186 protein-coding genes, 1 tRNA gene, 1 pseudogene and 1 riboswitch (2 of these 189 only partly in view) are annotated in these 230,686 nt (G+C 44.8%); of the genes and pseudogenes, 102 read left to right on the plus strand and 86 right to left on the minus strand.

Going from position 1 to position 230,686, the window contains the following annotated elements; all coding sequences use genetic code 11:
- The 6 genes from ACFGVR_RS06845 to ACFGVR_RS06870 all read right to left on the minus strand — a co-directional run.
- Nucleotides 1–447, minus strand: partial view of a SusC/RagA family TonB-linked outer membrane protein gene (locus tag ACFGVR_RS06845; RefSeq protein WP_448701979.1) — the 5' end (the start) only. Its footprint begins 2,772 nt before the window's first position; only the first 447 of its 3,219 coding nucleotides appear in the window; the start codon lies at nucleotides 445–447; its stop codon lies beyond the left edge, outside the window.
- 419 nt (nucleotides 448–866) lie between these two features.
- Nucleotides 867–2,063: a CehA/McbA family metallohydrolase gene (locus ACFGVR_RS06850; RefSeq protein ID WP_448701981.1), complete on the minus strand. Its 1,197-nt coding sequence runs from the start codon at nucleotides 2,061–2,063 to the stop codon at nucleotides 867–869.
- 32 nt (nucleotides 2,064–2,095) lie between these two features.
- Entirely contained in the window at nucleotides 2,096–3,736 is a 1,641-nt protein-coding gene (locus ACFGVR_RS06855) for a RagB/SusD family nutrient uptake outer membrane protein (RefSeq protein ID WP_448701983.1), read from the minus strand.
- Nucleotides 3,737–3,765: 29 nt separating this feature from the next.
- On the minus strand, nucleotides 3,766–6,978 hold the full coding sequence (locus ACFGVR_RS06860; protein WP_448701985.1) for a TonB-dependent receptor: 3,213 nt from the start codon (nucleotides 6,976–6,978) through the stop codon (nucleotides 3,766–3,768).
- 219 nt (nucleotides 6,979–7,197) lie between these two features.
- Nucleotides 7,198–8,385: a FecR family protein gene (locus ACFGVR_RS06865; protein ID WP_448701986.1), complete on the minus strand. Its 1,188-nt coding sequence runs from the start codon at nucleotides 8,383–8,385 to the stop codon at nucleotides 7,198–7,200.
- A 45-nt stretch (nucleotides 8,386–8,430) separates the two neighbouring features.
- Nucleotides 8,431–9,066 carry an RNA polymerase sigma factor gene (locus ACFGVR_RS06870; RefSeq protein ID WP_448701987.1) on the minus strand — a complete coding sequence of 212 codons (636 nt, stop codon included), beginning with the start codon at nucleotides 9,064–9,066 and terminating at the stop codon, nucleotides 8,431–8,433.
- 435 nt (nucleotides 9,067–9,501) lie between these two features.
- On the opposite strand from ACFGVR_RS06870, the gene ACFGVR_RS06875 reads away from it, so the two are divergent.
- A complete protein-coding gene (locus ACFGVR_RS06875) occupies nucleotides 9,502–10,038 on the plus strand; it encodes a hypothetical protein (RefSeq protein WP_448701988.1) in 537 nt (178 codons plus the stop codon).
- 208 nt (nucleotides 10,039–10,246) lie between these two features.
- Here ACFGVR_RS06875 and ACFGVR_RS06880 read toward each other — a convergent pair whose 3' ends face one another.
- The 4 genes from ACFGVR_RS06880 to ACFGVR_RS06895 form a co-directional block, all read right to left on the minus strand.
- Nucleotides 10,247–10,621, minus strand: a complete 375-nt coding sequence (locus tag ACFGVR_RS06880; RefSeq protein ID WP_448701989.1) for a hypothetical protein — start codon at nucleotides 10,619–10,621, stop codon at nucleotides 10,247–10,249.
- Nucleotides 10,622–10,796: 175 nt separating this feature from the next.
- Nucleotides 10,797–10,892 (minus strand): twin-arginine translocation signal domain-containing protein, encoded by a 96-nt coding sequence (locus ACFGVR_RS06885; RefSeq protein ID WP_448701990.1) that lies wholly within the window; start codon nucleotides 10,890–10,892, stop codon nucleotides 10,797–10,799.
- A gap of 11 nt (nucleotides 10,893–10,903) precedes the next feature.
- Nucleotides 10,904–12,067, minus strand: a complete 1,164-nt coding sequence (locus tag ACFGVR_RS06890; RefSeq protein ID WP_448701991.1) for a chromate transporter — start codon at nucleotides 12,065–12,067, stop codon at nucleotides 10,904–10,906.
- Between the two features lie 57 nt (nucleotides 12,068–12,124).
- Nucleotides 12,125–12,970: a chromate resistance protein ChrB domain-containing protein gene (locus ACFGVR_RS06895; RefSeq protein ID WP_448701993.1), complete on the minus strand. Its 846-nt coding sequence runs from the start codon at nucleotides 12,968–12,970 to the stop codon at nucleotides 12,125–12,127.
- Between the two features lie 521 nt (nucleotides 12,971–13,491).
- Between ACFGVR_RS06895 and ACFGVR_RS06900 the strand changes: the two genes are divergently transcribed.
- A complete protein-coding gene (locus ACFGVR_RS06900; RefSeq protein ID WP_448701994.1) occupies nucleotides 13,492–23,766 on the plus strand; it encodes a PKD-like domain-containing protein in 10,275 nt (3,424 codons plus the stop codon).
- Nucleotides 23,767–23,911: 145 nt separating this feature from the next.
- Here ACFGVR_RS06900 and ACFGVR_RS06905 read toward each other — a convergent pair.
- Nucleotides 23,912–23,984, minus strand: a tRNA-Met gene (locus tag ACFGVR_RS06905).
- A gap of 146 nt (nucleotides 23,985–24,130) precedes the next feature.
- On the opposite strand from ACFGVR_RS06905, the gene era reads away from it, so the two are divergent.
- Entirely contained in the window at nucleotides 24,131–25,009 is an 879-nt protein-coding gene (gene era, locus ACFGVR_RS06910; RefSeq protein ID WP_448701995.1) for a GTPase Era, read from the plus strand.
- A gap of 167 nt (nucleotides 25,010–25,176) precedes the next feature.
- Nucleotides 25,177–26,478: a ribosome biogenesis GTPase Der gene (gene der / locus ACFGVR_RS06915; protein ID WP_448701996.1), complete on the plus strand. Its 1,302-nt coding sequence runs from the start codon at nucleotides 25,177–25,179 to the stop codon at nucleotides 26,476–26,478.
- A 203-nt stretch (nucleotides 26,479–26,681) separates the two neighbouring features.
- On the opposite strand, the gene ACFGVR_RS06920 is transcribed toward der, so the two are convergent.
- A complete protein-coding gene (locus ACFGVR_RS06920) occupies nucleotides 26,682–27,860 on the minus strand; it encodes a terminase small subunit (RefSeq protein WP_448701997.1) in 1,179 nt (392 codons plus the stop codon).
- Nucleotides 27,861–28,251: 391 nt separating this feature from the next.
- Between ACFGVR_RS06920 and ACFGVR_RS06925 the strand changes: the two genes are divergently transcribed.
- Nucleotides 28,252–30,648 carry a UvrD-helicase domain-containing protein gene (locus tag ACFGVR_RS06925; protein WP_448701998.1) on the plus strand — a complete coding sequence of 799 codons (2,397 nt, stop codon included), beginning with the start codon at nucleotides 28,252–28,254 and terminating at the stop codon, nucleotides 30,646–30,648.
- 751 nt (nucleotides 30,649–31,399) lie between these two features.
- Here the strand turns inward: ACFGVR_RS06925 and ACFGVR_RS06930 are convergent.
- Together ACFGVR_RS06930 and ACFGVR_RS06935 are read right to left on the minus strand one after the other, a co-directional pair.
- Nucleotides 31,400–32,680 carry an NHL domain-containing protein gene (locus ACFGVR_RS06930; RefSeq protein ID WP_448701999.1) on the minus strand — a complete coding sequence of 427 codons (1,281 nt, stop codon included), beginning with the start codon at nucleotides 32,678–32,680 and terminating at the stop codon, nucleotides 31,400–31,402.
- Between the two features lie 591 nt (nucleotides 32,681–33,271).
- On the minus strand, nucleotides 33,272–33,499 hold the full coding sequence (locus ACFGVR_RS06935) for a hypothetical protein (RefSeq protein ID WP_448702000.1): 228 nt from the start codon (nucleotides 33,497–33,499) through the stop codon (nucleotides 33,272–33,274).
- Between the two features lie 104 nt (nucleotides 33,500–33,603).
- Between ACFGVR_RS06935 and rsgA the strand changes: the two genes are divergently transcribed.
- Nucleotides 33,604–34,524: a ribosome small subunit-dependent GTPase A gene (gene rsgA, locus ACFGVR_RS06940; protein WP_448702001.1), complete on the plus strand. Its 921-nt coding sequence runs from the start codon at nucleotides 33,604–33,606 to the stop codon at nucleotides 34,522–34,524.
- A 1-nt stretch (nucleotide 34,525) separates the two neighbouring features.
- Here the strand turns inward: rsgA and ACFGVR_RS06945 are convergent, their stop codons facing one another.
- Nucleotides 34,526–36,865 carry a hypothetical protein gene (locus tag ACFGVR_RS06945; protein WP_448702002.1) on the minus strand — a complete coding sequence of 780 codons (2,340 nt, stop codon included), beginning with the start codon at nucleotides 36,863–36,865 and terminating at the stop codon, nucleotides 34,526–34,528.
- Complete coding sequence (locus ACFGVR_RS06950; RefSeq protein ID WP_448702003.1) at nucleotides 36,828–37,847, minus strand: hypothetical protein; 1,020 nt, start codon at nucleotides 37,845–37,847, stop codon at nucleotides 36,828–36,830. The genes ACFGVR_RS06945 and ACFGVR_RS06950 overlap by 38 nt, the downstream gene beginning before the upstream one ends.
- Before the next feature lie 39 nt (nucleotides 37,848–37,886).
- On the opposite strand from ACFGVR_RS06950, the gene dtd reads away from it, so the two are divergent.
- From dtd to ACFGVR_RS06970, 4 genes are all read left to right on the plus strand, one after another.
- Nucleotides 37,887–38,345, plus strand: coding sequence for a D-aminoacyl-tRNA deacylase (gene dtd / locus ACFGVR_RS06955; protein WP_448702004.1), 459 nt, complete (start codon nucleotides 37,887–37,889; stop codon nucleotides 38,343–38,345).
- A 34-nt stretch (nucleotides 38,346–38,379) separates the two neighbouring features.
- On the plus strand, nucleotides 38,380–38,706 hold the full coding sequence (locus ACFGVR_RS06960; RefSeq protein WP_448702005.1) for a nucleotide pyrophosphohydrolase: 327 nt from the start codon (nucleotides 38,380–38,382) through the stop codon (nucleotides 38,704–38,706).
- A gap of 61 nt (nucleotides 38,707–38,767) precedes the next feature.
- A complete protein-coding gene (locus tag ACFGVR_RS06965; RefSeq protein ID WP_448702006.1) occupies nucleotides 38,768–39,625 on the plus strand; it encodes a DUF4349 domain-containing protein in 858 nt (285 codons plus the stop codon).
- A gap of 101 nt (nucleotides 39,626–39,726) precedes the next feature.
- On the plus strand, nucleotides 39,727–40,200 hold the full coding sequence (locus ACFGVR_RS06970) for a hypothetical protein (RefSeq protein ID WP_448702008.1): 474 nt from the start codon (nucleotides 39,727–39,729) through the stop codon (nucleotides 40,198–40,200).
- Here ACFGVR_RS06970 and ACFGVR_RS06975 read toward each other — a convergent pair.
- From ACFGVR_RS06975 to ACFGVR_RS07000, 6 genes are all read right to left on the minus strand, one after another.
- Nucleotides 40,197–40,913 (minus strand): 2-phosphosulfolactate phosphatase, encoded by a 717-nt coding sequence (locus tag ACFGVR_RS06975; RefSeq protein WP_448702009.1) that lies wholly within the window; start codon nucleotides 40,911–40,913, stop codon nucleotides 40,197–40,199. The genes ACFGVR_RS06970 and ACFGVR_RS06975 overlap by 4 nt on opposite strands.
- A gap of 117 nt (nucleotides 40,914–41,030) precedes the next feature.
- Nucleotides 41,031–42,113: a glycine cleavage system aminomethyltransferase GcvT gene (gene gcvT, locus ACFGVR_RS06980; protein WP_448702010.1), complete on the minus strand. Its 1,083-nt coding sequence runs from the start codon at nucleotides 42,111–42,113 to the stop codon at nucleotides 41,031–41,033.
- A 48-nt stretch (nucleotides 42,114–42,161) separates the two neighbouring features.
- Nucleotides 42,162–43,364, minus strand: coding sequence for a glycosyltransferase family 4 protein (locus tag ACFGVR_RS06985; RefSeq protein WP_448702011.1), 1,203 nt, complete (start codon nucleotides 43,362–43,364; stop codon nucleotides 42,162–42,164).
- A gap of 61 nt (nucleotides 43,365–43,425) precedes the next feature.
- On the minus strand, nucleotides 43,426–44,022 hold the full coding sequence (locus tag ACFGVR_RS06990) for a ribonuclease HII (RefSeq protein WP_448702013.1): 597 nt from the start codon (nucleotides 44,020–44,022) through the stop codon (nucleotides 43,426–43,428).
- Between the two features lie 4 nt (nucleotides 44,023–44,026).
- On the minus strand, nucleotides 44,027–45,265 hold the full coding sequence (locus ACFGVR_RS06995; RefSeq protein ID WP_448702014.1) for a PP2C family protein-serine/threonine phosphatase: 1,239 nt from the start codon (nucleotides 45,263–45,265) through the stop codon (nucleotides 44,027–44,029).
- Between the two features lie 26 nt (nucleotides 45,266–45,291).
- Entirely contained in the window at nucleotides 45,292–46,440 is a 1,149-nt protein-coding gene (locus tag ACFGVR_RS07000; protein ID WP_448702015.1) for an ABC transporter permease, read from the minus strand.
- Between the two features lie 251 nt (nucleotides 46,441–46,691).
- Here ACFGVR_RS07000 and ACFGVR_RS07005 point away from each other — a divergent pair, with 251 nt between their 5' ends.
- Nucleotides 46,692–49,550 (plus strand): M16 family metallopeptidase, encoded by a 2,859-nt coding sequence (locus tag ACFGVR_RS07005; protein ID WP_448702016.1) that lies wholly within the window; start codon nucleotides 46,692–46,694, stop codon nucleotides 49,548–49,550.
- 210 nt (nucleotides 49,551–49,760) lie between these two features.
- Here ACFGVR_RS07005 and ACFGVR_RS07010 read toward each other — a convergent pair whose 3' ends face one another.
- A complete protein-coding gene (locus ACFGVR_RS07010) occupies nucleotides 49,761–50,603 on the minus strand; it encodes a dienelactone hydrolase family protein (RefSeq protein WP_448702017.1) in 843 nt (280 codons plus the stop codon).
- A gap of 142 nt (nucleotides 50,604–50,745) precedes the next feature.
- A complete protein-coding gene (locus tag ACFGVR_RS07015) occupies nucleotides 50,746–51,435 on the minus strand; it encodes an OmpA family protein (RefSeq protein WP_448702018.1) in 690 nt (229 codons plus the stop codon).
- A gap of 98 nt (nucleotides 51,436–51,533) precedes the next feature.
- On the opposite strand from ACFGVR_RS07015, the gene ACFGVR_RS07020 reads away from it, so the two are divergent.
- Nucleotides 51,534–52,340: an SDR family oxidoreductase gene (locus tag ACFGVR_RS07020; RefSeq protein WP_448702019.1), complete on the plus strand. Its 807-nt coding sequence runs from the start codon at nucleotides 51,534–51,536 to the stop codon at nucleotides 52,338–52,340.
- 228 nt (nucleotides 52,341–52,568) lie between these two features.
- Here ACFGVR_RS07020 and ACFGVR_RS07025 read toward each other — a convergent pair whose 3' ends face one another.
- Nucleotides 52,569–53,441 (minus strand): AraC family transcriptional regulator, encoded by an 873-nt coding sequence (locus ACFGVR_RS07025; RefSeq protein ID WP_448702020.1) that lies wholly within the window; start codon nucleotides 53,439–53,441, stop codon nucleotides 52,569–52,571.
- A gap of 172 nt (nucleotides 53,442–53,613) precedes the next feature.
- Here ACFGVR_RS07025 and fucP point away from each other — a divergent pair, with 172 nt between their 5' ends.
- From fucP to ACFGVR_RS07060, 7 genes are all read left to right on the plus strand, one after another.
- Nucleotides 53,614–54,894: an L-fucose:H+ symporter permease gene (gene fucP / locus ACFGVR_RS07030; protein WP_448702021.1), complete on the plus strand. Its 1,281-nt coding sequence runs from the start codon at nucleotides 53,614–53,616 to the stop codon at nucleotides 54,892–54,894.
- 7 nt (nucleotides 54,895–54,901) lie between these two features.
- Nucleotides 54,902–55,231, plus strand: a complete 330-nt coding sequence (locus ACFGVR_RS07035; protein WP_448702022.1) for an L-rhamnose mutarotase — start codon at nucleotides 54,902–54,904, stop codon at nucleotides 55,229–55,231.
- Between the two features lie 129 nt (nucleotides 55,232–55,360).
- A complete protein-coding gene (locus ACFGVR_RS07040; protein ID WP_448702023.1) occupies nucleotides 55,361–56,125 on the plus strand; it encodes an SDR family NAD(P)-dependent oxidoreductase in 765 nt (254 codons plus the stop codon).
- Between the two features lie 87 nt (nucleotides 56,126–56,212).
- On the plus strand, nucleotides 56,213–57,067 hold the full coding sequence (locus ACFGVR_RS07045) for a fumarylacetoacetate hydrolase family protein (RefSeq protein WP_448702024.1): 855 nt from the start codon (nucleotides 56,213–56,215) through the stop codon (nucleotides 57,065–57,067).
- Entirely contained in the window at nucleotides 57,057–57,887 is an 831-nt protein-coding gene (locus tag ACFGVR_RS07050; RefSeq protein ID WP_448702025.1) for an amidohydrolase family protein, read from the plus strand. Before ACFGVR_RS07045 ends, ACFGVR_RS07050 begins: the two co-directional genes overlap by 11 nt.
- 21 nt (nucleotides 57,888–57,908) lie before the next feature.
- The gene (locus ACFGVR_RS07055) at nucleotides 57,909–58,697 is read left to right on the plus strand and encodes an SDR family oxidoreductase (protein WP_448702026.1); all 789 of its coding nucleotides are present in this window, start codon (nucleotides 57,909–57,911) and stop codon (nucleotides 58,695–58,697) included.
- 141 nt (nucleotides 58,698–58,838) lie between these two features.
- The gene (locus ACFGVR_RS07060; protein ID WP_448702027.1) at nucleotides 58,839–59,858 is read left to right on the plus strand and encodes a zinc-binding alcohol dehydrogenase family protein; all 1,020 of its coding nucleotides are present in this window, start codon (nucleotides 58,839–58,841) and stop codon (nucleotides 59,856–59,858) included.
- Nucleotides 59,859–60,061: 203 nt separating this feature from the next.
- On the opposite strand, the gene aat is transcribed toward ACFGVR_RS07060, so the two are convergent.
- From aat to mqnB, 5 genes are all read right to left on the minus strand, one after another.
- Nucleotides 60,062–60,691, minus strand: coding sequence for a leucyl/phenylalanyl-tRNA--protein transferase (gene aat / locus ACFGVR_RS07065; RefSeq protein WP_448702029.1), 630 nt, complete (start codon nucleotides 60,689–60,691; stop codon nucleotides 60,062–60,064).
- Nucleotides 60,692–60,700: 9 nt separating this feature from the next.
- The gene (locus tag ACFGVR_RS07070) at nucleotides 60,701–62,638 is read right to left on the minus strand and encodes a DUF3857 domain-containing protein (protein ID WP_448702030.1); all 1,938 of its coding nucleotides are present in this window, start codon (nucleotides 62,636–62,638) and stop codon (nucleotides 60,701–60,703) included.
- Nucleotides 62,638–64,605, minus strand: a complete 1,968-nt coding sequence (locus ACFGVR_RS07075) for a DUF3857 domain-containing protein (protein ID WP_448702031.1) — start codon at nucleotides 64,603–64,605, stop codon at nucleotides 62,638–62,640. The genes ACFGVR_RS07070 and ACFGVR_RS07075 overlap by 1 nt, the downstream gene beginning before the upstream one ends.
- Nucleotides 64,606–64,831: 226 nt before the next feature.
- Nucleotides 64,832–65,734, minus strand: a complete 903-nt coding sequence (locus tag ACFGVR_RS07080; protein ID WP_448702032.1) for a menaquinone biosynthesis family protein — start codon at nucleotides 65,732–65,734, stop codon at nucleotides 64,832–64,834.
- Nucleotides 65,735–65,742: 8 nt separating this feature from the next.
- Nucleotides 65,743–66,357, minus strand: coding sequence for a futalosine hydrolase (gene mqnB, locus ACFGVR_RS07085; RefSeq protein WP_448702033.1), 615 nt, complete (start codon nucleotides 66,355–66,357; stop codon nucleotides 65,743–65,745).
- A 111-nt stretch (nucleotides 66,358–66,468) separates the two neighbouring features.
- Between mqnB and ACFGVR_RS07090 the strand changes: the two genes are divergently transcribed.
- The 4 genes from ACFGVR_RS07090 (at nucleotide 66,469) to ACFGVR_RS07105 (ending at nucleotide 72,330) form a co-directional block, all read left to right on the plus strand.
- The gene (locus tag ACFGVR_RS07090) at nucleotides 66,469–66,885 is read left to right on the plus strand and encodes a 6-pyruvoyl trahydropterin synthase family protein (RefSeq protein WP_448703032.1); all 417 of its coding nucleotides are present in this window, start codon (nucleotides 66,469–66,471) and stop codon (nucleotides 66,883–66,885) included.
- A 10-nt stretch (nucleotides 66,886–66,895) separates the two neighbouring features.
- The gene (gene folE / locus ACFGVR_RS07095; RefSeq protein WP_448702034.1) at nucleotides 66,896–67,534 is read left to right on the plus strand and encodes a GTP cyclohydrolase I FolE; all 639 of its coding nucleotides are present in this window, start codon (nucleotides 66,896–66,898) and stop codon (nucleotides 67,532–67,534) included.
- Between the two features lie 106 nt (nucleotides 67,535–67,640).
- Nucleotides 67,641–68,522, plus strand: coding sequence for an ACP S-malonyltransferase (gene fabD / locus ACFGVR_RS07100; protein WP_448702035.1), 882 nt, complete (start codon nucleotides 67,641–67,643; stop codon nucleotides 68,520–68,522).
- 70 nt (nucleotides 68,523–68,592) lie between these two features.
- Nucleotides 68,593–72,330 (plus strand): ATP-binding protein, encoded by a 3,738-nt coding sequence (locus ACFGVR_RS07105; RefSeq protein WP_448702036.1) that lies wholly within the window; start codon nucleotides 68,593–68,595, stop codon nucleotides 72,328–72,330.
- Nucleotides 72,331–72,805: 475 nt separating this feature from the next.
- Here the strand turns inward: ACFGVR_RS07105 and ACFGVR_RS07110 are convergent, their stop codons facing one another.
- Nucleotides 72,806–73,738, minus strand: a complete 933-nt coding sequence (locus ACFGVR_RS07110; protein ID WP_448702038.1) for a hypothetical protein — start codon at nucleotides 73,736–73,738, stop codon at nucleotides 72,806–72,808.
- A 285-nt stretch (nucleotides 73,739–74,023) separates the two neighbouring features.
- Here ACFGVR_RS07110 and ACFGVR_RS07115 point away from each other — a divergent pair, with 285 nt between their 5' ends.
- Nucleotides 74,024–75,565, plus strand: coding sequence for a glycoside hydrolase family 10 protein (locus ACFGVR_RS07115; RefSeq protein ID WP_448702039.1), 1,542 nt, complete (start codon nucleotides 74,024–74,026; stop codon nucleotides 75,563–75,565).
- A gap of 44 nt (nucleotides 75,566–75,609) precedes the next feature.
- Here the strand turns inward: ACFGVR_RS07115 and ACFGVR_RS07120 are convergent, their stop codons facing one another.
- The 3 genes from ACFGVR_RS07120 to hpt are packed head-to-tail and all read right to left on the minus strand — an operon-like array spanning nucleotide 75,610 to nucleotide 77,943.
- Complete coding sequence (locus tag ACFGVR_RS07120) at nucleotides 75,610–76,362, minus strand: SDR family NAD(P)-dependent oxidoreductase (RefSeq protein ID WP_448702041.1); 753 nt, start codon at nucleotides 76,360–76,362, stop codon at nucleotides 75,610–75,612.
- Between the two features lie 46 nt (nucleotides 76,363–76,408).
- A complete protein-coding gene (locus ACFGVR_RS07125) occupies nucleotides 76,409–77,401 on the minus strand; it encodes a family 43 glycosylhydrolase (protein WP_448702043.1) in 993 nt (330 codons plus the stop codon).
- A gap of 2 nt (nucleotides 77,402–77,403) precedes the next feature.
- Nucleotides 77,404–77,943 (minus strand): hypoxanthine phosphoribosyltransferase, encoded by a 540-nt coding sequence (gene hpt, locus ACFGVR_RS07130; RefSeq protein ID WP_448702044.1) that lies wholly within the window; start codon nucleotides 77,941–77,943, stop codon nucleotides 77,404–77,406.
- A gap of 73 nt (nucleotides 77,944–78,016) precedes the next feature.
- Between hpt and ACFGVR_RS07135 the strand changes: the two genes are divergently transcribed.
- Together ACFGVR_RS07135 and def are read left to right on the plus strand one after the other, a co-directional pair.
- Nucleotides 78,017–79,246: a M16 family metallopeptidase gene (locus ACFGVR_RS07135; RefSeq protein WP_448702045.1), complete on the plus strand. Its 1,230-nt coding sequence runs from the start codon at nucleotides 78,017–78,019 to the stop codon at nucleotides 79,244–79,246.
- 19 nt (nucleotides 79,247–79,265) lie between these two features.
- A complete protein-coding gene (gene def / locus ACFGVR_RS07140; protein WP_448702046.1) occupies nucleotides 79,266–79,838 on the plus strand; it encodes a peptide deformylase in 573 nt (190 codons plus the stop codon).
- Here the strand turns inward: def and ACFGVR_RS07145 are convergent.
- The 3 genes from ACFGVR_RS07145 to ACFGVR_RS07155 form a co-directional block, all read right to left on the minus strand.
- Nucleotides 79,835–80,476: a hypothetical protein gene (locus ACFGVR_RS07145; RefSeq protein ID WP_448702047.1), complete on the minus strand. Its 642-nt coding sequence runs from the start codon at nucleotides 80,474–80,476 to the stop codon at nucleotides 79,835–79,837. The genes def and ACFGVR_RS07145 overlap by 4 nt on opposite strands.
- A 122-nt stretch (nucleotides 80,477–80,598) precedes the next feature.
- Entirely contained in the window at nucleotides 80,599–80,877 is a 279-nt protein-coding gene (locus tag ACFGVR_RS07150) for a NifU family protein (RefSeq protein WP_448702048.1), read from the minus strand.
- Between the two features lie 30 nt (nucleotides 80,878–80,907).
- On the minus strand, nucleotides 80,908–81,993 hold the full coding sequence (locus ACFGVR_RS07155; protein WP_448702049.1) for an Mrp/NBP35 family ATP-binding protein: 1,086 nt from the start codon (nucleotides 81,991–81,993) through the stop codon (nucleotides 80,908–80,910).
- 111 nt (nucleotides 81,994–82,104) lie between these two features.
- Between ACFGVR_RS07155 and ACFGVR_RS07160 the strand changes: the two genes are divergently transcribed.
- On the plus strand, nucleotides 82,105–84,270 hold the full coding sequence (locus tag ACFGVR_RS07160; protein ID WP_448702050.1) for a transglycosylase domain-containing protein: 2,166 nt from the start codon (nucleotides 82,105–82,107) through the stop codon (nucleotides 84,268–84,270).
- Between the two features lie 11 nt (nucleotides 84,271–84,281).
- Here the strand turns inward: ACFGVR_RS07160 and ACFGVR_RS07165 are convergent, their stop codons facing one another.
- On the minus strand, nucleotides 84,282–84,764 hold the full coding sequence (locus ACFGVR_RS07165; protein ID WP_448702051.1) for a hypothetical protein: 483 nt from the start codon (nucleotides 84,762–84,764) through the stop codon (nucleotides 84,282–84,284).
- A gap of 794 nt (nucleotides 84,765–85,558) precedes the next feature.
- Between ACFGVR_RS07165 and ACFGVR_RS07170 the strand changes: the two genes are divergently transcribed.
- The 3 genes from ACFGVR_RS07170 to ACFGVR_RS07180 all read left to right on the plus strand — a co-directional run bounded on the left by ACFGVR_RS07170 (nucleotide 85,559) and on the right by ACFGVR_RS07180 (nucleotide 90,574).
- Nucleotides 85,559–88,051, plus strand: coding sequence for a zinc-dependent metalloprotease (locus ACFGVR_RS07170; RefSeq protein ID WP_448702052.1), 2,493 nt, complete (start codon nucleotides 85,559–85,561; stop codon nucleotides 88,049–88,051).
- 95 nt (nucleotides 88,052–88,146) lie between these two features.
- Entirely contained in the window at nucleotides 88,147–89,832 is a 1,686-nt protein-coding gene (locus ACFGVR_RS07175; RefSeq protein WP_448702053.1) for a pentapeptide repeat-containing protein, read from the plus strand.
- Between the two features lie 217 nt (nucleotides 89,833–90,049).
- A complete protein-coding gene (locus tag ACFGVR_RS07180; protein WP_448702054.1) occupies nucleotides 90,050–90,574 on the plus strand; it encodes an REP-associated tyrosine transposase in 525 nt (174 codons plus the stop codon).
- A 159-nt stretch (nucleotides 90,575–90,733) separates the two neighbouring features.
- Here ACFGVR_RS07180 and ACFGVR_RS07185 read toward each other — a convergent pair whose 3' ends face one another.
- The gene (locus ACFGVR_RS07185) at nucleotides 90,734–90,976 is read right to left on the minus strand and encodes a hypothetical protein (protein WP_448702055.1); all 243 of its coding nucleotides are present in this window, start codon (nucleotides 90,974–90,976) and stop codon (nucleotides 90,734–90,736) included.
- A gap of 31 nt (nucleotides 90,977–91,007) precedes the next feature.
- On the opposite strand from ACFGVR_RS07185, the gene thrA reads away from it, so the two are divergent.
- From thrA to thrC, 3 genes are all read left to right on the plus strand, one after another.
- Complete coding sequence (gene thrA, locus ACFGVR_RS07190) at nucleotides 91,008–93,458, plus strand: bifunctional aspartate kinase/homoserine dehydrogenase I (RefSeq protein ID WP_448702056.1); 2,451 nt, start codon at nucleotides 91,008–91,010, stop codon at nucleotides 93,456–93,458.
- A 216-nt stretch (nucleotides 93,459–93,674) separates the two neighbouring features.
- Entirely contained in the window at nucleotides 93,675–94,607 is a 933-nt protein-coding gene (locus ACFGVR_RS07195) for a homoserine kinase (RefSeq protein ID WP_448702058.1), read from the plus strand.
- 7 nt (nucleotides 94,608–94,614) lie between these two features.
- Entirely contained in the window at nucleotides 94,615–95,922 is a 1,308-nt protein-coding gene (gene thrC, locus ACFGVR_RS07200; protein WP_448702059.1) for a threonine synthase, read from the plus strand.
- 215 nt (nucleotides 95,923–96,137) lie between these two features.
- On the opposite strand, the gene ACFGVR_RS07205 is transcribed toward thrC, so the two are convergent.
- Entirely contained in the window at nucleotides 96,138–97,790 is a 1,653-nt protein-coding gene (locus ACFGVR_RS07205) for a M28 family metallopeptidase (protein ID WP_448702061.1), read from the minus strand.
- An 82-nt stretch (nucleotides 97,791–97,872) separates the two neighbouring features.
- Between ACFGVR_RS07205 and ACFGVR_RS07210 the strand changes: the two genes are divergently transcribed.
- Both ACFGVR_RS07210 and ACFGVR_RS07215 read left to right on the plus strand, forming a co-directional pair.
- On the plus strand, nucleotides 97,873–98,508 hold the full coding sequence (locus ACFGVR_RS07210; RefSeq protein ID WP_448702062.1) for a hypothetical protein: 636 nt from the start codon (nucleotides 97,873–97,875) through the stop codon (nucleotides 98,506–98,508).
- Nucleotides 98,509–98,514: 6 nt separating this feature from the next.
- Nucleotides 98,515–99,114 (plus strand): HAD family hydrolase, encoded by a 600-nt coding sequence (locus tag ACFGVR_RS07215; protein WP_448702064.1) that lies wholly within the window; start codon nucleotides 98,515–98,517, stop codon nucleotides 99,112–99,114.
- Here the strand turns inward: ACFGVR_RS07215 and ACFGVR_RS07220 are convergent, their stop codons facing one another.
- The 6 genes from ACFGVR_RS07220 to murQ all read right to left on the minus strand — a co-directional run bounded on the left by ACFGVR_RS07220 (nucleotide 99,115) and on the right by murQ (nucleotide 106,944).
- The gene (locus ACFGVR_RS07220) at nucleotides 99,115–99,315 is read right to left on the minus strand and encodes a hypothetical protein (protein ID WP_448702065.1); all 201 of its coding nucleotides are present in this window, start codon (nucleotides 99,313–99,315) and stop codon (nucleotides 99,115–99,117) included.
- Nucleotides 99,316–99,404: 89 nt separating this feature from the next.
- Nucleotides 99,405–100,361, minus strand: a complete 957-nt coding sequence (gene metF, locus ACFGVR_RS07225; RefSeq protein ID WP_448702066.1) for a methylenetetrahydrofolate reductase [NAD(P)H] — start codon at nucleotides 100,359–100,361, stop codon at nucleotides 99,405–99,407.
- A gap of 264 nt (nucleotides 100,362–100,625) precedes the next feature.
- Nucleotides 100,626–104,345, minus strand: a complete 3,720-nt coding sequence (gene metH / locus ACFGVR_RS07230; RefSeq protein WP_448702068.1) for a methionine synthase — start codon at nucleotides 104,343–104,345, stop codon at nucleotides 100,626–100,628.
- Between the two features lie 139 nt (nucleotides 104,346–104,484).
- Nucleotides 104,485–104,595, minus strand: a riboswitch (SAM riboswitch).
- A 133-nt stretch (nucleotides 104,596–104,728) separates the two neighbouring features.
- Nucleotides 104,729–105,460, minus strand: coding sequence for a Bax inhibitor-1/YccA family protein (locus tag ACFGVR_RS07235; RefSeq protein WP_448702069.1), 732 nt, complete (start codon nucleotides 105,458–105,460; stop codon nucleotides 104,729–104,731).
- 67 nt (nucleotides 105,461–105,527) lie between these two features.
- On the minus strand, nucleotides 105,528–106,094 hold the full coding sequence (locus tag ACFGVR_RS07240; protein ID WP_448702070.1) for a hypothetical protein: 567 nt from the start codon (nucleotides 106,092–106,094) through the stop codon (nucleotides 105,528–105,530).
- Between the two features lie 31 nt (nucleotides 106,095–106,125).
- Nucleotides 106,126–106,944, minus strand: coding sequence for an N-acetylmuramic acid 6-phosphate etherase (murQ, locus tag ACFGVR_RS07245; protein WP_448702071.1), 819 nt, complete (start codon nucleotides 106,942–106,944; stop codon nucleotides 106,126–106,128).
- Nucleotides 106,945–107,055: 111 nt separating this feature from the next.
- On the opposite strand from murQ, the gene ACFGVR_RS07250 reads away from it, so the two are divergent.
- The gene (locus tag ACFGVR_RS07250; RefSeq protein WP_448702072.1) at nucleotides 107,056–108,642 is read left to right on the plus strand and encodes a S41 family peptidase; all 1,587 of its coding nucleotides are present in this window, start codon (nucleotides 107,056–107,058) and stop codon (nucleotides 108,640–108,642) included.
- 458 nt (nucleotides 108,643–109,100) lie between these two features.
- Here the strand turns inward: ACFGVR_RS07250 and ACFGVR_RS07255 are convergent, their stop codons facing one another.
- Nucleotides 109,101–110,999, minus strand: coding sequence for an SMEK domain-containing protein (locus ACFGVR_RS07255; protein WP_448702073.1), 1,899 nt, complete (start codon nucleotides 110,997–110,999; stop codon nucleotides 109,101–109,103).
- A 179-nt stretch (nucleotides 111,000–111,178) separates the two neighbouring features.
- Between ACFGVR_RS07255 and ACFGVR_RS07260 the strand changes: the two genes are divergently transcribed.
- A complete protein-coding gene (locus tag ACFGVR_RS07260) occupies nucleotides 111,179–112,450 on the plus strand; it encodes a glycoside hydrolase family 28 protein (protein ID WP_448702074.1) in 1,272 nt (423 codons plus the stop codon).
- A 79-nt stretch (nucleotides 112,451–112,529) separates the two neighbouring features.
- Here the strand turns inward: ACFGVR_RS07260 and ACFGVR_RS07265 are convergent, their stop codons facing one another.
- Together ACFGVR_RS07265 and ACFGVR_RS07270 are read right to left on the minus strand one after the other, a co-directional pair.
- A complete protein-coding gene (locus tag ACFGVR_RS07265) occupies nucleotides 112,530–113,432 on the minus strand; it encodes a lysophospholipid acyltransferase family protein (RefSeq protein WP_448702076.1) in 903 nt (300 codons plus the stop codon).
- A 140-nt stretch (nucleotides 113,433–113,572) separates the two neighbouring features.
- A complete protein-coding gene (locus ACFGVR_RS07270) occupies nucleotides 113,573–114,901 on the minus strand; it encodes a BamA/TamA family outer membrane protein (RefSeq protein ID WP_448702077.1) in 1,329 nt (442 codons plus the stop codon).
- A 184-nt stretch (nucleotides 114,902–115,085) separates the two neighbouring features.
- On the opposite strand from ACFGVR_RS07270, the gene ACFGVR_RS07275 reads away from it, so the two are divergent.
- On the plus strand, nucleotides 115,086–115,574 hold the full coding sequence (locus ACFGVR_RS07275; RefSeq protein WP_448702079.1) for a DUF1905 domain-containing protein: 489 nt from the start codon (nucleotides 115,086–115,088) through the stop codon (nucleotides 115,572–115,574).
- Here the strand turns inward: ACFGVR_RS07275 and ACFGVR_RS07280 are convergent.
- Nucleotides 115,571–116,740, minus strand: a complete 1,170-nt coding sequence (locus tag ACFGVR_RS07280) for a serine hydrolase domain-containing protein (RefSeq protein ID WP_448702080.1) — start codon at nucleotides 116,738–116,740, stop codon at nucleotides 115,571–115,573. The genes ACFGVR_RS07275 and ACFGVR_RS07280 overlap by 4 nt on opposite strands.
- A 240-nt stretch (nucleotides 116,741–116,980) precedes the next feature.
- Between ACFGVR_RS07280 and ACFGVR_RS07285 the strand changes: the two genes are divergently transcribed.
- The 10 genes from ACFGVR_RS07285 (at nucleotide 116,981) to ACFGVR_RS07330 (ending at nucleotide 135,964) form a co-directional block, all read left to right on the plus strand.
- Complete coding sequence (locus ACFGVR_RS07285) at nucleotides 116,981–118,588, plus strand: DUF6377 domain-containing protein (protein ID WP_448702081.1); 1,608 nt, start codon at nucleotides 116,981–116,983, stop codon at nucleotides 118,586–118,588.
- Nucleotides 118,589–119,207: 619 nt separating this feature from the next.
- Entirely contained in the window at nucleotides 119,208–122,147 is a 2,940-nt protein-coding gene (locus ACFGVR_RS07290; protein ID WP_448702082.1) for a SusC/RagA family TonB-linked outer membrane protein, read from the plus strand.
- A gap of 20 nt (nucleotides 122,148–122,167) precedes the next feature.
- Nucleotides 122,168–123,757: a RagB/SusD family nutrient uptake outer membrane protein gene (locus ACFGVR_RS07295; RefSeq protein WP_448702083.1), complete on the plus strand. Its 1,590-nt coding sequence runs from the start codon at nucleotides 122,168–122,170 to the stop codon at nucleotides 123,755–123,757.
- A 21-nt stretch (nucleotides 123,758–123,778) separates the two neighbouring features.
- Nucleotides 123,779–124,900 (plus strand): SusE domain-containing protein, encoded by a 1,122-nt coding sequence (locus ACFGVR_RS07300; RefSeq protein ID WP_448702084.1) that lies wholly within the window; start codon nucleotides 123,779–123,781, stop codon nucleotides 124,898–124,900.
- A 133-nt stretch (nucleotides 124,901–125,033) separates the two neighbouring features.
- Nucleotides 125,034–127,502 (plus strand): glycoside hydrolase family 31 protein, encoded by a 2,469-nt coding sequence (locus ACFGVR_RS07305; protein WP_448702086.1) that lies wholly within the window; start codon nucleotides 125,034–125,036, stop codon nucleotides 127,500–127,502.
- Nucleotides 127,503–127,601: 99 nt separating this feature from the next.
- On the plus strand, nucleotides 127,602–129,455 hold the full coding sequence (locus tag ACFGVR_RS07310; RefSeq protein WP_448702088.1) for a glycoside hydrolase family 13 protein: 1,854 nt from the start codon (nucleotides 127,602–127,604) through the stop codon (nucleotides 129,453–129,455).
- Between the two features lie 36 nt (nucleotides 129,456–129,491).
- Nucleotides 129,492–130,916 carry an MFS transporter gene (locus tag ACFGVR_RS07315; protein WP_448702089.1) on the plus strand — a complete coding sequence of 475 codons (1,425 nt, stop codon included), beginning with the start codon at nucleotides 129,492–129,494 and terminating at the stop codon, nucleotides 130,914–130,916.
- Nucleotides 130,870–132,765 (plus strand): alpha-amylase family glycosyl hydrolase, encoded by a 1,896-nt coding sequence (locus tag ACFGVR_RS07320; RefSeq protein WP_448702090.1) that lies wholly within the window; start codon nucleotides 130,870–130,872, stop codon nucleotides 132,763–132,765. The genes ACFGVR_RS07315 and ACFGVR_RS07320 overlap by 47 nt, the downstream gene beginning before the upstream one ends.
- Nucleotides 132,766–132,909: 144 nt before the next feature.
- Nucleotides 132,910–134,898: a type I pullulanase gene (gene pulA / locus ACFGVR_RS07325; RefSeq protein ID WP_448702091.1), complete on the plus strand. Its 1,989-nt coding sequence runs from the start codon at nucleotides 132,910–132,912 to the stop codon at nucleotides 134,896–134,898.
- A 7-nt stretch (nucleotides 134,899–134,905) separates the two neighbouring features.
- Entirely contained in the window at nucleotides 134,906–135,964 is a 1,059-nt protein-coding gene (locus ACFGVR_RS07330) for a glycoside hydrolase family 53 protein (RefSeq protein WP_448702092.1), read from the plus strand.
- Here ACFGVR_RS07330 and ACFGVR_RS07335 read toward each other — a convergent pair whose 3' ends face one another.
- Nucleotides 135,965–136,237: a hypothetical protein gene (locus ACFGVR_RS07335; protein ID WP_448702093.1), complete on the minus strand. Its 273-nt coding sequence runs from the start codon at nucleotides 136,235–136,237 to the stop codon at nucleotides 135,965–135,967. It lies immediately after the preceding gene.
- An 87-nt stretch (nucleotides 136,238–136,324) separates the two neighbouring features.
- On the opposite strand from ACFGVR_RS07335, the gene ACFGVR_RS07340 reads away from it, so the two are divergent.
- Both ACFGVR_RS07340 and ACFGVR_RS07345 read left to right on the plus strand, forming a co-directional pair.
- Nucleotides 136,325–136,867, plus strand: coding sequence for a quercetin 2,3-dioxygenase (locus ACFGVR_RS07340; protein WP_448702094.1), 543 nt, complete (start codon nucleotides 136,325–136,327; stop codon nucleotides 136,865–136,867).
- A 9-nt stretch (nucleotides 136,868–136,876) separates the two neighbouring features.
- On the plus strand, nucleotides 136,877–137,074 hold the full coding sequence (locus ACFGVR_RS07345) for a hypothetical protein (protein WP_448702096.1): 198 nt from the start codon (nucleotides 136,877–136,879) through the stop codon (nucleotides 137,072–137,074).
- A gap of 209 nt (nucleotides 137,075–137,283) precedes the next feature.
- Here ACFGVR_RS07345 and ACFGVR_RS07350 read toward each other — a convergent pair whose 3' ends face one another.
- Nucleotides 137,284–138,012, minus strand: a complete 729-nt coding sequence (locus ACFGVR_RS07350; protein ID WP_448702097.1) for a hypothetical protein — start codon at nucleotides 138,010–138,012, stop codon at nucleotides 137,284–137,286.
- Nucleotides 138,013–138,312: 300 nt separating this feature from the next.
- The gene (dcp, locus tag ACFGVR_RS07355; protein WP_448702098.1) at nucleotides 138,313–140,454 is read right to left on the minus strand and encodes a peptidyl-dipeptidase Dcp; all 2,142 of its coding nucleotides are present in this window, start codon (nucleotides 140,452–140,454) and stop codon (nucleotides 138,313–138,315) included.
- Between the two features lie 486 nt (nucleotides 140,455–140,940).
- Here dcp and ACFGVR_RS07360 point away from each other — a divergent pair, with 486 nt between their 5' ends.
- The 5 genes from ACFGVR_RS07360 (at nucleotide 140,941) to ACFGVR_RS07380 (ending at nucleotide 146,866) form a co-directional block, all read left to right on the plus strand.
- Nucleotides 140,941–141,798, plus strand: a complete 858-nt coding sequence (locus ACFGVR_RS07360) for a sigma-70 family RNA polymerase sigma factor (RefSeq protein WP_448702099.1) — start codon at nucleotides 140,941–140,943, stop codon at nucleotides 141,796–141,798.
- Between the two features lie 364 nt (nucleotides 141,799–142,162).
- A complete protein-coding gene (locus ACFGVR_RS07365; protein ID WP_448702100.1) occupies nucleotides 142,163–143,212 on the plus strand; it encodes a DUF6588 family protein in 1,050 nt (349 codons plus the stop codon).
- A gap of 107 nt (nucleotides 143,213–143,319) precedes the next feature.
- Nucleotides 143,320–144,213: an adenylyl-sulfate kinase gene (gene cysC / locus ACFGVR_RS07370; RefSeq protein ID WP_448702101.1), complete on the plus strand. Its 894-nt coding sequence runs from the start codon at nucleotides 143,320–143,322 to the stop codon at nucleotides 144,211–144,213.
- Between the two features lie 328 nt (nucleotides 144,214–144,541).
- Nucleotides 144,542–144,994, plus strand: coding sequence for a PepSY-like domain-containing protein (locus tag ACFGVR_RS07375; RefSeq protein WP_448702102.1), 453 nt, complete (start codon nucleotides 144,542–144,544; stop codon nucleotides 144,992–144,994).
- Nucleotides 144,995–145,165: 171 nt separating this feature from the next.
- Nucleotides 145,166–146,866 (plus strand): T9SS type B sorting domain-containing protein, encoded by a 1,701-nt coding sequence (locus tag ACFGVR_RS07380; RefSeq protein ID WP_448702103.1) that lies wholly within the window; start codon nucleotides 145,166–145,168, stop codon nucleotides 146,864–146,866.
- Here the strand turns inward: ACFGVR_RS07380 and ACFGVR_RS07385 are convergent, their stop codons facing one another.
- Both ACFGVR_RS07385 and nagB read right to left on the minus strand, forming a co-directional pair.
- Nucleotides 146,867–148,012, minus strand: a complete 1,146-nt coding sequence (locus ACFGVR_RS07385) for an acyltransferase family protein (RefSeq protein ID WP_448702104.1) — start codon at nucleotides 148,010–148,012, stop codon at nucleotides 146,867–146,869.
- 78 nt (nucleotides 148,013–148,090) lie between these two features.
- Nucleotides 148,091–150,010 (minus strand): glucosamine-6-phosphate deaminase, encoded by a 1,920-nt coding sequence (gene nagB, locus ACFGVR_RS07390; protein ID WP_448702105.1) that lies wholly within the window; start codon nucleotides 150,008–150,010, stop codon nucleotides 148,091–148,093.
- A 101-nt stretch (nucleotides 150,011–150,111) separates the two neighbouring features.
- Between nagB and ACFGVR_RS07395 the strand changes: the two genes are divergently transcribed.
- A complete protein-coding gene (locus ACFGVR_RS07395) occupies nucleotides 150,112–151,305 on the plus strand; it encodes an anhydro-N-acetylmuramic acid kinase (RefSeq protein ID WP_448702107.1) in 1,194 nt (397 codons plus the stop codon).
- Here the strand turns inward: ACFGVR_RS07395 and ACFGVR_RS07400 are convergent.
- Nucleotides 151,302–152,048: a DeoR/GlpR family DNA-binding transcription regulator gene (locus ACFGVR_RS07400; protein ID WP_448702108.1), complete on the minus strand. Its 747-nt coding sequence runs from the start codon at nucleotides 152,046–152,048 to the stop codon at nucleotides 151,302–151,304. The genes ACFGVR_RS07395 and ACFGVR_RS07400 overlap by 4 nt on opposite strands.
- Before the next feature lie 256 nt (nucleotides 152,049–152,304).
- Here ACFGVR_RS07400 and ACFGVR_RS07405 point away from each other — a divergent pair, with 256 nt between their 5' ends.
- From ACFGVR_RS07405 to ACFGVR_RS07415, 3 genes are read left to right on the plus strand one after another with little or no spacing between them, the layout of a single operon-like run.
- Nucleotides 152,305–155,421, plus strand: a complete 3,117-nt coding sequence (locus ACFGVR_RS07405; RefSeq protein ID WP_448702109.1) for a SusC/RagA family TonB-linked outer membrane protein — start codon at nucleotides 152,305–152,307, stop codon at nucleotides 155,419–155,421.
- Nucleotides 155,422–155,425: 4 nt separating this feature from the next.
- On the plus strand, nucleotides 155,426–157,069 hold the full coding sequence (locus tag ACFGVR_RS07410; protein ID WP_448702110.1) for a SusD/RagB family nutrient-binding outer membrane lipoprotein: 1,644 nt from the start codon (nucleotides 155,426–155,428) through the stop codon (nucleotides 157,067–157,069).
- Nucleotides 157,070–157,092: 23 nt separating this feature from the next.
- The gene (locus ACFGVR_RS07415; protein WP_448702111.1) at nucleotides 157,093–157,896 is read left to right on the plus strand and encodes a DUF4397 domain-containing protein; all 804 of its coding nucleotides are present in this window, start codon (nucleotides 157,093–157,095) and stop codon (nucleotides 157,894–157,896) included.
- A 448-nt stretch (nucleotides 157,897–158,344) separates the two neighbouring features.
- Here ACFGVR_RS07415 and ACFGVR_RS07420 read toward each other — a convergent pair whose 3' ends face one another.
- On the minus strand, nucleotides 158,345–159,670 hold the full coding sequence (locus ACFGVR_RS07420) for an amidohydrolase family protein (protein WP_448702112.1): 1,326 nt from the start codon (nucleotides 159,668–159,670) through the stop codon (nucleotides 158,345–158,347).
- 103 nt (nucleotides 159,671–159,773) lie between these two features.
- Nucleotides 159,774–162,866: an amidohydrolase family protein gene (locus ACFGVR_RS07425; RefSeq protein ID WP_448702114.1), complete on the minus strand. Its 3,093-nt coding sequence runs from the start codon at nucleotides 162,864–162,866 to the stop codon at nucleotides 159,774–159,776.
- Nucleotides 162,867–163,023: 157 nt separating this feature from the next.
- Here ACFGVR_RS07425 and ACFGVR_RS07430 point away from each other — a divergent pair, with 157 nt between their 5' ends.
- The 4 genes from ACFGVR_RS07430 to trpC all read left to right on the plus strand — a co-directional run bounded on the left by ACFGVR_RS07430 (nucleotide 163,024) and on the right by trpC (nucleotide 166,672).
- The gene (locus tag ACFGVR_RS07430) at nucleotides 163,024–163,473 is read left to right on the plus strand and encodes a cytochrome B (protein WP_448702115.1); all 450 of its coding nucleotides are present in this window, start codon (nucleotides 163,024–163,026) and stop codon (nucleotides 163,471–163,473) included.
- Between the two features lie 222 nt (nucleotides 163,474–163,695).
- Nucleotides 163,696–165,141: an anthranilate synthase component I family protein gene (locus ACFGVR_RS07435; RefSeq protein ID WP_448702116.1), complete on the plus strand. Its 1,446-nt coding sequence runs from the start codon at nucleotides 163,696–163,698 to the stop codon at nucleotides 165,139–165,141.
- Nucleotides 165,142–165,151: 10 nt separating this feature from the next.
- A complete protein-coding gene (locus ACFGVR_RS07440; RefSeq protein WP_448702117.1) occupies nucleotides 165,152–165,781 on the plus strand; it encodes an anthranilate synthase component II in 630 nt (209 codons plus the stop codon).
- Between the two features lie 108 nt (nucleotides 165,782–165,889).
- Nucleotides 165,890–166,672, plus strand: a complete 783-nt coding sequence (gene trpC, locus ACFGVR_RS07445; RefSeq protein ID WP_448702118.1) for an indole-3-glycerol phosphate synthase TrpC — start codon at nucleotides 165,890–165,892, stop codon at nucleotides 166,670–166,672.
- A gap of 10 nt (nucleotides 166,673–166,682) precedes the next feature.
- Here trpC and ACFGVR_RS07450 read toward each other — a convergent pair whose 3' ends face one another.
- Nucleotides 166,683–166,967: a type II toxin-antitoxin system RelE/ParE family toxin gene (locus tag ACFGVR_RS07450; protein WP_448702119.1), complete on the minus strand. Its 285-nt coding sequence runs from the start codon at nucleotides 166,965–166,967 to the stop codon at nucleotides 166,683–166,685.
- Nucleotides 166,952–167,179, minus strand: a complete 228-nt coding sequence (locus tag ACFGVR_RS07455; protein WP_448702120.1) for a hypothetical protein — start codon at nucleotides 167,177–167,179, stop codon at nucleotides 166,952–166,954. Before ACFGVR_RS07455 ends, ACFGVR_RS07450 begins: the two co-directional genes overlap by 16 nt.
- A 98-nt stretch (nucleotides 167,180–167,277) precedes the next feature.
- Here ACFGVR_RS07455 and hflX point away from each other — a divergent pair, with 98 nt between their 5' ends.
- Together hflX and ACFGVR_RS07465 are read left to right on the plus strand one after the other, a co-directional pair.
- Entirely contained in the window at nucleotides 167,278–168,462 is a 1,185-nt protein-coding gene (hflX, locus tag ACFGVR_RS07460; protein ID WP_448702121.1) for a GTPase HflX, read from the plus strand.
- A gap of 57 nt (nucleotides 168,463–168,519) precedes the next feature.
- Nucleotides 168,520–169,602 carry an alginate lyase family protein gene (locus tag ACFGVR_RS07465; protein ID WP_448702122.1) on the plus strand — a complete coding sequence of 361 codons (1,083 nt, stop codon included), beginning with the start codon at nucleotides 168,520–168,522 and terminating at the stop codon, nucleotides 169,600–169,602.
- Here the strand turns inward: ACFGVR_RS07465 and ACFGVR_RS07470 are convergent.
- A complete protein-coding gene (locus ACFGVR_RS07470; RefSeq protein ID WP_448702123.1) occupies nucleotides 169,599–170,315 on the minus strand; it encodes a hypothetical protein in 717 nt (238 codons plus the stop codon). The genes ACFGVR_RS07465 and ACFGVR_RS07470 overlap by 4 nt on opposite strands.
- A gap of 270 nt (nucleotides 170,316–170,585) precedes the next feature.
- Here ACFGVR_RS07470 and rbfA point away from each other — a divergent pair, with 270 nt between their 5' ends.
- The 4 genes from rbfA (at nucleotide 170,586) to ACFGVR_RS07490 (ending at nucleotide 172,652) form a co-directional block, all read left to right on the plus strand.
- Nucleotides 170,586–170,957, plus strand: a complete 372-nt coding sequence (gene rbfA, locus ACFGVR_RS07475) for a 30S ribosome-binding factor RbfA (RefSeq protein WP_448702125.1) — start codon at nucleotides 170,586–170,588, stop codon at nucleotides 170,955–170,957.
- Between the two features lie 7 nt (nucleotides 170,958–170,964).
- Entirely contained in the window at nucleotides 170,965–171,672 is a 708-nt protein-coding gene (locus ACFGVR_RS07480; RefSeq protein ID WP_448702126.1) for a peptidoglycan DD-metalloendopeptidase family protein, read from the plus strand.
- 25 nt (nucleotides 171,673–171,697) lie between these two features.
- Nucleotides 171,698–172,366 carry a TonB family protein gene (locus tag ACFGVR_RS07485; protein ID WP_448702127.1) on the plus strand — a complete coding sequence of 223 codons (669 nt, stop codon included), beginning with the start codon at nucleotides 171,698–171,700 and terminating at the stop codon, nucleotides 172,364–172,366.
- A 94-nt stretch (nucleotides 172,367–172,460) separates the two neighbouring features.
- Nucleotides 172,461–172,652, plus strand: coding sequence for a cold-shock protein (locus ACFGVR_RS07490; protein ID WP_448702128.1), 192 nt, complete (start codon nucleotides 172,461–172,463; stop codon nucleotides 172,650–172,652).
- A 57-nt stretch (nucleotides 172,653–172,709) separates the two neighbouring features.
- Here the strand turns inward: ACFGVR_RS07490 and ACFGVR_RS07495 are convergent, their stop codons facing one another.
- Together ACFGVR_RS07495 and ACFGVR_RS07500 are read right to left on the minus strand one after the other, a co-directional pair.
- A complete protein-coding gene (locus tag ACFGVR_RS07495; RefSeq protein ID WP_448702130.1) occupies nucleotides 172,710–173,840 on the minus strand; it encodes a glycosyltransferase in 1,131 nt (376 codons plus the stop codon).
- The gene (locus tag ACFGVR_RS07500) at nucleotides 173,824–174,795 is read right to left on the minus strand and encodes a hypothetical protein (protein ID WP_448702131.1); all 972 of its coding nucleotides are present in this window, start codon (nucleotides 174,793–174,795) and stop codon (nucleotides 173,824–173,826) included. The genes ACFGVR_RS07495 and ACFGVR_RS07500 overlap by 17 nt, the downstream gene beginning before the upstream one ends.
- 108 nt (nucleotides 174,796–174,903) lie before the next feature.
- Here ACFGVR_RS07500 and ruvC point away from each other — a divergent pair, with 108 nt between their 5' ends.
- Nucleotides 174,904–175,491, plus strand: a complete 588-nt coding sequence (ruvC, locus tag ACFGVR_RS07505; RefSeq protein WP_448702132.1) for a crossover junction endodeoxyribonuclease RuvC — start codon at nucleotides 174,904–174,906, stop codon at nucleotides 175,489–175,491.
- Nucleotides 175,492–175,703: 212 nt separating this feature from the next.
- Here ruvC and ACFGVR_RS07510 read toward each other — a convergent pair whose 3' ends face one another.
- The 4 genes from ACFGVR_RS07510 to uvrB all read right to left on the minus strand — a co-directional run bounded on the left by ACFGVR_RS07510 (nucleotide 175,704) and on the right by uvrB (nucleotide 180,073).
- Nucleotides 175,704–176,534, minus strand: a complete 831-nt coding sequence (locus tag ACFGVR_RS07510) for a hypothetical protein (RefSeq protein ID WP_448702133.1) — start codon at nucleotides 176,532–176,534, stop codon at nucleotides 175,704–175,706.
- Between the two features lie 177 nt (nucleotides 176,535–176,711).
- Nucleotides 176,712–177,506, minus strand: coding sequence for a hypothetical protein (locus ACFGVR_RS07515; protein ID WP_448702135.1), 795 nt, complete (start codon nucleotides 177,504–177,506; stop codon nucleotides 176,712–176,714).
- 109 nt (nucleotides 177,507–177,615) lie between these two features.
- Entirely contained in the window at nucleotides 177,616–178,041 is a 426-nt protein-coding gene (locus ACFGVR_RS07520) for a DUF6896 domain-containing protein (RefSeq protein ID WP_448702137.1), read from the minus strand.
- 1 nt (nucleotide 178,042) lies between these two features.
- Nucleotides 178,043–180,073, minus strand: coding sequence for an excinuclease ABC subunit UvrB (gene uvrB, locus ACFGVR_RS07525; RefSeq protein ID WP_448702138.1), 2,031 nt, complete (start codon nucleotides 180,071–180,073; stop codon nucleotides 178,043–178,045).
- A gap of 549 nt (nucleotides 180,074–180,622) precedes the next feature.
- Between uvrB and ACFGVR_RS07530 the strand changes: the two genes are divergently transcribed.
- From ACFGVR_RS07530 to ACFGVR_RS07590, 13 genes are all read left to right on the plus strand, one after another.
- Nucleotides 180,623–181,315 carry a YjjG family noncanonical pyrimidine nucleotidase gene (locus ACFGVR_RS07530; protein WP_448702140.1) on the plus strand — a complete coding sequence of 231 codons (693 nt, stop codon included), beginning with the start codon at nucleotides 180,623–180,625 and terminating at the stop codon, nucleotides 181,313–181,315.
- The gene (locus ACFGVR_RS07535; protein ID WP_448702142.1) at nucleotides 181,312–181,836 is read left to right on the plus strand and encodes a DinB family protein; all 525 of its coding nucleotides are present in this window, start codon (nucleotides 181,312–181,314) and stop codon (nucleotides 181,834–181,836) included. Before ACFGVR_RS07530 ends, ACFGVR_RS07535 begins: the two co-directional genes overlap by 4 nt.
- 274 nt (nucleotides 181,837–182,110) lie before the next feature.
- Complete coding sequence (locus tag ACFGVR_RS07540; RefSeq protein ID WP_448702144.1) at nucleotides 182,111–182,965, plus strand: UDP-2,3-diacylglucosamine diphosphatase; 855 nt, start codon at nucleotides 182,111–182,113, stop codon at nucleotides 182,963–182,965.
- A 73-nt stretch (nucleotides 182,966–183,038) separates the two neighbouring features.
- Nucleotides 183,039–184,022 (plus strand): glycosyltransferase family protein, encoded by a 984-nt coding sequence (locus ACFGVR_RS07545; protein ID WP_448702145.1) that lies wholly within the window; start codon nucleotides 183,039–183,041, stop codon nucleotides 184,020–184,022.
- 273 nt (nucleotides 184,023–184,295) lie between these two features.
- Complete coding sequence (locus ACFGVR_RS07550; protein ID WP_448702147.1) at nucleotides 184,296–185,282, plus strand: DUF6427 family protein; 987 nt, start codon at nucleotides 184,296–184,298, stop codon at nucleotides 185,280–185,282.
- Between the two features lie 45 nt (nucleotides 185,283–185,327).
- The gene (gene purQ, locus ACFGVR_RS07555) at nucleotides 185,328–186,020 is read left to right on the plus strand and encodes a phosphoribosylformylglycinamidine synthase subunit PurQ (protein ID WP_448702149.1); all 693 of its coding nucleotides are present in this window, start codon (nucleotides 185,328–185,330) and stop codon (nucleotides 186,018–186,020) included.
- Nucleotides 186,020–186,763 (plus strand): type III pantothenate kinase, encoded by a 744-nt coding sequence (locus ACFGVR_RS07560; RefSeq protein ID WP_448702150.1) that lies wholly within the window; start codon nucleotides 186,020–186,022, stop codon nucleotides 186,761–186,763. Before purQ ends, ACFGVR_RS07560 begins: the two co-directional genes overlap by 1 nt.
- Nucleotides 186,756–188,081, plus strand: a complete 1,326-nt coding sequence (locus ACFGVR_RS07565; RefSeq protein WP_448702152.1) for a hypothetical protein — start codon at nucleotides 186,756–186,758, stop codon at nucleotides 188,079–188,081. The genes ACFGVR_RS07560 and ACFGVR_RS07565 overlap by 8 nt, the downstream gene beginning before the upstream one ends.
- Nucleotides 188,082–188,092: 11 nt before the next feature.
- Entirely contained in the window at nucleotides 188,093–188,674 is a 582-nt protein-coding gene (gene lptC, locus ACFGVR_RS07570; RefSeq protein WP_448702154.1) for an LPS export ABC transporter periplasmic protein LptC, read from the plus strand.
- A gap of 105 nt (nucleotides 188,675–188,779) precedes the next feature.
- Nucleotides 188,780–190,873, plus strand: coding sequence for a peptidylprolyl isomerase (locus ACFGVR_RS07575; RefSeq protein WP_448702157.1), 2,094 nt, complete (start codon nucleotides 188,780–188,782; stop codon nucleotides 190,871–190,873).
- Nucleotides 190,874–190,944: 71 nt separating this feature from the next.
- On the plus strand, nucleotides 190,945–191,460 hold the full coding sequence (locus tag ACFGVR_RS07580; protein ID WP_448702159.1) for a DUF2480 family protein: 516 nt from the start codon (nucleotides 190,945–190,947) through the stop codon (nucleotides 191,458–191,460).
- 39 nt (nucleotides 191,461–191,499) lie between these two features.
- The gene (locus ACFGVR_RS07585) at nucleotides 191,500–192,264 is read left to right on the plus strand and encodes a DUF3108 domain-containing protein (RefSeq protein ID WP_448702160.1); all 765 of its coding nucleotides are present in this window, start codon (nucleotides 191,500–191,502) and stop codon (nucleotides 192,262–192,264) included.
- 4 nt (nucleotides 192,265–192,268) lie between these two features.
- Nucleotides 192,269–192,832: a DUF3109 family protein gene (locus ACFGVR_RS07590; protein ID WP_448702162.1), complete on the plus strand. Its 564-nt coding sequence runs from the start codon at nucleotides 192,269–192,271 to the stop codon at nucleotides 192,830–192,832.
- A 14-nt stretch (nucleotides 192,833–192,846) separates the two neighbouring features.
- Here the strand turns inward: ACFGVR_RS07590 and ACFGVR_RS07595 are convergent, their stop codons facing one another.
- Complete coding sequence (locus ACFGVR_RS07595; protein WP_448702165.1) at nucleotides 192,847–193,257, minus strand: DUF5990 family protein; 411 nt, start codon at nucleotides 193,255–193,257, stop codon at nucleotides 192,847–192,849.
- A gap of 288 nt (nucleotides 193,258–193,545) precedes the next feature.
- Between ACFGVR_RS07595 and rfbA the strand changes: the two genes are divergently transcribed.
- The 6 genes from rfbA (at nucleotide 193,546) to ppnP (ending at nucleotide 199,209) form a co-directional block, all read left to right on the plus strand.
- Nucleotides 193,546–194,418 carry a glucose-1-phosphate thymidylyltransferase RfbA gene (rfbA, locus tag ACFGVR_RS07600; protein WP_448702167.1) on the plus strand — a complete coding sequence of 291 codons (873 nt, stop codon included), beginning with the start codon at nucleotides 193,546–193,548 and terminating at the stop codon, nucleotides 194,416–194,418.
- A 9-nt stretch (nucleotides 194,419–194,427) separates the two neighbouring features.
- Nucleotides 194,428–194,724 carry a hypothetical protein gene (locus ACFGVR_RS07605; RefSeq protein WP_448702169.1) on the plus strand — a complete coding sequence of 99 codons (297 nt, stop codon included), beginning with the start codon at nucleotides 194,428–194,430 and terminating at the stop codon, nucleotides 194,722–194,724.
- Nucleotides 194,725–195,103: 379 nt separating this feature from the next.
- Nucleotides 195,104–195,679: a thiamine pyrophosphokinase gene (locus ACFGVR_RS07610; protein WP_448702171.1), complete on the plus strand. Its 576-nt coding sequence runs from the start codon at nucleotides 195,104–195,106 to the stop codon at nucleotides 195,677–195,679.
- Nucleotides 195,680–195,747: 68 nt separating this feature from the next.
- The gene (locus ACFGVR_RS07615; RefSeq protein ID WP_448702172.1) at nucleotides 195,748–197,610 is read left to right on the plus strand and encodes a M61 family metallopeptidase; all 1,863 of its coding nucleotides are present in this window, start codon (nucleotides 195,748–195,750) and stop codon (nucleotides 197,608–197,610) included.
- 3 nt (nucleotides 197,611–197,613) lie between these two features.
- Nucleotides 197,614–198,912, plus strand: a complete 1,299-nt coding sequence (locus ACFGVR_RS07620; protein ID WP_448702174.1) for a M20/M25/M40 family metallo-hydrolase — start codon at nucleotides 197,614–197,616, stop codon at nucleotides 198,910–198,912.
- 15 nt (nucleotides 198,913–198,927) lie between these two features.
- Nucleotides 198,928–199,209, plus strand: a complete 282-nt coding sequence (ppnP, locus tag ACFGVR_RS07625) for a pyrimidine/purine nucleoside phosphorylase (protein ID WP_448702175.1) — start codon at nucleotides 198,928–198,930, stop codon at nucleotides 199,207–199,209.
- A gap of 98 nt (nucleotides 199,210–199,307) precedes the next feature.
- Here the strand turns inward: ppnP and ACFGVR_RS07630 are convergent, their stop codons facing one another.
- The 4 genes from ACFGVR_RS07630 to ACFGVR_RS07645 all read right to left on the minus strand — a co-directional run bounded on the left by ACFGVR_RS07630 (nucleotide 199,308) and on the right by ACFGVR_RS07645 (nucleotide 204,265).
- Complete coding sequence (locus tag ACFGVR_RS07630; RefSeq protein WP_448702176.1) at nucleotides 199,308–199,520, minus strand: hypothetical protein; 213 nt, start codon at nucleotides 199,518–199,520, stop codon at nucleotides 199,308–199,310.
- Nucleotides 199,521–199,578: 58 nt separating this feature from the next.
- Nucleotides 199,579–200,076, minus strand: a complete 498-nt coding sequence (locus tag ACFGVR_RS07635; RefSeq protein WP_448702177.1) for a DinB family protein — start codon at nucleotides 200,074–200,076, stop codon at nucleotides 199,579–199,581.
- 79 nt (nucleotides 200,077–200,155) lie between these two features.
- The gene (locus ACFGVR_RS07640; RefSeq protein WP_448702178.1) at nucleotides 200,156–202,741 is read right to left on the minus strand and encodes a ligase-associated DNA damage response DEXH box helicase; all 2,586 of its coding nucleotides are present in this window, start codon (nucleotides 202,739–202,741) and stop codon (nucleotides 200,156–200,158) included.
- 78 nt (nucleotides 202,742–202,819) lie between these two features.
- On the minus strand, nucleotides 202,820–204,265 hold the full coding sequence (locus tag ACFGVR_RS07645; protein ID WP_448702180.1) for an OmpA family protein: 1,446 nt from the start codon (nucleotides 204,263–204,265) through the stop codon (nucleotides 202,820–202,822).
- A gap of 122 nt (nucleotides 204,266–204,387) precedes the next feature.
- Between ACFGVR_RS07645 and ACFGVR_RS07650 the strand changes: the two genes are divergently transcribed.
- Nucleotides 204,388–205,677 (plus strand): aminopeptidase P N-terminal domain-containing protein, encoded by a 1,290-nt coding sequence (locus ACFGVR_RS07650; protein WP_448702182.1) that lies wholly within the window; start codon nucleotides 204,388–204,390, stop codon nucleotides 205,675–205,677.
- On the opposite strand, the gene meaB is transcribed toward ACFGVR_RS07650, so the two are convergent.
- Entirely contained in the window at nucleotides 205,664–206,554 is an 891-nt protein-coding gene (meaB, locus tag ACFGVR_RS07655; RefSeq protein WP_448702183.1) for a methylmalonyl Co-A mutase-associated GTPase MeaB, read from the minus strand. The two genes, ACFGVR_RS07650 and meaB, sit on opposite strands and share 14 nt — an antisense overlap.
- A 128-nt stretch (nucleotides 206,555–206,682) precedes the next feature.
- Here meaB and ACFGVR_RS07660 point away from each other — a divergent pair, with 128 nt between their 5' ends.
- Both ACFGVR_RS07660 and ACFGVR_RS07665 read left to right on the plus strand, forming a co-directional pair.
- Nucleotides 206,683–207,555 carry a glycosyltransferase family 2 protein gene (locus ACFGVR_RS07660; protein WP_448702184.1) on the plus strand — a complete coding sequence of 291 codons (873 nt, stop codon included), beginning with the start codon at nucleotides 206,683–206,685 and terminating at the stop codon, nucleotides 207,553–207,555.
- A gap of 3 nt (nucleotides 207,556–207,558) precedes the next feature.
- Nucleotides 207,559–208,542: a glycosyltransferase family 9 protein gene (locus ACFGVR_RS07665; RefSeq protein WP_448702185.1), complete on the plus strand. Its 984-nt coding sequence runs from the start codon at nucleotides 207,559–207,561 to the stop codon at nucleotides 208,540–208,542.
- On the opposite strand, the gene ACFGVR_RS07670 is transcribed toward ACFGVR_RS07665, so the two are convergent.
- Nucleotides 208,543–209,544, minus strand: coding sequence for a glycosyltransferase family 9 protein (locus ACFGVR_RS07670; RefSeq protein ID WP_448702186.1), 1,002 nt, complete (start codon nucleotides 209,542–209,544; stop codon nucleotides 208,543–208,545).
- Nucleotides 209,545–209,703: 159 nt separating this feature from the next.
- Between ACFGVR_RS07670 and ACFGVR_RS07675 the strand changes: the two genes are divergently transcribed.
- Nucleotides 209,704–211,551 carry an ABC transporter ATP-binding protein gene (locus ACFGVR_RS07675; protein ID WP_448702187.1) on the plus strand — a complete coding sequence of 616 codons (1,848 nt, stop codon included), beginning with the start codon at nucleotides 209,704–209,706 and terminating at the stop codon, nucleotides 211,549–211,551.
- Nucleotides 211,552–211,610: 59 nt separating this feature from the next.
- Here ACFGVR_RS07675 and ACFGVR_RS07680 read toward each other — a convergent pair whose 3' ends face one another.
- Entirely contained in the window at nucleotides 211,611–212,354 is a 744-nt protein-coding gene (locus ACFGVR_RS07680; protein ID WP_448702188.1) for a glycosyltransferase family 2 protein, read from the minus strand.
- A gap of 121 nt (nucleotides 212,355–212,475) precedes the next feature.
- Between ACFGVR_RS07680 and ACFGVR_RS07685 the strand changes: the two genes are divergently transcribed.
- The gene (locus ACFGVR_RS07685; RefSeq protein WP_448702190.1) at nucleotides 212,476–213,213 is read left to right on the plus strand and encodes a glycosyltransferase family 2 protein; all 738 of its coding nucleotides are present in this window, start codon (nucleotides 212,476–212,478) and stop codon (nucleotides 213,211–213,213) included.
- The gene (locus tag ACFGVR_RS07690; RefSeq protein WP_448702191.1) at nucleotides 213,210–214,301 is read left to right on the plus strand and encodes a glycosyltransferase family 4 protein; all 1,092 of its coding nucleotides are present in this window, start codon (nucleotides 213,210–213,212) and stop codon (nucleotides 214,299–214,301) included. The genes ACFGVR_RS07685 and ACFGVR_RS07690 overlap by 4 nt, the downstream gene beginning before the upstream one ends.
- Nucleotides 214,302–214,366: 65 nt before the next feature.
- Here ACFGVR_RS07690 and ACFGVR_RS07695 read toward each other — a convergent pair whose 3' ends face one another.
- Both ACFGVR_RS07695 and ACFGVR_RS07700 read right to left on the minus strand, forming a co-directional pair.
- A complete protein-coding gene (locus ACFGVR_RS07695) occupies nucleotides 214,367–215,227 on the minus strand; it encodes an FkbM family methyltransferase (protein WP_448702193.1) in 861 nt (286 codons plus the stop codon).
- Between the two features lie 38 nt (nucleotides 215,228–215,265).
- Entirely contained in the window at nucleotides 215,266–216,327 is a 1,062-nt protein-coding gene (locus ACFGVR_RS07700; RefSeq protein ID WP_448702194.1) for an acyltransferase family protein, read from the minus strand.
- A gap of 157 nt (nucleotides 216,328–216,484) precedes the next feature.
- Between ACFGVR_RS07700 and ACFGVR_RS07705 the strand changes: the two genes are divergently transcribed.
- Entirely contained in the window at nucleotides 216,485–217,408 is a 924-nt protein-coding gene (locus tag ACFGVR_RS07705; RefSeq protein WP_448702195.1) for a hypothetical protein, read from the plus strand.
- Nucleotides 217,409–217,472: 64 nt separating this feature from the next.
- Here ACFGVR_RS07705 and ACFGVR_RS07710 read toward each other — a convergent pair.
- Nucleotides 217,473–217,976: pseudogene (locus ACFGVR_RS07710) on the minus strand (EF-Tu/IF-2/RF-3 family GTPase); the annotation flags it as partial.
- A 2-nt stretch (nucleotides 217,977–217,978) separates the two neighbouring features.
- Here ACFGVR_RS07710 and ACFGVR_RS07715 point away from each other — a divergent pair.
- Nucleotides 217,979–218,329 (plus strand): hypothetical protein, encoded by a 351-nt coding sequence (locus tag ACFGVR_RS07715; protein ID WP_448702196.1) that lies wholly within the window; start codon nucleotides 217,979–217,981, stop codon nucleotides 218,327–218,329.
- Nucleotides 218,330–218,491: 162 nt separating this feature from the next.
- Nucleotides 218,492–219,910, plus strand: coding sequence for a M57 family metalloprotease (locus ACFGVR_RS07720; protein ID WP_448702197.1), 1,419 nt, complete (start codon nucleotides 218,492–218,494; stop codon nucleotides 219,908–219,910).
- Between the two features lie 66 nt (nucleotides 219,911–219,976).
- On the opposite strand, the gene infB is transcribed toward ACFGVR_RS07720, so the two are convergent.
- The 7 genes from infB to ACFGVR_RS07755 all read right to left on the minus strand — a co-directional run bounded on the left by infB (nucleotide 219,977) and on the right by ACFGVR_RS07755 (nucleotide 228,204).
- Nucleotides 219,977–222,943: a translation initiation factor IF-2 gene (gene infB, locus ACFGVR_RS07725; RefSeq protein WP_448702198.1), complete on the minus strand. Its 2,967-nt coding sequence runs from the start codon at nucleotides 222,941–222,943 to the stop codon at nucleotides 219,977–219,979.
- Between the two features lie 58 nt (nucleotides 222,944–223,001).
- Nucleotides 223,002–224,237, minus strand: a complete 1,236-nt coding sequence (gene nusA, locus ACFGVR_RS07730; protein ID WP_448702199.1) for a transcription termination factor NusA — start codon at nucleotides 224,235–224,237, stop codon at nucleotides 223,002–223,004.
- 6 nt (nucleotides 224,238–224,243) lie between these two features.
- On the minus strand, nucleotides 224,244–224,720 hold the full coding sequence (gene rimP, locus ACFGVR_RS07735) for a ribosome assembly cofactor RimP (RefSeq protein ID WP_448702200.1): 477 nt from the start codon (nucleotides 224,718–224,720) through the stop codon (nucleotides 224,244–224,246).
- Between the two features lie 222 nt (nucleotides 224,721–224,942).
- Nucleotides 224,943–225,773, minus strand: a complete 831-nt coding sequence (locus ACFGVR_RS07740) for a phosphatidylinositol-specific phospholipase C/glycerophosphodiester phosphodiesterase family protein (RefSeq protein ID WP_448702201.1) — start codon at nucleotides 225,771–225,773, stop codon at nucleotides 224,943–224,945.
- 145 nt (nucleotides 225,774–225,918) lie between these two features.
- Nucleotides 225,919–226,272 (minus strand): hypothetical protein, encoded by a 354-nt coding sequence (locus ACFGVR_RS07745; RefSeq protein WP_448702203.1) that lies wholly within the window; start codon nucleotides 226,270–226,272, stop codon nucleotides 225,919–225,921.
- A gap of 18 nt (nucleotides 226,273–226,290) precedes the next feature.
- Nucleotides 226,291–227,520 (minus strand): MFS transporter, encoded by a 1,230-nt coding sequence (locus ACFGVR_RS07750; protein WP_448702205.1) that lies wholly within the window; start codon nucleotides 227,518–227,520, stop codon nucleotides 226,291–226,293.
- Nucleotides 227,521–227,547: 27 nt separating this feature from the next.
- Nucleotides 227,548–228,204, minus strand: coding sequence for a FadR/GntR family transcriptional regulator (locus ACFGVR_RS07755; protein ID WP_448702206.1), 657 nt, complete (start codon nucleotides 228,202–228,204; stop codon nucleotides 227,548–227,550).
- Nucleotides 228,205–228,314: 110 nt separating this feature from the next.
- Between ACFGVR_RS07755 and ACFGVR_RS07760 the strand changes: the two genes are divergently transcribed.
- The 4 genes from ACFGVR_RS07760 (at nucleotide 228,315) to ACFGVR_RS07775 (ending at nucleotide 230,450) form a co-directional block, all read left to right on the plus strand.
- Nucleotides 228,315–229,241, plus strand: a complete 927-nt coding sequence (locus tag ACFGVR_RS07760; protein ID WP_448702207.1) for a 2-hydroxyacid dehydrogenase — start codon at nucleotides 228,315–228,317, stop codon at nucleotides 229,239–229,241.
- 188 nt (nucleotides 229,242–229,429) lie between these two features.
- Nucleotides 229,430–229,903 carry a transcription elongation factor GreA gene (gene greA / locus ACFGVR_RS07765; RefSeq protein WP_448702208.1) on the plus strand — a complete coding sequence of 158 codons (474 nt, stop codon included), beginning with the start codon at nucleotides 229,430–229,432 and terminating at the stop codon, nucleotides 229,901–229,903.
- Between the two features lie 92 nt (nucleotides 229,904–229,995).
- On the plus strand, nucleotides 229,996–230,391 hold the full coding sequence (locus ACFGVR_RS07770; protein WP_448702209.1) for an HIT family protein: 396 nt from the start codon (nucleotides 229,996–229,998) through the stop codon (nucleotides 230,389–230,391).
- Nucleotides 230,346–230,450: a hypothetical protein gene (locus ACFGVR_RS07775; RefSeq protein ID WP_448703033.1), complete on the plus strand. Its 105-nt coding sequence runs from the start codon at nucleotides 230,346–230,348 to the stop codon at nucleotides 230,448–230,450. Before ACFGVR_RS07770 ends, ACFGVR_RS07775 begins: the two co-directional genes overlap by 46 nt.
- Here ACFGVR_RS07775 and ACFGVR_RS07780 read toward each other — a convergent pair.
- Nucleotides 230,413–230,686, minus strand: the 3' end of a protein-coding gene (locus ACFGVR_RS07780) for a response regulator transcription factor (RefSeq protein ID WP_448702210.1). The gene runs 428 nt beyond the window's last position; 274 of the gene's 702 nt are visible here — the last part of the coding sequence; its start codon lies off the right edge, out of view — the gene reads right to left on this strand; its stop codon occupies nucleotides 230,413–230,415. The genes ACFGVR_RS07775 and ACFGVR_RS07780 overlap by 38 nt on opposite strands.

The following is a 230,686-nucleotide window of genomic DNA, read 5'->3' on the forward strand; positions in this document are numbered from 1 at the left end:
ACCCGCAACCCTGCCCGTTAATGAGCTAAGTACGCTTGGGTTACCGCCCTCTGTCAACTCCTGGTTTTTTACCGTTGGTGCAGAATAGCCTAAGGTTCTTTTCTCTCTTTTTATGTCGTTGGACGTAACAACAACTTCGGTTAATTGCCTGCTGTTTAGGATAAGCACAACATCTATTGTGCTTTTTTGACCGACCACAATTTGCTGGCTATCATAAGAGATATACGAGAAAACAAGTGTTGAGCCTAACGGCGCACTAATGGTGTACTTGCCTTCGGCATTGGTTATTACTCCGGTTGTGGTGCCTTTGATCACTACGTTAACCCCTGGTATAGGGCTACCGTCTTCTTTTGCGATAACCGTACCGGTAATGGTACGGGCCTGTGCATAAACCTGGGCCATACCAAGCCATAGGAAGCACAAACTTACGAGTACAAGTTTTTTCATTTTGATGTAGATAGATTGGTTAAATAATTTATTACTCTAAAAGAAAAATTCCATCAACAGTCGGCGTAATTAACAGGGTAAAGCTTGTTAGTACTGTAAAATTGATTGGTACTTGTTAAAGGGGGAGACAGAGGCAAATAATACAAAAAGCATATGCTTTTTGCATATATCAAAATTAAACTAAGCCTATAGGTCTTAGCATCACCCTTTTAGGGGGATTTTTCATATAACAATAATTAATTATTGGAAAAATAAATAGGGGATTATCACTATTTTTAAAATGGGACTTAACAATCTTATTGAAGTAAAAAAAGCCGTTTCTGATTAAGAAACGGCTTTGCGGGTATTGGTTATTATTTAATTGTTATAATAAACCTTAAATGTTGGTTATTAACAGCAGATAATAAGGTAACGGCCCTCTAAAATTTAGGGTCGAAATTGAAGTAGATAGGGTTTGACAAAGCAACCATATTACCGGTAACAGCGGCAGAACGAGGCACCTGCGGATAATCGGTAGATGGCCCTTCAACAATAAGGCGGTAGTACATACGCTCAACTAACCTTGGTGTATCGGTAAATTCAACCACAGGGTTGCTGCCTGGCATTTTATAGCTGCCAAACTTACGGCCGTCTTTAATTACATTTATCGTATAAGTGCTATCCGTTTTTACGTTTCCTTTCAACTCAACACGAAACTTGATAGGCTTACCGGTAGATTTTGCGTTATCGCCCATCATCATATCCATTTTACCGTCGCCGTTGATATCGGCATAGAACTCCACGCGCGGAGCATATGGGTTGGCGCTAACAGAAACACGTCCGTTCAGCAGTGCATCAACCACTCCTTGCGCGTTGTGTTTAGCCGCAAATACCCAGGTAGTAGGAGTACCGATATAGTTAATGTCGCTTGGCCTGTGAACGTCGCTACCACCGCGACCGGTTATCATGCGACCGGAGGACAGCATATCTTCCCAGATCAGGTTTGAGTTAGCGTTCTTGGTCCACAGGCATGAGTTCCAAACTTCCATGGCATCAACCAGATCATACGAGAAACCGAAGTGATCTTTAGGACCGGCCGGGTGATTGGCCGACAGGTGAATGCCCAGTTCTTTTTTCACTTTAGCTATATCCACATCGCGCTGATCACGAACATCATAAAATTTTTGGTGATCATAAGGCTTAGCCGAAAAGGTATTACCGTGGCCGCGGGTGGTAGTCCACTCTGCGCCGTATAATAACAGTACCGAATCTGATTTAAAATCCGGGTCGGCCCAGGTATTATGCTCAACATTGCCCAACACGTGGTTATCGTGATCGGTAATGGCGATGTAACCGAAACCTACTGATTTAGCAAAAGCAATAATGTCTTTTACCGGGTGACGTTTAGGATCGTAACCGCCTTCGCTACTATGGCTTGAGTGTACATGCAAATCTCCCTTTAACCATTCGCCATCGGTCAGGCTGGCAATTGGAGGTAAGTCGCCCAAAGGTTTGATCCATGGGTTAACGTGATTTTTAGGTAGATACTGTGGTGGTTTTTGGTCTTGTGCAGATACGATGTTGCTCATGCAGATCATAGCCAGCAGTGAAAATGCAATGCGAATATTTTTGTTCATGTTGATTGATGTTTAAATGATGCTACAATTAGTTATTTACCAGGATAGCCAGGATTTTGGGTTAAAGTTGGGCTGCGCACGATCTCCGTAACAGGGATAGGGCGTACCAAATACCTGGAATCGATGGCGGTAGGGTGATTGTGAGCTGTGAAGGCATTGTATTGCGCAGCGCGGGTAAGCAGCGTGCCGGTACGCTTCAGATCCATCCACCGGTTTGATTCGCCAAAGAGTTCGCGGGCCGATTCGTCGAGCACATCCGATAGCGTAGCACTTCCTGTCAGCAGGTCGGTCCCGCTCAGCTTGGCCCGTACGCGCAATTCATTGATCAATCCTGTAGCGAGCGCTCCCTGTCCTTGTTTAACGTAAGCTTCTGCCAGGAGCATCATGGTTTCGGCACGACGGAAGATGTACGTGTCGCGGTGTCCTTGCGGATCTACTCCTGCATTGGTATAGACCACTACTGTAGGGTCATAGAACTTCCAAATGATCGGGTAGATCACGTTCGACCCAAAAAAGGTATGGTACTGATCAGGGTTCACCACATAATACGTTGGCTTGTTGGCTGCCAGATAGGTGGTAATTTCTGCCGGGGTCATCGCCACGCGGGGCAGGTAGATTACATTGTCGCCCGCCTTGATGGCGCCATTGGCCCCCGCTGCATAAGCAGTAGCAGCTACGATATGCCTTTGCAAAAACCGTTCGGTCGCCCTAAAGTCATTAGCAGCATAAAGATTGAAAACGTACGACGTAGGCTGATAAGACGCATCTTGCCTCCAATAAGGTGCTGCCAGGGCTCCTCCCGGAAACCTGTCGGTCCAGAATTTGAACTGCTGATATAGGTTGTTACCTGTTTTGTTGTTCGCATCGGTGCTTGAATAACGCACCGCAAAAATCACTTCTTTATTGCCAACTGCATATTGATCGCCGAAGAGCGTTTCCCATGTGGTAAGCGTTGATTTGCTCATGGCTACCTGCAGGGCGCTAATGGCACCTGTCAGGTCGGTTGGCTGCGCATACGATTTATAGCTGCGTGTAAGTAACACTTTGCCAAGCAAATGCTGGGCCATAGCCTGGGCTACCCGTCCGTAATCGCTTGGATCGGCCGGCAGCTGGCTGATGGCCTGATTAAGATCGCCCACCATCTGTTTATACACATCTGCCTCCGGGGTGCGGGTGAAATTATAGGTAGCGTCGGTCACCTCGCTGGTGAGCAGTGGCACATCTCCAAATGATTCAACAAGGTTTAAATAGGCATAAGCGCGCAAGGCCAGTAATTCGCCGGTGCGTGTGGCGTACAGTTTGGGGTCGATAACATTTTGTATGGCAGCGCCGCGCGACAGGGCGGTGTTGGCCTTGGTAATCAGGTTATAGTTATCGGTCCACCAGCCCTGGCTCTCGTTGCCTGTAAACACGGTGTAGTCATTAAGGGGCATTTGGGTGTCATCTACCACCCCGGTGCGATCATACATGTCGGTGCCGTACCACATGTGCCCGGTGTTTTGCAACAATGGGCGCAGGTACCGGTACGTTTCGTTCACCAGCTCTTCATATGAGTCCTGGGTTACGAAATACTTGTCACTCGTCACCGACGAAGGGTTAACTTCGTCCAGTTTACATGAGTGCGCGAGGATCAGCACCAAAACCGCCGCTATATAAGTGATTAATTTTTTCATGATTAATAATATGTGTGTTTCTTAATAAATTAAAACGCCAGATTGAGTCCAAACATAAACTTGCGTGTCATAGGATAGCCATAGGTTTGCGTGTCCCTGCCTGCTAATTCCGGGTCCCAGCCTACATAATCGGTAAAGATGAAGGGGTTTTGACACGAAGCAAATACGCGAAGCTTGCTAAGGCTTAGGTTGTTTACCAGGCGCTTAGGTAGGTTATAGCCAAGGTTGATGTAGCCTACCCGCACATATGAAGTTTTCTGATAGTACAGCACTTCCATCGGGCCGGAAGGTACGCCGGGACGCACCCAGGTACCGCTGGTATTTTGCGGTGTCCAGTAGTTGAGTTTCAGTACATTGAAATTTTCGTTGTCCTCCAGCGAATACGACCCATGGAACTGCGAATATGAATATTGTCCCTGGCGGGTGGTCACTGTAAATGCCAGGTCTACATTTTTGTAAGTAAAGGTATTGGTAATACCACCGGTCCATTTAGGGAAAAGAGATCCTTTAAATACTTTGTCGGCATTGTTCATGGTGCCGCTATTGTCAATGTCGCGCACCTTGATGCTACCTGGTGCCAATCCGTAGCGTTTAGCATCTGTTGCCTCGTTTTCGCCCCAATAACCAACCTGGTCGTATGTCCACACTACACCCACGGGTTGGCCCACAAACCAACCGTTGGCCTCATCACGGTCTGAACCATCGGCAAGGCTTACAATTTTGTTGCTATTGGACGCAAAGTTGAGCGACGTGATCCAGGAGAAGCTGCCGGTTTTGATGTTGACAGTGTTCAGAGAGACTTCAATACCCTTGTTGTTGACCGAACCCACATTATCCGTAATGCTGGTAAACCCGTTAAGTACTGACATTACCCGGTTCATGATAATGCCGTTTGTACGACGGTTGTATAAGTCTATCGTTCCGCCAATCCTTCCTTTAAAAAGTTCAAAGTCTAAACCAAGATTAAACTCATTGGTTCGCTCCCATGTCAGATTTTTGTTTGCAAAGCGTGTTACCGACGATGTATTTACAACACTTGAGGCACCAAAAAGGTACCTGGCATTGGTAACTGTTGGATAGCTGCTATAAGGCGACACGCCGTTATTACCCGATACACCATAGCTAAAACGCAGTTTTAGGTTTGAAAGCGGGGTTTTGTCTTTTAAGAAATCTTCTTCAGAGATTCTCCAACCCAAAGCAGCCGAGGGGAAGAATGCCCATTTATGGCCTTCGGCAAGTTTAGAACTACCGTCTGTACGTGCTGTGGCTGTTAAAAGGTAGCGCCCTTTGTAGTCATAGTTAAAACGGCCGAAATACGAACTCAGCTGCTCCTGTATGTAATTGGTAGACATTGAGGACATGGTACCGGCACCAAGGTTATACCAATCGTAGGCGTCGGTAGGGAATGCCTTTGCCGCCTCGGCCGAATTCAGGATGGCTGATTTGTATTGAGAGGCCCCTAAAAGGACGTTTAAAGAATGATCGCCCCAGGTTTTATCGGCTTGTAATAAGTTGTCCCAGGTATATTTTATGGTACGGCCGGCCTGGTATTGGGCACTGCTGTTGGCCAGCGCCCCTGCACCGGTTTTTGTCATCGACCCTATATACGACGAACCTTCTGCATGGGTAAAATCGGGTGCAAAGGTAGTAGTAAACTTAAGCCAGCTCAGCGGCTTCACTTCAAGGTACATGTTTCCAAAAACATGCGTGTTGTTGGTTTCCGTATGTCTGTTCTTCTCTTCTAAAAATGGATTGGTGATGGTTGTTATGCCGTCGGGATAGAACTTTAGCGACCCGTCTGCGTTGTATTTATCTGTTAACGGGTTAAGGCGATAGATGGTTCGGAAAGTTTCGGGGCTGGCTCCCGTGCCAATTTCGTAAGCAGTATAGATATTGGTCCCTATCTTGAATGTATTGTTTATCTGCCTATTTAGCGCTGCACTTACATTGTAACGGGTGTAACCGTCGCCATCAATCTCGCCTTTTTCTGAATTGATCGCTGCGCCCAGGCTATAAGTAAGCTTGTCGGCACTGCCATTCAAGCTTACGGCATGCGATTGCGTGTAAGATTTCTTCAATATCTCATCCGGCCAGCTAATTGAATTGCCTGCCTGGTAGTTGCTGTATGCCGCCGGACCCAGCAATGTAGCCAGGTTAGGGTCGTAAGTCGGGTTGGTATAGTTTTGTCCCTTGCTGCGGTCTATACGATACTGCACCCATTCGGCGGCAGTAGTGAAGTGTGGCAAGTTCATTACAGAGCTTACAGACCCCGATCCGGTATACTCTACCGAATTTTTGCCTTGCTTTCCTTTGCGGGTGGTAACAATGATTACACCGTTGGCCCCGCGCGAACCGTAAATGGCCGTAGAAGAAGCATCCTTCAGTACGTCGATCCGTTCAATATCGGTGGGCGAAATGTCGTTGATAGAGTTGACATAAATACCATCCAACACATAAAGGGGCGGGTTGATGCCACTCAAATCTGTACCCGACCTAATGGTGTTCTGTCCGCGGATGGAGATATCAAAGCCTCCACCGGGCTTGGTACTTGATGTGGTGACATCTACACCCGGTAGTTGACCAACTAGTGCCTGCGCGGCGTTGTTAAAATGTGTAGCTACCAGCTTATCGTTAGATACAGAACTCAGGGCACCGGTTAGGTCGGTTCGTTTCTGTGTACCATAGCCTACAACAACCACCTCGTTCAATGCAGAAATTTCCTCCACTAAAGTTACCGTGATATTGGTGCTGCTTGCATTAACCTCGCGGGGCTTATAACCTACGTAAGTAAAAACCAAAACCTCATTTTCGTTTGGCACCAGGATTAAAAAATTCCCGTCTTTATCGGTTGTTACCCCTTTGCCATTTGATTTACATTTAATAACCACACCAATTAACGGAGTACCTTTTTCGTCGGTTACTTTACCGGTTATGGTTTTTGGGGGTATAGCCACTGGTTTTTCTTTTACAACAATGGCCTTGTCTTCGGTAGTGATGGTATAAGTTAAAGGCTGATTGCTGAAAATTTCGGCAAGCGCATCTTTCAGTTCCGCGTCTTTAATGTTCACGGTAACCGGTTTAGCGCTTTGAATAAGCCTCAGGTTATAAAAAAAATCATAACCGCTTTGATTACGAATATCATCAAACACCTGCTCCAGCGAAGCTTTATTTTTTTTCAGGGTTATTTTTTGTGCGTAGGTGGCGGCACTTACCTGAAGGATGGCCATTGTTAGTATGATCATGGTGAGTTTCATAATTAACAGGCATTTTTTTATGGCACGGTAATAAATACCGGGCCTAACTTGTAAAAAAGTTTTATACATTTGTTATTAAGGGTTTAATTAAAAAAATCTTGTTCTCGTAATGTTTTTTTCCCGCTAATGCGGTAGGTAAGCCCAACATAAGCCAGTGGTGGTTCTAAGCGCCCCTGGCTTTTTAGGTTACCGTTTTGCCCTTCTGGTTTATTGCATAACGGTTACCCTCCTTCCTTCCACTTTAAAGTGAACGTTTCCGGTTAGCTCCATGATTTTTAATGCAGACGACAGATTTTTGTAGCGTGATATTTTCCCCCCGAAGCGTAAAGAAGGATCAACATTGCTTGCGTAAGTTATTTCCACATCATACCAGCGGGCTATTTTCCGCATGGTACTTTCCAGGCTCTCGTTAAATTTGAAATAACCGTTCTTCCACGAAATCACATCTTCCAGGTCAACCTCGCTGGTCACCTTCAGGTCGTCATCACTCACCTGGGCCTGTTCGCCGGGCACCAATATGCGCAACCGGCCATGATCAGAGATTTTTACCGAACCTTCGAGCAGCGTCGTTTTCATAACCTGCTCATCATCATAGGCCATAATATTGAAATGAGTTCCGAGTACTTCTACGATCTGCCCCCTGCTGCTTACCCTGAAAGGCATATTTTTATTATGCGCAATCTCAAAGTAAGCCTCTCCTTTAAGCTGCACTTTGCGTTCGTTCCCGGCAAAATAGGTTGGGTAAGTTAAACTCGAACGTGCATTCAGCAAAACCTTCGACCCATCGGGCAACACCACTTCCCATTGCCCGCCTGTGGGAGCTTCAACCGTATTATATAAGGGGCCTGCATCGCTATCGTCCATTTCGGCCGGTAATTCGTAAACAATTTGTCCCTTAGCTGTTTTTTTGATCCTGATGTTGGCCTGCACGGCAACCTGCCCGCTAACCGAATCCGTTAAGCAGATTTTTTTTCCATTAGATAAGATGAGGATGGCCTTGTTGGCTCCTGGTTTAATGTCTTTATTTTGAACGAGATTACTGTGCTGCACCTGTTTTCCCGACCGGAAAAAAAACAGAGCCGTGCAAGCCACCATCAGTACAACTGCAGCGGCTACCAGTGTTGGTTTCCAGGATCGCCTTTTCTTTACAGGGATGATTGCTGATTTTCCGGCGATGCGTTGCTGAAGCTCGTCAAAGTGCTTATCCCGCAGCGTTTCCTGCGATGCCCTGGCCATCATGATCACTATCCGTTTAAGCTCTTCGATCTGGAATGCATCCTCGGGATGATCTTCCAACCATTTGTTCCAATATCGAACATCGTTGTCGTTTCGGCCAAAACAATAATTCAGGAAACTCTCCTGATCGAGTAAGTGCGCAAGGTCTTTTTCGAGCATCTGTGGCTGGATTTACCCAATAGAGCAAGCGGCCCCCGATTTTTCCTATGCGTTTTTGAAAAAAATTAAAAAAAGAAGTGTGAAAAGAGAGATGGCAGCAGAAAGCACGCCCACATATTCCTGCCCGATGAGTTTTCTAAGCTTCTCCACAGCATTGTATACCGTGTTATAAGCCGTTTTGATAGAGATATTGTTCAGTTCGGAAATTTCCTCATAGCTGAGGCCGAGATAAAATTTTTGGTAAACGATCCTGGTCTGACTGTCAGATAATTCGCTCATGTAAGCCTGCAATGCCTGCATTACGTGTTTCTGGGTGGTTTGCTCAATATATTCGGCCTCTACTGATGGGTAAACCGGCATCCCGGGCAGGTCTTCCAGGTCCAGGCTTTGCTCTGCCCCGAAGTGTGTTTTACGGAAAAGGTTGCGCAAAAAAGCAGTTACCAGGTAATTGTGATGGTTGCGGATATGGTGCAGGTGCGCACGATTTTCAAAAATGTACAAAAACAAGTCATTGATGCAGTCCTTCGATTTATCCAGCGTTACCCCTTTTAAGCTACCAATATAAATCAGGTAATCATGATAATGTGAATATAGCGCGTAAAAATCGTCCGGATCACCTTCAGCGACAAAGGTATTCCATTGTAGTTTTAATGCGATACCGGATTTTCCGTAACTGAACATTGTTTACCAACTGCAGGGTGATAGTTGGGAGTAAAATTCAACATCAGATGTGCCTTTCTGGTTTAGCTAATATTATCAATTTGTTAAACCCACTCTTTGTTTGTTAGATATTCTACCTGATAATTGCTTTAAAATTTAAAACATGTAATTTATTTACATATTTAGCATAGGTCCATCCAGATGGACATTTCGTCCAGCTTCGGAACCACGTTGTTCATAGAGATCGTCGAAAAGTAAAAAATGAGATATTGTTTAAACAATATTTAGGCAGAAAAAAGAAAGGCAGTCACGAACTAACGTGACAGCCGGTAGCTTTTGTCCGAGAAATTTATTTTTCACCACAGATAAATTATTATAAATAAAGGACAATATATTATAATAAATCGATATTGTTGCCGCCTACATTTGGATATAAAACCAATAATTTACTTCCTTATGAGAACAGCTAGATTTATGCTATCACTGATAGCACTGGTAGGCAGCGTATTTTACGCGGCATCGGCCACTCCAAAAATTAATGTCTTAACTGCCCAAAAACAGGGTGTGACTTACCCGGCGAGCTACATTGCAAGGTACTCATCGAAAATCGTGTATGGCACGTTTTTTTCTGACAACGTTATTTTTCACGAAACGGCCTCACAAGGAGGCCTATACCGCACCTATGATTGGGATGTTACTTTTGAGCAAAACGGCACTGTGGTAGCTGAATTTACCACTAATGACTACTATTATTCCTGGACAACCTACTCGTCGACTGATGAGCAGTGGAACGGCACTACTACTTACGTTCCGGCTGGCACGTACACCGTAAGAATAAGAGACATTAGTGGCGTTGGCAATTTTTATGAGATGTATGCCGGTGGAGTATATGCATCGCATGACGTGAACACCACCCGTGAGGACGGCGTAATGGAAGGGGTTGTGGTTGACTCGTCGGGCTATGTTGATGTAGGTGTAAATCGCGTTCAGTAGTATTGAAGCCTTAAGTGCCAATAGTCTGCCACGGTATGAACCCTATTCAAATCACACACGATGTGGCGATTATTTTAGCAAAAGTGAATCTTAAGCGACCGCACTAATAAAAAAGACCGCCTTCTGGGCGGTCTTTTATTTATAGCCGACATCGTTTGGGGACAAATGCAGGAATATTGGAGAGCCTTGCATGACGCGCTGATCGGGCTCAGCGTGTATTTTGACCTGCTAAATATGCCGTTCCTTCTTGCAGCCGACGGTTGCTGAATTTACTGAAAGCGACAAAAAGGATGATGACTAAGACCACACCGGTGATGTTAGCTAACCCAAGTGCTGTTTGGGTGCGGATACCAAACATGTTTACCATGGTATAACTGATGGCGGAACTGGCTATATACATACCACCGCCTGTCAAGCCTGCTGCTGTACCTGCATTCTTGGAAAAGCGGCCAAGACAGAAACCATAAATTACGTTAAAAACAAAGCCGCCGCTGGTGTGTAAACCTATTGTCAACGCGATCATCAAGTAAATATTCGCATTGAACATCCCTGATACCATTATCAGGATGGAAAATAAACCCATGGAAATAATTGCAAATGGAACCTTCGCGGAATTGGTACTTTGATCAACGCTTTTGCAAGGGTGCCCCCAACCATGATAGAAGCCCCGGAAAGCAATGAGCTGTAGCCGGTTGTAACCGGAGATAAATGAAATACCCGCTCTATAATAAAAGGGCTGGCCATACCATACAAGACGATCAGGCCGTAACAATGGGTTTCAAACCGATCAAGCCGGTTCCGGCCAATAATGCGCCTGCCTTTAAAACATCACGGCGGTTCATGTTTGTTTTCATAGATAGCTTTTTTATAGGTGTTTAATGAGTATTCCTAATAAGGCTGCTGCCGCGATTAGTTGCGGCTCCTGAACTTTCTTTACGAAGATAAGCACTATTGCCGTTGCGAGTGCGATCAACGTGGTGGGAATATCCACGATAGAACGTGTGGCGATGATCACTACTGAACCAACCAATGCACCGATCACCGCGGCGGTAATGCCGTCAACAAAAGCTTTGATGCTGGCATTCTTAGCAATCTTCTTAAAGTAAGGTGCAAGGATAACGGTGAATAAAAAGCAGGGCATGAACGTTGCCAAAGCGGCTACGGCAGCGCCTGGAAAGCCGTTGACGAGATAACCGATAAAACCGACCGTAATAACCACCGGCCCCGGCGTGATCATTGCCACGGCCACCGCATCCACAAACTGGTTTTCGGTGAGCCAGTGATAATCGTTCACCACGCCGCTATGCAGAAAAGGTACGATAGCCAGACCGCTACCGAAAACAAACGTCCCCGCTTTTAGAAAAAATAAACCGATCTCTGTTAAGGTGCTTTTTGAGTAATTCCAAAAACCTATACCGACCAAAAGTATAGCGGGCAATACCTTAGTTCTGCTGAACCATAGCGGTGGCGCTTTAACGATCATATAAAGCAAACCGCAACCCACGAAAAGTAATATTTGTTCTTGCTGAGTGACGATCGTCGCCGTAATGGCCACACAATAACACAGCCAAAGCAGCCAGTTCGACTTCATAGCAGGCAGGTTAAATTTGCCGACAGATTTCAATGTCAGTTTATATGCACTGATAGCAATGATGCCTATCACTGCCGCACCGACACCGTAAAAAACCTCGTGCACCCATCTCAACCCGCTATACGCCTGGTAAACCATGCCCAACAGCACGACCATAATAAACGAGGGCAACACAAAGGCCAATCCAGTCAGCGTAGCACCCAATAAGCTGTAATGTACAAAGCCGATGTAAATACCCAACTGCGCGGCCAACGGACCAGGTGCCAGCTGCGCCAGAGCCAACCCCTCTTTATATTCTTCTTCGGTTAGCCAACTTCGTTGCTCAACCAAGTCGCGGTGCATGTAGCCGACCAAAGCTACCGGCCCGCCAAAACCCCAGGTACCAAGTTTTAGGAAATAAATAGCCAGTTGCCGTAAAGTATAGTTCTTGCTTTCCACAGCACAATACTATCCAATACGCACCAAGAGAAATAGTACGGATTTAACTATTGGTATCTATTTTACTTTTTTGATTGATTTTTTAAAGACAGAAGGGCTTTGCCCCATTTGCTTCTTAAAGATGCGGTTAAAATGGCTTTGATCGGAAAAACCTGTAAGGTAGGCGATCTCGGTCATCGAATACCTATCGTCTGCCATCAATTGAATAGCCTTCTCCACCCGAAGTTTTCGCATGTAATCGCCAAAGCTCAAATCGTCGAAATACTTGGAGAACTCGCGCGAAAGATAGGCCGGGTTGATCTCCAGTTCTTCGGAAGCCTGTTGCAGGCTAAGCGTGAGGTTAGTATCGAGCTGATCTTGTATCATTTCCCGGAGCGCTTCGGCCCAGGCCGGCGTTTTCTTTTCTTTCTCCCGTTTCAGGTACTGATGGTAAACCTGTAAGAGCAACTGCTCTACCGGGCCTGCTTGCGTGTGCTTTAATTTATAAAGGTGCGTCGCCCAGCTATATAGCCCGTCGTAGATGGTCATGCCCAGGGCAAGCAGTTCGTGGTCGTCTTTGATATTATAGGCCAACCCGGAAAAAACGGCCTCTAAGCCCGCTGCTTGCGGGGCGAAATCATGCCTGTCGGTATCGGCACCACGTACGATGACTGCTATTCTATCCAAAGCAGGGTCTTTTAACTGGTGTTTTTTTATAATGTAATCAAAAGTACACTGATCGTCGTAATGGGTGTATTCCACGCCCGGCAGATCATAGGGTATTGCCTGCAGCGCTTCGGCTTGCTCCAAAACTTCGGTGTACGGCACATAAATAAATTCTGCCTTCTGATCGACGAAGCGCTTGATGAGCCAGGGACAGGCAATACGATCTATTTTGGGCCGTTCACGGGTGATCCATTTCATAGCGCAATTTAGTGAACTGATCAGTGTTTTTTATTTCTGCCTGGAAAGAGTTGGGCATTAACATAATCAATCCCTGCGGCAAATGCGAAAAGGCAAGCATGATTATAGTAGAGAGAATCCAAACATTATTCTGTTAAGGTAGCAAGGCTCGAACCCCAAAATCTAAGAAAATTAAGAATCTGTAATGGGTTTAAACGAAAAATGCAATGAAAGGCTATCGATATAAATAGTTTCATTGCATTAATCTTACCGGTATACGGAACGCGCCAAATATCGAACTTTTTGGAGGATTTGCGATCTGTTATGAATGTGAGCACACACTGAGATGACGAATTCTTATAATGCCCCCAGGAAAGCTTATCATAATTGATCCCGTTCTGGTTTTAATCCTTCTTTCCTGCAACTAAACTTTCCGATTTTCGTATAAAGAAACAAAAAGAGTTTGATATTTGCCTGATAAGCGGCTAATCAATACTGAGCTTGATAGCGCTTTTCTGTTAACTTAACACACCGGTCGTTTTATGAAAAGAAAATTACTTGTTTTCTTTTTATTGTTATTTGCATGGATAAAAGGGATAGGCCAGGTAACAATTCCTGTTGATCTTTCAAGTTCCGCCAATGCGTCGGTGAATGTTAGTTCGGGCAGGAACGGTAATTATTGTGGCGGCAATAACTGCGTGGTTTTTGTGGTAACAATAAATCCGGGATCTGATCTGTTAAACATAACCTCCGGGCAGTTAGCCCATTCTGATAACTACACAATCAACTGTGGGCCACAAACGCCTGTTGGCACTCCGGTTTGCGTGAGTGGTTTAACCAGTCCTATTTATGTTGCTTTTTGTAAGCCCGGGAATAACACCATTACTTATACCATTACAGCGTCCACAGCGGTAAAAGCATCTAATGATATTACTTTAAGGCAGGGGTGTACCGGAAGCATGAGCGTTACCGGCCTTGATGCCTCAACTGTAACCTGGACTTCCATCTATCCGGGTACGGCCGGAGCTTATAACTCGTATTTAAGCTGCCCATCGGGTTGTACAAGCACCAATGTTACAGCTGCTGTATCTGCATCAACTCCAGCCTATATTGACTATAAGGTTAGCGGTAATATAACAGGTTGTGCCAGTTACAGATCAGATACTGTACGTGTGTATACAGTTTCGCCGATGACTGTTTCGGTGTCACCTACCAATGCTACCATCTGTGGCGGAAGCTCGGGTAATATTACCTTAACGGCAACACCATCCGGAGGAAGCCCTCCCTATACTTACTCGTGGAGCACCGGCCAAACAACCCAATCTATAACGGTAACTTCCGCTAATACCTATACGGTTTCGGTTTCTGACAATACGACCGGTTGCGGGCCCATCCCGCAAAGCGTTACTGTTACTGCTGCACCCGTACCTACGGCTCCTACAGCTTCGGGCACAACTATTTGTAATGGTACTACCGGGATTGTAACAGCTACCGCACCCGGTGGTACTTACACCTGGTATGATGCGTCGACCGGTGGTAACTTGTTGTATACCGGGGCGTCTTATACAACACCGGCGCTAACCACCACAACCACTTATTACGTACAAACAATTGTTAGCGGATGTACCAGCACAAGAACACCAGTAACAGTCACCGTTAACCCGATACCGGCGGCACCCACAGCCTCCTCAACTTCGACATGTAGCGGCAGCAGCGCAACATTAACCGCCACTGCACCCGGAGGTACTTATGACTGGTATGATGCCGCTTCCGGCGGAACGCTGTTGTTTACAGGTTCTACTTTTACCACACCGGCATTAACTGCAAATACAACATATTATGTACAAGCCACAGTAAATGGCTGTGCCGGGCCGCGAACGGCAGTTACCGTCAGCATCATTCCAACACCCGTTGCGCCTACGGCATCGGGAACCAGCACTTGCAGTGGTACCGCGGTAACATTATCGGCTACTGCGCCGGGTGGCAATTATGATTGGTACGACAGCGCTACGGGCGGCACACTATTACTAAGCGGAGCAACATATACCACACCCGTTTTAACAACAACAACTACCTATTACGTGCAGACAACAGTTAATGGCTGTATAAGTGCACGTACGCCTGTTACCGTAACGGTAAATGCCATCCCTGCCGCCCCTACTGCTGCCGATGCCACGATCTGTAACGGAACAACGGCGACATTAATCGCCACGGCGCCTGGCGGCACTTACCAGTGGTTTAACGCTGCCTCGGGTGGAACGCTGCTTTTTACCGGCGCCACTTATGCTACCCCAGCGTTAACAGGTAGTACTACTTATTATGTTCAAACCACCGTAAACGGATGTACAAGCCCGCGTTCGGCGGTAAATGTAACGGTTAACCCTATAACAGCCGCACCCACAGCAGCGGGAGCAGCAATTTGCAACGGCAGTGCTGCTACATTAACAGCTACTGCACCCGGCGGCACTTATGATTGGTTTGCTGCAGCATCCGGAGGCTCGTCGCTGTTTACGGGTGCTACCTATACAACACCAACATTAACAACCACAACAACATATTACTTGCAAGCAACCGTGAACGGATGTACCGGGCCACGCACCGCAGTTACTGTTACCGTAAACCCTACACCGGCTGCGCCAACGGCATCGGGCAGTGCCATCTGTAGCGGCAATACAGCTACTTTAACGGCAACGGCGCCGGGCGGTACTTACGATTGGTACGATAGTGCATCGGGTGGTAGCCTGCTAAATACCGGTGCAAGTTTTACTACCCCGGTTTTAACTGCGACAACAACCTATTATGTACAAACTACCGTAAACGGCTGCGTGAGCGCGCGAACGGCTGTAACAGTTACCGTTAACCCATTGCCGGTTGCACCAACAGCATCCGGAAGTACAATTTGCCAGGGTTCAACAACAACTTTAACGGCAACGGCCCCGGGCGGAACATATCATTGGTATGATGCCGCTACAGGCGGAACGCTACTTTTTACGGGTGCCGCTTACACTACGCCCGCACTGCCAAACACTACTACCTATTACGTTGATGCCACCTCAGCTTCGGGCTGTACCGGGCCGCGTACAGCTGTTACTGTAACGGTTACACCGCCCGTAAATCCTTCTTTTTCCTATCTTTCGGGTACCTTTTGTAAAACAGGCGGCAATCAAACGCCAACTATATTTGCTCCATCCGGAACATTCAGTTCGGCACCGGGGGGGCTTACTATTGATCCCAACACAGGTGTAATAGATCCGGCTACCAGTACGGTAGGCACCTATACCATAACTTTTGTTACCAATACCAGTTGTATTTACAGTAGTAGTTTAAGTATTACAATTACAAACGCACCCGATGCCACATTTAGCTACAACGGGCCATATTGCCAGAGCCAGGCAAACCCATTGCCTACCTTTCCGCCAGGCGCCAGTGCGGGTATATTTAGTTCGACAACGGGACTTGTGTTCTTAAACCCCAGTACTGGCGAAATTGATATGCAGGGTAGCACGCCGGGTACTTATACTGTAACCAATAATATTGTGGCCGCTGGTGGGTGCGCTGCCGCATCTGCAACAAATACCATAACAATTAAGGCAACACCAACGGTTACAAGTGCGGCAACCGCGAGTGCTTGTAACAATACGGCTCAAAGCTATACAATAACCAGCAATGTCAACGGAACAACATATATATGGAGCAGGGCTGCTGTCGTAGGAATAAGCAACATCGCGGTAAGCGCACAAACCAGTAATACTATAACAGAAAGCCTGATCAATACAACGTCCGCGCCGATAAATGTACTTTATTCTATCTTACCCTCACTAAATGGTTGTGATGGGCCAATATTTACCTACACAATTACAGTTAACCCGACAACAGTGGTGACCAGCCCCGTGAGCAGTATCACCTGCAACAGTACGGCGCAAAATTACACCATCACCAGCAGCGTTAGCGGAACGACTTATACCTGGGGCAGGGCAGCCGTTGCCGGAATAAGTAATGTAGCGGTTAGCGGACAAACAGCTAATACCATTTCGGAAACATTGGTCAACACCACATCGGCACCGATAAATGTGGATTACGCCATCGTTCCTTTGGCTAACGGATGTACCGGGCCTACATTTACCTATACCCTAACGGTTAATCCAACGCCGACAGTTACAAGCGCAACAAGCGCTGCCATCTGTAACAATACCGCGCAAAACTATGCCATTACCAGCAATGTAAGCGGTACAACCTATACCTGGAACAGGGCTAACGTGGCAGGCATCAGTAACGCGGCAGTAAGCGGGCAAACCAGCAGTACCATCACAGAAACGCTGGTTAATACCACATCGGCACCGGTAAATGTGGTTTACTCCATCTTACCATCGGCTAACGGCTGCGACGGACCGGCGTTTACTTATACTTTAACCGTTAACCCGACGCCAATAGTTACAAGCGCGGCCAGCGCGGCCACTTGTAACAATTCGGCTCAGAACTATAGCATCACCAGCAATGTTAGCGGGACAACTTATACCTGGGACAGGGCTGCTGTTACCGGGATCAGCAACGCGGCAGTAAGCGGGCAAACAAGCAGCACGATCACAGAAAGCCTGATCAACACTACATCGGCACCGGTAAATGTGGTTTACAATATCGTTCCCACAGCCAATGGATGTTCGGGGCCGGCGTTTACCTATACCGTTACCGTCAATCCCACTCCAATAATAACCAGTGCGCTAAGTGCTCCTGCCTGCAGCAACATTACGCAGAACTATACCATTACGAGTAATGTGAGCGGAACAACCTATACCTGGAGCAGGGCCGCCGTCGCGGGAATCAGCAATGCGGCGGTAAGCGGGCAAACCAGCAACATCATTAACGAGGCATTAACCAACACAACCAATGCACCGGTTGCAGTAGCTTATCATATCGCTCCGCAAGCCAACGGATGTACGGGGCCGGCGTTTACCTATACGGTTACCGTTAATCCCACACCAGCTGTTACCAGTGCCGCTAATGCAACTATTTGTAACAATACAGCGCAGAACTATAGCATCACCGGTAATGTAGCCGGAACAACTTATACCTGGGGCAGGGCCGCTGTTGCGGGAATAAGCAACACAGCGGTAAGCGGGCAAACCAGCAACACGATCACAGAAAGTCTCGTCAACACCACTTCAACGCCGGTAAATGCGATCTATTCGATCGTACCTTCGGCTAATGGTTGCGACGGACCGGCATTTACGTATACAGTAACAGTTAATCCTACCCCAACCGTTACCAGCGCGGCCAATGCAGCTACCTGTAACAACAGCACGCAAAACTATACCATTACTGGCAGCGTAAGCGGGGCAACGTTTACATGGAGCAGGGCAACAGTAGCCGGGATCAGTAATGCGGCGGTATCTTCGCAAACAGCCAACAGCATTACCGAGAGCCTGGTTAATACAACGTCATCGCCGGTAAATGTGCTTTATTCCATAGTGCCTTCAGCTAACGGATGCTCAGGGCCGGCTTTTACTTATACGGTAACAGTTAACCCAACACCTACAGTCACAAGCGCTGCAACGGCGGCAACCTGTAATAACACCGCGCAAAATTATACCATTACCGGCAGCGTTAGCGGGACGATTTACACCTGGGACAGGGCATCGGTACCGGGTATCAGCAACGCGGCGGTGAGCGGGCAAACAAGCAATACGATCACCGAGACGCTCGTTAACACCACGGTAAATCCGATAGATGTAACCTATAGCATCATTCCGGAAGCCAACGGCTGCAGCGGGCCCGTGTTTAATTATGTTGTTACGGTTAACCCAACGCCGAGGGTAACCAGTGCGGCCAATGCCATTACCTGTAACAGCATAGCGCAAAACTACGCCATTACCAGTAATGTTAGCGGAACAACCTATACCTGGAGCAGGGCAGCCGTGGCGGGCATCAGCAATGCAGCAGTGAGCGGGCAGACGAGCAATACGATCACCGAAAGCCTGATCAACACATCAAATACGCCTGTAAATGTAGCCTATAACATTACTCCGGAGGCCAATGGTTGCAGCGGGCCGCTGTTTACTTATACCATCACCGTTAATCCAACACCAACTGTAACCAGTGCTTCAGGTGCGACAATCTGCAATAACACCGCTCAGAACTATGCCATCAGCAGTAATGTTGCCGGAGCAACTTATACCTGGGACAGGGCAACCGTTTCCGGGATCAGCAACGCGGCGGTGAGCGGGCAGACGAGTAGCACGATTACCGAAAGCCTGATCAATACCACGTCGGCACCGGTAAATGTGATTTATGCGATCACCCCTTCGGCCAATGGATGTTCCGGGCCGGCATTTACGTATACGGTTACTGTAAACCCTACGCCGACCGTCACCAGCACTGCAAATGCTACCACCTGCGATAATACGGCACAGAACTATACGATGACCGGCAACGTGAGCGGTACAACTTATACCTGGAGCAGAGCGGCTGTTGCCGGGATCAGCAATACGGCAGTGAGCGGACAAACGAGCAGCACCATTACCGAAAGCCTGGTCAACACCACGTCGGCACCCATAAATGTACCGTATTCTATCCTGCCTTCGGCTAACGGTTGCGACGGACCTGTATTTACCTATACTGTAACCGTTAACCCTACACCAACCGTTACCAGCACTGCAAGTGCCGCCATTTGTAATAGCACCGCGCAGAGTTATACTATCACCAGCAATGTTAGCGGGGCAACTTATACCTGGGGCAGGGCCGCTGTTGCGGGGATAAGTAACGCGGCAATAAGCGGGCAAACAAGCAATACCATTGCTGAGAGCCTCACCAATACCACATCGGTACCGGTAAATGTGGTTTATTTTATTACGCCATCGGCTAACGGTTGCTCCGGCCCGGCATTTACTTATGCCATAACTATTAACCCAACGCCGGTTGTAACCAGCGCGTCCGTTGCGCCGATCTGTAATAACACCGCACAAAACTATGCCATCACCAGCAATGTTAGCGGTACAACCTATACCTGGAGCAGAGCGGCCGTTGCCGGGATAAGCAATGCAACAGTGAGCGGGCAGACAAGCAACACGATCACCGAATCGCTGGTCAATACCACATCGGCTCCAATAAATGTAATTTACGCTATAGTTCCTTCGGCCAACGGATGTTCCCGTCCGGCGTTTATCTATACGGTAACCGTTAATCCGACACCAACAGTTACAAGCACAGCCAGTACTACTATCTGTAACAATACGGCTCAGAATTATATCATCACCGGCAATGTAAGCGGCGCAACCTATACCTGGAGCAGGGCGGCAGTTGCCGGGATCAGCAATGCAGCAGTAAGCGGGCAAACAAGTAATACCATAACCGAAAGCCTTGTAAACACCACATCGGCCGCGGTAAATGTAGCTTACGTTATTGTCCCTACGGCTAATGGTTGCTCCGGATCGGCATTTACGTATACGATCACTGTTAATCCAACACCAATTGTAACCAGCGCTACCAGTATAACTACTTGCAGCAATTTCGCGCTGAGCTATATCATCACCAGCAATGTTAGCGGTACAACCTATACCTGGAGCAGGGCGGCCGTTACCGGGATCAGCAATGCGGCAGTATCGGGCCAAACAAGCAATACGATCACAGAAAGCCTGGTTAATACAACATCGGCACCAATAAATGTGGCTTACTCCATCGTTCCCACCGCTAATGGATGCAACGGGCCGGCATTTACGTATACCGCAACCGTTAACCCAACGCCAGCCATTACCAGTGCGGCCACCGGTACCGTTTGTAACAATACCGCCCAAAACTATACCATAACCAGCAACGTTAGCGGGACAGCCTATACCTGGAGCAGGGCCGCTGTTGCGGGGATAAGTAATCCGATGGTATTTTTGCAAATAGGCAGCACCATTAACGAATCGCTTAATAACACAACTTCTGCACCCATAATAGTAACTTATCACATCATCCCCACCATAAACGGCTGCCCGGGTACGCCACTCAATTATGCGTTAACCGTTAACCCAACACCCGTAGTTACCAGCGTGGCCAATGCTACCATCTGTAACAATACTGCGCAGAACTATACTATGACCAGCAATGTTAGCGGAGTAACCTATACCTGGAGCAGGGCTATTGTTGCGGGGATCAGCAATGCGGCGATATCTTCGCAAACAAGCGCTAACATTACCGAATCGCTCAATAACACAACGTCGGCCCCGGTTACAGTAATCTATCAGGTCATCCCATCGATAAACGGATGTCCGGGCACACCTTTCAACTATACATTAACGGTAAACCCAACACCAACGATCACCAATAACCCGTTATCGCAAACAGTTTGTTCGCAAAGCAGCAGCACGGTGGTTACCTTTACTTCGAACGTAACAGGCACTACCTTCCAATGGACGGCTACCGCAACTCCAAAAATTTCGGGTTTTGTTACCAGCGGAACAGGTAATATCCCACAGCAAATACTGCTAAATTCGGATGTGGTGCCGGGGAGCGTAACCTATACCGTTACGCCATATTATAATGGCTGCTCCGGTACCCCGGCCAGTTATACCATCGCCGTAAATCCCAAACCGGCTACGCCATCGGCGGGCAGTAATTCGCCCGTTTGCCAAAACTATAGCTTGAGTTTATCCACACCAACAATAGCCGGAGCTACCTATGCCTGGATAGGGCCTAATGGTTTTACATCGAACGCTCAAAATCCTGTCATTAACAACGTCTCAACGGCAGCGGCAGGCTTATACTCTTTGCTTGTTACCGTAAATGGCTGTACCAGCGATGTGGGGAGCACGAATGTTACCATTTTATCTACTCCGGCGGCCCCTGTCGCTTCAAGTAACGGCCCATTATGCGCGGGAAGTACGCTTATCCTGAATGCCAATAACATTGCAGGTGCAACATACATTTGGACCGGGCCAAACGGTTTTACTTCGACAATTCAAAACCCATCGATAGCTAATATTACAACGGCCGGTGCAGGTACCTACTCGGTAACGGCAACGGTAAACGGATGTACGAGCCCGGCCGGAACTACGGCTGTTGTGGTTAATGCCATCCCAGCCGCGCCGACTGCGACAAGCAATAGTCCGGTTTGTGAGGGAAGCACGATTAATTTATCGGTAACCAGCAAACCGGGAACGACGTATACCTGGACCGGGCCAAATAACTTTTTCTCGAACCTCACTAACCCATCAATACCGGGAGCAAGCCAGGCTAATGCAGGTATCTATTCGGTTACCGCTACCGTAGGGACTTGTACGGGCGCGCCGACATCGGTAGTAGTAGCCGTTGACGCAACGCCTATTAACCCGGTCGCCTCGAGCAACTCGCCGGTTTGTACCGGGAATGCGATTACCCTCACCTCATCGACATTTATTGGGGCTACTTATAAGTGGACGGGACCCAACAGCTTTTCTTCGACCTTGCAGAACCCGGTTATCAATGGCGCGGTGCCTGCAAGCGCGGGTATTTATACGGTGTCGATAACCGCGCCAGGCTGCTCGGTTACTGCATCAACCACTACCAGGGTGATTGTAAATCAAACGCCGATCGCGCCAACGGCAAGTAGTAACAGCCCTGTATGTATTGGTGATAATTTAAATCTGACGGCATCAACCGTAGTTGGCGCCGTTTATAGCTGGACGGGCCCGAACGGCTTTTCTTCCACATTGCAAAACCCGGTTGTCAGCAACATGTCGGCAAGCACCGCTGGCGCTTATAGCGTAACCGTTACGGTTAATAGCTGTACCAGTGCCGCCGCAACAACCAATGTAATTGTGAGTAAACCGGAGCTTGCCTTTGCCGGTAACGACCAGGTGGTATGTGCCAATAATTCGAAAGTAACACTGGCGGGCAGCGTTATCGGGGACAGTAATAGCGGCATATGGACAACTACCGGTACCGGTACATTTTCGCCATCCAACATCAGCTTATCGGGCACCTATCAGCCTTCTGCCGCCGACATAGCCGCCGGCAGCGTAACCCTCACGTTAAGCTCGACCAATAATGGCGGTTGCAGTATCTCATCCTCATCATTTAAAGTCACCATCAACCCAACGCCTATAGTCAATGCCGGTGGCGATAAGTCCATGTGTACCAATGATGCAGCGGTTACTATTAATGGAAGTATTACGAATGCTCCCGGAGGTAAATGGACCAGTACGGGCACAGGCACTTTTGCGCCATCAGATGTTGTGTTAACTACGAGCTATATACCCAGCGTCGCTGACAAAGCTAAGGGATCGGTTAAACTGACGTTATCATCGACCGGCAATAACTGTATAGCGGTTACGGATGTGATGACCTTAACCATTATCCCATCGCCGACTATTACGATGCCCGATGTTAAATACGTATTAGAAGGCGAAACCACAGTGCTGGATCCGGCCATTACCGGGACAAATATTCAATATCTGTGGACCCCGCCGCTGTATCTGAGCTCGACAGTGATCAGAACTCCAACGCTGAGAGGTGTGGAAAGCCAGTTGTATAATTTAAAAGTTACCGGTTTGGGCGGCTGCGTTACCGAAAAACAGATTATGATCAATGTGCTTAAACCTATTATCATACCCAATACCTTTACCCCCAATGGCGACGGCATCAACGACCTGTGGCACATAAAGGAATTATCAAACTATCCCGGTGCGATGGTAACCATCTTTAACCGTTACGGAACGAAGCTTTATTATTCAAAAGGATACCCGGTACCATGGGATGGCACCTATAACGGCAAACCTTTACCCGTTGGCACTTACTATTATATTATTGAACGGGGGATATACGGTGCACCACTGTCTGGATATGTGGTGATCGTGAGGTAATTTAATGAAACGTCTAATTACTCTGACTTGGAAACAGGACTCGAACCAGAAACAATATAAAAACTAAGAATCTTGTAATTGAAAAAAATAAAAAATGCAATAAACACTATTGAATTGATAGGTTTATTGCATTAATCTTATCAGGTAGCGGGAGCAGGACTCGAACCTACGACCTTCGGGTTATGAGCCCGACGAGCTACCAACTGCTCCATCCCGCACTATATTTTGCTTATCTGTTGGCTGGATCATTACTCCAAAATAAGCTTTCCAATATTAGAATAAACGAAATGTCTCCCGTTTTATTGGACTGCAAAGATATAATTCGTTTCTTTGCAGTCCAAATAAATAACAAAATATTTTTTCAATGGGTCATAAGGCAGGTTTTGTAAGTATAATTGGCAAGCCCAACGCGGGTAAGTCTACGCTGATGAACGCACTTGTGGGCGAAAAAATGTCCATCATCACGCCAAAGGCACAAACAACGCGCCACCGTATTTTGGGCATTGTTAACGAACCTGATTACCAGATCGTGTTCAGCGATACGCCCGGCATCATCAAACCACACTACGCCCTGCAGGAAACCATGATGCACCAGGTATCAGGTTCGCTGGTAGATGCCGATGTAGTGCTGCTGGTTACAGATATCAATGAACGGTACGACGAAAGCGATGTGACCGAAAAGCTCAAAGGCAGCCTGGCCCCGCTGATTGTGCTCATCAACAAAATAGACAAAAGCGACGAGGACACCGTAAAACAAAAGATCACCTACTGGGAAGAAGCGCTGAAGCCCAAAGCAGTATTTGCCATATCGGCACTGCATAACCACAACGTACAGGCCATTATGGATCTGGTGATCGATATGATCCCCGAACACCCTGCCTATTACGAAAAAGACTTCCTCACCGACCGTAACGACCGTTTCTTCGCATCCGAGATCATCCGCGAAAAGATCTTCAAGATCTACGAAAAGGAGATCCCGTACAGCACCGAGGTGATCATTACCGCCTTTAAGGAAGAAGAAAAGATCTACCGCATCAGCGCCGAGATCATTGTGGAGCGCGATTCGCAAAAGAACATTTTGATAGGCCCCGGCGGTTCACAATTAAAAAGGGTTGGTACTTACGCCCGTAAAGACATGGAAGAGTTTTTTCAAACCAAAGTGTTTTTAGAGATGTTTGTGAAAGTAATACCCGACTGGCGCAGCAAAAAAAATTACCTGAAAAAATTTGGGTACGAAGATTAGAGAATAGTATTGCGTAGTGCGATATGCGTATTGAGGTAGGTAACGCAATAACAAGATCATTTTTCCATCGCAATACGTAATACTCACAACAAAATACTAAAATAAAAAATAGCGAACTTTGCCAGGCGTCGCAATACGCAATACGCAATACGCAATACAACAAAGCAATGAGCAACATAGTAGCTATAGTAGGCCGCCCCAACGTGGGTAAATCAACCTTGTTTAACCGTTTGATCGAGGCGCGCAAAGCCATCGTCGACGATTTTAGCGGCGTTACCCGCGACAGGCATTACGGCGTTTCCGAGTGGACCGGCCACGATTTTACCGTGATCGATACCGGCGGCTACGTAGCCAATTCGGTTGATGTGTTCGAAACCGCCATCCGCGAGCAGGTGATCATTGCCATCGAAGAAGCCAGCGTGGTTTTGTTCCTGGTTGATGTAACCACCGGCATTACCGATCTCGACGACGAGATCGCCGTTATCCTGCGCCGTAGCAAAAAACCAGTGTTCGTGGTAGTGAACAAGGTTGATAATAACGCCCAACAGATCGACGCTTCGGTATTTTACAGCTTTGGCCTGGGCGAGATCTATACCATCTCCTCCATGACAGGCTCCGGCACCGGCGAACTGCTCGACGAAGTGGTTAAAACCTTTGATGATGAGGTGCTCGAAGAAAACACCAAGCCCAAATACACCATCGCCGGAAGGCCCAATGTCGGCAAATCGTCGTTCATCAATACCCTGCTCGGGCACGATCGTAACATCGTTACCCCCATTGCCGGTACCACCCGCGATTCCATCCACATCCACTACAACCAGTTCGGGCACGATTTTATGTTGATCGATACCGCCGGGCTGCGCAAAAAAACCAAGGTAAAAGAGAACATCGAGTTCTACTCGGTTATGCGTACTATCAAGGCTATCGAAGAGAGCGATATCGTACTGCTCATGATCGATGCCGTTGAAGGTATCGAAAGCCAGGACATCAACATCTTCCACCTGGCCGAAAAGAACAAAAAAGGCATCGTTATCGTGGTTAACAAGTGGGACCTGATCGAAAAGAACAACAAAACCACCAAGGTTTTTGAAGACATGATCCACCAAAAGATAGCCCCTTTTACCGATGTGCCTATCATCTTTACCTCGGTGTTAGAGAAGCAACGCATCTTTAAAGCCATCGAAGCGGCCAATAAAGTTTACGAAAACCGCAACAAAAAAATACCCACTTCAAAACTCAACGATGTGCTGCTGCCGATAATCGAAGCCTATCCGCCGCCGGCCATCAAGGGCAAATACGTCAAGATCAAATACATTACCCAGATTGCCGGCATTGCGCCCATGTTCGCGTTTTTCTGCAACCTGCCCCAATACATCAAAGAACCATACATGCGCTTTTTAGAAAACAAACTGCGCGAAAACTTCGATTTCCAGGGCGTACCCATCCAGATATTCTTCCGACAGAAGTAGTTTTTTTGATGGAAAATGGATGAGGTAAGATGGAAGATGTGCAGATAAAAAATGCAGTCATGCCGAACTCGTTTCGGCACCCCATCATACAGAGCGGATATACAGGCATCTCCGCGCATCATGGTACCAAGCAATCGGTTGTCTTGATTCTTGGCTCTTGATTCTTTCTTATTAGGGCGTTGCCTCCGGCCCGGGCTTTACGCTCATACTGCGCAACCTGTCCCGATATCCCATCGGGAGGCCTTAGCCACGGCCTGCCCTGAGCCCGCCGCAGGAGCCTGCCCTGAGCCCGCCGCCTGGCCGGTATCCGCTGCAATCCCTAACGCAAACCCGTCAACAAACCTGTCTTCCACATTCAATCCATCAATCATTCTATCATTCAATAATTGAGGAAGGGGGGAAATTGTAAGAATATTTTCCATCTTTTCATCACTCCCCGTTCCCGACTCCAGACTCCCGACTTCCGATTCCAGACTTTCCCGCGGCCGCCCCGGACTAATATTCATATCCTCCAAAGCCATTAAAGTTTTCAGATCTATCCCCTCCAGCTCAAAATCCTCCACCGGGTAATCCATCGGCAAATTATCCACGCTCCTGTCCACCACAACCGAATCCCCCTCAAAGCGACTTCCCCTCCCGGGAGAGCCCGTCCCGAAACTTCGGGAGGTCAGGGGTGTGTTCTCCGCGCCATGCCCTAAAACATCCTCCCGGCTTTCCAATTCTCTTCCACAAAAAGCTTCGCGCTTCAACCCTCCACCTTCCGACTCTCCTGCCACTGCCGCTGCTACTTCTTCTTCTCCCCCCGCCGCCTTTGTTGGTGTTATCACCAACAAACCGTCTTCCGAACTTTCGGCCATCACACCTTCTTCATCTTGACTCTTGATTCTTGACTCTTGATTCTTCTTCACCCCCAAAGTCCCGTAAAAATCCAAATGACGTGCTATCTTATCCAGCGCGCTCATTTTATTATGCAGCTTAATCCGGCTCTGCATACCCACCCGGTAACCCTCACCGTCCTGCACTTCGGTAATATCATAAAAACTAATAGCCGCTTTCTCGTCAGCAGTCAGCTCGTTCATCCGTTTCAAACAAGCATATTCGTCGTAGTAATTACCCATATTGCTAAAGGCAATTTTTGATAGCTCCCGCAATATCATATCATGCGTTATCTCCAGCCGCTGGCTGCGCCGGTTCATGGCTTGCTTTAAATAATACTGAATTTTAGGCACATGCAGCAAAGCGCCTTTTCTACTCGTGTTCTCGCTATAGCCGCTGTTCACAGCAGCTTTAAAAGCATTAAAATGTGTCAAATACTCATCGCAAAAGCGCTGCTGCTGATGTGTTAACCGGTAATGGTCCGGTATCGTTTCTGTTGTGTCCATCTATTGGTTTATTTAAATTTAAATTATTACCTATGTAATGTTAAATCTTAAATTTACGCAATTTTATTCAAATAACCAATGTTTATTTATTACAAAACTCATACCATCTCCACCATGTCACTGCGAGCGATAGCGTGGCAATCTCTGAGGACATTTATCCACGCGTCATTGCGAGGGACGAAGACAACCGAGCGATAGCGAGCTCATGGATACCGCTAAAAAACAAATAATAAATCCATAATCCCCGACTTACAGGGCGGCTCTGCATAGTTTACCACAAGCCGGGGACGCGGTAGCGTGGCGCAGCATTTCAGAGCTAACGTTGATCTGATATTCAAGAAAAAATAAGTTAAATTTAGCCGTTATCCTGTGCCTGCAATTCTTTAGACGAATGCCAATTAGCATTATTTATTTCATACTTTTTGCCGCGAGCGTAGGTATCATCTACCTGATCAAAAAACGTATAAGTAAACATCCAAGGAAGCTGCAATTACTGGCCATTCAGGATCAGGTACGGGAGGCGAATCTCAACTTCAAACGATCAACCAACTTCGAGAAATACTTCGCTAATTGGGATGAACACTTATTTTTAAATACTTATTACGAAACGCGGAAAGCAATAAGATCCCGATTTGAGAAACTCGATCTACCCGAAGAATACATTATAGAGTTAAAAACATTCATAAATAACTTTGACAATAGTTCATCGCTGCGAGAGCAATACAATGATGAATTCGTTATCAAAGAGTCTGAAAAATACAGCGCTTTTTTTAAAAATTTGGAAAACTATCCGCTATCCGCCGATCAGGTTGAAGCAATAATTCGTGATGAAGACAATAATCTAGTGATCGCGGGTGCAGGGACCGGAAAAACAACAACCATATCCGGTAAAGTCGCTTATATTTTGGAAAAAAAACTGGCCTTACCTGAAGAATTACTTGTGATCTCTTTCACTAAAAATGCTGTAATAGAAATGTATGATCGCTGTATGCGTTTTTGTCAGCATATCCCCGCAGCCAAGAAATTAGAAGTGAGGACTTTTAATAGTTATGGCTTTCTGGTTTGCCGTAGTTGCTCACCAAGGGAGATCTTGTTGGCATTTGACGGTGATGATACAGAAGCAAAAGTCTTTCTTCAGGAACAGTTTGATGAATTATTTATTAACGACGCGAATTTTCACCGAAAGGCAGTTAATTTCTTAGCTTTTTTTAACAGACCGCCCAGAGATGAGTTTGCTTTTGAAAGCCAGGATGATTACATGATCCATGAAGAAAGCTTTAAGAATATTACGCTTGACGGTATAAAAGTTCAGAGCAAAGAGGAAATGGAAATTGGGAATTTCTTCTGTTTGTTTGGTGTAAATTACGAGTACCAGCGTCATTTTCCTCTGAATGAAGAGGATCGGAATGCCGATTATGGCGCTTATCGACCAGACTTCTATTTACCCGACTATGAAATATGGCATGAACACTTTGGGATCGACCGTAACGGCGATGTGCCTAAATGGTTTCGCAAACGACCACCCTTCGAAACCGCAAGCGATTATTATCATGCTGGTATCAATTGGAAAGAGCAGATACATACCAAATACAAAACCCGACTGATCAAAACTTATTCTTATGAGAACCAAGAGGGCAAACTGCTAACTAACCTTAAGGAAAATTTAATTAAAGAAGGCGTGATCCTTCGCGAGCGAAACCCTGAAGAACTTTTAGAATTGATGAAAGGATCTGAGCAATATACTGATTTCATGGATCTGATCTATACGTTCCTCGGCTTAATGAAATCGAATGGGAAAACGCCGGATATGATCTTGCCCAAAGGCGATAAACGACTGCACGTTTTTTTAGATGTATTTAACCCTTTGTTTACAGCTTATGAAAGGCACTTAGATCGATTATCATCAATAGATTATAGTGATATGATCAATCATGCTGCACAACACTTCAGCGCTGGTAAATACACTAAACCTTATAAATATATCTTGGTGGATGAGTTTCAAGATATGTCGTTGGGCCGCTACAACTTACTTAAGGCTATTCGGCTGCAAAATCCAGGAGTGAAATTATACGCGGTTGGTGATGATTGGCAGTCAATATTCCGTTTTACAGGTAGCGACATTTCTATCATTACTCAGTTCGAGCGGCAGTTCGGGTTCACCAGTCAGACCGCAGTGTTAAAAACCTATCGTTTTAACAGTCAGATCCTAAATACCAGCAGTACTTTCATTCAAAAGAACCCCTTTCAGCTTCAAAAAAAGTTGGCAGCACATCATCCAACACCAGGCGGTCATATAAGCTTTGAGTTCGTAAAGATGCCTTCAACAAATGGCGGGCGTGAACAATATGCCAAAGCGAAGTCGCATCTGGTGGTAAATATCCTTAAAGAAATTTTGTTGTTACAAGATAAAGTGGCTGTTTTCTTGATCGGTCGTTATAAATTCAATGCACCAATAGGTCTCAAAGCGATCAGCAAACAATTCCCAACACTCACTTTGCATTATTACACAGCTCATGCTGTTAAAGGAATGACCTGTGACTACGCTATCTTACTTGATGTCGATTCGGGCACATTGGGGTTTCCCTCCGGGATCGCCGACGATCCATTACTCAACCACCTGCTTCATGAAGGCGAAGCATTTGAAAATGCCGAAGAAAGACGAGTATTCTATGTAGCGATCACACGAGCCAGGTATAAAAACTATTTGATATACAATGAAAATAAGCCCAGTAAGTTCCTGTTGGAATTGCAAACTGACATAGCTTCTCAAATAACATTGAAATCCTAACCCCCTGCTACCGCAAGCGTCCCGCTTGTGGTACTCAGGACAAGCTATTCGCCATACCTTCAGAACGCCAGGTTCGCGTTAGGGATTGCAGCGGATACCGGCCATGTGGCTAAGGCCTCCTGATGGGGTATCGGGACAGGTTGCGCAGTATGAGCGTAAAGCCCGGCCGCAGGCAACGCCCATGTCAAATTCAAAAGTCAAAATGAAAAAGTCAAAAGTACCTGCACAGCCGCTCTGTATGATGGGATACCGAAACAAGTTCGGCATGACCTCTTAAAAAAAAACAAACAATCCGAACCCGAAGACCTCAATCCAAAACTCTTTCTTACATACTTCCCCCGTGCTGGCGCACGCGTGCCGCGTGTGCAATAGTCGAATGTCACATCATCCGTATCTCCACCCATAAACCCTATCGCGATTAGCGTGGCGCGCCAGCCTGACAGCACGCCGGGCCAGCGCAGGGGTGAATGCCGGTTTAGCTTTTCTAAGTGGAGCGCAGCGGAATGGGAAAGCTAAAAACCGGTAGAGCGGGTGGAAGGATCGTGCTGTCTTGATTTTTTGTTACTTTTTTATCAAGAAAAAAGTAAGAGCCCTCCCGCGGCGGCGAGCGGGCACGATAAGCCATCGCAAATATCCCCTGCATCCGGATATAGGCACAAGTAGCCTTCGCCTGCATACCCTACCCGACATACTTGCCCCATGCTGGCGCACGCGTACCTCGTCGGGCTTACAGACTTTCCAACTTTTTCCTTTACTGCACCTTGCGGATACGAGAGTTAAAAATATCCCCCACATAAATGGTCCCTGCGGCATCTACGGCAATGCTGTGGGGCCAGTCAAACCGGGCATCGGGGCCTGGGCCTTCTTTAAAATCGGGAGCATCGGGTAAAATATTACCGGCAATGGTGCTCACTACCCCTGCGGCGGTAACCCTCCGGATGGCGTTGTTCCATCTATCGGCCACAAACAAATTACCCGAAGCATCAATGGCGATACCCTGCGGGTCGAAAAACCGGGCGTCGGCCCCTATCCCGTCCTTGAGGCCGAATAAGGTACTTCCTGCCAATGTGCTCATCACCCCCGCCGCGGTTATTTTGCGAATTACCTGGCCATCGGTAATGTACAGGTTCGCCGCCGCATCTATCGTTATTCCTTTGGGGGCGGTTAGGGCAGCGGCAAAAGTACTCACAACCCCCGCCGGTGTTATTTTACGGATACAGTTATTGCCGGCATCGGTCACAAATAAATTCCCGTTCGCGTCGATGGCCACATCCTGCGGCGAATTAAATTGGGCGGCAGTACCGGTGCCGTTGGCCAGGCCCGGGATGCCACTACCGGCAACAGTGCTCACCACCCCTCCGGGCGTCACCTTGCGGATAACATGGTTACGATAATCGGCCACGTAGATATTGCCCAACACATCTAAGGTAAGGCCATGCGGGTCGTGAAACTTCGCGCGTATACCCGTACTGTTGGTATACCCGATGGTATCGTTCCCGGCAATGGTGCCCACCTGGTCCGGCGTGGTGATCTTACGGATTCGCTGGTTATAGGTATCCGAAATATAGAGCGTCCCGGCGCCGTCTATGGCCAGGCCCAGGGGACTCATAAATTCCGCACCCGCACCCGGCCCCTCGTTAAAGCCGAAGTTGCCGTCGCCGGCCAGGGTACTAACCGTATAAACATACTGAAAATCAGTGGCCGAACTGATCCGTTTGCCACCAGCCACGATCGATATTTTACCACTGCCTGCGCCCGGCGGTACATTTACGGTAATACTGGTAGCTGTAGTGGCTGTTACAGTGGCAGTCATCCCGTTAAACATCACCACGTTGCCCGAAAAGCCCGTACCCGTGATCACCACGCTCGTTCCTTTTGCGCCACTGGTGGGTGTAAACGAGGTTATTTGCGCATCGGCCAGGGTAACCGGCTGGGGTGAACTACTATCCCCCGCGTTTTTCTTACTGCACGAATGCAGTAAAAAAACACCTGTTAGCAATAATAACCAAACCCAATGATCAGAACGTTTCATTTTGATAGTAATTTAGAGTATTTAACCATGTTCGACGCCCGTCCAACAGCCCAATACCGCGGAACGGGGGAATCAAGCCCCTCGCAATGATCTTTATCATTACGCGTCGATGGAATACAACCCCAACACCAAAAAGGTTGCCTGTGGCCGCGGGCAACGTCCATATTAAATTCAAAAGACTTGTACAGCCGCTCTGTATGATGAGATACAGAAACAATCACGATAGCTATCGGACGGCATGATTTCTTAAAAAATAAATCCGAAATCGAACATTCGAAATCCGAAATCAAATCCCCCTATCGCGATTAGCGCAGAGCGTCGGACCTGACAGCACGCCGGGCCAGCGCAGGGGTGAATGCCGGTTTAGCTTTTCTAAGTGGAGCGCAGCGGAATGGGAAAGCTAAAAACCGGCAGGGCGGGCAGAAGGATCGTGCTGTCTTGATTTATTCACTGTTTTAATTGTTTTTTATGGTGTTCATGAGCTCCCTACGGTCGGTTTTTGTTACTTTTTTATCAAGAAAAAAGTAAGAGCCCTCCCGCGGCGGCGAGCGGGCACGAAATGTAGTTCTAACACAATACTACTGAGCTGCACTACTGAGCTGCGCTTATCAAAGCGATCATTTCCTCGAAATTTTCCTGGCAGGGCAAATACCGCTGGGTCGCATCGGTGCTGGTGTTAAAATAGATCCGGCTTTTACCGGTAACCGCACTATTAGTGTAATCGGTTAGTTTTTTAATATGAGTAATGTTATTAATATTAACCAATGTGGTTACATCGTATCCGTTATCCGGAACAGTTACAGTTATCCAGCCTTTCATTTATGATATCAATATAGGTTTGAACCAACAAATTTATTATTTTGACGGTATTAACAAAACAAGTCGGGATTAGTTCTCTTTCATAATCATATCTTTGCCCATTCATGCAGGGACTTATTACCAAATCAACCGGAAGCTGGTACGAGGTGCTTACACCCGATGGCCGCAGGCTTGACTGCCGTATCAAAGGCAAGTTCAGGATCAAAGGCATCACCACCACAAACCCTATTGCCGTGGGCGACCAGGTGGATTTTGATATGGAACCCGAGCAGCAAACCGGCGTGATCACCACGCTGCACGAGCGCAAAAACTACATTATCCGTAAATCTATCAACCTGTCGCGGCAGGCGCAGATCATCGCCGCCAACCTCGATCAGGCTTTTTTGGTGGTTACCCTGGCATCGCCGCGTACCTCGCTGGGTTTTATCGATCGTTTTTTGGTTACCGCCGAGGCATACCACATCCCCGCAAGGCTGGTGTTTAACAAGCTCGACCTGTTTAGCGATGAGGGCCTGGAAGTTTTAGCAGCTTACCGCGAAATTTACGAAAAGCTGGGTTACCAATGCTACGAAGTTTCCGCCTTAGTGGGTACACAGGTTGATGCTTTGATTGCCGACCTGAAGGATAAAGTGAGTTTGTTTTCCGGGCACTCAGGCGTGGGTAAATCAACCCTCATCAACAAGATATTGCCCGACCTTAACCTGCGTACCAACCAGGTGTCCGACTGGCACAACAAGGGCATGCATACCACCACCTTTGCCGAAATGTTTGAACTACCGCAAGGCGGATCGATCATTGACACACCAGGCATACGCGAACTGGGTATTGTAGATATTGAAAAGGCCGAGCTGGGCGGACTGTTCCCCGAGATCAGAAAATATATGGAGCATTGTCGCTTTAAAAACTGCCGCCACATTAACGAGCCCGGCTGCGCCGTAATAACTGCTGTTGAAAACGGCGACATCGAACCATCCCGCTACGATAGCTACCTCAGCATTTATCACGGGCACGATACGCGGGCGTAGCTTATTTTTCTACAATAAAATCCTTCAGATAGCTGCACTCGCTAACGGCTTTTTTGTAAAAGGCGGTACGCTTATAATTGGTTTTTAAATCGGTAAACAAATCGCTGCCGCGCAATTGCAGCTGATACGCCTTTTGGAGCTCGTTAAAATTGCCTGCGCTATAATCGGGGGCCGTGGCTTGTTTTTGCCTGCATTTTGCCGCCATATAGATGCATTTGGCTTTAAACTCTTCGGTTTTGCTAAACCTGCCGGCTATCAAAAAGTACTCTTCGGCATTAAGGGCCTTAATATAGTCGGCATCATAGTAATTGCGGGTAGCCCGGCCAAAATCATATGCCGACCAATCGTAGGATATTAAATACCAGGCATTGCCATAGGTTGAGGTATTGTATAAACCGGTTGCCATTTTGTAGTAATACGAGGCCCGGTTTGCCGGGTCGTTTTTAATTTGCTGCTGCAGGTTAGCCATGGCTTCGGCAAATTGCAGCTTATTGTAGCCCTTTCCCTTGGCGTAAGTATAAATTTTCGGGTAATCATTTATCCGCTCGATGAAAGGATCGGCAGGAGTATAGCTTTCATCTTTATCCAGGTAAACCGCCTCAACACGTTTAAATGCATTTACTGCCCGGGCATACTGGTGTTCGCGTAAACAGGTTGTGCCCAGCAGTTCGTTAAGATAACTGGTATTTAAAAAAGTAACTTTATTCACTAAAAAAGTAACAAAAGGGGTAGGCCCTAATAACTTCCACCGCATAACCGTTCTTACGTTACTTGAATGCATATCTTCCGACCAAAAGTCAGACTCGCCAGTTGTGCCTAATGCCAAAGCTGTCATGGTGGTATCCTGTTGTTTTAAGTAAACGGGGGCCAGTATGTGAGTATAAAAATTGCGTTCGGTCGATGTAAAGGGGTAAACCTTGTCTTCATTCCAAATGTTCGCCGTATCGATCTTGCGTTCGGCTTTAGCCTTTTTATCCAGCCATTGCAGGGTTGGCAGTAAAACGGCTTCATTAACCCGGTTGTATTTTTGTATGCTTTGCGCGGATAGCAATAGCTGGATGATCTGCTTCTGGTCGTCAAACTCGGGCTTAAGCTTTACCGCATACAGTGCCTTTAGCAATAATGAACCTTCGGCTGTGCTGCCCTGCATCCAGGCTAAATATGCCGCGGCCAGGGTGCCAATTTCGGCGTCCGGGTATTTTTTATCGGCGGCAAGCTGCTTACTAAGATCTTTAAGCTGGCGTATCTGCAAAAGTACCGCATTATCTTTCCCGGCGCGCATGGTAGCGTCAAACGAAAACAATGCCGGCTGTGGGTGCAATTTGGGTGTAAGATAGTATTCTTCCAGCTTATTGATCTCGCGTATCAGCAAAACCCCCACCATGGGCGATGTTGGGCTAAGCGCGTAAACCTGCTGTAAAGGTGTAATGTTAACCTTTGGGTCGGCAAAACCATCAATAGCATAAATATTGGCCCGTTCGGCGGCATTGGTGGCCAGCGTTAAAACCTGGTTAGTATTGACGTGCATGTATTGGTAATTGCGATAAGCCTGTACCCGCCTTTCGGGATATTGGGCAAATATTTTAGAGAACAGGTATGCCGCCCTCACCGTATCTTTTAACCGGCGTAACTCGCCGGCCTTAAGCGAAAGCGCCCAGCCTTTTACGTGGCTTGCCGAGGTAACAGGTGCCAGGTATTTATCATAAACTACGCTGGCCTGGTTGTAGCTTGCACCATAATGCAATAAGCGCTGCGCCTGGTAATAATACCGCAACTGGATAAACTTATCCTTTTCTTGCGCGGCAAAGGTAAAAGCCTGTGCACCCGCGTTACGTAAAGCAACGGTATCCATTGGCGTGGGTTCCCAGGGATGGGCTTCAATGTTGGCTATCTTCTCTGCGCTTTTGGCAAAGCGGTAATATTTTAAGGCGCTTTTATTGGTAATGATGGTTTTTAAAAAAGTATTGGATACCAAACTATCCGGAAGGCCGCCTTTTTGATTGAGGTACCCGGCGTATAAGTCCGAATCCGCCTGATGACTCAAATGGTACATCGCCTTGGCTACGTCACCGGCCGTTACACCTTTGCCCAGGTAAGCGGCCCATTCGCCGGCGTTAATGGCAGCTTCGCTTTCAGGTTCGGTTTCGCTGTATAGAAAAAGGTTATTGGTAAAATAAAAAGCACCATAATCTTTTTGCCCCTGTATGTTGTTATGAAAAAAAGAAACGTAGTAATCGTAAGGATCGGCTTCATCGGCGCAGGCAAAAATTATGGCAACGCAGGCAAAAAAGCAGCTGATAAAACTAACGCAGTAAATAACCGGTTTTTTCCAATTCATCATATGTATAATTCTTCAACACAGGCTCATCCAAGTGGAACCAGATCAGGTTTAAGGTATCCGGTTTTAAATAATGCGAAAGATAATCGGCCACGGTATTCAAATCCTTAACCGGCGCATCTTCCCATCGTACAATGTCGTTCCTTATTAACCCATACTCGGGCAGGTCTGTTTGAGCTGTATACAAGTTATTACCTTGCAACTTAAATTTAGCTTCATTGGTTAAATTAACCAAATTTATTCGTTTGGCAATGCCAATGTAAGCCCTGTCGCGAAAAGCAACCGCCCAGCTAAACAACGGCAAACCCACATCCATTTTTAGCGGGTAACTACCCAGGTTATCGCCAAGATATTTCTTTAGTTCGCTTACTTCAATTATCGAGTTTTGGTTGCCGTATTTACGCAAATTGCCCATGTTATAGCACATCAGCATTACGCGGTCAACAGGCGGTATGCCGCTGCCTTGCCGGTTTTTAACCTGGTGTAACCTTAACGTTGCCGATAGGGTTTTATGTGGCACAAGGGCCTTTATTTTACCAAGCAGGTAAAAGTAATTTTCGCGGGTTTCGGTTGTCCAGTCGCAATCTATCTGCAATTCGGTATAACTGGTTTTACCGGCCTGCTGTACTTTACCATCAACAAAGCCAACTATCTTAACAGCCATGCCGGCAAGCTTTGATTTATTAATGTTGCGCAGCACATTGTTCACAATAAACACAACCGGCACAATGGCTATGGTATCGGGCAGCTGGGTTTGGAAAGTAACAGGCGATACCGGCACAGGGTTGGCACCGCTTTCGTCCATATCCACATCCATTATACGCAAGTATAGTTTATGGGTTTGCAGGTGCTGCAGGTAAGCGTTTTCGGTACTATTTTGGCGGTAAACGGTTTTCCAATAATAAAAGGAAGTGCTTACCTTTCTGCCGGGTTTACAGTCGGCCAAAAAAAACACCAGTAACAATAAAAACCAGGCCCTGCGCATTAACCAAAGTTATTTAATTAAAGTTTTAAGCCAAATATAATGAGAGCTGTTATTCAACGCGTAACACACGCCAGTTGTACTGTTGAGGGGGTAATAACCGGCCAAATACAAACCGGGTTATTGGTTGTATTGGGTGTTGAAGATGCCGATACCACCGAAGACCTGGAGTGGCTGGCCAATAAAATAGTTAACCTGCGCATTTTTGGCGACGAAAACGGGTTAATGAATAAAGCCTTAACCGATGTTGACGGCAATATTTTGCTCATATCGCAATTTACCCTGTTTGCACAAACCAAAAAGGGTAACCGCCCCTCGTTTATCCGTGCGGCCCGGCCAGACAAGGCCATACCCATGTACGAACAGATGATAACCACGCTCGAAAAGCTGTTGAACAAAAAGATAGCCACCGGCATATTTGCCGCTGATATGAAGGTAAGCTTGTTAAACGACGGCCCGGTAACCATCATCATGAATACCAAAGACAGGGATAATTTTTAATTTATGGAATCACAACTTTTAATGCATCATACTTATGACTATTGAAGAAGCGCAAAAACTGGTTGACAACTGGATAAAAACCACCGGTATCCGGTATTTTAACGAACTGACCAATACCGCCATTTTAATGGAAGAGGTTGGCGAAGTTGCCCGCATAATGGCACGCAGGTATGGCGAACAGTCGTTTAAAAGATCGGATGAGGCGGTTGACCTGGGCGATGAGATGGCCGATGTGCTTTTTGTACTGATCTGCCTGGCTAATCAAACAGGCATCGATCTCACGGCGGCGCTCCATAAAAATATGGAGAAGAAGAACATCCGCGATGCGGAGAGACATAAAAATAACGACAAGCTGAAGTAGCGGATACCAGGGCTGCTACATTCAGAAGATATAAAAAGGATAACCTAAATTATATATCATCATGAAAAATGTAGCACTAACTGTAATTGCGTTGCTGATGTTAACCGCTTGCGAAAAAAAAGAAACCGTATCCGACAAGACGGTAGCTATGGATATAACGATGCCGGCACCGGCTAAAGAAAAATTAGCCACGGTAGCCGTGGCAAATTATGCACCGCCGTCTGTATCCCAAAAAACAGTAACCGACACCTCAAAAAAGATAACCAAAGAAGGCGAAATAGAGTTTGAAACCGGCGACGTAAACCGTACCCGCAAAATTATTATGCAACGTGTGCAGGCTTTGGGCGGCTACGTGGCCGAGGACAAGCAAACCAAAGACGAGGGCTCAAACCGTAAAGAGTATAATTTAAAAGTGCGTGTGCCTGCAAAAAACTTTGATCTATTGTTAGATACCGTATCAGGCACTGCCGATAAAATAGATAGCCGGAATATCAATATCAAAGACGTTACTGCCGAATACATCGACACCAAAACCCGTATTGATAACAAAAAAACACTCGAAGCCCGCTATCTGCAATTACTGCAAAAAGCCACACGCATCAAAGATATGCTGGAGATAGAAGCTAAACTGGAAGAGATCCGAAGTGATATCGAATCGACCCAGGGACAGTTAAATTACATGGCAAAACAGGTTGCATACAGTTCGCTGGATATCACTTTTTATTCGCTTTCGGTAGTGCCGCAAAATGATACCGGTTGGGGATATCGTTTAAGGGTAGCCTTTTCGGGCGGATGGGATGCTTTACAATCCGTGTTTTTAGGGATGATCAGTTGCTGGCCTGCCATCATCCTGGTGGTTATAGGGTTTATATTTTTAAAACGTAGACGCACACAACGCAATATCAGATCTATGGCGTAACGCCGTAATGATAGTAACATTCAATTTATTGTTCGGTAATATTAAATAGCTGATATTTAATATTAATTATGCTATCTTTAGTCAACTTAAACCTATAACAAATGGATACAACAATTAAAAATTTTGAGCCCGAAGAACATGGGCAGGGCTTTGCTTTAAGCTTTTTTGCTGTAAGCGATCTAAAAAAAGCGGCAAAATGGGCTAAATTTCTGGCCATCGTCGGCTTTGTATTTACCGGCCTGATTGCCATATCAGCATTTTCTGTCGGCGCTATTATGAGTAGCGTGGCCCAGTTCACTCCAATGGGCGCCGCGCTTACCGCTATGTCAACAATGCTAACAATTATCTACTTAATTATAGCGGCCGTCTTGTTTATGATCAACCTGTTTTTATACCAATTTGCCACCCGCGCAATACGGGCCATCGAATCATCGGATAGCGGCCTGATGGATGGCGGCATGCATCGTTTACAATCGTTTTTTAAGGCCATGGGTATCATCATGATCATATACCTTGCCTTAATTGTATTGATAATTGGCTTTGCAGTTTTGGGCTCTGCCTTAATCCACCACTAAACAAGCTTGATCAGCCGTTCCCCATTCAAAACGGGAATGGCTGTTGCTGTATCCACATTCAGGCAAAATGCAATATCGGCTTCAATGCCCAGTTGCTTAAGGCGTTCGCTGTGCGATGTTTTTTTGAGATAGCCGTTCAGGTCGTCTTTAGCTAAGGTGTACAGGTCGAGCGCGGCTATGGCAGCGTCATCGGGTTTATAATTACCGGCCCCTGTTAGCTGATGCGTAACCGCCCCGGCAAATAAGGTATCCTCAAGGTTAAAATTGTTTTTCCAGCCGGCACATACCAGCAAAACATCTTCGGGTTGTTGTGCCAGCCAGTTGCAAAGTGCTGTGAGGTTTAAAAACGAACCGATTACAATACGCTTTGCGCGGATGGATTGGTGCAGGGCATGGGTACCGTTGGTAGTGGTTAGCACTACAGTTTTGCCGCCCACTTTCTCTTTGGTGTAGCTAAAAGGCGAATTGCCAAAATCAAAGCCCTCAACCACTTCGCCATTACGTTCGGCCGCCAGCAGATGGTCAAAGCCCTTATCGCGGTAAGCAATACATTCGTGTACTTCGGCAACCGGGATGATGGCTTCGGCGCCATTTTCAATACCGTAACAAATGGAGGTTGTAGCTCTGAATATATCGATCACCACCGCGATCTTTCCCTCAAGTTTAAATAAAGGCAACAAAGCCGGGGTGAGGCAAACTTCTAAATTCTTCATTTATTGTATTAAAAAGCGTCATTGCGAGGAACGAAGCAATCCCCGACTTACAGAGCGGCTCTGCCTGTTTGGGATTGCTTCGTTCCTCGCAATGACGTACTGGCTATAAGCGCTGTTTTATGCTTTATAAAACGGTGGTTTAACTATTACCGCTTTAACCTGGTTATCGCGAATTTTAATATAAATTTCAGTTCCTTCTTTGGCAAAAGCGGTATCTACATAACCCATACCTATACCCTTTTGCAGCGATGGCGATTGCGTGCCCGATGTTACCTTACCGATAAGGTTTCCTTCGGCATCTGTAATTTCATAATCGTGGCGGGGTATGCCGCGGTCTATCATTTCAAAACCAACCAGTTTGCGTTTAATGCCCGCTTGTTTTTGCTGCTGCAGTGCATCTGCATTGGTAAACGCCTTGTTAAACTTAGTAACCCAGCCCAACCCGGCCTCCAATGGCGATGTGGTGTCATCAATATCATTACCGTAAAGGCAAAAGCCCATTTCTAAACGCAGGGTATCGCGCGCGCCCAAACCTATCGGCTTTATCCCGAAAGGCTCACCGGCTTTAAATATGGCGTTCCAAATATGTTCGGCATTTTTATTATCAAAATATACCTCAAAACCGCCTGCACCGGTATAACCCGTTGCTGATACGATCACGTTATCTATCCCTGCAAAGGTGCCTTTGTTAAAGGTGTAATACTCCATCGAGCCTAAATCAATATCGGTTAAGCTTTGCAGGGCTTCGGCAGCTTTGGGCCCTTGTACCGCCAGCAGGCTTGTACGGTCGGATATGTTTTTCATATCCACACCCTGGGTGTTGTATTTGCTTATCCAGTCCCAATCCTTTTCAATGTTTGATGCATTAACCACCAGCATATAGGTTTTTTCGTCAATGCGGTAAACCAACAGGTCGTCAACAATACCGCCGTCTTCATTAGGCAGGCAAGAGTACTGCACTTTGCCATCGTATAGTTTTGAAGCATCATTGCTGGTAACACGTTGTATCAGGTCGAGCGCGTTATCGCCTTTTAAAATAAACTCGCCCATGTGGCTCACGTCAAACACACCCACGGCTTTACGCACGGTTTCGTGTTCTGCATTAATGCCCGCATATTGTACAGGCATGTTATATCCGGCAAACGGAACCATTTTAGCACCTAATGCGGTGTGCACATTGGTTAAGGCGGTATTCTTCATAAATGTGGTCGTTATCTGGCAGCAAAAGTAACAATTTGCGCCGAAACATCAGCCCTGCTGTATCTCCCTGTAAAAGGCTATCAGCTGCGATATTACCTTATTGGTATCGTGCTCCTGTTCAACAAGCAGGCGCGCGTTAATGCCTATTTGCTTGCAAAAGTTCTCATCGCTTATAGCGCGTTTTATGGCATCGTGAAACTCTTCGCGGTCGTCGGCAATTAAAATATTGTGCCCGTTTTGGTAATGGATGCCCTCGGCACCAAGTGTTGTGGTAATGATACATTTTTGCATGGCCATGCCTTCCACAATTTTTACCCGCATACCGCCACCCGATAGTAATGGCACTATCATAATGGCTTTGCTGTTTACAAACTCCAATCCGTCGTCAACCTCGCCCTGTATAAATATTTTGCCTAAAACCTCGTAATCGTCAAATGCTTCGGGTATGTTATGCCCCGCAACATAAAAGCGTACTTTCAGGTCGCCGTCCGTCAGGTCGGTCTGAAAATTATCCAAAAACCACTCCATCCCTTCGCGGTTGGGCATCCAGTCTAATGCGCCCAAAAAAAACAGGCTTGGGTATTCGGTCTTTTCATAATCGGGCTTATAGCGGGTCAGGTCAATACCAACAGGTATTACCCTTACAGGGATCTTGATCCCATAATCCAGCATGGTTTGCTTATCCTGCCCGGTTAAGGTGGCAATGGCATCAAACTTATCCAAAAAGCTTAATTCGTACTTTTTAATACGTTTGGCAAGCAGGCTCAGGTATGATTTTTTGATCGGATCGCTTTTTTGTTCTGATAAGCGTTTCCATATCAGGTGCTCAATGTTATGTGCGCGGTAAATCAGTTTAGCGGTGGTATTTTTACGCACAGCAGGCAGATATGCCGACATAAACAGGCCCTCAAACTGAATAATATCATATTGAACCCGTTTCAGTTCTTCAACCAGTATCCGTTCAAATCCGGCGTTGTAAAATCTGTCGACATTATAAGTACGCCGCCCGAAAAGGTTCAAAATAAAATCCTTGAACGACAGGCTCAGGTCAACATCGTACGACTGATAGTTGATCCGTTTGATCAGTGCATCATCAGTTTGGATATCGGTAAGCTGTTTTTTATTATTTACCGTAAACACCGAAACCTCGTGCCCTTCGTTCACCAGCCCTAAAATAGTATTGCGTACCACAATGGGGTATCCGCCATTTTGCGGGAAGGGTACACGATTACTTAAGACCAATATTTTCACTGGGGAGCGGGTTACTATCTCATCAAAAATAGCAAGCTGGCCGGCTTAATCAAAGTAATGCTTAAAAAATCGTCAGCTGCGGGTCGGTAACCCTAAAGGTACGGCGGTGATAACGCGTATAGCCATGCTCCATCACCGCGTTGCGGTGTTTAATGGTTGGGTAACCCTTGTTGCTGTGCCAGTCGTACTCGGGGTGCTCGGCGGCTATCTGCAGCATAAAATCGTCGCGGTAGGTTTTGGCTAATATGGATGCCGCCGCAATGCTGAAGTATTTGGCATCGCCCTCAACAATACAGTGATGCGGTACCTGGTTGTATTTGTTAAAGCGGTTACCATCGATTATCAAAAAGCCGGGTTCGGTTTTTAATTGCGCTATAGCGCGATGCATGGCCAAAAACGAGGCATTTAAGATATTGATCTGGTCAATCTCTTCATTATCAACCCAGGCTACGGCATATTCAACAGCATTAGCTTCAATTTCTGTGCGCAGGTCATATCTTACCTTTTCGGTGATCTGTTTCGAATCGTTCAGTACTGCGTGCTCAAAATCGTGCGGTAAAATTACGGCAGCTGCAAAAACAGGCCCGGCCAAACAGCCGCGACCGGCTTCATCGCAGCCGGCCTCTAAAAAATCGTGTTGAAATCGGGCTAAAAGCATTTAATTAAAAAATACGCAGGGTAAGCAAAGTTACATCATCAATGGGTTTGCTTTTTACTAACGTTGCCAACTCGTTTAATATTTTCTGGTTAAACTTATCGGGGCTTAGATCGCCGTTCTGGGTAACAAAATCCATCATAATATCTTCGTTCCACACCACGGCATCAGCAGGCTCATAATCCAATAACCCATCGGTATAATTAAAAATAAGCGATCCGGGTTCTATGTCAACCTCACCCTGGTTTATAAATGGCAGTTCCTCAAAAACGCCTAACATGGTAGTGCCCAGTTTTAAAGGCACGGCTTCGCCGTTGGCATAAATTACCGATGGGTTATGCCCGGCGTTAATATAATCCAGCCTACGGTTTTCTTCGTTATATTTTGCCAAAAACAAGGTGATGAACTTTTCGCCCTTGGTGTTTTTGATAACGATATTATTTAGCCGCTCAACAATATTGGTCAGGTCGTCTTCTACCGTTGCCCAGGCCCGCAAACTTGCCTGGAAATTTGCCATCAGCAATGCCGCCGATATTCCCTTGCCCGATACATCGGCAATGCACCACAAAAACTCTTTATCGTTAAGGCGGATAAAATCAAAATAATCGCCGCCTATGTTTTGGTGCGGCAAATATCTGGCACCTATTTCAACCCCCGTTTCTTTGTGTAACCTTAACGGGATAAGCATGTTTTGTACCTCAACGGCCAGTTCCATTTCGCGTTGAAAACGTTCGGCAGCGATACGTTCCCTAAACAGTTTCTTATTTTCAAGCGCAACCACGATCACGTTCATTAACGTTTGGATAAAGTTAAGATCGTTGGCCAGCATCTCTTCGGATGTATTAAAATCACCTACAAGGGCAAATGCCAGCAGCTTACTTTTGTGATAGATAGGGATAAAATAATCATAAGTGGATAGCAACGGATCGGGGTGGCCCAATAGCGGTGCCGGCGACTTATACTTGTTCATCTTCATACAAGCCTTATACAGTGCCGGGTTGGTTTCAAAAGTACCGCCGTATTTTGATACGCAGATATAGCTGCCAAACTTCTCGATCATAAAACGGAGTTTGCCAACGCTCAGGTAATTTTTCAGGATAACCTCAAGCATTTCAACCAGTACCTGCGTCGAACTATTTTTATTAATGGCTTTGGTTACCTCAAGTAACGAGTTTAACTCCGACTGCCGCTTAAGCAGCAATCGTATCAACTCATCTTCGCCATTATTACTATTAAAGCTATCCATTCAGCTTATAAATATATATTAAAAAACTATATCCTCGTATTTTGCGATTTAACATCAAAGGCATCGCGCAAGCCAATAGTTACCAAATTAAATGCATAAACCATGAGCATGATAGCCAAACCGGGCAGCATAGCCAGGTAAGCGGCATCCATAATAATGTAGCCGTAATGTTCTTTGATCATGCCGCCCCAGGTTGGCATTGGCGGTTGCGCGCCAAAACCCAAAAAGCTCAGCCCCGCTTCGAGCAATATTGCCGAAGCAAAGTTTGACGATGCCAGCACTAAAATTGGTCCGGCAATATTAGGCAATATATGTCGGCTGATAATACGATAATTACTAAAACCTAAAGCTTTGGCTGCCTCAACAAACTCAAATTGTTTTAGGCCCATTACCTGGCCGCGCACTAACCGCGCTACATCAACCCACATAGAAATACCGATGGCAATAAATATCTGCCATAAACCTTTACCCAGGGCAAACGATATGGCAATAACCAACAGCAGTGTGGGCAACGCCCATAAAACATTCATTAACCAGCTTAACGAGCTATCTATCCACCCGCCGTAATAACCGGCTGCCGCGCCAACCGCAATACCAACCAGCAAACTGATAATGACCGAAACCAAACCCACAGCCAGCGATATGCGTGCACCTAATATAATACGGCTCAGTAAATCGCGGCCGTAAATATCGCTGCCAAGCCAATAGGTTTTTTTGCTGATGTTATCTGCTGTGATCGCATTATAAACATATTGATATTGCCTTGCGTTATTTAAAAGTTCAAGCCTGGTGCCATCGTTCCGGTCAATAATAATTTTTGCGCCAAGGTATTTAGGCTTTACCCCGTAATAAACTTCAAAAATATTATACGATACCTTTTCGGGTTTATCCTCATCGCCAATATACTGATCAACCTGTATCGAGTCTTTAATAAAGCTGTAGCTCGTTATGGGCACATGGGTATATTTATCCGGCTGCCCGTATAGCATTCTTTTCAGGAAGTTTACCTGCTCAACGGGCTGACTTTTACGGATGGACAGCATCGTAAAAACCGCCCCCGGTTTTTTAATGCTCAGCTGAATGGTCATGTTATTGGCCTGCGGGGTACTATCGGGCATGATGAGGTAACCAAGTATAGCAGCCGCTACGGTTAAGCCAATATAAATTAAACCCATAAGGGCTAATTTATTCCGCTTAAAACTTTTCCATAACCGTCGCGAAGGTGTAGTATCGGCCAAAATGCAATTCTGTTTTGGCTAAATATCGTTTATTTGACCCGAAAAAACCACACATGATTGCAATTTACTATCAGTCAATTATTTATCAGTGGTCCAATTAATAAATTTCACTATTAGAAAATAAATGTACGTTAGGTTTGTAACTAAAGCGTTGGTTTCGCATCTTTAAAGAAAATCACTAATTTTTTATGAAATTAAACTATTCATTATCGGTTGCCGTGTTAATGGCTTTGGCTGTTAGTACAGGTTTTGCGCAAACAAAATCAAAACCGGCACCAAAAACCAAGGTATCGGCGGCAAGCACTTCTAAAAAAGCCGACTTGCTCCCAGTTGATCCTGCGGTTATCATCGGCAAGCTGCCCAATGGCTTAACGTATTATATCCGCAAAAACAGCCAGCCAAAAAACCGCGCCGAACTATACCTGGTTAACAAAGCGGGTTCGGTTTTAGAGACTGACGCCCAGCAGGGCCTTGCTCACTTTACCGAGCATATGGCCTTTAAAGGTACCCGCGATTTCCCGAAAAAAGAACTCATCAACTACCTCGAAAAATCGGGTGTGAAATTTGGCGCTGACCTGAACGCTTATACCTCGTTTGACGAAACGGTTTACCAGTTACCACTGCCAACCGATAGCGCTAAAATTTTTGAACAAGGCTTTAATATCCTGGCCAACTGGGCCGGTTATGTAAGTTTTGATACCGACCAGATAGACAGCGAACGCGGTGTGGTTTTAGAAGAATCGCGCTTACGCGGAAAGAATGCACAGGAGCGCCTTTCGCACCTCATCTATCCTATCATTTTTAACAATTCGCGTTATGCCGAGCGTATCCCTATCGGTAAAGAGGATATATTAAAAACATTTAAACCCGAAGTGATCAAAAGCTATTACCACGACTGGTATCGCCCCGATCTGCAGGCCGTAATTGCCGTTGGCGATTTTGACCCTAAGCATGTTGAAGAACTGATCAAAAAGGATTTCTCGGCCTTAAAAAATCCGGCTAACGAAAAACCACGCACCAAATATAACGTAGCTTTAAGACCGGGCACCCAGGTAAAAATTGTTACCGATAAAGAATTACCTTATACCATTGCCGAGGTTATTGTAAAGCATCCTTCGGCGCCCATCAAAACCGAACAGGATTATATCCGCTCGCTGCGTATCTCATTGTTCAACAATATGCTGAGCTCCCGTATGCGCGAATTGACACAAAAAGCTGACCCTCCGTTCCTGTTTGGCCAGGCAAGTTATGGCGGCTTTTTAGGGGGCCTTAATGCCTTTACAACTGTTGCAGTTGCCAAACCCGGCGAACTGCAAAAAGCGGTAACCGCCGCTGTTGAAGAAACCGAACGTGCCCGCCGCTTTGGTTTTACCCAAACCGAACTCGATCGTGCCAAGCAGGATGCCCTTACCGGGATAGAGAACGCATACAAAGAGAAAGACAAAACCAGGTCGATCAATTTTGTAAGCGAGTACCAGGCAAACTTTTTAAAGGGCGAAGCTATACCGGGTATTGAGTTTGAATATAATTTTTACAAAACCAATATTGAAAAGATCCAACTAAGCGAGATTAATGCGCTGGCGGGTAAATTTATCAGCGATCAAAACCGCGATATTATAGTTGAAGCCCCTGAAAAGGAGAAAGACAAATTACCTACCGAAGCAACTTTGCTGAGCTGGGTTAACAGTGCCGGTAAAGAGGTTACTGCTTATGTAGATAACGTAAGTAAAAAACCCTTGCTGGATAAACTTCCTGCAGGCAGCAAGATCGTATCCGAACATAAGGACCCTGCTATAGGCACTACCGCTTTGGTTTTAGGCAACGGGGTTAAGGTTATCTTAAAACCTACCGATTTTAAAAACGACCAGATCCTGATCAACGGTTACAGCTTTGGCGGTACCTCGCTGGCAAGCGATGCTGATTTCCGTTCGGCTAACCTGGCCGATGACCTGGTAGGCAGCAGCGGTATAGCCGAGATGACCCAGATCCAGCTGGATAAAATGCTGGCAGGTAAAAACCTGAGCATCTCGCCATACATCAGCGAAACATCGCAGGGCATCAATGGCAGCTCATCGCCAAAAGACCTGGAAACAGCTTTCCAACTCATCTACCTGTATTATACCCAGCCACGTAAAGATGCCGATATCTGGCAATCAACTATTACGCAGATCAAGGCTTCGTTGGTAAACAAGGGCCTTGACCCGGCAAGTGTTTTCCAGGATAGTACCATCGCGGTATACAGCAATTACAACTTCCGTCGTATGGCAGTTACTTTGGATCAGATCAACCATGCGAGCCTGGATAAAGCTTACGGTTTTTATAAAGAACGTTTTGCCGATGCAAGCAGCACCACATTTACCATAACCGGTAGTTTTGATGTAGAAAAAATTAAGCCCCTTTTAGAACAATACCTGGGTGGTTTGCCATCAACCAAAAGCGGCGAAACTTACAAAAACCTGCATATTGCACCGCCAACCGGCCAGATCACCAAAACCGTTTATAAAGGTATTGGCGATAAAGCCAGCGTACAGTTAGCCTACACCGGCGAATACAATTACAACGAAGCCAACAATATTCAGGTTGATGCCTTGGGTGCTATCCTGCAATTCAGGATGCTTGACCGTTTGCGCCAAAAAGAAAGCGGCGTATACTCGCCGGGTGTAAGCGCCAACTACAGTAAATTGCCAAACGGCCGTTACAGCATTGTTATTTACTTTGGCTGTGCACCGGCCAATGTTGATAAGCTGATAGCTGCCGCGATTGACGAGATCGATAAGATCAAGCAAAACGGCCCGGAAGCAACCGATATTCAAAAATTTGTTGCCGAGCAAAAACGCGCCATCGAGGTTAACCTGCGCGAAAACCGTTTCTGGCAAACATACCTAAACCGCACTGCGCAATATGGCGATGATCCGGATGCTGTTTTAAACCAGACCAAAGATCTTGACCAGGTAACCGTTGCCAGTGTAAAAGAAACTGCCAATAAGTACCTAAGCAGCAACCTGATCAAAATGATCCTGGTACCTGAGAAACCTGAAAAGAAATAATAAACAGATTAGTGATATTTCAATAGCGATGGGTTTAATACCCATCGCTATTTTTTTGCCCTATAGCTAATAAACTTTGTCATTTCGACCAGCGGGAGAAATCTTCTGCCGTAGACTGGCTTGGAGCAGAAGATCTCTCACTATCGTTCGAGATGACAATTTTATGAAGGGGGGCAAAGGCCAATAACTTAATAACCAATGACCCAATAACTACTTCAGCCTCGGCTTTAAAAAAGCGATGGTATGGGTATAAGCGTCTTTGGTAGCGTCGGCATTGTAAACCGGGTTACTCGGGTTGCTAAACCCGTGGTTGGCATCATATTGGTAAAGCGTTAGTTTCTTATCCGCTTTCTTCATGTTATCAGCAAATTTGGCTACAACCTGCGGGTTTATCCATTTATCCTGATTGCCAAAAATACCCAGCACATCGGTATTCAATGTTTTTAGTTTTTCTACGTCCTGCTCGGGCATCCCATAATACATCACACAGCCAACAGCGTGTTTACCCGCAAGTAAAGTAGTTTGCAAACTCCATCCGCCGCCAAAGCACCAGCCAATAGTTGCAATCCGCGCTTTAGGCCCGGCATAGGCAATAGCGCCTTTGATAATAGCTTGCGCACGGTCTTCTTTAACCGCAGCCATATATTTACCAGCATCGGCGCTGTTGCTAGCTACGCTGCCATCATACAAGTCGATAGCAATTACGTTTACATTGCCTACATCGTTGTATAGCTTTTCCGACTCTTGTTTGATGTAATCGTTCAGACCATACCATTCGTGTACCACAAACAGGTAATTATGAGTAGGTTTTGCGGCTTTTAGCTCATAAGCTCCCGCAGTTTTACCATCGGCACAAGGATAGGTAATGGCCTTACCAATGGTGCTCTGAAAATGAAAGGGTCGCGGGTCGGCGTGCGCTTTCACAAATTTTTTATCCGATGCCAGCATGGCAAATTGCTGCGTAGGCGAGTGGCAAACGGCTACGGTTTTGCTTTGGCTAAAGCCAACCGAATAACACATCACGGTAACGATCAGTAATAACAGCTTTTTCATAGTTTAGTGATTAGTTAACAGATAGATAATTAACAATATACAACTTTTGTTTTGGTTTCGCTCAATATCAATACGCAGAAAGACCCTCGCCAGTTGCCGGCAAGGGTCTTAATATTCAGGATATGATCTGCTATATTCTATATTATTTTGAGCCCCCGCTTTGCTGCTTAGCCTGGTTTTTCATTTGATCGTTAGCCACGATCACTATCTCCACCCGGCGGTTTTGCGTGCGGCCGTCAATAGTAGTGTTATCCGCAATGGGCTCTGTATCGCCTTTGCCTTGAGTGCTTAAACGCCCCGGATCAATACCATTCGTGATCGCGAAAGCCTTAACAGCTTCGGCCCGGCGGATAGACAGGTCCATATTATGCGCCGCGCTACCGGTATTATCGGTATGCCCAACCACCAATATATTGGTTTCGGGGTTGCTTTTAAGCGATGCGGCAAGCTGGCTGATATCGGTTTTTGCCTGCGGCTGCAAATTGGTTTTATCAATATCAAACAAAATACCCGAGCTAAATTTTACAATGATACCCTCGCCCTCGCGCACAACTTCGGCACCGGGCACAGTTTGTTTGATCTGGGCTGCCTGCTTGTCCATGTTACGGCCAATAAATGCACCGGCTGTGCCACCAATAGCACCACCAATAATAGCACCCAATGCGGTATTACCAGCCTTACGGCCAATGATCGCACCAATGGTACCACCGGCTCCGGCGCCAATGGCTGTTCCTTTTTGCGTTTTGGTTAAACTGTCGCAACTTGTAACCACGGTCAGCGTCATAGCAGTGGCTATGCTTAATGCGGCTAATTTTAAATTAATGATCTTCATTTGTTATTTTAAGGGTTGTGTATTCAAGGGTAAAAGTACAAAGTAAGTGCCAAAATGTTTTTATACTACCTTTGTAACATAATTAAACGTCCATTTTTTTGGAAAAAAACATAAGCATATTAGGCTGCGGATGGCTGGGGCTGCCTTTAGCTGTCAGGTTGATAGCTCAAGGTTGGCTTGTTAAAGGCTCAACAACCACACCATCAAAATTACCGGTGCTCCGTTCTCAGCAAATCGACCCGTATTTAGTACAATTAAGCGGCGATGTTTCTGTTTACAACGATTTTTTTTACAGCGATGTATTATTGGTTAATGTGCCGCCATCATTAAAAAAACAAACCGCCGATGATTACCTTGCTCAAATACAAGCTTTAGTTAAACAGGTTGAACTATCTCCGGTAAAGCAGGTCATCTTTATCAGTTCAACTTCGGTTTACCCGGATACCAACCAGGAGATCAGCGACACCGGGATGGTTGATTTTCAAAGCGCATTGTACCTGTCTGAGCGGATATTTGCGCAGAGCACCATTTTTAAAACAACGGTTATTCGCTTTGCGGGACTGATTGGCCCGGGGCGGCATCCCTCACGTTTTTTTTCAGGGAAAACAGATATCCCAAATGGTTTGGCGCCGGTAAACCTCATCCATCTGGATGATTGCATCAGCATTATCGAAACCGTTTTAAACCGGTCAAATTTTGTGGGCACTTACCATGTGGCGGCCCCAACCCATCCGTCGCGAAATGAGTTTTATACCCTTGCGGCCCAAGTTGCCGGTTTACCCTTGCCGGGATTTATTGATGAGCTGAAAGAGTGGAAGATCATCGATCCGGTAAAGCTGGAGCATGATCTGGATTATGAGTTTATTCATCCGGATTTATTGAAACTTGCCTTTGCCCAAGTCTGATTTTTTTCGCAATGCACTCGCTCGCGTCCCGCGAGCGAGTAATATCCATGCTGCCTCTGGCAGTTGGCAACGAATCAAAACAGGTAAACCTTGATGTTAATCCGCGCCTGTCTGTGTCCGGCAAGTGTAGCTGCCAGAGGCAGCATTAATAGTCGCCACTCGCCAGAGGCAAGCGACTGCGAAGCAGGCAATTTTCAGATGCGAAATTTGTGAGTCGGCTTTTTCCAGCTACGCCACCTTATTATACTCCCGCTGATAACTCAACGGACTTTTCCCGGTGATCAGTTTAAAATATTTATGAAAGCCCACCAGGTTTTGAAAGCCGCATTCAAAACAGATCTGCTTAATGCTTAACCGGTTTTCGATCAGCATTTTACAGGCATCACCCACCCTTATCTCAATTAAAAACTGCGAGTAGGTTTTGCGTGTGCGCGATTTAAAATAACGGCAAAACGAGTTTTCGCTTATCCGGGCAACATCGGCAATCTCGCTCAGCTGTATCTTGCGCCTAAAGTTGGCCAGCGAATATTCGTAAATGGCGTTAATGCGCTCGTTCTCCATATCGTTCAGATCGTGGCTAAAGCCGATGGACGACAGGAAGACCAGATCCTCGCTCGCCGCCATAACCGACAGCAGCTTCATCAGCACAATAATGCGCTGCATACCATCGCTGTTCATCATTTTGCGGATCAGCAGGCCCGCCGCCTTAGCCGTTTGGCCCTGGATATGGATGCCCCGCCGGGCTTTTTCTAACAAGGTTTTAATGGGTTTGCTTTCGGGCAGGCTCATAAACTGCTCGCCCCAAAAGTTCTCGGCAAAATGGATCACCGCCGCATCGGCCATTAAAGTGGTATCGGGTTTAAAATAGGCGTCGTCATACCGCCAGTAATGTGGCAGCTGCGATCCGATAAGCACAATATCGCCGGGCGAAAACCGCCTGATATTATCGCCCACAAATTGTGTACCGCTCCCCTTATTGATCTGGATCAGCTCAACCTCGGGGTGATAGTGCCATAAGTTGTTGATATACGGGTAAATATCCTGCCGCACGCTGAACGAGTGCGCAGGTGCATTATTAACTTTAAGCAGCTGTGGCTTCATTAAACTATAAATTCGTTAGCTATGAATAAAGTTGTTAATTATATGCCAAAATAGTTTATTAATTAGACAAATCAAAAAAGTTAATCTACCGCAAAACATTCTTTCTTTGTAATACCAATTATCAATAGTTAATTTTTTTAAACCACTTAGCGACAATTATCTACCTAAACCAATGGAAAAAAAGAACAGCCAGACCTTTGCCTTTATACTCGTCACGTCCTTATTCTTTTTATGGGGATTTGCCCATAACCTCGATCCTGTATTAATACCGCACTTAAAAAGGTCATTCACACTCACAACCGTACAGGCAACTTTGGTCGATTCGGCTGTTTTCGGAGCTTATTTCATCATGGCTATCCCGGCGGGTATGATCATGAAGCGTTTTGGCTATAAAATAGGGATCATCGCCGGCTTGCTAACTTTTGCGTTTGGTGCATTTTTATTTGTGCCTGCAGCTAATACGCAATCATATGCTTTCTTCCTGATCGCTTTGTTTATTATCGCGTGTGGTTTAGCAACTCTTGAAACAGCGGCCAATCCGTATGCTACGGTTTTAGGTTCACCGGAAACCGGTACGTTCAGATTAAATTTAGCACAATCATTTAACGGATTGGCTGCAGCGATAGCTCCTGCGGTTGGTGTTCGTATTATTTTGACAAAAGGCCTCACGGATGACCAGCTTAAAACCATGACCGATGCTGCACGTAAGGCAGCATTAGCCGCAGAAGCATCATCAGTAAAAACACCTTATATCATCTTAGGTGCAGCATTGGTTGTTATTGCGGTTGCCTTTTCGCTTACTAAACTTCCAAAAATCCAGGAGGAAACAACCACCGAAAAAAGCGAAAGTATATTTCACGCATTCAAGCATAAGCATTTAACATGGTCGGTAATAGCGCAGTTTTTCTACGTGGGTGCACAGGTTTCGGTATTTAGCCTGTTTCTGTTATACGCGCCAAAGGCAGCCGGTATAACGGAGCATGCTGCAGGCGATTGGGCTTTTTTCTGCGGAATGGCCTTTTTAGCCGGACGAATTTTAGGAACAGTTTTAATGCGTTTTATCAAAGCCAATCTTTTGCTGGCAGTTTATGCGGTGATCAATATAGGACTGTGTGTGATCGCTATAATGGGGCACGGCATGATCACTATTTATAACGCCATCGGCATATGTTTCTTTATGTCGATCATGTTCCCAACCATATTTGCGTTAGGCATTAAAGATCTGGGTGGCGATACCGAATATGGCAGCAGTTTATTAATCATGTCGATAGTTGGCGGAGCTATCGTTCCTCGCTTTTTTGGTATAATAAGTGATGCGACGGGCAATATACAGAATGGTTACATTATACCCCTGATCTGTTTCGTGATCATAGCGATATTTGGTTTTTCAGGATACAAAGTGGTTAACAAAACCGAAGTAGAAACAGCCCTGGACCCAGGCAATTTAGGATAAGAAGAATATGAACAAATACTGCTTAGCGCTCGACCTGGTTAACGACCCGGCTTTAATTGCCGAATACGAGCAATACCATCGTAACGTATGGCCCGAAATTATTGCCAGTATTAAGGATTCAGGCATTAACAATATGGAGATCTACCGTTTTGGTGATCGCCTTTTTATGATCATGGAAACCAATGATACCTTTAGCTTTGAACGCAAAGGCGCCATGGACGCGGCAAACCCCAAAGTACAGGAATGGGAGCAGCTGATGTGGAAATATCAGCAGGCCATACCCGGCGCCAAACCCGGCGAAAAGTGGGTGTTTATGGACAAGATTTTTCAACTATAAAATTAAACGAAAAATAAAGGCTCATTTTTCTCTGTGTTTTTGCCTCTGTGAACTTTGTGGTAAAAACTTAACCACAAAGAGCACGAAGAATGCACAGAGCGCACAGAGTTAAATTACAATTAAAGGTTTATGTTAGATCTAAAAGGAAAAACAGCAGTAGTTACGGGTGGCGGCAGTGGGATAGGTAAAGCTGTGGCCACTGTTTTTGCACGTCAGGGTGCTGCGGTGCACATTATTGAATTGAACCTGGAGAACGGCCAGCACGTGGTCGACGAAATTAAAGCTGCCGGCGGCATTGCCTACGCGCATGCCTGCGATGTGAGCAACCAGCAGCAGGTAAGCGCTGTGTTCGATCACATCCAAACTATCGATATTTTGGTGAACAATGCCGGAGTGGCCCACGTAGGCAAAGCCGATACCACCAGCGAAGAAGATTTTGTGCGCCTGTTCAATATCAACGTTAAGGGCGTTTACAACTGCCTGCATGCGGCCTTGCCATTAATGAAGAGCCGTGGCAAGGGTGCTATCCTCAACATGTCATCTATTGGCGCGGTGGTAGGTATTGCAGACAGGTTTGCTTATTCGATGACCAAAGGAGCCGTTCACGGGATGACCTTATCCGTAGCCCGCGATTATGTTCACGATGGCATCCGCTGCAACTCGATATCCCCGGCAAGGGTGCATACGCCCTTTGTGGATGGCTTTATCGCCAAAAACTATCCCGGCAAGGAAGCCGAAATGTTTGATAAACTATCCAAATCGCAACCTATCGGCCGCATGGGTAATCCCGAAGAAATTGCCAACCTGATATTATACCTTTGCTCAGACGAAGCATCATTCATCACCGGTTGTGATTACCATATTGATGGCGGATTTATAAAATTAAATAATTAACCCCCTAACCCCCTGAAGGGGGAACACACGGCGGGACAAATAATAACAATTAAAAAAACTCTCCCCTTTAGGGGAGTTAGGAGGGATATGAAACTTATACGATACGGACAACTGAACCAGGAGAAAACAGGTGTTGAACTGGATGGAAAATATTTTGATACTTCGGCGTTGGGCGAAGATTATAATGAACGCTTTTTTGAAACGGGCGGACTTGATCGCTTGAAGACATTTTTAGATCAGAATGTAGGTAAGCTGAACGAAATTCCTGCCGGAACTCGTCTGGGCAGCCCGATAGCACGGCCGTCAAAAATTGTTTGCATCGGCTTAAACTATGCCGATCACGCTAAAGAAACCGGAGCAGCAACACCTGCCGAGCCGATCATTTTTATGAAAAGCACCACCGCTTTGGTTGGCCCGAATGATGATATCATTATCCCTAAAAATTCGGTAAAAACCGATTGGGAAGTGGAGATAGCTGTAGTTATCGGCAAAAAAGCTACCTATGTGAGCGAAGCCGATGCCGAAAATTACATTGCTGGTTACGTATTGCACAACGATGTTTCGGAGCGCGAGTTCCAGATAGAGCGTGGCGGCACCTGGGATAAAGGTAAAGGCTGCGATACATTCGCGCCGCTGGGCCCTGTTTTGGCTACTGCCGATGAAATTAAAGATGTAAACAACCTGCGTTTATGGTTAACCGTTAACGGCCAAAAAATGCAGGATGGCAATACTTCCAACTTCATCTTTAAAATACCTTTCTTAATTTCGTATATCAGCCAGTTTATGACCTTGCTGCCCGGCGATGTGATATCAACAGGTACGCCTGCCGGTGTTGGTCTGGGCTTTAAACCGCCGATCTATTTAAAAGCCGGCGATGTTGTTGAACTGGGTATTGATGGCTTGGGTACCTCAAAACAAACCTTAAAAGCGTATGCGCATTGATGCACACCAGCATTTCTGGATATTTGACCCGGTTAGAGATAGCTGGATAACTGATGATATGGCAGTCATTCAGCGGGATTTTTTGCCTGCCGATCTGCAGCCCATCTTACAGCAAAATCATATCGACGGGTGCATCGCCGTACAGGCCGATCAATCAGAAACGCAAAACAGCTTTTTATTAGAGCTGGCCAGCGAAAACGATTTTATCAAGGGTGTTGTTGGCTGGGTTGACCTTCGCGCCCAAAACATCGAAGAGCGCCTGGAGTATTACAGCCAGTTTGAAAACATGAAGGGTTTTCGTCATGTTTTACAGGGCGAGGAAGATCGCGCCCTGATGCTGAAGCCTGAGTTTATGAACGGCATCGGCAAATTAAAAAAACATGGGTTTACCTATGATATTTTAATTTTTCCAGATCAACTACAGTACGTGCCCGGGTTTGTAAATGCTTTCCCTGATCAGAAATTTGTGATCGACCATATTGCCAAGCCCGATATTAAAAACCGCAAGGTAGCCGACTGGGCGAAGGAAATGCGCGCCATTGCCGAATTGGATAATGTTTGGTGCAAAGTATCGGGCATGGTAACCGAAGCCGACTGGAAAAACTGGAAGACCGATGATTTTGAACCTTATCTTGATGTAGTTTTTGAAGCCTTCGGGGTTGAAAAAGTAATGTTCGGGTCCGACTGGCCGGTTTGCCAGGTGGCCGCATCGTACAACGCCATGGCCGGCATCGTTACGCAATATACGTCAACCTTGTCGTTAAGCGAGCAATCGGTTTTCTGGGGCGAAAACGCCGTTAATTTTTATGATATTAAATAAACATCTGCTAAAACCAACCACATGAACTTACAACTAAACGATAAAGTAATTATAGTAACCGGCGGAGCCAAGGGTATCGGCGAAGGCATCAGCAAAGTATTAGCCGGAGAAGGCGCTATACCGGTAATTGTTGGCCGCAAAGCCAACGATAACGAAGCTGTAGTATCGGCTATTGTAGCTGCCGGCGGAAAAGCCTTCCAGGTTGCCGCCGAACTATCCGACCCGAATGAATGCAAAAAAGCAGTTGACGCTGTGATTGCTCACTTTGGCAGGATTGATGGCCTGGTGAACAATGCCGGTGTTAACGATGGTGTTGGCCTGGAGAATGGTACTTACGAAGCTTTTATGGCATCACTGCATAAAAACGTGGTGCATTATTACCTGATGGCACATTATGCGTTGCCGGAATTAAAAAAATCGAAAGGCTCTATCCTGAACATCACCTCAAAAACCGCCGAGACCGGCCAGGGTAATACTTCGGCATATGCCGCAGCTAACGGCGGCCGTAACGCCTTAACCCGCGAGTGGGCCGTTGAACTGCTGAAATACGGCATCCGCGTAAACGCGATAGTTGTAGCCGAATGCTGGACGCCTGCTTACGATACCTGGATAAGTGGTTTGGCTAACGCGGAAGAAAAACTAAAGGAAATAACTTCGAAAATACCTTTAGAGAACCGCATGACCACCGCCGAAGAAATAGCTAACGCAACAGCTTTCTTATTGTCAGAACGATCAAGCCACACCACCGGCCAGATCATCCATGTGGATGGGGGTTATGTGCATTTAGACAGGGCACTGGCGAACGCATAATACACCATTTATGTCATGCTGAACTTGTTTCAGCATCTCACAGGACAAGCGGAATTGCAAGGCGCAAACTTTGCATGAGGGATCCCGAAACAAGTTCGGGATGACCTTTCTCTTTTTTAATAATTGTTAAGTTAACACATAATGAAAACATTAGTATGCACCACCCCGGGAAGCTTTGAATACCAGCAAGGTACAAAGCCCGAATTAACACCCGGACATGCTATCATTAAAATAAAAAAAATAGGCATTTGCGGCACCGATCTGCACGCCTTTGAAGGTACGCAGCCTTTTTTTTCGTACCCGCGTATTTTAGGCCACGAGTTAGGCGGCGAACTGGTAGATTTTGACGATGCGCCGGGCTTTACCAAAGGCGAAGCGGTAACTTTTATCCCTTACTTTAATTGCGGAACATGCATCGCCTGCCGTTCGGGTAAGCCCAACTGTTGTACCCATATTAAGGTGTTTGGTGTACATATTGATGGCGGCATGAGCGAATACGTTTCCGTTCCGTCGTACTCATTAATACATGGCGAAGGTTTAAGTACCGACGAACTGGCATTGGTTGAGCCTTTGGCTATAGGTGCGCATGGCGTTCGCCGTGCCGATGTACAACCCGGCGAATTTGTGCTGGTTGTTGGCGCGGGACCTATCGGTTTAGGTATTATGGAGTTTGCCCGTATTGCCGGCGCACAGGTTATTGCCATGGATATTAACGAAAACCGTTTAGATTTTTGCAAAAACAAACTCAAGGTACACCATACCATTAACCCGCTAACGCAAAATGTGGATGAGGAGCTCAAACGCATTACCAATAGCGATTACCCAACCGTGGTAATTGATGCCACCGGCAGCCTGAAAGCCATCACCAATGCTTTTGCTTACATGGCGCACGGTGCCAGATATGTTTTGGTAGGATTACAAAAAGGCGAGATCAGCTTTAGCCATCCGGAGTTTCATAAACGCGAAGCAACGTTGATGAGCAGCCGCAACGCAACCCGCGCCGATTTTGAGCATGTGATTGCCTCGATGAAAAAAGGTTTGGTTGACCCGACGAATTACATTACCCACCGTGTTGATTTTGACCAGGTTAAAAGCGATTTTGCCAGCTGGCTCGATCCGGTAAATGGGGTGATTAAGGCGATGGTATCTTTAGCCCCCTAACCCCCTTAAGGGGGAATAAAAACATAAGAAGCAAGTAATGTGTTTTATGAGCGTGGACAAGTGCGATTCCCTCCCTCGGGAGGGTGTAGGGAGGGGTCTATCCATCGAGTATGACGAATTAACCCCTCCCTGCCACATCATGGTCCAACGCACCCCTCCCAAGGGAGGGAATAAAGCCAAACCCGAAGCTTGAAATATAGATATTACTGTTTTAACGCCACCATATACGCGTCGCGAGGTATCATTCGAGCTCCCATTGATTCTAAATGTTCGGTATGCAGTTGGCAATCTATCATTTGGTATTTACCCGTTTGACATAAGGTGGTCAAGGCCAGTTTTGAAGCGTTGCTTACCTTACTAAACATACTTTCGCCGCAAAAAACCTGGCCTACTTCCACGCCATACAAACCGCCAGCTAAAGCATCATCCTGCCAAACTTCAACAGAATGGGCAATGCCTGATTGGTGCAAACGGATATAAGCTTGTTGCATTTCACCGGTTATCCAGGTACCGTCCTGCCCTTTGCGTTTGGTACCGGCGCAAGCTTTAATTACATCGGCAAAGCATTGGTTAAAGGTTACTTTAAATCTATCCGACCGCATCACCTGCCGCATGCTTTTGCTGATGCGCAGTTCATCCGGGTAAAGCACGAACCGTTCGTGGGGCGAAAACCACAAAATGGGTTCGTCTTCGCTGTACCAGGGGAAGATGCCGTTTTGATAAGCCAGTATCAGCCTTTCGGCAGATAGATCGCCCTCAATAGCCAGCAGGCCGTCCTCTTCGGCCAAAGCCGGATCCGGAAAAATTAAGCGTTCATCAAGCCTGAAGATCATCAGGCAAAATTAAGCCTTCTTACGTATTACCAGTTTTTTATTTTGCGCTTTGGCGATATCATCCATATACTGCTGCATTTCGGTATATTTTGCAGCGGGGATAACGTAATTGGTTAAATTAAATGTACTGGTGCTTATCACCTGGTTTTTGGCAGCATCATAAGTGTAACTCAGACTGAAATCGCCATAACTGAATTTTAAATTCGCGTTGGTCGGTAAGGTTTCCACTTCAAAACCCTGTGGCAGATCGATCGTGGTAACACAGGTTTTGCCCATCGGGTGCTCAAAGTAATAATCGGTTTTACGCTTTTCGAGCGGTGGCAAGGTAAGTTGCCAGATATCAAACACCCGTGGCCGGTAAAACTGCTTATTGCCTGCTGCAAGGTCAAAAAAGCGGTCGTACTCCATGCTTAAATTAAGCTGGTTAATGCCATCCTTGTCGTCACCGGGTTGAATATCAAACACTATAGGCTGTTTCATGTGCAGGGTTCTTATCAGCGCCTGTTTTTGTTCATCCAGTTTATAGTGCTGTAAATTCAGGTACATTGCGCGATATTCGCCGCTTGTGTTTATTTTAATATCGGCTTTTGCGCTGCCATCCGCAGCCAGTGTAATATGCACATCGCTTTTAAGCTGGTTATCGGCTATGGTACTGCGCGGGGTATTAACCAGTTTACCGCCATCGGGGGTTATAAGCAAGGCGTTCCGGTTTTCGGTAAAAGTACCTAATTTACCAAATTGCTGTGTATTACTGGTGCATTCAAGCCAGGTGGTATCGCCTTTTAAGGGCACACAAACAATAATATGGTCAAACCTATCGAACGGAAAATCTGTATCTGCCGGCTCGGCGTTTGTTCCGGAATTGACGTATGAAAAATAGGCTGGTATATTCACTGCCTTAAGTAAGGCGGTCATGTAATTAGACAGCCCCTTACAGTCGCCATATTTTTTTTGATCCACAAACGTAGCCGGTGATGGTTTTAATCCACCCATCCCCAGCACAACATTTACATATCGCATATTATGCTGCATATATTGGTATAAAAACTTTACCTTTTCTTTGTCAGTTTTTATATCTGCTGTCATTTGCCGTATCTCTTCTTCCCTGGCCGGTGTTAAAGAGCATACATCAGCATTTACGCCCAATTGCCATTTTCCGTAATTTTGCCATGTGCTGATATCTCCCGATATACCTCCATATTCAAATACATTAGTTGCAAATGATATTTTGGGTATTGTTTGCCACTCAATAGCATCGTCTTCCAGTTTATAAGCCTTCAGGTTTTTTGCTTGCCAGGTGTAGATGTCCAAGCCGTTTTCGACTGTTTTTTGAGGAGCGAGGTTGGTGTTCTTAGTTTTATATCTAAAGCCGATTGTCGGGTTGACAGCAATACGGTAACCTGTATTTTGAACAGCAATTTCCGGTAGTTGTATAACCCATTCGTGCAGATCGAGATATCCGTTTAATTCAATCCCGGTTGTTTTTTCGATGGTTACCGGATAACTCACAATAGTATGTTGTGCGCCCATAGCGCGGTAATCCGTAATCAGTGTACTTGCATCAGCACCTATTGCGCGGTCGTACAGATCGCCTTTGTGATACTTTTTGATCACTTTGCCATCAGCGTCATAAACAATCATCTCTACAGCGCTGGCACTTACGTATTTGCTGTAAAAAACATCTATTATAGCTTCGTCTTTGGCTTTTTCGTTAAGTATAGTTACTATAGAATGCGTTTTGACTAAAGCTTTTCCGGCTGCTTTAACCGTAACATCTTCATAATTATACCGCACAACAGAGTTGGCATCCTTTTTTAGTGAGTCGGGGATGGTGGATGCTTTATATAAGTCGGCGGGGATGTTCTTATCCTGCCCATATGTAGTTAAAGCACAAACAAAAACCGGCAGCAAAAACATTGCCGCGCGGTTGATCAAGTTGTAACGCATCAGCCTTTCTTCAATACAATTTGTTCATTGAGCATCTCGTTCATCTTTTTATAAAAGTTGTGAAACTCCGGGTACTGCTCTTTTAAAAAGATCGTTTTTTTGCAATTGATGGTGTACCTTACAATGATGGCGCCATCCTGCTCTGCCACTATCCTCCGGAAGGTCATGCTCTGATCGGGCATTACCAGCGTTAAACTTTTCGGTAATGCGTCAATTTTGTACCCGGCCGGTATTTTGTACGAGCCATTGATAGAGTAACTGCTCAGGTAACCAAAATCGATATTGGTTGATCGTGTCTCGCTTAAAAAGGGATTGCTTTTAAGTTCGCTGAACAGGTTTGGATTGAAGTAAATATAATCGCCGTCCGATCCGGTAAGTGCCAGTTTAAAATGTAATTTCTGGCTCAGCGGCAAGGTGTCAACATCCAGGTTTTCCAGTTTCAAATCGGCAACGGTAAGATTGTTATCGTTATCTTTTAAAAATGAGGTATATTTTTCTTCCCCGTCTTTTTTATATTTTTCGGTGATCTTTTGTTTAAAATAGCTTGTGCTGCTTATTTCTGCAGCTCCCTCCATTTTCCCTTCCGGTTTAATTTCGGCTGTGATCATTATTGTTTGCCTGGCCGGCGTCTCTTTGGTCAGGTAAAAAGTATCATACACCTTATCTTCTTTGCTAATGTATAATCCCGTTGAATTTAAAAGATTACTTGGTGTTTCATTATAGCTGTTATACTTATTGCTGGCATCCAGCAAATAGTAATGTGTACTATCAACCGGTATATACGTTACCGCGCGGTTAAATTGCGACAAGTAAGGATATACCGGGTTTACCATGCCATGGTCGCGCGTGCTAACAACCATTGGAAACGCTTTTACGCCCGAGCTTTTTAACAAATGATATACTATAATATTAATCTCGGTTGCATTGCCTGTTTGTTTTTCCCATGCTTTGGGTGTCCCGTCGCTAGTATACCAACGATCGATCTCATTCCATTTCATACGGGTTTTAACGGTGTTAAAAATATAGGCTATCTTCTCATCGTCGGTATGCAGGGTTTTGGCTTTAGCAATTATCTCTTCCTCGCCTTTCAATTTCTTTTTAAGCTGATCGCCAAAATCCTCGTCATCGGCAAGTGCACCGCCAACCTTAGGCCAGCTGTCGGGTATGCTATGTACAAAATCGCCTTCGGGCTTTACCGATACCAGCTCTAATAATACGCAAGCCAGGTTATCTGCTTTTGATCGCATAAAGGGCTCTTCCACCAGTGAAGGTATCGAATCCATCACCCTGGTTTGCCTGTCGGTGAGTATAGTATACGAGCCGACCACTTTTGCGTTTCCGGCTTCGGATTTATTATAAGTATACGGTATATAACCTTTGGTTTGGTTTTTAAAATAAAACCAATCGGGTATTTCGGTCGTGTATTCGCTGTATTTTACCGGGATATGATTTTGAAAATACCAGTCGGGCACATCCGCATACCGGTTTGTTTGCCAGCGGTATTTAAATTCAATTATCGAGCCCGGTTTAACATTGGGAAAGGTAAATACAATTGCTTTTTCAACTTTATCAATCACCTGGTTGTAGATCAGCTTCGAGTCAAGCTTAGTGATCTCGGCTTTTCCGTTCACCTCGTTTATGGTTTCCGCCTGTATCGCTGTTATTGTTTCGCGCGTGCCGCCGCTGCTGTAAAATGCATAATAAGGTATACGGATGTTAGCTTCGTCTTTTCCTTTATCATTAAATATTTTAATGCGGGTTATCCTGTCCATAAAAAGGTTAAGGCGATCATCATAATAAACATCGCCTTTATCATATAATACCAGCGCATTAGCGTCTTTTTCAAAATCACATTGTTTGAGCTCCATATCGGCAAGGTCAACTTTGCCGTAGGTTATTTTTTGCAGCTGGGCAAAGCCAGTATAAGAAGCGGCTAAAAAGCAGAGAAGAGTGACAGTTTTTTTCATTTAGGGTTATTTGGGCCGAAAAATAAATATTGATAATGGAATTAAGAAATATTTTATCGGTCAATTAAACCAATTGCATAAAGGCCAGTCAGATAATTATACGTTTGCATTTTTACTTTTACAGAACAAAAAATGCAAGCCTTACGTATAAAGGTGTATACATTATTTAGTTTAATTTGGTTTGGTTGCAGCTGGTTACTGCAACCTTTTTTATTTTAAGACGGGATTACACGGTCAAAAATATTTGTTGTGTAATTGGTGGGATAACCTCATTCTGCCGGGCTTTTTCGAACAACAGGTTAATAGCTTTGCGGCCTTCGGTGCCCAGGTCGACGGAATATTGGTTAACATACAGGTGGATGTGTTTGTACATCACCTCTTCGCTCATTTCCTGCGAGTGCTGACGGATAAAATCCAACCCCGATTTTGGGTTGGCAAAGGCATACTCTACCGAACGACGCAGCACCCGGTTAATTTTTAATTGTATATCCACCGGTAATTTGCGGTTAACCACAATACCCCCCAGCGGTATGGCACAACCTGTTTGTTTTTCCCAGTAATCGCCCAGGTCGATAAGCTTATGTAAACCTTTATCCTGGTAGGTAAAGCGGTTTTCGTGGATGATGAGGCCCAAATCAATTTTTCCTTCAATCAACGAGGTTTCTATTTCATTAAACCTCATTTCGATCTTATTTTCAGCATCAGGCAAAAACAAACCCAATAAAAAATTAGCAGTAGTGTATTTACCTGGAATACCAATTTTGAGCTTCGACAGTACAGGTGTCATATCAGTTTTTACACTCGACCCAGAATTGCCAACAAACGTTACAGAATTTGCAGGATTAGTAAATCTTGATAAATCGTCTTTATAGATCAGCATCGGACCAACGCCAAAGCCGAGTGCGCTGCCTGAGTCGAGCAGAGCGTACTGATCAACCACGTAAGCAAAGGCATGGTAGCTGAGCTTGGTCACATCCAGCACGCCATTAAAAGCTTTTTGGTTCAGGGTTTCCACATCATCAAAAAAAACCTCGAACTCTAAACCTTCGGTGTCAATTTTATGGTGGATAAGCGCATCGAAAATAAAGGTATCGTTAGGGCAGGGCGAAAAGCCGAGGGTGAGTTTCATAAGGCGAATTATTTATTGCAGCTTGCCAGTTGTTGCAGCAAGTCAACAGCAAATGTATTCAGATTTTTAATGGCCGGCCCTATCTTCCAGGCATCGCGGTTGCGTTTTTCAACGTAATTTGACACAGCCCTGATCTGCGCACACGCCACACCAGCCTGTTTACACGCATAAAAAAATGCCGCACCTTCCATACTCTCTAATTGCGGCTGTAGCCGGTGGCTTATTTTAGCTATGCTATCCTGGTGCCCGTGCACCGTGTTTACCGTAATAGCCTTCACCTGCTTTAATTGGGTAATGGCATTGGTAGCATTAAAACAGCTTTCGCCAAAGCCCAGGGTTTCTATCGGGATAAATTGCTCATCATCCTGTGCGCCCAGTTCGGCCATACGGTCTTCGGTAATTTCTACCACATCGCCCAGGGCAATAGTGCGGTCAAAGCTACCGGCTATGCCTAAGTTGATGGCCAGATCGTACCGGTTATTGGCTAAATGCCTGCCTAATGCAAAAGCTGTGGCCACCATGCCCACACCGGTAATTAAAACAGCAAAAGGCACGTTATTGCCAAAATGATCGGTTAAAGGTTTTATTTCATCCGCTGTAGCGGCAACAATTAATATCTGCATGGTTAATAAACACTAAGGTAAAACTATCGCCGGGTTTTTTACAGCTTAATGATTTTTAGCACAAACTTACAGGCAAATATTTTATGTAAGTTTGCACCTACAATTGTTATGATGATTTACATTACACGCAAGGAACATTTTAACGCGGCACACAAAATGTATCGCGACGAATGGAGCCCTGAAAAAAACCTGGAAGTTTTTGGAAAATGTGCCAATCCAAACTGGCACGGGCATAACTACAATTTGTTTGTTACCGTTAGGGGCCATGTAACACATGCAACCGGCTATCTCATCGATCTGAAAGATCTGAAGGTAATTATTAACGATTACGTGATCGAAAAGCTTGATCATAAAAATATCAACCTGGATGTTGAATTTATGCGTGGCAAAATGGCATCAACCGAGTTGCTTTGTATTGAGATATTTAACCAGCTAAAACAGCCGATAGAAGCGCACGAGGGTGTGTTTTTACATTCGGTTAAACTTTACGAAACCGAAAACAACAGCGCCGAGTATTTTGGCGACTAATCCATCGTACATGAACGACCACGATCACCACCATTTACCCGGCGAAGAACTTGACGGTTACGTGAAAATAGACCGCTATAATCCGGATCTGATCAGCAGTATATCAACCCATTATAAAGATATATTAAAACACGTTGGCGAAGATCCCGACCGCGAAGGGTTATTAAAAACTCCCGAGCGCGTAGCCAAGGCACTGCTTTATTTAACACATGGTTACGACCTTAACCCAAACGAGATATTAAACTCGGCCATTTTTACCGAAGATTACAGCCAGATGGTTGTGGTAAAAGATATCGAAGTATACTCGATGTGTGAGCACCACATGCTCCCGTTTTTTGGCAAGGCGCATATAGCGTATATCCCTAACGGGCATGTAGTTGGCCTGAGCAAAATACCCCGTGTGGTTGATGCCTTTGCCCGCCGGCTACAGGTACAGGAACGCCTGACCAACGAAATTCGCGATTGTATACAAAATGCGTTAAAACCATTAGGCGTTGCCGTTGTTATGGAATGCAGGCATTTATGTATGAGCATGCGCGGTGTGCAAAAGCAAAATTCGGTAACAACAACATCGGCTTTTACCGGCGAGTTTTTACAGGATAAAACCCGTGCTGAAGTTTTACATTTAATATCGTCGAAATTGAGCTAAGCACCGTAACCCCTCAAAAGGGGAACCGGAAGGCAAATATAAAAACCTAAACCAAACATGACTCTTATTCCCCCTTTAGGGGGTTAGGGGGTTCACTAACTAAACAATGAAAGCATACATTTTTCCAGGACAAGGCGCCCAGTTTGTGGGTATGGGCAAAAACATCTACGACGAATCTGAATACGCCCGCGGCCTTTTTGAGCAAGCCAACCAGATCTTAGGTTTCAGGATAACCGATGTAATGTTCAACGGAACCGAAGAGGACCTGAAACAAACCAACGTTACCCAGCCTGCCATATTTTTGCACTCGGTAATTTTGGCTAAAACTTTAGGCAACAGGTTTCAGCCCCAAATGGTTGCCGGCCACTCATTGGGTGAATTTTCGGCCTTAGTTTCGGCGGGTGCCCTGTCATTTGAAGATGGTGTACGCCTGGTAGCCGCCCGCGCCAATGCCATGCAAAAAGCCTGCGAGGTGCAACCATCAACCATGGCTGCAATTTTAGGTTTGGATGATTTTACTGTAGAAGATATTTGCGAACGTGTAAGCGATGTGGTAGTTCCGGCAAATTATAACTGCCCGGGGCAACTGGTCATATCGGGTACTATTGCCGGGGTTGATAAGGCATGCGAAATGCTGCTGGCCGCCGGTGCTAAACGGGCGCTTAAATTAAACGTTGGCGGTGCTTTCCATTCGCCGTTAATGGAGCTGGCAAAAAAGGAACTGGAAACAGCCATTGTAGCCACCGAAATTAAAAGTCCGGTTTGCCCGGTTTATCAAAACATTGATGCCAAACCATATACCGATGCGGCAAACATTAAAGCTAACCTGATAGCGCAGCTTACCGGCCCCGTTAAATGGACACAAACCATGCAACGCATGCTGCAGGATGGCGCCACTCAATTTATTGAGGTTGGCCCGGGCAATGTTTTACAGGGCCTGGTTAAAAAAGTTGATCGCGCGGTTCAAACCGAAAGTGCAGCGCTTTAGTTAAGGTTATTGCGGTAACTTTAACTTAGGTGCTTAATATTTATATTAAATTTATCTCAATACAAAAACTTTGAACGCTGCTGCTAAAATACGCTGGTTACTAACGCTTATTTGTTTAAGCTTGTTTTTAACCGCTATAATAGCGCGTAAAACATACAGTCCAGGTAAAAACCTGGAGAGCAGCGCCAAAACACTCGAAGCCCATTTAAACCAAAAAGAAGAGCGTGTAGCCGGGTATATTAACGATGCGGATAATTTTACACGCTTAAAAAACATCAGCAACGATGAGGATTTTGCCTTGCAATTGGTTGATGTGGCTAAGAATGAAAAGATCTATACCGCAACTTACAAAAACAGCCAGTTAATTTATTGGAGCGATATACGCGTATTACCTAATGATATTTCGGAGATAAAGGAAGGCAGCTCGTTTATCAAGGAAGGTAACGGCTATTACGAGGCCATTAAAAAAACAGAGCGCGATTTTTCCGTTGTTTTTTTCATCCCTGTTAAAAACAGCTATAATTACCAGAACGCGTATCTTAAAAACATCTTTTCACCCGATCTTTTACAGGATGATAACATCACGATAACCAACGACGAAGACAAGGTTGGTTATAATATTTACACCTACAACCATCATTACCTGTTTTCGGTTAAGCTGGCAACCAATAACGATCTTAACCACTTTTTTGCCTACATACAGATCTTGCTGTGGTTATCCGGCTTATTACTGCTTTGCGCATTAACCCATAACCTGGCACATCGCGTTGCCAAAAGAGGTTATGTTTTGAGCTCATTTGCTATCATGGCCATTTTTATCGTGGCATTGCGTTATATAAACCTGTTCTACAAATGGCCGGATATTTATGCCGCAGTACCCTTATTCGACCCCTCGTATTATGGATCGGGTAGATGGTTCCCGTCGCTTGGCGATTTTGTGATCAATATATTGCTGGCCACCTGGTTTTCGGTATTTATTTACACGCATCGTTTCAACTTGATCAAACCGGTACAGAGCAAGGGCCGGAGCTATGCTATTTGTGTTGGATGCGTTTTGTTTTTGATTGGTTTATCTACCGGCATATTGGGCCTGTTTAAAACGCTGATATTTAATTCGAAGATCAACTTTGATGTCAATAACGTACTTAACCTTACCTCATTCAGCCTTATTGGCGTAACCGCGTTATGTTTCGGTTTTTTAATTTTCATCCTCTTTAGCGAAACAATTTTGTGCCTGAGCCTGAAATTGAATATACCGCACCTGCACAAACTTATCATTTTTCTTTCGTTCATATTCGCGGCTACGGTATACGAGATCATACAAAAAGACTTTTCGGATTTTTACCTGCTATGGTCGTTACTGGTCATTATACGGGGTTACGCGGTTTATTGTGATTCGGGCAAGTTTAGCGCGTTAACCTATATCGGCATTATTATTATCTGTTCGTCAGTATCGTCGGTTAAACTGTATGTGTATCAATCAGTCAAAGAAAAAGATACCCGTAAAATACTGGCGCAAAAACTCGAATCGGCCAGCGACACCACTGCCGAATACCTGTTTAAGCAGATAGAGGACCGGCTCATCACCGACACGGTAGTTCTTGCCTATTTTGAAGGTGGGCCACGTAACTACAACTATCTGCGCGACAGGTTTCAAAAGCTTTATTTCGACGGATATCTTTCCAGGTACGATTTTAAAACCTACGAGTACGATGACCTGGACAAATGGATATCGGGCAGCGAAGCATTCGATCTTTACGACTTTAAGCAACTGGTGCAGTTAAGCGCCATTAAGGTTGGCCATACACGGTATTTTTATAAGCCCAATAACTCGTTTGGCTTTCAAAGCTATTTCGCCATGATCCCTATCCAGGCCGACTCGGTTACTTTGGGTACTATGGTTATCGGGCTGCAATCTAAACCTTTTAGAAGCGTAGAACCTTTCCCCGAACTGCTTACCGAAAACTCGTTATACCAGGCCGACGATTTTAAAGGCTATTCGTATGCGTTTTACAGCGACGGCAAATTATTGAATCAAAGCGGTAAATATATTTACAGCCTGGCCAATTTTGGGTTTGCCGGCAAGCTTAAACAATTTGTTTACAAAACCTCGCTGGGGGATAGCACCGGGACGGATAGAACCCATTATTCGCATTTAATTTATCAGCCTTCTGAGCGCGAGATCATTGTGGTTACCAAAGAAGACGATATGTTTTATAGTGGGATAACTTCGCTTACTTTTTTCTTTTTGGTGTTCCTGGCGTTTAATCTAATTGTATTGGGATGCATTTACGTATGGAAAAACTATAACAGCCTGATCAGGATACAATCATTTAAATGGGTTTTTTGGGAAAACTTTGATAAGGTATTGTATAAAACACGCATCCAGGTTTCGATGGTGTTCGCAGTGGTGATCACCCTGGTGATCATCGGTGTTATTACCTTTCTTTCTGTGCGCAATCAATACCTGAGCCAGCAGGATCAGATCATCCACGATAAGATGGCACGTATTTCCATCGCGTTTGAAAAACTCAACCTGGCCGACAAAATTGCGACGGCTTCAACCGAATCATCCCAACTTGAATTTAATACTTTTGCCAACACCTATTCGGCCGACCTGACCCTGTATAATAAAGATGGCGAGGAGCTTTTAACCACGCAGCCCAAACTATACGAAGCCAGGTTGATAGAGCCACGCATGAACGCCAAGGCGTTTATTTATTCGAGCCGTTTAGAAAAGTCGGGCTTTATTAACCCCGAGGTTATTGGCACGCTGGATTATAAAGCGGCTTACGCGCCATTACGAAATGGCAAACACGAAATTATAGGATTTTTACAGCTGCCCTATTTTGCCAACGAGGCCGAATACCGCGAACGCATAGGGGCATTTTTAAACACCATGATCAATGTGTACGCCCTGGTATTTATAGCCATAGGCTTATTTGCGATAGCTATTGCAAGGCAAATAACTACACCCTTAACGTTGATACAGCAAAGTTTAAGTAATACCATTTATGGTCGTGAAAACGAGCCTATCCAATGGAACCATAACGATGAGATAGGCTCGCTGATCAAAGAATATAACAAAATGATCGCTGCGCTTGAGAACAGCGCTCAAAAACTGGCACAATCCGAACGTGAAAACGCCTGGCGCGAAATGGCCAAGCAGGTAGCGCACGAAATTAAAAACCCGCTAACACCATTAAAACTGGGCCTGCAATTGCTCGAAAAGGCCTGGCGGGATAAGGATCCTAAGTTTGACCTGAAGTTTGAGCGTTTCAGCAAATCGTTTGTGGAGCAGATTGATAGCCTTTCGCGTATAGCGTCGGAGTTTTCAAACTTTGCCAAAATGCCCGAAACTAAGATGGAGCGTTTTAATTTGTTTGATGTGATAACCCAGGCTACCAACATTTTTAAACAAACCGATAATTTTGAAATTGTTTATGCCCCGCCAGCTACTGCCAGCTTTTTTATTATGGCCGACAGGGACCAGATACTGCGCTGCTTTAATAACCTGTTAAAAAATGCCATTGAGGCCGTCCCGGCAGACAGACAAGGGGTTGTTGAAATTAGATATGTGATTACCGGCGACGAGATCTATATTAAGATAATTGATAACGGCAGCGGGATACCCGAGGCTTTGCGCGAGCGGATATTTGTACCCAACTTTACCACCAAAAGCTCGGGCACCGGCCTTGGCCTGGCGCTGGTAAAAAATGCTATTGTATACGCAGGTGGCACTATTTCATTCGATACGGAGTTAGGTAAGGGTACCACATTTTATATCAGTTTCAGGGCCTCTGCGTAAGGTAATCTCGTAATAATTTTGTATATTGTGTTGTTTAGCCGGAAGCGCGAAGCTGAAAGCCAGAAGCATAAAGACTGCGAAAATTTCTTACAATTCCCCCCCTGGGAGCAGAGGCAAGAATCAAGAGCCAGGAATCAAGACTAAAACAATTGTGAAATATTCTTACAATTTCCCCCCTGCTGTTAATGATTGAAGGACTGAATTGTTGAATGATTGATTGTTTTTTGCTTGGGTAACGCGGATTGCAAATCCGGGCTAAAGGAAGTTTCTCCGTGCGTCATTGCGAGGTACGAAGCAATCCCCGACTTACAGAGCGGCTTTGCAAGTTCGACCTTCAAGTCGGGGATTGCCACGCTATCGCTCGCAATGACGCGTGGTGATTTTTTCTTTGAAATACCGACAAATACCCCTCTGTCTCTAACAAAAAAGGGACACCTTGCGGTATCCCTTTGTATGATGTTTGAAATTGTTTAGCTTATTTTAAGGTGAAACTGGTTTTGCCCATGGTGTATCCATCCGCATAAAGCAATACGGTGTACACTCCTTTTTGGAACGGGTTAGGGTTTGTCCACTCGATGGTATAACCGCTGCCATCGTCTTTAAAATCAATAGCAGTTTTATAAGTAAACTGCAGTTCCTGCCCATCGGTTTGAAAATTACCCGAATCGGACGAAGTGATGAGGTTACCGGTTGGGTCAATAACCCGTACAAAAATATCGTGCAAACGTTTTTCGGCTACAGCGTTACCTGCAACTGTAAAGTCTATCTTGATCTTTTTGGTAGCTGCTGCGCGGGTTTTGGCTACCTCTTTACCGCTCGATCGCACTTTTAAAGGCGTAACATTAATATTGCCGATCTTTAAGGCCGAGGCAATAGTTACCTTGTTATTGAGGTCTTCGTTTTGTTTTTGTAAGGTAGTGGCTTTTTCACTAACCGTAGCCAAATTGGTTTTTAGTGTATCGCGCTCTGATGTGAGGGATTGGTTTTGCTTTTTCAGATCTTCAATATCGGTAGTGTATTTAGTTACAAAATAGCGTAACTGCTTCACATCTTCCTGGGCCTTGGCCAGTTCTTCGGCGGTAAGCTTGCCATTATATAACTTTACCCGCAGGCTTTTTATTTTGGCTTTCAGCGAATCGTTACTGGCCATTAAAGCTTTTGATAACCGGGCTTTGCCGGTATTGGCCTGTTCCAGCTGGTTCTCTAAACTATCAATTTGAGTTTCGAGGTGAGTTTTTTGTGCTTGCAGGCCCTTGTTTTCGGTTAAATAAACTGTTCGCTGGTTGTCGTTCTTTTTATTGCTAAACCATAAATAAACATTGGTTATTAACAGTGCGGCGAGCACTACAATTAAAAAATAAACAACATTCGAATTTTTTTTGGGGGTTTGGTTTTGCTGTTGATCCATATCATCAAGTAGTTAGTTGGTCTTCGGAATAAACGTGTTTTCTCGGTAATGTATTATGGTAGTATGAATAAGCCCTCTAAGATATGTTTTTTTAATGTTTTTATGCACCCTGGCAAATTTAACAGTGGCGACACTTATTGTGCGCACTTTAACTTTAGTAAAAATAAATTACGGGCAAATTGTTTGCAACTGATACAAATATTTATGCAACTCCATCAGTATGAGTTAAATTTCTTAACCATTAGCCGGGGATTAATATCTTTGCACCTTTAATTTTGTTCCCTGATGGCCCATCAAAAAAGATCGCTGATAACCGTTTTATGTTTTTTTATAACCATCGTAAATGTACATGCCCAGGTTAAGCCCGATCCGAAACGTGAGTTTAGAGGCGTTTGGATTGCTACGGTAAGCAATATCGACTGGCCGAGCGCCAGGAAATCAACCACCGAAAAACAAAAACAAGACCTGATAGACATCCTGGATTCGCACCAGGAAACAGGCATTAACGCTATTGTCTTCCAGATCCGCCCTGAGGCCGATGCTTTTTATGCCAAAGGAACCGAGCCGTGGTCGCGCTGGTTAACCGGGAAACAGGGTGTGGCTCCCGATCCGTTTTACGATCCCCTGGATTTTGCCATTACCGAAGCGCACAAACGCGGCATGGAACTGCACGCCTGGTTTAACCCGTACCGCGCTACCTTCTCGCCAAACGAATCACTTTTAAGTGCTAACCATATTACCAAAATTCACCCCGAATGGTTTTTAACCTACGGCGGCACAAAGTTGTTCAATCCGGGGTTACCCGAAGTGCGCGAATACATTGTAAAAACCATTTTAAACGTGGTTGATAATTACGATATAGACGGCGTGCATATGGACGATTATTTTTACCCTTATGCCATTGCCGGGCAGCGTATTAACGATACCGAAGCTTTTAACAAGTACAACAACGGCATTACCAATATTGAAGACTGGCGCCGCGACAATGTGAACCGGCTGATCAAAATGCTGACAGATAGCATACACGACCATAACCCGCGCATGAAGTTTGGTATCAGCCCTTTCGGGATATGGAAAAACAAGCGGCAGGATCCGGAAGGATCGGTATCGCGCGGCGGCGATTCGTATTACGAGCTTTATGCCGACTCGCGCAAATGGGTAAAAGAAGGCTGGGTGGATTACATTACCCCGCAAATTTACTGGCCGTTTGGCAACCCGCCCGCAGCGTTTGAAAACCTGGTAGACTGGTGGAGCAATAACGCTTTCGGCAGGCATTTATACATCGGGCAGGCAGCTTATCGCATCGGCGAACAGCGCAGAACATCAGGATTTCATTCGGCTGCCGAAGCGCCGAACCAGATGAAGTACCTTCGTAAAAACGACCGCATACAGGGCAGTATCTTCTTTAGCTCGGCATCGCTCACGGCAAACCCATTGGGTTTTACCGATTCGCTCAGGGAAAATTATTACAATAACCCGGCATTGCCCCCGGTAATGATCTGGCTCGACTCGATAGCGCCTAACCCGCCTAAAGGGTTTGATATTGCCATTAAGCCGCGCTCATTTGTACTCACCTGGAAAGCGCCCGACCTGGCAAAAGACGGAGAACCTGTTTACGGTTACGTAATTTACAGGTTTGAAAACGCCGGGCCAAAGCTGCCGATGGATGATCCTGCAAACATTCTGCATATTCAGTACGATACCGCTACGAAATTTGAGGATAAGACCATACAGGCGGGTAAAGTTTATACCTATGTGGTTACGGCGATAGACCGGCTGAAGAATGAAAGTTACCCTTCAAATCCTGTAAGGATAAGTACGAAGTAGGTGAGTGGTTATTGAGTTATTAGGTTAATCAGTTATTTGCATCCCTAACTATTCATAATAGCACCGCAATTGATATCCAAAGTTTGTCCGGTTATGGAGCGCTGGCTTAACAGGTAGGCTACTAAACCCGCTATCTCATCGGGTTGGCTCATGCGGCGCAATGGTACGCTTTGCATGGCGATATCGTAAAATTCGTCTTTGGTTATCCCGATGTTATCGGCAATGCCCTGTAAACCTTCCTGGCTCATTTCGGTGTCGACCCAGCCGGGGCAGATGGCGTTAACCAGTATTTTTTCGGGAGCAAATTGTACCGCCCACGAGCGCATCAGGCCCAGTAAACCCGCTTTCGACGCACAGTAAGCCGAGTAATTAGCCACGCCCAAACGCGCCAGCACCGATGAGGTGATAAGGATATGTTTTTCAGTATCGCCGCCTTTGCGGATACAGGGTAAAAAGCTATTCACAAAATTATAGGTGCCGGTAAGGTTGGTGCTGATGATATCGTTCCAACGGTCGTTATCACCCCAGTAGTTTTCGCCGCCTATACCCGAGTTAGCTACCAATCCGTCGACAGCAGTATCGCCCAATTCGGATGCAGCATGTTCCAAACTATCTTTACTGCGGATATCCGCGATCAGCGTTTGGTGGCCATGGCCCGACAGCAGGTCAAGGGTTTCTTTCAGGGCTTTTTTCTTACGGCCAAGTAAAATGCACTGATTGCCTGTTGATGCTAACTGAATGGCTATAGCACGACCAATGCCGCTGCCTGCTCCGCTGATGATATATGTTTTTGACATGATGTTCTGGTTTATTGAAAGGGTCAAATATAGAGATAGGTTGCGACTATTTTTGAGTTTCTACAACCGGCCATCCGTCTTTATCCCATGCCAACGGTTCAATCCGCAATTTGGAGCGTCCGTTATCTGCTGCGTCATAAGCGTGGAAGACGAGGTAATCCACCCCATCGAAAGTACAAACGGCATTATGACCTACGCCGTACCAGTTTTGATCGCCGGCTAAAACTAAGGTGCCGCCGCCTTTGGCCATATCAATGCCATTACGGTCAACGTACGGGCCGGTTATTGTTTTACTGCGGCCCACCATCATTTTATAATTGCTTTTTGGCCCCCGGCAGCAATAATCCCACGATACAAACAAATAGTAGTAACGGGCATATTTAAAGATGAACGGCCCTTCAATGGCGCCTCTTCCGGCAGCGGTGTCGTTAGGATTTACAGATTGATCGCCGCGATTAGCAATGGTGAGCCAGGGCTTGGGCTGTGCCGCCGATTTAAGATCGGTGTTTAATTTTACCAGTTTAATGCCATCCCAAAAAGAGCCGAACGAAAGCCATGGCACATCTTTTTCGTCGCGCATCAAATTAGGGTCGATCGCGTTGAAATGATCTTCGCCCGGTACGGATCGGAGCACTTCGCCCTGGTCTTCCCACAAAAAATCAGGCGAATCGGTATGTAGGGTTTTGTTGGTAGCCAGGCCGATGGCCGATGTGTTTTTGCCAAATACCGATACCGCGTAAAACAGGTAATATTTACCGTTGTGATACGAGATATCAGGAGCCCAAAAATCATTCGGTCTGTTTTTAGGTACAGCTTGCGGCACCCAGGCCGGCGAGGCGGCGAATACCGGTTTCTCACGCTTCCAGTTCACCCGGTCTTTTGACGACCAGACCGTTATGCCGCGGCCGGTACAAAAAATATAGTACAGGCTATCCTGTTTGATCATTACCAGATCGTGCACGGGGATGCGGGGCACATCCTGGCTGTATCCGCGTAAAGCGAAAAACACATTGATCAGCAGGGCAAGCCATCTTTTCATAACTATTTCACCAACTGGTAAATATCCTTATAATTACGGCCCAACTCTTTATAATCCAGGCCATAGCCTACCACAAACTTGTTTTCAATTTCAAAGCCAACGTATTCCAATTCAGGGATGTCGTGCTCCATGGCATCGGGTTTGTAAAGCAGAGCGCAAACGGTGATCGATGCCGGGTTTAACGATCTTAATTTATCAACCACATAACGCAGGGTGTTGCCGGTATCCACAATATCTTCCACCAAAATCACGTCGCGCCCCTGGATATCAACCTTCAGGTTAAACTCTTCGGTAATGGTGCGTGTAGTTTCCAAACCACCATGGTACGATGATAGCTTCATAAAAGCAAGCTCGCAGGGAATAGGCACCTGCTTAATCAAATCGGCCATAAACATAAAGCAGCCATTTAAAACGCCGGCAAATACAGGGGTTTTATCCTTGTATTTTTCGGTGAGCATGGCTCCAATTTCGGCAGTGCGTTTTTCGATGTCCTCATAAGGGATCATCGGCTCGAAGGTCAGTTCTTCTATCTGGATATTCATCCGTCTAAAATAGGTAATTGTTTACAATTGGCTTAAACTCAATGCCCGAATATTCGTTTATCTTTGCCGGCTAATGGATTACCAGGTTTACACACTACCTAACGGCATCAGGCTGTTGCATAAGCATGCCGTATCGCCTATCGCGCATTGCTGCTTTATTGTCAATGCCGGCGCGCGCGATGAGGCACCGGGCAAAGACGGTTTGGCGCATTTTATTGAGCATTTGCTTTTTAAAGCTACCGAGCGCCGCAATACCGAACAGATATTGAACCGGCTGGAGCTGGTAGGTGCCGATCTAAACGCTTATACCACCAAGGAATATACCTGCATACACGCCTCGTTTTTAAAACAGCATTTGGAGCGGGCCATTGACCTGACCGAGGATATTGTTTTTCATTCCACCTTTCCGGAAGAAGAGCTAGTGAAAGAAAAAAGCGTGATCCTGGACGAGATCGCATCATACCTTGACCAGCCCGACGAGGCCATCCAGGATGATTTTGAGGATGTTTTATTTAAAGACCATCCGCTGGGCCGCAATATTTTAGGTACAGCAGCTTCAGTAAACGCTTTGGCAAAAGCCGATATCACCAAGTTTATTGCACAAAACTACAATACCCACCAAATGGTATTCGCGGTATTGGGCGAGTACGATTTTAAGAAACTGATCAAACTGGGGGAAAAATATTTTGGTCAAGTAAAGGAAAATACCACCGGCAAAAATCGCGTAAAGCCCGATGTAACACTATCGTCAATTGCCCGGTTTTCTAAACCTATTTCGCAAACGCACGGCGTTATCGGCGGGCAGGCTTATGCGGCGGCAGATCATAAAAAGAACGGCTTGCTGCTGCTTAACAATATTTTAGGCGGCATGGGCATGAGCTCGAGGCTTAACCTGCAGATCCGCGAAAAATACGGCATAGCTTATACTATCGAATCGAATTACTCGCCGTTTTCGGATACGGGGATATTTTCGATTTACTTTGGTACCGATACCGAAAAGGCGGAGCGGGCCATTAAACTTATCCATAAAGAACTTAAAAAGCTGCGTGAGCAAAAATTAGGCACTTTGCAGCTGCACCAGGCGAAGCAAAAGTTTGCCGGGCAAATAGCTTTGGGCGAGGAAAATCGCATCGGGCTTATCATCGCCATGGCTAAAAGTTTGTTGGATTTTGGTTATGTGGATAGCATTGAAGAGATCTTTGCCAAGATCAATGCCGTTACTGCCGATGAAATGCAGGCGATAGCTAATGAAGTATTTGATCCCGCGAGGTTAACTACTTTGCTATTTGAGCCTAACGAATAAACTGTTATTTTTGTACCTTATGAAATTACCCATCATAGCCTACGGCGACCCTGTTTTAAGAAGAAAAGCTACCGACATTGAATCTGCTGAATATCCGCATATTAAAAAATTAGTTGAGGATATGTTTGAAACCATGTACGGTGCTAAAGGTGTTGGTTTGGCAGCGCCGCAGGTTGGGCTATCTATGCGTTTGTTTGTGGTTGATGCATCGCCGTTTGACGATGACGAACCGGAACTGAAAGACTTTAAAAAAGTATTCATCAACGCCCGCATTTTAAGCGAAGACGGCGAAGAATGGGCCTTTAACGAAGGTTGTTTAAGTATCCCCGAAATAAGGGAGGATGTATACCGCAAACCAAACCTGCGCATATCTTATTACGATACCGACTGGAAACATCACGAAGAAAGCTTTTCGGGCTTAGCCGCGCGCATTATTCAGCATGAATACGACCATATTGAAGGCAAGCTGTTTACCGACAAGCTAAACCCTTTACGTAAACGCCTGATAGAGAAAAAGCTGGTTGATATTTCGAAAGGAAACGTATCGGTTGATTATAAGATGAAATTTCCGGCAGCTAAAAAAGGCCGTTAATTATCGTCTACCCCACGGCTTTTATTACCCGCAGCGATCTCTTTGATCAAAGCACCCCAGGCAAACGGATTTAATAACGGGTTAGGCATCAGCGAATGCTGGTTCACGATGTTGTTGTGCATATCCTGGAAGTTGAGCGTTTGATGATCCTGTGCATTTAACGGCAACGACCGCTCCAACGCCGCAATTGATTTACCGCTCAGGTTTTTACGGGCAATTTCTAAATCGTCATCAGCTATCTTCATGGCTAAAAACTCTTTGTGAAACTCATCGGTAGTTGCCCACGGAAAAATACGTACTACAGGCAAATGCACCGATTGAGCGCGAAGCTTTACTTCGATGGTATAGCTTTTATCCTTTAAGTTTGATGGAATAACCACAGTGGTTGATGCGTAACCTATCGACGTGAAGATCAGGGTATCCTGCTCATGCACCACGAAAGAAAAATAACCTTTATAGTTAGCCAGGTTGCTTTGTTTTGGATTGCTAACGTTAGTTATTGAGGTATATGGTACTATACTGGTGCTATCGCCATTTAAAACCACACCGCTAAACTGAACTATGGGGTGCTCGGGCTTTTGCTGGGCAAAGGCCGAGACGGTAATAAATGTACACAATATGAAGAATAGCCGCTTCATTTTAACACCTGTATTATTTAATATACTAATTAGCCTCTAAAAAGTTTTAAAGCCAGAACGCAAATGAACTCATTTTTATGCGATCAGCTGTTATAATATCCGCTAATTTAACACTCTTTAACTTATCTCAAATTTTCGGGCAATACCGCATGCGGATCATCAATATCCGTTAAGTTAACTGCTTCAACACCTGTAACTTCGGGCACTGCCTTTTTAATAGCCTGCTCAATACCGGCCTTTAACGTCATTATACTCATCGGGCACGACCCGCACGACCCTAACAGCTTCAATTTAACTACACCCTCCGGGGTAATTTCTTCAATCGAAACATTTCCGCCGTCTGTTTCCAGATACGGGCGAATAGTGTCTAAGGCTGCCTCTACCTGCGCTAACACATCCATCTTTTTAATATTTATAGTAAAGATACTAATTTATTGTACAACTGCTGTTTGCGCTGCCGCTTTAGCGTTTACAATAGCCACCTGCTGAGCCACTTTTTTAGCCATATCAATAAACGCGGCGCTCATTGGGTTATTATCATCCAAAATCAACGGTCTCCCCGAATCGCCTGAATCTGACACGCTTTTTACCAGCGGCAACTGTGCCAGCAACGGCACACCAATTTGGTTGGCTAACTTTTTACCGCCGCCTTCGCCAAAAATATAATACTTGTTTTCGGGCAGTTCGGCCGGGGTAAAGTAAGCCATGTTTTCAACCACACCTAAAACAGGTACGTTAATAGCATCCATTAAAAACATACCCACCCCTTTACGCGCATCGGCTAAGGCTACATTTTGCGGCGTGGTTACTATTACGGCGCCTGCTATCGGGAAGCCTTGTGTAATGGTAATGTGGATATCGCCTGTACCGGGCGGCAAATCAACCACCAGGTAATCCAGGTCGCCCCAATCGCCATCGTTAAACAACTGCTTTACCGCGGTTGATACCATTGGCCCACGCCATGGCACCGGCTGATCCGGATCGGTAAAGAAACCGATAGAAAGCAGCTTGATGCCATATTTTTCGATAGGTTCTATCTGAGTTTTGCCATTGTCCAGTTTGCTTGCGCGAGGTTTTGCACCCTCCAAACCAAACATGATCGGTATTGACGGGCCGTAAATATCGGCATCTATCAAACCAACAGCAGCGCCTGTTTTTGCCAAACCTAAGGCCAGGTTAACCGCCACGGTTGATTTACCTACACCGCCTTTGCCCGATGCAACAGCTATAATATTTTTAATACCCGGCAGGCTGTTGCCGCTTTGTGTGGTAACGCGCGATGTCATGTTGATGCTTACCTCGGCATCTTTACTTACAAAATGCAATATAGCGTTACGGCAGGCGTTCTCAATCATTGCCTTTAAAGGGCATGCCGGGGTTGTTAATATAATGGAAAAGCTTACCTTGTTGCCATCTATGCGGATATCTTCAACCATGTTTAAGGTTACCAGGTCTTTTTTCAGATCGGGTTCTTCAACGTGGCTCAGGGCAGCAAGTACTTGTTCTTTGGTTATCATTTTTGTAATTCGGATAAAATGTAAAACAGCCGGTTAAGGAGTTTGTTACGGTATAGTTATTTACGATAAACTTTGTAAAGATAAGATTATTAGTTTTGGAAAAATTTACTGATGCATCTACCAGATAAAAAGTACCTCCGCATTGGCGGCATAGTTTTGTTGTCGATATTTATACTTTTAGTGATAGGCGGTACAATTGCCTATTTTAAGCGCGAAACCCTACTCCACAATGCCATTGACAAAGCTACGGCAAAAGCAAAAGCAGATTATAATTTAGATGTAAAAATAGGCTCGGCACGGTTTGTAGGCCTAAGTACTATTGCTTTTGACCATATTACCATTGTGCCCCAAAACCGCGACAGCCTGCTCAATATCAATGGTTTTAAAGTGAGTGTTAAACTGTGGCCGTTAATTTTTGGAAACGTTAAACTGGCATCGGTTAAACTGGATAATGGCTGGCTTAATTTAACCAGTGTGCACGGGGTTAAAAATTTCGATTTCCTATTCAAAAAGAAGCGCGATACCACAGACTCGTCGCATGGCGATATGTCGGTGGTGGCCAATAACCTCATCAACCAGGTACTTTACAAAATACCCGATGCGCTCGATCTTAAAGATTTCAACATCAGGTTTCACGACGATAGCAGCAGCGTAGCCGTGCTGGCAAAATCGGCAAAAATTGAAGATAGTAACCTAAGTTCGACGATCGTGGTCAACAACGGCGAATCAATCCTTCACCTTAGCGGAAAAATGCGCCCGAGCGATAAGTATATCGACGTAAGGCTATACTCGGACAACAAAAAGGTGGAGATGCCTTTTATCCGGAAGAAATTTGGACTTAAGCTCAGTTTCGACACCATCAGCACCAAGCTGAACAAGGTAGAGCGCAGCAATGGCGAAACACGTATTTACAGCTCATGGTCGGTTAATAATTTATTGATCAATCATCCGCGCATAGCAGCAAATGATATTGTGGTGCCTAATGGCTCCATCGATGCCAATATTTTTATCGGCGAGCATTATCTATCGGTCGACAGTTCATCGGTAATCCACCTTAAAGATGTTATCGCCAATCCGTACGTTAAATACACGCTGAAACCGGTTAAGATTTACGAGATGAAAATGGCTATGCCGATGACTGATGCGCAAAAGGTATTTAACTCGTTTCCACAGGGTACGTTTGATGCCCTTGCGGGGATACAGGTTAGCGGCAAGCTGGCTTATAATCTCAATTTTTACCTGGATACTTCAAACCCCGATGCCGTGCAGTTTGACTCGAGTTTGAAGCAGGACAATTTTAACGTGGTTAAATACGGTAATACCGATCTGAACAAGCTTAATGGCCCCTTTGTGTATACGCCTTACGAAAAAGGCAAACCCATGCCGCCGAGAACTATCGGGCCCGACAATCCTGATTATACACCATTGGCTAATATCTCACCTTACCTGCAGCATGCGGTAATGACAGCCGAAGATCCTTCGTTTTACAGCCACCACGGCTTTATCACCGAGGCCATCCGTAAATCAATAGCGGTTGATTTTAAGGAGAAGAAGTTTAAACGCGGCGGCAGTACCATATCCATGCAGCTGGTTAAAAACGCCTTTTTAAGTCGCCAAAAAACCATGGTGCGCAAAATTGAAGAAACGCTGATCGTTTGGATGATAGAGAACAAGCACATTATATCAAAGAACAGGATGCTGGAGGTTTACTTCAACATTATTGAATGGGGTAACAATGTATACGGTATCGGCGAAGCATCGCACTACTACTTTGGTAAAAGTCCGGCCGAACTTAACCTGGGCGAAAGTATCTATCTGGCCAGCATTGTACCCAAACCCAAAGCAGGTTTATACGCCTTTCAACCCGATGGCAGCCTAAAGGATTACCTGCGTAATTATTTCCACTCGTTAGGCGGTATGATGGCTAACCAGCACTATATTAACCTGATGGATAGCCTGAACTACGGTTTCGATGAAGTTCGACTGAAATCGAGCCAGCGCTCGCACGTGGTTATTGCTCCGGGCGATACGGCGGCTGTGGTTAAGGCGCTTAAGCAGGATGACGAAGAGGAAGATAATGCCATCCCTGTTATCCAACCCGAAAAGAAACTCAACTTTTTCCAGCGTTTGTTCGGCAAAAAGGATACCACCCGTAAAAAAGAACCGGTAGTAGATACGGCCGGTAAAACCAAAAAGCAAATTCGCCAGGAAAAAAGAGCCGAACGTAAAAGAGAGCAGGAGGAAAAGAAAAAGCTGATGGACAAAGGCTTATTCTAAAACCGGATTAACTATGCAGCTTTGCTGTTTTCTTTCATCGGTTTCAGGCGTAATGTTCTGATCACTTTAGATTTGATGGGGCGTATCAGCAAAAATATCAAAAACAGAAACCCAATAAACGCGGCGATAAGCATGGTTGCCGTAAAAAACCACACCATGAGATCTAAGATCCCCGCTCCGGTTATCCATATGTAGCGTATAATATTTGCGTTAAAAAAATTGTTAAACCGGTATTTCACGGGCTCATCCAGATCAATTTCTTCAACCCGTTTATAAAAAATGTAGTTGGAAATGATAGGGAACAATATGGTAGCAGCAAATGCAACATACAGCAACGAATTATCATTGCGGTTTAAAATGTTGGCACCTACAAGTTTGTTTAAAGAAACCACGATGACAATGAATATGGCGACTATAGCAGCAAATATCCTATGAGCAATTTGAAGCTTTTTATAGGCCTTGTCATCTAATTCATTATTAACAATCTTATTCATTCTACGGTTTAATCAATTTCTTTAATTCTGTATGGGTTATATTAAACTCATAAACATACCCCCGATAAACTATTGTTTTGCCACATGGATATTCATGGCTGTTTTGCACTACAGTAGTAAATAAATAGGGTCGTTCAAAAAAACATGCAAACATAATAATAACCATCGAGGTTTTTTGTACATCAGCACTGCTGTTTTTGTTAACATCGTGCGCATTAAAAAACGTCTGTTTATTCGCCAAATGTCCAATCCATGCTTGCGATCTTGTTCTATTAAAGAAAGGCTCAGATCTGCGAATACGTGTGGTATCTTAACACGCCTGCCACCCAATACCGGTAGCGCAATTATACAAAGATATTTAAAAAGATATAACGTTTACCCCGGTGATTGATCGTAGTGTTCGGTACGATATCTTTTTATAGAATGAAATTGCTAAACCCAATGCCACTTTGGATTTTGACCTTTCCTTTTGTTTGGTCAAGACATGAATAAGAGAGGTATTATAACAACTGCTTCTTGCACACAATCCCTCAAAACCCAGCCTTTCAATCATTATCCAGCAGGGGGGGGAATTGTAAGAAATTTTTCAACTCTTTTCGTTCCCTCCCGGCTTTAAGCCGCTTAGCTAATAAATATACTAATTTTCATCCGGATAAACAAGTTTTGTAAAATTTTTGAGGCGTATTTTTATTGCAAAAATAAAACCGTATCTTTTGGTCAAATTATTCGGCGCGGCTATTCAGGGCCAGAATATTTGAAGGTTAACTGATCTTATTGCAAAACAATTATCAAGTATGAAGCTATTTATACCAATAGTTACTTTATTGCTTTCGTGTGATGTGTGCTTTGCCCAAAGAGGCGATGGCGGAAGACCCGCAGCAGAAAGCCGTCCGGCTGCAACAATCGAGTCTGTCACTCAAAATCTCAAAAAGACCGAAGGCTTTTTTACTTTCTTTTCGGATTATAAAACCGGTAAGATATATCTCGAGATAAACGAAGATCAATTTAATAAAGAGTTTTTATACTACAGCTCATTAGTTGATGGTATCGGCAACGGCGGCGCCGAGCGTGGTCAGTCATCAGCCGAATTAGCCAAATTTATTAAGGTTGGCCCGAAAGTGTTTTTGCTGGAGCCCAATTTAAATTACCGCGCAGTTAACGGCAGTGCCGATGAGCAGCACGATGTTGAAAATGCTTTTGCCAAATCTATCATATTCGGTTTTGCACCTGTTGCAACCGAAGGTGCCAAAGTGCTGGTCGACCTTACCCCGTTCATCGTTCGCGATGCCTTAAAGGTTGGCGATCGTATCGGCAGCGGCTCGGCTAACACAGGCAGTGCAGCCGCGGCACGTGGCAATAGGGGCGGTGGTGCTGCCGGCGGCGGTTACCGCGTGGATGAAAGCCGCTCGGCAGTTTATATGGATAACACCAAAAACTTCCCTAAAAATACCGAGTTCGAAGCGATATTAACCTTCGCGGGGAATGGCCGTGGTAACATCGCACCGGATGCCGGTTCGGTTACGGTAAAAATGCACCAGTCGTTTGTGGAGCTGCCCGATAACAATTACAAGCCCCGCCGCTTCGATCCGCGTTCGGGATTCTTTGGTTTTAGTTACCTCGATTTTTCGGCTCCTATGAGCGAACCGATAGAAAAGCGCTTCATCGAACGCCATCGCTTAGCTAAAAAAGATCCGTTGGCAGCCGTGAGCGAGCCTGTTGAACCTATTGTATATTACATTGACCGTGGTGCGCCGCCATTGATATTAAAAGCATTGGTTGAAGGCGGCTCGTGGTGGAACCAGGCTTTTGAGGCTGCCGGTTATAAAAACGCTTTCATTGTTAAAGTACTGCCCGAAGGTGCCGACCCGATGGATATCCGTTACAATATCGTTAACTGGGTAAACCGCTCGGCTAAACCAACCCGCGCTTTTTCATATGGCGCGTCGTACATTGATCCCCGTACCGGCGAGATCATTAAAGGTATGGTAACTCTTGGTTCCGATCGTCACCGCGAAGATTACTTGATCGCCGAAGGCCTGTTACAGCCGTACATAGATGGCAAGCCCATTCCTAAAGATATGGAAGAAATGGCTTTGGCTCGTATTCGGCAGCTATCCGCGCACGAGATCGGTCATACCCTTGGCCTTACACACAACTTCGGCGCAAGCCCAAACAACCGCGGTTCAGTTATGGATTATCCTTTCCCGCGGTTTAGCTTAAAGCCTGATGGCACCATCGATCTTTCGAACGTGTATGCCAGGGGCATTGGCAGTTGGGATAAGCGCGCCATTATGTGGGGTTATGCTGACTTTCCGCAAGGGGCTGATGAAAATGCCGAACTGGATAAAATCACTAAAGAGACCCTGAAGCAGGGCTTTGTATATGCGCCCGATCAGGCCCTGGGCGTAAACCCCATTGCAAACCAATGGGATGATGGCGTAAACCCTATCGATCAGCTCAATAAACTAATGGCTGTGCGCAAGCATGTGCTCAATAATTTTTCAGAAAAAGCGATACGCCAGGGCGAGCCTATGGCTACTTTAGAAGAAGTATTGGTGCCCATGTACCTGCTGCACCGCTACCAGGTTTTAGCAGCCGCAAAGTCTATCGGCGGCTTGTACTATACCCATGCCATTAAAAACGATGGGCAGGTAGCCACCAAAATGGTTGAGCCTGCCGAGCAATGGCGCGCCCTGAATGCCCTGATGAATACCATTACACCCGATGCCCTGGCCTTGCCGGAAGCTTTGATACAAAAAATACCGCCGCGACCTACCGGATACCCGTCATCTGTGGAAACATTTGGCGGGCACACCGGTATAACTTTCGATCCGATAGCTACGGCCGAATCGGCTGCCGATAACACCTTATCAAACCTTTTTGATGCCGAGCGTGCCGCACGCTTAATTGAGTATGAGGCCCGCGACAGCAAGCAGCCCGGCTTTATGCCTGTAGTAGATAAAATATTACTCCAAACCTGGAAAGCGCCCGTTGCCCCCGGTTACAAAGGCGAACTGCAACGCATGGTGAACAACCTTACCCTAAAACATTTACTGGGTTTAGCTGCCGATAACGCTGCTGCCGAAAATGTAAAGGGGCAAACGTTGTTAAAGATATACGAACTAAAAAACTGGATGAAAGGCCAGCTGGCTGTTGCCGCACCTAAGCAAAAAGCCGCGCTGTATTTCGGTATGCAGCAGATAGCCGACTTTGAAAAAGATCCTACCAAATTTCAACCCGCCCCGGCATTGGAAATGCCACCAGGAGCGCCGATAGGGATGAATTAAGGTAATGTAATACGCCGGGGACTTAACTTATATAAGTAAAAAGTAGCGCAAACTTTTTATATTTACTTAATTAACAAATATTTAATTAAGTAAATATGCTGCTGTGCGGGGTAATTGTTATTATTTTAGCTAATGCTTGTTTATTAGTTAATATCAGGCTTTTTACACTCTATTACTCGCGGATACTGCTTTATGACCTGGCCACATTGATCACCTTTGTGATTTTGGTATTATATCAAGAGCCCAAGCTACCTAACTATATTACTACCAACAGCGGAAAAAAGTATACCATTAGTCGGTTAGCTATTCATAATCGCTTGTATATTGATAGGGTATACCGGTTTACAAAAATTCCGGCCGCGTTAGCCGGAAGTATGCTTATCCAGACAGCTAACGACGATAAAACCAGCAATCAGGGTAACATGTTTTCGGTGTCTATTACCAGCAAGAAAAATGTTATCGTTTATTACTTGTTTGACCAAAGGCTCTATCCTAAACACGGGCCGGGCTGGCTTGCACATAAAAAAACACAAATAGTGCAGGGCCTTGCCTCTACAGATAAAGATGGGGAATTTGTTATGGTAGCCGATACTTTAAAACCAGGAACCAATAAGATAGTTTTGGGAGGTAATCAGCCGGTATCGGATAACAATAAGGTTGCGGTATTGTGCAGCATGTATCTTATCGCCATTAAGGGCATACTGCCCAGCCAGATGAGCAATACAAACGACACAAAAGCAGATATTGACAGGCTTAAGCCGCTTGTATACGGCCGCGACTCTTTATTATTTGGCTACCAGGCACGGCAAGAACATCTAAAGTGGTTAAAGGATGGCCCGAGGGCGGGGCATAGGCTTGATTTTTCGGCCGTGAAACGAACGAGAAACACCCTTTGTTTCAATACCGATTTTACATCGGCCGACTTAAGTAAAACCAAAATAGACAGTAGCGGTTTTAATTCGTCGGTTTTTAACGATGTCGAATTTTCGAACTCCCGTTTCACTAATGTTACTTTTTTCAATTCACATTTGGATGGGGCCAATTTCAACAAGGGCACATTAACAAACTGCTCGTTTTTGGGATCAAGCCTTCGCGGGGCCATTTTTACCGATGTAAATTTGAATAATGTAAGCTTTGCCTGTACCGACATGGCCGGGGTTATTTTTGAGCCGGATACCGTTACCAATGTTCAGGAAATAGCCTCGGCCTACAATTTAGATTCGGTAAGTTATAGAACCAGCCCCGGCGCGTTAATAAAATTGCGGGAGCAGTTAAAAACCGAAGGTTTTACCGAAGCGCAACGCAAAATTACTGCTGCCATACAACGTCGTAAGTTTGAGCTCAATAATTCATTCGTCACAAAATGGATCAGTTGTCTTCTTTTTGATGTAACAAGCGACTATGGTTTAAACCCATTTCAGCCGTTGTTTATATTGGTGACGTTAATTTACCTGTTCTACCGGTTTTATCTTTTCCTGTTTTTTATTGACGAGCTCGATATTAACATCAAGCATAAAACAGAAACAAAAGAGGGTAACATTGTGACAGTTAAAGATAGTATACAGCCCGGACGGTTATTGTTTCTGAGTATTCTTACCTCTTTTTCGATAGGTTTCGGGCCGTATAACCTAAACGATTGGGCAAAAAAACTATTAAAAGAGGATTATACCTTAGAATCGAGCGGTTGGACCCGTATTTTGATCGGCGTACAAAATTTGGTGAGTCTTTACTTATTCGCGCTGACGGTGTTGTTGTTGTTTGGTGATCCGTTCAACTTTTAGGTGATAATAGCGTATTCATCGTAACCAGATAGAATCCTTTTAAAGTTTATTGTAGTATAGGCCGGAGGCCTTGATATAGTCGTCACTCGCGCGGACGCGAGCGACTGCAAACCGTAATGCACTCGCTCGGCTCCAGCCGAGTGAGTAATATAGAAAGGCCTCTGGCCTAAATTCCAACAACTTGCAAAATCGATAAATTTATTGCCTACTTTTAAGCATGTCCGAATTACGAAAGGCAAATACCGATCGCCCCTTCTTTATTACACTAACTGTTGTAGGTTGGATAGATGTTTTTATCCGTGCCGATTATTGCGATGAGTTTTTAAAAAGCCTTGAATTTTGCAGAAAGCATAAAGGCCTCAAAGTGTTTGCGTATTGTATAATGAGCAGCCATATCCACATGATAGTTGCTAATGATGACAATAATTTACCCAATATAATCCGCGACCTTAAAAGTTATACTGCTAAAAGCATCATAGCACTTATTAAATCAAATATTCAGGAAAGCCGGAAAGATTGGTTACTGCACTTGTTTCAATTTAATGCTAAATATCACCAGCAAAACAGCGAATATATGTTTTGGCAAAAAACCAATCATCCTATCGAATTATATACCTCCGCCGTTTTTGATCAAAAAGTTGACTATATTCATCATAATCCGGTAGAATCGGGAACAGTTAACGACGAGGCGAACTATGTTTACAGTAGCGCTAATCCTGATTCGCCTTTTAAAGTTGATTGATAATATGGGCCGGAGACCTTTGTATAGTTGTCACTCGCGTGGACGCGAGCGACTGCAAACCGCAACGCCCTCGCTCGGCTCCGGCCGAGTGAGGAATATAAAAAGGCCTCAGGCCCAAATTCCTACCCACCCCATCGACTTTATCTAAAAATTTTAAAATTACCCTTGCACAATTGAAATATAAGCACTTACTTTACCGCCGCATACAAACAGCACAACAATGTTAACAAACACTTCTACAACCACAACAACCACAACTACCGGCGGCACAGCGCACGGAGGGTGATCTTGGTATATAGAAATGAAAATATAAAAACCACAGAAGAGCCTTCCTCGACAAGAGAAAGGCTCTTCTGCTTTAATAACCGTAGCGAGGCGAAGATATTGAGGATCGTATCTCATATCTCACATCTCAATACTCACATCTAAAAAAATGAAAGTTTTAAAATTCGGTGGCACTTCGGTTGGTTCGGTACAAAGTATCAGCACTGTGCTTAACATCCTGAAACAGGAAACCCAAAATGGAGAGAACCCGGTAGTTGTATTATCGGCCATGAGCGGTGTAACCAACCTGTTGGTATCTATGGCCGAGCAGGCTGCATTGGGTAACAGCTTTAGCGATTCGCTGGCTGAGCTTGAAAAAAAACACTTCGACGTTGTGCGTGCTTTGTTAGAAGTGCAGCAACAAAACCCGGTATTTACCAAGCTGAAGATCTATTTTAACGAGCTGGAAGACCTGCTGAATGGTATCCATAGCTTACGCGAGTTAACAGCCCAAACCAGGGACCTGGTACTAAGCTACGGCGAGCGCTGCTCAACCTTTATGGTGAGTAAAATAGCCGCGCAGCAGTTTCCGCAATCGCAGTTTGTTAACGCTGCCGACCTGATCAAAACCGACAGCAGCTTTGGCCACGCCAAGGTGAATATGGAGCTCACCGAAATGCTGGTGCGCAATTACTATTACGAAAATACCGGGCGTTTGCTTTTTGTAACCGGCTTTATATCCAGCAACGATGCCGGCCGCATTACCACCCTGGGCCGCGGCGGCAGCGATTATACCGCAGCCATTTTAGGCTCGGCGCTTAATGCCAGCGAAATACAGGTGTGGACCGATGTGAACGGCATGATGACCGCCGACCCGCGCATGGTGAAAAAGGCATTTTCGTTACCCGAACTGTCGTACACCGAAGCAATGGAGCTTTCGTTCTTTGGCGCCAAGGTAATTTACCCGCCAACCATGATCCCGGCCTTTTTGAAAAAGATCCCGATCGTTATCCTCAATACTTTTGATACCGCTTTCGCCGGAACTTATATTAGGCACAACGTTAGCCCGTCAAACCTGCCTATCAAAGGTATTTCGTCTATCAACGAAGTAAGCATCATCAACCTCGAAGGTAGCGGCATGGTAGGCAAGGCAGGCTTTAGCGGCCGCCTGTTCAGTATGCTGGCGCGTGAGCAGATCAGCGTGATCCTGATCACCCAGTCATCGTCTGAGCATAGCATCACTTTTGCTATCCCACCGGCTGATGCGGTAAAGGCACTGCATTTGATAGAGCAGGAATTTGAACTTGAACTACAGGCCAAAAAGCTGGATAAACCGCAGATCGAACAAAACCTGTCGGTACTGGCTATAGTTGGCGAGAACATGAAACAAACTCCCGGCATATCGGGCAAATTGTTCCATGCGCTGGGCCGTAACGGTATCAATGTTCGCGCGATAGCGCAGGGCTCATCCGAATACAATATCTCAGTGATCATTTCCCGCAGCGATCTGGCGAAAGCCTTAAATGCGGTACACGATTCGTTCTTCGTATCATTAAATAAAACGTTGCACGTGTTCTGTTTAGGTACCGGCAACATTGGCACAACCTTGTTCCGTCAGTTAAATGAGCATGCAGAGTTTTTAAAACAGCATAACGGTATCCAGGTAAAAATTGTGGGCATCAGCAATACCCGTAAAATGGTATTTAACGAGGATGGGCTTTCGCTCGATAACTGGAAGGAAGCTTTAGAGGCATCGGGCCAATCTGCCAACCTGGACGAATTTGTTGCTAAAATGCAGGCCATGAATTTGCCTAACTGCGTATTTGCCGATAACACTGCCAGCCCGACACCTATTGGGTATTACGAACGCGTTTTTAAATCGAACATCTCGATAGTAACCTGCAACAAAATTGGCAACTCGGGTACTTACGCCCAATACAAAATTTTTAAGGATACCGCCCGCAAGCATGGCGTTGATTTTTATTACGAAACCAATGTTGGTGCAGGTTTACCGATAGTACGCACATTAAAAGATCTGATGATGAGCGGCGACAGGGTGATCCGTATCGAGGCTATCCTTTCGGGTACGATCTCGTTCATTTTCAATAATTTTAAAGGTGATGTAAGCTTCCATGATGTGGTGAAGACCGCGCAGGACAAAGGCTATACCGAACCCGATCCGCGCGACGACCTGCGCGGCACCGACTTTATGCGCAAAATGCTGATCCTTGCCCGCGATGCAGGGTATGTATTGGAACCCGGCGATGTGAATATTGAAAGCATGCTGCCAAAAGCATGTTTAGATGCAGGTACCGTTGCCGATTTTTATAAAGAGCTGAACAATGAAGGCAAATTTTTTGCCGATATGAAGGCCAAAGCCGAAGCCGACGGAAAAGTGTTGCGCTACATAGGCAAGCTGGAAGATGGCAAGGTAAGTATCACCTTACAGGCAGTGGATGAGAACCATCCTTTTTATACCCTTTCGGGAAGTGATAATATCATATCCTTCACCACCGAAAGGTATAAGGACCGCCCGCTGGTAGTAAAAGGCCCGGGGGCAGGCGCCGAGGTAACCGCCGCAGGTGTGTTTGCCGATATTGTGAATGTGGGAACCCATTAGGAGGGAATCAAGAGACACGAAGCAGGAATTAACACAACAACAACCTTGTCATTTCGAACGAGGGACGAGAGAGAAATCTTCTGTAAGCGACTTGCGAAGCGATGAGTCTGAAGCAGAAGATCTCTCACTAGCGTTCGAGATGACAAAATGATAATAAACAGGTAATAAACAATCTTTCGGACTTTCCGACTTTCGGTCTTCCGGACTAAAAATAAAATGAAATCAATTAAAGTATTCGCGCCGGCAACGGTTGCTAATGTAGTATGCGGGTTTGATGTGCTGGGGTTTGCGGTTAATGCGCCTGGCGATGAGGTAGTGATGCGCCTGGTTGATAAGCCCGGAGTTGTGCTCACCAAAATTGAAGGCGATAACGGCAAGCTGCCTTTAGCTGCCGAAAAAAATACCGTTAGCGCAAGTGTACAGCATTATCTGAAACACGTTAACCGCACCGATGTGGGTGTGGAAATTGAACTTTACAAAAAAATGCCTATTGGCAGTGGTTTGGGTTCGAGTTCGGCAAGTACGGTTGCGGGCTTGTATGCCATCAATAAGTTAATGGGCGATTTGCTTACGCCGATGGAAATGGTACCGTTTGCCATGAAAGGCGAAGAGTTGGCCTGTGGTTATGGCCATGCGGATAACGTTGCCCCGGCTATGCTGGGTGGTTTTGTGCTCATCCGTAGTTATGAACCTCTGGATATCATTAAACTACCGGTACCTGATGGTTTATATTGCGCCATCGTTTTCCCGGATGTGGACGTGCCAACCCGCGATGCCCGCCAGATGATCCGCAAAAGCGTGCAACTCAAAGACGCCGTGGTGCAATGGGGTAACGTAGCCGGTTTGGTAAGCGGTTTGTTTATGAACGATCTCGACCTGATAGGCCGTAGCATGCACGATGTGTTGGTTGAGCCGGTGCGTTCCATCCTCATCCCCGATTTTTACAAAATGCGCGAAATGGCAATGGAAGGCGGCGCTATCAGCTTTGGTATATCAGGTTCGGGCCCATCGGTCTTCGCGTTTACCCGCGATGAGCAAACTGCCCATAACATCACCAACAACATACAACAACATTTAAAAACCCTCAACATTGCCAGCTATACTTACGTATCAGCCGTTAATGAACAAGGCCCCCAAATATTAGGTTAAATACACCATGAAATTTTACAGTACCAATAGCCCGGCAGTGCATGTGCCTTTTAAGGAAGCCGTTTTTAACAGCTTACCGCAGGATAAAGGTTTATATATGCCGGTGAACATCCCCCAATTAAGCCCGGAGTTTTTGAGCAACCTGGGTAAGTATTCCCTTCAGGAGATTGCCTTTGAAGTGGCTAAAACCATGTTGAGTGATTCTATCCCCGAGCAGGATCTGAAGGCCATTGTTGAGGATGCCATCAACTTTGAAGCGCCGGTAGTAAAGCTGGAAGAAGATGTTTACGTGCTGGAACTTTTCCACGGGCCATCATTAGCCTTTAAAGATTTTGGCGCCCGTTTTATGAGTCGGGTAATGAGCTACTTTTTGCGCGACGGCGAGAAAATGCTGGATATTTTGGTGGCTACCAGCGGGGATACCGGTGGTGCCGTAGCTCTGGGCTTTTTGGGTGTGCCCAATACCCGTGTGACGATATTGTACCCAAAAGGCAAGGTTAGCCCGATACAGGAGCAGCAATTAACCACCAACGGGCAAAACATCCGCGCGGTTGAGGTTGACGGTACTTTTGACGATTGCCAGGCTTTGGTAAAACAAGCCTTTGTAAATGATGAACTGAACGGGAAATTTAGGTTGACATCGGCAAACTCAATTAATATTGCGCGCTTAATACCGCAAACCTTTTACTATTTTAACGCCTATGCGCAGCTGCTGCGTGCAGGTAAAACTGATGTGGTGTTTAGCGTACCGAGCGGTAACTTTGGTAACCTGGGCGCCGGTTTATTAGCCTGGAAAATGGGGCTGCCGGTAAAGCAATTTATTGCGGCAACCAATGCAAACGATACCGTGCCCAAATTTTTAAATACCGGTTTTTACAAACCCAAACCATCGGTGGCGACTTTGAGTAACGCAATGGATGTGGGTAATCCGAGCAACTGGATCCGCATAGCGCATATCTTCCAGGATCCTGAAAAGCTGAAACAACTGGTAAGCGGCTGCAGTTATACCGATGAACAGACCCGTGAAGCTATTGAGGCGGTTTACAAGCAATACGGTTATGTGGTTTGCCCGCATACGGCGATAGCGTGGCAAGCTTTAAAGGATTATCAAAAAGCTAACCCCAGCAATAAAGCCGCAGGTGTATTTTTATCGACAGCGCACCCATGCAAGTTTCCCGAAGTATTTTCGGATGAGATTGCCGATAAAATTGTGGTGCCGGAGCAGGTGAAAGAGCTGGAAGATAAGCCGAGTTTATCTGTTAGTTTGGAGACGGATTTTGCAGGGTTTAAGAAATACCTTTTAGAGAACGCCTAATAAAAAAAGCGTCATTGCGAGCGGTAGCGCAGCAATCCCTACATAGGACGATCGATACCTTCAATCGGACCTGTATAGCATAGAGATTGCTTTGTACCTCACAATGACGCGTAGAGAGACTTGCACAGCCTCTCTGTATGATGGGTTGCCGAAACAAGTTCGGCATGACTGCCAAAAAATAAATCCGAAATCGAAAATTCGATATCCGAAATTTCTTACTGTCTCAACTTTTTAAACTCCGATCCATCTTTCCATTTGGGGAAAGTGGTTTCAAAGGCCAGGCGTTTACCTACCTGGAACAATAGCTCAATATCTTCCATACCGCCGTCGAGGTTCCAGGTGGAGTCGTACATATCGGCCGGGCGATGGTAGCGGTTGGTGGTATAGTCATCCAGCATTTTTTGGCCATAGGTTTTACCTTTGCCTACCACATCTATACCGGCCGAGGTGGTTAACGATGGTACACCCACTTTGGCAAAGTTAAAGTGATCAGAGCGGTAAAAATGGCCCGCTTCGGGGTTGGCTTCGGGTGCCAGGTAACGGCCTTTTTTCTGGAGTTCGGCTTTTACATAGTCTTCCAGTTCTGATTGTCCTTCGCCGGAGATGGCCAGGTCTTTGGTTTTGCCGAAATTATTGATCACATCGATATTGAGGGCGGCCACGGTTTTATCCAGCGGGTAAACGGGGTGTTGGCCATAATATTCCGAACCCAACAAACCTTGTTCCTCGGCTGTTACAGCTAAGAAAACGACGGTGCGCTCGGGCTGTGTTTTCATGCTTTTGAAGGCCCGGGCCATCTCTAAAATAGAAGCCGTACCGCTACCGTTATCCAGTGCGCCGTGGTAAATGGTGTCGCCTTTTTCATCGGGTTTGCCTACGCCGAAATGATCCCAGTGGGCCGAGTAGATGATATATTCATCAGGACGTTTGGTGCCGGGTATTTTGGCTATTACATTGTGCGATCTGTTGAACACCACTTTGGTATTTACCGTAACCGAAAGTTTCAATCCCATATCAAAACCTTTAAAGCCGTGTTTATTGGCGGCAACTAACACGCTGGTATCCTTACCGGCAGCCAGCAGCATATTGATAGCACTGTGGTGGGTAACCCACCCTTGTACCGCCAACTGGTAAGCATTGCTGCCGCGTTTATCCAGGTGCAGTTTAACACCGCTGTTTGAGTTTTGTACCACATTAAAAGGATACGATGCTGCGGCAGTATTGTGAATGATGATACAGCCTTTGGCGCCCTGGCGGGCTGCTTCCTCGTATTTGTAGGTCCAGCGGCCATAGTAGGTCATGGCTTTGCCTTTAAACATGGTGGTATCGCCTGTGGCAAAGCCGGGGTCGTTCACCATTACCATTACTACTTTGCCTTTTACATTAAGGCCGGCATAATCGTTCCAGTTGTACTCGGGTGCTACCACGCCAAAACCGGCAAAAACCAGATCGTCGTCTTTAAGGGTATTCACGGTGTCGGTACGTTCAGTCCACATTACAAAATCGTTGATATTTTGCAGCGTGCAGGTGTTTTTGGGGCCCTTAACAGTAAGTAAGGAGACCGATTTCGGGGTTATCTCTACCATTGGTACTTCCTGCAGGTAGCTGTCGCCGTTGCCCGGCTCCAAGCCGTAGGCCTTAAAAGCGCTTTGCAGGTAAGCTATGGTTTTGGTTTCGCCAACGGTGAATGGCCTGCGGCCCTTAAACTCGTTTGATGACAGGGTTACGATATGTTTAACCAGGCTATCCTTATTAAAGGCCGCTAAGCCATCCTGTTCATCAAATGCTACTGTTTTAGGTTGTGAGCAGGATGTTGCTATAATTGCCGCACTTGCAAATAATACGGTGCGCTGTAAATATTTGAACATATAATTTTGATTTTTAACGAATGTACAGAATTTTGGCGAGGGAAGAAAAATCTTAAAATTAGGTATCCAAACTATAGTATATTTGGATATGAAGATACTTGTGTTTTTCATGCTCTCTACGTTACTTGCTATAAGCGGTGTCGCGCAAAGCAAATTTGACACAAGCAATGTGCGGGTGGAGCCTTACTTTGCCAACCAGGGCGAGCAGGAGGATTATTGGACAAAGCAATTATTTAAGAACGAATATACTCCTCAAACTTTTGAAAGGTTTAAAGGTTCGATATCCATCATCAATGCAGATACCATAAAGTTTGGTAGTACGATATTAGGAATTCGCATCTCTAATACTGCATTAAGATCAATTTTTGAAAAGGGGATTTTGTATCCGGATATTATAGAAAACCATGGATACAACAGGAACGTAGGCGAAAAAGTTAAAGGTGTTAAACTAAATGAAAATATGGCCGACACTCTTGATCGGGATTTGGTTAAAAAACTCTATTCATATACCATAGATAACTTTGAAGAAGTTCCATTTTTAAGTAATTCTCCCCGGATCAAACGGTTTAAGTTTTGGGTTTTTAACAAACTACTACATAACCCCGAAGTTTGTTTTATTGAATTAACCAATGATAGTGCGACAACCAATACAGCTCTATCCGAATTTATAAATGGCTCAAGACTTACCTATTTTATCCACGCCTGGGTTGTTATATAAACATCTATGATCAACACCATCATCTTCGACCTGGGCGCAGTACTGATCGACTGGCACCCGAAGCATTTGTACCGAAAACTGTTTGCCACCGAGGCTGAGATAGATGACTTTTTAGCCAACATCTGTACTTCAGCCTGGAACGAAGAGCAGGATGCAGGCAGGCCGATAAAAGAAGGAACGGAAATATTAGTAGCCAAACACCCGGAACAGGAAGCCAATATCCGTGCGTTTTACAGCCGCTGGGACGAAATGCTGAACGGACCCATATCCGGTATGCCGGATATATTTAAAAAGTTAAAAGATAGCGGTAAATACAAGTTATACGCTTTAAGTAACTGGTCGGCCGAAACCTGGCCCATCGCGCTAAGCAAATACGATTTTTTAAATGACTTTGATGGCCTGGTGATATCGGGCCTGGAGGGCATACGCAAGCCCGACCCCAGGTTTTATCAGTTGTTACTGGATCGTTATCACGTTAAAACCACCGAAGCATTGTTTATCGACGATAATTACCGTAATGTATTGGCAGCACGCGAAATAGGAATTGCCTCAATTCACTTCACCTCCGCGGCCGAACTTGAAAAAGAATTGACGCAATATCTCTGACTATTCAAACGACTCGCACAGGCCCAAAATGTTATCCAGCGGGATGATCATTTTGCGGTTATGATCGGTAGAGGTGCACGTTAAAAAGTTACCGGTTACGGAGTAATCATTAATTACTACGGCCTCGATTGGTTTAGATGGAGCAGTTTTATACGCGCCATGGGTAAAAACCGGATTTTTGAAAGTGACAATGAATTTCATAGTGATAGGTTGTACAGTAAAAGACAGGTAGGCCGCCAGGGGGAGCAGCGGGCGTATGTTGTCTCAAATGTAAAAAATATCTACTACAATTAAAATATTGCCTGTGCAATGCGTTTGGTAGGCTCGGGGTTGCCCATGGTGTAAAAGTGCAATACAGGTACACCAAATTGAACCAGTTCTTTACATTGCTGTATCATCCACTGAATGCCGACTTCGCGCACATCTTCCTTGGTTTTGGCATCGGTAATGGCTTCGGTTAAGGCTTCGGGGATGTCGATATGGAAGATCTTCGACAGGCTGATCAATTGTTTGGATACGGTAATAGGTTTTAATCCCGGTATGATGGGTACGTTGATGCCGTTGGCGCGGCAGTTGTTTACAAAATCGAAGTACTTTTGATTATCGAAGAACATCTGGGTAACAATAAAGCCCGCACCCATATCAACCTTTTGTTTGAGGTATTTAAAGTCGGTTTTGAGGTTTGGGGCCTCGAAGTGTTTTTCGGGGTAACCGGCTACACCGATACAGAAATCGGTTTTGTAGGGCGATTCTACATCATCGTGCAGGTAAATGCCGTTGTTCATGTTCACTACCTGGCCAAGCAGGTCGGTAGCATAGGTATGGCCGCCTGGGGTTGGTACAAAGCCCGAGTCGGCTTTACGGGCATCGCCGCGCAGCACCAACACGTTATCGATACCTAAAAATTGCAGGTCGATGAGGGCGTACTCGGTTTCTTCTTTGGTAAAGCCACCGCAGATTAAGTGAGGTACGGCATCAACTTTATACTTGTTCATAATAGCCGCGCAAACAGCAACAGTACCAGGGCGTTTGCGGGTGATTACTTTTTCAAGCAAACCGTTCGGGTGTTCTTTGTAGATATGATCTTCGCGCAGTGATGTTACATCGATAAACGGAGGGTTTAGCTCCATTAGCGGATCGATAGCGTTAAAGATGCCTTGTATGCTCGAGCCTTTGATAGGCGGTAAGAGTTCGAACGAGAATAGTGTTTTGCCCTTGGCGTTGCTTATATGCTCAGTAATTTTCATGCTGTAAACCTCTAAGAGGCTTCTAATTTTTAATGTACAATTATATATAAAACTATGTCATTTCGAACGAGGTACGAGAGAGAAATCTTCTGCTTTTTCATCTGCGTGCGCCTGCCGTGGTGCAGACCTGTCGCGAGCAGAAGATTTCTCCTATCGTCGAAATGACAAACCGGTTAAGTTTCGTTCGTGACCCCCTCCCTGCACCCTCTCGGTGGGAGGGAATCGCACAGCCCCTTCTTATGAATGCCCGAAATGACAAGCGGTTTAGTATGCAAGGTTTGGGCTTAACCATCGCTCAACCTCTTCCAGCGGCATGCCTTTACGTACCGCGTAATCTTCCACCTGGTCTTTATTGATTTTGCCTAAGCCGAAGTAGCGCGATTGCGGGTGGGCGAAGTAGAACCCGCTTACCGATGCGGCAGGCGTCATGGCTAAGCTCTCTGTCAGGTGCATTTGGGCGTTGTCTTCGGCTTTGAGCAGTTTAAACAGCGTTGTTTTTTCGGTATGATCCGGGCAGGCGGGGTATCCCGGTGCCGGGCGGATTCCCTGGTATTTTTCTTTGATCAGGTCTTCGCTTTCGAGGTGCTCTTCTCTGGCGTAGCCCCAGTAATCCTTACGTACCAGCTCGTGCATTTTTTCGGCGAAAGCTTCGGCAAAACGATCGGCAATGGCTTTGGCCATAATGCTGTTGTAATCGTCGTAATCGGCTTCAAATTTGGCCACCAGTTCGTCGCAGCCAATTCCCGCGGTTACAGCAAAGCCACCCCAGTAATCGGGTACGCCGCTTGCTTTTGGAGCGATAAAATCCGACAGGGCATAATATGGCTCGTCCTTAACTTTTTCGGCCTGCTGGCGAAGGGTGTAAATGGTATCCAACACCTTGGTGCGGGTTTCGTCAGTATACAGCTCAATATCGTCGCCAACGCTGTTTGCCGGCCAGAAACCGATAACGCCGTTGGCCTGTAACAGCTTTTCGGATACGATCTTATTCATTAACGCCTGCGCATCATCATAAAGCTTTTTAGCTTCAACGCCGACGGTCTTGTCGTCAAATATTTTTGGATAGCTGCCGCGCAACTCCCAGGTGTGGAAGAAAGGCGTCCAATCGATATAAGGCACCAATTCCTCCAATGGAAATGCTTCAAAAACCTTAGTGCCGGCAAACGTTGGTTTGGGCGGCATCGCCCCGTTTAAGTTCAATTCAATCCGTTGTTTACGGGCTTCACCTATGGTGACAAAACGCTTATCGGACTTTTTATTCAAATGGGCTTCGCGGGCTTTATCATATTCATCGCGGATGCCCTGGATATAGCTGTCGCGGTTTTCATGACTCATCAGGCTGCTGCATACGGTAACGCTGCGCGAGGCATCCAACACGTGTATAGCCGGACCTGAATAATTTGGCGCGATCTTTACCGCGGCATGGATACGCGATGTGGTTGCGCCGCCGACAATAAGCGGAATGGTAAAGTTTTGGCGCTCCATTTCTTTGGCAAAGTGAACCATCTCATCTAACGATGGGGTGATCAAACCGCTTAAGCCGATTATATCGACATTTTGGGCCTTGGCTTCCTCGATGATCTTTTGCGCAGGCACCATTACACCAAGATCGATCACCTCGAAGTTGTTACAGGCCAGTACCACGCCTACAATGTTTTTACCGATATCGTGCACATCGCCTTTTACGGTAGCCATGAGTACTTTACCCGCGTTGGCGCGTTCGTTACCGGTAGTTTCGCCGGCATCGATAACCCGTTGTTTTTCGAGTTCGATAAATGGCAACAGGTACGCCACGGCCTTTTTCATCACCCGGGCCGATTTTACCACCTGCGGCAAAAACATTTTACCGGCGCCAAACAGATCGCCCACGATGTTCATACCGTCCATCAGCGGGCCCTCGATCACCTCTAAGGGTTTGGCATATTTTAAGCGTGCTTCTTCCACGTCATCGTCAAGATATTCGATGATACCTTTAACCAGGGCGTGCGATAAGCGTTTTTCGACCGGGTCTTTACGCCACTCTTCATCTTTAACGATCTCTTTACCTTTACTCTTTACCGTTTCGGCAAAGTCAACCAGGCGCTCGGTAGCATCGGGGCGACGATTGAGCAAGACATCTTCAACACGTTCCAACAGATCTTTCGGGATCTCCTCGTAAACCTCGAGCATGCCCGCGTTTACGATACCCATATCCATACCGGCCTTAATGGCGTGGTACAGAAAGGCCGAGTGCATAGCCTCGCGCACCACGTTGTTACCGCGGAAGGAGAACGAGATATTACTTACGCCACCGCTTACCTTGGCCATTGGCAGGTTTTGTTTTATCCAGCGGGTGGCGTTGATGAAGTCGACCGCATAATTGTTATGCTCTTCCAGTCCCGTGGCAACGGTTAATATGTTAGGGTCGAAAATAATGTCCTGCGGCGGGAAGCCGATCTCGTTCACCAAAATATCGTAACTGCGTTTACAGATCTCGATACGACGCTCGTAGCTATCGGCCTGGCCTTGTTCATCAAAGGCCATCACTACCGTGGCTGCGCCGTATTGCAATATTTTAGACGCGTATTCGCGGAATTTATCTTCGCCTTCTTTAAGTGAGATAGAGTTAACGATGCCTTTGCCCTGTAAACATTTTAAGCCGGCTTCGATCACTGTCCATTTGGACGAATCGACCATGATGGGCAGTTTGGCAATATCAGGTTCGGAGGCAATGAGGTTTAAAAACTTCACCATGGTGGCTTCCGAATCGATCATGCCCTCGTCCATGTTCACGTCGATCACCTGCGCGCCGCCGTCAACCTGCTGGCGCGCAACTACCAGTGCACCTTCAAAATCTTCGGCCAGGATAAGTTTGCTAAACTTTGGCGAACCGGTAATATTGGTACGTTCGCCTACGTTCACAAAATTAGTTTCGGGTGTGATGTTTACCGATTCCAATCCGCTTAAGCGCATATAGGGCGTTATTTCGCCCACCTTCCGCGGCTGGAATTTTGCCGCCTTTTCGGCGATGCAACGGATATGGTCGGGCGTAGTACCACAACAACCACCGGCAATGTTTACCAGGCCGCTTTCCATAAAGTCTTCAACCAAATGAGCGGTTTCGTGCGGTGTTTCGTCGTAAGCGCCAAACTCGTTGGGTAAACCTGCGTTAGGGTATGCCGATATAAACACATCGGATATATGCGATAGCTCTTCAATATGCGGGCGCATTTCCTTCGCGCCAAGCGCACAGTTTAAGCCGATAGAGAGCAAATTGGCGTGCCGAACCGAGTTCCAGAACGCCTCTACAGTTTGCCCGGATAGCGTACGGCCGGAAGCATCGGTAATGGTGCCCGAGATCATGATACCGCCTGTAGGCAAAAAGGCAGGGTAATGTTTGCCTGCTGCCTTACATTCCTCTTCGTACTTTTTAATGGCAAAGATGGCAGCTTTGCAGTTGAGCGTATCAAAAATGGTTTCGATCAGCAGCACGTCGCTGCCGCCATCAACCAGGCCACGCACCTGATCGTAATAAGCGTTTACCAGGTCGTCAAAAGTTACGGCGCGGTAACCCGGGTCGTTCACGTCGGGCGACAGGGAGGCCGTGCGGTTGGTTGGCCCGATGGCACCTGCAACAAAACGTGGCTTTTCGGGGTTCTTTGCTGTGTATTCGGTAGCAACTTCTTTAGCCAAACGGGCACCTTCGTAGCTTAATTCGTAAGCTAAAGGCTCCAGGTGATAATCGGCAAGTGAGATGACCTGTGTGCTGAAGGTGTTGGTTTCGATAATATCGGCACCGGCTTCGAGGTAATCGGCATGTATAGCTTTGATCACATCGGGGCGCGTGATGTTAAGCAGGTCGTTATTGCCCTGCAGGTCCGATGGGTGATCTTTAAAACGTTCGCCACGAAAGTCGGCCTCGGTGAGTTGATACCGCTGTATCATGGTGCCCATTGCGCCGTCGATAATGAGAATACGTTTTTTGAGTTCTTGTCTGATGTCCATTTTTTGGTATTGAGTATAGCGTATTGCGTATTGAGATATGACATACGAAAATTACGGGTAACAATCGCTATACGTAATACTCAAATCGCAATACTAAAAATCTGCTTACGTCGAAAAGTCGGGTTTTTGGTTTGACTTTCGCTTATCTGTCTTAAACCGCGAAGTGAGGTTTAAGTAGAATGTAGCACCTTGTAAGTACAGGTTGCTAAGACATCGCAGGGTCTAATCCCTCCGTCTTTCTCTATAAGCACCACAAAGGTGCGTAATAAAAAGGAGAGAATCAAGAGCCAGGATGCAAGAATCAAGATTAAGACAGTTAGTAAAAAAAATGCCGTTGAAAAGTACAATACTTTCAACGGCATTTTGTGTAAGTTATTTAAAAATTATCTTCTGCGGCCGAATAAGCGGAGCAGTGAAAGAATTAAGTTAATAAGGGTAATGTATAATGACAGTGCACCCATTAATGCCAGTTTATTTGTGCTCTCGGTACCGGATTCGGCTTGTGCGCCGATCTGTTTTAGCATTTGCATGTAATAAGCGGTTAAGCCGATAAATACTGCCGAACCAACGATGCCGATGATATAGCTCAGGGTATCGCCGCCGATCCAGAAGTTAAGGAACGATGCTGCTACAACGCCAATCATACCATACCAAAGCAAGTTTCCAAACTTTGACAGATCCTGGGTGGTATAGTATCCGGCAATAGCCATTGCTGCGAAGATAACCACACCGGCCACAAATACGTTCAGTATTGATGCAGCCGTGTAAACCAAAAATACCAGACTTAAGCTGATACCAATGATTGCTGAGTAAGCAATAAACAGGGCTATCAATACCGGGAACGACAGTTTGTTAAAGCCGAAGTTCATCACCAGCGAAAACAGTATTGGCGAAAAGATCGCAAAATACCCAAAACCGGTTAAGCCGCCTTGTACAGGGTCGACTATCAATTGCAGGTATTTAATATCGGTTGTGAAAAAATAAGTAGTGATACCGGATATGATCATGGCTACAAACATCCAGGTAAAGACACTTCCTAAAAATTTGCGGGATGCGGCACCTTCGTCTACCTGAAGTACATTGTCATATTTATAATTAAAATCCTTTGTTTCCATTTCTATTAAAATTTAAATCTATAAACGTTATTTGTATTTTTTTAGTGCAATATAGTTATAAGTCCAATTAATTCAAGCGCTTTACCAATTGTTCTTCAACTTTTTTAAATACCTGTAAGGGTTTAAGCGTACGCCAGCTTAAATCATCCAAAACGCCGCCAAAATTAATGTAATAGTCGATGTTGTTTTGTTTAAATTCTTCGATAACATGCTCGCGGAAATTAATGCCGGCTATCCACCCGTCTTCAACCTCCTGGAACCATTCTTCGTAATAGCAATCGTCGCTGGAGTGGAAATTGAGCACATTTTCGCCAATGAGGATGAATTTGTTGATACCTTCGTCCATCATCAGTTCCAGTATCTCGCGCTTCAGTACCATAATGTCGTTATCGATGGCGTCGTTCCACTCGCCGATAAATTCGATGATGGAATAACCACGATCGTAATCAACAAATAAAACTTTTAAATAAAGTGTGCTGGAGCCAAACGAATCCCATTGGGGGTGCAGCAGGTAATTGTAAACCTGCTTATCAAACTCAAACTCGTTGTATTCGGTAGCGTAAAACGGCGAGTGCTCGTCTTCTGATGCTACATAATCATCGCGCCAGCGGTAATATGGTTCTATCTCGTGCATCCCTGTCCCAACCCCCTCTCTGATTCTTTGGTTATTTCCTCTGTGTTATGGGTGCATGGTCTACTGCCTGCCGCACGCTGCCGTACTTTTCGAGCAGGCTGGCCGCGGTTTGCTCATCAAGCCCGGTGGCCTGCATCACCATATTGGTGCCGCGGTCTATCAGCTTATTGTTTGACAGCTGCATATCCACCATTTTATTGCCTTTAACGCGGCCCAGCTGGATCATTACAGCGGTGCTTAGCATGTTAAGGGCCAGCTTTTGGGCGGTACCGGCTTTCATCCGGGTGGAACCCGTAACAAACTCGGGGCCGGTAACCATTTCAACCGGGTATTGCGCCGCAGCGGCAATAGGGCCGCCCTCATTACAAACTATACAGCCGGTTACTACCCCATTTTTATTGGCCATTTGCAAACCGCCTATCACGTACGGTGTAGTGCCCGACGCGGCAAGGCCCACCAGTACGTCCTTATCGTTAATTTGATATTCCTGTAAGTCTTTCCAGGCTTGTTCGGCATCGTCTTCGGCAAACTCAACGGCCTTGCGGATGGCGCCATCACCACCGGCAATAATACCTACCACCCAATCAAACGGTACGCCGTATGTTGGCGGGCATTCTGATGCATCAACCACACCCAGCCTGCCGCTGGTACCCGCGCCTATGTAAAACAGGCGCCCACCGTTTTTCATCCTTTCGGCGGTTATAGTTACCAGTTTTTCCAGTTGGGGGATAGCCTTTTTAACGGCATCGGCAACTGTCTGGTCTTCCTTATTAATGTTTAACAGGATCTCGTTAACCGGCATTTGCTCCAGGTTGTTATAGTGAGAATCCTTTTCGGTGACTATTTTCAATGGCGTTATATTATAATAAACAAAATTGCTAAAATTTACCAAATACTTAAAGCTATCAACATAAAATTATTGTTGATAATATGCAATGCTTACTTTAGCGGGTGTAAATTAATGAAAAATAACGCAATAACTTTTTTTCGTACCATTATGCTGTTGTTTGCAGGGGCCTTGATGGGTATTTGGTTCAGCAACGAAAACTTAGGCGGGCACCGGTTCTTTTTAAACGGCAATGATAAACTGCAGCGCGTTGTTAAACTGGTGCACGATAAATATGTCGACTCGGTTGATATAGATAGCCTTGAAGGTAAAACCGTTAACCAGGTTTTGCAAAACCTTGATCCGCATTCGCTTTATCTTCCGTCACAGCGGGCACAATCAATAAATGAGCGCCTGGATGGTGGCTTTTACGGTGTTGGCATTGAGTACCTGATGCTGGATGATACGCTGTATATCAGCCAGGTTTTACCGGGCGGGCCTGCTGCAAGGGCAGGCATTGTTAGCGGCGACAGGGTAATTAACCTTAACGATAAAAAGCTGGCTGGTACGCACCTCACTACCGACCAGATAGACGCTAATTTTAGAGGCGCAAAAAATACAGAACTACAAATAGGCGTATTGCACCCGGGCAGCACATCGGTGAAAACCTTAAACCTTAAACGCGACCATGTTGACCTGAGCAGCCTGGACGCGGCCTATATGGTTGGCCCCAATACCGGCTATGTTAAAATAAGCAAGTTTGCCGCCACCACCGATCGTGATTTTAAAGCCGCTTTGAAAAAACTGCAGGCACAGGGCATGCAGAAACTGGTGCTCGACCTGCGCGACAACGGCGGCGGTTACCTGAGCGCGGCTACGGCTATGGCCGATGAGTTTTTACCCGCCGGTAAGCTGATTATGTACACCCGGGGGGTACACGAACCGCGTACCGATTACTTTGCTACCGACTCGGGCCTGTTTGAAAAAGGTAAGCTTGCTGTGCTGATCAACGAGTACTCGGCCTCGGCAAGTGAAATACTGGCCGGTGCCTTACAGGACCTGGACCGCGCCACTATTGTGGGCAGGCGCTCATTTGGTAAAGGCCTGGTGCAGGAACAGTTTGCCTTTGGTGATGGTTCGGCAGTAAATTTAACCATAGCGCGGTATTACACCCCCTCGGGCAGGTCTATACAAAAATCGTATAAGGATGGTGCTGATACTTACCATAACGAGCTGGCCGAACGGATGCGCAAAGGCGAACTGTTTTCGGAGAAAAGCAACCTGGACGACAGCATCTTCAAGCAGCCATCAAAATACCATACCGCTAATGGGCGCAAAGTTTTTAGCGGTGGCGGCATTATGCCCGATGTATTTATCCCCGCCGATACTACCGGCAATACCGAATTACTGTACAGCCTGAGCAACCGCCAGCATTTTATGGCTTTTGCAATACAAAAAATGCAGCGGGATATAAAGCAATACCCCACCTTTGATGCCTTTAGTAAGAACTACCAGGTTAACGATGATACTTTTACCGATTTCCTGTTGTACGCAAGCAAAACGCTAAAACAGCTTGATTCGGACCAGATCAAACAATCGGATAAAAAGATACGCCTGTACCTTAAAGCTTTTGCCGCCCGGTTTAAATGGGGCGATGATGCCTACTTTAAGATCCTGAATAAGGATGATGTGACGCTGAAAGCAGCTGTCGCTGTTTTATAATATGTACACTGAGACTGAAACTCAATCAATCATGAACAGCAGGGGGGAAATTGTAAGAATATTTCACCATTGTTTTAGTCTTGATTCCTGGCTCTTGATTCTTGCCTCAGTTCCCAGGGGGGAAATTGTAAGAATATTTCACCATTGTTTTAGTCTTGATTCCTGGCTCTTGATTCTTGCCTCAGTTCCCAGGGGGGAAATTGTAAGAAATTTTTCAAGTACTTATCCCATTCAATCATTCAAAACTCAATCCTTCAATCATGAACAGCAGGGGGGAAATTGTAAGAAATTTTTCGCCTGTTCCATACTTTACAACCCCGCCAATTTACTCAATAACCAATAACTCAACAACCAAACAGCCTCGCGCTTGTTACAATATACGCATTTTTTGTGAGATAAAAATATACAATCATGCTGATTTAGAACCCAATAAGATTACCTATTTGGTTGTTTAAACACTATATCTTATTCTCCAAATAGCTTTTTACTTTTTCAGCAACCATTAATTTGATGAGTGAGTAAGAAGGGAGTTTACTATTAATAAAAGAAATATCGATCATTCCGGTTCCTCGCAAATTATAGTAGTTGCCATTGATCGTTATAGGACGTGTCCAAACTTCTCCAGTGGAAAATATTGTCTTATCTATTGGGTTATCCAAGTCATCACTTACATAAAAATGAATGCTATTTTGCTTTTGTGCCACTGATTTTAATTTAAAGTATTCAATCTGTGGACCATGCGTTAATGAATGATCTTTAATTAAAAGAAATATTAGAGTATTTCCATGATCGAATAAAGCCAACTCTTTTGTTAATAGGGGGAAGTATTCGGCAAGAAACTGATTATAAACTCGTGCAAAGTTTTCAAAGAATATTTTCAAATTTTTAGCCATGATTTCCATATTCCAAGAACTCCAAACCGTTCCATAAATATGTGGCTTTGTTTGACCAACGTTGTAAATTCGTGTAGTTGCAGTAATGTCATTTCTTTCCAAGTAGTCAATATAATAATTAACCAGTGCGATATTATATATTGTCGATGTGGGATCGACTTTAACAACAGGCACATCATCCATTTTCGCACGTTGGAAAGCTAATTCCATCTGCTTTTTATGTTCGGGGGTATCTTTTCGATTTTGAAAGTCATCAACATTACAATGAATATGGTTTAATGCCGGATTAATATTTAGGATTGATTCCAACCATATCGGCCATACTTTATTTATAGTAAATTTAATTTCAGACAAATCATAGGTGTTCTGAATCGAATTAAATCCTAAAATCACATGAAAGCTGTCAACAAAACTGGTAAGATACTCATTTACTACAAAATCATCATGAATGGGGAATTGATATTGTTTAAATGCGCGCTCAAAATCGTCCTTAATCGTACTGTAAGCTAATTTAAATGGCTGATCACCTATGGTATTTTCATGTGAGTAATGAAGTACTAAAACTGTACCTGTGATGACGGCTTTGCCAATATCAAACGAAGTATCTGTTTTGATTCGCTTAATTAGCGGTTCGTTACTTGTATACGGAACCGGGAATAGTAGAAAAGAATAATTATTCTTTTCATATCTAATAATTCCTACGCCTATCTTAAAATAGTCAGAGTACAAACAGTCTTTTATCAGCTTGAATTCTCGTTCTAAAATCGTATTATAAATTTCAAGGAACTTATTTATTTCTTTTATCTGTCCAGGCGTTAGCTCAAGTTCGGGCACAACATTTTTTCGCAAGTTGTCTATTTCATTTTCGAGTTCTTTTTTACTAAGTTGTAATTCCAAGTTCAAATTTAAGATGGCAGCGGATGACGCTTGCTGAAGCGAGTGGCCCACCTCATTTTCAAGCAGATCTTTGACCAATAAAAACCTGTTATGATCTGTTCGGTAAAGTTTTTTTATGTCACGGATAAGTGTTTCCGGATAAAAAAGGTCGGTTGAGTCGACAAATGAGCTAAGAATCTTTTGGGGAGTGTTCGTTTTGGTAAATGTAATTTTCCTATCCTGATTTAATATAAAGAATCTGATGCCATTAGAAAATATTTGATGGTGACCCTTAGCCACAGCAACTTTCAGTGAACTAATGATTTTTGCGACATCCGTGCGCGAAGTTACCTGAAATGCAATTTTAGAACCCCCTTTGTCTCCAAGATCAATGCCGGGGAAATTTATCTTTTCATCGTTTAAATCTGACAACTTGTAATTATAAACGAGGTTTAGTAATCCAAGACATAAACCTTCTGAGGATTTGTTAATATCGAAATAATTTACCGCGTTGCTAAGGCGAACAGTTGTTAACCAAGTGCCTAAAAGTAGATTAACCCGATTTATTTCGTTGGTTTCATTTAACATTGGAGATGGATTCTTTAATATAAAGATAAGCCAATGGATTATATATACGAATATCAATATGTATGTGATTCTGGGTTCTTATTAAGGATGCACTTCATACCGGATACCACAGGACGGCTGTTTTGTTTATAATCCGTATGTTCGCCTGAAACCAATTTAACCCGTCTTTTTTTATTTTTATGAAAAAACATATTGCTATAGCCTTGCTGCTGTTTATGCCATTCGGGCTTACAACAGCCTTTGCAGCAGGCAAAAAAACCTATAACATTGCCCAACACGGCGCTGTTGGCGATGCCAAAACATTAAACACCAAAGCCATACAGGCCGTTATTGATCTGTGTGCCAAAAAAGGCGGCGGCACTGTTATCATCCCGAAAGGCATATTTTTAAGCGGCGCTATTTTTTTAAAACCGGGCGTAAACATCGATATGCAGGAAGGCTCGATACTGCGCGGCTCGCAAAACATTGAGGATTATCCTAAACAACCGCGCCGCATTGAGGGCCATACCGAGCCATGGCGCATGGCTTTGGTAAATGCCGATAAATGCGATCACCTGCATATCACCGGCAAGGGCACTTTAGATGGTAACGGCGAACCGTTCTGGAAACTGTTTTACAGCCGCCGCACTGCCGATCCTAAAACCACCAACCTGAGTGTGGAGCGTCCGCAGCTTTGTTTTATCCAAAACTCGCACGATGTAGAGGTTAAAGGCATTACCTTTTTAAACTCCGGCTTTTGGAACCTGCACCTGTACAAAAACCAGGAAGTTACAGTTGATAACTGTCGCTTTATAGCACCGGGCGGCCGTGTGCCCGACGATCATGCACCAAGCTCTGACGGTATCGACGTGGACAGTTCGCAGGACGTGACCATTGGTAACTGCTTTTTTTCGACCGGCGATGATGATATTGCACTGAAAGGCTCTAAGGGCCCGTTTGCTTTACAGGATAAAGACAGCCCGCCGGTTGAGCGTATCCACATTCATGATTGTGTGTTTGAAAAAGGTGGCGGCGTAATGACCTGCGGCAGTGAAGCAACCATTGTGCGCGATGTGGATATTAAACGCTGTACTGCCAAAGGCACCAACGTATTGCGTTTAAAACTACGCCCCGATACCCCGCAGCAATACGAAAATATTAGTTTAGAAGACATCACCATGGAAGACAACGCTACCCTGTTTACCGTAGCACCATGGACACAATATTTTGATTTGAAAGGACAAGAGCCGCCAAAATCGCTGGTGCGTAACATCACCATCAGCAATGTAAAAGGTTCGGGCAGCTCAATGGGCCGCATAGCCGGCAATGCCGGTACCGAGTTTGGTACCATGACCTTAAAAAATGTAAACGTACAGCTTAAAAATACCGGGTCGGAAGCGGCAAACCTTAAAGGCCTCACCATGGAAAATGTAATAGTGAACGGAGCCGCTATTTCAATGCCTGCAAAATAATAAAGTACAATAGCACAAGCCGGAGCCTTTAACGAAAGTTAAGGGCTCTGTTTGTTTGTGAGCAAGGCTAATTATCAGTTTAATAGGCAGTATTCGCAGCGTTGTTAAAATCTTCCGGTTTAAACTTCCATCTCCGGTGCGACCATAGCCAGTACTGCGGCTCATGCCGGATGACCTGCTCCAGGTATTGTACGTGTGTGTCGGTAATTTCGTGCTCAGCAGTTTGTTTGGGCGCGGCAAACATCGGTACAAAAGTGCAGTGGTAATACCCACGTTTCAGCACCCTGATGTCGCAAAACACCACAACACTGTTGGTCATTTTGGCCAGCTTTTCCACACCTAAAAATATGGCTGTGGGTTGGTTTAAAAATTTGGTAAAATAGGTTACTTCGGGCTTGGCCGGTGTTTGGTCGCCCGCAATTACGGTTACGGTCTGCTCGCCGCGATACTCCATTAGTTTGCGCACGGTTTGTTTCATGCTCACCAGCGTGGCCCCAAAGCGCGATCGCAGCCTGGTGATCGCCTTATCAGCAAAGCGGTTATGTAAAGGTTTATAGATAATAATGCGGCGTTGCTTAAATAACTGGCCAAACCGCAGTGCGCCTAATTCCCAGTTACCATAATGGCCCAAAACACCAATTACACTTTGCCCGCCGGCAAAAGCCTGTGTAATTATTTCAACGTTGGTTATCCGTACGCGCCTGGCTACTTCGGCTGGCGATATGGTAAGCAGTTTTACCGCCTCTACCATCAGGTTGGCCATATACTTAAAATACTGTCGCCTTATGTTTGCTCTTTCTTCTTGCGTTTTCTCCGGAAACGCGTGCAGTAAATTATCGTCAACCACCCTGCGCCTGTAGCGGGCAACGTAATACAGCACTAAAAAGATCAGATCGGCAATTAGGTAGAGTAACCAAAAAGGCAGTAGTGATACCAGGTAGAGTAAACCCAATACCAGTACGAAAAAAGCTTTTTTTATCATTTTTCATCACGTAATAGTGGGGAATACAAAAATAAAAACACCTTTTTGATAAAAAGGTTTTTGCGGGCCGGAGTTTAATTTTTTGACGTAAAATTGACCGCAGGCCACTCAGTTAGCCGTTAATTACAATGCAGGGGAGTTTAAAATGCTTCGTTGAGGTTAAGGAAGAAACCTTTATTGCCAAATTTTCCAAACGCATAATCAAGCGCCAGGTTGGTGCGTGTAGCTTTATTGAAAAGTACGCGTAAGCCGGCTCCGTAACCGGGTTGAAACACCTGGAACAACCTAGTTCCCTGCTCATCATTGGCGCTTTGCAGGCTGCCAAAAACCACACCACTTAAAAACTTGTTCCTGGTTATCGGGTACCTTAACTCGGCCTCGGTGTCGTTAAACAAAGTGCTTTTAAAGTATTGCGCGGTGTAACCACGGCCGCTTTTAAAGGCCCCGTCGCGGGCGGTGCCCGGCAGCTCCAGGTAAGGTACAGCGCCACCCAACAGGTATGATCCCCAATTCCAAACAGCCAGTACGGTTTCGGGATTGGCCGCCGACAAGCTAAAATACTTACGGAAATCGGAGGTTAGCTGCACCGAATTTTTGGTACTCCCTATCCAGCTTTGATTGATCCTTAAACCTGCATCGGCATAAATACCTTTATAGGCGCGGTTCTGGTTATCACGCGATGTATACTGCGCATTAAAAAGAAAACCGGCCGCAGTATAATGATCCTGCGGAAAACCGTGCTGGTTGTTATACACGCTCATTGGTGTAGCGTTGTTAATGGTATCACTTATTTCAATGTGTCTTCTTATCTCAAAAGATAGCCCCGCACCTACAAAAAGATTTTTGGCCAGCTCTTTATAGATCTTTTCGCGGGCGTTATAATAATAAGAGTGTATGGGGTAAACCTTGCGCTTATCATTGGCCAGCACTTCATCGGCAGGGCTGCCGTTACTGTTATTAACGCCAATGCCTAAACCGTAATCGGGGGTCACGGTTTTTGATACCACCAGGTTACCCTGCAAGTTCCATTTATTGCCCGGTGTAAATATATTATGGTTAACATAAAAATAAATGATCCCTTTGGTTGTAATGGATGCCGAGGTTGCGGCTACAGATAAAAACGTATTCGGGTCGTCACCCAATTTTCGTCCGGCAACGGCCTTAATGCCTATTTGCGCGCCTATGGTTGGATTAGCCGCTATATTGGGCACTACTATAATGCCCGATTTATTATGTGTGCTATCGGCTTTTTTATGCGGATGAAATAAAGCGCGGGTCAGATCGGTAATATCAAACTGTTTGCTCAGATCATCTGCTGCTTTCCGCGATTTGACTGCCGGTTTTGCTTTGATCGTATCCGGCGGGCCGGTTTCCTGGCAATAGGCTAAGGTAGTTATGCCTGTAAAAAAAAGTAACAGCAGTGATCTTGATACCCGAAACCTTTTATAAACCAGGTAAAATTTCTCCATAAAGGCATTTAGTTTAAACGCACAGTAAACAATTTAAAACGATAGGTTTGTTTATATGTTTTATACAGGCCGTATTGTGATAGGGATATGATGTAAAATGTTTATTACTCGGCTAATGACTATATATTAATGCTGCTTCGCTATCATTATCGATTGTTGTAAATTAGTACTATCGCATCAATTTATGCCTGAGTCAAAATTATACCCGTTCAGAGCCGTTATTTACAAAACGGGTATCAACTTTTGTGTGGATGTACCTGCCGGTATCACATCGCAGCTCATTGCGGTTAAAGGTTACATCAGGATAAAGGGTACCGTAAATAACATCCCGTTCACTAAATCACTGGTGCCGGTTAAGGGCGCTTCCTATCGTCTGTTTATCAATACCATCACTATAAAAAATATCAGGCAAATGGTCGGTCAGGTTGCCGACCTGGTGATAGAGCAGGACACCACCAACCCTGAACAGGAACACCCCATGTCGCCGCAATTAAGGCAAAAGCTGGAGCAAAAAAACCTGCTGCACGATTTTGACGCACTACCCGCTTCCAGGCGAAAAGAGGTGCTGCGCTATCTTAACAATTTAAAAACTCCCCAAATATTGGAAAAGCAGGTCAACCGCCTGATCGGCCAGTTGGAGGCAAAGGCAGGCAAGGCACTGCGCATACCTTAATTACTTTCTTTTATAAAATTATCGTACAGGCAATTGATGGTTTTGCGCATCATCAGGCAGATATCCTGGCTGCCGGGCATAAACGCCGGGTTACAGCCATTGCAGATCACCACAAAACCAAACTTTTGTTTAGGCTGAAAAAACATGGCGCTGTATAAGCCATATGCCGAGCCGGTATGCCCCATCATATCTTCACCGGCAATCAGGTCGTGCGAGCCGCGCAGGGCCAGTCCGTAACCACCCTCATTATCCGATACCTTGGTTTGCATCAGTTTGGAGTGTTTTTTCTTCATCAGCCTTACGCCGTTATATTTACCGTAGTTCATGTGCATCATCATGTACCGGGCCAGGTCGGTAGCCGATATCTTCATACCCCCGGTTGGCGAAAATATAGGCGTGCTGTAGCCCATTACGTAGTTTTTGATCTCGTCGCGCCGCGGATTGTACGCGCCCGGGTCGGCTGTTAGCTTGCGTGTTTTTTCATCATACTCGTACAAGGTGGCAAACCGCGTTTTATCTAACGAGTCCACACAATATCCGCCGTAAAGCCCAAGCGGGTCAAGCACATGGTGCTTAACATACTGGTCAAAACGCTCGCCCGATATCCTTTCGATAACGGTACCTACCATATTGTAATTAAGGTTACAATACTGGAAACCTTTGCCCGGCTCGTAACTGTTATAACATTTTGCCGAGTTTGGGTTTTTATCCGGATTAATGCCATCCAAACTAAAATAGCCCTGACTGTCGTTCAGGCTTGAGGTGTGCGACATCACCATTTTTAGTGTGATCACCGTATTGGGGAAATTAGGATTTCGTACCTTAAAACCGATCAGCTTGCTAAAATCGTCATCAAGCGATAATTTGCCTGCCTCAACCAACTGCATAATTGATGTTGCCGAAAACGATTTGGAGATAGACGCTATCCTGAAAATACTCTGATCGGTTAAAGGCTTGTTGCTTTCAATATTCTGATAGCCAAATGAATGGGTATAGATTATTTTATTATCCTTTACCACCGCTACCGAAACACCGGCGGCATCCAGCTCTTTCATAATATCGGCAATGCCGGCCTCGGCCTTTGGTGCCTGCGCAGCTGCCGGAAGCGCCATCGCGAAAGCTGAGATCAGGACAAGTAGATTTTTTAATAAGGATAGTTTGCTCATAGTAGTTTTACGGTGATTAGATAAAATTAAAGATAAAGATTTTTTGGTGTGATCGATGCATTGGCTATCAGGAGGATGCGCCTGAGTCAAAAATCATCTTTCATGCAAAAAAATATTTTTGACTTTTTGCTGTTTATATACTCCAATAGCGTTAAACATAATATCTTTACTTTTGGACGCACTCCGCCACATAAGCCGATATTATAAACCTTAGTGCTTTAAACAGAGTATAAACAACAAATGAGAGTTTCTTTTACCCTAATTTTATTGATCTTTTTCGGGATACCTGCGTTTGCACAGTCAAATACGCTGGATCAGTTGAAAAATGAATTAGATAAAAAGGCTGTTTATGATAAACAAAAAGAAACCACGCTTAAAGCGCTTAAAGTAAAGTTAGCGGCTACGCCCAAAAGTAAATTTCAATCGCAGTTTGATTTATGCCTCAAGCTGTACGATGAGTATAAATCATACCAATATGATTCGGCTTATGTTTATGCCGGCAAATTGCAGGAGCTGAGCCTGCTGCTTAAATCGCCTTCAAAAGAATACTACAGCAAGATCAAGATCGGCTTCATCCTGCTCTCATCGGGTATGTTTAAAGAAACCTTCGACAGCCTGAAAGGGATAAACGTAGCCTCGCTTGATGACAGTGTGAAGTTTGAATACTATTCGCTGCTTACACGCGCCTGTTATGATGTTGCCGGGTACGACAATGATCACCATTACACGCCTTACTACGCCGGTTTGGCAAACAAATACATTGATTCGGCCATTACGTTAACCCAGCCCAACTCGTACGATAAAATTTACCTTACGGGATATAAAAAGCTAAAAAATGGTGCTTTACACGCCGCCGAAGCCGATTTTAACGAACTGCTCGATCATCATAAGCTAACCCAGCACCAAATGGCTATTGTAGCCTCAACACTGGGTAATATTTATGCCAATAACGCCGCGCAGCGCGATAAATGTGCCGACTTGCTTGCCCGCGCCAGTATCTGCGATATCCGATCGTCAACAAAAGAAACGGTGGCGCTTTTTTGGCTTGCCGAATTGCTGTACAAAACCGGCGACATTAAAAACGTTTACGTTTACCTGGAGCAGGCTTTAGCCGATGCCGAGTTTTATGGCGCCCGCCAGCGCAAAATACAGATCGGGACACTGCTGCCCATTGTGGCCGCCGAAAAGCTCAACTACATTGAGCGCGAAAAAACCAGGTTTTTAATCTACCTGGCATCCATAACGGCGCTGGCTTTGCTGGTTATCTGGATTTCAATGATGTTATCCAAACAGCTTAAAAAGTTAAAGATCAAAGAGAAGATCATTGATGATAAGAATGTACAGCTCGAAAAAATAAACGAACGCTTAACCGAAGGCACAAAGATCAAGGAAGAGTATATCGGCTATTTTTTCAACGTGATATCGGGTTACATTTTGCAGCTCGAAAAGCTGAAACGCTCGGTGGATACCAAATTGGCCATCAAAAAATACGACGACATCCAGATCATTATCGATAAGATCAACATTAAAAAAGACAGGGATAACCTGTTTTACACCTTCGACCATGTTTTCATCAAGATCTTCCCCAACTTTATTGATGAATTTAACGCCCTGTTTAAAAAGGAAGACCAGATATGGCCCAAAGAGCACGAGGTGCTCACTACCGATCTGCGCATCTTCGCATTAATGCGGATGGGGATAAACGATACCGAAACCATTGCCAAAATTTTGGAGTACTCCGAAAAAACCATTTATGTGTACAAAATGCGCATCAAGGCAAAAGCCATTATCCCCGGCGACCAGTTTGATCACCGGATTATGGAGATCAAAGCCGTCGATCTGAAATAACCTGCTTTCTTCTTAAATCCATCTTGGCCTACCCCGCCGGTAACTCCTGTCATGATGCTAAATGTGCCTTTTATGTAACTATAACGTTGCAAAAACCATAAAAACCATTTATATTTTTCAACATACAAATATTTATAATTATTTGATTATCAATTTTTTAATTTAAAAAAACCTAATATTTTTTTAAATTTTTGATAAACAAATAGCTATTCGCAATTATCCCACACAAATTTGTATTGTGATAGTTTATCAAGAGGAGCCGATAGGTTGCCGATGTATAAACCACATAAACCAATAGAACCAAAAAGTACCGTACTAAATTAATTTGCGATAAGTGTTATCGTTTGATGCAATAGTATTTCTATCCGGATACGCGTTGCCCAAACTTTAGTGTTAAAGATATTTTTTAACTGATTTCAATTAACTGATTTGCTTATGGATACATTCTACCCAACGTAAACTTTCACCTCCATGTAAACTCTTTACATGTACACCCAATTAACAAATATTCAAAGCTTTTTAACAGCCAATTATAACCCAGAACCCAAAGCTTTAAACGGACCTAAATTTAAATTATATGAGAAATCGTTATCTAAAAAAGTGTGTGCTACTATGTACAATGCTCATTTTATCGTCAATAGCATTTGCACAAACAGGCAGCATTACCGGTAAAATTGTTGACGAAACAAACCAGCCCATGCCATCGGCAACCGTGGTGGTGCAGGGCACGCAAAAAAGCACATCGGCCGATGCCGGTGGTAATTATAAATTAACCGGCCTTAACAACGGCACCTTAACCCTCGAATTTCGTTTCCTGGGTTACACTACCGCTACCCGTGTTGTTACGCTTAACGGTACAGCGGTAGTAAATGTAGGCTTACAACCAAACAACAAATCGTTAAACGAGGTTGTGGTTATTGGTTACGGTACACAAAGCAAAAAGGATGTGAGCGGTGCTATAACTACCGTAACATCTAAAGATTTTCAAACAGGTACCATTACCTCGCCCGAGCAACTGATACAAGGTAAGGTGGCCGGTGTTGCTGTTACGTCAAATGGTGCTCCCGGTTCGGGAAGCACTATACGTATTCGTGGCGGTGCTTCATTAACAGCAAGTAACGATCCGTTGATCGTTATTGATGGTGTGCCTTTGAGCAATAACGGCATCAGTGGTGCGGCCAGCGCGCTTAGCCTCATCAACGCCGATGATATTGAAAGCGAAACCATTTTAAAAGATGCTGCTTCAACAGCTATTTATGGTTCACGTGCATCAAACGGTGTTATATTGATCACTACTAAAAAAGGTAAAAAAGGTGGGCCGGTAATTAATGTTAACCAGGAAATCTCTATCGGTACACCCGAAAAAACCATCCAGGTTTTAACTGCCGACCAGGTTCGGGCCTATGTAGCAGCTAACAAGCCTTCACTTTCAAGCACTTTAGGCAGCTCAAATACCGATTGGCAAAAAGAGATCTATCAAAATGCGTTTGCGAGCAACACTAACCTGAATATTTCGGGCGCTACCAAGATATTACCTTACCGTGTGTCATTAGGGTACCTTGATCAGGATGGTATTTTAAAAACAGATAATATTAAACGCACATCAGCGTCGTTGCGTTTAAATCCGTCGTTTTTAAACAATTCCCTTAAAGTCGACCTGAATTTAAATGGAACTTACCAGCATTCGCGATTTGCCAATACCGGCGCTATAGGATCCGCATTAGCGTTTGATCCTACCCAACCGGTTTATGATTCTAAATCACCCTACAATGGTTACTATGAATCTTATAATACTCCTGGTTCTGTTGCCAGTGGTTTAAACCCTAATACGCCTCGTAATCCGGTTGCCCTTATCAACGACAATCATAACACCTCTGATGTTTATCGTTCATTCGGTAATCTGATGTTGAACTATCAGTTCCCTTTCCTTAAAGCTTTATCGGCAAATGCCAATTTTGGTTACGATATTTCAAAAGGTCAGGGTCGTACAGAAGTTCCTGCGTCGGCAGCGCAATCGTTTAATACATTAGGTAACAGCACGCCGTACCTGCAAAAAACCACCAATAAAACTGTTGAATATTATTTAAATTATACCAGCGATATCAGGTCGATCAAAAGCACTATCAATGCTCAGGCCGGTTATGGTTATTACGATTTTCTGACAACCACCTATAACTACCAGCCAACAAGCGCAAACGGACAGCCAATGCCAAACACCCAGGCACCGTTGTATCCGTATGGTCAGGGGCAGTATACGATGATATCATACTATGGCCGTTTAATTTATACCTATAACGATAGGTTTACTTTACAAGGATCCATCCGTTCAGACAATTCATCCAAGTTTTCGCCATCCACCCGCGATGGTATTTTCCCCGCAGGCGCAGTTTCGTACCGCATAAGTGAAGAGGATTTTCTGAAAGACAGCCCGGTTATATCAGATTTGAAATTACGTGTTAGCTATGGTGTTACCGGTCAGCAGGATGGCATAGATTACTATGGTTATATACCAAGATATTCATTAACTACAAACGATACCCGCTATCAGTTTGGCAATACCTTTTACAATGGATATACACCTGCAGGTTACGATGTTAGCTTAAAATGGGAAACTACACACACCTTTAATACCGGTATTGACTTTGGTTTCTTAAACCAACGTATTTATGGTTCGGTAGATTTTTATTCACGTAAAACCAAAGATCTGTTATCCTTAGTGTTTATACCTTCGGGTAGTAACTTTACCAATCAACTGTTAACCAATGTAGGTAATACCATTAGCCACGGTGTCGAATTAAACTTAAATGCAATACCTGTTAAAACAAAAGATATTAGCTGGACAGTTAATTACAACATTGCTTATAATAAGGTTACCGTTACCAATTTATATCTTACACCAAACCCGAGCAGCGTTGGTATACCTGTAGGTGGTATATCTGGCGGTACCGGTAATAATGTTCAGTTACATCAGATCGACCAAACCCCATTCAGTTTTTATCTGTACAAACAGGTATACGGTCCCGATGGTAAACCTTTAGAAGGAGTTTATGCAGATAAGACTGCAGACGGCAGCGTTACAGCTGTTGACGAATTCCTTAACCACCAGTCTGCACCGCCGGTTACTATGGGTTTCAGCACTTCGTTCAACTATAAAAAATGGAGCTTCAGCACCGTGTTGCGTGCAAACCTGGGTAATTACGTTTATAACAACGTCGACGCTAATTTAGCTACAGCAGGCAGCATTATCAATAATATTGGCGTCGTTAACAATGCATCAACAGGTATTTACGCTTCGGGCTTTACCGGTTACAATTATTTGAGCGATTACTGGCTGCAAAATGCCTCTTTCTTACGCATGGACAACGTAGGGGTTGGGTATACTTTTGGCAGGTTTAACAACAAGCACTTAGGCGGTCTGCGTATTACGGCCAATTGCCAAAATGTGTTTGTGGTAACTAAATATACCGGCCTCGATCCGGAAGTATATTCAGGTATTGATAACAATACATACCCGCGTCCAAGAACTTTCACTTTAGGTATTAATCTTGGCCTTCAATAATCATTTAAAATATTAAAGAAATGAAAAGTAAAATATTAAACAAATCTTTGTTAATGCTGGCAGTGACGGGATTATTCGCATCCTGCACAAAAGACCTTAACAGGGCCCCAATAAATACTACTACCGCTGCGGTAGCTTACAGTACCCCCTTGGGTTATAAGCAAGGCCTTGCTAAAGTTTATGGTTCTTTTGCCACAACAGGTAGCGGCGGTGCAGGTACCGGTGATATACATGGTATTGATGCAGGTACGTCGGACTTTATACGTTTGTACTGGAATGCGGAGGAATTGCCTACCGACGAAGCGTTATGTATCTGGAATGACCCGGGTGTCCCCGATTTTCATAACAACAACTGGACATCAAATAACACCATACTTTTAGGTTTGTATGACAGGAGCCTGTACCAGATCACGCTGGCCAACCAGTTTATTAACGAGTCGACAGAGGCAAATCTGTCAACCCGCGGTATTAGTGGTACTGATGCAGCAGAAATAGGCTATTACCGGGCCGAAGCACGTTTTTTACGCGCTTACCAATACTGGGTATTGATGGATATGTTTGGCAACCCGCCATTTGTTGACGAAAACTTCCCGATAGGCAAGTCTTTACCTCCGCAAATAACCCGTGCAAAACTTTTTGCGTACATCGAGTCGGAATTGAAGGCTATTGAGCCCTTGTTAAAGGCTCCCAAAACCAATGAATACGCGCGTGCCGACCAGGCCGCCGATTGGGCCTTGCTTTCGCGTTTGTATTTAAATGCGCAGATATACACCGGTACCGCACGTTACACAGATGCCATTACTTATGCCAGCAAAGTAATAGCTGCAGGTTATACCCTCCATCCTACTTATAAATATCTGTTTACCTCGGATAACGACAAAAACAACCCCGAGGTTATTCTGCCTATTGCATATGATCTGGTAAGTACGCAAAACTATGGCGGTACTACCTTTATTGTCAACAGTTCGGTAAGCGGCGCCGAGGGCCCTGCCAATTTTGGTGTACCCGGCGGCGGCTGGAGCGGTAACCACACCACACAAGTATTGCCAAATTTGTTTGGCGATTACAGCGGTGCTACTGATAAACGCGCCATGTTTTATACCGGCGGCAGCACAACCAAAAACACTACTGATCAGTCGACATTTACATCAGGCTTTGCGGTTACCAAATTTACTAACCTCACTTCAACCAACTTAACATTGCCTGGTGCGAGCGTATTTTGTTCAACCGATTTCCCGCTGTTTCGTTTAGGCGAAGTTTATTTGAACTATGCCGAAGCGGTATTGCGCGGCGGTACCGGCGGCAGCACGGCGCAGGCGCTTATCTACTTTAACAACTTACGTATACGTGCCTACGGCAATACATCGGGCAATGTTGCCAATATTGCTTTAAGTGATGTTTTAAACGAACGTATGAAAGAACTGTATTGGGAAGCCACACGCCGTACCGATCTGATCCGCTTTGGCATGTTTACCGGCGGCAATTATTTATGGCCGTTTAAAGGTGGCGTGCTGGCAGGCACTTCAATTCCCGACTATCGCGCATTATATCCGTTGCCGGCAAGTGATGTAACTGCTAACCCTAACTTAGTTCAAAACCCAGGATATTAATACTCAATTAAAAATATTGATATGAAATCATTTTTAAACAAAATAGTAATGCTAAGCGGTGCTACGCTGCTTATGCTGTCAGCCTGTAAAAAGGACGACGCGGTTATTACGGCAACAAACGGTTCGCCGGGTACGCTTAGCGCATCGGCTACCACTTTGGTGTTAAACAACACCAAGCTTACCGACCCTGCCATAGTTGAAACGTTTACCTTTGTACAAGCCAATTTTGGCTATAATGCAGCGGTAACCAACACCTTGCAATTTGATATACCGAGCGATAACTGGGCAAACCCATATACGGTAGCAATGGGCCCGGATGTATTTACCCAACCCTATAACACCAGCGATTTTAACAACGTTTTGTTAAAAGCAGGTGCTAAAGGTAACGTATCAGGCACGGTTAACGTACGGATGAAAAGCGCTATAAGTGCCACCATAGTTGTATACAGTAATGTACTTACATTAACCGTTACACCGTTCAATCTAAAATCATGGTTATATGTACCCGGCGCTTACGAAGGCTGGAATAACCCTGGTCCGCAGGAAGATAGCCTGTACTCGGCTACCGGTAATGGTATCTATGTAGGCATTATCAACTTTACGGCCGGTAATAACCAGTTTTTGGTTACACCAAAGAAAAACTGGGATAACAAGTATGCCACCAACGATGCTGCCAGCACTTCGGGTACATCATCAAACTACTCGGTAACCTACAACGGCTCCAATAACTTTTATGCGCCGGCAGCGGCAGGTTATTACCTGGTAACCTTAAACACCAACAATAACACCATGTCTATAGTGCCGGCAAATTATTACAGTATTATTGGCGATGCCGCGCAGGGATGGAGTACAGATGTTGCCATGAAGTATATTAATGATGGCAACGGCAACTGGACGGCAACCGTTCCGCTGGTTTCTACCGGCCAGTTTAAGGTAAGGCAAAATAACGACTGGACCTATAGCTGGGGTATTCCAAAATCCGGTTCGGCCGGGTTCGGTGTAGCTAATACGTTAAACAACACAAGCAACGATAACATTCCGGTTGCTGTAAACGGTAATTACCTGGTAACGTTTAATTCGCCGGCTGCGGCAACAGGTACTGTGCCACCTGTTACCACAACGTATAGTTCTGTAAAACAATAAAAAATTAGTAACTGACCTCAATTTACCTGCCTGCCCTCCGGGGCGGGTGGGTTATTAACACCCCTTATAATTGTATTGATTTCTATTGTATTTTTAAATCATCCGCAACAAAATCAATTCATTATAAATCCATATGCCTAATAACATGAATATCCGCTCCTGCTACTTACTCTTCTCATTTTTATTACTGACACCTTATTTGTTAAAAGCCCAGGTCAATCCTGTTAAAGGCATGGGTAATGTAAACAGTGTTAATGTAAACGGGCAGCAGGTTAACATCACAACCGATAACGCCCACGTACAGGTTACGGTTTATAATGCCGGCGTTGTGCGGGTGCGTATCGATAAACAGGTTTTAGGTCCCGATTTTTCGTACGCGGTAATTGCTCAGCCCGAGGCAACAAAGGTGAACATTGCCCAGGATGCCAACGCGATCAGCATCAGCACCGATTCATTAAAGGTACAGATCGGTAAAACACCTTTTGCCGTTACTTTTTACACAGCTAATGGCGAAGTGATCAGCCAGGATGAAGCGGGTTTAACAACCTCGTGGGTAAACGAATCGGTAACCACCTACAAAAAAATGCAGGATGGCGAACGATTCATCGGTCTCGGCGAAAAAACCGGCCCGCTTGATCGTAAAGGCAATGGCTATACCAACTGGAACACCGATGCCTTTGGCTATTCAACCGGGCAGGATCCCATCTATTCAACCATTCCGTTTTACATCGGCATACACCACAACATCAACTACGGCATATTTATGGATAACACCTACCAAAGCGATTTTAACTTTGGAGCCAGTAATAATCGTTTTTCATCCTTCGGCGCCCGTGGCGGCGAGATGAACTATTACCTTATTTACCACAAACACATAGCCGATATCATTACGGCTTATACCGCCTTAACCGGTCGCATGAAAATGCCGCCGCTGTGGAGCCTGGGCTACCAGCAAAACCGCTACAGCTATTATCCCGAAACGGAAGTATTCAGGATAGCGCAAACTTTAAGAGAGAAAAAAATTCCGGCAGATGGTATCACGCTCGATATCCACTACATGGATCATTATAAAGTATTTACCTGGGATCAGAACCGCTTTCCGAACCCTAAAGCCATGACCGATAAGCTGAAAGACATGGGCTTTAAATTAACGGTGATAGTTGACCCGGGTGTAAAAGTTGAAAAAGGCTACGGCGTTTACGAGCGCGGAATAGCCAACGACATTTTTGCCAAATATCCCGACGGTACTAATTATACCGGCGAGGTTTGGCCGGGCTGGTGCCACTTCCCCGATTTTACCAATCCAAAAGCACGCGCCTGGTGGGGAACTGAAATGAAAAAATATGGCGATGACGGCATCAGCGGCATCTGGAACGACATGAACGAAATTGCCACCTGGGGCCAAAAAATGCCCGATAACATCATTTTTGATTATGAAGGGCACAAGGCATCGCACCTGCAAACGCGCAACGTTTACGCTATGCAGATGGCCCGGGCAAGTTTTGAGGGTGCGCAAAAAGCATTCAACAAACGCCCGTTCGTGTTAACCCGTGCAGGCTATGCAGGTTTCCAGCGTTACTCGGCTATCTGGACAGGCGATAACCGTGCTGAAGACAGCCACATGCTGGCCGGTGTCCGTTTGTTGAACAGTTTAGGTTTAAGTGGTGTTGCCTTTACAGGGATGGACATCGGTGGTTTTACCGGTAACCCAACGCCATCACTGTTTGCCCGCTGGATGCAGATCGGCGCGTTTAACCCGTACTTCCGTAACCATACCGCGGTAAATACCAAATCGGCCGAGCCATGGACATTTGGCGAAGAAGTGCTGGAAATATCGCGCAACTATGTTAGCCTGCGCTACAAATTGCTGCCTTATTTATATTCATCATTTTATGAAGCAACCCAAAGCGGTTTGCCTTTAATGCGTTCGCTGGCTATTGATTACACATTCGATAAAAACGTGTACGACGGCCAGTTTGATACCCAATACCTGTTCGGCAGCGCATTCCTGGTAGCACCGTTTGAGGGCGATGCCAAATTTGGCAAGATCTACTTCCCGCAAGGTAAATGGTACGATATGTATACCGGCGAAGCGCAAAACGGCGGCGAGAAAAAGATCATACAGCTAAGTCAGCGCAAATTGCCGGTTTATATCAAACAAAGCAGCATCATCCCAATGCAGTCGCTGGTGCAATCCACTTCGCAGAAACCGGATGACGTGCTTACCGTTCACATTTACCAGGGCGATATAAATAACAGTTTTGTGTATTACGAAGATGACGGCGAAAGCTATAATTATGAGAACGGTGCTTTTTACAAACGTACCATCACTTACGACGCTTCGCACAAAACCATTACGTTCGGCAAGGCAGAAGGCTCGTTCGCATCAAAGTTTAATAACATTAAACTGGTGATGCATGGTTTTGCAGGCGGCTCAATTAAGCTTAACGGTAAACAAACCAACCTGAACGATGATTTTTCGGCATTGCTAAACCCGCTTTCCAAATTTGATCCGCAAGGATCGGAAAACGCCGCCGAGGGCGAAAAAGTAAAAAGTATTATAGTTAAAAACGAGAACAGCCAGATCACTTTGGCTTATTAATAAATATAAAATGCCGACAGACAAAAAACATCGCCTGTGCGGTTCCCCTCTTGAGAGGGTGCAGGGGTGTATATCGTCGAAACAAAAAAATTTAAAAAGATGAAGTTTAAAATATCACTCGTTTTCCTGCTCTTTTTAACTGGTATCGCCACGGCACAAATACCCGATCTGGAGAGAATCGAACCTGCCTTTTGGTGGGTAGGGATGAAGAACCCTAAGCTTCAGCTGATCGTGCATGGTAAAGATATTGCATCGCGTTCCGTAAAAATGAACTATCCCGGTGTAAAGCTGGCTAAGGTAAACAAGGTTGAAAACCCAAATTACCTTTTCCTGGATCTTGAAATATCTGCGCAAGCCAAAGCAGGTAGTTTTACTATTGCCTTTACCAAGCCGGGCAGCCAGGCGCTGCAATACAAATACACGCTCAACAACCGCGATCGCTCGGCTAACCGCGCCCAGGGCGTTACCAGTAAAGATGTGATCTATTTGCTGATGCCCGACCGTTTTTCGAACGGCGACCCGTCGAACGATTCATTCGCCAATCTGCGCGAAAAAGGCGTTCACCGCGATTCGATGTACGCGCGTCACGGCGGCGATATACAGGGCCTGATGAATCATCTGGATTACCTGAAAGACCTCGGCATAACCACTATTTGGATGACTCCTGAGATTGAGAACGATGAACCTCACGCATCATACCATGGTTATGCCGTTACCAGTCATTACAAAACCGACCCCCGTTATGGTACCAACGAGTTGTATAAACAATACGTTGATAAATGCCATGCTATGGGTTTAAAAGTGATCAAAGACCTGGTGCACAACCACGCCGGTACCGAGGGTTGGACCATTACCGATATGCCCATGAAAAGCTGGGTACATCAATGGCCCAAATACACCAATTCCAACTTCAGGTACGGCGCTGTAACCGATCCCAATGCGCCGGCAAGCGATCGTAAGCAAATGCTCGACGGCTGGTTTGACCGCCGTATGGCCGATATGAACGAGAGTAATCCGTACGTGCAAAACTATCTTACCCAAAACCATATCTGGTGGGTGGAGTATGCCGGTGTTGATGGTTTTAGATTAGATACTTATCCCTACAATGATCCGGCTTACATGGCCGATTGGGCGCTGAAGGTTAAAGCCGAGTTTCCGCACCTGTCCATTTTTGGCGAGGTGCTGGATGACCAGGTTGCCAACGAAGCCTTTTTTATGCAGGGTAATACCGTAAACCGCGGCTTTGATACGCACTTGCCCGGTATTACCGATGCCGCTTTAAAAGATGCCATTAACGAAGCCCTGAACGGCAAAGAAGGCTGGGAAAGCGGGGTGAACAAATTGTATGTGATCCTGGCGCAGGACTTTATGTACCAGGACCCCATGCGCAACTGCATCTTTTTGGATAACCACGATATGAGCCGGTTTTACTCGGTGGTGGGCCAGGATTTTAACAAATACAAAGCGGGCATGGCTATACTGCTAACCATGCGCGGTATCCCGCAGCTGTACTATGGCGATGAGATACTGATGGCCGGGGAGTCGCATCCTGATGGTTTGGTACGCGCCGATTTTGAAGGCGGTTGGGCCGGTGATAAGGTGAACAAGTTTACCGCAGCGGGCCGCACCGATAAAGAGAACGAGGCATTTAATTACGTGCGCACACTGGTAACCTATCGCAAAAACACTACGGCTTTACAAACGGGTAAGCTGATGCAGTACATCCCGCAAAGGGGCGTATATGTGTACTTTAGGTACGATGAGCAACGAACCGTAATGGTGGTTTACAACAGTGATGCCACGAAAGCGGCCACCTTAAAAACCGACCGGTTTGCCGAGCGTATAAACGGCTTTAATGCGGCCATCAATATTGTCAATAACGAAATACTGAGCGATATAACTACGCTAAATATACCGGCTAAAACAACACTGGTGCTCGAGCTTAAAAAGTAAAGGCGCCGGTAATTACCAAATTAAACCATTAACATCGTGAGAAAAGTTGTAGAAAAACCCAGGCTTACTTTTTGGCAGATATTCAACATGAGCTTTGGCTTTTTGGGTATCCAATTTGGCTTCGCCCTGCAAAATGGCAATGCCTCGCGTATTCTGCAAACTTTTGGCGCCGATGTGGAGCACCTGTCACTTTTCTGGCTGGCGGCGCCCATTACAGGCATGATCGTGCAGCCATTAATCGGTCATTACAGCGACCGTACGTGGAACAGGTTAGGCAGGCGCAAACCTTATTTCCTGGCTGGGGGTATCCTGTCGGGTGTGGCATTGCTATTTATGCCCAATGCCTCGTTACTGGCTTTTTTGCCACCGGTAATGGTGGGTGCAGGTGTGCTGATGATCATGGATGCCTCGTTTAACGTAGCTATGGAACCTTTCAGGGCATTGGTTGCCGATAACCTGCCCGATAGCCAACGCAGTGCGGGTTTTTCTATCCAAACCTGTTTAATAGGTTTAGGCGCCGTTGCCGGATCTGTTTTGCCCTGGGTGCTGGCGCATTTTATTAATGATACCAATACCGCCAAAGGCCATGTTCAGAACAACGTGATCTACTCGTTTTATGCAGGTGGTATTGCATTGATCGCCTGTTTGGCGTGGACGATCTTTAAAACCAAAGAATACCCGCCCGAGGAGTACGCCAGGTTCCATCCCGAAGAAACAGAACCAGAGCACAAAGCCGGTATCGGTGTTATTTTAAAAGATTTTGCCGCCATGCCGCGCACTATGCGCCAATTGGGCCTGGTGCAATTTTTTTCGTGGTTCGCGCTATTCAGCATGTGGGTTTTTACCTCTCCGGCCGTAGCCCAGCATATTTACCACGTTGCCCCCGGCGATACTACCTCCAAAGGGTTTAAAGATGCCGGCGACTGGGTAGGTATTTGCTTTGGCGTTTACAACGGTATCTCGGCTATTTATGCGTTATGCCTGCCGGCGATAGCAAGAGCTACCAGTCGTAAAATAGCACACGCTTTTTCGCTCATCGCGGGCGGTGTGGGCTTGTTGTCGATATTCTTTATCCGCAATGAGAACATGCTGCTGCTATCGATGGTGGGCATTGGCCTGGCCTGGGGCAGTATTTTGGCTATGCCGTATGCTATCCTGTCAAGCTCCATCCCCGCTAAAAAGATGGGCGTTTACATGGGCATCTTTAACTTCTTTATCACCTTCCCGCAAATTATCAACGGCTTTTTTGGCGGCTGGATAGTGAAGAGCATTTTTGGCGGCCAGGCTATTTACGCCCTGGTGCTTGCCGGAATTTTCATGCTTTGCGCCGCAGTTTCAGTACTCTATGTAGAAGACGGAAAAGACATCCGCTTTACTCCAACAATAACCCCTCCAACAACTAAACATACACCAAATGAAAAAGATAACATATTTGTTGCTGATAGCCACGGCGTTAGTTAGCGCATGCAGCAAAAAGAACGATCCGGGTACCGATAACGGCGGAGGCGGGGGTACTACGGTTACCAACGGTAAACCCTTACCCAGTGGTGCTAATGATGGTGTGACGTTTATTAACTCGGGCACCTCGGTAATATTTAATTTATATGCCCCGGGCAAAACTACGGTTGGCGTAATTGGCGATTTTAATAACTGGGGAGCTACAACCATGAACCAAACGCCCGACGGCACCCGCTGGTGGGTGCAGATAGATAACCTTGACCCGAATAAGGAATACTCGTACCAATACCTGGTTAACGGCAGCCTAAAAGTGGCCGACCCTTACTGCGATAAGATCCTTGATCCGGCTAACGACAGCTATATCCCAGCCAGTGTATATCCCAATTTAAAAACGTATCCATCAGGGCAAAGCGGCATTGTAAGCGAGTTTCAATATAACCAAACCGCTTACACATGGAAGACTACCAATTTCACCCGTCCGGATAAAAAGAATCTGGTGATCTACGAGTTGCATGTGCGCGATTTTATCGGCACACACAGCTATAAAACTTTAAAGGACACTTTGAGCTATTTAAGCAACCTGGGCGTAAATGCGGTTGAACTGATGCCGGTTAATGAATTTGAAGGTAATGATTCCTGGGGTTATAACCCTGACTTTTACTTTGCGCCCGATAAATATTACGGCACCAAAAACGATCTGAAAGCTTTGATAGATGAATGCCACTCGCGTGGGATAGCAGTGATACTGGATATGGTTCTGAATCATTCGTTTGGCTCATCACCAATGGTGCAGCTGTATTTTAACAGCACTACACAAAAGCCGACACCGGATAACCCGTGGTTCAATGTGGATCCTACCCATCCGGATAACGTGGGTTACGATTTTAACCACGAGAGCGCGGCAACCAAATACTTCGCTAAAAACGTGATGAAATTTTGGATGACCGAGTACCATATCGATGGATACCGCTTTGACCTGGCCAAAGGTTTTACCGAAAAAGTTACCACTACCGAGGCCGCCTGGGGTGTTTACGATGCCAGCCGGGTAGCTATCTGGAAAGATTATAACAGCTTTATTAAAAGTGTCGACCCCAATAATTTTTACGTGATATTGGAAAACTTTGCATCAGACCAGGAACAAAAAGAAGAATCGGACCAGGGCATGATGCATTGGAACAATATGAACTATAATTTTAATGAGGCTACAATGGGTTATGTGGGCACTTCGGATCTGGGTGGGTTGTTTTTTACACCGCATACTTTTACCGCGCCCGACTACCTGGTAGGCTATATGGAAAGCCATGATGAGGAACGCATCCAGTTCAAAAACACCAATTATGGTAATGCAAGCGGATCATACAACGTAAAAGACCTGGCAACGGGCCTTAAACGCGATGAAGCCGCTGCGGCCTTTATGCTGAGCACGCCCGGGCCGAAAATGATATGGGAGTTTGGTGAACGGGGTTATGATATCAGTATCAATAATACCAGTCGCCTGAGCGATAAACCGCCGCATTGGGAATATATGAACGACCCGCTGCGTAAAGGTTTGTATAATGCCTACGCCAAACTGATCAGGATGAAGATCAACAACCCGGTGTTTACCACCTCGAATGTGTTGTATAATGCTACAGGGGGTATTAAATCAATAGCGCTTACCGGTACCGGTGTAAACGTGATGATGGTAGCCAATTTTGATGTATCTACGCAAACTACTGCCGTGGCATTCCCATCGACAGGAACTTATTATGATTATTATACCGGAAACCCGATCAGCGTGGGCACTACATTTACCAATGTAACATTGGCGCCGGGCGAATATCATATTTACAGTACGGTAGCGTTAAAATAAAGGATCGGTATTCACTGTGCTCTTTGTGTTTTCCCTCTCTGTGTTCACTGTGGTAAAAATAACCACAAAGGGCACAGTGAAGTCACAAAGGGCACGGAGTTTTTTATGATACCAGTAAAACTATACATTAGTAGTATAACCGCAATGACCATTTTTAAACCTGTTTTAATATTAGCCTGCTTGAATTTATTTTTATTACCTTTTTATAAAACGACAGGTATTGAAGATGTGCCTGTTTATAACGGTACCGATCTGGGGGTAACTTATACGTCAACAGGAACAATTTTTAAAGTATGGGCGCCCAATGCCGAAGAGGTTAAGTTAAGGTTATACAATACAGGCGAGGGTGGACAGGCTACGTTTAATGAAAATCTGGCAAAGAACGATAACGGTGTTTGGATTGCTGCATTAGATGGCGATATCAAAAACACATACTACACCTTTCAGGTAAAACAGAATGGAAAATGGCTGCTGGAAGCGCCGGATATTTATGCTAAAGCTGTTGGAGTAAATGGGCACCGCGGCATGGTAGTCGATTTGAAAGCGACTAACCCCACGGGCTGGGAAAACGATAAAAAACCTCTCTTTAAAAGCTTTACCGATGCCGTAATTTACGAAACGCATGTGCGCGATATTTCCATCAGCAATAATTCGGGCATTGTGCACCAAGGCAAATTTTTGGGATTGTCCGAAACGGGTACAAAAAATGCCGTAGGGCAAGCAACCGGGTTAGACCATTTAAAAGAGCTGGGAGTAACCCATGTACACCTGCTGCCATCATTTGATTACAATACTGTTGACGAAACCAGGCTCAGCGAAAAGCAGTACAACTGGGGTTACGACCCACTGAATTACAATGTGCCCGAAGGCAGTTATTCGACCAACCCTTACGATGGCAATGTGCGCATCCGCGAGTTTAAGCAGATGGTGAAAGCTTTGCATGCCAATGGCTTGCGGGTGATACTGGATGTGGTGTATAATCATACCAGCGATGCCGAACATTCCAACTTTAACCAGTTTGCGCCGGGCTATTTTTACCGGATGAATGCTGATGGCAGCTATGCCAATGGTACAGGTTGCGGTAACGAAACTGCATCCGAAAAGCAGATGATGCGTAATTTTATGGTGCAGTCGGTAGTGTATTGGGCCACTGAATATCATCTGGATGGCTTTAGGTTTGATTTGATGGGCATCCATGATATAGAAACCATGAATGCCATTAGTGATGCACTGCATAAAATTGACCCAACCATGCTGATTTATGGCGAGGGCTGGACGGCGGGCAACACCCCGCTGCCCGAAGAGCAACGTGCCGTGAAAAAGAACGCTTACAAACTGAAACAGGTAGCCGTGTTTGATGATGACATGCGCGATGGTTTAAAAGGCGGCTGGAGTGATGTGAAAGCCAAAGGTTTTGTAAGCGGCGCCACGGGCAATGCTGAGTCGGTTAAGTTTGGGATAGTAGCAGCAACACCGCATCCGCAGGTTAATTACCAAATGGTTAATTACTCCAAAAGCCCATGGGCGGCGCAGCCTTACCAGTGCATCAACTATGTATCCTGCCATGATGATAATACCTTGTTCGACAGGTTGAAAATATCCAACCCAAATGCTACCGAAGATGAACTGATCCGGATGGATAAGCTGAGCAATGCTGTGGTATTAACCTCGCAAGGTGTAGCATTTTTACATTCGGGGGCCGAGCTGCTGCGCACCAAGCAGGGCGTTGCCAATTCGTATAAATCGCCGGATGAGATCAATGAGATAGATTGGAGCAGGAAGACAAAATATCAACCGGTTTTTAATTATTATAAGCAACTGGTTTGGCTGCGGCGTAATCACCCGGCGTTCAGGATGCCGAACACACAAATGATCTCGGAACGGCTGTCGTTTATGGATATAGCCGACCCATGCCTTATTGCTTACCAGATCAAGGGTAATGCCAACGGCGACCAATGGAAAAATATCCTGGTGATGATCAATGGTAATGCAGCATCCCGTAAGGTAACACTTCCGCCCGGCAAATGGACGCTTGTTGGCGATGAAAACAGCATTAACGAAAAAGGCATCCGCACAGGTATTACTGCCGAATTAAACATTCCGGCTACAGCTTTGTATATTTTACATGATTAACCGCACCATGAAAAAAAGCAGCCTATTATTTGTTTTAGTGATATTAGTATCGATAGTAAGCTGCGGCAAAAGCGGCGGCGGTACTGATAATGGTGGCGGCACAGGCGGTACAACAACTACTACGACAGGCCTGCCGGCAAGCTTTGCCAAAGGCGCCGATATAAGCTGGCTGACGCAGATGGAAGCCGCCGGCTATAAGTTTTACAACAGCAGCGGCACCCAGCAGGATTTATTACAGATACTAAAAGACAAAGGTGTCAATTCTATTCGCCTGCGGGTATGGGTAAACCCATCCGATGGCTGGTGCAACAAGGCTGATGTTTTGGCCAAAGCTATCCGCGCCAAAAATATGGGGATGCGCATCATGATCGATTTTCACTACAGCGATAGCTGGGCCGACCCCGGTAAACAAACCAAACCGGCTGCCTGGGTTGGGCAGGATATTAACGCGCTGAAAACATCAGTGTATAACCATACGCTTGATGTTTTAACCACCCTGAAAACAAACAATATTACCCCCGAGTGGGTGCAGGTTGGCAACGAAACCAACGATGGCATGCTTTGGGAAGAAGGGCGCGCCTCGAAATATATGGCAAACTTTGCGACGTTGGTTACCAGCGGGTATAATGCCGTTAAGGCTGTAAGTACCAATATTAAGGTAATTGTACATGTTTCTAACGGGTACGATAACAGCTTGTTTCGCTGGATGTTTGATGGGTTAAAGGCCAATAATGCCAGCTATGATATTATCGGGATGTCGTTATACCCAACCACCAGCAACTGGGCCGACCTGGATAATCAATGCCTTACCAATATGAACGATATGGTTGCCCGTTATGGTAAACCGGTAATGATAGTAGAAGTGGGGATGGATGTGAATTCGCCAGCCACTTGTAACTCATTTTTAAAAGATATCATCACCAAAACCAACTCGGTTACCGGCGGCAACGGCCTGGGCGTGGTTTATTGGGAGCCTGAATGCTACAACTGGCAAAACTACTCGTCAGGCGCGTTCGATAATTCTGGCAAACCTACGGCTGCGATGGATGCATTTTTAATCAACTAATCACTCTTCATTCAGATCATGCCCGGTAGGGTTTAGGGTATACTCAAAGTTTTCGTAATTGTTGTGGAAGATGAATTTGAGGCGTTCGCGGGGTTCGCTAATATCCAGCGAAAGCGCACCTAAAACTTCGGGTACATTATCGCGGATCAGTTTCAGATCGGTAATGTTGGGCATCATGATCAGGATATCATCGCCCTGCGGGGTTATTTCCCAATGTTTAAGGTTGGCGGCCTTTAAAACTTCGATCCATTTGTGCTGATAGTTGTTCATCATCTATTTATTTACTAAGTATTAAAGGATCAAAAGAAAAGATGGTTTTTATGATTTGAATTTTTTAGTTTTATCGATTGAAAACCGAGTATGGAACGGCAGATCATTTACCTGAACGAGGATAATAACCTTGAAAGAGCACGCTGGTATATGGGCGGCTTTTTAACATTTATTGCCACAGGCAAAGATACCGGTGGCAAATACGCTTTGATAGAAACCATTATGCGTAAAGGCCTCGAGCCCCCGGGGCATACCCATACGCGCGAAGATGAGAGCTTTTATGTTTTAGAAGGCGAGATGCTTTTTACCGTGGGCGGAAAAGAAAAACTCTTAAAAGCTGGCGACCATATCTATCTGCCAAAAGGCATTCCGCATGGCTTTAAGATCCAAACCGATACGGCTAAATATCTTTTACAGGTGGCACCGGCAGGTTTGGAAGAAATGTTTATCGAGGTAAGCCGCCCGGCCGAAAAACACGAGCTGCCACCACCGCCGGCTGGTCCGCCCAGCCCCGGGTTTATTAAATTAATGGGCGAACTCACCGTTAAATATGGCATACAGAACCTTGATCATACCCAGATCAAGGAGTTAATATATAATATAAGTATACCTGTGATAATGATGTTAAACTAAATTTTTACTATGGATATTAAACACACACAACCCCGTAAAACCTGGATGAAACCTGCAATTGTTTTGATAGTAAATGCAGTTCAAAGCGGAGCGCATCACACTTTCAACGAAGCCACACTTGTACCCGCCCCTGGCGGCTTATTGAAGACGCAAAACGGAGCAGGAGGCTATGTCACACCTGGCCTGTTTTCCTACGTGCATTCTTAAGTTATTGTTTTGGGAGATGTTTTAAGGCTGTAATAACAGGGGTGAGGCGTGGCAGCAATACGTATTGTGGAGTGTGAATAATGTTACCGCGCGAGAGGATCATATCGCGGAAACGCTGGCCGTTTTTACGGTATAAAAAAAGAGGCTCCCATTTGAAAGAGCCTCTTTTATAAAGGTTAACACCAGGGTAAGGTCTTTACAACAATAGCTTACCTGTTGTATATCTCAATAGCTTTTAACATTTGTGTGTTGTACTTGTAGCTGGACAATGTTGCCCCCGCTATCGATGGAATAATTATGGCGAGTGGTGCGGCAAAACTTGTAGATTTAGTATGTCCGTTGGCGTCGGTTCCAGTGGAAAAAACGTTGTGAAACCCGTAGATTGAACCCACCGCTATACCTGTCAATGACAATAAATAGCCTCGTTTCCAGCTTCTGGCACCTTTAGCCACTTGCAGGGCTTCCTCATTGTCGGCTACGTAATCAATTACGGTTCCAACCGTCATCCTGTCAATATCTGTCGACCCGCTTTTTTGAATGTAATATCTTTTTTGTGTGGTGTGGCCAGTCACTATGCTGTTGTACATCGGTGACCCGGGAATGTTATTACCTGGCCCGCCTGGCGACCCATAAGTAGGCATAGAGATCAATTCATATAATAAATTTATTCTACCGTAAGACTCTCCTAAAAGTAGTTTCCGGTTACTTACGCCAAAATACATTCCTTGTGTTTTGATAGATGATATACTATCCAGGGGATATGGTTTTCCGTCGACAGTTACCTTACCAGGTTTTACATCGATGTTGGTTACGTCAACGTGCCTTCCTGAGGCTGTGACAAGGTAACTCGAGTCGCCCCTTACTCCGTTTGTTTTAAAGTGGTAGCTTTTTTCTGTGCCACACGATGCTAAAAATACTGTACATAGGCTGATTGTCATTAAGTTGGTAAATAGTTTCGTCATAAATTAATTGTGATTTTGGTTTGTTAAGCAAGATTAGGTTGAAGTTATTGCGATGAAAATAGCTTTTTTTGTGTAAAACTAAATTATTAGCAATAAAGAGACTGCAGGTAATGAACAACATTACCGGGAGATTGGATGCTTAAACGGACAGTTTGCGGAGGGAATAAGAAGGGTGTCATGGTGAGCCTGTCGAACCATAGCGGGTGGGCCTATGCACCGTCCTTCGACAAGCTCAGGATGACACCCCTCGCTTCAAATTTTTACTACGATAACTATTTAGTTTTCCACCAAACCGCGCTTCAATAATAACCCATGAATATTTGGCGCATGCCCGCGGAAATCGGCAAACATTTTATTATAATCTTCGGTGTTACCGCGCGACAGGATCATATCGCGGAAACGCTGCCCGTTTTTACGCGTTAAGCCCCCGTTTTCGGTAAACCAGGCAAAAGCGTCATCGTCCAGCATTTCGGTCCACAGGTAAGCATAGTAACCGGCAGCATACCCATTACTCCAGATGTGCAGAAAGTAGCTTGAACGGTAGCGGGTAGGTACCTGCGGCAGATCAAGATGGGTATTGTGCAATGCCTGTGCCTCAAAGTTGTCAACATCCTGCAAAGGCGCATTGGCACCTAAGGTATGCCATTGCATATCCAGATCGGCGGCAGCCAAAAGCTCGGTTAAAGCGTAGCCTTGATTAAAAGTGCCGGCTTTTTTGATCTTATCAACCAAAGCCTGCGGCATGGGCTGGCCGGTTTGGTAATGTACCGCGTAGTGTTTAAATACCTGCGGATCAATAGCCCAATGTTCGTTGAATTGTGACGGGAACTCCACAAAATCGCGGGCGGTATTGCTGCCCGAAATGCTGGCATATTGCTGGTTGGCAAACAAGCCGTGCAGGGCGTGCCCAAACTCGTGGAACATCGTGGTTACATCGTCAAAGCTGATGAGGGCCGGTTGGCCGGGAGCTGGTTTGGTAAAGTTACATACATTGTAAACCACCGGTTTTTGTCCCAGTAGTTTCGATTGATCAACCATGTTGCTCATCCACGCGCCACCCGATTTGTTATCGCGTTTAAAATAATCGCAATAAAATAAACCGATCTGGCTACCATCCTGATCAAGCACATCAAACACACGTACGTCGGCCTGGTAAACAGGCAGGTCCTTGCGTTCTTTAAAACTTAACCCGTAAAGCTGATTAGCTGCATAAAACACGCCGTCCTGCAAAACCTTGTTCAGTTCGAAATAAGGTTTGATCTCGTTTTCATCTAAATTAAATTTAGCCTTGCGTACCTGTTCGGCATAAAAGTTCCAGTCCCAGGGCTCCAGTTTAAAGCCACCCTTTTGCTGATCGATCAAAGCCTGGATATCGGCAGCTTCGCGGCTGGCTTTGGCGGTTGCCGGGCCAACCAGCTGGCTCACAAATTTTTCGACGGCTTCGGGTGTTTTAGCCATCTGGTCCTGCAGTTTCCAGGCAGCATAGTTGGCAAAGCCTAATAGTTTGGCCTGTTGGGTACGGATCTGTGCTATACGCGATATCGTAGCCCGGGTATCATTGGTATCGCTTCTTTCGGCGCGGGTGTATGATGCTTCGAATAATTTTTGACGCGTTGCCCGGTTGGTTAACGATTGCAGGCTTGGCTGTTGTGTAGTATTTTGCAACGGGATGAGCCATTTACCATCCATTTGGTTGGTTTTGGCGGCCTGGGTTGCAGCATCAAGCGCGCCGGGTGATAAGCCTGCCAGTTCGGCCTTGTCGCTTACCACTAAGGCACCTGCTTTAGCGGCTGCCAATAGCTTGTTGGTGAATTTGGCTTCAAGGGTGGCATCCTCAGCGTTTAATTTTTTAAGGGCTTCTTTATCGGCATCGTTGAGGTTTGCGCCTGCCAGTACAAATTTTTGATAATAAAACTCAACCAAACGCTTTGATTCCGGGTCGAGCTTTAAGCCCTCGCGCTGTTTGTATATTGCCTCAACCCGTTTAAACAATTTGCTGTTTAAAAAAATGGCATCCTGGTTGGCAGAAAGCTTTGAGGCTTCCTCTTCCTGTACTTTTTGCAGGGTAGGGTTGGTATTTGCGCCGGTTAAAACATTAAAAACGTAGTTGACGCGGGTTAACAGCTGCCCGCTTTTTTCGAGTGCCGCCAGGGTATTGTCAAAGGTTGGCGCTTCCGGGTTGTCGGCAATTTTTTGTACTTCGGCCAGGCGCTGTTTCATGCCTTCTTCCATGGCGGGTTTAAAATGCGCGTCTTTAATTTTATCAAAAGGCGGCGCCTGTAAAGGCAAGGTACTTGCGGTTAGTAACGGATTATCTGCCGAAAGGCTATCGGCACTGCTGCCGGATGTTTTGCTGCCCCCGCACGAGGCCAAAGCTGTTGCCATAGCAATAAATGGTAAAAAATGTATTACTCTCATTTGTTTAATTTATGTTACCCGGAAAAACTGGTTGAGCTAAGTTTAATAAAAGATTAAAAGTACAAACATTGCGCGGCGAAAACAAGGTATAAAATTTTGCCTTAGGGCTGATTCTCAGCATAAACGCGCACGGCCTGTCATGGTAAAGTCGGCAATGAGGTTGATTGTCACCTGATATTAACATTTAATGATTTAACACAAACAACTTATAATGAGTATTGTAAAACTAATTTATAAAACTTACCTTTGCACCTCGAAACAATATTGGCTCAAGATGCGTTATAGCAGCAGAATCAATAATTTTTGTAGAAGGTTGTGGCTATCAGTTTACACAAATGCTTATCAGCATAGTGTCAAAATAACAATGAGGTATAGTTAGATAACAATTTGCAAATAATTTATTTCGTTAATAGTATATCACGAAAGTAATTGACTACATTGTACACATTCCCTTAACGGGATGCGTTTATTCACCAGATTTCAAAAATGAGACAACTCAAAATTTCCCAATCCATTACTAACCGCGAATCTCAGTCGCTGGATAAATACCTGACCGAGATTGGCAAAGTAGATCTGATAACCGCTGACGAAGAGGTTATACTGGCACAAAAAATACGGGAGGGAGACCAGGCGGCTTTAGAGCGCTTAACCAAAACCAATTTGCGTTTTGTTGTATCGGTAGCTAAACAATATCAAAACCAGGGCTTAACCCTTGGCGACTTAATAAACGAAGGTAACCTGGGTTTAATTAAAGCGGCTAAACGCTTTGATGAAACCAAGGGCTTTAAATTTATATCGTACGCCGTATGGTGGATCCGCCAGTCTATCCTTTCTGCCGTTGCAGAGCAAAGCCGTATTGTGCGTTTGCCGCTCAACCAGATCGGATCGTTAAATAAAATACGCCAGGCTTTTTCAAAGTTGGAGCAACAATATGAGCGTGAGCCATCGCAAGCCGAATTAGCTGATATTTTAGAGACCACTGAAGAAAAGATCTGTGATTCGTTAAGTAACTCGGGCCGCCACGTAAGTATGGACGCGCCGTTTGTACAGGGCGAAGAAAATACGCTGCTCGACGTTTTGCAGAACAATGAACCTACCACCGATGACTTTTTGATGGAAGAATCACTTTCACAAGAGATCATGCGGAGCCTGGTTACTTTAGCCGAGCGTGAGCGCGAGGTTATTGTATTGTTCTTTGGCTTAGGTAATAACTACCCGCTATCGCTCGAAGAGATAGGCGAGAAATATAACCTGACCCGCGAACGCGTGCGCCAGATCAAAGACAAAGCTTTACAACGCCTGCGCCATACCAGCCGCAGCAACCTGTTGCAATCGTATTTGTAATATTTAGTGCCAAAAATATTGAAACGCCCCCGAGAGTATCGGGGGCGTTTTTTTTGTGAGCGCATTTTGCGAATGGTAACATTACCTAATCTATAATGGTAACCGACTTAAATTAGCAACGAACAAATTAAACAGGTTTGTTATTGTAATGTGCTGAAATTGACCTAACTTCGTTAATAATCGATGCCCCCGTTGTTTTAACAGACCCTTCGTTCCTAATTAATTTAATTCCATAAGGTAATTCCGGATCGGTGTCCCCCACCGTGATATCCGTTGTGTTACAGGTAAACAATGATCTTCCCTGCTGTAAATATCCCTCGTCAGTTAATAGTGGTTTAAATTTAATGGACTAAAATATCCGGATATGAAAAAAGTTTTGATACTCGCTGCAGCGCTTTTTATCAATATTGAACTAGCTAAGGCCCAGAGCAGCTATGGGAGCATATTTGTGAACGGCCCGGCAGATGTAACTAAAATAATGCGGGCTTTTTCTCCGCCATTTTTTAAAATGTATGGAAATGATCTGAACAGCGGCTGGGCGACAAGTGCCCAGGTGAAAAGAAAATTTCATTTTGAGATCAGCGGAAACGCGACGATCGCTTTTGTTCCTCAATCTGAAAAGACCTACGATCTTAATGACCTGGGTTTATCAAACAATATCAAGCCAAACGATCCCAATAATACCATTTCGCCAACTTTTGGAGGGATAGGGATAGGTACAGCAGCCGTTGATATTTATGCTTTGGATCATGTGCACTATATTACTCACAAATTGCCATCGGCGGTAAGCCAATATTTAGTAACTCCGCAAATACAGTTAGCCGTGGGCCTGTGGTATAATACTGATATTATTATACGTTTTGTTCCGACAAGCAGTTTAGGGTCTGAATATGGGAGTGCTACTACAATAGGCTTTGGCGTAAAACATGAGTTAACGTCAGACCTGGGGAAAGGTAAGCCAATGCCTTTTGACCTGGCCGTAGTATTTGGCTATACCCGGTCAAATTACAGTTATGGGCTAACTGTTTTACCCGAAGCCGGCGCGCAGCCCAAAGATCCATCGCAAAGTACCGATTTTAGTAATCAGCAACTTGCCGCACATCTTAACAATTTTAATGTTGGGGGCATCATCTCTAAAAAATTTGGAATGATCGCACCTTTTCTTTCGGTATCTTATCAAAATACAAACGGCGCTATAGGGATGTACGGTAATTATCCGTTCACTAATGATTATGTTGGCGGCAAAAATGTTTATACCACCTTTACTGATCCTGTGCAGTTTGAGGAGACCAGTTTGAGCGGTATACGCGCTGATATTGGTTTGCAGGCCGAATACAATTTTATTAAAGTATTTGGGTCGGCCGGCCTATCTCAATACCTGTCGGTAAGCGCAGGCCTGGCGCTGCAGTTTTAGTAACGATGGTGCAAAAATTACTCATCTGTATATCTGCACATTAAATTTGCTCATTTGTAATTCGAAAAAATAGCGTAATATTATACTTTATTAACCACCGATTACTGATGATTACCGACCTGGTACTTAAACTTTACAAGCTTGACCCGCTGATTAAACGAAATGTGCTTAAAACGGTTTCGTGGCGTATCATTGGCTCAATTGATACTGTTGTTTTAGGTTGGTTTATTACCGGTAATTTAAGTTTTGGCCTAAAAATTGGCGGTACGGAACTGCTTACAAAAATGCTGCTGTACTACGGTCATGAGCGGTTTTGGCAAGGTATTAAGCTGGGGTTACCATCGCGTAAGTACCAAAACCAGCTGGTTAAAAAAGAAAACAAGGAGCACCTGTTTAAACAAACCGGCCGCGTAACCCGGCAACACAGGGAAGAACTGAACAATAACCCGGCATTTACGCTATGGCTAACCGGCCTGTCGGGTTCGGGTAAATCAACCGTGGCCAATGAGCTGGAGTTATGGATGTTTGAGCAGGGTATGCGTGTTTATATATTGGATGGCGATAATACCCGGCTGGGCATTAACAGCGATCTGACCTTTTCGGACGATGACCGTGCCGAGAATATCCGCCGCGTGGCCGAAATATGTAAACTGTTTAACGATGCCGGTACGGTAGTGATCGCTTCGTTTATTTCGCCGTTCATCAACGATCGGTTGCTGGCTAAAAACCTGGTTGGTGCCGATAGCTTTATCGAGGTTTACACCGACTCGAGCGTTGAAACCTGCCAGCGCCGTGATACCAAGGGTCTTTATAAATTAGCGGTGGAAGGCAAACTCAAAAACTTTACCGGTATAAGCAGCCCTTACGAGGCCCCGGTACAGCCTGATATCCATTTACAAACCGACAATACATCGGTTGATGATTGTTTAGCCATTGTTAAAAAATACCTGGTATCGCAAAAAAAGATCAGTGCGGGCCATGTATGGCACCAGCAGGCATAACGCGTTACTATTGTACCGTTGTTGCCGCCAGGTAACAGCCATGATGCGGGTAGACAAATCAAATATCAAATTTTCAATGTAACGCAGATAGGGTCGAATTATTCGCATATATTATCTTGTTTGTTTAAATTATTGGTAACCCAATGGCTAAAACTATTGAAATATCCTTAAAAAAATATGCGGATGTTCGCTGATGATTGAATAATTGCAAAAATATTTGATATAAAATGTGATAGTTTTAAAAATTTAATTAATTTGTTGATAATTAGATAATGTACTATCTTTGCTATTGAAATTAATTTATTAAAACAATCAAATCATTATCATTATGAAAAAAGTATTAATACTAATTTCTATCTTCTCATTAGGATTTGGATTTTATGCCAAGGCGCAATATATAGGTACAGATGATCTGCCTGCTGACATCACCCAGGATTTTTCGGCTAAATATCCAAACATGACCAAGGTAGATTGGGAAAAAGATGGCAAACATTATAAAGCAACTTTTAGTGTTGACCAATGCGCTCATCAATTGGTGTACGACCAAAACGGCAAAATGATAGCACAACAATTTGGCTTGCCGGTATCAAGCCTGCCTGCAGATGTATTTAACGGGTTGAAAAAGAACTTCCCCGAGTTGAAAATAGCAGAAGTGGCCCAGCTTGAAGAAAAAGGAAAAGTATCGTACAAACTGAGCCTTACCGACGATAGCAGCAGCACCGAAAAGGTGTTTATGACCCCTGACGGTCGCGTGATCAGAACGATCATTGATCAGCAATAAGATACCTTATTTACTACTTATAAAATAAAAGTCCCGGGTTAAAACCCGGGACTTTTTTTATTTGTATATTGGTATACAATTTATGTAATATTATACGTTATAAGTTCACTGCCGTTGAATAAGAACCCTGGTGTTGAGCCCTTCAGGTATAGTAACTTAATTTTTTGCTTGATGAATAAATATATATTCTTATTCATTACATTTTTTGCTTTTTTAGAGGCTGCTGCTCAAAACTGTCCACCTAATATTGGGTTCGAAGATGGCAACTTTACTAATTGGGTATGTACCGCGGGTACGGTTGATCAGAATGGTGTTTTAACCCTGAACCAGGTGGGCCCGGTGCCGAACAGGCATACCATGTATTCAAAAGCCGGTAATCCGGGAGTTGATGCTTATGGTGGGTTTTCGCGCATTTGCCCTAACGGCAGTAATTACTCTATACAGTTGGGTAACTCTGATGTGCCGTCGATAGCCGAGCGGATCTCGTATACTTTTACTGTGCCTGCCAATCAGTCAGACTATACTATTTTTTACAATTATGCCTGCGTATTGCAGGATCCGGCACCGGGAGGCACAAACCACACAACCGAACAAAAGCCTTTGTTTTCGGCGCAGATATATGATGTTGTTACCGGCCAGTATATCACCTGTGCATCTTTTTCATATAATGCGGGGTCGGCTTTGCCAGGGTTTAAACAATCATTTTTTAACAACAGCAAGGGTATAGTTTATTATAAAGACTGGACACCTGCAAGTATAAACCTGCGTGGTTATGGCGGCAGGGTTATGCGGCTTGAATTTACCGCCCGGTGTTGCACCCCCGGCGGGCATTTTGGTTACGCTTATTTAGATGTTAACGAAGGCTGCAGCTCGGCCATTACGGGTAACGCGTTTTGCACTAACGAAAAATCGTTAAAACTGTATTCGCCGGCCGGGTTTGATCAGTATTACTGGTATAACGAAGATTACAGCAAACTACTTGGAAAAGAATACAGTTTGACAATTACGCCGCCGCCTGCAGATCAAACCAAATATAACCTCATTATTGTACCGTTTGCAGGCTTAGGCTGCCGCGATACTTTGCATACTACAGTTAATGGTATTAATGCTGAGTTTGATTTTAACCTGCCCGATTCTATCGCGATATGCCCGGGGGCCGGCACCGTTGATATTACCAAGCCCTCCCTCACGAGGGGGAGCAGCCCTAACCTGACGTATGCCTATTATACCGATCCGGATGGCGTTAACTTTTTACCTAATCCCACGTCATTAAATCCGGGCACGTACTATGTTAAGGCCAGCAATCCGTTTGGTTGCACTAATATTTTACCTATAAAGGTGGTTATCAGTACGCCGATATTTAACCCGGTGAGGCCGGCGCCTGTTACCTATCCCGCAGGTATCGACCTTTCGAAAACATTTACTGCCGATACCAGCCTAACCTATTCTTACTATAAGGATGCATTGGCTACGGTGCCACTTACCAATTTCAATAACCTGCATTATAGCGGTATTTACTATATCAAGGCAACTAACAAGTTTGGGTGTTTTACGATGAAAGCAATTTCGGTAACGGTGAATCCGCCGCCACCGCCAACCATTACGGCACCTAATACTTTTACACCAAATAACGATGGTGTTAACGATAATTTTCAGGTTACGATAGTTGGTTACGGCACCTATAAAAACCTTAAGATTTACAACAGGCTGGGCGAGCTTTTATTTACCAGTAATAGTATTGATACCCCATGGGATGGTAAGTACGAAGGTAAGCCTGTGCCCAATGGCACCTATTACTGGCTGCTAACGGCCGTTAATACCTATTTCCGTACATCCATTACTGCATCGGGCTATATAGCAGTTATACAATAGCTATACTTTAATAATGATCTTGCGGTTATACATGATCCATAAGATGAGCATAAAAAGCAGGTTAAAGCAAATGGCCCATGCTAACGATGCGTTAACCGGCGAAAAATACGGCTTAAATACGGTTTGAAAAATATATTGGCTCAATGTTACTTTTTGGGCCCCTACATGGAACTGACCAAGTGTCCGCACCAATATAGCCGAAAACGCAAATACAAAAATAGCATTCACGCCGTAAACCACAGCCGGTTTAACAAAACGGTTATAGCCTTGCACATCAATTAACCAATAGCAAAAAGCTAAGCCTAAAGTTGCCAGGCCACCGGCGTACAATACGTACGAACTTGTCCATAAGGCTTTATTGATGGGGAAGAACAGATCCCACAGTAAACCTAAACAAACCGCACCAATGCCGGTGCTGAACATCCAGGCCATTTTTGTAGCGTCGTCTCTATCCCTGCGTTTTAACCAGGTGCCTATCAATATACCAAACAGTGTGGTTCCGCAGGCCGGGATTGTGCCTAAAAGTCCTTCCGGATCCCATACTTTAGATTCTTTCCATAGATGGGCCTCCCCGATAAGGGTACGGTCGATCCATGCGCCAAGGTTGGTTTCGGGTTGCAGGTTAGCAGGTCCAAAACCGGGTACGGGTACCAGTGTCATGATCAGGTAATAGCTGATGATCAATATCCAGAACAGCCAGAATTGGGTTTTGCGGGTTGTTTTTAAGTAAATGCTTCCGCAGATGCCAAATACGATGCCAATGCGAACCAATACCCCGGGGATACGCATGGTACGCACATCGAACGCATGATGCTGGGCAAAATTGTAAAACGGAAAAGCGGATAACAACCAACCTATTAGCATAATGGTTAGGGCGCGCCGCCAAACGTTGCGCATTAACTTACCCTGCAAAGCAGGGTCGGCCTTTTTGGTTTCCATCGCAAAAACGATAGATACACCCACAATAAACAAAAAGAACGGGAATATGAGGTCGGTAGGGGTGCAGCCATTCCAGGCGGCATGCTCAAGCGGTGCATAAATATGACCCCAATCGCCGGGGTTATTAACCAGTACCATAGCAAATACGGTTAGTCCTCTAAAAACATCGAGCGATAGCAGGCGGTTAGGAGCCAGGTTGTCTTTCATGGTAACAATTGGTTTATTAAAGATAGTTTATTTTCAGGTCAAAAACATACTCACCATTCAAGCTCGTCTCACCCGCTATCAGTACCTGTAGCGTACAAAAGCCTCCATCGCCTCGTACTCGGCAAGGCCAAGCGTATCATACTGGCGGGCAGTATCGCGGTTGCGGTCTTCGGCACGTACCCAAAACTCGCGTGCGTCTTCTCCCGGGAAAACCGGCCTGTCCTTTTGCGACTGGTGTTTGAAGATCGCGTTGCGTTTGCGTTCCACCTCTTGCGGGGATAGCGGAACCGCCATCTCGATCTCGTGAACATCAAACTCAAACCAGGCGCCGCGGTAAAGCCATAACCAGCAATCTTTAACCCAGTCTTCAGTTTCTTTTAAACGTTTAAGGGCGGCCAAAATAATATTAAAGCAAACCAGGTGTGTGCCATGCGGATCGGCAAAATCGCCTGCGGCAAAAATCTGCTGCGGTTTAATTTTTTGCAGCAAGTCCATAGTCAACTTAATATCGGCCTCGCCAACGGTGTTTTTTTGCGTTTTGCCGCTTTCGTAAAAAGGCAGCGCCATAAAGTGGATATGGTCATCCTCTAAACCCGCATAACGGGCTCCCGATATGGCTTCGCTTTTGCGGATAAAACCTTTTACGTCCCTAACTTCGGGCGTATCAACTTCGTTAGGTTGTTTGGCGGCAATAAACCTGCGCATGTCTTCATATATTCCTTTTAACCTGCTGTTATCCTCGCCTATACTGTGGTTAAAATCGATAGCGAACTCCATATATCGCAGCACGTCATCATCCCAAACAGCGGTATTGCCCGATGTTTGGTAAGCCACATGCACGTCATGCCCCTGGTCAACCAGGCGTATAAAGGTGCCGCCCATTGATATCACATCATCATCAGGATGCGGCGAAAAGATAACCGACCGTTTTTGAGCAGGGTAAGCGCGCTCCGGGCGATCACTGTCGTCGGCATTGGGTTTACCGCCCGGCCAGCCGGTAATGGTGTGCTGTATCTGGTTAAAAATATCGATGTTGATGTTATAAACCGGCCCTTGTTCAACAGCCAGCTGCGCCATGCCGTGGTTGTTATAATCGTCTTCGGTTAGCTTTAATACCGGTTTGTTTACGGTGCGGGCCAGCCAGATAACGGCTTTCTTTTTCAAAGGATTATTCCAAATACAATCCTTAACCAGCCACGGAGTATCAAAACGGGTTAATGAAGAAGCCGCGCCGGCATCCAGTACAAACTCCACATTATCTGATAACTGCAGGAAAGTGGCCGGTACATCGCCAGATATTTCGCCCTCAACGGCTTTTTTAATAATAGGCGCTTTTTTCTGGCTCCAGGCCATCAAAATAATTTCGCGTGCCTTGAATATGGTGCCAATACCCATGGTGATGGCTTTGGTAGGTACGTTGGCCTTGCCGCCAAAATCGCGCGAAGCATCGTTACGGGTCAGATCGTCAAGCGTTACCAGGCGCGTGCCCGAGTTTGGAGCAGAGCCAGGCTCGTTAAAGCCGATGTGGCCCGTACGGCCAATACCCAGTATCTGCAGATCAAGCCCGCCCAGGCTGTTTATCTTTTGTTCATAATCGTAGCAAAAGGCCTGGATATATTCTTTTTTTAAATTACCGTCGGGTATGTGGATGTTGTTTTTGTTGATATCCACATGGTCGAACAGGTTTTCGTTCATAAAGCTCACATAGCTTTGGGCGGCAGTGGGCTTCATGGGGTAATACTCGTCGAGGTTAAAAGTAACTACGTTACTAAAACTCAGATCCTCCTCTTTATGCATCCGCACCAATTCGGCATAAACACGCAAAGGTGTAACACCGGTTGCTAAACCCAGCACGGCCTTTTCGCCTTTTTCTTTTTTGGATCTGATCAACGCTGCAATGCGCTGGGCAACTTTTACCGAGGCGGTGGCCTGATCGGGATATACGGTTACCGCCAATTTTTCGTAGCGGGTTTCTTCTAATAAATTTAATCTGGCCATATGATAAAGCAAAGGTAAATTTGAAGCAAATATATCAGAACCATGCACATACATGCATAAAAAAAATAATTTATGCGTAGGTATATTTTTATCTTTGGCTAATGCAGCAGCTGAACAGTAACCTTAAGAAGCTAACCGATATTGCTTTAAAACCAGAAAAATTAGGTATAGGGCTCATGTCGGGCACATCGCTTGATGGACTTGATATTGCGCTGTGCAGGTTTACCGGCAATGGTTTACACACGCAATTTAAATTGCATGAATTTGCAACTTTACCTTACGGCGATGATTTTAAAAACGAAGTGCGCAAGGTGTTCTCCAAAAAAACGGTCGACCTGGAAAAGCTTACCCTGCTGAACGCTTATATTGGCAGCTTTCATGGGCGGCTGGTGCTGGATTGTTTAAAAACCTGGAATATCGACCCACAACAGGTTGATTATATCGCCAGCCATGGCCAAACTATTTACCACGCACCAAAGCGGTTGCACCTGCAGGCAAATTATCCGAATGCCACCCTGCAAATTGGCGATGGCGATCATTTGGCGGTGAAAACGGGGATATTAACCATAAGCGATTTTAGACAGAAGCATTTAGCCGCTGGCGGTGAGGGCGCGCCACTGGCTTTGTATGGCGATGTATTATTGGGCAGTAAACCCGGCGAAAACCGTATTTTATTAAATATGGGAGGGATTGCCAACTTAACTTACCTGCCGGCCGATGGTGATGCTGAAAAAATTAGGTGTACTGATGTTGGCCCGGGCAATACCTTGATTGATGCGGCCAGCCAAAAATATTTCGACAAAGCTTTTGATGAAGACAGTAAAATCGCCCTTTCGGGGAAGGTGAATGATGCTTTATTGAAGGCATTGCTTGCTCATCCGTTTTTTAATGAAGCTTTCCCCAAAACCACCGGCCCCGAATTATTTAACCTCGGCTATGTTGAACAGGCGCAACTGCAATCGCGTACGCAAAACATCCCGGCAACGGATATAGTAGCTACATTAAGTGCCTTAACGGCGATCGTGATTGCCGACGTGATCAAAAATAATTATCCCGTTAGTGATCTAAAGTTGTTTGTGAGCGGCGGCGGTTACCGTAATCCATTTATAATGAAGCAACTGAAAGAGGCTTTGCCGCAAGTGGCCATTGAAGGCACACAAGATTTGGGCATCGACCCGGATGCCAAGGAAGCGATTTTGTTTGCCTTATTAGGTAACGAAGCACTATGCGGCGAACCTATCCCGATAGGCAAAAACCCGGCAGTACTGATGGGTAAGTTTAGTTTCCCGGTTTAGTATAATTGAATGTTTTCGCGGCTGTAAGCCTGTAGTATCTGGTCTTCGGGCTCAATATCGGTTATCAGGTAATTGATCTGGTTTAACTCGCATACGCGCATCCGTTGGGAGGTGTTGAGCTTTTCGGCAATACACATTACGGCCAGTTTGTTGGATGAGCGGATCATTGATTTTTTTACCTGAACGATATCAAGGTCAGAATCGGTAACGCCATCACCCAACGAAATACCGTTGGTGCCTAAAAAGCAAATATCAAACCGTATTTCGTTTAAATAACCTGTAACCTGAGGGCCAACGCATACCTGCGAGTTTTTTGAAAATTGCCCTCCTATTAATATTACCGTAATTAAGGGATGATCGGCCAGTTGCAGGGCAACCAGCGGACTGATGGTAAATATAGTGGCAGTAAGTGTTTTAGGCAGCACGCTAACCATCTCGATCATGGTAGTGCCGCCGCCTGTTAAAACCACCATCCCGTCTTTGATCAGTGTGATGGCTTTGTGGGCTATTTTCTTTTTGGCATCCGCAGCATAAATATCGGTATGCCTGAAAGGGTAATGATACGAGCGCGACAAGGCGCCGCCATGCACCTTAACGATCTCACCGGCTTCGTCCATTTCGTTCAGATCGCGCCGTATGGTATCCTCAGATACGTTTAATTGCAGGGCAAGATCGGCCGAAAGTACCTTGTTATGTAAATTAACCTCCTTAATAATAAGCGAGTGGCGTTCTTTTTTTAGCATAGCAGTTAATTAAAAGCAGGTTTAGGTTAAAAATTGCGCGTTTGTGCACGTATCAAAAATAAAATTGTATAAAATATGCAAGAAATAAAAATTAATTTGCATAAATTAGCCTTAATAACTCGCAATTTGTAAAATTATTGCGTTTTATTGCAGGTTTGAAAGAATGATCGCATTCGAAAAAACTAACAGTTGACCTGCAGGACCAATAACGCACCAACTAACATAATATATTAACGACCCTTAAACAAACCCATGTATGAAAAAAAGTTTACTCATTCTTTTCCTGGCGATGTGTTGCTGTACCATTGAGGTGATGGCTCAAACACTGATTGCCGGAAAAGTAACATCCAGCGACGACGGCGTGCCCCTGCCGGGCGTAACCGTAAAAATTAAGGATACAAAAATTACAACTGTTACCGATGTATCAGGTGCTTACAGTATCAGGGCATCCAGCGGCCAGGTGCTGCAATTCAGCTACATCGGCTATCTTCCGCAAAACATAACCGTAAAAGGTACCGCACCTATTAACGTATCGCTTCAATCCGATTCGAAGTCGTTAAGCGAAGTTGTGGTAACAGCCTTCAATATTCCGAGGGATAAGGCCAGCTTAGGCTATTCGGCACAGAAGGTGGCGGGCGATGATGTATCTCAAAGCCAGCGTGAAGATTTCTTCGGTGGTTTGCAGGGGCGTGTGGCCGGTTTGTCGGTTAACAGTACCAACGGTAATCCCGGTGCTTCGGCGCAGATCGTGCTGAGGGGTTTTACCTCTGTGAGCGGTGATAACAACGCGCTGATCGTTGTTGACGGTGTACCTATTAACAATACCACGCTTAACCAAACATTTGCATTGGTAAGCCAGGGTGCCAATCGCGATCAGGATTATTCAAACCGCGGTATGGATATCAACCCTGCAGATATTGACTCGTACACGATAATGAAAGGCCCTGAGGCTACTGCACTTTACGGCAGTGCAGGTGCTGGCGGTGCGATATTGATCACCACTAAAAAGGGCAAGGCAGGTGCGGCAAATGTTACCTACAGCACTTCGTACCGGATAGAAAAGCTGGTGAAATTTCCACAGATACAAACGGAATATAATACAGGCACTGTAGGCGGCGTTTTCGATGGTACATCGTCAAGCTTTTTTGGTCCGAAGTTTTTGCCTGGCACCCAGATATACGATAATTTCAACAATTTCTTTCAGACCGGCAGAGCCATGAAACACAATATTTCTGTTGACGGCGGTACAGATAAGCTTACCTACCGCTGGTCAAACGAATACAGCGATAACAAAGGCACTATTCCCTCAACTGAATATCAGCGTTTCTCTTCCCGCTTAACAGGTAGCGCCGTAATATCGCCGCTTATCAAGGTTACCACTTCCATGAACTACATCAATTCGACCAATGACAAGGCTTACAAAGGGCAAAATGGTATATTGATGGAGCTGATGCGTTTTAGCCCGGCCTTTGATATTCGCAATTACCAGGATGTAAACGGCAATCGTATAACACATCAGTCAACCATCTACGGCGAATTTGATAACCCGCTGTGGAGTGTGAACAAAGATCCTCAGCAAGATAAGGTTGACCGCTTTTTGGGCAACGTTAGCATCAATATTACTCCTACAAAATGGTTGGGTATTAATGCTATTTTCGGGGCAGATATCACATCTACCAATGGGTCTAACGTTTACAACGGGCAATCTTACAAAGGCTCGGGTTCGTCTACCGCTCCAACTGGCGGTTATATACTCACCTACCAGGATCTTTCCAAACTGTACAACGGCTCGCTTACCGCTACCGCCAAGTCGAAAATGGGCTCAATTACCGGTACTTATATTATCGGTGCTACTTTTGATGATTTTAACAGTACCACCAATTCACAGTCGGGTAATAAGTTTTATGATCCCAACTTTTACAGCATTAACAATACGCTGCCAACTACACGCCAGGCCGCAGTTAACGTAGTGCGTTACCGCGATGTGGGCCTTTTTGGGCAGGCAATATTTGGTTATAAAAATTTACTTTATTTAACACTGACCGGCCGTGTTGACGGTGTTTCAAAACTGATGCCAAGCATCAATGCGTCTACAGGTGTTAAAGCCGACGGTGATCCATACTTTGCTTACCCATCGGGCAGTTTGGCATTTAACTTTACCGAACTTGAGGCGGTAAAAAAGGCCCTTCCGTTTATTGATTATGGCAAACTGCGTGTATCGTACGCATTAACAGGTAAAGGACCTTTCAGGCAGTATGCACTGGGCAGTGTTTACAACGGCGCCAATACCACAGGCGGCGGCTATGCCTTATCAGTTAACGGCGGTAACCCTGATCTGAGACCCGAAACCACCCATAATTTTGAGACCGGTGTTGAAATGCAGTTTCTTAACGGCCGTTTGGGTATCGATTTCAACTACTATAACCTGGAAAGTATCAACCAGATCATTTTTCCGCGTTTAAGCTACGGCAGCGGGTTTGTGCTTAAACTGCTTAACGGCGGCGAGGTGCGCAACCGCGGTATTGAGGTTGTACTGAATGGTACACCTGTAAAAAGCCGCGATTTTAGCTGGGATGTTAACCTGAACTACTCGCAAAACCGCGGTACTGTAATTTCGCTTGCCGACCAATTGCCGGAGTTGTATGACTCTGACACCCAGATCGTGGGTTCATTACGCAGCGCCGCCTGGCCGGGAGCAAGTACCGGCAACGTGACCGGCTGGAAGTATGACCGTAACAAATTCGGACAGGTGGTCATCAGTTCATCAACAGGCTTGCCCATTGTATCGGATCTTACCTATTATCCGATCGGCGACCGTACACCAAAATTCACTTTGGGTATTGTTAACAAGTTTACCTACAAACGCCTATCCTTCTCTATGCTGTGGGATCTGCGCTACGGTGGCGACGTGATCAACCAAACGGAGTTTGAAGCCTATACTAAAGGTATCAGTATTAAAACGCTTGACCGTGAGACACCACGCATAATTACCGGTGTGCTTAATGATGGCCTGCAAAATACAGATCACCCTACACCTAACAACATTGCTATTACGCCGTACTCAAACTCGGGTTACTTTACCAACCCTGCCCCTGAGGTTTTTGTGGAACATAACATCAAAGCATTCAGGTTGCGCGATGCTACCATCGCTTATGATCTGCCACAGTCGCTACTGTCGCGTACAGGATTCATTAAAAACCTGAACGTATTTTTCACAGTGACAGATGCTATACTGATCACCAACTATACAGGCCTTGATCCAGAAAGTAACTCGCTTACAGCAGGATCTGGCGGTATCGGCGGTTACGGTATCGATTATGGTAACATTGGCAAACCCATTGGTTATAACTTAGGTTTAAGAGTAAAATTATAAGATAATGAAAACGAAGAAAATATATATCACCTTAGTGGCAGTGCTTTTAGTAGCCATTGTTACAGGATGTAAAAAATACCTGGACATTAACAGCAACCCCGTGGTGCCGCAGGTTGTGAAAGCCGAACTGCTTTTACCACCTATTGAGTTTCAAATGCACGATGACATTTGGCAGGATTACACCAGGGTAATATCAAAATACACACAAAACCTGGCTGGCGTTACCACAACAGCCGCCACCCTTGTTTGGGAACAACAAGGTTATGCATCTGCCAGTGACGTAAGCGGTGTTGACTGGCGCATGTGCTACTTTGATATGGGCCTTAACCTGGAGAATATGATCAAGGATGCCGAGGCTAATCAAAAGTATGAGTATGCCGGCATTGGTTACGCTATTAAGGCCTGGACCTATCAGATCACTACCGATCAGTACGGAGCTATCATTCTTGACGATGCTTTTACCAATAAGCTGACCTATTATTACCAGGATCAGCCCGACGTTTACGCCAGGGTTGAGCAATGGAGCCAGAAGGCGCTTAAATATATGAGCATGACCAGCCCGGTAAGTTACGCCGCCCAGCTTTCGGGCCCTAGCGGTGATGGTATTTACAAAGGCGATATGAGCAAATGGAAAAAGTTTGTTTACGCCCTGCTGGCAACCCATTACGGTCACCTGATCAACAAGACCGATTTTAAGGGAAAATATGCCGACAGCGTTGCGAAATATGTCGACCTTTCATTTGCTAATGAAACTGAGGATGCAACCGTATTTTTTCAGGCATCAGGAACTTCGGATAATAACCTGGCGGGGCCAACCAATGCAGGCAGCTCAACATCGGGTGTTTTAGGTACCAGCAACGCTTACTGCAGGCAAACCACTACCATACTTGGCCTACTAACCGGTGGTGTGCGCGGTACCCCGGTGCCAAACTCAACCACATCGTTAGATCCACGTCTTAGCCGATATTTAACACCGGGTACAGCCACTAACGGTACAACTAACCCAACCGGTACGGCTTACATTGCCGTAACACCCACCAAGGGCAGCGCTACTACCAACGTACCTAATATTTTAGGCTCACTACCAAGCGGCGGAACCTTGTTTAACGGTCGTTACATTTTTACAGACAGGGCACGCTGGCCTATTATGACCTACGCGCAGCTGCAGTTCATCAAATCTGAAGCAGCCTTTGTTAAGGGTGATGCAGCAACAGCTTACACTGCTTATATTAACGGTATAAAAGCCAGTATGGATTTTTATAACCAGTATGGCCGTACTCAAAGCCTGCCCGATCCGGCCATAGCCACTACTGAGGTAAATGCATACCTGGCATCGAGCGAGGTTGCGCAAAATGCGGCATCGCTTACTATTGCCGATATTATGCAGCAAAAATACATAGCACAGTGGGGTTGGGGCAGTATTGAAACCTGGTGCGATTTGCGTAAGTACCATTACAGAGCAGACGTATTCCGCACGTTTTACCAATTGGCACCAGGCGACTTTGCCGGCACCAACGGAGGTAAATATGCCTACCGCTGCAGGCCGCGCTATAACTCAGAGTATGTTTGGAACCTGGCCGAGTTAACCAAATTTGGTGGTAACCTACCTAATTATAATACACAGGAGATGTGGTTCAGCCAACCGTAACATTAACCATTTAACTTACAAAAATGAAAAAGATATTCATTATACCATTTTGTGTTATTGCCGTCATCCTTATCATAGCCAGCTGTAAAAAAGGCATACTTGACTATGGCGATACAGTAAAAGTGACCGATAACCAGGCGGCGCTGAGAATAAACTATGTATCGCAATATGCGAATAACCGATCAATAGTTATAAAAATAAACGACCAGCCTGTAAGCGCTCTTATTACCGCCCGTACGCCGTTTCCGGGCGGTGGCTACAACACCGGCGGCGGGAATACGGCCGATTTTTTGGCGGTGACCGCGGGTACTGTTAAAGTATCGATCGTACAGCCTAAAAAGATCTATGATGGTACCGATTCACTGGTTCTGTATACTGCAAATTTCCAGCTGACCGCAGGCAAAAATTATGTGGTGCACATTACCGATACAGCGGCTACCACCAAATCACTGCTTACCGAAGAGAACCTGGTGAGGCCGGATACAGCTACCTGCCGCCTGCACTTTGTGAACCTGATACCCAACGTTACTGCGCTTGACCTTTACTACGGTACAGCAACAACATCCGATCAAAGCACGGATTCGCTGCTGGTAGGTAACCTGCCTTTCCTGCAAAACAGCCCCGATTTTTTATTAAAGATAGCTGGCGCTAATAAAACTTTCAAGATACGTGCAGCGGGATCGGCCAAAACATCGGCAACGGTACTGGCCAGCTATTCTACCACAAGCGTGCCGGCCAACCAACGTGCTTTCACTGCCTTTGCAAGCGGGTACAGCGGTAAAACCAATACGCAAAAACCGTACATATCGTTCTTTCTCGTCAAGTAGAGGAGCGGTTAGTACGATATCAATTTGAAACACATTGTTTAATATATAGTTGATAAGTGAAAGTCCCGGTGGTTGCCTGCCGGGGCTTTTTTTTGTTTATATGCCCAATTTTTCGTAAATTTAATGCTAAGCGCGAGGCCAGAATCAATGATTGAAGGATTGATTTTTGAATGATTGAATAAGAAGAATATTTGAAAAATTTCTTACAATTTCCCCCCCTGTTTAAGAATCAAGAGGCAAGAATCAGGAATCAAGACAAAACAATTTTTGGAAATACCCACATTTACCCATGTGTTCAGCCGCAGTTACAGCGTGAAGATCTGGATATTGTGAAAATACCGAAGAATCCCTATGTGTTTGGTGTTGCCGGCCTAAGTTTATAGGCAATAAAAAAAAGCGATGAGCTTTTAAACCCATCGCTTAATTAAGAGGAATATAAACAGAATATTTAATCGGCTTTTAGGCCGTACTTGTCGCTAAACTTACGGTATAGTTGCTTGTGCAGGTTATCGAGGTTGATATCGCGGCCTTGTATAAAGGCTTTGGTTACATCGAGGGTGATCATATCCAGGGCATCGCCGTTTGAGATGAACAGGTTGGCATCTTTACCCGTTTCAAGGCTACCTGTGGTTTTATCAATACCCAATATTTTGGCGTTGTTGAGTGTGATCATGCTTATGGCTTGTTCTTTGCTTAATCCATAACCAACTGCCTGGCCCGCTTCGAACGGCAGGTTACGCTGGCGCCAGAAACCGATACCTGTTAGCCCGTAGCTTACACCTGCATCCTGTAATATTTTAGGCATTTTGTAGGGCAGGTAAACATCGTCGTCATCTTTTGGTGGTAAAGCCTGGGTTTCTTTCAGGATAACGGGTACATTGTTTTCCTTTAAAACATCGGCTTCCATATAGGCTTCTTTACCGCCTACTATAACCAGTTGTACGCCGTATTTTTTTGCGAAAGCAACAGCCTGCAGGATCTCTTTGCTGCCATCGGCGTTTACAAACAGTTTTTTGCTGCCGTTAAATAAACCGGCCATAGCTGCAAACCGCAGGTTTTTAACGGTTATTTTGGCATCGGCGTAAGCTTTAGCCTGTGCAAAGTAAGCATCAATATTATCTAAGGCTTTTTGAGCACGTTCGGCAGGGGTTTCTGTGGTGGGTGCAGCAACAGCTAAACCACGAATACCGCCGCCACGGCGGCCACGCCCTGCTGACGAAACCGGCCAGGTTAAATGTATACCGATATCGGCTTTGTAAACGGCGTCTTCCCAGTTCCAGCCATCGAGCATCATCACCGACGACTGGCCCGATATGGTACCACCCTCGGGTGTTGGTTGTGCCAGCAGGATGCCGTTTGAACGTACAGTCGGTATTACTTTCGAATCGGTATTGTAAGCGATCAGCGAACGTACGTTCGGGTTCATTTCGCCTGTTTCGTCATTATCGACGGTACCCCTCGCGCCTTCTTCAATTTCGATGAGGCCCAGGGTAGTGATGGGGCAGATAAAGCCCGGGTAGATTTGTTTACCAGAAGCATCAATAACTTTGGCGCCCGATATGGCCGGAGCAGCGCCTGAGCCTACTGCGGTAATTTTGCCTTTATCAAAAGCGATGTAGCCGTTATCAATAACCTGGCCGTTACCTACGTGTATAGTAGCGCCGGTTATTACAATTGGGCCCGATTGTGGTTTGGCAGGCGATATGGTTGCCTGCCCGTAAGTAAGGATAGTGCCCAGCAATAATCCTCCTAAACTTAAAAATATTTTTTTCATCGAAGTAATTGTTTTTTTAAAGGTGATAAAGCTATCATGGGCAATTGTATTGTTGATTATTGGTTGCCCATGATGGTTTCATGACTTTTTTCTATCTGGATGATTATTTTGAACCTTGTGAATTACCTAAACCCGATACAAAATCGGCTTGCTCGTCATCTTTGGTTTCGCACTCATATTGCGGACGGCGACGGCCACCGGCACCGGCTCTTTGGGTTGCGGCACCACTGCCCTTGGCTTCGATCATTTTCTGGATCAAACGGGCTTCATCGGCTTTTAGCGCTTTTTGTTTGGCTGCGTCTTTATCAAGTTCCCAATAAGGTACGCCATCAACATAGGTTTTCTCGGCCACAGCATAAATAGATAATGGGTCGGCCGACCATAAAACAACATCGGCATCCTTACCTACTTTTATGCTGCCTACTTTGTTATCAATGTGCAGCATTTTTGCCGGGTTAAGGGTTACCAGTTTTAGAGCTTCTTCTTCGCTCATTTTGCCGTAGGTTACCGCTTTACCGGCTTCCTGGTTCAGGCGGCGCGCCATTTCGGCATCATCCGAGTTGAAGCCGGTTACCAGGCCAACTTCGTGCATCAGCTTGCCGTTGTACGGGATGGCTTCGGCAACCTCGTTTTTGTAGGCCCACCAATCGCTAAAGGTTGAACCGGCAATGTTGCGCGATTTCATTTTATCGGCAACTTTATACCCTTCTAAAATATGAGTGAAAGTATTGATGTGGAAGCCCATGGAGTCGGCAACATGCATCAGCATATTGATCTCGCTTTGTACATACGAGTGGCAGGTGATGAAACGTTTGTTGTCCAAAATCTCAGCTAAAGCCTCTAATTGCAGATCGCGACGTACATTATTGCCTTTTACGGCACGGGCTGCCTTATACTCTTTGGCACGTTGAAAGGCATCAACATAAACCTGCTCAACACCCATACGGGTTTGCGGGAAACGCGGGTTGGTATTGATACCGTTGTTGTTACTGCCTTTAACGTTTTCGCCCAGGGCAAACTTGATAAAGCCATCGGCGCCTTCCATCTTCATTTCATCCGGCGCAACGCCCCAGCGATGTTTGATGATCTGTAGCTGGCCACCGATAGGATTGGCCGAGCCATGCAGGATATGTGATACGGTAACACCACCGGCTAACTGGCGATAAAGCTCAATATCTTCAGAGTTTAGTACATCGGCAGTACGCACCTCGGCAGTAACAGCGTGGGTGCCCTCGTTAACGCCGCCGGTAATGGCAATGTGCGAGTGCTCGTCAACTATACCGGGCGAGATATGTTTGCCGGTAGCATCAATAACCCGGGCTCCGACCGATGACAGGTTTTTGCCAACGGCTTTAATTTTGCCGTTCTCGATGAGTACGTCGGTATTTTTAAGGATGCCGTCTTTTTCGTTTGTCCAAACGGTGGCGTTTTTAAACAATACGGTTTCAGCTTTCGGGATCTCGGTATTGCCATAGGCCACAAACGGATAAACTACCGGGCCAACATTGGTTGATGTTTTAGCTGCGGCTGCAGTGCCGTTTGAGCCACGGCCGCCAAAACCGCCTGCCTGCGCAGGGCCGGTATAGGTTGCCACCCAGTTGGTTGATGTGCCGTCGGGCAAGGTTGCGAAACCCTTCATGGTAACCGGTGATAAAGAGGTGATGTATCCGTTTAAACGGATATTACCGGTTGGGTTACCTTTCAGGTCGAAATAGAAACTTACGCCATCGCCGGCACGGGTAAAGGTACCGGTTGTGCGGGTACTATCAACACCGGTATGCATCGCCGAAAGGCTGATAGTAGCCGGCGTAGCACCACTTAAATTAAGGGTGATGTTTGATAAGCCGGCACCTGTTAAGATATAAGCTCCGCGCAGGTCGGTGATCTCCATTTTACCTACTACGTATTTGCGGCCCTCAACCCAGTTTTCATAGATCACATTGTCTTTTTTAAACAGGTTGCCTGAGGTGATGAGGAAATTGGCCATTTTACCGGCGGTTAAAGTTCCTACCTTATCACCCACACCCAGCATTTCGGCAGGGATGGTGGTTAACGAGTTTAAAGCCTGCTTTTCGGTTAAACCAAAATCCATGGCTTTTTGCAGGTTGGTCCAGAACGCGGTATTGTTATCTAAACCGTAAGTAGTAATGGCAAAGCGGATGCCTGCTTTTTCGAGCGTAGCCGGGTTGGTTGGGTCGAGCTCCCATTCTTTCATTTGCTCGTAAGTAATGCTACGGGCATCTATTGGGTCCTCAACATCATAAGCAGCCGGAAAAGCAAGCGGGATAATAAAACTGCTGCCGGTAGCTTTCATTTCGTTTAAACGCTGATACTCTTTACCATCGGTTTTAAAAATGTATTGTTTGCCAAACTCTTTGGCTATTTTGCTGGCGCGCATTACGCTTAAAGGATCGTTTCCTTCAAATATCTGCGGTAAGCTTTGGGTTTTGTTAAACTCGTCCAACGATATATTATACTCTTCTTTTTGGTTTTTGTACCAGGCGGCATCGTAATAGGTTTGGCGCAGTAAAGCAATGCTGCCCATTAATGATGATGGGTAATTGGTAGTGGCAGTGCCTTTGCTGAATGAGTAATGTGCAGCGGCAACATCGTTCAATACCACCTGGTTATCGCGCTCATCGCCTAAAACAACCACCATTGATGTGCCGCGGGCAATACCATCATGTATCAATGATTGTACGGTACCGAAGCCTATCTTTTTCAGATCAGCAGCTTTGGTGGCATCAGCGTGGAATATGGCCTTGGCAGACATTTCGGGTTTGATAGCCTCGTTCCAGCCGTAAGCACCGGCTTTGGTTGATACCATTACCGTTGAACGCAGGCCAAAACCACCGCCACCTGCTCCACCTGCACCAAATTGCGCGCGCGGCGCTTCGGGCATGCCGTAGGTTGTATAAGCATCAACCAGGCTTGGGTAAATGGATTTGCCTTTCAGGTCGACGGTGACATATCCTTTCGGGATGGCAATACCGGCGCCCACAGCCTCGATAAGCCTGTCTTTAACTAAAAGGGTTCCGTTAGTAATGGTTTGATCGGCATTTACAACAATAGTTGCATTGGTAAAAGCGTAGAGTCCGGGCCGGACATCCCACGCGCCGTTAACCGGGAAAGTTTCCTGCGCCCGCGAGAGTTGGGCCAATAGCAGGGCAAAACAAAAGAGTAAGGTTCTTTTCATTGTTAATCAATTTGTCAGTTAATGTATGAGTCCCTAATATAGCGAACGGATAGTTTATTTTTGCCTATGGCGCTAATTGTCAATGTATTTGTTACACAAATGCAAAAAATGGGGGGCATTGATATTTCTTGTATATTAGCAGCAAAACTTAATTCACATGAACGCTTATAACATATTTAAGTATCTGCACTCGGGTTTCAGGTACGTCGTCCTGATCCTGATACTGGTGGCCATTATACAGGCCCTTATTGGCTATATGGGTAAAAAGCCTTATACCGAAGGTAATCGTAAGATAAACCTGTTTGCCATGATATCGGCACACACCCAGTTATTGATAGGCATTGTGCTGTATTTTTTAAGCCCTTATGTTAAAGATTTCAGCAAGGCCACCATGCAGGATAACGATGCCCGCTACTGGACGGTTGAACATTGGGCCATGATGCTTTTCGCGATAGCGTTGATCACATTCGGCCATATCAGCTCAAAAAAGGCCATATTGCCCGAGGCAAAGCACCGCGCTATATTGTTATATTACGTACTGGCTGTGGTAGTTATTGTAGCTGCAATTGTTCAAAGCCACAGGCCGCTTTTGGGGATTTCGGCATAAATGTTTTTTATTAAAAACTTTGCTAATTCAAAAAACTTTCTAAATTTGCGTCCACAATGATCAAAAACGCTCATAACCTTAGCTGGTGGCACCATGTAACAATGGCAGCCGGGTGATTTATTGATCTGTTGAAACACTAACAATTATAAACCTATTTGAACCCGGCCGACACCAATCGCCCGGGTTTTTTTATTTACGATACTTTGAAACGATACCACTAACATGAAGACATACAAATTAACCACAACCTATAAAAAGCTGCTTGCCGATACCACAACACCGGTAAGCATTTACCTGCGGTTGCGCGATGTTTTTCCAAATTCGCTATTGCTGGAAAGCTCAGATTACCATAGTCGCGAAAACAGCATGAGCTACGTTTGCTGTGAACCCATTGCCGGGCTGGTACTAAACGATGGTGAACTGAAGAAGAACTATCCGGATGACAGCAGCCAAACCAGTGCTGTTGGCACGTTTGACCTGGCTAACGAGATCGAATCATTTTTATCGACTTTTGAGGTGGAACAATTACCGTTAAAAATGATCAGCAATGGTTTGTTCGGATACTTTACGCACGAGGCCGTTGAGTTTTTCGAAACCATCAGGTTAAAACCTTATACCGATACCGTACGCAAAGTGCCGGTAATGCAATATCATATTTATAAGTATATCATTGCGATAGATCACTTTAAAAACGAGTTGTACATTTTTCAGAATTGCTATGGCGATGGCTGCGATGACGAAGGCTTGCAAAAGGTTGAGTTTTTGATCAAGAATAAAAACTTCCCCGAGTACCAGTTTGAAAGCAACGGGCCGGAAAGCTCAAACCTTACCGACCAGGAGTTTATGGATATGGTTGAGAAAATGAAAAAGCACATTTATCGTGGCGATGTGTTCCAGATCGTGCCGTCAAGGGCGTTCTCGAAACCGTTTTTAGGCGATGAGTTTAATGTTTACCGCTCATTACGTTCAATCAACCCATCACCGTATTTGTTTTATTTTGACTATGGTAATTTCCGGATCTTCGGTTCATCGCCCGAGGCGCAGATCACGATCAAGAATCGCGAAGCAAGTATATTCCCGATAGCGGGTACCATTAAACGCAGTGGCAATGATGAGAGCGACGTTGAGGAAGCGCGCAGGCTGGAGAACGACCCGAAAGAATCGGCAGAGCATGTGATGCTGGTTGACCTTGCCCGTAACGACCTGAGCCGCCATTGCGAAGATGTGCAGGTGCGTAAGTTTAAAGAGGTGCAATATTATTCGCACCTCATCCACCTGGTATCACATGTTAATGGCAAACTAAAGGAAGGGGTGTCTTCATTTAAAATTGTAGCCGATACCTTTCCGGCTGGTACGCTGAGCGGCGCGCCAAAGTATAGAGCGATGGAGATCATTGACGAAAACGAGAAAACCAAACGCAGCTTTTACAGCGGGGCCATAGGCTTTTTAGGTTTTAACGGCGACTTTAACCATGCCATTATGATCCGGTCGTTTTTAAGTAAGAACAATGTTTTGCATTACCAGGCCGGGGCGGGCATTGTTGCCGATTCTATCGCGGTAAACGAACTGAACGAAGTAAATAATAAAATAGCGGCCCTGCGTAAAGCACTGGAAATGGCCGAAACGCTGAACGAACCGAGACAAAAAACTGAGGCGGTAATTAATTAACCGGAAAAACATGGAAAGCAAAATATTAATTATAGATAACTACGATAGTTTTACTTATAACCTGGTGCATTTGGTTAATGAGCTTGGCCTGACCTGCGAAGTTTGGAGGAACGACCAGTTTAAACTGGAAGATGTGGACAGGTTTGACCAGATCATCCTGTCGCCGGGGCCGGGCATACCATCCGAAGCGGGGTTGTTGTTGCCGGTGATTGAAAAGTATGCACCTACCAAAAGCATTTTTGGTGTATGTTTAGGTCAGCAGGCTATAGCCGAGGTTTTTGGCGGCAGTTTGTATAATCTGAGCAGGCCAATGCATGGTATTGCCACGCCAATAAAGGTAACCGATACTAAGGAAGTACTTTTTAAAGGCTTGCCTGCGGTGTTTAAAGTTGGGCGTTATCACTCGTGGGTGGTATCGAACGACGGTTTGCCTGATGAACTGGAAGTGACCGCCATTGACGAACTGGATGGTTCGATCATGGCGTTGCGCCATAAAACCTACGATGTACGTGGCGTGCAGTTCCATCCCGAGAGCGTATTGACCGAATATGGTAAGGAAATGATGCAAAACTGGTTGGCCCCCCAGCCCCCTAAAGGGGGAGCAAGGGGCACGGTGGCCAAAAGCTTTGTAAAGATATAAATATTAAAAGCGTCATTGCGAGGTACGAAGCAATCCCAAATAGGCAGAGCGGCTCTGTAAGTCGGGGATTGCTTCGTGCCTCGCAATGACGTAAGGAAGAAATCTCATATGAACATACTCGATAAAATAGTTATCAATAAAAAAAAGGAAGTTGAAGCGGATAAGCAGCAAATGACGGTAGCGCAGTTAGAAAGCTCTCCTTTTTTTAAGCGCGAAACGTTATCTTTTCGCGAGTTTTTGCTTGCGCCGGATCGTACGGGAATAATTGCCGAATTTAAACGCAGATCACCGTCAAAAGGCATCATAAACGATCAGGTTAAAGTTACCGAGGTTACTGCGGCTTATGCTGCTGCCGGGGCATCGGCTTTATCTGTTTTAACCGACACCGATTTTTTTATGGGCAACAAAGGCGACCTGTGCCAGGCGCGTGCTGTTAACCAGGTGCCTATCCTCCGTAAAGATTTTATGATCGATGAATACCAGATCATCGAGGCTAAAGCTTTGGGCGCGGATATTATTTTGCTGATCGCCGCGATACTGACGCCGCAGGAAATTAAAAGCATGGCCGCGCTTGCCAAAAGTTTAGGTTTAAATGTTTTGCTGGAAGTGCATAACCTCGAAGAATTGCAGCGCAGCATCGACCCTAACCTGACGGCTATCGGTGTAAACAACCGCAACCTGGCCGATTTTACGGTTTCGGTTGAAACCTCGTTCCAATTGTTTGAGCATATCCCTAAAGAGTTTTTAAAGATCTCGGAGAGCGCCATCAGTAATGTGGAAACTATTAAACAATTGAAAGCGGCAGGTTTTAACGGCTTTTTAATTGGCGAGAATTTTATGAAGGAAGCTGATCCGGGGAAGGCAATGGCCGAGTTTGTGAAGGGGTTGTAGATATTGGAGTTTAAAAACTAACGTCTTCCTTTTGATGATAGATCGAAGTTATTTCGATTGTGGTTTCAGTATCAGTATAAAAGATATAAAACGTATCCCAGATAAATAAAAATTGATGAGGTAGATTGGTTCGTATTCCGAGTAGTGGGTGTTTACTCAGTGTTTTTAAACTTGAATGAAGATTCTTGATAAACTTTTTGGAGTAAGTATCAGATTGGTTCCTTAGGTTATTAAACTCAACTATCCGGTCAACATCGGCGTAAGCCTTTTTCGAAAAGACTATTCTTTTAGCCATTTCTCGTATTTAATCTCAAAATCGTCCATCGTAAAAACGTCCCCTTTTTGTATATCGGCAATGCCTTGCTTAATACCTGCTTGCATATGCTCTGGTATATTAAAAACTTCATCTTTACGGTTGACCAGTGCATCCACTAATTCCAGCAGCTCACGATCATTCAGATCGTCAACTTTTTGGTGAATGGATTTTTTAAGTTCTATCAAAGTCATGACATAAAATTACAAAATATTCCAAAAACAATTGTTACCCTAATAAACATATAAAACACTAAAAGGTTGTATACCTTTGTACTCCGAATAAATACTGAATGAAACAAAAATCTTATGATACTGCTGTGAAGCAGGAACGGGCGGTTTTAGTGGGTGTGATCACCCCCGACCAAACTGCCGAACAAAGCAGGGAATACCTTGACGAGCTGGAGTTTTTGGTGATGACCGCCGGCGCCAAAACCGAAGCCATATTTACGCAAAAAATGCTGCGCCCCGAGCGTTCTACCTTTGTGGGAACGGGTAAGCTGGAAGAGATCCGCGATTATGTGAAGTCGGAAGAGATCGACATTGTGATATTTGATGATGGCCTCTCGCCATCGCAGTTGCGTAATATTGAAAACGAATTGCAGGTTAAGATACTCGATCGCAATAACCTGATACTTGATATTTTTGCGGCCCGCGCACAAACCGCCCAGGCACGTACCCAGGTTGAGCTGGCACAATTACAATATTTGTTGCCGCGACTAACACGCTTATGGACTCACCTTGAACGTCAAAAAGGTGGTATAGGTATGCGCGGCCCGGGTGAATCGCAGATCGAAACGGACAGGCGGATCATCCTCACTAAAATATCACTGTTAAAGGAAAAGCTAAAACTGATAGACCGGCAGAACGAAACCCAGCGTAAAAACCGCGGGCAATTGATCCGCGCGGCATTGGTGGGCTACACCAACGTGGGTAAATCCACCATCATGAACATGATCTCCAAATCGGATGTGTTTGCCGAAAATAAGCTTTTTGCCACGTTGGATACCACAGTGCGTAAAGTAGTGATCGAAAATCTGCCCTTTTTGTTATCAGATACGGTTGGTTTTATCCGCAAGCTGCCTCACCATTTGGTAGAGTGCTTTAAATCGACGCTGGACGAGGTGCGCGAAGCCGATATCCTGATCCATGTAGTTGACGTGTCGCATCCTAATTTCGAGGATCAGATCCGTACCGTTAACGAAACGCTGAAAGACCTTGGCGCGATAGATAAGCAAATGATCACGGTGTTTAACAAAATAGATGCTTACAAGCCGATTCCGGTAAGCCCGGATGAGCCGGAGTTGAAAATGACCTTAGCCGACTTTAAACAAAGCTGGATGGCCAAAAATAACAGTCCGGCGATATTTATTTCGGCGCTAAATAAAGAGAATGTTGATGAGTTTAGAGCCCTGCTTTATGATCGGATCAAAGCTATCCACACGCAGCGCTACCCATACGATAATTTATTATATTAGTATAGGTTAAACCTTTGCGCCTTTATCAATTCTAAACCTCACTACAACCCTTTATTTATGAAGAAGAGCTTTATCGCCACCTTAGTTTTTTTATTGTCGGTCCTGTTTGTTAATGCCCAGTATGTGGGTTTAAATAACGCCGAAATTGCCAAATTAAAGCAACTGATAGATCAGGATGCTGATGTAAAGGCCTATTATAAAAACCAGGAGGCTATTGCTGATGCTTCGTTAAATGTTAACCCCAACCCGATAGATACTATTTTGAGCGAGGGGAAATTGGAGGGCGATCCTAAAAAAACAGCTACGGCCTTTGCCTTAAAGGATATGTCGAAAATATATAGTTCAGCATTGGTTTATAAGCTGTACAACGATAAAGAGTATTTGAAAAATGCGGTGCAATACTTGCTGGCATGGGCCAAGCTCAATAAATCAAAAGGCGACCCGATTGACGACACCAATTTAGATGGTGCCATTGAAGCTTATGATATGTTAAAGGCAAATATCAATGCCGCAAATAATGAGGTAATTGTTGCCTGGTTTAAGCAGGTGGCTGCTGCCGAAGTAGGTACCTGGAAACCGAACAAGGCGACGGGCTATAACAATTGGAACTCGCACCGGTTAAAGGTTGTTGGCGAAATTGCTTACGCGATCAACGACGCCGATCTGCAAAAATTCACCATAGATGGTTTGAAAAAACAGATCGAAGTGAACCTGTACGCCGATGGCAGTGGTGTTGATTTCAAACTGCGCGACGCGCTGCATTACCATGCTTATGATCTGGAACCGTTGTTAAAATTAGCTATCGTTTTAAAACGCGCTACCGGGGTTGATTACTACAGCTATGTTTCGGATAAGCAATCGTCCATCAAAAAATCGGTTGAGTGGTTTGTGCCTTATGTAAGCGGTGAGAAAACCCACGGCGAGTTTGTAAACTCTACCGTGTCATTCGATAAAAAGCGGGCCATGAACGGGCAGGCAGAATATAAAGCCGGTACTTTATTTAAACCAACTAATGGTTTAAAAACATTAGGATTGGCCTGTTATTTCGATCCGCAATATATCACCGTTATTAAAAAGGTAAAAAGTACGGATAAAACTTACCCCGACTGGCAGGCGGTTTTGAACAAGGTTATGCTTTAAAAGCCCCAGTAAGGTACAGGCTTGCGGTAGTTGGTAACGCCGCCCAGGCCTACTTTAAATGTTAGCGAAAAATAGCTGTAAAACTTTATGGATGACAGGGTGGTGTACCCATCGAGCCCTTTACCCAAAGCCGTATTAAAACTGTAACCCAGGTCAAGGCGATAGCGGGGCATATCGTAATTGTTATATATTTTAAATTCGTACCCGGTTCTTAGGGGTATAACAACGTTAACACTTGTGGGTAAAAACGGATAAATATTCGATCCGCTGTTACCGCTTAAGCCGGGTGGTATTGTAGTTTGCAAATAGGTAATTGTATTGATCATAAAGCCAAGGCCAGTACCTAAATAGATATTTTTCAAGCCGTTTGAAACCTCGTTATGTTCATAATCTATCAACTCACCTAACTGCAGGTCGGCGTGGGCCAACATCGCAAAATAAGTATTGGTAAACTGGCGCTGATAATAGTCGTATTGCGATCCACCAGCCAGCTGGCCAAATTGTGTTTCTAAAGTATAGGTTAAAAAAGGCGTGGCATTGTAATTAATATTAAAATTAATAGCCGCTTTGGGAACTTTGGTGTTGGTATTACCATAGGCTACGGTACTTCCAAAACCGGTACCAATGCCGAACTGATGATAATCAAATCCGTTTTGCGCCAGTGCAGCGGTATTTATAATTACAGATAGTATTAATAGAATAAATCTTTTCACTATAAGCAGCAGATGTTTGTTGGCAAAGATAACCCTAAACCAATTGAGTTATAAATGTATGCAACAAAATTGTTAATTAAGTGTATAACGTTTTAACACGGTAATAATTATTTATTGATTCAGTTATAAATTATCTCCTCTTTTTTTATCAAATTGAAAACTAAATATGCGGTTTAATCTTTATTATTGTGAAACAACAAATGTAGCAGTGCGCACGCCCTTTACGCATTAAGGCTGCAACATCATAACCATCGAGTTAAAAATTAGCATATGGAATCGAAACGCCAACAAAAATTTGCAGGAGTAATACAAGAAGATCTTGCAGTCATATTTCAGCGCGAGGGCATGAGTTTTTTGCCAAATACACTGGTAACCATAACCAAGGTGAGGGTTACGCCCGATTTAGCCCTTGCCCGTGTTTTTTTGAGCTTTTTTAACAATGTTAACACCCAAAGCGCTTTGCAAACCATTAAACTGCATGCATCCGAAATACGGTATAAATTGGGCGCCCGCATTAAAGACCAGGTAAGGATCATCCCGCAGCTGGAGTTTTTTGTTGACGATACCAGCGAGTATGTTGAACGCATGGACAAGATATTCGACAAAATAAGCCAGGAAGAACGCCAGAAAGAAAGCGAATAGTTATCGCATGGATAAACATCAGCAGCTTAAACAGTTTATTGCACATAATGCCGGTAAAATAGGCAAAGTAATATACGTTGACCCTAAACGGCACCAGTTGTTACAACTTGACCTTACTGCCGGCAGCCCCCAGGTGCCGATAGAAACGGTTACCAATACTTTCCTTTTTTCGGAGTGGTTATTTAGCACGCTAAAAGAAAAGAAATGCAAATATGCTATTGGCGGATATTTTGAGAACCGCGTGCTCTATAACAATCAGCCCTTGTTTAATACCACCGGCGAACCGCGCAGTTTGCATTTGGGTGTGGATATCTGGGGCGATGCCGGTACTATGGTAAAGGCACCCATGCAGGGTATTGTACACAGCTTTCAGGATAACAATAAGCGCGGTGACTATGGCCCGACCATTATTTTGGAACATGATCTGGATGGCTTAAAGCTATACAGCCTGTACGGGCATTTGAGTACCGATTCGCTTTTGGGGCTATCCGAGGGGATGGCTATTGCGCAAGGCGAAACCCTGGGCGAGGTTGGTGCGGCAGAAGAGAACGGCGGATGGGCGCCGCATTTGCACTTCCAGTTGATGTTTGACATGCAGGGCCATCGGGGAGATTACCCCGGCGCATGCCGCCCATCTGAAGAAGAAAGTTACCGGCAAAACATTGCCGACCCAAACCTGATCCTGCAATTCCCCGAGCAGGTTATAATCAAATAAACATCACAACGTTATTATAAACAGGATGAAACATCGCTTTATAATAATCACGGTTTTATTACTCGGCTGCATTGGAAGGGTTGATGCCCAGCCCCGCTTTAAAGGCGGCGATAACGATCTGCGTTATTTTTTACGCGATAACCTGGTTTATCCTGAATATTCGAGGCAAAACTGTATTTCGGGTACTATACAGGTTAGCTTTAACCTGGATCAGGCAGGTAAGGTGCACAATGTAAAGATCTATAAAGGTATGGGTATCGACCTGGATGAAGAGGCCATCCGTGTTTTGAAGTTGACCTCGGGCAAATGGATAGTACCTGATGATAACGATTCTACCGCTAACCTGGTTATCCCGATAACCTTTAGCGCAGATGATACCCGTTGCCGTGAAAGCGGCAATACCGATATGGGCGCAGCCATTGAAGCCTACAAAGCCCGCGAAGCTTTGGTTGATGCGGTAACTAATTATTACGCCAATAAATACCTCGGTAAAGCTGATACCACCAAAGAGGACCAGATCATTGCGCTTAAAGAACAATTGGGTTTTGACGATGACTTTGCCGACCGCATAGTAAAACAGGCCAACCGTAAATTAAAGGAGGGCGATAACGAAGGCGCCTGCGAAGATTGGCTGTTTGTGCGTAACATTGGCAGTACCAAAGCCGATTTGATGCTAGCTAAATACTGCCATTAAACCTATTAAACGCTGTTTCTGAAATAAAAGCATAATTTACAGCACTTTAGCCAAATTTTATTCGTACTTTTGCTTAAATTTTAATAACAATATAATGCAAGAAGGTAAAGTAAAGTTTTTTAACGAAACTAAAGGGTTTGGATTTATCGTCCCAACCGACGGCGGCGAAGAAGTGTTTGTTCACTCTTCGGGCTTAAAAGATCAGATTCGTGAAAACGATTCGGTTAATTACGAAGTAGAACGTGGTAAAAAAGGTATGAACGCTGTTAACGTAACAGTTGTATAACTAATCATTATTAAGATTATCATGAGCAAAGCCCTGGCATAAGCCGGGGCTTTGTTATTACTGTACATTCCGGCCTTTCCAATCGTATCGCTTGGCATTGCCCATAATACCGACATATACAAAGTAGATGATATGGATAGGTGACAGCATAACCAGTAACCAAATCAGGTTTGCACGCTTCAAAAACAAGCCTATCGGTACCAAAAAAATAGCTTCAAAAATAGTTTTCAGTGTAAACTGCAACAATAAAAGCTTCCAAAAATCTGCATTAACAAATCCCAGTAAAGCGTTTATCAGCATCGATAGGTTGAATAACCAGATTCCAACCGCCACCGCCACAACCCGTTTATCCTTATACTTTACCGATTTTGATGCCCAGCGGCGCCGTTGTTGTAAAAACTCTTTGAGGGTATGCTTGGCATCGGTGTAAACTATAGCTTCGCGTTTTTTTAAAAAGCCGATGCGGCCGGGGTATTTTTCGGCTACCTTTTGCAGTAATAGTTCATCATCGCCTGATGCCAGGTCGTCAATACCCTTAAAGCCGCCAACTTCGTAAAAGATATCCTTACGGTAGGCAAAGTTGGCCCCATTGCAGGTTGATGCACGATCGTTACCGATAAATGCAGCGCCCATCCCGATAAGGTAACCAAACTCTAAAGTTTGCAATATCTCAAACAGGTTGCGTTCGCGCGAATAGGCAACCGGCGACGATACCATCACCAGGTTGTTGCTTTCGTAATAATTGACAATTGACGATAGCCATTGCGTGCCCATACGGCAATCGGCATCGGTACAAACTAAAAAATCGCCGGTTGATAGTTTGATGGCTTCGGTTATGGCCCGTTTTTTATATGAGTTAAGCGCCTTTTCATCCCAAAGCTGTAAAAGCTTTACGCCACGATCGGCATAACTGCTGATGATCTCTGAGGTACGGTCGGTCGAATGGTCGTCGGCTATGATCAGCTCAAACAGTTCAGCAGGGTAATCCTGTGCTAAAATATCCTCGATAGTTTCGCGTATCTTATCCTCTTCATTGCGGGCGGCAATCAGTATGGTTACTTTGGTTACCGGGGCTTTAGCCGATGGAACGGGCGTTTTTAACCTGGCCCATCCCCTTATAAGGTAGCACAAAACAGCCAGATAAACGGCCGTAACCAGGAGCGAAAGGGCACTATGAATTGCGATCAAAGAAGTTGATTTTTAGTACGAATACAGAACCTAAAATAGCCGGAATAATTAGATTGGTTAGCCATATTGATGACACTGCAGCAATAACGGCCAGTTTTTCGGTGGTAATATAGCCAAAAAATGTAGAAGCCGTCATCCCGCGTAAGCCAACATCAATGATATCAAGCGTTGGCAATGCCGATTGGATGAAGAAGTTGTTGAACACCATCATCATCACAGGGAAGGCCGGCAAAGCGGGCAGCAACAGGTGGATAACCAGGTAATACTGAAACGAGAACACCGAAAATCGCGCTAAGCAAAACAACATTACTTTGGTGAGATGCGCTTTGCTATACCTGCCGATGATATCAAAAAAGCGGCTATATTTTTTTAAGAACGGTATTCGGCCCAGCCAGCCGGCCACCCATTTGATGTTGAAATAGCAGATGAGTTGAAAAAGCATCCAAGCCACGCCCAGTACAGTAATCAGTGCCAGTATCCATGGGTTGAGATGCAGGTAGCTGTATAAAAACCAAAGTAACGCAGTAACTCCCAGGGTATTGGTTATGGTACCCTGCCCAAACTGGCCAACACCCATTACAAATACCCCGTAAACGCGTTTATGTGGTGGTAAAAACAAAACCCGGCCGCCGTATTCGCCCAAGCGGTTGGGGGTGAAAATGGCCCAGGTTAAACCGCAAAATATTGCTTCTACCGATCGCCAGAGGCTCATGGGTTGGAGCTGCCGGGTAAGGTATTTCCATTTCAAAGCCTCGAGTACCCAGTTAACCAACATCAAAACCACCACAGCGGTAAGGGTAGCCATTACGTGGTTATGGTCAATCTTTGCTATTAATGACCTGAACTGGTTCAGTTCGCCCTTGTTATTAACGCTACGATAGATAAACCAGTAAGCAAACGCTATGATAATGGCCTTGATGCCGTACGAAATGATTTTTTTAGCAGATCTGGTCAAAAAGTAAATGTTTTTGCAATGTTACAAAATGCGTTACATAAGCACTCTATAACAGGCTTATTTATTAAATTGTTTTAACATAATGTTAAGCTTTGCTTATACTTGTTGATGCAAGTGCAAGATGTTAAAGAACGGGTTATATTGGGTATCGACCCCGGTACGGCGGTAATGGGTTATGGTTTGGTTAAAGAAACCGGCCCCAAAGTTGAACTGGTTAGCCTGGGCGTTATTAAACTTGACCATCTTGACGACCATGCGCTTAAACTGCAGCGCATATTTGAAAAAACCATCAGCCTGATAGATGAATACCACCCCGACTGTATGGCGCTCGAAGCACCGTTTTATGGTAAAAATATCCAGGTAATGCTGAAACTTGGCCGGGCACAGGGCGTGGCTATGGCTGCAGCGCTTTCGCGCAATTTGCCGATCACCGAATATGCGCCACGTAAAATAAAGCAATCCATCACCGGGAACGGTAACGCCACCAAAGAACAGGTGGCCGCCATGCTGCAAACCCTGCTTAAATTTACCGAAACACCCCAGTTTTTAGATGCAACCGACGGACTTGCCGTTGCGGTTTGCCATGCTTTTCAAAAACTCAGCGTAAAAGGCACGTCGAGTATTGGCGGGGGTAAAAAGGCAAAAACCGGTTGGTCCGCTTTTGTAAAGGATAATGCGGATAGGGTGAAGAAGTGATTTCGAATTTTTCGCTATTGTATATTTTTTAAGGTGCTCAAGAGGGCTTCGCCGTTTCGGATGTTCAATTTCGGATTTAGGTTTTATCGCGTCATTGCGAAGTACGAAGCAATCCCCGACTTACAGAGCGGCTTTGCAAGTTCGACCTTCAAATCGGGGATTGCCACGCTACTGCTCGCAATGACGCTTATGCAAAAGCTTTCAGCATCAAATCAATGCGTATTTAACGCCAGCCTAACCCAGAAATCGGTTGCTTCGCCCATCCCCGAAGCATCGGTACGGCCCTGACCGGCACCCATGCCACCGCCTCCACCGCCATGTCTTCCGCCACGGCCTCCACCCATTCCGCCTCCACCCATTCCGCCTCCGCCGCCCATACCTCCACGGCCACCACCCATTCCACTGCTTTCGCCACCTTCGCCTTTTGCAGGGCGCTCAATACCGTTTACCTGTATGTTAATTTCCAGTTCATCAGCTTTGCCCGGTTTAACGTTGAGCATTTTAATGGGGATGGCAGTCTCATAAACCAGGTTGTGCTTGTCATCAAACTTGATGGCCGCTTTAAAGCCGTAAGTATTGTTAGTTGTTATCACATCGCTTTCCATCTCCTTAAACCCGGTAACCTTAATGGTGGTTGATTGTAATAAAGATGGTTTTTGAATATCCTCACCGTCCTCATCGCCCAAATGTGGTTTAAATATCGCTTTCCCATCAGGCACCGGATAGGTGAGGCTAAAAGTTTTGTGCTTTTTTCCTTCCGGGTTAACCGAAACGGTGATGCCTGCCGCCATAATTTTTCGTCTTAGCCTGGGGTCGGTTATGTAAGCTATTACGTACAGGTCGGTATCATTATTGGCTATCGTGTAATTGAGTTTGGTTTTGATGTCGTAAAGCGCAAGCGAGTCGCCCCATTCGGTTAACCTGCCGTCAACATTAACATCAGCCGGAGCCTTTTGCATGTATTGTTTGCCGTCCTTTTGCGCGAAACTATGAGTTGCAAATAAAACAAGGCACAGCGTTGCTAAGCGGGTTATTAATTTCATTGTGATGATACAAAGATGTACCGCAACGATACCCGGCTTAAATGAAATTTGGATGAATTGTTAACGCGCTAACAGATTTGTTACAACTTGTTAAAAAAGTCTTGAGTCGTCAGTTTGGAGTCTTGAGTCAACAGCGCAATTTTTTTTGATTATTGACTCAAGACTCAGAACTCAAGACTACTTCGCCGGCAAGGTATAGTTTAACCAGAAATTAGTTGAGTTGTATAGGTCAGCCTGGCCATCGTCTTTGGGCGCACCACTACCTGCAGGGGCACCGACACCAGATCTGGGGACATAGTTGGTCCGCGGACGGGTGCCGGCCGGAACAGCAACCATTTTGGTTATTACGGTGCCTGAACTAATACCGCCGCTGTCTCCAAAGTCTGATTTTTCGAGCGCATTAACCGTTACATTGATATTGAGCGCCGTTGCGTCGGGTTTGATATTTAATGCGGCCAATGGTATTGCTGCTTCATAACCAGCAGTGCCATCATCCCTAAAGGCAAAGGCAGCTTTAAAGCCGTGTTCGTCGGGCAGTACCATATCGCCGTCAATACCTTTAAACCCATCTGCTTTAGCATTGGTCATGCGGGCGTGCTGCTTGGCTACATAGTTGAGGCTTTCATCAACAGGTACAGGATAACTAAAGCTATAACTTTTTTTCTTTTTGCCTTCGGTATTAAACGATAAGGTAATACCTGCACCCAATACCTTTTGCTTGATGGCTTTTTGGTCGAGATTGACCACCAGGTATATGTAAGTATCATCGCTGCTGATGATATATTTTAGTTTACTATCGCTGTTGTAAACAAAAGAGGTATCGGCCCATTCTGCCAATACACCGTCAACAGTAACGCCGCCTGGGGCTTTAGGTATAGACAAAAGGGCCTGGGTGGTTTTTTGAGCGGTTGCATTACATAACCATAATATGCCGGCAAATACAGCAAAGGCACATTTGATGTTTTGTTTCATGATGAGGTGAGGTCAGTTTCGTTAATATCTTAAAACTAAGTTATTAAAAAATCATCCTCGTTAGTTCAATGGTGAGTATAACAAGTTTGTTACGATTTGTCGATTGGAGTTATACAAAAAAATAAAGAAGTGTCGGACGTTCTAAAACCGGGTTATAGATCACCCCGCGCGCTATCAGGTCGTTAAAATCCGACTTTAATACATTTTCATCAAGATACTTTTGATATTTTGTGAGCTGGCCTTTTACAAAACCAGCCAGTCTCCAGATATCAAAACCGTCATGGCGCAGTTCCGGAAAAAATGCGAAATCAAAGTCTACAATTTTATCCCTGAAATGTACGGTTAACCCGATGCCATGAAAAGCATAAAATCTGATCCCGGACCATCTGATCTTTCCGATCGGTTTATATTTCCGGGTATGCCAGCCCTCCAGTATATTATCTACTTTATACTTGTTTTTAAAGATAGTTACTGCTTTATCCACAGTTTCCTGATAATCCTTAATAACATCCAGCAGGGTGATTTCTATGCTCATTTTAAGAAAACTTTTCTTCCATCATTTTTTCCAGTGCAAACATTTCGTCGCGCAGTTTGGCGGCCAGTAAAAAATCCATGCCCTTGGCGGCCGCAAGCATATCTTTTTTGGTGTTCTCTATTGATTTTTTGAGTTCGGCCTTGGTCATGTACTGCACTATCGGGTCGGCAGCCAGGGTTGCGGTCATATCCTCTTCAATGTAGGCACGCTGTACACCGCCTTTAAAGTCGACAACCGATGTCTGCTCAATAATGCTCTCCTTGGTCATGCCAACAGTACGCGGTGTAATACCATGCAGGGTGTTGTAAGCTATCTGCTTATCGCGACGGCGGTCGGTTTCTTCAATAGTTACCCGCATCGAGTCGGTAATTTTATCAGCATACATAATTACCCGGCCACGATCATTACGGGCGGCGCGGCCAATGGTTTGTATCAGCGAGCGTTCTGACCGTAAAAAGCCTTCCTTATCGGCATCTAAAATCGCTACCAAACTTACCTCGGGCAGATCCAGGCCCTCGCGCAATAAGTTAATACCTATCAACACGTCAAACTCGCCCAAACGCAATCCACGCAAAATTTCAACACGCTCCAAAGTTTTCACTTCCGAGTGGATATAGCGGCATTTAATACCCAGGCGGTCCATGTATTTGGCCAGTTCTTCGGCCATCCGTTTGGTTAGGGTGGTCACCAAAATCCGATCACCAAGCTTAATGGTTTTATCAACCTCGTCAAGCAGGTCATCCACCTGGTTAATAACGGGTCGAATCTCAATACCCGGGTCCAATAATCCCGTCGGGCGTATCACTTGCTCCACCACAACCCCGTCGCTTTTTTCCAGTTCAAAATCGCCGGGGGTAGCGCTCACATATAAGGTTTGCGGTGCCAAACGCTCAAACTCCTGGAAGTTTAGCGGGCGGTTATCCAACGCAGCCGGTAAGCGGAAACCATATTCAACCAGCGATATTTTGCGTGACCTGTCGCCGCCGTACATCGCGCGTATTTGCGGTACGGTAACGTGACTCTCATCGATCACCATCAGGTAATCATCCGGAAAGTAATCCAATAAACAGAAGGGCCTTGCGCCGGGCTTGCGTCCGTCGAAAAACCGCGAGTAGTTTTCAATGCCCGAGCAATAACCCAGTTCGCGGATCATTTCAAGGTCGTAGTTAACCCGTTCTTCCAAACGCTTGGCCTCCAAAAAACGACCGTCGGCAATAAACTGCTTTTTGCGGGCTTCCAGCTCGTCCTGTATTTCCCAAACTGATTTCTGGAAACGTTCGCGCGGCGCCACATACAGGTTGGCAGGGTAAACCACCATATTTTGCATCTTCTCTACGGTTTTACCTGTTTGCGGATCAAAGGTGCTCAGCTCTTCTATATCATCGCCAAAAAAGGATACCCGGTAAGCCAGGTCCATATTGGCCGGGAAAATATCAACCACATCGCCCTTAACCCTAAAGTTACCCCGGCGAAAATCGGCCGTAGTACGTGAATACAAGATCTCGACCAAACGATGCAGAAATGCATTACGGCTAATACGCGTACCCACTGCAAAACGGAACACCGAATTGGCAAAATCTTCGGGGTTGCCCATACCGTAAATGCAGGATATGGACGATACCACGATCACGTCCCGGCGGCCCGACATCAATGCCGAAGTGGTGCGGATACGCAGTTTTTCTATCTCGTCATTGATCTGCAGGTCCTTTTCGATATAGGTATTTGACGATGGGATAAAGGCCTCGGGCTGATAATAATCGTAATAGCTTACAAAATAATTGACCGCATTTTCCGGGAAAAACTGTTTAAACTCGCCATACAACTGCGCAGCCAGCGTTTTATTGTGACTGAGTATCAGCGTAGGCCGCTGCGTTTGCTGTATCACGTTAGCCACGGTAAAGGTTTTACCCGAGCCGGTAACGCCTAACAGGGTTTGGTAATTATCGCCGTTGTTTACACCTTCAACCAATTGGCGGATGGCTTCGGGCTGGTCGCCGGTGGGTTGATAGTGTGATGTTAGTTTAAAATCCATTTTAGATATGAGTATTGAGATGTGAGATTTGAGACATCTCATTCTGAATAACGCCGATAAGCAGTTCTTCACTGAGCCATCGGTGGAATCAAAAAATATCGGTGTAATCCTATTAACAAAAATACAAATACAAAGCCCAATAAAAAAGGGGAACCAACCCGTGGCCCCCCTAAAATCAAACCTTATATAAACATTAGTAAAAACTAACGTTATATACTATACGCTTGAACATTGTAAATAGTTTAAGGTCAGTGCTTTTTTACATAAATGTGATATGGGATGGAAGAGGGATGAGGTACGATGGAAGATGTAAAGATACCTCCGCGTCATTGCGAACGGTAGTGAAGCAATCTCTACTTAAGACATTCGATACATTCGGTTGGAACTGCAGAGCCGCTCTGTAAGTCGGGGATTGCTTCGTGCCTCGCAATGACGCGCGGTTAATTATTGGTGCTTCTCAAATAAACAGCGCTGCAAAATTCCCAATCATATCTTAACTTTACCTGCAAATAAACACATCTTCCATCGTACATATCCCATCTTCCATAAATGAAATACCAGCATATCTTCTTCGACCTTGACCATACTATTTGGGATTTTGATAAAAACGCCGAAGAAACTTTACAGGAGCTTTATGTAGTTTACAAACTGGGTGATCTGGGCTTGCCTTCTGCTAAAGCGTTTATTGAAACTTATACCCGCAACAATCACCAGCTTTGGGCCGATTACCATGTGGGCAAAATAACCAAGGCAACCTTACGCGAAATGCGTTTTAAGAAAACTTTTTTAGAGATGGGCCTCAGCGCTGATGTGATACCGGTGGATTTTGAGGATGATTATGTACGTATTTGTCCCACCAAAACCAACCTGTTTGAAGGAGCGCATGAAACGTTGCAATACCTGCACGGTAAGTACATCCTGCACCTGATCACCAATGGATTTAAGGAATCGCAGGATCTGAAGATCAACGGTACAGGTATTGGTAAGTATTTTGATCAGATCATTGTATCCGAAGATGTGGGCGTAAACAAACCCGACCCGGCAATATTTCAACATGCCTTGAACGTGGCCGGCGCCGAAAAGCAAACCAGCATGATGATAGGCGACAGCCTGGAGGCGGATGTAATGGGCGCCTTAAATTTTGGTATGGATGCTATTTATTTTAACCCTGCGGGCCTGCCCAAACCAGCCCATGTGCCTTTGCAAATAAGCCATTTAAATGAGTTAACTTTGTTGCTATGAGCATAGCTTCGGATAAAAAAGCGTTGGAGGAAAGCCTGGCCATATACCGAAAAAAGCTGGACGAAATACCCGACGAGCAATTTAACCAAACCCCGCCGCGTGGCGGCTGGAGCTACGGCGAAGTATATTGCCATATTTTGCAGGCCAACTTAGGCTCGTTTACCGCGATCGAGAAATGCATTAACGGGTCGGGCCAGATCGATAACAAAAACCTGAGCTTGCTGGCCTGGATAGTTTTTTTAACCGGGCGCTTCCCACCGGTAAAGATCAAGGCGCCTAAAAAAATAGCAGCCATGGTAACCAACATGGATAAGGAGGAAGCCCGCAACAACATCATCAAAGTAAAAAAGCGGCTTGAGCAACTGGTGGGCGCTATAAGCAAATCATCATCATTTATCAAAGTAAAACATCCCCGTTTGGGTTTGTTAAATGCCAAACAATGGCTGCGCTTTATCAATATCCACACCAAACACCACCTGAAGCAATTGGAGCGGATCGAAAAAAGTTTCCGCACGCACTAAACATTCGTCTTTTAACGTTGTCTTAATATTCAGATAATCTGGTATTCAGATATTTGCACCCAATATTGAAGGCAATGGATCAGGAGCTAATACATTTATTCGAAGTGGGGTTTTTACTCATCCTGGTGGGTATATTTTACATCAGCCCGTTCGATTTAAAAGTTGATGAGGAAGAAGACGACGAGTAACACCCGGAACTATCTTTTTACCTTAACCGGCGTATTCGCCGCAATGCAACCTTCACCTTTAAATTTTACCCCCAAAAACTTACTGAATGGCAAAGCGCGAGGTTGACATCGTAGTCGTATCCGATGTGCATTTGGGCACATACGGATGCCAGGCTAAAGAGCTTTTACGTTATCTTAAAAGCATCAAACCCAAAGTATTGATCCTTAACGGCGATATCATTGATATCTGGCAGTTCAGCAAATCATACTGGCCCGAAACGCACATGAAGGTGGTGCGCCGCATTTTGAAGTTTGTTACCGATGGCGTGCCGGTTTATTACCTTACCGGTAATCATGATGAAATGCTGCGCAAATTTGCCGATTTTAACCTGGGCAGTTTTCAGCTTTCAAACAAAGTGCTGTTAAACATCGATGGTAAAAAAGCCTGGATATTTCATGGTGATATTTTTGATGTGACCATGCAGCACTCCAAATGGCTGGCCAAACTGGGCGCTGTTGGGTACGATACGCTGATCATCATCAATAGTTTTGTTAACTGGTGCCTTACGGCGATGGGCAGGCAAAAAATGAGCTTTTCGCAAAAAATAAAAGGTAAGTTTAAAGATGCCGTTAAGTTTATTAACCACTTTGAACAAACCGCCGCCGACCTTGCCGTAGACAAGAAGTACGATTATGTAATATGCGGTCACATTCACCATGCCGAGATCAGGCAGATCCAAAACACCAATAATACCGGCTCTGTATTATACTTAAATTCGGGCGATTGGGTTGAAAGCCTCTCATCGCTTGAATATATGAATGGTGCATGGAGCATACACCGTTATGACCCTGATGATTATAAAACCGAAGTTGAGGACGATGACAAAACTGACTCGGAAGACCTGGATGCTAAAATGAATGTAATGCACCTGCTGGAACGCTTTAAGCAGGAAACCCATTAAGATTTTACACTAATATAATAATGCATTCGAGCGGATATGTGACTAAACTGTCTATATTTACCACACTATCCGCATGAAGATACTATTTGCTATACAGGGTACAGGCAACGGGCACATTAGCCGCGCGCGCGAAATTGCTCCCTTACTGGCACAATACGGCGAGCTTGACCTGCTTGTGAGTGGCACCGAAGCTGAAATGCAGCTTACCCAACCTTTAAAATACCGCCTGCACGGCGCCAGTTTTGTTTTTGGCAAAAAGGGAGGCGTTGATAAATGGGCTACCTATAAACTAATGGACCTGCGCCAGCTTTGGCGCGATATACGTACCTTTCCGCTTAAGCAATACGATCTTGTTGTAAACGATTTTGAACCCGTTACGGCGTGGGCCTGCAAATGGCAAAAGGTAGAGTCGGTATCATTAAGTCACCAGTGTTCGTTTGTATCGCCGAAGACGCCCCGACCGAACAAGTGGAGCCCGTCGGAATTGTTATTGAAATACTACTCGCCTACCAATCATCATATCGGTTTTCATTTTGACCGGTACGACGATTTTATCCATACCCCTGTTATTCGCAGCCAGATACGCGCCCTTGAACCAACCAACAAGGGGCACTACAGTGTATACCTGCCCGCTTATGACGACCGCACATTGATTAAACACCTTAAGCACATTGATGTGCCCTGGCAGATATTTTCGAAAAGGGCAAAAGTTAGCTTTACCGAGGGCAACGTAACCGTTAACCCGGTAAATAACGAGGCTTTTAACGCCAGTATGGCCAGTTGCGAAGGCTTGCTTAGCGGCGGCGGTTTTGAAGGCCCTGCCGAGGCACTGTTTCTGAAAAAAAAGGTTTTGATGATACCCATGACCGACCAGTACGAGCAGCAGTGCAACGCGCTTGCCGCCTCGAAATTAGGTGTGCCGGTTATTAAAGAGATTGACGGAAATTTTGTACCCCAACTCAAAAGCTGGGTTGAAAGCAGCAACCGCGTGCAGGTAAACTTCCCCGACGAAACTGCTGCCATTGTTGACGCGATGGTGAAGAAGTATGCGCGTTAAAGACGGTATTTGCGTTAGGGATCGGAGTGGATACCGGCCGTGCACCGGGTTCAGGGCAGGCCGTGGCTAATGCCTTGTGCAGTATGAACGGATAGCCCGGCCGCAGGCAACGCCCAAATCTTCTTTTCTCAACGCCTCTTTATTTTTCTCCACCTCATATCTCTTAATATCATCTTATTTTATTCATACTTATCACTACTCCAATTAACCTGCCGCTTTCCCACCTTCACCATTTTTTACTAATATTGCCTTAAACAAACGAACCATACACCGATGATCAAATTATTCAGGGTACTTAATCCGGTTAATATATTTTGGCTTGGCGTGGTTTTGTTTATTTTGCGTATCAATTTTATCATCCACTTGCCGGCGCATATCGAGTTTACTTTTGTTGAGCCTTTTGCGCATTCGCTGATACCTATCTCGTACGAAAACTTTTTCTCGTCCCTCTATAACCTGTTGGCAGCTGCCGTACTGGTATTTATACAGGCACTGTGGCTCAATCAAATTATTAATAAATATAATTTGCTGGGTAAACCCACGTTTTTGCCGGCCCTGATGTTCATTACGGTATCGGGTATGTTTGTACCGTTTTTGATATTAAGCCCCCCGCTCATCTGTAATTTCCTGGTGATCCTGATGATCGATAAGCTGTTTAATTTTTACAAGAATGAGAGTGCCAAAACCACCGCTTATGATCTGGGTATGATAGTAGGCGTAGGCACGCTGATCTATTTCCCGTTCATTTATATGTTTTTGGCGGTTTGGATAGCGCTCATCATCTTTCGCCCGTTTAACTGGCGCGAGTGGGCATCTGTACTGGTAGGCTTTATCACCATCTTTTTCTTTTTGGCGGTTTACTATTATCTTAACGATCGCATTAAACAGTTTTATACCATCTGGTTGCCGCTGGGTACGGCCTTTCCAAACAAAATACAGATCGACCCGCGTAATTATATCGTACTGGTGCCGGTGATCATTATTTTGGCGCTTGCATTTTTAAGTCTGCGCGAAAAATATTATAAAAGCTTTATCCAGATCCGTAAGTCGTTCCAGCTGCTTTTTATCATTTTTATCATCGCACTGCTGTCGTTTTACATCAAGGCAAACTTCAGGCTTAGCCACTTTATGTTATGCGCGGTGCCGGCAAGCGTGTTTTTTGGCTACTATTTTTTATACGCCACCCGGCGCTGGTTTTACGAAACCCTGTATATTTTGCTGGTAATTAGCATAATTTACTTCCAGTTTAACAATTTTTAACTTTTATATTAGCTCATATGTGCCCGCATGTGTTAGTTTTGTAGCATGAAGTTCGGCGTAGTCATTTTTCCGGGATCCAATTGCGATGAAGATATCATTTACGTATTGGAAAAAATAATGGGTCAGCAGGTAGTGCGCCTGTGGCATAAAGACCATGATCTGCAAAATGTTGATTTTGTAATACTGCCTGGCGGCTTTTCGTTTGGCGATTATCTGCGCTCGGGCGCGATAGCACGCTTTTCGCCGATCATGCAGGAGGTAATACAGTTTGCAGCCAAAGGCGGGTACGTTTGGGGCATTTGCAACGGTTTCCAGATATTGGCCGAGGCTGGTTTGGTACCGGGGGCGTTGCTGCACAATAACCAGCGTAAATTTATCTGCAACAATATTTTCTTAAAATCGCAAACCTCAAACTCATTATTAACATCGCAGGTTGATGCGGCAAAAGCATTAAAAATACCTGTTGCGCATGGCGAGGGTAACTTTTTTGCTGATGCGGATACTCTGAAAGCGATAAACGATAACGACCAGGTATTATTCCGTTATTGCGATGCCGGCGGCAACATCACAGCCGAAGCTAACCCTAACGGCGCTATTGAAAATATTGCAGGCGTGTGTAATGCCGGGCGTAACGTGTTTGGCATGATGCCACACCCCGAGCGTGCTGCCGATAGCCTTTTGGCTAACGAAGATGGCCTGGCAATATTTGAGTCGATACTGGCATTTGTTAAGGCCTGATGCCTAACCTGGTTGTTGATATTGGCAACTCGTTTACCAAACTCGCTGTTTTTAGCGGCGACGATTTAGTTTGGATAGAGAGTTATGCCGGTGTTAATGCCGAAATACTGAGTAACGTTTTAAACACATATAAACCCCAAAAAGCAATAATTTCATCGGTAAAAAAGCAGGCCGAAAGCTGGGAGCAACAACTTGGCGGCCAGGTTAAGCTAATTAGATTTAGCAACAGCATGGCCATATCGGTAAAAAACCACTACAAAACACCACAAACGCTCGGGGCCGACCGTGTGGCCGCTATAGCCGGCGCACACGCGCGTTATCCCGGTAAGGCTAACCTGGTAATTGACGCCGGTACTGCAATTACTTATGATATGATCGATAAAGAGGGGAATTATTTTGGAGGCAGTATATCGCCGGGGCTAAATATGCGTTACAAGGCATTAAACCATTATACATCGGCACTACCGCTGTTAACGGCCGACGATGAATTTAACAGTGCTTTTGGGTATGATACCGATTCGTCTATACGATCGGGGGTACAAAACGGCATCAGGTTTGAAATACTGGGCTTTATTGAAACCTACTTTAAGGCACAGCAACAAATGAATATTATACTAACCGGGGGCGACTCGATTTTTTTTGATACTGTATTGAAAAATAGCATCTTTGCCCCTCAAATAAAAATTGAACCGCATTTGGTTCTTGCAGGATTAAACGCAGTTATACAACAGCATAATGATTAATTATAGTAAGCTTTTTATACTACTTATACTTTCGACCGCTACTTTCGGCGCTATGGCGCAATCATCGGCCAATACCAGCTCACCCTATTCAAAATACGGTTTTGGTTTGTACCAGGATCCGCTTTTGCCACAAAACACCGCCATGGGTGGTTTGAGTGTTGCGGTAGGTAAAACAGGTGGGTTTAACGATATCAACATTGCCAATCCGGCAGCGTACAGCTTTATCAATTTAATGACCATTGATATGGGGGGATTTTTAAATTCAACCACATTGAACCAGAACTCGGTATCGCAAAAAAGCAGTAATTTCAGGCTTAATCATGTTGCCTTTGCTATCCCGACAGGGAAACACGCCGCTTTTAGTTTTGGCCTGGTGCCCTATGCCGATCTGGGTTATAATTATACCAATACCGGTACGGTAAAGCTCAATAACGCATCTTCAGGCGGTACTGATACCACCACAACCGCAAGTTACATGTATGCCGGCGAGGGGGATCTGTCAAAAGGCTTTATAGGTTATGGTATCGGGTTTAAAAACCTGCATATAGGCTTTAATGTGGGCTATATTTTTGGCAACGAAAAAAAATACCGCACAACGCAATTTAACGATCTGCCATCGGTGTTAAACTCAAGCATTGAAAACAGCATGAGCGTGGGTGGGGTAAATTACGATTACGGTGTTCAATACGAAATTCCGTTGAAAGCGGATACTCGGATCACCTTTGGGTACTCAGGCTCGGCCAATACCATGCTCAGTACTAATACTAAATTTATTGTGAGCCAGTATACGGTTTCAAGCGATGGCTCGATCAACCCGGCGCTGGACAGTTTAAGAAGTGAAACTACCAGTGGCAAAATAAAATTACCGTTAATAAACCGGTTTGGTATCACCTATCAAAAAGATAGTAAGTTTATGATAGGGGCCGAATATAAAATGGCTTCGTGGTCAGACGTAACTATTAACGGCAGCAATGCAGGCCTGCAAAACAGCCAAAGCTTTACAGTGGGTGGGCAGATTACGCCAAACATTAACTCGATAGGAAACTACTGGGCAGCGGTTGATTACCGTTTGGGCTTTAATTATGATAAAACCTATATCAACATCAACGGAACAGATATTACACAATATGCAGGGTCCTTCGGTATAGGGCTGCCTATGCCTTCAACGTCGCGTACAAGTTTTTACAAAATAAACCTTTCTGCCGAATTAGGTAAAAGAGGAACATTGGAAAACAACCTGGTACGCGAAACCTTTTTTAACTTTCGCATAGGCTTTACGATAAACGATAAGTGGTTCCAGAAATTTAAGTTTGATTAAACCTTATCAGGATGAAGCAGGCAGCAAAACAGCTTACCGGTTTTTTTGTACCGGTATTATTAATGGCCCTGCTTTTATCTGCATGCGAAAACGACCTGAAGAACGTTCGCGAAATATCTGCCAAAGAATTTACCAGCCCTGTAGATAGCAGTATGTATGTTGATGTGACGTACAGCGACTCGGCCCATGTGAAATCGGTTTTACAAACGCCCTTGCTTTTAGATTATAAGAATAATACTAAAAAGCCTTACAGAGAAATGCCTAAAGGCATCAAGGTTACGTTTTACGATAAAAATTTAAAGATCATAAGCACACTTGTGGGCGATTATGCAGTTACCAGTCACGGAGATTCGGTAATCACTGTTAAAAAGAACGTAGTAGTAACCAATGCCGCAGGGGATACCTTTAAATCAAGCGAGTTGATCTGGGACTCGGGTAAAAAGCAGATCTACTCCAACCAACCTGTTGAGATCAATAAAATTGATGGCACTCATCTAAATTTCAGCAACTTTAAAAGTAACCAAAGTGGTACCGATTATTCGGGCGATAACGGCTATGGGCCGATAGTAACCAAAGGCAATATCACACAATGATTTAAGTAAAAAGAGAGGGTGAAAAATTGTTTATAAATTTTTACCAAAAGTTGTATCTTGCGCCCTCTTTTCGGAATATATAAATATTAGTATACAATGGGTATAATGAATTTTTTACGCGACAGGGTCGGCAAAATAGTAGTAGGTGCTATTGGTCTTTCGCTTGTTGCATTTTTGGCTACCGAAGTAATTTCTTCAGGTAAGTCGTTTTTAAGAGGCTCGGCCAATGATTTAGGTGAGGTTAACGGCACAAAAATAACTATTGAGGATTTTAACAAACGTGTTGATCAGCAGGTTACGCAGTACAAACAGCAAACCGGCCAGGGCAGCCTGAACGCCCAGTTTACTGGTATGATACAGGATAATGTTTGGAACCAGATGCTGACACAAAATATTGTGCAGAAAGAAATTGAGCGGTTAGGTATTTCTGTTGGCGGTGCCGAAACTCAGGATATGGTAAGCGGCCCAAACCCTGCTCCGCAAATTCTGCAAAACTTTAGCAACCAGCAAACCGGCCAGTTTGACCGTAACAGCCTTATTGAGTTTTTGGGCCGTATGAAGATCGCCAAATCAAATGATCCGATGAAGCAAAACTGGGACGCTTTTGTTGACCAGCTGATTGACGGTAAAAAAGCCGAAAAATATCTGGCCCTGATCAAAAACGGTGTTTATGTAAACAGCCTTGATGCGCAAGACGATTACGACGCTAAAAACCGCCTGGTTAACTTTAAATATGTAATGGCTGATTACGCTTCTATCCCGGATGCTCAGGTTACCTTAACTGATGAGGATTATAAAGCTTATTATGATGAGCATAAAAACATGTTCAAAAATCAGCAGGAATTGCGTACACTTGATTATGTAGCTTTTAACGGTGCACCATCAAAAGAAGATTCGGCTGCTGTAAAAGCAACAGTTGAAAAATTGATACCTGAGTTTAAGGCAAGTACTAACGACTCGAACTTTGTTGCCTTAAACGCTGAAACCAAAGTAAACCTGGCCTATCAGAAAAAAGGCACCCTGGAGCCTAAATTAGATACCGTGATGTTTAACTCGCCTAACGGCACTGTATATGGCCCTTACTACTCTAATGGCGCATATAAAATAGCTAAACTGGTTGACGCGCATATCGGCCCCGATTCGGTTACTGCACGCCACATTTTATTGAGCCCTTCAGCCGATGCGATGGCTAAAGCCGATTCGTTAAAAAAACTGATCCAAAGCGGTAAAAAAACCTTTGCTGAGTTGGCTACTGCCAATTCGGTTGATAAAAACTCGGCCATTAAAGGCGGCGACCTGGGTACTTTTGGCCGCGGCGCTATGATACCTGTGTTTGAAGACGCGGTATTTAATGGTAAAAAAGGCGATATTAGAGTTGTTGCCTCACAATTCGGTGTTCACATTATCGAGATCGTGAACCAAAAAGGTTCATCAAAAGTGGTTAAAGTTGCCATAGTTGATAAGCCATTAAGCCCAAGCAGCAAAACACAGGCAGCGGCTTACTCAAAAGCGCAAAACTTTTTGGCATCATTAACTAAAGATAACTTTGACGCTGAAGTTAAAAAAGAAGGCCTGACTAAAAAGACAGCCGAAGATATTGCAGGTACTGCAGGAAACGCAGGCCAGCTGGAAAGCGTTCGCGAACTGGTACGCTGGGCGTTTAACGATGCCAGTGTTGGCGATTTTACCGACAAGGTTTATTCATCGGGCGATAACTACGTTGTGGCTAAATTAACCGAGGTAAAACCTAAAGGTATTTTAAGTCTCGAAAACGTTAAAAAACAAATTAAACCCGCGGTTTTAAACATCGCGAAAGCTAAAATACTGAGCGAGAAACTTGATGCGGCTGTAAAATCGTCGTCATCTATCGACCAGGTTGCTCAAAAAATTGGCGGTACTGCTACCCCGGTACAAAACATTGTGTTTGCTAACCCGGTAATACCAGGCACCGCACAGGAAAATAAACTGATAGGTACTATTTTTGCATCGCAGCCCAATAAGCTTTCGAAAGCTGTTGCAGGCGAAAAAGGTGTGTATGTGTTCTCGGTTGATAACTTTGTAAACCCTCCGGCTTTGCCTAACAATATCCGCCAGAAAGAGCAAATGGGCCAGGCGTTAGCGCAACGTGCAGAAAACTCGGTATTAGAGGCGCTTAAAGATAAAGCAACTATTAAAGATTACAGAGCAAGGATATTATAGTTGATATAATAAAGTAATTTTGTATCCGGAAGCGTATTTTACTCTTCCGGATTTTTTTTGTCTGATAAGCAATGGATATACAGGAAGAAATAGTCAACAAGGTTGCACAAAGCGGCTTGGTCAGTGTGGATCCGGCGAGCTTTTATCCGCAGGGCGAACGTGTTTTATACGATATAAAGGATAACCTTTATATGGGTTTGATATTGCGCGAAAAGGATTTCAGGGAATTTGTAAAGGAGCACGATTGGGCACAGTACACCGGTAAAAACGTGGCTGTTACCTGCAGTGCTGATGCTATTGTGCCAACCTGGGCCTATATGCTGCTGACAAACCGCCTGGCGCCGTACGCCAGTGAAATAGTTTTTGGAAATTTAGATACCCTGGAAACGATTTTGTTCGAAAAAGCGTTAATGGCTTTAGATGTTGAACAATATCGTGATAAGCGTGTTGTAATTAAAGGCTGTGGCGATGTTGCTGTGCCAAATTCGGCTTATGTTGAATTAACAAACAGGCTTACGCCTGTAGTAAAAAGCCTGATGTTTGGCGAGCCTTGTTCAACGGTACCGATATATAAAAGAAAAGATTAGGCCCGTAAATTATTTGCAAATCGCTATATGATTAAATACTTGTCTTTATTTCTGTTGATAGCGTTTTTGCAAAGCCCTGTTGTTAACACCGATCCCGAAAAGGATAACCAGCCACCACCGTTTCAACAAGGCGAAAAATTGCATTATAAACTAAAATACGGCATATTTACTGCCGCTGAAGCCGATTTGCAGATACTGACCGGTGATACCAAATACGAGAATAAGCCCGTGTTCCATATTGTTGCCGACGGCAAAACCACCGGTACTTTTGATATTTTTTACAAAGTGCGCAACCGTTATGAATCATACATTGATTGCAATACGCTGCTGCCTTATTTGTATACCGAAAATCGCCGCGAAGGCAAATACAGGCATACCGACCATGTGGTGTTTAATCACGAAGACCACAAAATAACTGCCGACAAAGGTGCTTTTCCGTTTACCGGGAAGGTGTTTGATTTTCCGGCGGCGTATTACTATGCCCGCTGCCTGGATGTAAGTAATTTAAAAATAGGCGACAAGATCGTGTTCCGTTACTTTTTGGAGGATGGTATACAATCGCTTACCATTACCTACCTGGGTAAAGAAACGGCGGAATGTTCGATGGGGAAATTCAACTGCCTTAAATTTAACCCGACCATAATACCCGGTAATATTTTCAAAAAGGATAGTAAACTTTACCTTTGGATAACCGATGACAAAAACCGGATCCCTGTAAAGGCCAAGGTTGAAGTAATTGTAGGGAGCTTAACCATGGACCTGGCAAGCGCCAGCGGGTTAAAGTATCCTTTAAACAACAAATAAGTTGATGATAGAAGTTTTAAATACATTGGTGCATGAAGATGTAGTGCGCGAGAATTTTGTATGTAACCTTAACAAATGCAAGGGCGCGTGCTGCCTGGAGGGCGACTCGGGCGCGCCGCTTGATGCCAGTGAATTGGATATTTTAAAAGAAATATATCCCAAAGTTAAACCTTATATGACGGCTAAGGGTATTGCCACTATTGAAGAGGTTGGCACCCATGTAACCGATTTTGAGGGCGATTATACCACGCCTTGTGTTGATGTGAATAAAGAGTGTGCCTACGTGATATGGGAGAACGGCATTACCAAGTGCGCTATTGAAAAGGCCTATGAACAGGGCGAAATAGAATGGCAAAAACCGATATCGTGCCACTTATACCCTATCCGCATAACCAAATACCCGGAGTTTGATGTTTTAAATTACGACAGATGGAGCATTTGTGCCCCGGCCTGCACCTTTGGTAACGAACTGAATGTGCGTGTACACGAGTTTTTAAAAGTGCCGCTTATCCGCAAATACGGTGCTGACTGGTATGCCGAATTGGAGAACCAGGTTTCGGGCCTATAACATATTCCGTTTTACTAAATGATATGCCAGCCCACAAACGGCTTCACGGTAGCGCAGTTGGGCATACCGTTCCTGCCCGTTCCGGGTACGGTGGTTGCCAGTTTTTGTGCGGCAGCCTTTTCCCAGGTTATTCCTGCAAGCGGTATTTTTAACCTGCCGCTCCAGCCGCCGCCGCCGGCATATGAGCCGATATCCAGGTAAATAAACCTGCCACCCAACGGCCCCTGTACAAAAGGGCCACGAAAATCGGGCTGCTCATGCGTTTGCGGATCACCCTTGATCTCGATAGATAGATCAAAGTTGAGGTTGTTACCTGTTGAATGTTGTACCTGTACGGGGTCGTAATTACTCCCCGAGCCTTTTTGCAAGGAATAGGTAAGGTTAGCAGGCGGCTTTTGTAAAGTGATATGTAAGGTTAATTGCATCAGTTAATCGCAGTTAGTGTTATGTCCCACACGCAGAATAATCGTCGGAATACAGAATAGGGATAACTGATTCTATCTTCATGAGCGCTAATTTACTCAATACCTGTTATATAATTATCAAAGCAATTTGATAAAACTATGAAATTATCCCGCCGCTACCTGCTCTTCAAACCGGTATCCGTTATGCTCATTATCGATCTGTGTTGATACCGTTTCTTTAATTCACATAATTCAACACACATTTTTAATAATTATTGATATTATTGTGTACACTTATACGTAAACACCGTGAAAGGAATTATACTCGCCGGGGGATCTGGAACCAGGTTGCACCCCTTAACTTTAGCAGTTAGTAAACAGCTGATGCCGGTTTATGATAAACCGATGATCTATTACCCGCTGTCGGTTTTAATGCTTGCGGGTATTAAGGAAATACTGATCATTTCGACACCGCACGACCTGCCTCACTTTGAAAAACTGTTAGGCGATGGTAAGCGTTTGGGCTGCAGGTTTGAGTATGCCGTACAGGCAGAGCCTAACGGACTGGCGCAGGCTTTTGTAATTGGTGCCGATTTTGTTGGCACTGATAAGGTGGCCCTGATATTAGGCGATAACATTTTTTATGGCGACGGTTTATCGCACCTGTTGCAGGTGAGTAACGACCCGGTTGGCGGGATGGTGTTTGCCTATCAGGTGTCGGATCCGGAGCGTTACGGTGTAGTGGAGTTTGATAAGGATAACCACGCCATTTCGATAGAAGAAAAGCCAACGGAGCCAAAATCTGATTATGCTGTACCGGGTTTATATTTTTACGATAACTCGGTTGTTGAGATAGCTAAAAACATCAAACCATCGCCACGTGGCGAATATGAAATTACCGATGTAAATAAAGAATACCTGAGACAGGGGAAATTGAAGGTAGGTATATTAAGCCGTGGTACGGCCTGGTTAGATACCGGTACTTTTGCCTCGTTGATGCAGGCAGGCCAGTTTGTACAGGTAATTGAAGAGCGCCAGGGCATGAAGATAGGTTGTATTGAAGAGATTGCCTACCGCATGGGCTTTATTGACGCTGCACAGCTGGAAAGTATTGCAGCGCCCCTGGTTAAAAGCGGTTACGGCCAATACCTTTTAAAGCTGCTCAAAAAAGAAAGAAAATAATATACTGTTTTGGACGAAGCACGCGAAATAGCTTTTGCTACAGCACAGGTAGTTACAGGCAAGCAGGAATGCCTTTACACCAATACCCTGAACGAAATATACCCCGGTACCGATGTGACCATGCGCGAGTTTGTGCGCTTATGCTTTGCTGAACTGGGTATTGATATTGAGTTTAGCGGAAAGGATAAAAACGAAAAAGGCGTGGTAATTGATATTGACGAAGAGAAGATAGCCGGACTTGGTTTAAACGCAGACACTTTGCGTTTTGGGCAAACGGTGGTAAGGGTTTTAGATAAGCCTGCTTGATATTATCGCTTTTTTTTGCTATATTGTAAGGTTAGCAGGACGCGCGAAGCTGGTTGGTTATTGAGTTATTAAGTAAATTGGTCGGGTTGTAAAGTATGGAACAGGCGAAAAATTTCTTACAATTTCCCCCCTAAGCAGGAAGCGCAAAGCTTTTAAAAATACCGAAGAATACCTATGTGTTACAACGTGAAAAACTAACCTATGTCTTGTAAAGCGTCTCTGTAAGTCGGGGATTGCTTTACCGAAACAAGTTCGGCACAAGCTGTTCCTCGCAATGACGCGCGGAGAAATAAAAATCCGAAATCGAAAATCCGAAACGGCGTAGCCCTCTTGAGCACCTTTAAAAACAAACAATAGCGAAAAATCCGAAATCAAAGAAATGTCTTCCCACCATATAGTTCGCGAAAAGCAGGAGCCGGCCTTATTGATCTTAGGCATGGAGCATTTTACTGATGAACTGCTTGGCCAGTTACTGGAATGGAGCCCAACGATCGTGGTTACTGCCGGTATTGCCGAAAAGCTGAACGCTGCCGGTATTAAGATGGATGTTATTGTCGGTTCATCAGCACACCCGGAAGATATCCAATCGGATATTCAATACGTCCGCGCAAGCGATAACAGCGAAACGGTTACAGCCTTAAACTACCTGCTTGAGCGTAACTACCCCGCGGTTAATGTAGTTACTGATGTTTTTGAGCTCAATGATTACCTGGCTTTTGCCGACAGGATAAACCTGGTTATTTACTGCGCCAATAAAAAGATATACCCGGTGCACAGTGGTTTTAGTAAATGGAAGCCTGCCGGCGAGGCCATTGAGCTATTGAGCCCGGCCCAAAACATAGCCATAACCGGTTTGAACAAAGTTGCCGACGGCAGTTATATTACACAAGCCGATGGCTTTTTTAGCCTGCAGTTTGAAGGGCCCTACCTGCTGATAGCCGAAAATATACTGTAACAATTACGGGTGACCTTTGCGGCAAGCTTATTTTTTAATAATTTCAGACTTTTATAACTGACTTCCAAATGAAAAAGATCTATCTCCTTATTGCTGCGTTGTTTATTGCCCTGGGCAGTTTTGCGCAGAAAGCCATTTATTACGAAGTAAGCTTCCCGAACGCTGCGCACCATGAAGCAAAGATCATCATGACCATACCCGAGGCCCCTGCCGGACCTATCCGGGTGCGCATGAGCCGTTCATCTGCAGGCAGGTATGCCACAGCCGAATTTGGTAAAAACATTTACAACGTAAAGGCCTTTAATGTAGATAGCACCGCGATAGGCATCAGGCAGGTTGAAGGCGATGTTTACGAAATTGCAGAACATGATGCTACCGTTAAAATAAGTTATACACTGTATGCTAACTGGGTTGATGGCACCTATGCCGGTATCGACCAAAGTCACGCTCATTTAAATATGCCCGCAGCATTTATGTGGGTTATAGGTCAGGATAAAAGGCCGCTGAAGTTGCAGTTTTTCGACCTGGAAAGATACGGCTGGAAAGTAGCCACGCAGTTAAAATACGAGGGTGCCAATGTTTACAGCGCGCCTAACCTGCAATACATGATGGATAGCCCAACCGAACTGTCGGATTATAAAATGGCCAGTTGGGATGTGGTAAATACCGATGGTAAAAAAGAAACCCTGCGCCTTGCCATCCACTCGGCCGATACGCAGCCGGCTATCGATAACTTCGCTAAAATGGTGCAGAAGGTAGTGCTCGAAGAAAAAGCCGTTTACGGTGAATTGCCGGTTTATGACTTTGGCGAATACACTTTTCTGGATGATGTTTACCCCACAAATTCGGGCGATGGCATGGAACACCGCAACTCGACCTGTATTGTGAGCGGCGGAACCGACAGGATAGAAGGAAATGAAGTGCCTATGCTGGGCACGTTTTCGCACGAGTATTTCCACAGCTGGAACGTAAAACGGATCCGTCCGAAATCATTAGAGCCGTTTAACTTTGAACATGCCAACATGAGCAGCGAGCTTTGGTTTGCCGAAGGATTTACCCAATATTATGGCGAACTGCTGCTGGTTAGAGCCGGTTTCCATAATGCTGATGAATACACCCGTACTTTAGGCGGACTGGTAAACAGTGTGCTGAACACCCCGGCGGCGGCCCGTTACACGCCGGTACAAATGAGCAATTATGCCGTATTTGCCGATGCTGGTGTATCCATCGATCCGAATAACCAGGGCAATATGTTTATCAGCTATTATTATTATGGCGGGGCTACGGCACTGGCGCTCGACCTGCGTTTGCGCAGCGAGTTTAACATTACGCTGGATGATTATATGCGCCAGGTATGGTTGGATTATGGCAAACCATATACACCATACACCATTGCCGATCTGCAAAAATCGTTAACCAAGGTAACCAACAAAGTTTTCGCCGCCGATTTTTTTAAACGTTACATCAACGGCTTTGAAAAAAATAATTATGCTGCTTTGCTGGCAAAGGCAGGCTTTGAGCTGCGTAAGGCGCAGCCGGGTAAGGCCTGGGCAGGCTCATTGTTTATGAATAACCAGCGTGGCCGCTCGGGGCAGGCACGTACCGTTACTGATGCAGGCTTTGTGATCACATCAAACACCACCATTGGTACACCGATTTATAAAGCCGGTTTAGATGTGGGTGCTGTGATACTAAAAGCCGACGGAAAAGACATTAAAGATGCGCAGGCCTTTGCCGATATTGTTGCCGGTAAAAATATAGGTGATAAAATTGGCGTGACGTATAAGGATCGTGCAGGCGAACACCAAACTACCGTTACTTTAGAAGAAAGCCCGGCCCTTGAAGTGGTTACTTTTGAAAAGGCGGGTAAAACATTAGCGCCTGAACAGCAAACATTCCGTACCAATTGGTTATCAAGCAAAGTAAAGTAAAACATGAAAAAATATTTAATAGGGCTTACCTTTTTAGCCGCTGGCATACAAACCCAGGCACAGGATGTGAACAAGCTGATTGATGCCAAGGATGTTGACCGCATTATCAAAACGCTTAGCGCGGATGATATGCAAGGCCGCGCCACATTTACACCTGGTATAGAAAAAGCCGCACAGTTTATTGAGGGCGAGTTTAAGCAAACGGGTTTAAAACCCTTAACCGGCAATGCAACATACCGGCAAAACTTCACCATGACGCGTTCGACACCTATCCGTACCATGGCAAGCATTAACGGTAAGGTTATCCCGAAAGACAGCGTATTAACGTTAACCGCGGGCGCCGGCTTCGACTGGAATAATAACACCGATGTGGAGATCGTTAAACTAAGCCCGGGAAAAGACTTCCGGAAAGAATACGCCGGGTATATGAGCAGCGGTAAAAAACTGCTGGTGCTGGTTGACCCTGCTTTTACAGCAACTTTTAGCCGTTTGGTAAACCGCAGTGTAAGGGGCAATGTAAGCTTTAACGATCCTAATAATCACCAGGCAATAGTGTTTGTGTTGGGTAATCATGACGATATCAAATCGTTTTCGGTGAAATACGAAGGCAAGTCGGAGCAGTTGCCTTTGTTCAATATTGCCGGTATGATCCCGGGGAAAACAAAGCCTAACGAGTATGTGATCTTTTCGGGCCATTACGATCATTTAGGCATCCTGAAACCGATGGCAGGTGATAGTATTGCCAACGGTGCGGACGATGATGCATCGGGCACTACAGCCATGATCACGCTGGCTAAGTATTATAAAAAGCTCAATAACAATGCGCGCACCCTGGTATTTGTTGCCTTTACGGCAGAAGAAATTGGCGAATACGGTTCGCAGTACTTCTCCAAACAAATGAACCCCGAGCAAACCGTGGCGATGTTTAATATCGAGATGATCGGTAAGGCATCTAAATTCGGACCAAATTCGGCCATCATTACCGGTTACGAGCGGTCGGACTTTGGCCAGATACTGCAACGTAATTTAGCCGGTACCGAGTTTAAGTTCTATCCAGACCCATATACCACGCAAAACCTGTTTTACCGCAGTGATAATGCATCGTTGGCCAAGGTTGGTGTACCGGCGCATACCATATCAACCGACCAGATCGACATTGATAAACTATATCACACCGTAGGCGATGAATACAGCACGCTTGATGTGGCAAATATTGTTTCCACAATTAAAGCAATTGCTTTAAGTTCGCGCACCATTGTTTCGGGGCAGGATACGCCGACAAGGGTAGCGATTGAGAAGTAAAACCGAATAACATACATGAGCATAAAACACAATACCTATTTTGAAGGCAAGGTACAAAGCCTTGGCCTGGATACCGAAGAAGGCAAAGCCACCGTTGGCGTAATGTTACCGGGCGAATACCGGTTCAATACCTCGAGCGATGAAGTGATGACCGTTATAGCAGGCGAACTAAACGTAAAGCTACCAAATGCCGATTGGGAGATATACTATCCGCAGGAAACTTTTGAGATAGCCGGCGGGCAGGCTTTTGATGTAAAGTGCGACAAAGACGTAGCGTATATTTGCTATTATAGCTAAACCGTGAAAAGTCATCCTGAACTTGTTTCAGAATCCCTCTTGCAAAGTCTGCGACCTGTCCAGTGGGATGCCAAAACAAGTTCGGCACGACCTGATCATTAAACCAGTTCTTCGCATAAATAGCCTGCGTATTGTATTTTGTTGCGGATAGCTTCTGTATCGTTATTGGTTGCTTCAATGCGCAATACCTTGTCAATATCGGTACGGTCAACGTTCCATAACTTAACCGACGGAATACTATTGATCACAGGGGCGATGTTCTGCAGATCGCGCTTATACCTGATATTGGTTTTGTAGATGAGGATATGCATAAGTTGAAAAAGCTTAAGGACTATTCCCGCGAAGAGAACAGTCCTTGGTTAAAAATCATTATAATCCCATATCATCGGCGCTTGGGCCGTAGCTACCCGGTATAGGCACATTGAGCAAGCGCAAAAATACACCCAACTGCGCACGGTGATGAACTATTTGGTTGATGCTCATGCGGATAACTTCGGCTTTGGTGCGCACCAGGATGATATGATCGCCATTGCGTAAGGTCCAGTTTTCGGATAACCTGGGCTCATTGGCCTCAACCAGTTGTGCTTTACCTTTTGCCTGGCATTCTTCAAAAAAGGCCAATATTTCGGCAGTAGTGTTAAACACCGGTACCGTGTACGGGTTAGCCTGAAAATCCAGTTCGTCGGTTGTTATCGCCATAGCTACCCAGCCAGGCAGTTCGGCAATATGGCTCGCCAACCGGCGGATGGTCATACTTTTGGGGTGCGGCTGCCAGTCGAACTTATCATTCGGGATGCGCGAAATCATTTCGCGGGTGATTTGGGCTTCTTCGTCCAATTCTTTTAAAAACATGCTGATCATTGACATAATTGTATCGTTTTGGTTTGTTGATACAAATTAACAATGAGCCTGTGACAGCCCTATGTCAGCAAGTTTTTGAAAATTTTTAAAAGGGGCGTTTTTTTGAGAGGCCTGCTTTTGGGGTGCTTTTACTCTCCCATTTGGTATCCTTTTCGTACTGCTTGGCCATTTTGGCAACCCGTTCTTCGAGCGATTCGGTGGTGAACTTTTCGCGGCCCAGGCTGTCAACCAAAATAGGGAAAGCAAAGGGTGTGGGTTTATCAGTTACCTTGATGATGATCTTTTGTTTGGCAATACGCTGCAAGGCTGCACGTAACCTGAATTCTTCCAGCTGAAAAGCAAGCGCCTCGTTATAGGCCTGCCTTACCAGCAGGTTGTTAGGCTCGTATTCGCTAAACACATCAAACAATAATGACGAGGAAGCCTGCAGGTGCCTGCTTTTAACCGGTTGCCCGGGATAGCCGGTGAAGATCAGCCCGCCGATATGCGCAATATCGCGGAAACGCCTGCGGGCCATTTCGTTGGCATTAAGGCTGTGCTGGATATCGTCGAGCAGGTTATCAATGGTAAACAAATCGTGGTTGAGAGCTTCCTTTAAAAGCACCTGGTCGTCTGTAAGTAGTTCAAAACCATAATCATTCATTGCGATGGAAAAGCTGGCAGTTTTGATCTTTGAAATACGGTAAGCCAAAAGCGAGGCCATACCTTCGTGCACCAAACGTCCCTCAAAAGGGTAAAAAAACAAATGGTGCCCATCGCGCGATTCAAAAGACTCGATCAGAAACTCATCACGCTTCGGCAAATGTGATTCGATTGCCTGGATGTTGAACAAAGGGCGCAAGGCTTCAACTTCAACGCCCTTTTCGGCGCCCCTGGCCACTTCGTCCAGCTTATCCCTCAATACGGCCGATAATTGCGACGATAACGGCATGCGGCCGCCCATCCAGCTTGGTATCATGCCTTTCTTTTTGTTCGATTTTTGTACGTATGCCGTCATTTCTTTGAGTCGAACAAATTCAACGCTGCGCCCTGCGAACCAAAAATTATCCCCCGGCTTTAGCTTCGATATAAAATATTCCTCAATGGTTCCTAAACTCCCCCCGCTTAACCAACGCACACGTATGCTTACATCGCTGGTAATGGTGCCAATGCTTAAGCGGTGCCGCATAGCTACCCGGCGGCTGTTTACTTTATATGTGCCGTTTTCAAGCTCTACCTTTAAAAACTCATCGTATTGTGCCAGCGTTTTGCCGCCATTGGTTATAAAATCGAGCAGCTCGTTAAACTCGCTGCGTTTTAAGTCGGCGTAGGCGAAGGTGGTTTTTACTTCTCTAAATAGTTCGTTAGCGGTAAATCCATCAGATACTGCCAGTGTAACCATGTATTGGATCAGTACATCCAAAGCTAGCAGAATAGGGTCGCGACTCTCGTAAACGCCGTTAACCAGGGCTTGCTTTAAGGCGGCACCTTCTAAAAGTTCCAGCGAGTGCGTTGGCACAAAATAAGCTTTAGATATCGCCCCCGGATGATGACCGCTCCGGCCGGCACGCTGCATAAAACGCGCCACGCCTTTAGGGCTGCCTATTTGTACTACGGTATCAACCGGGCGAAAATCCACACCCAAATCTAAGCTCGATGTACAAACCACCAGCTTTAAGGCCTCATTATGTAAGGCTTGTTCAACCCAGCTGCGCAATTCGTTATCGAGCGAGCCGTGGTGCATAGCCATAATACCAGCATATTCGGGGTATTTATCTAAAATGGCATGGTACCATATCTCGCTTTGTGCGCGGGTATTGGTAAAAATGAGCGTGGTTTTGCTGCGTTCTACAATCTCTATAACCTGCGGTAACAACTTCAAACCGATGTGTCCGGCCCATGAGTAGGTCTCGACGTTTTCGGGTATTACCGATTCGATCACGATCTTTTTTTCCAGGTTGGCTCTCACCATCCTGATCTTATCCTTAGGCATATCATTACCTAACAAAACATCCGAAGCTTCTTCCAGGTTACCGATGGTTGCGCTGATGCCCCAGATACGAAGACCCAGGAGCCAAGAATCAAGAGGCAAGAGTCTTTCGGGACTTTCTATGTCTTGATTCCTGGCTCTTGATTCGTGATTCAACTTCTTCAGCTTCGACAGTCCCAATTCCACCTGTACACCACGTTTGGTTCCTAAAAGCTCATGCCATTCGTCGATTACCACAACCTGCAGGGCCTTAAATACTTTAGGATATTCCTTTTGCGCCAGCATTAAATGCAGGCTTTCGGGTGTGGTGAGTAATACTTCGGGTAGTTTTCTTTTTAACGCCTGTTTTTCGGTTGCGGGTGTATCGCCTGTGCGGGTACCGATCTTCCAGGGTAGTTCCAGGTCGTCGCAAACCTCCTGCATGGCTTTACGTATATCATTGGTTAAGGCACGTAAAGGTGTTATCCACAGCATCAGTAAACCATTATTCTGCCGGGTTTTATAATCATTGGGATAAGTATTGATGTATTCGGCCAGGAAGGGCAGAAACATGGCAAAAGTTTTACCGCTGCCGGTAGGCGCATTTAAAAGGCCTGAGCATCCGTTAAGGTAAGCCTGCTGCATCTCCAACTGAAAAGCAAACTGTTGCCAGTTTTTTTGTTGGAACCATTGTTGGATTATTTGCTGCCCTGGTGTGCCCATTGAATTACAAATTAGTGTAAAATAAAAAAAAGTCCTGCCGGATATCGGCAGGACTTTGAAAATTAGTTTTAAGGCTAATTATTTTTTGAACTCTACACGGCGGTTTAATACACGTCCGTCTTCAGTTGAGTTATCAGCAATTGGTTTGGTTTCACCATAACCTTTTACTTTGATGTGTTTTGCATCAACACCAGAGTTAACTAAGTAAGTTTTAACTGAGTTAGCACGATCTTTAGATAATTGCATGTTGTGTGCAGCAGTACCTTCAGATGAAGCGAAACCGTTAACCCAAACTGTTTTACCAGTTGAACGTAAGTCAGCAGAAGTAGCATCTAACACTGGGTAAGATGAAGTACGTAATACTGAGCTATCAAATTCAAACTGGATGTTTGAGTAAGCAGTACCTACTACACCAGTAGTACCATGTCCGCTACCCATAGCATTACGGATCATTTGACCAACTTGTGCGGTATCTAAACCTTTAAGTGGGCAACCAGAACCATCAACTACAGTACCTGCAGGAGTGTTAGGGCATTTATCAAATTGATCAGCAACACCGTCACCGTCAGAATCTTTTTTCAGGTCATCAACTGCTTTTTCAACATTTGATACACGGCCTTTCAAAGCTTCAACTTCTTGCCTTAATGTAGGATCGTTCAATTCGTCATACATCATAGCAACAGGGTTAACCCACTCTAAGTTCGGTTTTGATTTTGAACCTAAGGTCCACTCTAAACCAGCATAACCTAAAGTATATTTATCGCGGTGACTAGGTACACCAACTAATTTGTTGCCATCAAATTGATCAGCATCCTGGAAGTTCATGTTGTAACCTAAGTTAAAGCCCCATGCATCGCTCAGTCTAAATTTAACACCTACTCCAACTGGTACGTAGTTACCTACGATAGTATTCTCGGCACCATCATTTTTGCTGGCTGATTTGTAATAACCCAAGAAAGTACCATTTTTGTCGTATTCCTTAGGAATGTACCAGTTCATACCTAAACCTGCTTCAACGAAGAAGTTGATAGCGTTTTTGCGACGTAAAAAGTCAACAGTAGCTACGTTAATCACACCCAGGATAGCACCAGAGTAGTACATAGTTGAAAAATTTTCAACACCACCCGGAACGTTGGCATTAGCAATAGTGTTACCGTTGTTGTTGCCTTTTACTTGTCCAATACCAAAATCGGCTTCGATACCAAATGAATGAGCAAGCTGTTTTCTAACAGTTAATGCACCACCAAGACCCAGAGATAAACCAGGATAGTTGTTAACACCGCCAATTACAGCTTCGTTACTTGTAACGCCAACATTTAAACCGATGGTCCAGGTGTTGTACTGTCCGCTTCCACCAAATATCTTGGCAGAAGTTGAAGCCATTTTTGTCGTATCAGATGACACCTGGGCACTTGCTGCTCCAACGGCCATCAAAGAAACAATTGACAAAGCGGCTGTTTTCTTTAATGTAGAATAATTCATAGTTTTAAGATTAAACAATTTTAATTGTGATTTTTTTTTCAAATTTAGTTATTATGTTTGAAATCATTACCAAACATTGTTCCAATTTTATTTATATTTTATTTATATTCTGTAACAAAAAAACCTAAAAAAGGTTTTAGAAAAAACTAAATACACAAATAATAATGAAATACTTACGTATTAGTCCGGATTTATTTATTAATAATAGAAAAAATTTCGTTTCACGATTAAAATCGAATTCTATTGCTATTTTTAATTCGGCTGACGAATTTCCAAAAAGTGGCGATCAGACGTTTGGTTTTAAGCAAAATGCCGACTTTTTTTACCTTTCGGGCATCGATCAGGAGCAAAGTATACTGATTTTATATCCCGATTGTCCTAATCCGTTGTACAAACAAGTACTTTTTTTAAGACAAACCGACGAACATATAGCTATTTGGGAGGGACATAAGTATACTAAAGAAGAAGGGAAGGAAACTTCGGGCATATCTGCCATCTATTGGCTGCATGATTTTGATAACATCCTGCACAGTATTATAAACTATGCCGATAATATATATTTAAATACCAACGAGAACGACCGTTACCTGCATGCCGTGCCTTATCGCGATATGCGGTTTATAGAAACACTGCGCTCAAAGTACCCGTTACATAATTATTTAAGGTCGGCACCTATTATGCGCGATCTGCGGGTTATTAAATCGGACATTGAGGTTGAGCTGACCCAAAAGGCTTGCGATATTACCAATGATGCTTTTAGGCGTGTGCTTAAATTTGTTAAGCCGGGTGTTACCGAATACGAAATTGAAGCCGAGATCATCCACGAGTTTATACGCCAGCGCGCAACCGGGCATGCCTATAACCCAATTATTGCATCGGGGCCCAATGCTAACGTGCTGCATTATAACGATAATAACCAGGTTTGTAAGGATGGCGATGTGATCTTATTTGATTTTGGCGCCGAATATGCCAACTACAACGCCGATATGAGTCGTTCTATCCCGGTAAATGGCCGCTTTACCCAACGCCAGCGCGATGTATATAATGCAGTGCTGCATGTAATGAAAGAAGCGACCAAAATGATAGTGGACGGAGCTGTTTGGAACGAGTACCACGAAGAGGTAGGCAAAGTGATGACTGCCGAACTGATCAAATTAGGTTTATTGGATAAGCACGATGTTGAAAAGCAAAAGCCGGCGATGCCTGCTTATAAAAAATATTTTATGCATGGAACATCGCATCACCTGGGTTTGGATGTGCATGATTTTGCCAACCGTTATCAAAAATTTAAGGTGGGTAATATATTAACCTGCGAGCCCGGTATATATATTCCTAAAGAAGGTTTAGGGATCCGCCTTGAAAATAATATCCTGATAACCAAAGGTGGTAATATTGATCTGATGGCTGCGATACCTGTGGAAGCCGACGAAATAGAAGAAATTATGAATTCATGAGATGAATGCTATCGGCAAAACGATAGATATTAAAGTCCTTTTTTAACGAAGCTTCGGCAATTAAATGCTGAAGCTTCGCTTTTTCAAGGCCCTGCATTCTTTTTTGCTGTACAAGTCTGTATACTTTTTCGGTCAATAAAAACAACTTTCGCTTATTTACCATGGCATTTGCTTTAGAAAGGTAAGCAGCAATTTCGGCTATGCCTGTATGGTGTACCGCATCCGATTTAAAAACCTCAATATCCTGGTGTTTTTGCATCACCATTTTTTTTATGTTACTTACAAAGGCCTCTGCCCCCTCGCGATCAGCTTTGTTTACTATAAATACATTGGCAATTTCCATCAGGCCCGATTTGATGTGTTGGATCTCATCACCGCTTTCGGGCACCAAAACAACGGCTGTAATATCGGCTAAACCGGCGATGTCAATTTCCGACTGGCCAACACCTACTGTTTCAATAAAAATATAATCAAAACCTGCTGCGCGCAGTACATCACTCATCTCGATGGTCTTCACACTTAAACCGCCAACCGAACCCCGCGTGGCTATTGAGCGGATAAAAACATCGGGGTGGTTAAAGTGAGCGGCCATACGGATCCGGTCGCCAAGCAGCGAACCCAGGTTAAAGGGCGAAGTTGGATCAACAGCCAGCACGGCTATCTTTTTATTTTGTTTAAGCAGTTCGGCCACGAGTGCCCCAACTAAAGTGCTTTTACCCGCTCCCGGCGGGCCTGTTATACCAATTACAGGTACACTGTTATCGATCTTTAGGTTTTTCAGATAGTCATCGGCGCCGGCCAGATCATTCTCAACCATGGTTAAGCGCCTGGCGAGCAGTTTAAAATCGATATGCGTACTTAACGGTAGTAATGTCATTGCTTAACATGGAGTTAACCCGATGGCTAATTTAAGCGGTTATTAATTATAGTTTGAGTTTTTTGTACAATTTAATTGTTAGGTTACAATGTATACCTTTACACCTATATTATATAGTATACCCCAAAATGAAAGTTGCCGGTTTTACCTTTATCAGAAATGCAGTAAAAAACGATTACCCGGTTGTTGAAGCCATCACTTCCATATTGCCTTTGTGTGATGAGTTTGTAATAGCACTTGGTAACAGTGATGATGCCACAGCGCAGTTGATAGAAGGGATAGGCTCGCCAAAAATTAAAGTGATCAACACCGTTTGGGATGATAGCAAGCGCGAAGGCGGAGCCGTTTTTGCCGAACAAACCGATATTGCCTTTAACCATATATCTGCTGATGTGGATTGGGCCTTTTACATACAGGGTGACGAATGTATGCACGAGCAGTATCTGCCCACCATTAAGAAAGAAATGGAAGCTAACCTGGCCGATGATCAAATTGAGGGCCTGCTGTTTAAATACCTGCACTTTTATGGGTCGTACGATTATTATGCTCACTCGCGCAGGTGGTACCGCCGCGAGATACGCATAGTTAGAAATAACAAACATATACATGCTTACCGCGACGCACAGGGTTTTAGGTGGGATGAGCGCAAGATCAATGTAAAACTTATAGACGCCTATATATACCATTATGGCTGGGTTAAGCAACCCAAGGTGATGGAAACCAAAATGCGCAACTTTAGCCAGTTTTACCACGATGAAGCCTGGATAGCCGCCAACATACCCGAAACCTTTGAGTTTGATTACAGCAATGCCGATAAATTGATACCCTTTACGGGGACACACCCGGCAGTAATGCAAAAACGTGTAGCGGCGTTAAACTGGAACCTTAACCCTGACACGCTTAAAATGAAGATGACCTTTAGGAGGCGGATGTTACAGGCCATTGAAATGTTTACCGGCTGGCGTATTGGCGAATACAAAAATTACAAAATAGTAAAGTAGGGTTTGAGCAGTATTAAAAATCAGCATATATTAATAAGCCGTACCGATGCTATTGGCGATGTGGTGCTTACATTGCCTATGTGTGGCTATTTAAAAAGCATTTACCCCGATGTTAAAATTTCGTTTTTAGGGCGTACATACACGCAGCCCATTATTAATACCTGCGCTGCTGTTGATACCTTTATCAATTACGATGAGTTAAAAACGTTGCCTTTAACGGAGCAAACTGCCGTTTTAAAGTCGAAACACATCGATGTTATCATCCATGTTTATCCCCGTAAGGAGATAGCCGCCCTGGCGAAAACTGCCGGCATTAAACTGCGTATTGGTACAACAAACCGGGTATTTCATTGGGTAAGCTGTAATAAGCTGGTTAAACTAAGCCGTAAAAACTCACCATTGCATGAGGCGCAGCTGAACATAGTTTTATTGCAGGGTTTGGGCATCAAACAAATTCCGGAAATAGCGCAGCTACCCGGTTATTATAATTTAAAACCACCCGGTGATTTACCGGCTGATCTTTTGGAATTATTGGATAAAAAGCGTTTTAACCTAATTATCCATCCAAAATCCCACGGAAGTGGCAAAGAGTGGAGCCTGCAACGCTTTGCCGAATTGATAGCGCTATTGCCGCCTGAAAAATTTAAACTATTCATCAGCGGAAGCGAAAAGGAGAAAGCCGTATTAAAGGATTGGATAACGACCTTACCCGATACGGTAACTGATATAACCGGCAAAATGCCGCTTAACCAGTTTATTAAATTTATTGCTGCTGCCAATGGTTTACTGGCTGCCAGCACCGGCCCGATGCATATTGCCGCCGAAACCGGCATCCATACTTTGGGTTTGTTCCCAACCCTGCCCTCTATACATGCGCGACGATGGGGCCCTATAGGTAAACAGGCCGAATTTATACAAACAACAGGGGGCGACCTGGATGCCATAACCGCTGCCGATGTTTACCATAAGATAACTGCCTGGCTTTAATTATTTTGCCCAGCTGCTAATTGCGTTCAGCACCATATCCACACTGATGCTCGACAGGTCGTCGCCATCGCTTTCAATATGTTCTGCTTTTTTGCCCAAAGGTGCCCAACGTAAGGCGTTGATGGATTTACTTACCGGGAAGAGCCCCAGGGTATGTATGCCAGATACCGCCGCCATATGCAGAGGCCCCGTTCCGGATGCCAACAGGCCATCGGCTTTGTGGATAAAGCTCATTAATTCGTCCAGCGTCATTTTACCGCTCAGGTTAATTACACCGGCGGGCAATTGTTTTACCCACTTGTTTAATACTTCGGCCTCTTTTGCCGAACCGGTAATGATCACATTGTATTTATCCTGCGGAAGCCTGTTGATCAATTGCGCGTATTTATCCATTTCCCATTCGCGGCCGTGACCGTTTGACATCGTGTGGACGATCAGGTTAAATTTGTCGGATCTTAAATTGGCCAACAGCTCGGATGTTAATACGGTTTGCGGTTTGTAAAAATCTTTATAATAACCGGCTAAAGTGCCAATGCTGGGGATGTGGGTGAGGCCCAAAGGCTGTAAAAACAAAAACATTTGCTGTGCTTCGTGCAGGTGCGAGTTGCCCCGGCTTAGCCTGATAAGTTTGTTGCAGTAAATAAAATGGCTGTTTTTGCTGGTATTGCCTATCCTGATGGGGATACCTGCCTGTTTAGCAAGCTTTACAATGCTGGTTTTATTAAAGGTCTGTAAAAAAACATCGATGTGCCGTTCCCTGATATTGGCTATCTGATCTTTTTCGGGCAAACGCTCCAGTTCTTCATAATCAACAAAATAGTCAATAGCCGGGCAGGCATCAATAATGGGCCTGGTGTAACTGCGGGCCAGTATGGTTATTTTAATATCAGGATACAGTAGCTTTAAGTAAATGCAAACCGGGAGCGTCAAAATAACATCGCCAATGTTATCAATACGGTTTATTAAAAAATGCCTTATAGTTCTGTTTTTAGCAACAAGCATAAATGATAGTTATTCGTGACCTTTTAGTAACCTATAAAATTTACTGATATGCAATGATACAGTAAAAATTAGTTTTACAAACGCTGTAATACGCTGTAACGGTTGATAGTTTACAAATATCCATAACTATTGATTAATTTTGCCAGCTTAAATTTTTAAATGAAAACTTATTTCAGGTTACTTTCTTTTGCCAAGCCAATTGAAAAATTCGCAATACCATATGTTTTATTCACGCTTTTGTATGTGTTTTTCAGCACGATGGTTTTGGTGCTGTTAGGACCCCTATTAAATGCATTATTTGCAGCAAATGATCCAAACACGACAAAAGTAGTACAAACAGGCACGGCCCCGTCAATTTTCCACATGGCCGATATGTTTAAGTATTACATGCAATACTATATTAACGAATCTGGTGGCAGTGCGTGGGGCGCATTAAAATTTGTTTGTTTTGTTATCATCACATTTGTTTTTTTAGGTAACCTGTTTAGGTATTTATCGCAGCGTACCATGGAAAACCTGCGTGTACATACGCTGTTAAATCTGCGCAAAAAAGTATTTAACAATGTGATGGATCTGCACCTGGGTTATTTTAGTAATGAGCGCAAGGGTGATATCATCTCAAAAGTTTCATCGGATGTGCAGGTGGTGCAGTTTTCGGTAACCGGAACTTTGCAGGTTATATTTAAAGAGCCTGTTACCATGATAGCCTATATGGTGGCGCTGTTTAATATCTCAGCACCACTTACTTTCTTCTCGCTGCTGGTTATCCCTGTTTCGGCATTCATTATTTCGCGCATTGTTAAGCGGTTAAAAGCGCAGGCCATCGCAGGGCAGCATTATTACGGCAACATGATCAGTTACCTGGATGAAGCTTTAACCGGGATAAAAATAATTAAGGCTTTTAACGCACTCGATTTTATTAAAGACCGGTTTAACACGGAGAACGAAAAATATTCAAATACGGTACGGTCGATGGCGCGCCGGCAGCAACTCGCCTCGCCGGTATCCGAAACCTTATCTGTTACCATGATCGCTTTTATCGTGCTTTATGGCGGATACCTGATCCTGAATAAACAATCAACTCTTGACGCGGGGCATTTTATAGCTTACATCGGTATATTCTCACAATTACAGCGTCCGGCAAAAGCAATGTCCGATTCGTTTGGTAACATCCATTCGGGTATTGCTGCCGGCGAACGTGTGCTTGCGCTGATAGATGAAAAACCACAAATTGTTAATGCACCCAATGCACACGCTATTGATGATTTTACCGACAGTATTAAATTTAACAATGTAACCTTTGCCTACAACGAGAAGAATGTACTGAATAACATCAGTGTTACTATCCCGAAAGGTAAAACTGTAGCCCTGGTAGGGCCATCGGGCGGTGGTAAGTCGACCTTGATGGATTTGATACCCCGGTTTATTGAGCCAAAAACGGGCGATATATCTATTGACGGACAGAACATTAATAGCATAACGGCAGAATCATTGCGGTCATTAATGGGTTTTGTAAATCAGGAATCGATCTTGTTTAACGATACCATTTTTAACAATATCGCTTTTGGCAAACCAAACACCAGCCTGGAAGAAGTGGAAGCGGCCGCAAAAATTGCCAATGCGCACGAGTTTATTTTAACTACCGAGAACGGTTATCAAACCAATATAGGTGATCGCGGCTCCAAGCTTTCGGGCGGGCAAAAACAGCGGATATGTATAGCCCGTGCAGTATTGAACAACCCGCCGATCATGCTACTGGATGAGGCCACATCGGCACTGGATACCGAATCGGAAAAATTGGTGCAGGATGCGTTGAACAACCTGATGAAGAACCGTACTTCGCTCATCATCGCCCACAGGTTGAGTACTATTCAAAATGCTGATATCATTATTGTATTAGAGAACGGACAGGTAGTTGAGCAAGGCAGCCACCAGGAGTTGATAGTTAATGGCGGCTTATACAAAAAGCTTATAGATATGCAAACCTTTACATCCGATTTGGGATAAGGAGCATTTGGCGCCAGCTACCCCGCAGGAAAGTATAATATTATAGCAGCGTTATAACACTACATTTTTTCGTTTCTGAGCCGTTGCTTAAACCTGCGTATAAGGTAACGCATCCATATTTTAAGGCCAAAATTTTGACGGATCAACATGGACTTGTCTTTTTCAAAGGCCTTGTCGGCTCCGCCAGATGATACACCGGTGTGGTTAAAGTTTGCGATAATATAATCTTTAAAAATGAAAGGAATATTTTCATCCTTATGAAACTGCATATTAAGCGCGTAATCTGCAGATACCGCGTATTTGGTGTTGTACTTATACCTTTTAAATATGCTTGCCGAATAAATTATAGCCTGATGATAAATACCTATTTTGGCCTGATAATAAGTGGTGACCAATCCTGATTGTTTGCCTCCGCGCGATAAAACGCTGCCATAGTATAAGGCTCCAGGCACTTCTAATTGATAGCATAGCGTCGAAAAATCGTCAAGCAGGGTATCATCAGCACCCAAAAAATATACCCACTCGCCGGTAATATGGTCAAGCCCTTTGTTTATTGCATCGTAAATGCCTTTATCGGGTTCGCTTTTCCAAAAAGTTATTTTATCAGTATTCTCCTCCAGTATTTTTATGGTACCATCGGTGCTTTTACCATCAATAACCACAATTTCAATATTGGGATATCTTTGTTGGTAGATGCTATCCAGGCAGACTTGCAGTGTTTGGGCAGCGTTGAAGGTTACTATAATTATCGAAACTTTATCAACAACTGATTCAGGAATGTCAATACCGGTTTCAGTACTCATTTAGGTTGTATTAAATTTATCACTTACTATAAGCCAGCCGCTTTAGAACTTTGCAATGATTGCAAAAATCACAATTAAAGCAGACATTTGCAAAAACCATTTGATATAACATTCCCGCTGAATGCCAATAACAAAAAACACGGATAAACCCGCTTTAGTTTCTATAATAATTGTAACCTACAATGCTGCTGCATTTTTACAAAACTGCCTGGACAGCATCTACCAACAAAAGTATCCCAATATCGAAACAGTGATATTGGATGGAGGCAGTACCGATGGTACCATTGATATATTAAAAGCCAATGACGATAAGGTAACTTTTTGGAAAAGCGAAAAGGATGATGGTATTTACGATGCCATGAATAAGGCGCTGGACCATATTACCGGCGAATGGGTTTACTTTTTAGGTGCCGATGATGTTTTATTTGATGGCTTTTCTGATCTGGCGTATGATCTGGAAGATAACAATGCTATATACTATGGCAGCGTGATCCTAAGAGGAAATAAATATTATGGCCGTGCTTCAAAATATCAGCTTGCCAAGAGCACTATTTGCCACCAGGCCATGATATACCCTGCAAAAGTTTTTAAAAAATATAAGTTTGACACCCGGTACAGGATCTCAGCCGATTTTGCACTCAACATGCAATGTTATAAGGATAAAGATCTTCATTTTGAATTTAGGGACCATATAGTGGCTAACTTTAACCATACCGGTGCATCTTCAAAAAAAGACCCGGTTTTTGAAAAAGAAAAGGCAGCACTGATATTTAAAAACTTTGGCTTTACAACCTGGTTACGCTTCAGGATCAAAAAAATTAAACAGGCAACGTACAAAAAACCAAAAGATAATAATTGAAAATTTTATTTGACCACCAAAAGTTTTCGTTGCAGCGCTATGGCGGCATTTCGAGGTATTTTGCCAATTTAAATACAGCGCTTAATACACAGCCCGACATAAAAAGCCAAATAGCGGCTCTTTATTCAGAAAATGAGTACGTTAAAAATGAACCCTTTATTTTAAACAACAGCCTGGGCGAAAAAATTTTATCGGGCAAACCGCAAAAAATTTACAAATGGAACCGCAGGTTTAGCCGTTGGAGTGTGCGCTTGGGTAAATATGATGTTTTTCATCCTACTTATTACGACACCGATTTTTTAAAGGATATCAGAAAGCCATTCGTAGTTACGGTACATGATATGGTGTACGAATTATTTCCGGATAACTTTTCGGATGCAGCCGAGGTAATAGCTAAAAAGCAAGCCATCATTACCCGGGCCGATGCGATTATCGCCATCTCTGAATACACTAAAAGAGACATCCTGCGTATATTTCCTGATCTGGAAAGCAAAATACATGTGGTACATCACGGTTATATACTGGGCACTGGTAAATCTGGACCCCCGTTACAGCTCCCTGAAAAATTTATCCTATTTGTGGGCCAGCGCTGGCACTACAAAAACTTTGAAGGTTTTGCGGCAGCAATCAGCCCGCTTTTTCAACAAGATACCCAATTGAAACTGATTTGCGCAGGAGGTGGAGCTTTTACACGGAGCGAACAGGAATTGCTGCAGCAATTAAACATAGTTGACCAATGCATACAAATTAATGCTTCGGATAGTGATCTGAAACAACTGTATCAACATGCCCAATTATTTGCCTATCCATCGCAACAGGAAGGTTTTGGCTTACCCATCTTGGAGGCCTTTGCCAACAATTGTCCGCTGGTTTGCAGCAATAACACCAGTATGCCCGAGGTAGCGGGTAATGCTGCCGAATATTTTGACCCGTTTGATAGCGCTTCCATGCTATTGGCCGTTGATAAAGTATTAAATGATACATCCTACCAACAACAATTAAAGGCCAGAGGGATAGAGCAATTAAAACTGTTTAGTTTCGATAACTGTGTTGCAAATACCATTAAGGTATACCAGTCGTTAGTGTAATATCCTGATCATGTAATGCTTGATTTTTTAAATGAAAGGGCTTAGCCCGTCTAAAAAACTCCCTGCTAATAAAAAAATTGCAGTTCAGAGGCGATAATATCCTTAGCCAATTCATTATCATCTTCATGAAACAAGCAAACATCATAATAATAAAAAGCACCTTCGCCCTTCCTCATGTAAGCATACAGCTGTTTCACAATATCCTGGTTCTCTAAACTTACAGATAACAATAATTTACCATAATTATCGTAATAAATGGCAGTACGGTACCCAAGATGATAAAGATCGAAAAGTAATTCGGTTCCGCTTTCACCGAGTTTTTCAAGATAAGAGGCATCATATTCAAAAAACAAAACAGGTCGGTTATTTTTTAGAAGATCCCAGCTGCCACGTAAAATTTTAAAGTCAAACCCGTCCGTATCAATTTTCAGAAGTTTCACGTTCTTAATGCCATTATCCGAAACAAGGTCATCCAGCTTTTGGATAGACGTAGTACTGTCTTCTAATTGAACAAGATTGGCTGTGCCCTTAGTTGTTTCAACAGAAAAATTTCCGGATCCGGTCTCCTCACCTAAAAAGGTCTGAAATGTTTTAACGCCTTTAAAGTTCAGGGCGTTTTTTTCGAGTATTTCAAAATATACAGGGTCTCCCTCAATAGCATAAATAAACTGATCGCAATCTGCCGATCTCACCAACGCTATAGTATCGCCAATGTTGGCCCCAACATCTATTATGTTATAAGTTTTATACTTAGCCTCTAACAGTTTAGCTATGCGAGGTAAATTTCGGGAGTAATATTTATGGTTATTTAAATAATCTTGCAGCGGATGCTCCTGGTTAGCCAGTATGGTGAATCTCCCTGCTTGAATTTCTTTAAGACCAGTATTTGCTTTCTTTTTTTTGGAAAATATTTTCGTAAAAAACATGGTTTAAAACTACATATTATATTCGCAATTCAAAACTCTTATCGGCCAATTATCCATTTAAATGAGAACTTATTGATGAGTTTCACCACAAAAAAAGTTACAACATAAACAATAACGAACCTTAATAACTGAAACGTTATCATACCGGCAAGCGACATTTGATCAATGGGTGGCGCCTTAAGAGCGCTTAACCAACCCGGTAAAAAAGCGTAAACTACAATATAATGAATAAGAAAAATGCCATATGTAGTTTCGCGCGGTTTAAGCTTTAATAGCCATTTGTACTTTTTAATTTTTACCAGTAAAAAAAACACAGCTATTGAGTACAATATATTGCTAATGCGTAACGAGTTAAATGGATCGGTACTTTTCAAATTATACAGATAAGCTATCTCAAATGTGGCGAATGCCCAGGTAAGTAACGCCACAAGTATAAAAGCGTAAAGTGGCACCTGTTTTATCCACCTTTCAATGGCCGGCCATTTTTTATTGAATTGTGCACCCAGCCACAAAAAGAAAACAAACCCAAAAACTGCCGTGGTATGCATAGGGAATATCCATTCGTGATAAATGTTGATACTATAAAAAAGCGTTATCAAAAGCAATACGGCGCCTAATTTTAAAGAATAAAGATGCCTTTTAAATACAAGCAGGGTGCCGATACAGATCAGGAAGTTAATGATGAACCAATAATTAGAGAACAGGTAACAAGTTTTAAATGCATTCAATATCCAGTCCCACTTGTTATCAAAACCTGGGCCCAGGTGTAAAATAAACCAAACAAACACAAGCGACCATAGGATCCACGGACCAAAAGTACTTTTAAAACGACGCCTCAAATAATCAAAAGCGGAATAGTCGGCAAACTTATCGCCAAGTAAAAAACCGGCAAGTAAAAAGAAACATACCGTTCCAATTTTAACCAATTGTATGTCGGTAATGTATAGCCAAAAGTTAACGGTTTTAATCGGGAAAATAAAAATACCCATATGGAAACAATGATCAGCAACGATGCACATCATTGCCAATGCCCTTATGGCATCAATAAAATCATAATTCTGTTTCGTTGTGAACGTTGAGCGGGTAGTTAAATTCTGCATAAAAGTAAGACAGGTGATCCAATAACGGGTTTAACCAGGGGATGTTTTTTAGGAATAAATCTTTCAACTGTAATATTATTGTTAACCTTGCAAAATAGATCAATGGTTGATAAATGCGGCCATTGTACCTATTTTGACCATCAATAATTTTACAATAGTGTTTTTAAAAAGGAAAAAGATCGAAAAAGAGTTAAGAGCGATCAACCAAAAGCTTGGTGCCTTAACTGTTGAAAATAACTCACATAAAATTTTATCGGCAAACATATTAGCCAGGCTTAACAAAGCCGAGCAGGCTAATATTACTCAAAATATTCAATTGGCCGAATTTAAGGTTTTTTCGCAATGGGGCGATGATGGTATCATACAGTTTTTAGTTGACTACCTGGATATCAGCCATAAAACTTTTATCGAATTTGGCGTAGAGAACTACACAGAAGCCAATACACGCTTTTTGCTGATGAATAATAATTGGTCGGGCCTGATCATGGACGGCTCGGAAGAGAATATGAACTATGTAAAAACGGACGAGATCTACTGGCAATTTGAGCTTACGGCCGTTCCGGTTTTTATTACTGCCGAAAATATAAACAGCCTGATCACCCAAAACGGCGTTAACGGCGAGATCGGTCTGTTGCATATTGATATTGATGGTAACGATTATTGGGTTTGGAAAGCGATCAATGCCATATCGCCGGTTATTGTTATCGTAGAATACAATAGCATTTTTGGTGCTGATAATGCCTGGACAACGCCTTACCAGGCCGATTTTTACCGTACGACGGCACACCATAGTAACCTGTACTTTGGCGCATCGTTAGCTGCATTATGTGACCTGGCCGAAGAAAAAGGATACCATTTTATCGGATCGAACAGCCATGGCGTTAATGCCTACTTTGTACGTAAAGATAAAATAAAAGACCTTAAAACCATGACCGCTCAGGAAGGGTATGCTTTAGCCAAATTTCGCCAGAGCAGGGATGCGAATGGCAATTTGACATTCGTAAATGGCGCAGACAGTTTGAAGGTGATCAGCGGTATGGAGATCTATAATACGCGCACGCAGCAAATTGAGAAAATATAATGCTCTATAACAAAAAGGCCGGTTCTCATAACAAGAACCGGCCTTTTTTATAGCTTGTAGTTTTTTACAACTTACGTTTTACTTCAACGTTTTCGTAAGCTTCCACAATATCACCAACTTCGATGTTGTTAAAGTTTTGGATGTTCAAACCGCACTCGTAGCCGGTAGCAACTTCTTTAACATCATCCTTAAAGCGTTTTAACGAAGCCAGTTCGCCGGTGTAAATAACCACACCTTCGCGGATGATACGGATCTTACTGTTACGGGTGATCTTACCATCCAACACCATACAGCCTGCGATGGTACCCACTTTGCTGATCTTGAAGGTTTCGCGTATCTCAACGTTAGCAACGATCTTCTCTTCAAATGTTGGCGCCAACATACCTTCCATCGCAGCTTTGATCTCGTTGATCGCGTCGTAGATGATAGAGTACAGGCGGATATCGATCTGCTCCTGCTCGGCAAGCTTACGCGCACTGCCCGAAGGACGAACCTGGAAACCGATAATGATCGCATCTGATGCGGAGGCTAACAATACATCCGATTCGGAGATCTGCCCCACGGCTTTTGATGATGAACCATGGCTTTGATGGCGCGTTTAACACACTCAAAATAACCAATATTATTTATTCGCTGGCTGCCTTTGTTATGCTGTTTAAATTAAGCAAGTATATGCGTGTACAGCAGTTTAAGCCCCGCCAGGTTACTTTTGGCATCTATCTTATCCACCATATTTTGATATTTCATTTGCTGCCTGAGTTTTTTAGGCCATCGGGCGTACGCGATGAAGATTACCGGCCCATGTGGCAAATGCTTTCGCTTACAATGCTCAAGTTCTTCCTGGCATATGGAATATCGTATTTTATTACGCTGATGATAATTAAAGGTCCTAAAAAAATAAGTTGGATAGTGCGGCAGTAGGCAATCTAAAAAAAACACAAAAAGTGCGATTTTGTTATCTAAGTCGCCCTTTTTGTGTTGTGTCAACACGTACATACATATTCGTCATTTTCTTAAATATGTATTTTTAATACAAGTTGAATTTACTTCCTTTATGTATTATTTAACATCAACTTTTTAATTATGAAAAGCACGAACCTGACATTCAAAAAGAGGATTGCGTTACTATGTGTAATTGCAAGTATCACTATTTCAGCATGTAAGAAGCAAAGTTACTCTCCGGTATCAGAGGATGAAATTGTAACTTATATTAAAAGCCTTGGCTTCAGGCAAAGCGATATCAAAGATATCGGTAATTATTATGTTGTGGATGGCGACATATTATTTGATAAACGTACATCGATCGACCCGGCTAAGAAAAAGATCGACCTTACCAAGCTGTCAACAGCAACCAGGTTAAAAACAGAACAAACCGGTACAGGCGGGTATGTTAGCATCAGTAACGTTGTTGTGCAGATCGACCCATCCATGTCGTCATACTCAACCGAAATACAAAATGCCATGAATGAATGGAACAGTGTTTCGAGCGGGTTGACATTTACTTTATATAACGGCACGGCTTCTCCTAATATTACGATAAGCGATAACAGCGGCCTGGGTTCGGGCAGCTGCGGTGAGGCACTCTTCCCTGTAAACGGACTGCCTGGCTCGCAAATTTATATAGCTACCAGTTTTATGGCTTCTTTAAGTTTTACCTCGGCCCAGATACAATATGTGATCAGTCATGAGCTGGGGCATACCATTGGATTCAGACATACTAACTGGTATTATTCGAACGAACCCGCATCAGGTACCGATAGGGCAGGAACATTAGCCGGGGCCTATCAAATACCCGGTACGCCTAACCAGTACAACTATGATCCTGATCCAACCTCAATTATGAATGGCTACCAGTGCGGTAATTCGTACACATCGCTATCTTCTTACGACCAGCTAGCATTTCAGTATTTATATCCTGTTGGTGGAGTGCAACCGCATGATGCTTTTCCATCATCATATGCAGCTACACTGTTTAACTATGCTGCCCCTGCTACCATAAACGCTACCATCATTGGTGTAAGCGATACTCAGCCTGTATTGACCGTTGGCGCTTCCCTTTATTCACCAAATGCGAGCTGCCGCCTGACTTTGCAAACTGATGGTAACCTGGTATTATACAGGGAGAATTCCAACGGAACAGAGACCGGTATATGGTCGAGCAGAACGCAGGGGCATACTGCAGGCGCTTTGTATTTTCAAACCGACGGTAACCTGGTATTATATGCTCCGGGTTCATCACCAACAGGTACGCACACTTCGCTTTGGGCTTCCATGTGGTACAATAATGCAGGCTTAGGCACAGTGCAGTATGCCAAGTATTATTTGCAGGATGACCAGAATTTAGTGATGTACTGGCCTACCTATCATGGAGGAAGTTTTGTTTATGTGGTGTTTGCTGCAACAGATACCGGCGGCGGCGGCGTTGGCCCACACCCGGGTAACCTGAACCACCCGCTGTGGAGCCCTGCCTTTAACCAGGACTACGGCTATACTTTTTATTAATAGGCATAAGGCATAAAAAAAGCCGCTTAGTTTACTAAGCGGCTTTTGTATTTTAATAAGCAATTATTATAATTTACGTTTTACTTCAACGTTTTCGTAAGCTTCCACAATATCACCAACTTCGATGTTGTTAAAGTTTTGGATGTTCAAACCGCACTCGTAGCCGGTAGCAACTTCTTTAACATCATCCTTAAAGCGTTTTAACGAAGCCAGTTCGCCGGTGTAAATAACCACGCCTTCGCGGATGATACGGATCTTACTGTTACGGGTGATCTTACCATCCAACACCATACAGCCTGCGATGGTACCCACTTTGCTGATCTTGAAGGTTTCGCGTATCTCAACGTTAGCAACGATCTTCTCTTCAAATGTTGGCGCCAACATACCTTCCATCGCAGCTTTGATCTCGTTGATCGCGTCGTAGATGATAGAGTACAGGCGGATATCGATCTGCTCCTGCTCGGCAAGCTTACGCGCACTGCCCGAAGGACGAACCTGGAAGCCGATAATGATCGCATCTGATGCGGAGGCTAACAATACATCCGACTCGGAGATCTGCCCCACGGCTTTTGATATGATATTTACCTGGATCTGATCGGTTGATAGTTTCAGTAACGAATCGGATAACGCTTCGATCGAACCATCCACGTCGCCTTTTACAATAATGTTCAACTCTTTAAAGTTGCCTATCGCTAAACGACGGCCAATTTCATCAAGCGTAATATGTTTTTGCGTACGTAAACCCTGCTCGCGTTGTAACTGCAAACGTTTGTTGGCAATTTCGCGTGCTTCGGGCTCGCTTTCAAGCGCGTTAAACTTATCGCCGGCGGTAGGTGCGCCCTGCATACCCAACACCTGTACCGGTGTTGATGGTCCGGCGGCGTCAACCCTTTGGCCACGCTCGTTAGTTAATGCCTTAACACGGCCGCTATAGCAACCTGCCAGGATAGGATCGCCTACACGTAATGTACCGGCCTGTACCAGGATGGTAGTTACAATACCGCGGCCCTTATCTAGAGCAGCCTCGATAACGGTACCAACGGCACGTTTTTTAGGATTAGCTTTTAACTCAAGCAACTCAGCCTCTAACAATACTTTTTCTAAAAGCAGGTCGATGTTTAAGCCGGTTTTAGCTGATATTTCCTGGGTTTGGTATTTACCGCCCCATTCTTCAACCAAAATATTCATGGTTGATAACTGCTCGCGAACCTTATCGGCGTTAGCGCCTGGTTTATCAATTTTGTTGAAAGCAAAGATGATTGGTGCGCCTGCAGCCTGTGCGTGGTTTATGGCCTCGCGGGTTTGCGGCATCACGCTATCGTCAGCAGCTATCACAATGATCACGATATCGGTAACCTGGGCACCGCGTGCACGCATTGCGGTAAACGCTTCGTGACCCGGGGTATCCAAAAAGGTGATTTTTTGATTGTCTTTTAATTTTACTTCGTATGCGCCGATGTGCTGGGTTATACCACCTGCTTCACCGCCAATTACGTTTGTTTTACGGATAAAGTCGAGCAATGATGTTTTACCGTGATCGACGTGACCCATAATGGTCACTATTGGTGCACGCGGGATCAGGTCTTCAGGAGCATCCGGTTCGTCCAGATTGGCTTCTTCGTCCTGCGGTTTAACAAACTCAACCTCATAACCAAACTCTTCGGCAACAATTGACAGGGTTTCGGCATCCAAACGCTGGTTGATGGATACGAACATACCCAGGCTCATACAGGTTGAGATGATCTGCGTAACTGCTACATCCATCATGGATGCCAGCTCGTTAGCGGTTACAAACTCGGTTACTTTTAAAACCTTTGATTGTAATTCCTGCTCTAATGCGTCCTGTTCTGAAGCCGCGGCTACGTCATCCCGTTTTTGACGACGGAACTTGGCACGCTGTGCAAATTTACCCGATTTACCTGCACCGCTTAAACGGGCAAGTGTTGCTTTGATCTGGTCTTGTATTTCTTTTTCTGATGGTTCTTCCTTAGTGCCTCCGGCTGAAGTTGGCTGCTGGCCCTTGTTCCTGAAATCGGGACGAGGGATATTGCTGCCGCCTTTTTTAAAGTCGGGACGGCTACCGCCTTGCTGAGGTGCACCGGGACCTTGCTGGCCGGGAGCACCCTGCTGACCGCCTTGCGGCCGTTGCTGCTGACCACCACCGGGGTTTGGCCCGTTTTCTTTACGCTTACGTTTGCGGCGCTGATCGGCGGCACTGTTACCACCTGATGATGCGATGGGCTGATTACGTTTTGGCGCATCGGGTAATTGTATTTTACCAATTACGTTAGGGCCGGTTAAACGCTCGGCTTTAGCACGAATCACTTCGTTATCGCCGTTTTCTTCTGCCGGTTCTGCCTGTACTTCGGCAACAGGCTCTGGTTTAGCAACAGGCGCTTCAACCGGTTTTTCAACTACCGGAGCAGGTGCCTGCACAACAGGCTCTGGTTTAGCAACAGGAACCTCAACCGGTTTTTCAACTACAGGAGCAGGTGCCTGCGCAACAGGCTCAGGAGCCGGCGCTGGTTTTTCAACTACCGGTGCCGGTTTTTCGGCAACAGGCGGTTGCTCAACTTTCTTTTCGGTACGGTTACCGCCCAGGTTGTCGAGATCTATTTTACCAACCACTTTAACACCCGGTAAGCTCGCTTCGTCGCGATCTTCGGTTGCCGGTTTTGGTTTTTCAACCGGTGCCGGCGCAGGTGCTGGAGGCGGGGTATACGAGTGCAAGTTTTTAACTAAAATTTCTTCGTGCTCAAAATCTTTGGCACGCGGGTGATGCTCCACTTTTTCGGGTAAGCCGTTCTCTTCGCGACGGATCTTTCCGATGCTGATCTGTTTGGCCTCTTCCTTAATGATCTTGTCAACCTGAAATTCTTTCAGGAGCGCATCGTACATTTCACCCTCGATCTTAGCGTTAGGTTGTTTTTCAATTTTGTAACCTTTTGACGCTAAAAAGTCGACAATGGTACCTGTACCAATGTTTAGTTCTTTTGCTGCCTTAAATAATTTTATCGATTTGTCGTCTGACATTTAATATTTGTTATCCGCTTTTTTTGCAAAAATACGTTTTTAATTTGGTTATTCTGTTTTATTCAAATTCGGCCTGTAAAATAGAAAGTACTTCTTTAATAGTTTCTTCTTCCAGATCGGTACGTTTTACCAGTTCGCCAACGTTGAGTGCCAGTACAGATTTTGCCGTATCTAAACCAATACGTTTAAATTCGTCCAGTATCCAGCCATCAATTTCGTCAGAGAATTCTTCGATGTCCACATCTTCTTCCTGCTCATCGGCTTCACGGTAAACATCAATTTCATATCCTGTCAATTTTCCTGCCAGTTTGATGTTGTGTCCGCCACGGCCAATAGCCAGCGAAACCTGATCGGGCTTTAAGTAAACCGCCGCGGTTTTTTTCTCGTCATCTAATTTAATAGAAGTGATCTTAGCCGGCGATAAAGCACGCTGGATATATAATTGCAGGTTGTTGGTAAAGTTAATTACGTCGATGTTCTCGTTCTTCAACTCGCGAACGATACCGTGGATACGTGAACCTTTCATCCCTACGCAGGCACCAACCGGGTCAATACGGTCATCATACGATTCAACTGCTACCTTGGCACGCTCGCCCGGCTCGCGAACGATCTTTTTGATGGTGATCAAACCATCGAAGATCTCAGGAACTTCCAGTTCGAACAAACGCTGTAAAAACTCAGGCGCTGTACGCGAGATGATGATCTTAGGATTGCTGTTCATCATATCAACCTTGTGAACTATCGCCCTAACGGCATCGCCTTTTTTAAAGTAATCGGCAGGTATCTGCTCGGTTTTGGGTAATAACAACTCGTTGCCTTCATCGTCCAATACCAAAGTTTCTTTTTTCCAAACCTGGTAAACTTCGCCGGTTACAATTTCGCCAACGCGGTCTTTATATTTTTTGTAGATCTCGTCTTTCTCCAGTTCAAGGATCTTAGATACCAGTGTTTGACGGGCGGCTAAAATAGCACGGCGACCAAAGCTTTCCAGGGTGATCAGCTCGATGTGCTCATCGCCAACTTCCAGATCCGGATCAAGTAACTTCGCTTCTGCCAATTCAATCTCCAGGTCATCGTCTTCGCTAAACCCATCTTCCATTACCACGCGTGTACGCCAGATCTCTAAGTCACCGTTATCGGTGTTCACGATCACGTCGCAGTTTTCGTCTGTTCCGTATTTTTTCCTGATCATGCTTCTAAAAACATCTTCGAGTACGCTCATCATGGTTGGACGATCGATGTTCTTGAAATCTTTAAATTCCTGAAAGGAATCGATTAAATTAATATTGCTCATTGTGTGTTACTTGAATGATATTAAAACTTTTGTTTCTGCGATCTGGCTCAAGGGGATGATACTTTCCTGGATCACGGCCTTTTTGCCTTTTTCGGCTTTTACTTTTTCTTCAATTATGATGTTATCGTTATCTATACTTTTTAATGTGCCTTCGCGCTTTGCGCCATCCAGCATTTTTATGCCAACGTTGCGGCCAATGTTTTTGGTATATTGCCTTGGCAGGGTAAGCGGGGTATCAATACCGGGCGATGAAACCTCGAGGTTATAGGCCTCTTCAATTACATTTTCCTCTTCGAGCTTAAAACCTACAAAACGGCTTATGGCAGCGCAATCGGCAATGCCAATGCCTTGTTCGCCATCAACCAAAACCATTAGTTTGCGGTTAGGCAGCATTTTAACGTCAACCAAAAACAGATCGGGCCTGTCGGAAATTTTTTCCTCCACCAACATGGCTACCCGTTGCTCAATTTTCTTTTCAGACATTTATTTTGGTAAAATAAAAGAGGGGACTATTGTCCCCTCTCCCTGTATTGTGTTATTAATGATGCAAATATACAAATTATTATTTGAATGTCAAGTGATAGAGTGATTTCGGATTTCGGATGTGAGATTTCGAATTTATTTCGAATTTCGAATTTTCGATTTCGGATTTATGGAAGATTATAAGTATTGTGCTTTAAGTTGTTAAATAAGGGAAATATCAGATCATTCTTTTTCAGAATCAGGATCATAGGCCGGCAGTGAAAGATGGCTTGCCTGTGGTTTTTCAACGTTTGCGTATTTGGTTGCATTATCCAGTAAAAAGGTACGCAGTTTAGCCAATTGATCGGTGTTGATGAGGTCAACACCACAGTTAAGCAACTCTTTCCATACTGTTTTATTTTCGGGCGAAGCCCATAACCTTACTTTTTTGCCATAAAGGTGGGCAGCTTTAACAAAACTGCATAGGCGGTTGCGTTCTTTTACCGGCATTTCGCCATCGCCGTTCCAGGTTAAAAAATGCGAATACCGGCAGCTCGCCATCAGGCACAGATTGGCAACGGTATCACGCTTCACTTTTCTCAGGTCTTCGTCAATAAATGCCAGGCGGTAATGCTGGGCCGCTAAAAGGTTATAAGGCTTATGCCCTGATAATACAATGGTGAGCTGGCGTTGGATGATCACGCCATCCTGGTAACTGGTTAACAGGGGGCGGTATTTTTGCAACAGCAATTGCAATGCCTGGTAGGTACTTTCGGCATCCGATTTAATATCGATCAATAGCGTAACCGGATAACTGCTACCGATGAGTTTGTTTTGTTGAATGCGGGTGGATAAGGGATCGAGATACAACTGCTCAAGGGTGCGTTTCTTTTTTAAAAAAGGAAAAAAGTGAGCAACGATCAATTTTCCGTCACGTAAATATACATCGGCTTCAAGATGGGTAAAGCCATTGTCGAGTGCATCAAACAGCGGGCGTTTGTGCCAGTAATCGTTATGGGCAAAGGCGTTGGTAAGTGGTGGGTTTTGTGCGCCGGCGTTTAAAAATACCAGCATTAATATAACTGAGAAAACTATTTTTACATGCTTTAAACAACACCCACCTCTTTGCATTATCATTTTCTTTGCTGCGGGCAAAATTAGCTGTGCGACATTGCTAATGTATTAAATAACGGTTAAATTAATGGTGTTTTATATTAAGTTATTGTTCAACAAAGTGCCAGCAAACACCTGCTATATCAATCAGGTTAACCTCTTTGCCATAAGGCTGCTGGTTTATGCCGCTGATACGGATGCCGAACTTTTGCGGCAATTGTTTATCGATCACCATTTGCCTGAATTGGGCTACGTTATCCACCTTAACGCTGAGCATAAAGTTTTCGGCAAAAATTTGTAAGTCAAATCTCTGCAAAACAAAGCGGCATTCGTCGCACTGAAAGCCAACGTAATCTCCCTGGTCCCAGTTGATCTTGAAGCCCAACTCGAGGAAAAGCTGCTTAGAACCATCAAAATTAGTACCCGATGGGACAAAGGGTTCGAGGGATAGCATTTTCATAAGCTGTTGTTTTGTTATTTATTGCGTTTTCTTTTTCGTTCCTAAATTAGGTAAAAATCCCGTAAGGATACCGATGAGCGGCAAAAAAGCGCACACCTGGAAAACATAATAAATGCTGGTGTGATCGGCCAGTTTACCCAACACCGCTGAGCCAAGGCCGCCCATACCGAATGCAAAACCGAAGAACAGACCGGCTATCATCCCTACGTTACCGGGCATCAGTTCCTGCGCGTAAACCAGTATAGCCGAAAATGCCGAGGAAAGGATAAAACCGATACCGATGGATAACACGGTTGTCCAAAACAGGTTAACGTAGGGCAGCAGCAGGGTAAAGGGCGCTACACCCAATATGGAGATCCAGATGATGTATTTACGGCCGAACCTATCGCCTAAAGGGCCGCCTGCCAGTGTACCGGTAGCTACCGATGCCAGGAAGATAAATAAATGGATCTGCGAGCTTTGCACACTAAGGTGAAACTTGCTGATCAGAAAGAAGGTGAAATAGCTGGTCATGCTGGCCAGGTAAAAGTATTTTGAAAAAATAAGCAGCAGTAAGATACCCAATGAAATGTTAATGTGTTTTTTTGATAAGTGATGCGTTTCGTTAGCTGCTGTTTTAGCTTTTGATGCTTTAGGCACGGCAACCTTTTTATACCATTTACCAATGTTGAGTAAAATAACAATGCCTAACAGCGCTGCTAAACAAAACCACATGATGCTGCTTTGCCCGAAAGGTATAACGATGAGTGCGGCCAATAACGGACCGATGGCACTACCTGCATTACCGCCCAACTGAAATATGGATTGTGCCAGGCCGCGTTTGCCGCCCGATGCCAGGTGTGCTACCCTTGATGATTCGGGGTGAAATATGGATGAACCAATGCCTATGAGGCTAACCGACAATAAAATAAAAGCAAAGCTCGATGCGAAGGCCAAACTTGCCAGCCCCAGTAAAGTAAAACTCATGCCTATAGCTAACGAATAGGGTTTGGGCTTTTTATCGGTGTATAGGCCAACAAAGGGCTGTAATAGCGACGCGGTTAACTGGTAAGTAAGGGTAACCAGGCCGATATCGCTAAAGCTTAAATGAAAATTAGTTTTGATGAGCGGGTATATAGACGGGATGACCGACTGCATCATATCATTGAGCAGGTGCGACAGGCTGATAGTAAATAAAATGGAGTAAACGGTTTTTTCGGCTACGGCTTTTGTTTGCGCTAAGGGTTGGGTTTGTGTTTCGCTCGTCATATCATCTGATGATTTAGGGTAAATGTATTAGTTGATGATCTTTTCGATACAGCGCCATGCTGCTTCGCCATCACGATTGCTGATGCATTGGTAAAGCTCGGTATGGCTCGCGATGCTATCGCGGTAGGGCGTGGTATCGGTAAAGTTTTTTAAGTTGTAATTTTTAAGCTGTATGGCAAACGATTGGTACAGATCAGCCAGGATAGGGTTGCCTGCGGCGTGGGCAATGCTCATATGGAAATCGATATCCGTTTGTACGCATTCTTCCAGTGAGCCGGTTAAGGCTACAGCATTGCGTTTATCCAATGCCTGCTTAATGTTTTGGATGTCTTTTGACGTATGATTTTCGGCTGCCTTTTTGACGATGTTCATTTCGAGCAGGTTTCTTACCTCGTCAAGATCTTTCTTTTCGGCACGTTTTAAGCGTTGCTGCAAAGGCTCGGTAATGCCGGCATGTTCCTGGATAAAAGTGCCCACGCCCTGCTGTACCAGCAGTAAACCCGAGTTTGCCAAAATACGGATGGCTTCGCGAACGGACGAACGCCCCACGCTGAACTTTTTCATCAGTTCAGGTTCGATGGGCAGTTGCTCGCCAACTTTATATTGACCGCCGATTATTTGAACGCGCAGTTGTTCGGCCAGCTCATCGGCTAAGGAAAGTTTGCGTATGGGAGTATTCATCATATCATCTGATGAATCAAAGATGAGTGAATATTTTGAAAAAAGCAAATCAGCTGTTACTTGCACATCTGCACATCGGTATTTCTTATCTTTGCCGGATAATTAAACACGAATTGAAGAATATTTTAATTGTCGACGATCTGCACCCAGCTTTTATGGAGCAGGCCGAAGCGCTGGGTTTTACCTGTAACTATCAGCCAAAATTTACCCTGGCGGATACTTTAAATGTAATAGCTGATTATGAAGGGTTGGCAGTACGATCGAAGTTCCAGGTGGATAAGGCGGTGTTTGATGCTGCAACCAATCTGCGTTTTATTTGCCGTGCCGGTGCCGGTATGGATAATATCGACGAGGGCTATGCCCGGCAAAAAAACATTACGTTGATAAATGCGCCCGAAGGCAATATGGATGCAGTTGGCGAGCATGCGGTGGGAATGCTGTTAAGCCTGATGAATAACCTGAACCGAGCCGATAGCGAGGTGCGCAACGGGATATGGAACCGCGAGGGTAACCGGGGTTATGAGTTAAAGGGCCGCACGGTGGGTATTGTTGGTTATGGTTTTATGGGGCAAAGCTTTGCCCGCAAACTGGCCGGTTTTGGCGTAACGGTTATTGCTTACGATAAATATAAAACCGGCTTTAGCGATAAATACGCTGCCGAGGTGGGCATGGAAGAAATTGTAAAGCGCAGCGATGTACTGAGCTTACACATACCGCTTACTAACGAAACCAACGGGCTGGTGGATGATGAATACCTGTTTCACTTTAGAAAGCCAATATTTTTGATCAATACCTCGCGGGGGAAGGTGGTAAAAACACAGGCTGTTTTAAACGCGATAAAGCAAGACAAAGTATTAGGTGCTTGTTTGGATGTGCTTGAGGTTGAAAAATTTCCGGCTGTAGCCGAACAAAGCTGGTTTGACGAGCTGAGACAAAGCGGAAAGGTGATGCTGAGTCCGCATGTGGCCGGATGGACGTTTGAATCGTACCGGAAAATAAGCGAGGTAATGGCAGAGAAATTAAAGGAATTGAATTTATAAAAACTAAAGATTTGGAATTTAGAACATAAATCCTTTATCTTCGTTTTACATTGAGCAAGACTATGTAGGCCGCGTGTCCATATAGTCTTGTTTGTTTTTAATAACCAGTTGATGTCCTTCTCACAAAACAGGAGGGCTATTTTTTTTAAAGACTTTAGGAATTAATATTAGTTAAATAATTGTGCGTTATGGCAGATGTAGCATACTACACCAAAGATGGATTACAAAAATTAAAGGACGAACTTCAATACTTAAAAACTGAAGGACGTGCGCAGATAGCTAAAGCGATTGCTGAGGCGCGTGACAAGGGAGACTTATCGGAGAACGCGGAATATGATGCCGCGAAAGATGCGCAAGGCCACCACGAAGCTAAAATAGCTAAACTGGAGGAAGCCATGTCAAACGCCCGTTTGCTTGATGAAACCAAGTTAGATAGCACTAAAGTATTGGCCTTGTCAATAGTTAAGATCAAAAACATGAACAACGGCGCTACTATGAGCTACCAGCTGGTATCTGAAAGCGAAGCCGATATGAAAGCCGGTAAAATATCGGTAACATCGCCTATAGCTAAAGGCCTGTTAGGTAAAAAGGTTGGCGAAAAAACAGAGATCACCGTTCCGGCTGGTAAAATAGAGTTTGAGATACTTGAGATCTCAAGATAATGATTGAATGATCGATTTATTGAGTGATTGATTTTTAATTGATGCTATAATCAATAAGTCAATCATTCAATAAATCACTAAATAGACATCCAATGACCATCTTCTCAAAAATAGTAGCAGGCGATATACCGGCATACAAAGTAGCCGAAACCACTGAGTTTTTGGCTTTTTTGGATATTAACCCGCTGGCCGAGGGCCATGTGCTGGTGATACCGAAAAAGGAAGTGGATTATTTGTTCGACCTGGATGATGAAACCTATACCGGCCTGCAGATATTTGCCAAAATTGTTGCTGCGGGCATGAAAAAGGTATTGCCCTGCAACCGCATCGGTGTTACGGTGATCGGCCTGGAAGTACCCCATGCACATATCCACCTCATTCCCATTAATGGGGTAAACGATATGAACTTTACCAAACCCAAACTAAAATTCACCCCCGAAGAATTTCAGGCTACAGCCGAAAAGATCAAAGGCGCATTGAGGGAGTAATTGACCAAAGTAATCGCCGCACTACCAAACCAGCTTATACCCAATGCCACGGATATTGATGATCTGTACATTGGGATCGGTTTTTAAATACTTACGCAGTTTGGTTATAAAAACATCAAGGCTGCGGGCGTTAAAAAAACTATCGTCGCCCCAAAGCTCGTTGAGTAGTTTGTTGCGGGTTATGGTTTCCTGTTTGTGTTTGCACAATAGTTTTAAAACATCGCTTTCGCGGGAGGTTAGCTGCTGGCGGTGTGTGCCGTGCTCAATAATGTTTTTGTTGGGCCTGAAGGTAAAA

Source organism: Mucilaginibacter aureus, assembly GCF_053514885.1.

What these genes read in the sequence shown, in the direction of transcription:
- ACFGVR_RS07205 (WP_448702061.1), bottom strand. Translation starts at nt 97,790, where the DNA reads ATGTTCAAATATTTACAGCGCACCGTATTATTTGCAAGTGCGGCAATT.
- ACFGVR_RS06930 (WP_448701999.1), bottom strand. Translation starts at nt 32,680, where the DNA reads ATGAAACGTTCTGATCATTGGGTTTGGTTATTATTGCTAACAGGTGTT.
- der (WP_448701996.1), top strand. Translation starts at nt 25,177, where the DNA reads ATGAGCAACATAGTAGCTATAGTAGGCCGCCCCAACGTGGGTAAATCA.
- ACFGVR_RS06885 (WP_448701990.1), bottom strand. Translation starts at nt 10,892, where the DNA reads ATGAAAACAAACATGAACCGCCGTGATGTTTTAAAGGCAGGCGCATTA.
- ACFGVR_RS07265 (WP_448702076.1), bottom strand. Translation starts at nt 113,432, where the DNA reads ATGATAAAAAAAGCTTTTTTCGTACTGGTATTGGGTTTACTCTACCTG.
- ACFGVR_RS06970 (WP_448702008.1), top strand. Translation starts at nt 39,727, where the DNA reads ATGGATACAACAATTAAAAATTTTGAGCCCGAAGAACATGGGCAGGGC.
- ACFGVR_RS07000 (WP_448702015.1), bottom strand. Translation starts at nt 46,440, where the DNA reads ATGGGTTTAATTTATATTGGCTTAACCGTAGCGGCTGCTATACTTGGT.
- ACFGVR_RS07080 (WP_448702032.1), bottom strand. Translation starts at nt 65,734, where the DNA reads ATGAAACTCACCCTCGGCTTTTCGCCCTGCCCTAACGATACCTTTATT.
- ACFGVR_RS07110 (WP_448702038.1), bottom strand. Translation starts at nt 73,738, where the DNA reads ATGGATCAACAGCAAAACCAAACCCCCAAAAAAAATTCGAATGTTGTT.
- ACFGVR_RS07485 (WP_448702127.1), top strand. Translation starts at nt 171,698, where the DNA reads ATGAAACATCGCTTTATAATAATCACGGTTTTATTACTCGGCTGCATT.
- ACFGVR_RS07670 (WP_448702186.1), bottom strand. Translation starts at nt 209,544, where the DNA reads ATGCTTGTTGCTAAAAACAGAACTATAAGGCATTTTTTAATAAACCGT.
- ACFGVR_RS07175 (WP_448702053.1), top strand. Translation starts at nt 88,147, where the DNA reads ATGCTGCTGTGCGGGGTAATTGTTATTATTTTAGCTAATGCTTGTTTA.
- ACFGVR_RS07350 (WP_448702097.1), bottom strand. Translation starts at nt 138,012, where the DNA reads ATGACAATCAGCCTATGTACAGTATTTTTAGCATCGTGTGGCACAGAA.
- ACFGVR_RS07305 (WP_448702086.1), top strand. Translation starts at nt 125,034, where the DNA reads ATGCCTAATAACATGAATATCCGCTCCTGCTACTTACTCTTCTCATTT.
- ACFGVR_RS06925 (WP_448701998.1), top strand. Translation starts at nt 28,252, where the DNA reads ATGCCAATTAGCATTATTTATTTCATACTTTTTGCCGCGAGCGTAGGT.
- purQ (WP_448702149.1), top strand. Translation starts at nt 185,328, where the DNA reads ATGAAGTTCGGCGTAGTCATTTTTCCGGGATCCAATTGCGATGAAGAT.
- ACFGVR_RS07145 (WP_448702047.1), bottom strand. Translation starts at nt 80,476, where the DNA reads ATGAAGCGGCTATTCTTCATATTGTGTACATTTATTACCGTCTCGGCC.
- meaB (WP_448702183.1), bottom strand. Translation starts at nt 206,554, where the DNA reads ATGACATTACTACCGTTAAGTACGCATATCGATTTTAAACTGCTCGCC.
- gcvT (WP_448702010.1), bottom strand. Translation starts at nt 42,113, where the DNA reads ATGAAGAATACCGCCTTAACCAATGTGCACACCGCATTAGGTGCTAAA.
- nusA (WP_448702199.1), bottom strand. Translation starts at nt 224,237, where the DNA reads ATGAGCAATATTAATTTAATCGATTCCTTTCAGGAATTTAAAGATTTC.
- ACFGVR_RS07135 (WP_448702045.1), top strand. Translation starts at nt 78,017, where the DNA reads ATGGATTACCAGGTTTACACACTACCTAACGGCATCAGGCTGTTGCAT.
- ACFGVR_RS07380 (WP_448702103.1), top strand. Translation starts at nt 145,166, where the DNA reads ATGAATAAATATATATTCTTATTCATTACATTTTTTGCTTTTTTAGAG.
- def (WP_448702046.1), top strand. Translation starts at nt 79,266, where the DNA reads ATGAAATTACCCATCATAGCCTACGGCGACCCTGTTTTAAGAAGAAAA.
- ACFGVR_RS07165 (WP_448702051.1), bottom strand. Translation starts at nt 84,764, where the DNA reads ATGAATAAGATTGTTAATAATGAATTAGATGACAAGGCCTATAAAAAG.
- greA (WP_448702208.1), top strand. Translation starts at nt 229,430, where the DNA reads ATGGCAGATGTAGCATACTACACCAAAGATGGATTACAAAAATTAAAG.
- ACFGVR_RS07425 (WP_448702114.1), bottom strand. Translation starts at nt 162,866, where the DNA reads ATGAAAAGAACCTTACTCTTTTGTTTTGCCCTGCTATTGGCCCAACTC.
- ACFGVR_RS07255 (WP_448702073.1), bottom strand. Translation starts at nt 110,999, where the DNA reads ATGTTAAATGAAACCAACGAAATAAATCGGGTTAATCTACTTTTAGGC.
- ACFGVR_RS07630 (WP_448702176.1), bottom strand. Translation starts at nt 199,520, where the DNA reads ATGCATATCCTCATCTACAAAACCAATATCAGGTATAAGCGCGATCTG.
- ACFGVR_RS06880 (WP_448701989.1), bottom strand. Translation starts at nt 10,621, where the DNA reads ATGGGTTTATTTTCCATCCTGATAATGGTATCAGGGATGTTCAATGCG.
- ACFGVR_RS07635 (WP_448702177.1), bottom strand. Translation starts at nt 200,076, where the DNA reads ATGTCAATGATCAGCATGTTTTTAAAAGAATTGGACGAAGAAGCCCAA.
- trpC (WP_448702118.1), top strand. Translation starts at nt 165,890, where the DNA reads ATGAACATACTCGATAAAATAGTTATCAATAAAAAAAAGGAAGTTGAA.
- era (WP_448701995.1), top strand. Translation starts at nt 24,131, where the DNA reads ATGGGTCATAAGGCAGGTTTTGTAAGTATAATTGGCAAGCCCAACGCG.
- ACFGVR_RS07490 (WP_448702128.1), top strand. Translation starts at nt 172,461, where the DNA reads ATGCAAGAAGGTAAAGTAAAGTTTTTTAACGAAACTAAAGGGTTTGGA.
- ACFGVR_RS07360 (WP_448702099.1), top strand. Translation starts at nt 140,941, where the DNA reads ATGAGACAACTCAAAATTTCCCAATCCATTACTAACCGCGAATCTCAG.
- uvrB (WP_448702138.1), bottom strand. Translation starts at nt 180,073, where the DNA reads ATGGATTTTAAACTAACATCACACTATCAACCCACCGGCGACCAGCCC.
- ACFGVR_RS07575 (WP_448702157.1), top strand. Translation starts at nt 188,780, where the DNA reads ATGAATTTTTTACGCGACAGGGTCGGCAAAATAGTAGTAGGTGCTATT.
- ACFGVR_RS07290 (WP_448702082.1), top strand. Translation starts at nt 119,208, where the DNA reads ATGCTCATTTTATCGTCAATAGCATTTGCACAAACAGGCAGCATTACC.
- ACFGVR_RS07430 (WP_448702115.1), top strand. Translation starts at nt 163,024, where the DNA reads ATGAACGCTTATAACATATTTAAGTATCTGCACTCGGGTTTCAGGTAC.
- ACFGVR_RS07340 (WP_448702094.1), top strand. Translation starts at nt 136,325, where the DNA reads ATGGAACGGCAGATCATTTACCTGAACGAGGATAATAACCTTGAAAGA.
- ACFGVR_RS07125 (WP_448702043.1), bottom strand. Translation starts at nt 77,401, where the DNA reads ATGAAAAGATGGCTTGCCCTGCTGATCAATGTGTTTTTCGCTTTACGC.
- ACFGVR_RS06900 (WP_448701994.1), top strand. Translation starts at nt 13,492, where the DNA reads ATGAAAAGAAAATTACTTGTTTTCTTTTTATTGTTATTTGCATGGATA.
- ACFGVR_RS07535 (WP_448702142.1), top strand. Translation starts at nt 181,312, where the DNA reads ATGAGCATAGCTTCGGATAAAAAAGCGTTGGAGGAAAGCCTGGCCATA.
- ACFGVR_RS07150 (WP_448702048.1), bottom strand. Translation starts at nt 80,877, where the DNA reads ATGGATGTGTTAGCGCAGGTAGAGGCAGCCTTAGACACTATTCGCCCG.
- pulA (WP_448702091.1), top strand. Translation starts at nt 132,910, where the DNA reads ATGACCATTTTTAAACCTGTTTTAATATTAGCCTGCTTGAATTTATTT.
- ACFGVR_RS07675 (WP_448702187.1), top strand. Translation starts at nt 209,704, where the DNA reads ATGAAAACTTATTTCAGGTTACTTTCTTTTGCCAAGCCAATTGAAAAA.
- ACFGVR_RS07510 (WP_448702133.1), bottom strand. Translation starts at nt 176,534, where the DNA reads ATGAAATTAATAACCCGCTTAGCAACGCTGTGCCTTGTTTTATTTGCA.
- ACFGVR_RS07455 (WP_448702120.1), bottom strand. Translation starts at nt 167,179, where the DNA reads ATGACTTTGATAGAACTTAAAAAATCCATTCACCAAAAAGTTGACGAT.
- ACFGVR_RS07545 (WP_448702145.1), top strand. Translation starts at nt 183,039, where the DNA reads ATGAAGATACTATTTGCTATACAGGGTACAGGCAACGGGCACATTAGC.
- ACFGVR_RS07115 (WP_448702039.1), top strand. Translation starts at nt 74,024, where the DNA reads ATGGCCCATCAAAAAAGATCGCTGATAACCGTTTTATGTTTTTTTATA.
- ACFGVR_RS07015 (WP_448702018.1), bottom strand. Translation starts at nt 51,435, where the DNA reads ATGAAGATCATTAATTTAAAATTAGCCGCATTAAGCATAGCCACTGCT.
- ACFGVR_RS07435 (WP_448702116.1), top strand. Translation starts at nt 163,696, where the DNA reads ATGAAGACATACAAATTAACCACAACCTATAAAAAGCTGCTTGCCGAT.
- ACFGVR_RS06865 (WP_448701986.1), bottom strand. Translation starts at nt 8,385, where the DNA reads ATGCTCGAAAAAGACCTTGCGCACTTACTCGATCAGGAGAGTTTCCTG.
- ACFGVR_RS07275 (WP_448702079.1), top strand. Translation starts at nt 115,086, where the DNA reads ATGCCTGAGTCAAAATTATACCCGTTCAGAGCCGTTATTTACAAAACG.
- ACFGVR_RS07640 (WP_448702178.1), bottom strand. Translation starts at nt 202,741, where the DNA reads ATGGGCACACCAGGGCAGCAAATAATCCAACAATGGTTCCAACAAAAA.
- hpt (WP_448702044.1), bottom strand. Translation starts at nt 77,943, where the DNA reads ATGAATATCCAGATAGAAGAACTGACCTTCGAGCCGATGATCCCTTAT.
- ACFGVR_RS07300 (WP_448702084.1), top strand. Translation starts at nt 123,779, where the DNA reads ATGAAATCATTTTTAAACAAAATAGTAATGCTAAGCGGTGCTACGCTG.
- ACFGVR_RS07310 (WP_448702088.1), top strand. Translation starts at nt 127,602, where the DNA reads ATGAAGTTTAAAATATCACTCGTTTTCCTGCTCTTTTTAACTGGTATC.
- aat (WP_448702029.1), bottom strand. Translation starts at nt 60,691, where the DNA reads ATGATCTTCAGGCTTGATGAACGCTTAATTTTTCCGGATCCGGCTTTG.
- ACFGVR_RS07530 (WP_448702140.1), top strand. Translation starts at nt 180,623, where the DNA reads ATGAAATACCAGCATATCTTCTTCGACCTTGACCATACTATTTGGGAT.
- ACFGVR_RS07410 (WP_448702110.1), top strand. Translation starts at nt 155,426, where the DNA reads ATGAAAACGAAGAAAATATATATCACCTTAGTGGCAGTGCTTTTAGTA.
- ACFGVR_RS07160 (WP_448702050.1), top strand. Translation starts at nt 82,105, where the DNA reads ATGCATCTACCAGATAAAAAGTACCTCCGCATTGGCGGCATAGTTTTG.
- dcp (WP_448702098.1), bottom strand. Translation starts at nt 140,454, where the DNA reads ATGAGAGTAATACATTTTTTACCATTTATTGCTATGGCAACAGCTTTG.
- lptC (WP_448702154.1), top strand. Translation starts at nt 188,093, where the DNA reads ATGAAGCAGGCAGCAAAACAGCTTACCGGTTTTTTTGTACCGGTATTA.
- ACFGVR_RS07120 (WP_448702041.1), bottom strand. Translation starts at nt 76,362, where the DNA reads ATGTCAAAAACATATATCATCAGCGGAGCAGGCAGCGGCATTGGTCGT.
- ACFGVR_RS07440 (WP_448702117.1), top strand. Translation starts at nt 165,152, where the DNA reads ATGGAAAGCAAAATATTAATTATAGATAACTACGATAGTTTTACTTAT.
- ACFGVR_RS07520 (WP_448702137.1), bottom strand. Translation starts at nt 178,041, where the DNA reads ATGAGCATAGAAATCACCCTGCTGGATGTTATTAAGGATTATCAGGAA.
- ACFGVR_RS06875 (WP_448701988.1), top strand. Translation starts at nt 9,502, where the DNA reads ATGAGAACAGCTAGATTTATGCTATCACTGATAGCACTGGTAGGCAGC.
- ACFGVR_RS07405 (WP_448702109.1), top strand. Translation starts at nt 152,305, where the DNA reads ATGAAAAAAAGTTTACTCATTCTTTTCCTGGCGATGTGTTGCTGTACC.
- ACFGVR_RS07285 (WP_448702081.1), top strand. Translation starts at nt 116,981, where the DNA reads ATGAGAGTTTCTTTTACCCTAATTTTATTGATCTTTTTCGGGATACCT.
- ACFGVR_RS07055 (WP_448702026.1), top strand. Translation starts at nt 57,909, where the DNA reads ATGAACTTACAACTAAACGATAAAGTAATTATAGTAACCGGCGGAGCC.
- ACFGVR_RS07480 (WP_448702126.1), top strand. Translation starts at nt 170,965, where the DNA reads ATGGATAAACATCAGCAGCTTAAACAGTTTATTGCACATAATGCCGGT.
- ACFGVR_RS07075 (WP_448702031.1), bottom strand. Translation starts at nt 64,605, where the DNA reads ATGAAAAAAACTGTCACTCTTCTCTGCTTTTTAGCCGCTTCTTATACT.
- cysC (WP_448702101.1), top strand. Translation starts at nt 143,320, where the DNA reads ATGATTACCGACCTGGTACTTAAACTTTACAAGCTTGACCCGCTGATT.
- ACFGVR_RS07565 (WP_448702152.1), top strand. Translation starts at nt 186,756, where the DNA reads ATGATTAATTATAGTAAGCTTTTTATACTACTTATACTTTCGACCGCT.
- ACFGVR_RS07010 (WP_448702017.1), bottom strand. Translation starts at nt 50,603, where the DNA reads ATGAAAAAGCTGTTATTACTGATCGTTACCGTGATGTGTTATTCGGTT.
- ACFGVR_RS06870 (WP_448701987.1), bottom strand. Translation starts at nt 9,066, where the DNA reads ATGTTCAGTTACGGAAAATCCGGTATCGCATTAAAACTACAATGGAAT.
- ACFGVR_RS07215 (WP_448702064.1), top strand. Translation starts at nt 98,515, where the DNA reads ATGATCAACACCATCATCTTCGACCTGGGCGCAGTACTGATCGACTGG.
- ACFGVR_RS07195 (WP_448702058.1), top strand. Translation starts at nt 93,675, where the DNA reads ATGAAATCAATTAAAGTATTCGCGCCGGCAACGGTTGCTAATGTAGTA.
- ACFGVR_RS07385 (WP_448702104.1), bottom strand. Translation starts at nt 148,012, where the DNA reads ATGAAAGACAACCTGGCTCCTAACCGCCTGCTATCGCTCGATGTTTTT.
- ACFGVR_RS07620 (WP_448702174.1), top strand. Translation starts at nt 197,614, where the DNA reads ATGAAAAAATATTTAATAGGGCTTACCTTTTTAGCCGCTGGCATACAA.
- ACFGVR_RS07295 (WP_448702083.1), top strand. Translation starts at nt 122,168, where the DNA reads ATGAAAAGTAAAATATTAAACAAATCTTTGTTAATGCTGGCAGTGACG.
- ACFGVR_RS07090 (WP_448703032.1), top strand. Translation starts at nt 66,469, where the DNA reads ATGATTTACATTACACGCAAGGAACATTTTAACGCGGCACACAAAATG.
- metH (WP_448702068.1), bottom strand. Translation starts at nt 104,345, where the DNA reads ATGGACATCAGACAAGAACTCAAAAAACGTATTCTCATTATCGACGGC.
- dtd (WP_448702004.1), top strand. Translation starts at nt 37,887, where the DNA reads ATGAGAGCTGTTATTCAACGCGTAACACACGCCAGTTGTACTGTTGAG.
- ACFGVR_RS07220 (WP_448702065.1), bottom strand. Translation starts at nt 99,315, where the DNA reads ATGAAATTCATTGTCACTTTCAAAAATCCGGTTTTTACCCATGGCGCG.
- ACFGVR_RS06850 (WP_448701981.1), bottom strand. Translation starts at nt 2,063, where the DNA reads ATGAACAAAAATATTCGCATTGCATTTTCACTGCTGGCTATGATCTGC.
- ACFGVR_RS07740 (WP_448702201.1), bottom strand. Translation starts at nt 225,773, where the DNA reads ATGCTGGTATTTTTAAACGCCGGCGCACAAAACCCACCACTTACCAAC.
- ACFGVR_RS07720 (WP_448702197.1), top strand. Translation starts at nt 218,492, where the DNA reads ATGAAAAGCACGAACCTGACATTCAAAAAGAGGATTGCGTTACTATGT.
- ACFGVR_RS07755 (WP_448702206.1), bottom strand. Translation starts at nt 228,204, where the DNA reads ATGATGAATACTCCCATACGCAAACTTTCCTTAGCCGATGAGCTGGCC.
- ACFGVR_RS06895 (WP_448701993.1), bottom strand. Translation starts at nt 12,970, where the DNA reads ATGAAATGGATCACCCGTGAACGGCCCAAAATAGATCGTATTGCCTGT.
- fabD (WP_448702035.1), top strand. Translation starts at nt 67,641, where the DNA reads ATGAAAGCATACATTTTTCCAGGACAAGGCGCCCAGTTTGTGGGTATG.
- ACFGVR_RS07270 (WP_448702077.1), bottom strand. Translation starts at nt 114,901, where the DNA reads ATGGAGAAATTTTACCTGGTTTATAAAAGGTTTCGGGTATCAAGATCA.
- rsgA (WP_448702001.1), top strand. Translation starts at nt 33,604, where the DNA reads ATGCAGGGACTTATTACCAAATCAACCGGAAGCTGGTACGAGGTGCTT.
- ACFGVR_RS06860 (WP_448701985.1), bottom strand. Translation starts at nt 6,978, where the DNA reads ATGATCATACTAACAATGGCCATCCTTCAGGTAAGTGCCGCCACCTAC.
- ACFGVR_RS07005 (WP_448702016.1), top strand. Translation starts at nt 46,692, where the DNA reads ATGAAATTAAACTATTCATTATCGGTTGCCGTGTTAATGGCTTTGGCT.
- ACFGVR_RS07660 (WP_448702184.1), top strand. Translation starts at nt 206,683, where the DNA reads ATGAAAGTTGCCGGTTTTACCTTTATCAGAAATGCAGTAAAAAACGAT.
- ACFGVR_RS07400 (WP_448702108.1), bottom strand. Translation starts at nt 152,048, where the DNA reads ATGCTAAAAAAAGAACGCCACTCGCTTATTATTAAGGAGGTTAATTTA.
- fucP (WP_448702021.1), top strand. Translation starts at nt 53,614, where the DNA reads ATGGAAAAAAAGAACAGCCAGACCTTTGCCTTTATACTCGTCACGTCC.
- folE (WP_448702034.1), top strand. Translation starts at nt 66,896, where the DNA reads ATGAACGACCACGATCACCACCATTTACCCGGCGAAGAACTTGACGGT.
- ACFGVR_RS07515 (WP_448702135.1), bottom strand. Translation starts at nt 177,506, where the DNA reads ATGAAACAAAACATCAAATGTGCCTTTGCTGTATTTGCCGGCATATTA.
- ACFGVR_RS07345 (WP_448702096.1), top strand. Translation starts at nt 136,877, where the DNA reads ATGGATATTAAACACACACAACCCCGTAAAACCTGGATGAAACCTGCA.
- ACFGVR_RS07550 (WP_448702147.1), top strand. Translation starts at nt 184,296, where the DNA reads ATGATCAAATTATTCAGGGTACTTAATCCGGTTAATATATTTTGGCTT.
- ACFGVR_RS07070 (WP_448702030.1), bottom strand. Translation starts at nt 62,638, where the DNA reads ATGCGTTACAACTTGATCAACCGCGCGGCAATGTTTTTGCTGCCGGTT.
- ACFGVR_RS07320 (WP_448702090.1), top strand. Translation starts at nt 130,870, where the DNA reads ATGAAAAAGATAACATATTTGTTGCTGATAGCCACGGCGTTAGTTAGC.
- thrC (WP_448702059.1), top strand. Translation starts at nt 94,615, where the DNA reads ATGAAATTTTACAGTACCAATAGCCCGGCAGTGCATGTGCCTTTTAAG.
- nagB (WP_448702105.1), bottom strand. Translation starts at nt 150,010, where the DNA reads ATGGCCAGATTAAATTTATTAGAAGAAACCCGCTACGAAAAATTGGCG.
- ACFGVR_RS07240 (WP_448702070.1), bottom strand. Translation starts at nt 106,094, where the DNA reads ATGCACGAGATAGAACCATATTACCGCTGGCGCGATGATTATGTAGCA.
- ACFGVR_RS07170 (WP_448702052.1), top strand. Translation starts at nt 85,559, where the DNA reads ATGAAGCTATTTATACCAATAGTTACTTTATTGCTTTCGTGTGATGTG.
- ACFGVR_RS07540 (WP_448702144.1), top strand. Translation starts at nt 182,111, where the DNA reads ATGGCAAAGCGCGAGGTTGACATCGTAGTCGTATCCGATGTGCATTTG.
- ACFGVR_RS07700 (WP_448702194.1), bottom strand. Translation starts at nt 216,327, where the DNA reads ATGCAGAATTTAACTACCCGCTCAACGTTCACAACGAAACAGAATTAT.
- ACFGVR_RS07715 (WP_448702196.1), top strand. Translation starts at nt 217,979, where the DNA reads ATGATGAACCATGGCTTTGATGGCGCGTTTAACACACTCAAAATAACC.
- ACFGVR_RS07180 (WP_448702054.1), top strand. Translation starts at nt 90,050, where the DNA reads ATGTCCGAATTACGAAAGGCAAATACCGATCGCCCCTTCTTTATTACA.
- thrA (WP_448702056.1), top strand. Translation starts at nt 91,008, where the DNA reads ATGAAAGTTTTAAAATTCGGTGGCACTTCGGTTGGTTCGGTACAAAGT.
- infB (WP_448702198.1), bottom strand. Translation starts at nt 222,943, where the DNA reads ATGTCAGACGACAAATCGATAAAATTATTTAAGGCAGCAAAAGAACTA.
- ruvC (WP_448702132.1), top strand. Translation starts at nt 174,904, where the DNA reads ATGCAAGTGCAAGATGTTAAAGAACGGGTTATATTGGGTATCGACCCC.
- ACFGVR_RS07335 (WP_448702093.1), bottom strand. Translation starts at nt 136,237, where the DNA reads ATGATGAACAACTATCAGCACAAATGGATCGAAGTTTTAAAGGCCGCC.
- ACFGVR_RS07615 (WP_448702172.1), top strand. Translation starts at nt 195,748, where the DNA reads ATGAAAAAGATCTATCTCCTTATTGCTGCGTTGTTTATTGCCCTGGGC.
- ACFGVR_RS07650 (WP_448702182.1), top strand. Translation starts at nt 204,388, where the DNA reads ATGAAATACTTACGTATTAGTCCGGATTTATTTATTAATAATAGAAAA.
- ACFGVR_RS07330 (WP_448702092.1), top strand. Translation starts at nt 134,906, where the DNA reads ATGAAAAAAAGCAGCCTATTATTTGTTTTAGTGATATTAGTATCGATA.
- rimP (WP_448702200.1), bottom strand. Translation starts at nt 224,720, where the DNA reads ATGTCTGAAAAGAAAATTGAGCAACGGGTAGCCATGTTGGTGGAGGAA.
- ACFGVR_RS06935 (WP_448702000.1), bottom strand. Translation starts at nt 33,499, where the DNA reads ATGAAAGGCTGGATAACTGTAACTGTTCCGGATAACGGATACGATGTA.
- ACFGVR_RS07155 (WP_448702049.1), bottom strand. Translation starts at nt 81,993, where the DNA reads ATGATAACCAAAGAACAAGTACTTGCTGCCCTGAGCCACGTTGAAGAA.
- ACFGVR_RS07365 (WP_448702100.1), top strand. Translation starts at nt 142,163, where the DNA reads ATGAAAAAAGTTTTGATACTCGCTGCAGCGCTTTTTATCAATATTGAA.
- ACFGVR_RS06950 (WP_448702003.1), bottom strand. Translation starts at nt 37,847, where the DNA reads ATGCGCAGGGCCTGGTTTTTATTGTTACTGGTGTTTTTTTTGGCCGAC.
- ACFGVR_RS07750 (WP_448702205.1), bottom strand. Translation starts at nt 227,520, where the DNA reads ATGACGAGCGAAACACAAACCCAACCCTTAGCGCAAACAAAAGCCGTA.
- ACFGVR_RS07025 (WP_448702020.1), bottom strand. Translation starts at nt 53,441, where the DNA reads ATGAAGCCACAGCTGCTTAAAGTTAATAATGCACCTGCGCACTCGTTC.
- rbfA (WP_448702125.1), top strand. Translation starts at nt 170,586, where the DNA reads ATGGAATCGAAACGCCAACAAAAATTTGCAGGAGTAATACAAGAAGAT.
- ACFGVR_RS06995 (WP_448702014.1), bottom strand. Translation starts at nt 45,265, where the DNA reads ATGGATAGCTTTAATAGTAATAATGGCGAAGATGAGTTGATACGATTG.
- ACFGVR_RS06945 (WP_448702002.1), bottom strand. Translation starts at nt 36,865, where the DNA reads ATGATGAATTGGAAAAAACCGGTTATTTACTGCGTTAGTTTTATCAGC.
- ACFGVR_RS07415 (WP_448702111.1), top strand. Translation starts at nt 157,093, where the DNA reads ATGAAAAAGATATTCATTATACCATTTTGTGTTATTGCCGTCATCCTT.
- ACFGVR_RS07260 (WP_448702074.1), top strand. Translation starts at nt 111,179, where the DNA reads ATGAAAAAACATATTGCTATAGCCTTGCTGCTGTTTATGCCATTCGGG.
- ACFGVR_RS07680 (WP_448702188.1), bottom strand. Translation starts at nt 212,354, where the DNA reads ATGAGTACTGAAACCGGTATTGACATTCCTGAATCAGTTGTTGATAAA.
- ACFGVR_RS07045 (WP_448702024.1), top strand. Translation starts at nt 56,213, where the DNA reads ATGAAACTTATACGATACGGACAACTGAACCAGGAGAAAACAGGTGTT.
- ACFGVR_RS06855 (WP_448701983.1), bottom strand. Translation starts at nt 3,736, where the DNA reads ATGAAAAAATTAATCACTTATATAGCGGCGGTTTTGGTGCTGATCCTC.
- ACFGVR_RS07450 (WP_448702119.1), bottom strand. Translation starts at nt 166,967, where the DNA reads ATGGCTAAAAGAATAGTCTTTTCGAAAAAGGCTTACGCCGATGTTGAC.
- ACFGVR_RS07770 (WP_448702209.1), top strand. Translation starts at nt 229,996, where the DNA reads ATGACCATCTTCTCAAAAATAGTAGCAGGCGATATACCGGCATACAAA.
- mqnB (WP_448702033.1), bottom strand. Translation starts at nt 66,357, where the DNA reads ATGCAGATATTAATTGTTGCCGCTACAGCGGATGAAATAAAACCTTTA.
- ACFGVR_RS06965 (WP_448702006.1), top strand. Translation starts at nt 38,768, where the DNA reads ATGAAAAATGTAGCACTAACTGTAATTGCGTTGCTGATGTTAACCGCT.
- ACFGVR_RS07250 (WP_448702072.1), top strand. Translation starts at nt 107,056, where the DNA reads ATGAAAAATAACGCAATAACTTTTTTTCGTACCATTATGCTGTTGTTT.
- ACFGVR_RS07040 (WP_448702023.1), top strand. Translation starts at nt 55,361, where the DNA reads ATGTTAGATCTAAAAGGAAAAACAGCAGTAGTTACGGGTGGCGGCAGT.
- ACFGVR_RS06920 (WP_448701997.1), bottom strand. Translation starts at nt 27,860, where the DNA reads ATGGACACAACAGAAACGATACCGGACCATTACCGGTTAACACATCAG.
- ACFGVR_RS07375 (WP_448702102.1), top strand. Translation starts at nt 144,542, where the DNA reads ATGAAAAAAGTATTAATACTAATTTCTATCTTCTCATTAGGATTTGGA.
- metF (WP_448702066.1), bottom strand. Translation starts at nt 100,361, where the DNA reads ATGAAAATTACTGAGCATATAAGCAACGCCAAGGGCAAAACACTATTC.
- ACFGVR_RS07060 (WP_448702027.1), top strand. Translation starts at nt 58,839, where the DNA reads ATGAAAACATTAGTATGCACCACCCCGGGAAGCTTTGAATACCAGCAA.
- ACFGVR_RS07465 (WP_448702122.1), top strand. Translation starts at nt 168,520, where the DNA reads ATGAAGAAGAGCTTTATCGCCACCTTAGTTTTTTTATTGTCGGTCCTG.
- ACFGVR_RS07420 (WP_448702112.1), bottom strand. Translation starts at nt 159,670, where the DNA reads ATGAAAAAAATATTTTTAAGTTTAGGAGGATTATTGCTGGGCACTATC.
- ACFGVR_RS06975 (WP_448702009.1), bottom strand. Translation starts at nt 40,913, where the DNA reads ATGAAGAATTTAGAAGTTTGCCTCACCCCGGCTTTGTTGCCTTTATTT.
- ACFGVR_RS07050 (WP_448702025.1), top strand. Translation starts at nt 57,057, where the DNA reads ATGCGCATTGATGCACACCAGCATTTCTGGATATTTGACCCGGTTAGA.
- ACFGVR_RS07610 (WP_448702171.1), top strand. Translation starts at nt 195,104, where the DNA reads ATGTCTTCCCACCATATAGTTCGCGAAAAGCAGGAGCCGGCCTTATTG.
- ppnP (WP_448702175.1), top strand. Translation starts at nt 198,928, where the DNA reads ATGAGCATAAAACACAATACCTATTTTGAAGGCAAGGTACAAAGCCTT.
- ACFGVR_RS07560 (WP_448702150.1), top strand. Translation starts at nt 186,020, where the DNA reads ATGCCTAACCTGGTTGTTGATATTGGCAACTCGTTTACCAAACTCGCT.
- ACFGVR_RS07590 (WP_448702162.1), top strand. Translation starts at nt 192,269, where the DNA reads ATGATAGAAGTTTTAAATACATTGGTGCATGAAGATGTAGTGCGCGAG.
- ACFGVR_RS06960 (WP_448702005.1), top strand. Translation starts at nt 38,380, where the DNA reads ATGACTATTGAAGAAGCGCAAAAACTGGTTGACAACTGGATAAAAACC.
- ACFGVR_RS06990 (WP_448702013.1), bottom strand. Translation starts at nt 44,022, where the DNA reads ATGCTTTTAGCCCGATTTCAACACGATTTTTTAGAGGCCGGCTGCGAT.
- ACFGVR_RS07685 (WP_448702190.1), top strand. Translation starts at nt 212,476, where the DNA reads ATGCCAATAACAAAAAACACGGATAAACCCGCTTTAGTTTCTATAATA.
- hflX (WP_448702121.1), top strand. Translation starts at nt 167,278, where the DNA reads ATGAAACAAAAATCTTATGATACTGCTGTGAAGCAGGAACGGGCGGTT.
- ACFGVR_RS07595 (WP_448702165.1), bottom strand. Translation starts at nt 193,257, where the DNA reads ATGCAATTAACCTTACATATCACTTTACAAAAGCCGCCTGCTAACCTT.
- ACFGVR_RS07035 (WP_448702022.1), top strand. Translation starts at nt 54,902, where the DNA reads ATGAACAAATACTGCTTAGCGCTCGACCTGGTTAACGACCCGGCTTTA.
- ACFGVR_RS07745 (WP_448702203.1), bottom strand. Translation starts at nt 226,272, where the DNA reads ATGAAAATGCTATCCCTCGAACCCTTTGTCCCATCGGGTACTAATTTT.
- ACFGVR_RS07695 (WP_448702193.1), bottom strand. Translation starts at nt 215,227, where the DNA reads ATGTTTTTTACGAAAATATTTTCCAAAAAAAAGAAAGCAAATACTGGT.
- ACFGVR_RS07580 (WP_448702159.1), top strand. Translation starts at nt 190,945, where the DNA reads ATGGATATACAGGAAGAAATAGTCAACAAGGTTGCACAAAGCGGCTTG.
- ACFGVR_RS07280 (WP_448702080.1), bottom strand. Translation starts at nt 116,740, where the DNA reads ATGAGCAAACTATCCTTATTAAAAAATCTACTTGTCCTGATCTCAGCT.
- ACFGVR_RS07185 (WP_448702055.1), bottom strand. Translation starts at nt 90,976, where the DNA reads ATGAGATACGATCCTCAATATCTTCGCCTCGCTACGGTTATTAAAGCA.
- ACFGVR_RS07235 (WP_448702069.1), bottom strand. Translation starts at nt 105,460, where the DNA reads ATGGAAACAAAGGATTTTAATTATAAATATGACAATGTACTTCAGGTA.
- ACFGVR_RS07395 (WP_448702107.1), top strand. Translation starts at nt 150,112, where the DNA reads ATGCAGCAGCTGAACAGTAACCTTAAGAAGCTAACCGATATTGCTTTA.